The organism is Oceanicoccus sp. KOV_DT_Chl (assembly GCF_900120175.1).
GTDB lineage: Bacteria > Pseudomonadota > Gammaproteobacteria > Pseudomonadales > Dasaniaceae > Oceanicoccus.
In genome coordinates this window covers 232,378-463,063 of record NZ_FQLF01000005.1, presented here as the reverse complement: position 1 = coordinate 463,063, position 230,686 = coordinate 232,378, and the positions used below count along the sequence as shown (strand labels likewise).

Annotated in this window: 215 protein-coding genes, 3 tRNA genes and 8 pseudogenes (2 of these 226 running past the window's edge); 132 read left to right on the top strand and 94 right to left on the bottom strand. The window is 45.6% G+C overall.

What is annotated here, in order from left to right; genetic code table 11:
• The 6 genes from UNITIG_RS24630 to UNITIG_RS19510 all read left to right on the top strand — a co-directional run.
• Window positions 1-83 carry the 3' portion of a hypothetical protein gene (locus UNITIG_RS24630; protein ID WP_235015561.1) on the top strand. Its footprint begins 166 nt before the window's first position, so only the last 83 of its 249 coding nucleotides appear in the window; its start codon lies beyond the left edge, outside the window; the stop codon is at window positions 81-83.
• Window positions 11-214, top strand: coding sequence for a GMC family oxidoreductase (locus UNITIG_RS24625; RefSeq protein WP_369809224.1), 204 nt, complete (start codon window positions 11-13; stop codon window positions 212-214). The genes UNITIG_RS24630 and UNITIG_RS24625 overlap by 73 nt, the downstream gene beginning before the upstream one ends.
• Before the next feature lie 117 nt (window positions 215-331).
• Window positions 332-517 carry a hypothetical protein gene (locus tag UNITIG_RS19525; RefSeq protein ID WP_145999241.1) on the top strand — a complete coding sequence of 62 codons (186 nt, stop codon included), beginning with the start codon at window positions 332-334 and terminating at the stop codon, window positions 515-517.
• Window positions 514-1,362, top strand: a complete 849-nt coding sequence (locus UNITIG_RS19520; protein ID WP_101760015.1) for a ThuA domain-containing protein — start codon at window positions 514-516, stop codon at window positions 1,360-1,362. Before UNITIG_RS19525 ends, UNITIG_RS19520 begins: the two co-directional genes overlap by 4 nt.
• Before the next feature lie 278 nt (window positions 1,363-1,640).
• Window positions 1,641-3,917, top strand: a complete 2,277-nt coding sequence (locus UNITIG_RS19515; RefSeq protein ID WP_159931231.1) for a TonB-dependent receptor — start codon at window positions 1,641-1,643, stop codon at window positions 3,915-3,917.
• Window positions 3,918-4,132: 215 nt separating this feature from the next.
• Window positions 4,133-5,632 carry a sulfatase gene (locus UNITIG_RS19510; RefSeq protein WP_101760013.1) on the top strand — a complete coding sequence of 500 codons (1,500 nt, stop codon included), beginning with the start codon at window positions 4,133-4,135 and terminating at the stop codon, window positions 5,630-5,632.
• A gap of 38 nt (window positions 5,633-5,670) precedes the next feature.
• Here the strand turns inward: UNITIG_RS19510 and UNITIG_RS19505 are convergent, their stop codons facing one another.
• Window positions 5,671-6,564 (bottom strand): LysR family transcriptional regulator, encoded by an 894-nt coding sequence (locus tag UNITIG_RS19505; protein ID WP_101760012.1) that lies wholly within the window; start codon window positions 6,562-6,564, stop codon window positions 5,671-5,673.
• Window positions 6,565-6,710: 146 nt separating this feature from the next.
• On the opposite strand from UNITIG_RS19505, the gene UNITIG_RS19500 reads away from it, so the two are divergent.
• Window positions 6,711-7,589 carry an alpha/beta fold hydrolase gene (locus UNITIG_RS19500; RefSeq protein WP_101760011.1) on the top strand — a complete coding sequence of 293 codons (879 nt, stop codon included), beginning with the start codon at window positions 6,711-6,713 and terminating at the stop codon, window positions 7,587-7,589.
• 20 nt (window positions 7,590-7,609) lie between these two features.
• Window positions 7,610-8,458 carry a sterol desaturase family protein gene (locus tag UNITIG_RS19495; RefSeq protein ID WP_101760010.1) on the top strand — a complete coding sequence of 283 codons (849 nt, stop codon included), beginning with the start codon at window positions 7,610-7,612 and terminating at the stop codon, window positions 8,456-8,458.
• A gap of 283 nt (window positions 8,459-8,741) precedes the next feature.
• Here UNITIG_RS19495 and UNITIG_RS19490 read toward each other — a convergent pair.
• The 3 genes from UNITIG_RS19490 to UNITIG_RS19480 all read right to left on the bottom strand — a co-directional run bounded on the left by UNITIG_RS19490 (window position 8,742) and on the right by UNITIG_RS19480 (window position 10,185).
• A tRNA-Arg gene (locus tag UNITIG_RS19490) sits at window positions 8,742-8,818 on the bottom strand.
• A gap of 115 nt (window positions 8,819-8,933) precedes the next feature.
• Window positions 8,934-9,374 (bottom strand): NUDIX hydrolase, encoded by a 441-nt coding sequence (locus tag UNITIG_RS19485; protein WP_159931230.1) that lies wholly within the window; start codon window positions 9,372-9,374, stop codon window positions 8,934-8,936.
• Between the two features lie 64 nt (window positions 9,375-9,438).
• Window positions 9,439-10,185 (bottom strand): queuosine precursor transporter, encoded by a 747-nt coding sequence (locus UNITIG_RS19480; RefSeq protein WP_101760008.1) that lies wholly within the window; start codon window positions 10,183-10,185, stop codon window positions 9,439-9,441.
• A 222-nt stretch (window positions 10,186-10,407) separates the two neighbouring features.
• Here UNITIG_RS19480 and UNITIG_RS19475 point away from each other — a divergent pair, with 222 nt between their 5' ends.
• From UNITIG_RS19475 to UNITIG_RS19460, 4 genes are all read left to right on the top strand, one after another.
• On the top strand, window positions 10,408-11,871 hold the full coding sequence (locus UNITIG_RS19475) for an NAD(P)/FAD-dependent oxidoreductase (RefSeq protein WP_159931229.1): 1,464 nt from the start codon (window positions 10,408-10,410) through the stop codon (window positions 11,869-11,871).
• 147 nt (window positions 11,872-12,018) lie between these two features.
• A complete protein-coding gene (gene arsS, locus UNITIG_RS19470) occupies window positions 12,019-12,981 on the top strand; it encodes an arsenosugar biosynthesis radical SAM (seleno)protein ArsS (RefSeq protein ID WP_101760006.1) in 963 nt (320 codons plus the stop codon).
• A complete protein-coding gene (locus UNITIG_RS19465; RefSeq protein ID WP_101760005.1) occupies window positions 12,974-13,681 on the top strand; it encodes a TIGR04283 family arsenosugar biosynthesis glycosyltransferase in 708 nt (235 codons plus the stop codon). Before arsS ends, UNITIG_RS19465 begins: the two co-directional genes overlap by 8 nt.
• Window positions 13,671-14,321: a TIGR04282 family arsenosugar biosynthesis glycosyltransferase gene (locus UNITIG_RS19460; RefSeq protein WP_101760004.1), complete on the top strand. Its 651-nt coding sequence runs from the start codon at window positions 13,671-13,673 to the stop codon at window positions 14,319-14,321. Before UNITIG_RS19465 ends, UNITIG_RS19460 begins: the two co-directional genes overlap by 11 nt.
• Window positions 14,322-14,337: 16 nt before the next feature.
• Here UNITIG_RS19460 and UNITIG_RS25215 read toward each other — a convergent pair whose 3' ends face one another.
• The 6 genes and pseudogenes from UNITIG_RS25215 to flgA form a co-directional block, all read right to left on the bottom strand.
• A complete protein-coding gene (locus tag UNITIG_RS25215) occupies window positions 14,338-15,408 on the bottom strand; it encodes a S8 family serine peptidase (RefSeq protein ID WP_101760003.1) in 1,071 nt (356 codons plus the stop codon).
• 82 nt (window positions 15,409-15,490) lie between these two features.
• Window positions 15,491-16,290: pseudogene (locus UNITIG_RS25210) on the bottom strand (S8 family serine peptidase).
• Between the two features lie 293 nt (window positions 16,291-16,583).
• Window positions 16,584-17,096: a PKD domain-containing protein gene (locus UNITIG_RS19445; RefSeq protein WP_101760001.1), complete on the bottom strand. Its 513-nt coding sequence runs from the start codon at window positions 17,094-17,096 to the stop codon at window positions 16,584-16,586.
• A 173-nt stretch (window positions 17,097-17,269) separates the two neighbouring features.
• Complete coding sequence (locus UNITIG_RS19440; protein WP_101760000.1) at window positions 17,270-17,839, bottom strand: flagella synthesis protein FlgN; 570 nt, start codon at window positions 17,837-17,839, stop codon at window positions 17,270-17,272.
• Between the two features lie 103 nt (window positions 17,840-17,942).
• Window positions 17,943-18,260: a flagellar biosynthesis anti-sigma factor FlgM gene (flgM, locus tag UNITIG_RS19435; protein ID WP_101759999.1), complete on the bottom strand. Its 318-nt coding sequence runs from the start codon at window positions 18,258-18,260 to the stop codon at window positions 17,943-17,945.
• 150 nt (window positions 18,261-18,410) lie between these two features.
• Window positions 18,411-19,124: a flagellar basal body P-ring formation chaperone FlgA gene (gene flgA / locus UNITIG_RS19430; protein ID WP_101759998.1), complete on the bottom strand. Its 714-nt coding sequence runs from the start codon at window positions 19,122-19,124 to the stop codon at window positions 18,411-18,413.
• A 271-nt stretch (window positions 19,125-19,395) separates the two neighbouring features.
• Here flgA and UNITIG_RS19425 point away from each other — a divergent pair, with 271 nt between their 5' ends.
• The 9 genes from UNITIG_RS19425 (at window position 19,396) to UNITIG_RS19390 (ending at window position 27,683) form a co-directional block, all read left to right on the top strand.
• A complete protein-coding gene (locus UNITIG_RS19425) occupies window positions 19,396-20,325 on the top strand; it encodes a chemotaxis protein CheV (protein WP_101759997.1) in 930 nt (309 codons plus the stop codon).
• 205 nt (window positions 20,326-20,530) lie between these two features.
• On the top strand, window positions 20,531-20,935 hold the full coding sequence (locus UNITIG_RS25340) for a CheR family methyltransferase (RefSeq protein ID WP_304528934.1): 405 nt from the start codon (window positions 20,531-20,533) through the stop codon (window positions 20,933-20,935).
• A gap of 17 nt (window positions 20,936-20,952) precedes the next feature.
• Window positions 20,953-21,357 carry a protein-glutamate O-methyltransferase CheR gene (locus UNITIG_RS25335; protein ID WP_304528933.1) on the top strand — a complete coding sequence of 135 codons (405 nt, stop codon included), beginning with the start codon at window positions 20,953-20,955 and terminating at the stop codon, window positions 21,355-21,357.
• 227 nt (window positions 21,358-21,584) lie between these two features.
• Window positions 21,585-21,989 carry a flagellar basal body rod protein FlgB gene (gene flgB / locus UNITIG_RS19415; protein WP_101760336.1) on the top strand — a complete coding sequence of 135 codons (405 nt, stop codon included), beginning with the start codon at window positions 21,585-21,587 and terminating at the stop codon, window positions 21,987-21,989.
• Entirely contained in the window at window positions 21,989-22,435 is a 447-nt protein-coding gene (gene flgC / locus UNITIG_RS19410; protein WP_101759996.1) for a flagellar basal body rod protein FlgC, read from the top strand. The genes flgB and flgC overlap by 1 nt, the downstream gene beginning before the upstream one ends.
• Window positions 22,436-22,483: 48 nt before the next feature.
• Entirely contained in the window at window positions 22,484-23,164 is a 681-nt protein-coding gene (locus UNITIG_RS19405) for a flagellar hook assembly protein FlgD (RefSeq protein ID WP_101759995.1), read from the top strand.
• A 46-nt stretch (window positions 23,165-23,210) separates the two neighbouring features.
• Window positions 23,211-25,001, top strand: a complete 1,791-nt coding sequence (locus tag UNITIG_RS19400; RefSeq protein WP_101759994.1) for a flagellar hook protein FlgE — start codon at window positions 23,211-23,213, stop codon at window positions 24,999-25,001.
• 175 nt (window positions 25,002-25,176) lie between these two features.
• On the top strand, window positions 25,177-26,310 hold the full coding sequence (locus UNITIG_RS19395; protein ID WP_145999239.1) for a helix-turn-helix transcriptional regulator: 1,134 nt from the start codon (window positions 25,177-25,179) through the stop codon (window positions 26,308-26,310).
• A 65-nt stretch (window positions 26,311-26,375) separates the two neighbouring features.
• Window positions 26,376-27,683: a hypothetical protein gene (locus UNITIG_RS19390; protein WP_101759992.1), complete on the top strand. Its 1,308-nt coding sequence runs from the start codon at window positions 26,376-26,378 to the stop codon at window positions 27,681-27,683.
• A 113-nt stretch (window positions 27,684-27,796) separates the two neighbouring features.
• Here the strand turns inward: UNITIG_RS19390 and UNITIG_RS19385 are convergent, their stop codons facing one another.
• Complete coding sequence (locus UNITIG_RS19385; RefSeq protein WP_101759991.1) at window positions 27,797-28,501, bottom strand: hypothetical protein; 705 nt, start codon at window positions 28,499-28,501, stop codon at window positions 27,797-27,799.
• A gap of 297 nt (window positions 28,502-28,798) precedes the next feature.
• Between UNITIG_RS19385 and UNITIG_RS19380 the strand changes: the two genes are divergently transcribed.
• Complete coding sequence (locus UNITIG_RS19380) at window positions 28,799-29,110, top strand: DUF1244 domain-containing protein (RefSeq protein WP_101759990.1); 312 nt, start codon at window positions 28,799-28,801, stop codon at window positions 29,108-29,110.
• 144 nt (window positions 29,111-29,254) lie between these two features.
• Here UNITIG_RS19380 and UNITIG_RS19375 read toward each other — a convergent pair whose 3' ends face one another.
• Window positions 29,255-29,500: a hypothetical protein gene (locus UNITIG_RS19375; RefSeq protein WP_101759989.1), complete on the bottom strand. Its 246-nt coding sequence runs from the start codon at window positions 29,498-29,500 to the stop codon at window positions 29,255-29,257.
• Window positions 29,500-29,661, bottom strand: coding sequence for a hypothetical protein (locus tag UNITIG_RS23175; protein ID WP_159931228.1), 162 nt, complete (start codon window positions 29,659-29,661; stop codon window positions 29,500-29,502). The genes UNITIG_RS19375 and UNITIG_RS23175 overlap by 1 nt, the downstream gene beginning before the upstream one ends.
• A 260-nt stretch (window positions 29,662-29,921) precedes the next feature.
• Between UNITIG_RS23175 and dinB the strand changes: the two genes are divergently transcribed.
• The 3 genes from dinB to UNITIG_RS19360 all read left to right on the top strand — a co-directional run bounded on the left by dinB (window position 29,922) and on the right by UNITIG_RS19360 (window position 31,689).
• Entirely contained in the window at window positions 29,922-31,034 is a 1,113-nt protein-coding gene (dinB, locus tag UNITIG_RS19370; protein ID WP_101759988.1) for a DNA polymerase IV, read from the top strand.
• 290 nt (window positions 31,035-31,324) lie between these two features.
• The gene (locus UNITIG_RS23170) at window positions 31,325-31,477 is read left to right on the top strand and encodes a hypothetical protein (RefSeq protein WP_159931227.1); all 153 of its coding nucleotides are present in this window, start codon (window positions 31,325-31,327) and stop codon (window positions 31,475-31,477) included.
• A complete protein-coding gene (locus UNITIG_RS19360) occupies window positions 31,474-31,689 on the top strand; it encodes a hypothetical protein (protein WP_101759986.1) in 216 nt (71 codons plus the stop codon). Before UNITIG_RS23170 ends, UNITIG_RS19360 begins: the two co-directional genes overlap by 4 nt.
• Window positions 31,690-31,737: 48 nt before the next feature.
• Here the strand turns inward: UNITIG_RS19360 and nhaA are convergent, their stop codons facing one another.
• Window positions 31,738-32,913 (bottom strand): Na+/H+ antiporter NhaA, encoded by a 1,176-nt coding sequence (gene nhaA / locus UNITIG_RS19355; protein WP_101759985.1) that lies wholly within the window; start codon window positions 32,911-32,913, stop codon window positions 31,738-31,740.
• A 42-nt stretch (window positions 32,914-32,955) separates the two neighbouring features.
• Window positions 32,956-33,906: a D-hexose-6-phosphate mutarotase gene (locus UNITIG_RS19350; RefSeq protein WP_101759984.1), complete on the bottom strand. Its 951-nt coding sequence runs from the start codon at window positions 33,904-33,906 to the stop codon at window positions 32,956-32,958.
• Window positions 33,907-34,059: 153 nt separating this feature from the next.
• On the opposite strand from UNITIG_RS19350, the gene rapA reads away from it, so the two are divergent.
• Window positions 34,060-37,002 carry an RNA polymerase-associated protein RapA gene (rapA, locus tag UNITIG_RS19345; protein ID WP_101759983.1) on the top strand — a complete coding sequence of 981 codons (2,943 nt, stop codon included), beginning with the start codon at window positions 34,060-34,062 and terminating at the stop codon, window positions 37,000-37,002.
• Between the two features lie 297 nt (window positions 37,003-37,299).
• Here the strand turns inward: rapA and UNITIG_RS19340 are convergent, their stop codons facing one another.
• The 4 genes from UNITIG_RS19340 to UNITIG_RS23755 form a co-directional block, all read right to left on the bottom strand.
• On the bottom strand, window positions 37,300-38,628 hold the full coding sequence (locus UNITIG_RS19340) for an MFS transporter (protein WP_101759982.1): 1,329 nt from the start codon (window positions 38,626-38,628) through the stop codon (window positions 37,300-37,302).
• A gap of 247 nt (window positions 38,629-38,875) precedes the next feature.
• The gene (locus UNITIG_RS23765; protein ID WP_200821387.1) at window positions 38,876-39,154 is read right to left on the bottom strand and encodes a hypothetical protein; all 279 of its coding nucleotides are present in this window, start codon (window positions 39,152-39,154) and stop codon (window positions 38,876-38,878) included.
• Window positions 39,155-39,180: 26 nt separating this feature from the next.
• Window positions 39,181-39,771 carry a zinc-binding dehydrogenase gene (locus UNITIG_RS23760; protein ID WP_235015555.1) on the bottom strand — a complete coding sequence of 197 codons (591 nt, stop codon included), beginning with the start codon at window positions 39,769-39,771 and terminating at the stop codon, window positions 39,181-39,183.
• A 46-nt stretch (window positions 39,772-39,817) separates the two neighbouring features.
• Window positions 39,818-39,973, bottom strand: coding sequence for a hypothetical protein (locus UNITIG_RS23755; protein ID WP_200821386.1), 156 nt, complete (start codon window positions 39,971-39,973; stop codon window positions 39,818-39,820).
• Window positions 39,974-40,139: 166 nt separating this feature from the next.
• Here UNITIG_RS23755 and UNITIG_RS19330 point away from each other — a divergent pair, with 166 nt between their 5' ends.
• From UNITIG_RS19330 to UNITIG_RS19275, 13 genes are all read left to right on the top strand, one after another.
• Window positions 40,140-40,601 (top strand): MaoC family dehydratase, encoded by a 462-nt coding sequence (locus UNITIG_RS19330; RefSeq protein ID WP_101759981.1) that lies wholly within the window; start codon window positions 40,140-40,142, stop codon window positions 40,599-40,601.
• Window positions 40,602-40,603: 2 nt separating this feature from the next.
• On the top strand, window positions 40,604-40,924 hold the full coding sequence (locus tag UNITIG_RS19325) for a hypothetical protein (RefSeq protein ID WP_101759980.1): 321 nt from the start codon (window positions 40,604-40,606) through the stop codon (window positions 40,922-40,924).
• Between the two features lie 108 nt (window positions 40,925-41,032).
• Window positions 41,033-42,694, top strand: coding sequence for a choice-of-anchor I family protein (locus tag UNITIG_RS19320; protein ID WP_101759979.1), 1,662 nt, complete (start codon window positions 41,033-41,035; stop codon window positions 42,692-42,694).
• A gap of 234 nt (window positions 42,695-42,928) precedes the next feature.
• On the top strand, window positions 42,929-43,192 hold the full coding sequence (locus tag UNITIG_RS19315; RefSeq protein WP_101759978.1) for a PilZ domain-containing protein: 264 nt from the start codon (window positions 42,929-42,931) through the stop codon (window positions 43,190-43,192).
• Window positions 43,193-43,224: 32 nt separating this feature from the next.
• Complete coding sequence (locus UNITIG_RS19310) at window positions 43,225-43,974, top strand: TIGR00266 family protein (protein WP_101759977.1); 750 nt, start codon at window positions 43,225-43,227, stop codon at window positions 43,972-43,974.
• A 112-nt stretch (window positions 43,975-44,086) separates the two neighbouring features.
• Entirely contained in the window at window positions 44,087-44,401 is a 315-nt protein-coding gene (locus tag UNITIG_RS23750) for a hypothetical protein (RefSeq protein WP_200821385.1), read from the top strand.
• Window positions 44,402-44,418: 17 nt separating this feature from the next.
• Complete coding sequence (locus UNITIG_RS24615; protein ID WP_235015518.1) at window positions 44,419-45,021, top strand: hypothetical protein; 603 nt, start codon at window positions 44,419-44,421, stop codon at window positions 45,019-45,021.
• Window positions 45,022-45,027: 6 nt separating this feature from the next.
• Entirely contained in the window at window positions 45,028-45,807 is a 780-nt protein-coding gene (locus UNITIG_RS19300) for a class I SAM-dependent methyltransferase (protein WP_101759976.1), read from the top strand.
• Window positions 45,808-45,818: 11 nt separating this feature from the next.
• A complete protein-coding gene (locus UNITIG_RS19295) occupies window positions 45,819-46,004 on the top strand; it encodes a DUF433 domain-containing protein (RefSeq protein ID WP_200821384.1) in 186 nt (61 codons plus the stop codon).
• A gap of 76 nt (window positions 46,005-46,080) precedes the next feature.
• Entirely contained in the window at window positions 46,081-46,320 is a 240-nt protein-coding gene (locus tag UNITIG_RS19290) for a hypothetical protein (RefSeq protein ID WP_159931226.1), read from the top strand.
• Window positions 46,296-46,889 carry an alpha/beta hydrolase gene (locus UNITIG_RS19285; protein ID WP_101759973.1) on the top strand — a complete coding sequence of 198 codons (594 nt, stop codon included), beginning with the start codon at window positions 46,296-46,298 and terminating at the stop codon, window positions 46,887-46,889. Before UNITIG_RS19290 ends, UNITIG_RS19285 begins: the two co-directional genes overlap by 25 nt.
• 73 nt (window positions 46,890-46,962) lie before the next feature.
• Window positions 46,963-47,133, top strand: coding sequence for a hypothetical protein (locus tag UNITIG_RS23165; RefSeq protein ID WP_159931225.1), 171 nt, complete (start codon window positions 46,963-46,965; stop codon window positions 47,131-47,133).
• 8 nt (window positions 47,134-47,141) lie between these two features.
• Window positions 47,142-47,804: a transporter substrate-binding domain-containing protein gene (locus tag UNITIG_RS19275; RefSeq protein WP_235015517.1), complete on the top strand. Its 663-nt coding sequence runs from the start codon at window positions 47,142-47,144 to the stop codon at window positions 47,802-47,804.
• 22 nt (window positions 47,805-47,826) lie between these two features.
• Here the strand turns inward: UNITIG_RS19275 and UNITIG_RS19270 are convergent, their stop codons facing one another.
• Window positions 47,827-48,603: a DUF4124 domain-containing protein gene (locus UNITIG_RS19270; RefSeq protein ID WP_101759970.1), complete on the bottom strand. Its 777-nt coding sequence runs from the start codon at window positions 48,601-48,603 to the stop codon at window positions 47,827-47,829.
• A 221-nt stretch (window positions 48,604-48,824) separates the two neighbouring features.
• Between UNITIG_RS19270 and UNITIG_RS25780 the strand changes: the two are divergent.
• A pseudogene (locus UNITIG_RS25780) lies at window positions 48,825-49,470 on the top strand (DUF3047 domain-containing protein).
• 24 nt (window positions 49,471-49,494) lie between these two features.
• Here UNITIG_RS25780 and UNITIG_RS19250 read toward each other — a convergent pair.
• From UNITIG_RS19250 to UNITIG_RS19235, 4 genes are all read right to left on the bottom strand, one after another.
• Window positions 49,495-49,827, bottom strand: a complete 333-nt coding sequence (locus UNITIG_RS19250; RefSeq protein WP_159931221.1) for a response regulator — start codon at window positions 49,825-49,827, stop codon at window positions 49,495-49,497.
• Window positions 49,828-49,834: 7 nt separating this feature from the next.
• On the bottom strand, window positions 49,835-52,186 hold the full coding sequence (locus UNITIG_RS19245) for a 7TM-DISM domain-containing protein (RefSeq protein ID WP_159931220.1): 2,352 nt from the start codon (window positions 52,184-52,186) through the stop codon (window positions 49,835-49,837).
• Between the two features lie 295 nt (window positions 52,187-52,481).
• Window positions 52,482-52,910 (bottom strand): TlpA disulfide reductase family protein, encoded by a 429-nt coding sequence (locus UNITIG_RS19240; RefSeq protein ID WP_101759964.1) that lies wholly within the window; start codon window positions 52,908-52,910, stop codon window positions 52,482-52,484.
• A 14-nt stretch (window positions 52,911-52,924) separates the two neighbouring features.
• On the bottom strand, window positions 52,925-54,178 hold the full coding sequence (locus UNITIG_RS19235) for a YihY family inner membrane protein (protein WP_101759963.1): 1,254 nt from the start codon (window positions 54,176-54,178) through the stop codon (window positions 52,925-52,927).
• Window positions 54,179-54,339: 161 nt separating this feature from the next.
• On the opposite strand from UNITIG_RS19235, the gene arsC reads away from it, so the two are divergent.
• From arsC to UNITIG_RS19205, 6 genes and pseudogenes are all read left to right on the top strand, one after another.
• A complete protein-coding gene (gene arsC / locus UNITIG_RS19230) occupies window positions 54,340-54,690 on the top strand; it encodes an arsenate reductase (glutaredoxin) (protein WP_101759962.1) in 351 nt (116 codons plus the stop codon).
• 45 nt (window positions 54,691-54,735) lie between these two features.
• Window positions 54,736-55,347 carry an NAD(P)H:quinone oxidoreductase gene (gene wrbA, locus UNITIG_RS19225; protein WP_101759961.1) on the top strand — a complete coding sequence of 204 codons (612 nt, stop codon included), beginning with the start codon at window positions 54,736-54,738 and terminating at the stop codon, window positions 55,345-55,347.
• Window positions 55,348-55,761, top strand: a complete 414-nt coding sequence (locus UNITIG_RS19220) for a DUF2069 domain-containing protein (protein ID WP_101759960.1) — start codon at window positions 55,348-55,350, stop codon at window positions 55,759-55,761.
• Between the two features lie 96 nt (window positions 55,762-55,857).
• Window positions 55,858-57,668 (top strand): annotated as a pseudogene (sppA, locus tag UNITIG_RS19215) (signal peptide peptidase SppA).
• A gap of 89 nt (window positions 57,669-57,757) precedes the next feature.
• The gene (locus UNITIG_RS19210) at window positions 57,758-58,603 is read left to right on the top strand and encodes a mechanosensitive ion channel family protein (protein WP_235015513.1); all 846 of its coding nucleotides are present in this window, start codon (window positions 57,758-57,760) and stop codon (window positions 58,601-58,603) included.
• Between the two features lie 180 nt (window positions 58,604-58,783).
• Window positions 58,784-60,421 (top strand): response regulator, encoded by a 1,638-nt coding sequence (locus UNITIG_RS19205; protein ID WP_101759959.1) that lies wholly within the window; start codon window positions 58,784-58,786, stop codon window positions 60,419-60,421.
• Between the two features lie 116 nt (window positions 60,422-60,537).
• Here the strand turns inward: UNITIG_RS19205 and UNITIG_RS19200 are convergent, their stop codons facing one another.
• The 4 genes from UNITIG_RS19200 to glpE all read right to left on the bottom strand — a co-directional run bounded on the left by UNITIG_RS19200 (window position 60,538) and on the right by glpE (window position 63,516).
• A complete protein-coding gene (locus UNITIG_RS19200) occupies window positions 60,538-60,864 on the bottom strand; it encodes a Spy/CpxP family protein refolding chaperone (RefSeq protein ID WP_101759958.1) in 327 nt (108 codons plus the stop codon).
• An 87-nt stretch (window positions 60,865-60,951) separates the two neighbouring features.
• Window positions 60,952-61,662, bottom strand: a complete 711-nt coding sequence (locus UNITIG_RS19195; protein ID WP_101759957.1) for a response regulator — start codon at window positions 61,660-61,662, stop codon at window positions 60,952-60,954.
• Window positions 61,655-63,049 carry an ATP-binding protein gene (locus UNITIG_RS19190; RefSeq protein WP_101759956.1) on the bottom strand — a complete coding sequence of 465 codons (1,395 nt, stop codon included), beginning with the start codon at window positions 63,047-63,049 and terminating at the stop codon, window positions 61,655-61,657. The genes UNITIG_RS19195 and UNITIG_RS19190 overlap by 8 nt, the downstream gene beginning before the upstream one ends.
• A 164-nt stretch (window positions 63,050-63,213) precedes the next feature.
• Window positions 63,214-63,516 carry a thiosulfate sulfurtransferase GlpE gene (gene glpE / locus UNITIG_RS19185; RefSeq protein ID WP_101759955.1) on the bottom strand — a complete coding sequence of 101 codons (303 nt, stop codon included), beginning with the start codon at window positions 63,514-63,516 and terminating at the stop codon, window positions 63,214-63,216.
• 132 nt (window positions 63,517-63,648) lie between these two features.
• Here glpE and UNITIG_RS19180 point away from each other — a divergent pair, with 132 nt between their 5' ends.
• The 4 genes from UNITIG_RS19180 (at window position 63,649) to UNITIG_RS19165 (ending at window position 66,711) form a co-directional block, all read left to right on the top strand.
• Window positions 63,649-64,779, top strand: a complete 1,131-nt coding sequence (locus tag UNITIG_RS19180) for an aminopeptidase (RefSeq protein ID WP_235015554.1) — start codon at window positions 63,649-63,651, stop codon at window positions 64,777-64,779.
• A gap of 135 nt (window positions 64,780-64,914) precedes the next feature.
• Complete coding sequence (locus UNITIG_RS19175; RefSeq protein WP_101759953.1) at window positions 64,915-65,592, top strand: flagellar brake protein; 678 nt, start codon at window positions 64,915-64,917, stop codon at window positions 65,590-65,592.
• Between the two features lie 16 nt (window positions 65,593-65,608).
• Window positions 65,609-65,977, top strand: a complete 369-nt coding sequence (locus UNITIG_RS19170) for a diacylglycerol kinase family protein (RefSeq protein WP_101760334.1) — start codon at window positions 65,609-65,611, stop codon at window positions 65,975-65,977.
• Window positions 65,978-66,117: 140 nt separating this feature from the next.
• Entirely contained in the window at window positions 66,118-66,711 is a 594-nt protein-coding gene (locus UNITIG_RS19165; protein WP_101759952.1) for a PilZ domain-containing protein, read from the top strand.
• A 28-nt stretch (window positions 66,712-66,739) separates the two neighbouring features.
• Here the strand turns inward: UNITIG_RS19165 and UNITIG_RS19160 are convergent, their stop codons facing one another.
• Window positions 66,740-69,892 carry an efflux RND transporter permease subunit gene (locus UNITIG_RS19160; RefSeq protein WP_101759951.1) on the bottom strand — a complete coding sequence of 1,051 codons (3,153 nt, stop codon included), beginning with the start codon at window positions 69,890-69,892 and terminating at the stop codon, window positions 66,740-66,742.
• Complete coding sequence (locus tag UNITIG_RS19155; RefSeq protein ID WP_101759950.1) at window positions 69,889-71,202, bottom strand: efflux RND transporter periplasmic adaptor subunit; 1,314 nt, start codon at window positions 71,200-71,202, stop codon at window positions 69,889-69,891. The genes UNITIG_RS19160 and UNITIG_RS19155 overlap by 4 nt, the downstream gene beginning before the upstream one ends.
• A gap of 322 nt (window positions 71,203-71,524) precedes the next feature.
• Between UNITIG_RS19155 and UNITIG_RS19150 the strand changes: the two genes are divergently transcribed.
• Together UNITIG_RS19150 and UNITIG_RS19145 are read left to right on the top strand one after the other, a co-directional pair.
• On the top strand, window positions 71,525-72,388 hold the full coding sequence (locus tag UNITIG_RS19150; RefSeq protein ID WP_101759949.1) for an alpha/beta fold hydrolase: 864 nt from the start codon (window positions 71,525-71,527) through the stop codon (window positions 72,386-72,388).
• A 102-nt stretch (window positions 72,389-72,490) separates the two neighbouring features.
• Window positions 72,491-73,279, top strand: coding sequence for an SDR family oxidoreductase (locus UNITIG_RS19145; protein WP_101759948.1), 789 nt, complete (start codon window positions 72,491-72,493; stop codon window positions 73,277-73,279).
• A gap of 183 nt (window positions 73,280-73,462) precedes the next feature.
• On the opposite strand, the gene UNITIG_RS19140 is transcribed toward UNITIG_RS19145, so the two are convergent.
• Window positions 73,463-74,317, bottom strand: a complete 855-nt coding sequence (locus UNITIG_RS19140) for an acetoacetate decarboxylase family protein (RefSeq protein ID WP_101759947.1) — start codon at window positions 74,315-74,317, stop codon at window positions 73,463-73,465.
• Window positions 74,318-74,571: 254 nt separating this feature from the next.
• Here UNITIG_RS19140 and UNITIG_RS25775 point away from each other — a divergent pair.
• From UNITIG_RS25775 to UNITIG_RS19075, 13 genes and pseudogenes are all read left to right on the top strand, one after another.
• Window positions 74,572-75,314, top strand: a pseudogene (locus tag UNITIG_RS25775) (flagellar basal body rod protein FlgF).
• Window positions 75,315-75,353: 39 nt separating this feature from the next.
• Window positions 75,354-76,139 carry a flagellar basal-body rod protein FlgG gene (gene flgG / locus UNITIG_RS19130; RefSeq protein ID WP_101759946.1) on the top strand — a complete coding sequence of 262 codons (786 nt, stop codon included), beginning with the start codon at window positions 75,354-75,356 and terminating at the stop codon, window positions 76,137-76,139.
• Between the two features lie 20 nt (window positions 76,140-76,159).
• The gene (gene flgH / locus UNITIG_RS19125; RefSeq protein WP_101759945.1) at window positions 76,160-76,849 is read left to right on the top strand and encodes a flagellar basal body L-ring protein FlgH; all 690 of its coding nucleotides are present in this window, start codon (window positions 76,160-76,162) and stop codon (window positions 76,847-76,849) included.
• A 112-nt stretch (window positions 76,850-76,961) separates the two neighbouring features.
• Window positions 76,962-78,047: a flagellar basal body P-ring protein FlgI gene (locus tag UNITIG_RS19120; RefSeq protein WP_235015553.1), complete on the top strand. Its 1,086-nt coding sequence runs from the start codon at window positions 76,962-76,964 to the stop codon at window positions 78,045-78,047.
• Window positions 78,048-78,061: 14 nt separating this feature from the next.
• The gene (gene flgJ, locus UNITIG_RS19115; protein ID WP_200821383.1) at window positions 78,062-79,084 is read left to right on the top strand and encodes a flagellar assembly peptidoglycan hydrolase FlgJ; all 1,023 of its coding nucleotides are present in this window, start codon (window positions 78,062-78,064) and stop codon (window positions 79,082-79,084) included.
• 45 nt (window positions 79,085-79,129) lie between these two features.
• On the top strand, window positions 79,130-81,199 hold the full coding sequence (flgK, locus tag UNITIG_RS19110) for a flagellar hook-associated protein FlgK (protein WP_101759942.1): 2,070 nt from the start codon (window positions 79,130-79,132) through the stop codon (window positions 81,197-81,199).
• A 22-nt stretch (window positions 81,200-81,221) separates the two neighbouring features.
• Window positions 81,222-82,550 carry a flagellar hook-associated protein FlgL gene (gene flgL, locus UNITIG_RS19105; protein WP_101759941.1) on the top strand — a complete coding sequence of 443 codons (1,329 nt, stop codon included), beginning with the start codon at window positions 81,222-81,224 and terminating at the stop codon, window positions 82,548-82,550.
• 261 nt (window positions 82,551-82,811) lie between these two features.
• Complete coding sequence (locus UNITIG_RS19100) at window positions 82,812-84,161, top strand: tetratricopeptide repeat-containing glycosyltransferase family protein (RefSeq protein ID WP_101759940.1); 1,350 nt, start codon at window positions 82,812-82,814, stop codon at window positions 84,159-84,161.
• 41 nt (window positions 84,162-84,202) lie between these two features.
• Window positions 84,203-85,723, top strand: coding sequence for a glycosyltransferase (locus UNITIG_RS19095; RefSeq protein ID WP_101759939.1), 1,521 nt, complete (start codon window positions 84,203-84,205; stop codon window positions 85,721-85,723).
• 15 nt (window positions 85,724-85,738) lie between these two features.
• Window positions 85,739-86,467 carry a sulfotransferase domain-containing protein gene (locus tag UNITIG_RS19090; protein ID WP_101759938.1) on the top strand — a complete coding sequence of 243 codons (729 nt, stop codon included), beginning with the start codon at window positions 85,739-85,741 and terminating at the stop codon, window positions 86,465-86,467.
• A gap of 36 nt (window positions 86,468-86,503) precedes the next feature.
• On the top strand, window positions 86,504-87,259 hold the full coding sequence (locus tag UNITIG_RS19085) for a hypothetical protein (protein ID WP_101759937.1): 756 nt from the start codon (window positions 86,504-86,506) through the stop codon (window positions 87,257-87,259).
• A gap of 43 nt (window positions 87,260-87,302) precedes the next feature.
• Window positions 87,303-88,013: a DUF1796 family putative cysteine peptidase gene (locus UNITIG_RS19080; protein ID WP_145999238.1), complete on the top strand. Its 711-nt coding sequence runs from the start codon at window positions 87,303-87,305 to the stop codon at window positions 88,011-88,013.
• A 45-nt stretch (window positions 88,014-88,058) separates the two neighbouring features.
• On the top strand, window positions 88,059-88,760 hold the full coding sequence (locus UNITIG_RS19075) for a hypothetical protein (RefSeq protein WP_101759935.1): 702 nt from the start codon (window positions 88,059-88,061) through the stop codon (window positions 88,758-88,760).
• Between the two features lie 73 nt (window positions 88,761-88,833).
• On the opposite strand, the gene UNITIG_RS19070 is transcribed toward UNITIG_RS19075, so the two are convergent.
• From UNITIG_RS19070 to UNITIG_RS19055, 4 genes are all read right to left on the bottom strand, one after another.
• Window positions 88,834-89,151, bottom strand: a complete 318-nt coding sequence (locus UNITIG_RS19070; protein WP_101759934.1) for a hypothetical protein — start codon at window positions 89,149-89,151, stop codon at window positions 88,834-88,836.
• Between the two features lie 29 nt (window positions 89,152-89,180).
• Entirely contained in the window at window positions 89,181-90,638 is a 1,458-nt protein-coding gene (gene fliD / locus UNITIG_RS19065; RefSeq protein ID WP_101759933.1) for a flagellar filament capping protein FliD, read from the bottom strand.
• Between the two features lie 186 nt (window positions 90,639-90,824).
• Window positions 90,825-91,172: a flagellar protein FlaG gene (locus tag UNITIG_RS19060; protein ID WP_101759932.1), complete on the bottom strand. Its 348-nt coding sequence runs from the start codon at window positions 91,170-91,172 to the stop codon at window positions 90,825-90,827.
• A gap of 80 nt (window positions 91,173-91,252) precedes the next feature.
• A complete protein-coding gene (locus UNITIG_RS19055; RefSeq protein ID WP_101759931.1) occupies window positions 91,253-92,800 on the bottom strand; it encodes a flagellin in 1,548 nt (515 codons plus the stop codon).
• Window positions 92,801-93,125: 325 nt separating this feature from the next.
• Between UNITIG_RS19055 and fliS the strand changes: the two genes are divergently transcribed.
• The 4 genes from fliS to greB all read left to right on the top strand — a co-directional run bounded on the left by fliS (window position 93,126) and on the right by greB (window position 98,332).
• A complete protein-coding gene (fliS, locus tag UNITIG_RS19050) occupies window positions 93,126-93,512 on the top strand; it encodes a flagellar export chaperone FliS (RefSeq protein ID WP_101760333.1) in 387 nt (128 codons plus the stop codon).
• 340 nt (window positions 93,513-93,852) lie between these two features.
• Window positions 93,853-96,030 carry a bifunctional diguanylate cyclase/phosphodiesterase gene (locus tag UNITIG_RS19040; RefSeq protein WP_101759929.1) on the top strand — a complete coding sequence of 726 codons (2,178 nt, stop codon included), beginning with the start codon at window positions 93,853-93,855 and terminating at the stop codon, window positions 96,028-96,030.
• A gap of 225 nt (window positions 96,031-96,255) precedes the next feature.
• The gene (locus UNITIG_RS19035) at window positions 96,256-97,701 is read left to right on the top strand and encodes a sigma-54 dependent transcriptional regulator (RefSeq protein WP_101759928.1); all 1,446 of its coding nucleotides are present in this window, start codon (window positions 96,256-96,258) and stop codon (window positions 97,699-97,701) included.
• A gap of 148 nt (window positions 97,702-97,849) precedes the next feature.
• On the top strand, window positions 97,850-98,332 hold the full coding sequence (gene greB, locus UNITIG_RS19030) for a transcription elongation factor GreB (RefSeq protein ID WP_101759927.1): 483 nt from the start codon (window positions 97,850-97,852) through the stop codon (window positions 98,330-98,332).
• A gap of 33 nt (window positions 98,333-98,365) precedes the next feature.
• Here the strand turns inward: greB and UNITIG_RS19025 are convergent, their stop codons facing one another.
• Window positions 98,366-99,676: an MFS transporter gene (locus UNITIG_RS19025; RefSeq protein ID WP_101759926.1), complete on the bottom strand. Its 1,311-nt coding sequence runs from the start codon at window positions 99,674-99,676 to the stop codon at window positions 98,366-98,368.
• 33 nt (window positions 99,677-99,709) lie between these two features.
• On the bottom strand, window positions 99,710-100,381 hold the full coding sequence (locus UNITIG_RS19020) for a TetR/AcrR family transcriptional regulator (RefSeq protein ID WP_101759925.1): 672 nt from the start codon (window positions 100,379-100,381) through the stop codon (window positions 99,710-99,712).
• A gap of 361 nt (window positions 100,382-100,742) precedes the next feature.
• Here UNITIG_RS19020 and UNITIG_RS19015 point away from each other — a divergent pair, with 361 nt between their 5' ends.
• Window positions 100,743-101,999: a TauD/TfdA family dioxygenase gene (locus tag UNITIG_RS19015; RefSeq protein ID WP_101759924.1), complete on the top strand. Its 1,257-nt coding sequence runs from the start codon at window positions 100,743-100,745 to the stop codon at window positions 101,997-101,999.
• Window positions 102,000-102,091: 92 nt separating this feature from the next.
• Window positions 102,092-103,759 (top strand): aminotransferase class V-fold PLP-dependent enzyme, encoded by a 1,668-nt coding sequence (locus tag UNITIG_RS19010; RefSeq protein WP_101760332.1) that lies wholly within the window; start codon window positions 102,092-102,094, stop codon window positions 103,757-103,759.
• A gap of 84 nt (window positions 103,760-103,843) precedes the next feature.
• Here UNITIG_RS19010 and UNITIG_RS19005 read toward each other — a convergent pair whose 3' ends face one another.
• Both UNITIG_RS19005 and UNITIG_RS19000 read right to left on the bottom strand, forming a co-directional pair.
• Window positions 103,844-107,599 (bottom strand): translocation/assembly module TamB domain-containing protein, encoded by a 3,756-nt coding sequence (locus tag UNITIG_RS19005; protein WP_101759923.1) that lies wholly within the window; start codon window positions 107,597-107,599, stop codon window positions 103,844-103,846.
• Window positions 107,596-109,290, bottom strand: a complete 1,695-nt coding sequence (locus UNITIG_RS19000) for an autotransporter assembly complex family protein (protein ID WP_101759922.1) — start codon at window positions 109,288-109,290, stop codon at window positions 107,596-107,598. Before UNITIG_RS19000 ends, UNITIG_RS19005 begins: the two co-directional genes overlap by 4 nt.
• A 279-nt stretch (window positions 109,291-109,569) precedes the next feature.
• Here UNITIG_RS19000 and UNITIG_RS18995 point away from each other — a divergent pair, with 279 nt between their 5' ends.
• From UNITIG_RS18995 to UNITIG_RS18970, 6 genes and pseudogenes are all read left to right on the top strand, one after another.
• Window positions 109,570-110,385 carry a M23 family metallopeptidase gene (locus UNITIG_RS18995; RefSeq protein ID WP_101759921.1) on the top strand — a complete coding sequence of 272 codons (816 nt, stop codon included), beginning with the start codon at window positions 109,570-109,572 and terminating at the stop codon, window positions 110,383-110,385.
• A gap of 15 nt (window positions 110,386-110,400) precedes the next feature.
• Window positions 110,401-110,586 (top strand): Trm112 family protein, encoded by a 186-nt coding sequence (locus UNITIG_RS18990; RefSeq protein ID WP_101759920.1) that lies wholly within the window; start codon window positions 110,401-110,403, stop codon window positions 110,584-110,586.
• 132 nt (window positions 110,587-110,718) lie between these two features.
• Window positions 110,719-113,339: pseudogene (gene alaS / locus UNITIG_RS18985) on the top strand (alanine--tRNA ligase).
• Window positions 113,340-113,447: 108 nt separating this feature from the next.
• Complete coding sequence (locus UNITIG_RS18980; RefSeq protein ID WP_101759919.1) at window positions 113,448-114,674, top strand: aspartate kinase; 1,227 nt, start codon at window positions 113,448-113,450, stop codon at window positions 114,672-114,674.
• Between the two features lie 442 nt (window positions 114,675-115,116).
• A tRNA-Ser gene (locus UNITIG_RS18975) sits at window positions 115,117-115,206 on the top strand.
• Between the two features lie 284 nt (window positions 115,207-115,490).
• Window positions 115,491-115,567 (top strand) — tRNA-Arg (locus UNITIG_RS18970).
• Window positions 115,568-115,728: 161 nt separating this feature from the next.
• On the opposite strand, the gene UNITIG_RS18965 is transcribed toward UNITIG_RS18970, so the two are convergent.
• Window positions 115,729-116,685 carry a tyrosine-type recombinase/integrase gene (locus UNITIG_RS18965; protein ID WP_235015507.1) on the bottom strand — a complete coding sequence of 319 codons (957 nt, stop codon included), beginning with the start codon at window positions 116,683-116,685 and terminating at the stop codon, window positions 115,729-115,731.
• A complete protein-coding gene (locus tag UNITIG_RS24590; RefSeq protein ID WP_235015506.1) occupies window positions 116,685-116,966 on the bottom strand; it encodes a hypothetical protein in 282 nt (93 codons plus the stop codon). The genes UNITIG_RS18965 and UNITIG_RS24590 overlap by 1 nt, the downstream gene beginning before the upstream one ends.
• Window positions 116,967-117,498: 532 nt before the next feature.
• Here UNITIG_RS24590 and UNITIG_RS18955 point away from each other — a divergent pair.
• The 5 genes from UNITIG_RS18955 to UNITIG_RS18935 all read left to right on the top strand — a co-directional run bounded on the left by UNITIG_RS18955 (window position 117,499) and on the right by UNITIG_RS18935 (window position 120,469).
• Complete coding sequence (locus tag UNITIG_RS18955) at window positions 117,499-118,023, top strand: hypothetical protein (RefSeq protein WP_101759917.1); 525 nt, start codon at window positions 117,499-117,501, stop codon at window positions 118,021-118,023.
• A gap of 105 nt (window positions 118,024-118,128) precedes the next feature.
• A complete protein-coding gene (locus tag UNITIG_RS18950) occupies window positions 118,129-118,341 on the top strand; it encodes a hypothetical protein (protein ID WP_145999237.1) in 213 nt (70 codons plus the stop codon).
• A gap of 110 nt (window positions 118,342-118,451) precedes the next feature.
• Complete coding sequence (locus UNITIG_RS18945) at window positions 118,452-118,688, top strand: DUF2188 domain-containing protein (RefSeq protein WP_101759915.1); 237 nt, start codon at window positions 118,452-118,454, stop codon at window positions 118,686-118,688.
• A gap of 9 nt (window positions 118,689-118,697) precedes the next feature.
• Window positions 118,698-119,315 carry a hypothetical protein gene (locus UNITIG_RS18940; RefSeq protein ID WP_200821382.1) on the top strand — a complete coding sequence of 206 codons (618 nt, stop codon included), beginning with the start codon at window positions 118,698-118,700 and terminating at the stop codon, window positions 119,313-119,315.
• Between the two features lie 107 nt (window positions 119,316-119,422).
• On the top strand, window positions 119,423-120,469 hold the full coding sequence (locus UNITIG_RS18935; RefSeq protein WP_101759913.1) for a DUF4917 family protein: 1,047 nt from the start codon (window positions 119,423-119,425) through the stop codon (window positions 120,467-120,469).
• Here the strand turns inward: UNITIG_RS18935 and UNITIG_RS18930 are convergent.
• The gene (locus UNITIG_RS18930) at window positions 120,466-120,696 is read right to left on the bottom strand and encodes a helix-turn-helix transcriptional regulator (RefSeq protein WP_159931218.1); all 231 of its coding nucleotides are present in this window, start codon (window positions 120,694-120,696) and stop codon (window positions 120,466-120,468) included. The genes UNITIG_RS18935 and UNITIG_RS18930 overlap by 4 nt on opposite strands.
• Window positions 120,697-120,983: 287 nt before the next feature.
• Between UNITIG_RS18930 and UNITIG_RS18925 the strand changes: the two genes are divergently transcribed.
• The 8 genes from UNITIG_RS18925 to UNITIG_RS18890 all read left to right on the top strand — a co-directional run bounded on the left by UNITIG_RS18925 (window position 120,984) and on the right by UNITIG_RS18890 (window position 130,759).
• The gene (locus UNITIG_RS18925) at window positions 120,984-121,487 is read left to right on the top strand and encodes a hypothetical protein (protein WP_101759911.1); all 504 of its coding nucleotides are present in this window, start codon (window positions 120,984-120,986) and stop codon (window positions 121,485-121,487) included.
• A gap of 890 nt (window positions 121,488-122,377) precedes the next feature.
• The gene (locus UNITIG_RS18920) at window positions 122,378-122,593 is read left to right on the top strand and encodes a tyrosine-type recombinase/integrase (protein ID WP_304528932.1); all 216 of its coding nucleotides are present in this window, start codon (window positions 122,378-122,380) and stop codon (window positions 122,591-122,593) included.
• 151 nt (window positions 122,594-122,744) lie between these two features.
• Window positions 122,745-123,041, top strand: a complete 297-nt coding sequence (locus UNITIG_RS18915; protein ID WP_101759910.1) for a hypothetical protein — start codon at window positions 122,745-122,747, stop codon at window positions 123,039-123,041.
• A 9-nt stretch (window positions 123,042-123,050) separates the two neighbouring features.
• On the top strand, window positions 123,051-123,644 hold the full coding sequence (locus tag UNITIG_RS18910) for a hypothetical protein (protein WP_101759909.1): 594 nt from the start codon (window positions 123,051-123,053) through the stop codon (window positions 123,642-123,644).
• A gap of 30 nt (window positions 123,645-123,674) precedes the next feature.
• A complete protein-coding gene (locus UNITIG_RS18905; protein WP_145999236.1) occupies window positions 123,675-124,511 on the top strand; it encodes a hypothetical protein in 837 nt (278 codons plus the stop codon).
• A 2-nt stretch (window positions 124,512-124,513) separates the two neighbouring features.
• A complete protein-coding gene (locus tag UNITIG_RS18900; RefSeq protein WP_101759907.1) occupies window positions 124,514-127,174 on the top strand; it encodes an NB-ARC domain-containing protein in 2,661 nt (886 codons plus the stop codon).
• A 323-nt stretch (window positions 127,175-127,497) separates the two neighbouring features.
• Window positions 127,498-128,757 (top strand): hypothetical protein, encoded by a 1,260-nt coding sequence (locus UNITIG_RS18895; protein WP_145999235.1) that lies wholly within the window; start codon window positions 127,498-127,500, stop codon window positions 128,755-128,757.
• Between the two features lie 691 nt (window positions 128,758-129,448).
• On the top strand, window positions 129,449-130,759 hold the full coding sequence (locus UNITIG_RS18890; RefSeq protein WP_101759905.1) for a hypothetical protein: 1,311 nt from the start codon (window positions 129,449-129,451) through the stop codon (window positions 130,757-130,759).
• Between the two features lie 1,045 nt (window positions 130,760-131,804).
• Here UNITIG_RS18890 and UNITIG_RS18885 read toward each other — a convergent pair.
• A complete protein-coding gene (locus tag UNITIG_RS18885; RefSeq protein WP_101759904.1) occupies window positions 131,805-132,680 on the bottom strand; it encodes a hypothetical protein in 876 nt (291 codons plus the stop codon).
• A gap of 221 nt (window positions 132,681-132,901) precedes the next feature.
• Window positions 132,902-133,900 carry an AraC family transcriptional regulator gene (locus UNITIG_RS18880; RefSeq protein ID WP_159931217.1) on the bottom strand — a complete coding sequence of 333 codons (999 nt, stop codon included), beginning with the start codon at window positions 133,898-133,900 and terminating at the stop codon, window positions 132,902-132,904.
• A 427-nt stretch (window positions 133,901-134,327) separates the two neighbouring features.
• Here UNITIG_RS18880 and UNITIG_RS18875 point away from each other — a divergent pair, with 427 nt between their 5' ends.
• Window positions 134,328-134,687: a gamma-glutamylcyclotransferase gene (locus tag UNITIG_RS18875; protein WP_101759902.1), complete on the top strand. Its 360-nt coding sequence runs from the start codon at window positions 134,328-134,330 to the stop codon at window positions 134,685-134,687.
• A gap of 33 nt (window positions 134,688-134,720) precedes the next feature.
• Here the strand turns inward: UNITIG_RS18875 and UNITIG_RS18870 are convergent, their stop codons facing one another.
• Window positions 134,721-135,362, bottom strand: a complete 642-nt coding sequence (locus UNITIG_RS18870; protein WP_101759901.1) for a hypothetical protein — start codon at window positions 135,360-135,362, stop codon at window positions 134,721-134,723.
• 580 nt (window positions 135,363-135,942) lie between these two features.
• Window positions 135,943-136,842: a glutathione S-transferase family protein gene (locus UNITIG_RS18865; protein ID WP_101759900.1), complete on the bottom strand. Its 900-nt coding sequence runs from the start codon at window positions 136,840-136,842 to the stop codon at window positions 135,943-135,945.
• Between the two features lie 365 nt (window positions 136,843-137,207).
• Here UNITIG_RS18865 and UNITIG_RS18860 point away from each other — a divergent pair, with 365 nt between their 5' ends.
• Window positions 137,208-138,305 carry an AraC family transcriptional regulator gene (locus tag UNITIG_RS18860; RefSeq protein WP_101759899.1) on the top strand — a complete coding sequence of 366 codons (1,098 nt, stop codon included), beginning with the start codon at window positions 137,208-137,210 and terminating at the stop codon, window positions 138,303-138,305.
• Between the two features lie 278 nt (window positions 138,306-138,583).
• On the top strand, window positions 138,584-140,482 hold the full coding sequence (locus tag UNITIG_RS18855) for an acetyl-CoA hydrolase/transferase C-terminal domain-containing protein (protein ID WP_101759898.1): 1,899 nt from the start codon (window positions 138,584-138,586) through the stop codon (window positions 140,480-140,482).
• Between the two features lie 66 nt (window positions 140,483-140,548).
• On the opposite strand, the gene UNITIG_RS18850 is transcribed toward UNITIG_RS18855, so the two are convergent.
• From UNITIG_RS18850 to UNITIG_RS18815, 8 genes are all read right to left on the bottom strand, one after another.
• Entirely contained in the window at window positions 140,549-142,264 is a 1,716-nt protein-coding gene (locus tag UNITIG_RS18850) for a diguanylate cyclase (RefSeq protein WP_101759897.1), read from the bottom strand.
• On the bottom strand, window positions 142,261-143,988 hold the full coding sequence (locus tag UNITIG_RS18845; protein WP_101759896.1) for a diguanylate cyclase: 1,728 nt from the start codon (window positions 143,986-143,988) through the stop codon (window positions 142,261-142,263). The genes UNITIG_RS18850 and UNITIG_RS18845 overlap by 4 nt, the downstream gene beginning before the upstream one ends.
• 331 nt (window positions 143,989-144,319) lie before the next feature.
• The gene (locus UNITIG_RS18840) at window positions 144,320-145,135 is read right to left on the bottom strand and encodes a transporter substrate-binding domain-containing protein (RefSeq protein WP_101759895.1); all 816 of its coding nucleotides are present in this window, start codon (window positions 145,133-145,135) and stop codon (window positions 144,320-144,322) included.
• A 148-nt stretch (window positions 145,136-145,283) separates the two neighbouring features.
• Window positions 145,284-146,699, bottom strand: coding sequence for a deoxyribodipyrimidine photo-lyase (gene phrB / locus UNITIG_RS18835; RefSeq protein WP_101759894.1), 1,416 nt, complete (start codon window positions 146,697-146,699; stop codon window positions 145,284-145,286).
• An 11-nt stretch (window positions 146,700-146,710) separates the two neighbouring features.
• Complete coding sequence (locus tag UNITIG_RS18830; RefSeq protein WP_101759893.1) at window positions 146,711-147,670, bottom strand: DUF523 and DUF1722 domain-containing protein; 960 nt, start codon at window positions 147,668-147,670, stop codon at window positions 146,711-146,713.
• 115 nt (window positions 147,671-147,785) lie between these two features.
• A complete protein-coding gene (locus tag UNITIG_RS18825; RefSeq protein WP_235015505.1) occupies window positions 147,786-148,427 on the bottom strand; it encodes a cupin domain-containing protein in 642 nt (213 codons plus the stop codon).
• Window positions 148,428-148,552: 125 nt separating this feature from the next.
• Window positions 148,553-148,942, bottom strand: a complete 390-nt coding sequence (locus UNITIG_RS18820) for an MOSC domain-containing protein (protein ID WP_200821381.1) — start codon at window positions 148,940-148,942, stop codon at window positions 148,553-148,555.
• Between the two features lie 10 nt (window positions 148,943-148,952).
• Window positions 148,953-149,981 carry an HDOD domain-containing protein gene (locus UNITIG_RS18815; RefSeq protein ID WP_101759892.1) on the bottom strand — a complete coding sequence of 343 codons (1,029 nt, stop codon included), beginning with the start codon at window positions 149,979-149,981 and terminating at the stop codon, window positions 148,953-148,955.
• Window positions 149,982-150,205: 224 nt separating this feature from the next.
• Between UNITIG_RS18815 and UNITIG_RS18810 the strand changes: the two genes are divergently transcribed.
• The 3 genes from UNITIG_RS18810 to UNITIG_RS18800 all read left to right on the top strand — a co-directional run bounded on the left by UNITIG_RS18810 (window position 150,206) and on the right by UNITIG_RS18800 (window position 153,550).
• A complete protein-coding gene (locus UNITIG_RS18810) occupies window positions 150,206-151,342 on the top strand; it encodes a hypothetical protein (protein WP_101759891.1) in 1,137 nt (378 codons plus the stop codon).
• A 627-nt stretch (window positions 151,343-151,969) separates the two neighbouring features.
• Complete coding sequence (locus UNITIG_RS18805; RefSeq protein ID WP_101759890.1) at window positions 151,970-153,229, top strand: sulfotransferase; 1,260 nt, start codon at window positions 151,970-151,972, stop codon at window positions 153,227-153,229.
• A 99-nt stretch (window positions 153,230-153,328) separates the two neighbouring features.
• Complete coding sequence (locus tag UNITIG_RS18800) at window positions 153,329-153,550, top strand: hypothetical protein (RefSeq protein ID WP_101759889.1); 222 nt, start codon at window positions 153,329-153,331, stop codon at window positions 153,548-153,550.
• Between the two features lie 66 nt (window positions 153,551-153,616).
• Here UNITIG_RS18800 and UNITIG_RS18795 read toward each other — a convergent pair whose 3' ends face one another.
• The 3 genes from UNITIG_RS18795 to UNITIG_RS18790 form a co-directional block, all read right to left on the bottom strand.
• A complete protein-coding gene (locus UNITIG_RS18795; RefSeq protein ID WP_159931216.1) occupies window positions 153,617-154,987 on the bottom strand; it encodes a cytochrome P450 in 1,371 nt (456 codons plus the stop codon).
• 228 nt (window positions 154,988-155,215) lie between these two features.
• A complete protein-coding gene (locus UNITIG_RS23150) occupies window positions 155,216-155,371 on the bottom strand; it encodes a hypothetical protein (protein WP_159931215.1) in 156 nt (51 codons plus the stop codon).
• Window positions 155,372-155,379: 8 nt separating this feature from the next.
• Window positions 155,380-155,580, bottom strand: coding sequence for a hypothetical protein (locus tag UNITIG_RS18790; protein ID WP_101759887.1), 201 nt, complete (start codon window positions 155,578-155,580; stop codon window positions 155,380-155,382).
• Between the two features lie 292 nt (window positions 155,581-155,872).
• Here UNITIG_RS18790 and UNITIG_RS25770 point away from each other — a divergent pair.
• The 16 genes and pseudogenes from UNITIG_RS25770 (at window position 155,873) to UNITIG_RS18705 (ending at window position 169,463) form a co-directional block, all read left to right on the top strand.
• Window positions 155,873-156,684 (top strand): annotated as a pseudogene (locus tag UNITIG_RS25770) (enoyl-CoA hydratase/isomerase family protein).
• 235 nt (window positions 156,685-156,919) lie between these two features.
• Window positions 156,920-157,771, top strand: a complete 852-nt coding sequence (locus UNITIG_RS18775; RefSeq protein ID WP_101759884.1) for a hypothetical protein — start codon at window positions 156,920-156,922, stop codon at window positions 157,769-157,771.
• 82 nt (window positions 157,772-157,853) lie between these two features.
• Entirely contained in the window at window positions 157,854-159,053 is a 1,200-nt protein-coding gene (locus tag UNITIG_RS18770) for a patatin-like phospholipase family protein (protein ID WP_200821380.1), read from the top strand.
• Window positions 159,054-159,244: 191 nt separating this feature from the next.
• Complete coding sequence (locus tag UNITIG_RS18765; protein WP_101759883.1) at window positions 159,245-160,000, top strand: VPLPA-CTERM sorting domain-containing protein; 756 nt, start codon at window positions 159,245-159,247, stop codon at window positions 159,998-160,000.
• Between the two features lies 1 nt (window position 160,001).
• Window positions 160,002-160,565 (top strand): VPLPA-CTERM sorting domain-containing protein, encoded by a 564-nt coding sequence (locus tag UNITIG_RS18760; RefSeq protein WP_101759882.1) that lies wholly within the window; start codon window positions 160,002-160,004, stop codon window positions 160,563-160,565.
• Between the two features lie 209 nt (window positions 160,566-160,774).
• Entirely contained in the window at window positions 160,775-161,395 is a 621-nt protein-coding gene (locus tag UNITIG_RS18755; RefSeq protein WP_101758906.1) for a hypothetical protein, read from the top strand.
• Between the two features lie 199 nt (window positions 161,396-161,594).
• Window positions 161,595-162,176: a hypothetical protein gene (locus tag UNITIG_RS18750; RefSeq protein WP_101758907.1), complete on the top strand. Its 582-nt coding sequence runs from the start codon at window positions 161,595-161,597 to the stop codon at window positions 162,174-162,176.
• A gap of 452 nt (window positions 162,177-162,628) precedes the next feature.
• Window positions 162,629-163,042: a hypothetical protein gene (locus tag UNITIG_RS18745; RefSeq protein ID WP_101759881.1), complete on the top strand. Its 414-nt coding sequence runs from the start codon at window positions 162,629-162,631 to the stop codon at window positions 163,040-163,042.
• Window positions 163,043-163,156: 114 nt separating this feature from the next.
• Window positions 163,157-163,465, top strand: a complete 309-nt coding sequence (locus UNITIG_RS18740) for a hypothetical protein (RefSeq protein ID WP_145999233.1) — start codon at window positions 163,157-163,159, stop codon at window positions 163,463-163,465.
• 406 nt (window positions 163,466-163,871) lie between these two features.
• Window positions 163,872-164,513 carry a VPLPA-CTERM sorting domain-containing protein gene (locus UNITIG_RS18735; protein ID WP_101759879.1) on the top strand — a complete coding sequence of 214 codons (642 nt, stop codon included), beginning with the start codon at window positions 163,872-163,874 and terminating at the stop codon, window positions 164,511-164,513.
• A gap of 339 nt (window positions 164,514-164,852) precedes the next feature.
• Window positions 164,853-165,428, top strand: a complete 576-nt coding sequence (locus UNITIG_RS18730; protein WP_101759878.1) for a TetR/AcrR family transcriptional regulator — start codon at window positions 164,853-164,855, stop codon at window positions 165,426-165,428.
• Entirely contained in the window at window positions 165,425-166,552 is a 1,128-nt protein-coding gene (locus tag UNITIG_RS18725) for an FAD-dependent oxidoreductase (protein ID WP_101759877.1), read from the top strand. The genes UNITIG_RS18730 and UNITIG_RS18725 overlap by 4 nt, the downstream gene beginning before the upstream one ends.
• A 24-nt stretch (window positions 166,553-166,576) precedes the next feature.
• Window positions 166,577-167,461 carry an LLM class flavin-dependent oxidoreductase gene (locus UNITIG_RS18720; protein WP_101759876.1) on the top strand — a complete coding sequence of 295 codons (885 nt, stop codon included), beginning with the start codon at window positions 166,577-166,579 and terminating at the stop codon, window positions 167,459-167,461.
• Window positions 167,462-167,507: 46 nt separating this feature from the next.
• The gene (locus tag UNITIG_RS18715; protein ID WP_101759875.1) at window positions 167,508-168,284 is read left to right on the top strand and encodes a hypothetical protein; all 777 of its coding nucleotides are present in this window, start codon (window positions 167,508-167,510) and stop codon (window positions 168,282-168,284) included.
• Window positions 168,281-168,586: a hypothetical protein gene (locus UNITIG_RS18710; protein WP_101759874.1), complete on the top strand. Its 306-nt coding sequence runs from the start codon at window positions 168,281-168,283 to the stop codon at window positions 168,584-168,586. Before UNITIG_RS18715 ends, UNITIG_RS18710 begins: the two co-directional genes overlap by 4 nt.
• 121 nt (window positions 168,587-168,707) lie before the next feature.
• Window positions 168,708-169,463, top strand: coding sequence for a tryptophan-rich sensory protein (locus UNITIG_RS18705; protein ID WP_145999231.1), 756 nt, complete (start codon window positions 168,708-168,710; stop codon window positions 169,461-169,463).
• A gap of 62 nt (window positions 169,464-169,525) precedes the next feature.
• Here UNITIG_RS18705 and UNITIG_RS18700 read toward each other — a convergent pair whose 3' ends face one another.
• The 6 genes from UNITIG_RS18700 to UNITIG_RS18675 form a co-directional block, all read right to left on the bottom strand.
• Window positions 169,526-170,851 (bottom strand): lipopolysaccharide assembly protein LapB, encoded by a 1,326-nt coding sequence (locus tag UNITIG_RS18700; RefSeq protein WP_101759872.1) that lies wholly within the window; start codon window positions 170,849-170,851, stop codon window positions 169,526-169,528.
• Window positions 170,848-173,046: a DUF3857 domain-containing transglutaminase family protein gene (locus UNITIG_RS18695; RefSeq protein ID WP_101759871.1), complete on the bottom strand. Its 2,199-nt coding sequence runs from the start codon at window positions 173,044-173,046 to the stop codon at window positions 170,848-170,850. Before UNITIG_RS18695 ends, UNITIG_RS18700 begins: the two co-directional genes overlap by 4 nt.
• Before the next feature lie 369 nt (window positions 173,047-173,415).
• On the bottom strand, window positions 173,416-173,901 hold the full coding sequence (locus UNITIG_RS18690) for a glutathione peroxidase (RefSeq protein WP_101759870.1): 486 nt from the start codon (window positions 173,899-173,901) through the stop codon (window positions 173,416-173,418).
• Between the two features lie 70 nt (window positions 173,902-173,971).
• Window positions 173,972-175,027, bottom strand: coding sequence for an alpha/beta fold hydrolase (locus tag UNITIG_RS18685; protein ID WP_101759869.1), 1,056 nt, complete (start codon window positions 175,025-175,027; stop codon window positions 173,972-173,974).
• A 61-nt stretch (window positions 175,028-175,088) separates the two neighbouring features.
• The gene (locus UNITIG_RS18680; protein ID WP_101759868.1) at window positions 175,089-175,535 is read right to left on the bottom strand and encodes a group III truncated hemoglobin; all 447 of its coding nucleotides are present in this window, start codon (window positions 175,533-175,535) and stop codon (window positions 175,089-175,091) included.
• 86 nt (window positions 175,536-175,621) lie between these two features.
• Window positions 175,622-176,755: a hypothetical protein gene (locus UNITIG_RS18675; protein WP_101759867.1), complete on the bottom strand. Its 1,134-nt coding sequence runs from the start codon at window positions 176,753-176,755 to the stop codon at window positions 175,622-175,624.
• Between the two features lie 192 nt (window positions 176,756-176,947).
• On the opposite strand from UNITIG_RS18675, the gene UNITIG_RS18670 reads away from it, so the two are divergent.
• Entirely contained in the window at window positions 176,948-178,105 is a 1,158-nt protein-coding gene (locus tag UNITIG_RS18670; protein WP_101759866.1) for a hypothetical protein, read from the top strand.
• Between the two features lie 26 nt (window positions 178,106-178,131).
• Here the strand turns inward: UNITIG_RS18670 and UNITIG_RS18665 are convergent, their stop codons facing one another.
• A complete protein-coding gene (locus tag UNITIG_RS18665) occupies window positions 178,132-179,280 on the bottom strand; it encodes a fatty acid desaturase (protein WP_235015504.1) in 1,149 nt (382 codons plus the stop codon).
• Between the two features lie 307 nt (window positions 179,281-179,587).
• On the opposite strand from UNITIG_RS18665, the gene UNITIG_RS18660 reads away from it, so the two are divergent.
• Window positions 179,588-180,040, top strand: coding sequence for a MaoC/PaaZ C-terminal domain-containing protein (locus UNITIG_RS18660; RefSeq protein ID WP_101759864.1), 453 nt, complete (start codon window positions 179,588-179,590; stop codon window positions 180,038-180,040).
• Window positions 180,041-180,119: 79 nt separating this feature from the next.
• Here the strand turns inward: UNITIG_RS18660 and nhaD are convergent, their stop codons facing one another.
• From nhaD to cmoA, 4 genes are all read right to left on the bottom strand, one after another.
• The gene (gene nhaD / locus UNITIG_RS18655) at window positions 180,120-181,424 is read right to left on the bottom strand and encodes a sodium:proton antiporter NhaD (protein ID WP_235015500.1); all 1,305 of its coding nucleotides are present in this window, start codon (window positions 181,422-181,424) and stop codon (window positions 180,120-180,122) included.
• 312 nt (window positions 181,425-181,736) lie between these two features.
• Window positions 181,737-182,357 carry a PEP-CTERM sorting domain-containing protein gene (locus tag UNITIG_RS18650; protein WP_101759862.1) on the bottom strand — a complete coding sequence of 207 codons (621 nt, stop codon included), beginning with the start codon at window positions 182,355-182,357 and terminating at the stop codon, window positions 181,737-181,739.
• 185 nt (window positions 182,358-182,542) lie between these two features.
• Window positions 182,543-183,529: a tRNA 5-methoxyuridine(34)/uridine 5-oxyacetic acid(34) synthase CmoB gene (cmoB, locus tag UNITIG_RS18645; protein ID WP_101759861.1), complete on the bottom strand. Its 987-nt coding sequence runs from the start codon at window positions 183,527-183,529 to the stop codon at window positions 182,543-182,545.
• Between the two features lie 7 nt (window positions 183,530-183,536).
• Window positions 183,537-184,274, bottom strand: coding sequence for a carboxy-S-adenosyl-L-methionine synthase CmoA (cmoA, locus tag UNITIG_RS18640; protein WP_101759860.1), 738 nt, complete (start codon window positions 184,272-184,274; stop codon window positions 183,537-183,539).
• A gap of 479 nt (window positions 184,275-184,753) precedes the next feature.
• Here cmoA and UNITIG_RS18635 point away from each other — a divergent pair, with 479 nt between their 5' ends.
• From UNITIG_RS18635 to UNITIG_RS18610, 6 genes are all read left to right on the top strand, one after another.
• Window positions 184,754-185,647 carry a DUF3348 family protein gene (locus UNITIG_RS18635; protein WP_101759859.1) on the top strand — a complete coding sequence of 298 codons (894 nt, stop codon included), beginning with the start codon at window positions 184,754-184,756 and terminating at the stop codon, window positions 185,645-185,647.
• Window positions 185,648-185,649: 2 nt separating this feature from the next.
• Window positions 185,650-187,839, top strand: a complete 2,190-nt coding sequence (locus UNITIG_RS18630; protein WP_101759858.1) for a hypothetical protein — start codon at window positions 185,650-185,652, stop codon at window positions 187,837-187,839.
• Window positions 187,840-187,843: 4 nt separating this feature from the next.
• On the top strand, window positions 187,844-188,479 hold the full coding sequence (locus tag UNITIG_RS18625) for an OmpA family protein (protein ID WP_101759857.1): 636 nt from the start codon (window positions 187,844-187,846) through the stop codon (window positions 188,477-188,479).
• A gap of 16 nt (window positions 188,480-188,495) precedes the next feature.
• Window positions 188,496-189,311: a DUF2894 domain-containing protein gene (locus UNITIG_RS18620; RefSeq protein WP_101759856.1), complete on the top strand. Its 816-nt coding sequence runs from the start codon at window positions 188,496-188,498 to the stop codon at window positions 189,309-189,311.
• A 179-nt stretch (window positions 189,312-189,490) separates the two neighbouring features.
• Window positions 189,491-190,243 carry a GntR family transcriptional regulator gene (locus UNITIG_RS18615; RefSeq protein ID WP_101759855.1) on the top strand — a complete coding sequence of 251 codons (753 nt, stop codon included), beginning with the start codon at window positions 189,491-189,493 and terminating at the stop codon, window positions 190,241-190,243.
• Between the two features lie 64 nt (window positions 190,244-190,307).
• A complete protein-coding gene (locus tag UNITIG_RS18610) occupies window positions 190,308-190,910 on the top strand; it encodes a DNA-J related domain-containing protein (RefSeq protein WP_101759854.1) in 603 nt (200 codons plus the stop codon).
• On the opposite strand, the gene UNITIG_RS18605 is transcribed toward UNITIG_RS18610, so the two are convergent.
• The 3 genes from UNITIG_RS18605 to UNITIG_RS18595 form a co-directional block, all read right to left on the bottom strand.
• Entirely contained in the window at window positions 190,907-192,721 is a 1,815-nt protein-coding gene (locus tag UNITIG_RS18605) for a DEAD/DEAH box helicase (protein WP_101759853.1), read from the bottom strand. The two genes, UNITIG_RS18610 and UNITIG_RS18605, sit on opposite strands and share 4 nt — an antisense overlap.
• A 149-nt stretch (window positions 192,722-192,870) precedes the next feature.
• The gene (locus UNITIG_RS18600) at window positions 192,871-193,233 is read right to left on the bottom strand and encodes a hypothetical protein (protein ID WP_101759852.1); all 363 of its coding nucleotides are present in this window, start codon (window positions 193,231-193,233) and stop codon (window positions 192,871-192,873) included.
• Window positions 193,234-193,393: 160 nt separating this feature from the next.
• A complete protein-coding gene (locus tag UNITIG_RS18595; protein ID WP_101759851.1) occupies window positions 193,394-193,891 on the bottom strand; it encodes a YchJ family protein in 498 nt (165 codons plus the stop codon).
• A 121-nt stretch (window positions 193,892-194,012) separates the two neighbouring features.
• Here UNITIG_RS18595 and UNITIG_RS18590 point away from each other — a divergent pair, with 121 nt between their 5' ends.
• Window positions 194,013-195,290: a pyridoxal phosphate-dependent aminotransferase gene (locus tag UNITIG_RS18590; RefSeq protein WP_101759850.1), complete on the top strand. Its 1,278-nt coding sequence runs from the start codon at window positions 194,013-194,015 to the stop codon at window positions 195,288-195,290.
• A 249-nt stretch (window positions 195,291-195,539) separates the two neighbouring features.
• On the top strand, window positions 195,540-197,936 hold the full coding sequence (locus UNITIG_RS18585; protein WP_159931214.1) for a TonB-dependent siderophore receptor: 2,397 nt from the start codon (window positions 195,540-195,542) through the stop codon (window positions 197,934-197,936).
• A gap of 68 nt (window positions 197,937-198,004) precedes the next feature.
• On the opposite strand, the gene UNITIG_RS18580 is transcribed toward UNITIG_RS18585, so the two are convergent.
• From UNITIG_RS18580 to UNITIG_RS18565, 4 genes are all read right to left on the bottom strand, one after another.
• Complete coding sequence (locus UNITIG_RS18580) at window positions 198,005-198,286, bottom strand: pyrimidine/purine nucleoside phosphorylase (RefSeq protein WP_101759848.1); 282 nt, start codon at window positions 198,284-198,286, stop codon at window positions 198,005-198,007.
• Between the two features lie 62 nt (window positions 198,287-198,348).
• Entirely contained in the window at window positions 198,349-199,293 is a 945-nt protein-coding gene (locus tag UNITIG_RS18575; RefSeq protein WP_101759847.1) for a haloalkane dehalogenase, read from the bottom strand.
• 78 nt (window positions 199,294-199,371) lie between these two features.
• On the bottom strand, window positions 199,372-199,815 hold the full coding sequence (locus tag UNITIG_RS18570; protein WP_101759846.1) for an Hsp20/alpha crystallin family protein: 444 nt from the start codon (window positions 199,813-199,815) through the stop codon (window positions 199,372-199,374).
• 139 nt (window positions 199,816-199,954) lie between these two features.
• Entirely contained in the window at window positions 199,955-200,410 is a 456-nt protein-coding gene (locus tag UNITIG_RS18565) for a YaiI/YqxD family protein (protein WP_101759845.1), read from the bottom strand.
• 280 nt (window positions 200,411-200,690) lie between these two features.
• On the opposite strand from UNITIG_RS18565, the gene UNITIG_RS18560 reads away from it, so the two are divergent.
• Entirely contained in the window at window positions 200,691-201,029 is a 339-nt protein-coding gene (locus tag UNITIG_RS18560) for a hypothetical protein (protein WP_101759844.1), read from the top strand.
• A 330-nt stretch (window positions 201,030-201,359) separates the two neighbouring features.
• On the opposite strand, the pseudogene can reads toward UNITIG_RS18560, so the two are convergent.
• From can to mtnA, 4 genes and pseudogenes are all read right to left on the bottom strand, one after another.
• Window positions 201,360-201,961: pseudogene (gene can / locus UNITIG_RS18555) on the bottom strand (carbonate dehydratase).
• Between the two features lie 108 nt (window positions 201,962-202,069).
• On the bottom strand, window positions 202,070-203,005 hold the full coding sequence (locus tag UNITIG_RS18550) for a CvpA family protein (RefSeq protein ID WP_101759843.1): 936 nt from the start codon (window positions 203,003-203,005) through the stop codon (window positions 202,070-202,072).
• A 45-nt stretch (window positions 203,006-203,050) separates the two neighbouring features.
• Entirely contained in the window at window positions 203,051-203,713 is a 663-nt protein-coding gene (locus UNITIG_RS18545) for a class II aldolase/adducin family protein (RefSeq protein WP_101759842.1), read from the bottom strand.
• A gap of 21 nt (window positions 203,714-203,734) precedes the next feature.
• Window positions 203,735-204,799, bottom strand: a complete 1,065-nt coding sequence (gene mtnA, locus UNITIG_RS18540) for an S-methyl-5-thioribose-1-phosphate isomerase (protein ID WP_101759841.1) — start codon at window positions 204,797-204,799, stop codon at window positions 203,735-203,737.
• 367 nt (window positions 204,800-205,166) lie between these two features.
• Between mtnA and UNITIG_RS18535 the strand changes: the two genes are divergently transcribed.
• Window positions 205,167-205,742 (top strand): carboxymuconolactone decarboxylase family protein, encoded by a 576-nt coding sequence (locus UNITIG_RS18535; protein WP_101759840.1) that lies wholly within the window; start codon window positions 205,167-205,169, stop codon window positions 205,740-205,742.
• Window positions 205,743-205,931: 189 nt separating this feature from the next.
• On the opposite strand, the gene UNITIG_RS18530 is transcribed toward UNITIG_RS18535, so the two are convergent.
• The 3 genes and pseudogenes from UNITIG_RS18530 to UNITIG_RS18515 all read right to left on the bottom strand — a co-directional run bounded on the left by UNITIG_RS18530 (window position 205,932) and on the right by UNITIG_RS18515 (window position 211,639).
• Complete coding sequence (locus tag UNITIG_RS18530; protein ID WP_200821379.1) at window positions 205,932-206,642, bottom strand: DUF3581 family protein; 711 nt, start codon at window positions 206,640-206,642, stop codon at window positions 205,932-205,934.
• Window positions 206,643-206,950: 308 nt separating this feature from the next.
• Window positions 206,951-209,327 (bottom strand): annotated as a pseudogene (locus UNITIG_RS25765) (penicillin acylase family protein).
• Window positions 209,328-209,452: 125 nt separating this feature from the next.
• Window positions 209,453-211,639: a TonB-dependent receptor gene (locus UNITIG_RS18515; protein ID WP_101759837.1), complete on the bottom strand. Its 2,187-nt coding sequence runs from the start codon at window positions 211,637-211,639 to the stop codon at window positions 209,453-209,455.
• Window positions 211,640-211,776: 137 nt separating this feature from the next.
• On the opposite strand from UNITIG_RS18515, the gene UNITIG_RS18510 reads away from it, so the two are divergent.
• Together UNITIG_RS18510 and UNITIG_RS18505 are read left to right on the top strand one after the other, a co-directional pair.
• Window positions 211,777-212,445, top strand: a complete 669-nt coding sequence (locus UNITIG_RS18510; RefSeq protein ID WP_101759836.1) for a PadR family transcriptional regulator — start codon at window positions 211,777-211,779, stop codon at window positions 212,443-212,445.
• Window positions 212,446-212,526: 81 nt separating this feature from the next.
• On the top strand, window positions 212,527-213,264 hold the full coding sequence (locus tag UNITIG_RS18505; protein WP_101759835.1) for a hypothetical protein: 738 nt from the start codon (window positions 212,527-212,529) through the stop codon (window positions 213,262-213,264).
• 32 nt (window positions 213,265-213,296) lie between these two features.
• Here UNITIG_RS18505 and UNITIG_RS18500 read toward each other — a convergent pair whose 3' ends face one another.
• From UNITIG_RS18500 to UNITIG_RS18485, 4 genes are all read right to left on the bottom strand, one after another.
• Window positions 213,297-213,773, bottom strand: a complete 477-nt coding sequence (locus tag UNITIG_RS18500) for a peptidylprolyl isomerase (RefSeq protein ID WP_101759834.1) — start codon at window positions 213,771-213,773, stop codon at window positions 213,297-213,299.
• Window positions 213,774-214,066: 293 nt separating this feature from the next.
• Window positions 214,067-214,636, bottom strand: a complete 570-nt coding sequence (locus UNITIG_RS18495) for an alkylphosphonate utilization protein (RefSeq protein ID WP_101759833.1) — start codon at window positions 214,634-214,636, stop codon at window positions 214,067-214,069.
• 128 nt (window positions 214,637-214,764) lie between these two features.
• Window positions 214,765-215,412 (bottom strand): DUF2959 domain-containing protein, encoded by a 648-nt coding sequence (locus tag UNITIG_RS18490; RefSeq protein ID WP_101759832.1) that lies wholly within the window; start codon window positions 215,410-215,412, stop codon window positions 214,765-214,767.
• Window positions 215,413-215,438: 26 nt separating this feature from the next.
• Window positions 215,439-215,633, bottom strand: coding sequence for a YqaE/Pmp3 family membrane protein (locus UNITIG_RS18485; protein ID WP_101759831.1), 195 nt, complete (start codon window positions 215,631-215,633; stop codon window positions 215,439-215,441).
• Window positions 215,634-215,791: 158 nt separating this feature from the next.
• Here UNITIG_RS18485 and UNITIG_RS18480 point away from each other — a divergent pair, with 158 nt between their 5' ends.
• Window positions 215,792-216,277, top strand: coding sequence for an NUDIX domain-containing protein (locus UNITIG_RS18480; protein ID WP_101759830.1), 486 nt, complete (start codon window positions 215,792-215,794; stop codon window positions 216,275-216,277).
• Window positions 216,278-216,310: 33 nt separating this feature from the next.
• Here the strand turns inward: UNITIG_RS18480 and UNITIG_RS18475 are convergent, their stop codons facing one another.
• On the bottom strand, window positions 216,311-216,751 hold the full coding sequence (locus tag UNITIG_RS18475; protein ID WP_255399728.1) for a nuclear transport factor 2 family protein: 441 nt from the start codon (window positions 216,749-216,751) through the stop codon (window positions 216,311-216,313).
• 198 nt (window positions 216,752-216,949) lie between these two features.
• Between UNITIG_RS18475 and UNITIG_RS18470 the strand changes: the two genes are divergently transcribed.
• Window positions 216,950-217,324, top strand: coding sequence for a VOC family protein (locus tag UNITIG_RS18470; RefSeq protein ID WP_101759828.1), 375 nt, complete (start codon window positions 216,950-216,952; stop codon window positions 217,322-217,324).
• Window positions 217,325-217,397: 73 nt separating this feature from the next.
• On the opposite strand, the gene fusA is transcribed toward UNITIG_RS18470, so the two are convergent.
• Entirely contained in the window at window positions 217,398-219,482 is a 2,085-nt protein-coding gene (gene fusA / locus UNITIG_RS18465; RefSeq protein WP_101759827.1) for an elongation factor G, read from the bottom strand.
• Between the two features lie 398 nt (window positions 219,483-219,880).
• Here fusA and tuf point away from each other — a divergent pair, with 398 nt between their 5' ends.
• The gene (gene tuf / locus UNITIG_RS18460) at window positions 219,881-221,104 is read left to right on the top strand and encodes an elongation factor Tu (protein ID WP_101759826.1); all 1,224 of its coding nucleotides are present in this window, start codon (window positions 219,881-219,883) and stop codon (window positions 221,102-221,104) included.
• 297 nt (window positions 221,105-221,401) lie between these two features.
• Here the strand turns inward: tuf and UNITIG_RS18455 are convergent, their stop codons facing one another.
• The 4 genes from UNITIG_RS18455 to UNITIG_RS18440 form a co-directional block, all read right to left on the bottom strand.
• Window positions 221,402-222,358 (bottom strand): alpha-L-glutamate ligase-like protein, encoded by a 957-nt coding sequence (locus tag UNITIG_RS18455; protein WP_101759825.1) that lies wholly within the window; start codon window positions 222,356-222,358, stop codon window positions 221,402-221,404.
• Window positions 222,355-223,890 (bottom strand): inactive transglutaminase family protein, encoded by a 1,536-nt coding sequence (locus UNITIG_RS18450; protein ID WP_101759824.1) that lies wholly within the window; start codon window positions 223,888-223,890, stop codon window positions 222,355-222,357. The genes UNITIG_RS18455 and UNITIG_RS18450 overlap by 4 nt, the downstream gene beginning before the upstream one ends.
• Window positions 223,891-223,910: 20 nt before the next feature.
• Window positions 223,911-224,612 (bottom strand): ATP-dependent zinc protease, encoded by a 702-nt coding sequence (locus UNITIG_RS18445; protein WP_159931212.1) that lies wholly within the window; start codon window positions 224,610-224,612, stop codon window positions 223,911-223,913.
• 236 nt (window positions 224,613-224,848) lie between these two features.
• Window positions 224,849-225,271, bottom strand: coding sequence for a hypothetical protein (locus tag UNITIG_RS18440; protein WP_145999230.1), 423 nt, complete (start codon window positions 225,269-225,271; stop codon window positions 224,849-224,851).
• A gap of 313 nt (window positions 225,272-225,584) precedes the next feature.
• Here UNITIG_RS18440 and UNITIG_RS18435 point away from each other — a divergent pair, with 313 nt between their 5' ends.
• On the top strand, window positions 225,585-227,162 hold the full coding sequence (locus tag UNITIG_RS18435; RefSeq protein ID WP_101759821.1) for a PQQ-dependent sugar dehydrogenase: 1,578 nt from the start codon (window positions 225,585-225,587) through the stop codon (window positions 227,160-227,162).
• Between the two features lie 73 nt (window positions 227,163-227,235).
• Window positions 227,236-228,426, top strand: a complete 1,191-nt coding sequence (locus UNITIG_RS18430; protein ID WP_101759820.1) for an acyl-CoA dehydrogenase — start codon at window positions 227,236-227,238, stop codon at window positions 228,424-228,426.
• A gap of 94 nt (window positions 228,427-228,520) precedes the next feature.
• Here UNITIG_RS18430 and UNITIG_RS18425 read toward each other — a convergent pair whose 3' ends face one another.
• Both UNITIG_RS18425 and UNITIG_RS18420 read right to left on the bottom strand, forming a co-directional pair.
• Window positions 228,521-228,832 (bottom strand): hypothetical protein, encoded by a 312-nt coding sequence (locus tag UNITIG_RS18425; RefSeq protein ID WP_145999229.1) that lies wholly within the window; start codon window positions 228,830-228,832, stop codon window positions 228,521-228,523.
• A 143-nt stretch (window positions 228,833-228,975) separates the two neighbouring features.
• Window positions 228,976-229,647, bottom strand: coding sequence for an OmpA family protein (locus tag UNITIG_RS18420; protein ID WP_145999228.1), 672 nt, complete (start codon window positions 229,645-229,647; stop codon window positions 228,976-228,978).
• A gap of 723 nt (window positions 229,648-230,370) precedes the next feature.
• Here UNITIG_RS18420 and UNITIG_RS18415 point away from each other — a divergent pair.
• A protein-coding gene (locus tag UNITIG_RS18415) for a class I SAM-dependent methyltransferase (protein ID WP_101759818.1) crosses the window boundary here: on the top strand, window positions 230,371-230,686 show its 5' end (the start). Its footprint extends 1,982 nt past the window's final position; 316 of the gene's 2,298 nt are visible here — the first part of the coding sequence; it begins with the start codon at window positions 230,371-230,373; the stop codon falls past the right edge of the window.

Sequence of the window (230,686 nt, the reverse complement as noted above, 5' to 3'; positions counted from 1 at the left end):
TATTCATGAAATGGGCACGGCGCGAATGGGTAACGATCCAAAAGAGTCTGTACTTAATCGTTGGAATCAGGCCCATGATGTAAATAACCTTTTCGTTACCGACGGCTCCTGTATGACCTCGTCGTCGTGTGTCAATCCATCGATTACTTATATGGCCTTAACCGCTAGGGCGGTTGACTATGCCGTTAAACAGTTAAAGGCAGGAAAAATCTAATATGAAAACTAAAACAATCCTTAATATATTTTTTACCCTGGGTGCGTTATTAACTGTGGTTAGTTCACTGTGGTGGGCCTGGTTTATTATTTTGTGAGCAAACAAACGGGTGAAAACATGTGGTCTTCATTGGACTGTGTTTACTCGATTGGTGCAGATTGTAATTTTTTACGGGCTATGGGTTGGTTGCGAGGAGTTGACCCCTATGAACCTGTTTTGTTTTGGATGGGGGTAACCCTGTTGTTGATGACGCTGCTGTTGAAGCGGTCAATGAGTAAAGAGCTCGAGAGCAAGCAGTCATGAGTAAAACTACAAAAATATCACTGCTAGTGGTTGCTGTAGTGATTTTAAGTCTTGGGTTGTTGGTGGGGAATTTTATTCTCGAACACAAGCGTAACCAGCCACAGATGTTTGCCGACCCGGTGTTTGATTTCGTGCCGCCGGTATTGGATCTTGCGCAACGTGATTTTTCTGTACTAGTATTTTCAAAGACCAATGGTTTTCGTCACCATGAGGCGATTCCTGCAGCTAAGCAACTGCTGGCAGCGATCGCTGAGCAGCAGCAGTGGGCTATTGCTTTTACCGAAAATGGTGCCGTATTTAATGCTGAGCAGCTTGCCAGATTTGATGTGGTGGTTTGGAATAATGCTACCGGACCCGCTTTAACGCTTGATCAACAGCGGGCCTTTGAGAATTTTATAGTCGGGGGTGGTGGTTATGTGGGGATTCATGCTGCGGGTGATGGCTCACATAAAAGCTGGGATTGGTATGCCAATGAAGTGATTCGCAGTCAGTTTACGATGCACCCGATGTGGCCACAAATACAGCAGGGCAACTTGCACACTGAAGCTATTCAACACCCGATAATCCGCGAGTTGCCAGCACAGTGGGTGCTGCAGGATGAGTGGTACAGCTTTGAGAGTAGCGTCAGAACAGCGGGCAGCCAAGTGCTGCTCACTATTGATGAAAAAAGTTACGACCCTAACTTTTGGGCTATGGGTGATGATCACCCCTTGGTCTGGGCGCATGATGTGGGGGCAGGGCGCGCGGTGTATTCGGCGCCAGGGCATCTAGAATCGGTCTATCAGGATAAACGCTACCAAAGCCTTATCACCGAAGCCATCGGTTGGGCCGGCCAGAAGCCATAGCTCTTGGATAGCAGGATTTGGCAGGTTATTAGCAGAAAATAACCTGTTTTTTAAATTATTTGAGTGCTAGAGTCTAAAATGTAAACGTTTACATTTATATGTTTGGTTTAGCTTAAGAAGTCGTGGAAGTATCGGTATAGAAGTCGATTTAATGCATAGCAAAAAGTTACGCTGCTGGTAACTTTCGCAGGGTGCTCAATATGATAAGTCTTTACTTTATCAGCTGCATTTTTAGATTAGCTTTTGTGCGTAATAAATTTTTTTGGGGGAGAAATAGAATGTCTAATTATGGCTACATAAAAAAAACATCTCTTGCTTTAGGGATATTTGCAGCGTCGGTTCCTTTATTGGTGACGGCACAAAATTTGGTGCTTGAAGAAATTATTGTCACTGCACAGAAAAAACTGGAGTCTGTACAGGACGTTCCTGCCACAGTTAACGTGTTAGGCGAATCTACATTAAATGAATTTGAAGTTAGGCAGCTGCAGGATATAGAGGCGCTGACGGCGGGTCTTAGCTTAAGTTCATCAACAACAGGCCCTGCTACTATTAGTCTTAGAGGGATTACTTTTAATCCCTACTCTGGTGCGAGTGCTTCGGTGCAGGCCTACTGGAATGAAATCCCGGTCGATTCTATTGTGGCGTTTGGGCAAATGTACGATATGCAAAGCGTCGAGGTATTGAGGGGTCCCCAGGGTACGGTTCAGGGGAGGACATCGCCTGGTGGCTCTATCCAGTTATTTACTAAAAAAGCTAACCTGCAGGAGCTTGACGGCAATGTGCAGTTAACCGCTGGTGATCGTGGCCGTTTTAATACTCAATACGCTGCTAGTCTTCCATTAGTGAGTGACACGTTCGGTGTTAGGGTTGCGGGTTCTTACGATGAGAATGATCAGGGTGATGTAAAGAGTGTCACCACCGGTGTTGATAGCGAAGGTCGAAGTACGTCCGGCCGGTTAACACTGTCCTGGCAAGCGGCAGATGATTTAACGTTACACCTGACGCATCAGTATGAAGAGGTTGATAGAGATAGATTAACCGTATTGGAGGGCGCTGATAATTTAGGTAAAGGCTATCCAGCGCTGGAGCACAGTGATAGAAAAACCTTGGCAGAAGATGTTTTAAGGAACCAACAACGTAACCGTCTGAGTGTGTTGAATGTGGAATGGACTGTTGGCGATTATGAACTTGCTTCGACCAGTGGTTATCAGGTGACAAGTGATGTGGTGAATGCCGATTATGATTATGCCAATCTGTTTGAAGGTGAGCCTACCGAAGGTGGAACTACAAGTGATCAGGATGTGTTTTCTCAAGAGCTGCGCCTATCGTCTATTGAGATGGAGAATTGGGAATATTTGGTCGGTCTGTATTATGAAAAACGAGATTCCAACGCCACCACCGCCAGTAATACCTTTATTAATTTGCCGCCTGCATTTGGTGGCTTGTTAAAAGTATTTACCGAGGGCAATGTGTTCTCTCGCGGCGAGCAGTATGGTGTTTTTACCCACCATAAAATAAATCTGAACGAGGCATTGGTATTGCAATTGGGCGCGCGTTGGCAACAAGTAAAATCTTTCCGCAGTGGAGAGGCTTACACCCCTCTCAGAGATCTGACTACACCGATTATTCAACAAGAATATCAAAGTTTTACCGAAGAGGCTGTTACCGGTACGGTTAAACTTTCATACGAATTGACTGACGATACGATGTTGTACACCAGCTTTGATCGCGGCTTTCGTCCTGGCGGAGTTACTATCACGCCTACGTTTGAAGTGGGGTCAGAAAATATACTCTATGATGGCGAAGACAGTACGTCGCTGGAGTTTGGTGTGAAGACAACATTGTTAGACGGGCGGGTGCAGCTTAATGGTGCGACCTATTATCAGCAGTTCAGTGACTATATTACGCGTATCGCTGGTGTTAACTGGGATTCTAATAGTGACAGTTTTATTGATGAAACTGATGCCCGGATTGGTGGCGGTTTAACTTACAACGCGGACGCTATTATTCGTGGCGCAGAAGTTGAAGTTAATGCGCTGGTGTCAGAACAGTTAGTGGCAGGTCTTCGCTTAAGTTATAACGACGCCAAGTTTGATGATGGTGCTAAATCGCCTTGTAATAACGCAGCAACCGAGGTTGGCAATGCGGTGGCTTATTGTGATGTAGAAGGCACCAGAATCGGCGGTGAGCCAAACTGGTCCATCAGTAGTAACGCTGAATATAGTATCGCGCTTGATTCTTATGAGTGGTATTTGCGGGTGTTAGCTAAATATACTGGTGGAAGAACTAATCCAGTGGTGGCTAATTCTGATCTTGGTGGCTATACGGTAGCAGATATTTTTACAGGTATTCGTGACGTGAATGGGCAGTGGGATGTGTCGGTGTGGTCCAAAAATTTATTTGATAAGTCTGCCAAAACAGACGTTGATAATAATAGAACGCTAACAGCCAATGGCGTAGCCGGATCCCCCTCTATCTTTCTGGATAGCGGTTATCGCGCTGTGCAAGTTATTGACGGTAGATCGATCGGTGTTACTGGTAAATACTATTTTTGATAGTGATGTTTTGACTGTTTCGGTTTGACAATTGAACGCGAGCTTTATTGATAGCGTGGTGTGAAAACACTCGCTATGTGTAAAGCCTTTTTTATGAGGATAAATGCTGCTTAAAGGTCGGTACCGCTCCAGTAGGTATCCCTTAAAGTGACCCGTTTCGAATATAAAGAAGGGGAAAGGTTTTCTTTTCGGAACAAATTTTTACGGACGTTAGTATGCAAACAAGAAAAGCGATTATTGCGGCGTTGGCTGGTGTGTTGGCGATGCTTTCTACATTATCCCGTGCGAGTGAGCCTAATGTGGTTTTTATCCTCACTGATGATCAACGCGCCGATGCAGTGGGCTACCATGAAAAACCTTTGTTGGGCATAAAAACACCGAACATTGATCGCTTGGCAGCGGAGGGCGTTCGTTTTAATAACATGTTTGCCACCACTTCGCTGTGCTCACCCAGTCGTGCCTCGTTCTTATCCGGCACCTATACGCATACACATGGCGTGCGGGATAACTTCACGGATTACCCTCACCAATTAAAAAGTTTTCCGCTGTTGTTGCAGCAAGCAGGTTATCAAACTGCATATATTGGCAAGTGGCATATGGGCGAAGGCGATGATAATCCGCGTCCAGGGTTTGATTATTGGGTTACCCATAAAGGTCAGGGAAAATATTACGATACAGAATTTAATGTTAACGGCGAACGGAAAACCGTAGCCGGTTATTATACTGACCGGGTTACCGATATGGCGTTAGATTGGCTAGCCAATTTAACGTCTACTGAAGCAGCCAATAAAAAACCTTTTGCTATAGTCATCGGGCATAAAGCGCCACATGGTCCATTTATCCCGGAGCCACGTTACGTCCATCTTTACGACAATATCCCTTATCCCTATCCCAAAAGTGGTTTTGAGTTGGAAGATAAACCCGCCTGGATTAAAGAACGCTTGCCCACATGGCATGGTATTTATGGACCCCTGTATGGTTTTCGTAAGGAATTTCCCGACACTCGACCCGAAGCAGTGAATGATTTTGAACGATTTGTACGTAGCTACGTAGCTACTATAAATTCCGTTGACGATAGTGTTGGTCGTATCTATGCCGCGTTAGAGCGCAGTGGCGAGTTGGATAATACGATTTTTATTTTTGCTTCCGACAACGGTTTTTTGTTTGGAGAGCATGGCATGATTGATAAACGCACCATGCACGAGGCCAGTATTCGGGTGCCGTTAGTCGTCCGCTACCCTAAAAAAATAACAGCTGGTTCTATTATTGAACGGCATGTCTTAAGTTTGGATGTCGCACCTTCTGTGATGGAACTGACACTTGGTGTGGATATGGATAATATTCAGGGTCGCTCCTGGGTTCCATTGTTAAGTAATAACAAAGCGCCTTGGCGTCAGGCCTGGCTTTATGAATACAATTACGAAAAACAATTCCCGTACACACCAAATGTGCGCGGTATACGCCAGGGTGATTGGAAATATATTGCTTATCCGCATGGCGATGGCGGTGCATTGCGGCATCAGGAAGAGCTTTATAACCTGGCTAGTGACCCTGCTGAATCACAAAACCTGGCGGCTGATCCAGCTAGTACAGAAAAATTGGTGAAGATGCGTTTGGCATTGGCGAAGTTGCTCAGAGACACTGGGGCTGAGCCTGATATGATGCCAATTGATCAGGGCATCAAGGGTGAGCTGCCTGAAGAATCAATACGCTAACTGGTATTTTAATGAACTAACTAACCAAATTAATCACGTTATTTATACTGCAGTTTTTCTTTTAAATAATTGATAAAAACCTTCAGTTTCTCTGGCATTTGTTTCCGGTCAGCATACAGTATCGATATCGGATATTGACTGATATGGTAGTCTCGAAGAATCGATTCCAACTCCCTTTTTTTAATCGCTGTTTCAACCGAAAAATCCGGTAGCATAGTAATGCCGCCATTGGCGATAGCGGCTTCCCTGATGGCATAGATGTCATTGCTGATGAAGTTACTCGTGATAACGGGCCACTCAACTCGCCCGCCTTTTTCCAAACGTAATTGCTTGGGGGGAGCGTTTTCACCTTGTTGCCAGAGCAAATAGTTATGTTGTTCCAGTTGCGAAGGGCTGGTAGGGACGCCTTGTTGCGATAGGTACATGGGGGATGCACAAGTAACGATGTTGACTTGGTAGAGCGGCTGGGCAATAAGGCTCGAGTCTTCAAGTTCACCTGCACATAACGCTATGTCATAACCATCACCAATCAAATCAACCGTCTTCTCATTCAGGTGTAAAGCAATATCGATTTCGGGATAGCGGTTGAGAAATTCAGGCAAAATGGGCGCAATTTTCATTCGCCCAAACAATCGTGAGGCGCTCACCTTTAGTGAGCCTTTAGGCCGGTGCTGGGCATCGGCAACGGCAAGTGAGACAGCATCCAGCTCAGCAATAATCTTTGCGCTGTGCTGGTATATATCTTTGCCTAGCTCGGTAATACCGATCTTGCGAGTGGTGCGTTGTAACAGTTTGGCACCAAGACTTTTCTCTAAAAGCGCTATTTTCTTTGAAACAGAGGACTTGGTCATACCCAGCTGAATGGCGGCTTCAGAAAAGCTGCCGCAATCAACCACCTTGGCAAACACTATCAGCTCATTAAGATTATTCATTTGTTTCCTCCAGGGAAACACTGTTTTGTTTTTTTGTATGTTTACGATATTTTGGAAACAGTTATAGTACGCTTAATTAGAGCAGTTTATCTACAGCAGGCATGTAATTAGCCTGGTTAATTACCACCTTTTAAAAGCGGCTGATAATGAAAAAACTAATTGTGGCGAGTTTATTAAGCCTGGCATTGATTGTAATGAGTGCATTACACAGCAACCCCGGCAGAGAGCCGCTAGGTGACGCAAAAGTGATTGCGGGAGCAGCGGGGAATGTCGCTTACTTTGTTAGTGGCGAAGGTCCTGTAGTGGTATTGCTCGCCAGTTATGCGCGCAGTGTTAGCGACTTTAACGAGTTGATTGTTAGCTTAAACGCCCATTCCTATCAAACGGTTGCCATAGAATCACGTGGCGTTGGCCAAAGTGCCCTCGACTTTTCAAGCAGCAGCTATAAGGCTCTCGCCAGTGACATAAAAGCGGTACTTGATGCTGAACAAATTGAACACCCCGTTCATTTGATCGGTCACGCCTTTGGTAATCGCATCGCGCGTACATTTGCTACCGACTATCCGCACTTAAGCGACAGGGTAGTTCTGTTAGCTGCCGGTGGCGAAGCGCCAACACCCGAAGCTGTTGCTAAAAATATCATGCTGTCACTGTTTAACTTTTGGTCCCTGGATCAGCGTCAACGCACGGTTGAATCTGCCTTTTTTGCCGACGGTAATCGCGCACCGGAATATTGGCGCGACGGTTGGTTCCCCTTGGCCGGTATAGCGCAGGGTAAGGTAACGGCGATGGAGAACAATAGAGGTAAACAATGGCTTGATGGTGGCGATAGCGAACTGCTGGTAGTTCAAGCACTAGCGGATAAACCAGCCCCCGCTGATGTTGCAGGAAGGGCTATCACAAAACGTCTGCCAGAGCGGGTCAGCTATGTAGAAATCGCCGACGCTGGCCATGCCATGTTGCCAGAGCAACCAGAATTAATAGCTAATGCCATCATACAGTTTTTATCAGCAGCCAAGCGCTAGCGGGAGAGGGGAGTGGCCTTATGGAATACGATGTTGAGAGAGTACAGTCGCAGTTAGGCATCGTGGTATTTAGTGTTTTTTTCATTATTTATTTTTTTGAATTAATTAGCGGGCGCATGCGGCGCTTTAAGCGGCCGTTACGGGATGCCGCATTTTCTTTAGCGGGTCTTATTGGCCAGCCGATTGTATCGGGAGCCTTGTTGGGAGGTGCTGCAGGTTATCTATTAATTCAGCTTTTTCCTGAATCGAGTTTAAGCTTGATCGACTCGCCTATTTGGTTGGCCTATTTGTGTTTATTTTTTACTAAAGAGTTTTTGCATTACTGGATACACCGTAAGGCTCATGAATGGCGCTGGATGTGGAAACTACATCGTACCCACCACAGCGGTTTGGATATGAGTGTTGGCTTGATGTATCGCTACAATATTTTTTGGATGTTTTTATTGCCGCAACCCTGGATGGGCGCTTTTAGCATGTATACCGGTATTTACGAAGCCTATGCCTTGGCGGTACTCACATCTTATCTGTGCAATGTACTCACCCATACATCATTTCGTTGGGATATCTATTTACGGGAAATGTTTCCTCGCACCGAGCCGGTGTGGTTGGTGCTGGAGAAGGTTATTACACTGCCAGACGCTCACCATGCCCACCATGCCTATGGTTCTGGCGCTCATCCTAACGGAAATTATGCGGTGACCTTATTTTTTATAGATCACTTATTTGAAACAGCAAAACACCCGCATCAGCGCCAGCAAAATGTTGGGCTGCCAATATCCCCCAGACTGCATTGGGCAGAGGAGTTGCTATGGCCGATGATTAAAAAACCATTATTACCGAAGGTGAATGCGGTACTGAAAAATGACTGAGGGGGAGTCTTTTTATGTGGTCCGCCCTTCAGGATTAATTAAATCAGGCTATGGCCTGCTTTAACTCCTTCGGAGCGCCCTGAATAAAACGGGCGTTCAAAACGTATACGTTTTGTTGAACCTGGGTTCAAACCCTGAAGGGCAAAAGAATGGTCCGCCCTTCAGGATTAATTAAATCAGGCTAAGGCCTGCTTTAACTCCTTCGGGGCGGCCTGAATAAAACGGGCGTTCAAAACGTATACGTTTTGTTAAACCTGGGTTCAAACCCTGAAGGGCAAAAGAATGGTCCGCCCTTCAGGATTTGAACCTGAGACCTTCCCCTTAGGAGGGGGACGCTCTATCCAGCTGAGCTAAGGGCGGAATAAACACTCGGAAAATAAAGATCGAGATTGTAATGAATTATCAGCCTACTGCAAAGGCTGGATACCGGATCGGTATTTTTCGGCGCTGTATTCCAGAGTTTGGTGGCGAAATTTTATTCTGTGTGTTGTGTTATCCAGCCGGCAATCCAATCTTGTTGTCCGGTATAACGCCATTGATAGTTTGAAAATTGATCGGGTGCTAACCAGAATACACGTAAATTTTCCAATCGCAGTGGTGGATTAATGTTGGCATCGTTGGATTTTATTTTACAGTGATATAGGTGAAAGCCGCTGTCAAACTGGTGAATAAATGTGAAGGGTATGGTGCTGATGCCGGTTTCTTCCCAGGTTTCGCGATGGGCTGTGCAGCGTGATGTTTCGTTTTTTTGACTGCTGCCACCGGGAATGCTGAGTTTTTGGTTGAAGTCTTCTACGACTAATAACTTTCCATCGACAAGTGTGAGGCAGCCGGCACTAGGGGCAAATCTTTCAGCTGCTGGCAGCGTGTCGTTAGCGGGGCAGATAGGGGCGGATTGGTAACAACCGCTCAGCAATAGGTAAAGCGAAAATAGCAGCGTATTGCTTAGAGTTTGCTCATTACATGTGATCAAAACGAGGTTAGTCTCTGCCTAAATAGCGGCTTAATTTCGCCACTAAAAAATAAAACGGCAGGGTGTCTGCAATAGCGACACAGACTTTAAATAAATAATTACTGCCCATTAGTAATAATATTTGCTGTATACCGATTGAGCCAGCCAAAAAGCTGGCGCCAAAGGTCACCGCGACTACCATAAAAGAATCGACTCCTTGGCTGATCAGGGTGCTGAAGTTATTTCTTAGCCACAAATGCTTGCCTTTAGTGAGACGTTTAAAGAAATGGAATAACTGTACGTCGCAATACTGGGCGGCGATATAGGCTAGCATGGAGGCGAAAACTGCACCGGAGGTACAGGCATAGATGAGGGTAAATAATTCAACACTGCCTTCCAGTTTTTCGCCACTGGGCAACATCACGGCTTTGCTGAGTTCCAGTACTTGCCAGGGTGGCATTGCCTCGCTGGGAACTGAAGAGATAGTTTGGGCTAGCCAAAGACAGCCAATAATAAAAAAATTCAGAATGAGCCCTAAGGTGACCACATAGTTAGCACGTTGTTTACCATAAAGTTCACAAATTAAATCAGTGCACAAGAATGTCAGCGGGTAAGGTAGAACGCCAACAGCCAGTGCCAGTGGGCCCATTTGGATAAAACGAGTAATACCGATGACATTCAACAAGGTCATTGAACAGATAAAAAAGCCCGCCAGTGCAATAAAGACTTTTTCATCACGGTTGAAAATAGGGTAGTTATCGGTGGTCGTTGTCATGGGCTCTACTATTCGGTTATTGGATGCGTTTGCTAGCGTATATGTCTGCTTGTTAATAACGCAACTCGGTTACTGATTGTTAATCTCTGTAAGCAAACACGGCGCTGGGCTTTTGGTATTATGCCTGCAATCCAAGGTTGTTGGCGATATTGCTGGGCTAATGGTTATACATCCACTCTGGCAGCCAATTTTAAGTATCTAACAATAATGATGAGTCAGGTTATGTCCAAGCAAGATTTCCGTATCGCAGTGATTGGTGCTGGCCCGCTGGGTATTGCCGCTGGCCGTGAGTTGCTAGCCCAGGGCTTTAACAATTTTACGATTTTTGAAAAAGAGCGCGCAGCGGGCGGCACTTGGCATATGCATAGCTATCCGGGTTTGGCCTGCGATGTATGGGCGCATGCTTATACATTTTCCTATGCGCCAAACCCTGATTGGTCAGCGAGTTTTGTCGGCCATGCTGAAATCGAGGCTTATTTGCAGCGCTGTGCGACTGACTTTGGTTTGGATCCGTATATGCAGTTCAATACGCGAGTGCTGTCTGCAAAATTTCAAGCTGATCAATGGCAAGTGCATACGCAAACGTCGGCAGGTGAAACTGCGGTAGAGGCGTTTGATGTGGTGATTAATGCGATGGGTAACCAGCACACGCCGGTTTACCCCAAGCTGAAAGGTATTGATAGTTTTGAAGGCAGCAGTTGGCACAGTACGCACTGGAATCACGATATCGATTTGACCGGTAAGCGGGTAGTGGTGGTGGGTTCTGCTGCTGCGGCAGTACAAATCGTGCCGGAAGTGGCGAAGGTGGCGAAGCAGTTAACGGTATTGCAGCGATCACCCAACTGGATTTTGCCGCGGGGACGTAAAGTCTATTCAGCCTTTCAGCGCACGTTATTTAATCGTATCCCGGCGTTGGCGCGGTTGCTCCGTTGGGGGCAGGGGCGGCTGATGTTGTTGATGCATAAAGGGGCGATGAACGGCAGTAAACAAATGGATACCTTTGAAAATATGGGGCGAAAATATATCGCCAAAGCCATTAAGGACCCCGCTATACAAAAAATGGTCACGCCAAGCAGTCGCTTTGGTTGCAAGCGGCCGCTAGTGGCTGATGATTTTTATCCAACGTTAAATTTGCAGCATGTGCGTTTGCTAGCAGAGGGGGCGAGTGAAGTGACGCCTACCGGTATTGTTACTAGCGGGGGGTCGCATATCGATGCCGATATTATTATTTATTGCACTGGTTATCGGGTGCTGGACTATGATCGCATCGAGGTGTTGGGTAAAGAGCAGCAAAATCTGGCGCAATTATTAGAGCAAAAACCGGAAGCTTATAAAGGTATTACAGTACCGGGTTTTCCTAACTACTTTTTTGGCATGGGACCTAATGCGGTCGTGCTGTCGGTTTCTTATTTTAAATCATTAGAGCCTAATGTGGCCTGTATTGTAAATTTACTGGCGAAAATGCGCGCTGAAGGTGTCGCTAGTATTGATGTTAAACGTGATTTGCATGCGCAATACGGCGAGTGGCTGCAGCAAAATATCCCTTTGTTTTCCTGGGGCAGTGGTGGTTGTAATACCTACTACCAAACCGATAGTGGCCATCATCCTTTTATCTTTCCCGGCGATTATAAAACCTTTCTTAAGCAGCGCGCGGAATCGGGCTTACATGAGTATGAACTCACTTAGTCTACCAAGCTAAGTTACAAGCCGTTAGTTTACACCGCTTTTGAAATTAGGTTGCACCGTGTATATTGATGGATCGCAACGCTGGAATCTAATGCGCGTAATACTGTCCAACGTTGTCGTTTATTTTCATCCTATGGAATCTACGCAATGTTAGATAGCCGTCCACTATTACTGGCCACTGATTTTCCACCGATTCAGCGCGATCAGCTACACACATTACAAGTTAATCTGGGATATAAGTGCAATCTCAGTTGTGTGCATTGTCATGTCAACGCAGGTCCCAGTCGCACCGAGTTGATGGACAAAGCCACTATCGATTTATTACTTGATTTTATCGATGATCAGCAGATTACAACCCTGGACTTAACCGGTGGTGCGCCGGAGATGAACCCGCATTTTCGCTATCTGGTCACTGCCGCCAGAGCGCGCAATGTGGAGGTCATCGATCGCTGTAATCTGACGATTTTATTAGAGCCCGGTTATGAAGATTTGGCCGGTTTTCTCGCGGCTAATCAGGTAACTATCACTGCCTCTCTTCCTTGTTATCTGGAAGAAAATGTTGAAAAACAACGGGGCAAAGGCGTGTATAACGAAAGCATGCAAGTACTGCAGCAGTTAAATGCTCTGGGTTACGGTATTGATGCCGATAAATTATTGCACCTGGTTTATAACCCAACGGGTGCCACGTTGCCGCCACCACAGGAACAATTACAAGCCGATTATCAGCGTGAATTAAAAGCTCGTTTTGGAGTGGTGTTTAATCAGCTGTTTACGATTACTAATATGCCGATTAGTCGTTTTGGTAGCGTGTTGATGTCCCATGGTGAGTTGGATACTTATATGGACTTACTAAAAAATAATTTTAGTGAAGCTAATATGGCGACCGTTATGTGTCGCAGTTTGATCAGCATTGATTGGCAGGGTTATGTTTACGATTGCGACTTTAATCAAATGTTAGCACTGCCGATGCTGGCTACGGATAAACCTAAAATACATTTAGCCGAGTTGTTAAATACCGATATCACTGGTAAAGACATCAGCATTGGTGATCATTGTTTTGGCTGTACCGCCGGGCAAGGCAGTAGCTGTGGTGGCGCCTTGCATGACTGAACCAGTACCTGCCGCCTCGGGCTTGCTGTTGAGTATTATTATCCCGGTATTAAATGAAGCGCCGTTAATAGAGTCCCAGTTACAACGATTACAGATCCTCAGAAACTATTCTTGTGAAATTATCGTCGCCGACGGTGGTAGTAGCGATGCTACCATCGACAAATCCCTTCCCCTGGTTGATCGGCTGATTGAGGCGCCTAAAGGTCGTGCTGCGCAAATGAATGCTGCTGCTGCAGTAGCAAAAGGGCAGTGGCTGTTATTTTTGCATGCCGATAGTGTACTGCCGGATGACTTTTCCCGGTTCTTAAAAAATTTAGCGGCTACAACCATGCCGTGGGGTTTTTTTGCTATTGCATTAAGTGGCCACGCTTTGGGCTTACGTATTATCGAGCGCGCGATGAATTGTCGTTCGCGATTGACAGCCGTTGCTACCGGCGATCAATGTTTGTTTTTCAGGCGTGATTTTTTTCAAGCGATCAATGGCTATGATGATATTCCATTGATGGAAGATGTGGCGATAAGTAAGCGCAGTAAAAAAATAGCCAAGCCCTTGGTATGGCCGGCGGCAGTGATGACCTCTAGTCGCCGCTGGGAGCAGCACGGTCTTTTGGCTACGGTGTTATTGATGTGGCAGTTACGATTGGGCTATTTTTTAGGGATTAGCCCGCAGCGATTAGTGAAATATTATTATGGTCGCTGAATGGGGGAGACAGCGTTTATTGGTGTTTGCTAAAGCGCCAGTAGCCGGGCAGGTCAAAACTCGCTTGCAGCCGCTGTTGAGTGCAGCCCAGTCTGCGCGCTTGCATGAGCGCTTAATTCAACATTGTTTGCAACAGTTATCACTCACTGAACGCTGGCAGCTGGAGTTGTGGGTGGGCAGTGCTCATGCGTGCTGGTCACAGATGTGTGAAGACTTTTCGGGAGAATTATTTTATCAGCAGGGTGAGGATTTGGGGGCACGGTTATCACATGCCTTAACGAATACGTTAGAGCGTGCTGATAAGGTCATAGTAGTAGGTACAGATTGCCCCAGCCTTAATCAACAAACGCTGTTTGCGGCTTTTGCTGCGCTGGATAATTATGATGTGGTGGTGGGGCCGGCCAATGATGGCGGCTATGTTTTGTTGGCAATGAAAGCACCGTCCCCTTCGTTATTTCAGGGCATCAGCTGGGGAGGTGATCAGGTGTTAGCGCAAACGCTTGACCGGATAAGGGCATTGGGGTTGAGTTATTGTGAGTTACCATCAATGTCGGACATTGACCGCCCCGAAGATTTTCTACAACTGCAAAAAACGATGCCAGCATTAACGGTAGATATCGCTCCTGCTGGCTTAAAGTAATTGAGTGGCGGTGTTATCAAAACTTTTTGCTGTTAATTGGCTGCACTTGTACTTTGCGCTGGAATGCGAGCGGCCGGTTTTCAGATTCATCGGTATTGCTGGCATTGCTGACCACATTGGAAACAAGCGATGCCAGAAAATTCAGGCTCTCTTTACTGCCGTCTACCAGAATGCGCAACGGTTGGTCATTGGTTGGGTAGCTGCCACAACTTTCACCTACGCCGCAAATAAAACTATCATTATCAATGTCCGAACCGGCAACTACCACGTACTCGCCGTAGGGAATGTTATTGAAGTTGTATTCGTATTCGCCATCACTAACATCGACATTCAGTTGCGCAACAAAGTCATAGTTATCGGCATCGAGTAATAACACATAGAGAAAGCCTGCATCAGAACTGATAGTGCCGCTGGTTTGAACGGTCATGGCCACCGGGATGTTGAGTTCTGTAGCGTTATCCAGTGAAAATTCAATATTGCCGCTGTAGGTGGCATCACCAAAGCCGCTGCGGTTTACGGTAAGTTGATAGTTGTCTCCTCCAAGGTCAGTGATGGTCAGCCAGGGTAGTGATTCGCTAACACTTACGATAGCAGGAGGGTTGCTCCCAATACCTTCCAGGCTGAGTTCCCGAGAGTTACTGGTGCTGCCAAAATCAATGCGGTTGGGTGACGCTAACAGGCTACCTGTGGCGCTACCGCCAGCAAGTAATTGCGCCTGTTGCACAGACTTCAGTGCGTCAATAAGACCATAGCCAAATGAGTTATCTCGACCGCTGCTGCCGATATCCGTGCTCAGCTGGCCATTCTGCAGGCTGCTGATAAATTCTGCGCTGCTGAGATTTGGGTGTACTGCTTTCATTAATGCGGCAACACCGCTGACATGCGGAGCAGCCATTGACGTGCCTTCATAGAGTGCGTAGCCATCGTTGCCGCTGCTATTTATAAAGGTGCTCAAAATGCCATCTTTATTACCGTCACCATTGCGGTCAATACTGGCATCGCCACCGGGTGCGGCAACATCAATAAAACTGCCAAAGTTGGAGTAAGGCGCGAGATTATTATTAGGGTCAACCGCGCTGACTGAAATGACATTGTCATAGCTGGCGGGTAATTGGGGGTTGCCGTGCTTTCATTGCCCGCGGCGGCAATAACAATAATACCTGCGCTATTTAATTGATTATATAAGTTCTGCTCGGATTGGCTAAACCGCTGCCGCCAAGACTCAGGTTAATGATGCTGGCTGCTTGTGCTGGCAAAGTATTACTATCGTTACTGAGGCCGGCAGCATAGCGAACCCCTTGGATGACGTCATAGCTGCTACCACCACCTTGGCCCAGCACCCGGATAGGCATAAGCTTTGCCCCCAAGCTACCCCGCTAACACCGCGATTGTTATTGCTGGCTGCGGCAACTGTGCCGGCAACATGGGTGCCATGCCAGGAATCAGGAACACTGCCATCGCCATCACCGGGGTCGTTCGGGTCGTTATCAATACCGTTACCATCATTGCTGGCAGTGGTACTGCGAATAAAGTCGTAACCACTGACCAGTTGGCCAGCTAAATCGTCATGATCCAGTACCACGCCGGTATCAACAATCGCGACTATAACATTGCCGGTTGCTGGTGTGCCGGTGGTGATGTCCCATGCTTGAGGTAGATTGATTTGCGGGTAATGCCACTGGATTGGGTAGAGAGGATCATTGGGGGTGCGAAACGCGCTGACACGGTAATTGGGCTCGGCGTATTCCACATCACTTTGGCGGTTAAGTTGTTTGATTTTTTTCAGTGTGGCTAGCAGTGCTTGATTTTTTTGTTGAAATGGAGGGCTGCTTGCTTGGTTGTTGTAGCTGGCGCTAACGGCGTTGGTCTCGGTAGCAAACGTTAACAGGCTAGGGCGGTTTTGAGTGGCGGCAGCGGTTGCACCATTAGCAACGTTATTCGCCTTAGCGACGGTGTTAGATGGTTTCATTTTGACAATGGCTTGGCCGGGAATAATGTTGGCTGGTTGGCCGTAGGCTGCTCTGCCAGAGGCCAATGAGCTGTTGCCGATTGCTAAAATGTATTTGCTGATGCCGGCATAGGCGTTGACGGCAATAAGGTATTCACCATCAGCAGGAGCGCTGACGGATTCAAATTCAGTATATGAAGTGGAGCTTGCTACGATGTCGAGGTCGTTTTCGAGTAGGAATAAATCAAGGTCATTTTCTTCATCATCAGCGGGATTGAAGTCAGCAATTTGTAATGAAACAAACTGACCGGCAGTTAAGTAGACGGAATAGATATCGTCCTCATCAATCTCACTTTGGTAATTGCTACCATCAAGTGATTCTGACGCTGGGACGCGTTTGCAAAACCATTGAGTACCACCGGATTGGGCAGTGGCTGTGGTACGTCACCCAGGTTGTTGGTTTCAAATAACAAGCCTAGCTGGGCTTTGCTCTGTCGCGATGGGTCGTTGACGTCAATGTCAACAACGGTATTGCTGGCGGCGTTGATAGTCCCGCCGACAGAAAAAGTAGTGGCGACACTGGCAGTGTCGGTATCCCCGGAGCTGTCGGTGACTATCAGCGTGGCAGTGTAGGGCTGTAAGTTCTCGATATCATAAGTGTGGGTAACCACAGCGCCAGTAGCGGTGCTGCCATCGCCAAAATTCCACTGGTAGCTTTCAATAACGGGTTGGCCGTCGGTGGTGCCGGTTACTTGTGAGGCGCTGCCGTCAAAAGTGATTTCCGCAATAGCCGCTTGTTCGGTGCGTGACAAACTGATATCTGCCACTACATTGCTGACTGGTACTGGTGGAGTGGCTGGTGTGCTACTACTTCCACCGCCACCCCACAGCTAGCCAGTACGCAGCAGAGGCACAGATAAATTGATAGTTTATGAACGGGTGTGAGGGAGCAAAACTGAGCGGGCATAGTCGAGGTCTGTACAGCTGGTTGAACGCATGACTATAAGGGATTGAGATGATCGAGAAAAGACGTGTTAACGCATAAAACAGACATTGGCTTATGCCAATACCTGTTTATTAGCTGGCGGGGTGATTCAGGCGCTGGTGATACTGCGGCCAGTGCTGCGGTTTTGGGCATCCCTTTATTAGTGTACAGCTTGGGCTGGTGAGTATTGCCGCGTAATAAGTCCAGAATTTGGCCGACCACTAAACGGGTGCGCTTGGCGATGCGCTCATTGACTTCATTGAGCTCCTGGCATTGTGACCATTGTTCGCCCAGTTTGCGCCAGGCTTTGGCTACCAGTGGTGCATGTTCTTCGGCGGCATCCAAGGTGCTGCTTTCATCAATAAAGCCGGCCTCAAGTAGCAGTTTTTGTCTGGTCTGGGAGTGGCTTTCCAGCTGCTTAAGTAGCTGCTGCTTTTGGCCGATCAGCTTTTGGAATAAGTCGTAATCACGCTGTTCCAGCGAGGCACGTTCCTGCTGTAAGACTTCCAGTAATTGCGTGGTGGTGGGTAGGTCCAGTTTGAAGGTGTCTTCAAGTTCGGACCATAGTGCTTGATATGGGGCCATAGCTGTCTACCTCTGATCGCTCATCTATTTCTAGTGGATGGTGCTGTTCTGTAATGCTGTTGATCAGTAAGTTGGTTTGTACTTACTAATCGTTCAGGGCGCTCTATTTGCCAAAGAGCGCGTCTGAACTTAAAATTTTGTCGGCTAACACCAGGTCATCCACCTGATATTCACCGCGTTCCAGCATGGCCTTGATTTTCTCGGCACGCTCGATATTGACCTCGGGCAGGCTGTTCACCTTATCCGCCAGGCTTTGCAGTGATTTCGCTTCGCTGCTGAGTTGCACATCGTCTGCAGCAGGGGCGACTGATTCACTGCCAGGGGTGCTGGATTCAGTGGGCTTAGCGGTATTTTTACCGCTTTGTTCAGTTTTCGCTTGGGGGCCGGAAAAACCTCCTAAGCCGTTGATATCTCTAACCATTTTTTACATCCATTAGTGTGGTGACAAGCACCGTTAGGCAAATTTCAGAACGATCAGTGTATGTATCGGCAAAGCCGCTGCTAACTTTAGCATATTTCAGCTTTCAACTAGTGCTTTCAATGGCTGCTCTAGAGCGCTCAAAGGGGCTATTTACATATTGATGGTTACCTGCCCGGGGGCACTGACTTTTGCTTCAACCACACGTTTTGATTGATTGTTTCGTACACTAATTTGTTGCCCTAAATAACCGTCCATCAGCGCTTCACCAGAAATTTTCACCATTAAACCGCTGCTTTGAGCGGTCATTTGCACCATTTCGCCCTTTTTGACGACAAGTGGTGGATTGATGTAACTGGCGATAACGACGTTGTCGGCTCGCAGATTACGGCTGGCTTCCATATTCAGCACTTCGTCAAGACTGATGAAATAGCTGCCATTCAATCGGCTGGTATCGACTTCGCGCATTTCTACATGTTCTGCGCTAATGCGGGCACCTCTGGGTACTGGCATTACGGCCGTGACAACCGAGCGGAATAAGCTCACTTTGGCTTGAATGTATAGGGACCATGGCCGACCATCGGGGCAGCTGATCTTCAGGTTTATGTTACCTATCGTGTTGCGTGACTTTAGTTTAGCGTCAAGGGGGCTAGGGCAGTCAGCCATCGCCAGACGTGGATCCAGTGGATTTATTTGATACTCAATACGCACCGCATCATCGTAGAAGGCTTGTAGTTCCACGATGTGGAGCTGCAAAAACTGGTCGGCACGATCTTCAATAGTTTTACTGCCCACGGCTGCAGAGGCCTGTGGGCCAAATAGGCTTAGCGAAAGGCTTAAAAGTAGTAAAAAACTACGAACTCTCATTATCTTGACCTATGCTCTAAGTAGTTGGCGGTACGGCTTAGCACCGTGCGCTGCTTGCACTTTAAGTGTTTATGATTAAATAGTTACTGTCTGGTGCCGATAGACTAATATCGGGTCATGGCGACGATAAACTGTCGGTTATCTATCTGGTAGTTAATCAAAGCAATAACTATGCCCAGTATAGGTATTGCAGGCTGTGGGTTAGGTAATGACTAGTTCGCTGTGGCGGCTTTGCCGTTGCCACAGATATGAATTGATTTAGGAGATAGCTATGGCGGGCGTTCTTGAGAGCGTGAATCAACGAACTCAGTTGGTGGGTGAAAACCGCCTTGAGTTGTTATTGTTCAGGTTGGCAGGCGAGCAAATATACGGGATTAACGTCTTTAAGGTTAAAGAGGTTTTGCAGTGTCCCAAGCTCACCATGATGCCCCAGAGTAGCCCTGTCGTTAGAGGTATTGCCCACATTCGTGGTGGCACTATTTCAATCTTGGATTTGAGCCTGGCTACCGGTCAGCAGGCGTTAGACGATATCGAAAATCGCTTTGTCATTATCACTGAATACAATAGCGCTACACAGGGTTTTCTGGTGCAAGGGGTTGAGCGTATTATCAATATGAACTGGGGGGATATTCATCCACCACCCAAGGGTTCAGGCACTGAGCACTATTTAACCGCGGTGACGGAAGTTGACGGAAAGATGGTTGAAATAATCGATGTAGAAAAAATCTTATCGGAAGTTTCACCGATGCATGAAGAAATATCTGAGGATATTTTAACGGAGGAAGCTACTCAGGCCGCGGCGGCTATGCACGTACTTATTGTGGATGACTCAGGTATCGCCCGTAAACAGATCAAACGCTGTGTAGAAACAGTAGGTGTAGAAACCACACTATTGAATGATGGTCGTCAGGCATTGAATTATTTATTGGAGTTAGCCGACGCCGGTGAAAATGTCGCCGAGAAATTTTTAGTCATGATATCCGATATCGAAATGCCCGAGATGGATGGCTACACTTTAACCGCTGCTGTTAGAAGCGATCCACGCCTAGCTAATTTACATGTGGTTTTACACACATCGCTTAGTGGTGTGTTTAATCAGGCGATGGTGAAAAAAGTCGGCGCGGATAATTTTTTAGCGAAATTTAATCCCGATCAGTTAGCCACAATGGTAACCGATCGAATTAAAGCCGTTGGTGGTTAATCGGCTGAATATAGGCTGATTTACCTATATCAGCCGTAAGTTAATAATGATAGATTAGCGCCCGCTTGAGGGGTCCGGTTATAGTCTGGACAACTAAGTTTAAATTTACTGTCGCTACTACTCGGGTCAGTCAATTCAATGGGTTTTAGAAGTCTAAATTTCGATAGTTTAGACCAGCATTCGATCATCTGATTCAGGGCCGCCAATGGTTGCTAGTTCACCAGCAGATTACAAAATATTTCGAGATTTTCTTGAGGATGCTTGCGGCATTATTCTCGGAGAAAATAAACAGTACCTGGTTTCCAGCCGACTGAATAAATTAATGGCTGAGAAACAGATAGCTAGCCTGACTGAGCTGGTGCAGTGCATGCAACAGATTTCTCAACGCAGTTTGAAAGAAGCTGTGGTTGATGCGATGACCACCAATGAAACATTATGGTTTCGCGATTCTCACCCGTTTACTATTTTTAAAGACCGGCTATTGCCTGAGTTTCAAAAAGACAGCAAAGGCACTATTCGGGTTTGGTCTGCAGCCTGTTCTTCAGGGCAAGAACCCTATTCGCTGAGTATGTTAGTGGAAGAGTTTCGCAACTCCGGTAGGGGGGGCTGAAGCATCCGGTTGAATTTGTGGCCACCGACCTTTCCAAGTCAATGTTGGAGCAGTGTAAAAAAGCCGAGTACGATGGGCTTTCATTGGGACGTGGTTTGAGCAAGGAGCGATTAAGCCGTTTTTTCGAACCGGTTAGCGGTGATGTCTATCGGGTGAAATCCGATATTCGTCGAGCAGTACGTTTTCAGGCCTTGAATTTAATGGATAGTTTCTTGTCCCTGGGTAAGTTTGATGTTGTCTTCTGCAGAAACGTGTTGATCTATTTTTCACCGGATTTAAAGGTTGATATCCTGCGCCGTATTCATGGCACATTAAAACCGGGTGGCTATCTGATCCTTGGCGCCTCTGAAGGTTTATCGGGTGTTGGTGAGTTTTATGAGATGGTGCAATGTAACCCCGGTATTATCTATCGTGCCAAGTGATAATCCTAGATGCTAGATGCTAGATGCTAGATGCTAGATGCTAGGTTTAGCTGGTGGCAAAGGTGGTTGCCACTCTTGCCGCTGTGATTAAATAGGGCGGAATCCATTTGCCGCTTTTCCCTTCTGTATATTATTAAATCCTTTAAAATCAATGTCTTGAAAGTCTGGCACAGCCTTTGCTATATCCCTGTTGAGATTCTTTAAATCAGCAAGGTGTGCAACAGCAGATGGCTATTAACTTTCAATCCGCATTAGGTATTCACGAAAAAGCACTGCATGTCCGTGCCAAGCGTGCAGAGATACTGGCTAATAACCTGGTCAATACCGATACGCCTAACTTCAAAGCACGGGATATGGATTTTAAATCGGTATTAAAAGGCCAGATGGTCAATACCCCCGGCAGCACCCGCATCGTCGCCACCAATAGTCGTCACATCGGCGGCTCGAATAACCTGTTTGAACCTGAGCTGATGTACCGCAATCCCATGCAGCCCTCGCTTGATGGTAACACCGTCGATGAGCAGGGCGAGATGAGCCGCTACGCGCAAAACACTATGGATTTTCAAGCCAGCTTTCAGCTATTGAATAGCAAGTTTAAAGGCCTGACCAATGCTATTAAAGGAGACATGTAATGTCGTTAAGCAGTGTATTTGATATTGCCGGTATGGGGATGTCGGCACAGAGTATTCGGCTGAATACCACGGCCAGTAACCTCGCCAATGCCCAGTCTGCCAGCAGCAATACCAGTGAAGTTTACCGGGCCAGACACCCGGTATTTGAAACCATGCGCCGGGATTTAATGCATGGCGATGATTTTAATGTAATGCCTTCAGTGGATGACGATGCCTCCATGGGCTTGCGGGTGAGTGGCATTGTTGAATCGGATGCTCCCTTGCAGCGCCGCTACGAACCTAACCACATGAAAGCTGATGAAGATGGTTATGTCTATTACCCGAATGTGAATGTGGTGGAAGAAATGGCCGACATGATTTCTGCGTCGCGCTCTTTTCAAATTAATGTGGAAGTAATGAATTCTGCCAAAACCATGATGCAGCGGGTGTTAACGCTGGGTCAGTAAATTTTATAGAACTTAACAGATTAACGTTTAAATAAACGGACAAGTGACATGACAGATGCAATTTCAACCGGCTTGTTAAGCGATATTTCGGTACAGGAAAAGTATGCGGCTGAGCCGAAAAGTAAAGAGCTGGGTCAGGATGTTTTTCTTGAGCTGATGGTGACGCAAATGCGTAACCAAAATCCACTGGATCCACAGGACAACAGTGAGTTTGTTGCGCAGCTAGCACAATTTAGTTCGGTTGAGGGTCTGGATAAACTGAATAATACGATGGGTGATTTCGTGGGTTCCTTTGAATCCAGTTTGCAATCCAATCAGGCGTTGCAGGCATCAGCAATGGTTGGTCGTTTTGTTATCGTTAATTCTGATACTTCTTACTTGGGCAATGAAGGTTTGATTGCAGGGACTATTGATGTACCGCAAACAACCGATGATTTAAAAGTTAATGTTTATAACGAAGAAGGCGAATTGGTCGCCGAAGAGTTATTGGGTGCAGCGGAAGCTGGTCCAATGAGTTTTGCCTGGGACGGCAATATTGAAGGCACACAATTACCCGCAGGTAATTACCGTTTTGAGGCGTATGCCAATTTTGGTGGCGATGATGTACAGCTCAATACTGCACTTAGTCACAATGTCGATAGTGTCACCGTTGGTGCCAATGGCGCTGTTAGTTTAAATGTCGCGGGGGTTGGGCCAGTGTCTATCTCCTCGGTACGAGAAATTTTGTAAATCAAATTCAATTTATAGATTAATACAACCTTAAAGGGGTTCAGCCATGACTTTTAATACTGCGCTTAGTGGATTACGTGCCGCCAATACGGACCTTGAAGTTACCGGTAATAATATTGCTAATGCTAGTACCACCGGCTTCAAACGTTCTCGTGCTGAGTTTGGTGATGTTTACGCCAACTCGTTAGTGGGTGGCGGTAGTAATAGTGCCGGTAGTGGTGTGTTGGTCAATGCCATTGCACAACAGTTCGACCAGGGTAACGTTTCGTTTACCGACAATAGTTTGGACCTGGCGATTAATGGCACCGGTTTTTTTATTGTCGCTGAAGAGAGTGGCGCGACAGCTTTTACCCGAGCGGGGTATTTTGGTCTCAATGAAGAAGGCTATATCACCAATAATAGTGGATCGCGATTACAGGGCTTTTTACCGACAGGTTCTGGTACCGGTGTTGGTGGCACCCCGGATGATTTGCAAGTTGCAGTGAGTGATTTGGCGCCATCGCCTACCACAGAAGTTGATTTGCTTTTCAATCTTGATGCCCGTAACGACCCGCCAGTTATCAGTACTTTTGATCCTAATGACGCAGACACGTTTAATAGCTCTACGTCTCTAACGATTTTTGATAGCCGTGGTCAGTCACATGTGTTGTCTACCTATTATGTAAAGTCTGATACTGATAATGCATGGCGTATGTATGCCTATATTCCTGATGAAAATGGTAATTTACAAAATGTTCTGAATAATGGCGGTACACTGGCAGCAGCAGATTTGGCGACAGCAACCACTAATAATACTGTCGCTCAGGCTACAGCTGTATTGACTGCTGATGCAGCGACGCAAACTACGACGGTTGATGGCTTGGCTGCAACGGCGGCTGCTAATGCAGCAGCGGCAGCAGTGCCAACTCCTTTTGTGGCTGGTGATGTAGCGGCGCTGGAGACAGAGCTTGAGGCGTTGGTGGTCGCTGCCAATACTGCGCTTACAGCCGCGGTAGCTACAGGTAATGCAGCATTGACCGCAGCAGCTACAACGGCACGGGATGAGGCGGTGAATGCTGAAGCCTTTGCTGAGGCAGCGAGGATAGCGGGTCCAGGTGCTGGTGAGGCGGATGTCGATAATGCTGCTGCTTCGGCTTTGTTGGCGGCTACTGCTTCAGCAAATGCATTGGCGCTGGCAGCTACGTTGGATAGCACTGCACAAACTGCTGCTGCAAATACTGCCAGCGCTTTGGTAAGAGCTACAAATATTGCTTCTCAAGTGCATTATGATTTAGTTTTTGCTACAGATGGTACTTTGCAAAGCTCTATTCCGGATGTCTTAACTATTGATAACTGGAATCCGGCGGGTGCTAACCAGTCTTCCACTGATGGAAGTACTACTGCGACAACGGGTAACTCTGATTTTGTTGTCGATATAGGTACCTCTACTCAATTTGGTAGTAACTTTGCCGTTTCCTCAGTTGATCAGGACGGTTACGCTACCGGGCAGTTAAGCGGATTGGAAATTAACAGTACCGGCGAAATTTTTGCTCGATATACCAATGGTGAGGCATTAATTTTAGGCCAGGTAGCGATGGCTTCCTTTGCCAATGAACAGGGTTTAAGTGCTTTGGGCGAAACGTCGTGGGCGCAATCCTTTGAGTCGGGAGAGCCGGTGGTGGGTGCGCCGCTAACCAGTACTTTAGGTGCTATCCAATCCGGTGCGCTGGAAGAATCTAATGTGGATTTATCAGAAGAATTGGTCAGGTTGATTGTTGCTCAGCGGAACTTCCAGGCCAATGCGAAGACGATTGAAACTGCGGATACTGTTACGCAGGCTATCATTAATATCCGTTAATTTTCTGGCAGTAACTTAAGGCGATGGTTTAAACACCATCGCCTTTTTTATGCTCAGGATGAGTGGTATGTCTCGAGCGCAAGACGCGCAGGAGAGGATGCCACAAGGTTCACCTTGACTTGCCGATTGCCCAGCCGCGACAATGCATCGTCATTAGTTAGCGAAGTTGGATGTTGTGAGCGCTCAATTTATTTCCCCTCTCGTCAATCAGTTGATTACAGCCATCTATCAAGGGCCGCTGGAACATCAGCCATGGCATGGTTTCTTAGAGTTATTGCGACAGACCATGCAGGCAAATTACGCTACCCTGTTGTTGCGCCCGCCAAAAGTTGGGGATGCGGGGTTAATTCTAAATGCCGTGGTCGCCTCTGAAAATATTCGCGAAATTTACAAACACAGTTATTTCGAGCTGGATCCGTTTGTAAACTTGCCGGCTGGAAAGGTAGTGACACTGGCGCAATTTATGCCTCGTGAGGCCTTATTTGAAACCGAGTATTATCAGGAATATATGAAGCCGGTAGGCGTATTTCATAATATGGGCGCTGATATGGTTGCCGCTGACGGTTTAAATGCACGTCTGCGGATTACCCGGCCGACAGGCTGTGATGATTTTTCTTCGCAAGAGATTGAGTTGTGCCAGTTGCTACTGCCGCATCTACAGCAGTCTATCGTGCTGCATTCGCAGCTCAAGCGCACTGAACGCGAGCGGGAATTTTATGCTGATGCTATCGATCAATTAGCGATGGGGACGGTTATTCTTGATGATCAGGCCAAAGTATTAAACACTAATAAAGCCGCACGGCAGTTGCTGGCAGCCAATGATAGATTACGCGTCAAAGCTGGCCGTTTATATGTGGGGGAGCGCAGCGAAGATAAAGCCTTTCGGCAAGTGTTGGAACAAGTGCTGCAAGCCCATCGCAGTTCTGAACCCGGTTTTGTTAAAGCTTTCCGAATTGGTGCTTCGGAGGCTGCTAACAGTTTAGGTTTGCTGTTAAGGCCTTTGCCGTTAGTGGATTCTTCAGAAGGGAAAGAAAACCCCTCAGTCGCAATTTTTATCAGTGATCCCAATCAGCGCCGGCAAGTACCAGCGCAAATTCTGGCGGATTTATTTGGTTTCACTCCTGCTGAGGCTGCGCTGGCATTGTTATTGGCCAATGGTTTAACACTGGATGAAGCTTCCGAAGAACTTGAGGTATCGCGCAATACAGCTAAATCGCACCTCAGTTCGGTTTTTTCCAAAACGGGTTTGACTCGCCAAACTAAACTCATTCAACTTATTCTTAAAAGTGTTGCGCCCTTTGCTAATTAGTTCAGAGGTGCCCTGGCTTATTGTCTATACTGATCATTGGATCCCTGTAAGGAAAGTATTAACTCGTGTTATTCCCTAGAATTACTTTAATTTTTAGTGTTATTACAACGGTGGCTATTAGCGGCCAATGCTGGGCGCTGGATGAAAGTCGTATCTGGTTACCCAAAAAATACAAGGCAGTGAAACCCAAGTTATTAGCAGCTGCACGTGATGCCGAGCGAACCGAGCGCTGTGTAGATGTGTTAGGCGGAGAGATGATCGTTCGAAAAAATACCGCAGATCATTATTACTTCGTCATTACTTGCAGAGATAGTCGATTTAAAAGTTATACCCTCAGTTATGAGTTTCCGGTAGCAGGCGAGGCACCAACCATGGTTGCTGAGCAGGTGTCCAGAGCAGAACAAAAAAAGCAGCAAGCGGTGGAGGTTGAAGAGGCGGGGCTAGATGCAGACAAAGCATTGAAAATCTGTCGCAATCAGTTAACCAAATTAACCGATGAGCTGGATGGCGTTAGCGTTATTGAGCAGGAAATTTCTAAACCTTTTCCTCGCAATGGTGGTTTCTTTTACCGTCTCCCTATGACCGCTAAAAGCGACTTGGGCAACGATGTGCGTTACCGAATTGAATGTGAGGTGGCAGAACAAGGAGATGTTGAGGCGCGATTAGTATTGGAAAGTGCCGGCGCGTTAACCATTTGCCGTGATGAAGTACGTGCTGAAACGGTACTCTATGGCCGGATTCAATTTGATGACGAAGCAATTGAAGCGCTGCCAGATTTGAGGGGTTTTTATTATAAAATTCCGTTTGATGTCAAGAATCGTATAGGGTCGGTGATACGTTATCAGGCCGATTGCCAATTAAGCGCCGAAGGGGATGCACAGATTGGGTTGGAATTATTACCCAGTGGTGCATTTACCATTTGTAAAGATAGCTTGCTAACAGAAACCTTATTAATGAAATCCGTTGAAGTTGCTGAGCAGCCTAGTAAAGAGAAAACCATTGAGACAGAGCTAGGTCGTCGTTTTAGTATGGTCATTCCATTTAAAGCGAATGATCCGGATGGCAATCAGCGAGATTTCAAGGCATCTTGCCTGGTTGATGAGGAAGACGTGGCGGAAGTGGTTACTGCCATCGATACCGCCGCGATTGTTGAGGTTTGTATTGGGGAGCTGAAGCGTGAAACCAAAACAATGCTCAATGTACAAGTGTTACATCAGCAAATACCGGAATTGGAAGGGAATGACGAAAGTGGATATTTAGCGGTTATTCCTTTTGATGCATTAAATCCCAGCGGTAGAACGTTGCAGTATCAAGCGGAGTGTAAAGTGGGTGGCAATGGCCGCAGCACGATTAAACTGAGCGCGCGGAAGTAACCTCGTGAGTGATAAAGGGCTGTTGACCTGTCTATAAGGTGTAAAATAGATTTAAATTAAAAGGCCAATGAGATTGCTCTCATTGGCCTTTTTTTAAGTTGCTGAAGGCTTACTTAGCTAGCCGGAGCGGCTTTTTTGGCAGCTTTAGCTTTTCTTGCTTTTTTCTTGGCAGGCTTTTTAGTCGCAGTCTTCTTGGCTTTGGCAGCTGCTTGCTTGGCCTTTGCTTTTTCTTTTGCTGCGGCTTTTTTAGCGGCAGTTTTAGCTTTAGCAGCGGCTTTTTTGGCTTTTGCCTTGGCTTTAGCAGCGGCCTGCTTGGCAGCGGCTTTAGCTTTTACAGCCGCTTTTTTGGCAGCGGCTTTTTCTTTAATTGCTGCTTTCTTGGCAGCAACTTTAGCTTTAGCAGCAGCCTTCTTGGCTTTAGCAGCAGCAGCTTTGTCTAAAGCTTTCTGTGCAGCAGCTTCAGCTTTAGCAACGGCGGCACCTTTTGCAGCGCTTGCTTTAGCAGTAGTAGCAGCGGCTTTAGCTTCTTTAGCGACAGTTTTAGCGGCATTGTTGGCAGCTGTTGCATTAGCAACCGCTTCGCGAGCTTTAGCCACTTGTGCTTTGGCCGTCGCTGTTGGTTTGGCTTTAGCTTTGCTGCGAGCAGCGGCTAGTTTTTTACCTGCAGCAGCAAGTGCAGCTTTGGTTTTGGCGGCGGCTTTGGCAGCTTTGTCAGCAGCTTTGGCAGCATTAGTTGCTTCTTTTGCTACAGCTTTTTCCAATTGGGCTTGAAGCTGGGCGATTTCTTTCTCTAGTTGAGCGACAGAATTTACTGGCATTTCTTTTACTTCCTTACATCGATTAAAGGTGTTGATAAAACCGAGCGAATTATAACCACTTTAAAAAAAGTTGGTATAAAAAATAGAAAAAATGATGATTAATTTAATTTTTTTGGCTGTTATCTTCGATTTCTTATTGATTTAGGTTCAATTGTTAAAATTAAAATCGTCTTATTCCCTAAATGGCTTTTTATTATTGACCACAATCAATTGCCGATTACTCAGGCGTTTATTTTTATCATGATATAATTCACGGCCTTAGTAAAAAGCAAATCCACCCAGAAAGGTTTTAGGCATATGAAAGACGCGACCGCAGATTTAACTCATCAACAACGTACTGAAATAGAGGCAGCAGTGTTTCGTCGTTTAATACAGCATTTGGATGAAAATAAGCAGGTACAAAATATCGAGTTAATGATTTTGGCTAATTTTTGCCGCAATTGTTTATCTAAATGGTATATGGCTGCTGCAGAGGAGCAAGGGACTGTGGTGGACTATGATCAGGCCAGAGAAGTTATTTATGGGATGCCGTATACGCAATGGAAAGACAAGCACCAACTTGAAGCAACACCTGAGCAGCTGGAGCAGTTTAATAACCGCGGTAAGTAATAACGATGGATTGGCCTGTGAATTTGATCGGATTTCAGAGCTTGGGTATGACCCGATTGGTTTTTTAGTAAAACCGCAAAGTAGCAAAATATCCCGACTAATGAAATTTGATAGTCGAATAGGCCAATTCATTGATGGCGATGACTATAGCAACGCGCCATGGGGCAAGAATTGATTGCTGCTATTGGCTTTTATCCACAATACCAGCTCCCGGCTGATCCCTGTGCCACGCTGTTTTAATACTTTTCCCAACCAGATAACCGGTGAATTATCGCCGGCTTCCCAGCCTGGTAAACTCTCTGCCACTGTGAAAAATCGCATTAGATGTTGTAGTTGCTCATCACTTAGCGTCGACGCGACATGAAACCAATCCGCTTTGCGTTGCTGCATTAACTGGGCTTGTTGCTGTTGCTGTTCAGGGGGAGGTATTGGCTGAGTTGATCGAGCTGATTATTTTCACTTAGGGCAATAAATGTATTTAACACTGAGGGCTCAATGTGAAAATCAGTGCTGTTTTGTTCTGCTTGGGGATCCCAACTGCCGAGTGACATGGATGGCTCCGATATTAGGGGTGAAGGATTGAACGGGGGTGATTATAACGGGCTTGAGCGCTTTCGGGGAGATTGCTTTCATGTATTGGCCCCAGGCCCGAATGGCGCTTACTTATGCAGCAGGTTGTCAGCGTAGGGCCGGGTATTAACAACACATACAGTAAGTTAATAATCGCGGCGTCAGCAGCCAGCTATTGAGGCTAGTAATCTGGATAAGACTCGTTATACTGTTTTTATATACAGTTAATGTGGTTCCGGAAATGATGCTGTTTTCACCCGATAATTTACCCAGTATGAGCGATTACGGTTCGCGCAAGATTATTCATTGCGATGCGGACTGTTTTTTTGCGGCCATTGAAATGCGTGACGACCCTTCATTACGTGGTCGTCCTATAGCAGTGGGTGGCAATGCGGATCGTCGTGGTGTGATTTCTACTTGTAACTACGAAGCGCGTGCCTATGGTGTGCGCTCGGCTATGGCGACGGCAACGGCAAAACGCTTATGCCCTGATTTACTGGTATTGCCCCATAGCATGGATAAATACAAACAGGCAGCGGAGCAAATTCGTGAGATTTTTTACGATTATTCTGAATCAGTGGAGCCACTCTCATTGGATGAAGCCTTTATAGATGTCACTGAATCGCCTTTTTGCCATGGTAGTGCGACGTTGATGGCGACAGAGATCCGACAACGCGTTTTCGAAACAGTGGGGATTACCGTATCAGCGGGCATCGCGCCTAATAAATTTCTAGCTAAAATTGGCAGTGACTGGAATAAACCCAATGGTATGTGGGTGGTGACGCCGGCACAGGTTGACGAGTTCGTTTGTCAATTACCGGTAGCGCGTTTATTCGGTGTGGGGCGGGTGACGGCGGATAAGATGCATCGTCTGGGTATTGATACGTGCGGTGATTTACGGCGCTTTGATGTATTTGAATTGTCTGATCGCTTCGGCAGTTTTGGCCCAAGGCTGCATCAACTCAGTTATGGTATTGATCATCGGCCAGTGCAAATAAGCCGTCGACGCAAGTCATTGAGTGTTGAGCATACCTATGCCAGCGATTTACCCACCATTACTGGCTGCGTTAGTCAGCTACCTCAACTATTTAATAAGTTAAGCGAGCGCTTGGCGCGATTGGGCAAAGAGTATCTAGTCTCCAAGCAATTCGTAAAAGTGAAGTTTAATAATTTTCAATCAACAACGATGGAGTGTGTAACCAAGGGCAGCCCACGCATCAGCGTATTTAATGATCTATGTCAGCAGTCTTGTTTGCGCGGCGATGGTTTGCCTGTACGTTTATTGGGTTTGGGGGTGCGCTTTCAAGAGATGGTGAGTGATGGTGGCCGACAGCTCTCGCTGTTCAGTGATTGACGGGTTAATATAACAGCCTGTTTATTGATGTGGCTAAAGGAGTCAGCGTTGAAACTATTTAAATTGAAGTCATTGGCGTTAAAATCACGGACTGTATTACTGGTCATGCTATTGAGTTTATTAACGGCGTGTATCAGCACTCATATAAAGGTTGATCCTGCACATCAATTCACTGCGTCGTCTTACCAGACCTACGCCTGGGAAACAGAGGCTATAAAGTCGCCCGAACATGCTGGTCGAGATGGAGGTATTACAATATCGATCGTTTTCTGCGCCAAAATGTCGATCAGGTGTTAGCGCAGAAAGGGTTTAACAGAACAGCCAGGCAAGACGCTGATTTCATTGTTGAGTATCGGGTTGCGCGCAAGGTGAAAGCTGATCAAGGAGGAATGATTTCGCCGACTAATGAAGCGGATGCTGCCTGGAATGTACAAGGGATTTGAGTAATACCGAAGTTTATAACCACTATATTCCTGCACAAATTAGTGAGTCGATATTGGATATTATGTTGACTGAGCCGAAAACCGATAAATTATTATGGCAGGTTACGGCTAATAAAATTGTTGAAGATAGTGATCTAGGCGCCGAAAAAGTCAGTGATGTACTTGCTGATTTAATTCCGGCCATGTTGTCGAAATTACCGGCACGGAATTAAGCTGCCTTATTGGTACGCTTTATTGCTCTGGTCTATGAATGATCAAACTTAGGCCTCATCTTTGCCTTGCTTTGGCAGGGTGAGCCATAAATACATATAGGCAAAAATTGCTGATAAAAATGACCCTGCCAATATGCCCAGGCGGTCTACGGATAAATTGCCTGCTCCGGTTTCTTCAAAAGCCAGTGAGCCAATAAATAAACTCATCGTAAAGCCTACCCCGCATAATATGGATATGCCGTATAGCTGGCTCATGTTAAAGCTTGGCGGCGGCGCCAGCTTGAGTTTGATCGCAACCCAGCTAAACCCAAATACGCCAATTTGTTTGCCCGCTAATAAGCCCAGGGCAATGCCTAAGGGGATAGGGGTGAGTGCTTGCGCAATAGCATCGCTGTTGAGGGCGACCCCTGCATTCATAAATGCAAATAGCGGCAGAATAAAAAAAGCGACTGTACCGTGCAGGCTATGTTCTAACATTTTTACCGGCGAGCCACCATGTCCGTCTTTATAGGGAATAAAAAATGCCAGAGCCACGCCTGCCAGCGTGGCGTGGACCCCGGATTTTAATACCGAAGTCCACAGGATTAAGCCCACCACCATATAGGCCGGAATATCGGTGACCCCTTTGCGGTTAAGGATAAACAATACTGCCAGGCAGACAGCTGCGATAGTCAGTGAGGTTACCGATAAATTAGAGGTGTAAAACAGCGCGATAATAATAATGGCGCCAATATCATCAATAATGGCCAGTGATACTAAAAACACTTTCAAGGCAGTGGGCACGCGATTACCCAGTAGCGTAAGAATCCCCAAGGCGAAGGCGATGTCGGTGGCGGCAGGAATCGCCCAGCCTTGCATGGCTATGGGGTCATGCCAATTGAATCCACTGTATATTGCCGCAGGTACCGCCATACCACCGACGGCGGCCACGGCGGGAAGAATAATATTACCGGGTTTGGATAATTCGCCATCTACGAGTTCGCGTTTTAATTCCAGTCCGATTAAAAAGAAAAAGATGGCCATTAGCCCATCGTTAACCCAAAGCAACAAGGGCTTGGCAATTTGCAATGCGCCAACCCGTACTTCGACCGGGATATTTTGAAAACCGACGTAGAGTGCTTCCAAAGGGGTATTGGCAAATAACAAGGCCAGGATTGTCGCGGCAATTAATAATATACCGCTGGCACTTTCCAGCCTTAAAAACGTTTTGATTGGCTCGATCATTTTACTTGCTCTGTTGTCGGGGCTAATTTAATGGCTTTGAGGCTAATGGTTTATTGCTAGTGACTCGGTGCTAATAGTTATGCTTAATTGGTGGCTAGCGCCTGCTGCCAAGGTCACCATGTCGTCAACTATATTAGCTGTTTCCAGGCACACCATGGCTTGATAGGCATCATCAGGGTAGTGAGACAGGCGTTTGGCTTTTTCTATCCATGGGTTCCACAGCACCGCACTATTACTGCCTTGGCTGTCGATGTGTATCAGCCGTTGCCAACCGCTATCGAGTAGGGAAACCCTGTTACTGCACTGCTGATAAATACGGTCCACTTCCCGGTCGATGATAACCGGTTCAGCTTCAGATTTGAGCTGCCACTGATCGAGACAGTCAATATAATTGAGATTCTCCAAGCCGTTCACTGCTAACTGACTTATTTTACTGACGGCAAAATAGCTGTGCAGCGCGCCGCTAAACGAGAGCGTTTGTTGACTGAGGTTGGTTATTTGCCAGTGCAGTTGAAGTTGATCGCTGATATCAATCATGAGTTGTAGTTGGCATGTATAAGGCCAGGCAGGCTCATTTTCCACTGTTAGAGATAACGTTAAGCGGGTATGTCCGGTATTAACAATTTCTATCGCCCTGAGATCCCATAATTGATTGCGAACTATGCCGTGAGCACTAAGTGGCTCAGCGCCCATTAATTGTTGTACTGCTTCCGGGTTGCGGCTGGGATCGCCAAACCAAGGCCAGCATACGGGAATGCCACCTCGCAGTGATTGACCTTGACGGTAGTCACAGTCGGGGCTGCACCAGATGACCGCCTGAGCCTGCTGCTTGGGTTGGAAGTGGCTGAGTTGGGCGCCTTGCAGAAAAACAGTTGCCTGCGCCATATCGTTCTCAATATTGATCGCCAGTAATTCCTTATGCAATTCAATGGTAATTCCTGGTAGCTCGCCAAATTGTTGATAGAGCTGCTGCATTTGCTGGCCAATATCCATGGAGCGTTACAACCTCAAATAATGATTAGGGGCGCTAGCTTAGCGACTTAATCTGACAGATAAAACCTTTGAAGTCGCTTTTCTTATCCCTTATCATCCGCGTCCATCACCTTCCTGATAAATCCCCAGTATTAAAGTTGTAGAGAGAGTTTAGTGTCCACTATTGTATTTGTTCCCGGCCAGCGCTGGATTAGTAATACCGAATCAGAGTTAGGCCTCGGCATTGTGGTTGAAATTGCCAATCGCCGCGTTGAAATCAGTTTTCCAGCCGCGGGAGAACAGCGTACTTATGCGATGGAAAATGCGCCGATCAGCCGGGTTCAATACGAAGTGGGGCAGCAGGTCATGACGGAGTCCGAGCAAGCCGTCACTATCGTGGATGTGATCGACAATAATGGTTGTTTTATCTACAACGCCACTGATGAGAATGGCGAGCAGGTGATTGTGCCGGAATTGGATTTGAGCAGTTTTGTTCAATTCAGCAAACCGCAAGACCGCTTATTTGCCGGGCAAATTGATAAAAACCGCGCCTTTCGCCTGCGGTGTGAAACGCTGGAGCAGATTCGCCATCAGCAACTATCTTCCGTCCGCGGTTTGTTAGGCGCGCGGGTCCAGTTATTACCGCACCAGCTTTATATCGCCAGCGAAGCCGCTAACCGTTACGCACCACGCGTATTACTGGCGGATGAAGTGGGCTTGGGTAAAACCATTGAAGCGGGTTTGATTATTCATCAACAGCTAATTACTGGCCGCTCCAAGCGGGTGTTAGTGGTAGTGCCTGATAGTTTGTTGCACCAGTGGTTGGTTGAAATGCTGCGCCGCTTTAATTTATTTTTTACCATTTTGGATGAGCAGCGCTGTCAGGGATTGGAAGAGTTTGGAGATTTATCTGAGGAGTTCGATGATCCTTTTATGATGGATGATCATGCCGATAATAATTTTAATCCTTTCGATAGCGCGCAATTAGTCCTCTGTACCTTGTCATTTTTGCGTGACAATCCTGCGCGGCACGCGCAGGCGATGGCGGCGGAATGGGACTTACTGGTCGTAGATGAAGCTCACCACCTGGAGTGGAGTGAGCAGCAAGTCAGTCCGGCATATAGCACGATTGAAGCCTTGGCCAAGCAAGCGCGAGGATTATTATTGTTAACCGCCACCCCTGAGCAATTAGGTGTAGCCAGTCACTTTGCCCGTCTGCGTTTATTAGACCCCGACCGTTATTACGATTTACCAACCTTTATTGAAGAAGAAAAAAATCACCAGCCGGTGAATGCGCTGGTACAGGAATTATTGGCAGAAGATGCACAGCAACGGATGCAAAACAATGCCAACCTGTTAGCGCAATTGACCGATTATCTGGGGCAAGATACCGTTGCAGAGTTAGCAACGGCAATTAATAGCGATGATGGTGCTGGGTTTACGTTAGCAGTCGAGGCTGTTATTTCACAATTACTGGATCGGCATGGCACTGGTCGAGTATTGTTCCGTAATACCCGCTCCTCAGTTGCCGGTTTCCCCGAGCGCTGTTTACAACACTATCCCTTAGTGTCACCAGCGCGTTATGTAGCGGCCTGCAGCAGTGCGGATGCCAATGCGGTGACGATTGAACAGCAATTAGCCCCGGAATTTATATTAGGGCCCAATTGGATTGTTGAAGATCCACGGGTAGAGTGGCTCAGCGATTGGTTGAAACAGCACCGCTCCGAGAAAGTGTTAGTGATCTGTGCCAAGGCTGATACCGCACTGGATTTGGAAGAGCATTTACGATTACGTGGCGGCGTGCATTCAGCGGTATTCCATGAAGGCTTATCCTTAGTTGCTCGTGATCGGGCCGCTGCTTATTTTGCTGATGATGAAGAGGGCGCGCAGGTATTAATTTGCTCCGAGATTGGTAGTGAAGGCAGAAACTTTCAGTTTTCTCATCATCTGGTGTTATTTGATTTACCGTTAAACCCCGATTTGTTGGAGCAGCGTATTGGTCGTCTTGATCGCATCGGCCAGCGTCACACTGTTGAGTTGCATGTTCCTTATTATCAGGATAGTGCGCAGCAGGTATTACTGCGTTGGTATCACGAAGGTATCAATGCGTTTGAGCGGACTTGCCCCGCCGGTTTAGCTTTGTATCAGGAGTTTGAGCAGTCCTTGCTGCAGTGTTTGACGCAACAGGAACAATCCGCAGAATTGGAACAGTTGATAGAAAACACCAAGGCGCGCACAGCTGAAACCTTGCAGGCCTTACAGCAAGGCCGGGATCGATTGTTAGAACTTAACTCCTGTAACCATGAACAGGCCGATGCCATTGTTGAGGCCATGGTCGAAGAAGAGCGGCGGCAAGAATTGACCGGTTATATGGAAAAGGTGTTTGATCAGTTTGGTGTCGATCAGGAGCATCACAGTGCGGCGGCGGTTATTTTGCGGCCCGGTGACCATATGATTAATCATACTTTCCCTGGTTTAACTGATGATGCAGTGACCGCTACCTATTCGCGGGAAGTGGCTTTGTCCCGCGAAGATATGCAGTTTTTAAGTTGGGAGCACCCGATGGTTACCGGCGCCATGGATATGGTGCTCAGTGGCGATTTTGGCAACACCGCTTTTTGTACTTTGAAATTACCGCCGCTCAAAGCGGGCACGGTTATTTTGGAGGCTATTTTTATCGTGCAGTGTACCGCTCCGGGGGAATTACAATTACAGCGGCATTTGCCTCTGACCCCTGTGCGTATTGTTGTAGACAGCAATAACAGTAATTTGAGTAATGTATTAACAACGGCGCATTTGGAAAAGCTGGGTCAGAAAGTGGCCAAGCGCAGTGCTCAGGATTTAGTGCGTCATGCCCGTCCGCAAATTAGCACCATGGTTAATACCGCCGAGCAGTTAGCCGAACAGCAGAAAGACAATATCCTGACTTCTGCGGCAGAAGCGATGCAGTCAGAACAAACCGCGGAGTTGCAACGACTCACAGCACTGGCGAAAGTGAACCCCAATATTCGTCAGCAAGAATTGGATTATTTAAAAGCAGTCAATGTTAAAGCGCAGCGGTATTTACAGGGCGCGCAGCTGAAATTGGATGCAGTGCGGATAGCTTTGGTCATTTAAGCACTGTAATGTGGTTACCTGCTGGATTATTTTGGACGCAGCCTGCTGATTTTAAAAGTACCATCAGCACAAATGCTAAAACATTCAAGGCGATAGTTATTGACGGAGCATTAAGCTATAAGTGCAGCAATGGTAATTATCAGGTTTTAACAAAGTAACTGAGCCTAAAACTATTAGGTGTCTGTATAAACTTGGCGAACAGTAATAAAGTTTGTCTGACTTGGTGCTGCACGACGATGGGTTTTTTGTCCGGTTTTTACTTGGGCCTTAAAGTGCTGTTGAACTACTGAACTTCAATCACGTCTTTTTATCAATATTATCATGGTAGTCTGCATCGACATCGGCCCACTCCCGTTCCAATTCGCTTGCTGGCACGGCTTCATTTAACTCTTCAGCACGGGGGTCAAGGTTATAAGCCTCGGGGGTGGTCAAGCCGGCTACTGAATGGAATTCTCCGTTGTGTTCTGCCATCACTGGTAATACATGGGATTTACGGCGAGCAATTAGGATAACGCAAAAAATCGCAAAGCTGGTCCCCATAAAAACAAATAAATATTGATGGCCCAGCATGCCCATAAGTGCAGATGCAATCGGTGCGCTAATTGCTGAACTTAAACCATAGGTGATCAGCATGGCGCTGCCGATATCGACAAAGTCGGCACTATCAGCATTGTCGTTGGCGTGTGCCAAGCAGATGGCATACATTGTCATGCTAAAAGCTCCCCATATAAATGCCAGCCAAGTGGAAACTGCTCCTGCATAGTAATTTTCAAACGAGGCAATAAAAGTAAGCAGGGAAATAATAGCCCCAGCTAGTGCGATAAAAATCAGGATTAAACGACGGTCAAATTTGTCAGAAAATCTGCCTAATGGAATTTGAAACAATGCCCCACCCAGTACGACTGCAGACATAAAGTTTGCTAGTTGAAAGGTCGTGAGGCCACTATCTTTTGCGTAAATGGGCGCTAGTGTCCAGAATGAACCGGTGATCAGACCGGAAAAAATTGAACCGATGATGCCAATGTGTGAATGCTTCCAGACTTTAGTAAAGTCGATACTCACTTTGTGAATAGGGGCGGGTGCCAGCGCTAAAGTCAGTGATACTGGCACAATAGACAGCGATAAAAAGATGCCCGCCAATGCAAATAACAATGTTGGGTTTACCCCACCCAAGTTTAATAGTTGCTGGGCAATCGTGATCATCATGAGATTCATCATGGCGTAAAACGACAAGATCGCCCCGCGATTGTTTTTGTCAGCCCGTTCGTTTAACCAGCTTTCAATAATCATATAAATACCAGCGATTATCGCGCCAATCATAAAACGCAGGAACATCCAGCCAGCAAAGCTTTGGCTCCAAGCAAAAAATAAAATAAACGCTGTATAGGCTGAAGCAAGCACAGCAAAAGTACGAATATGCCCCACTCGTTTTAACACGTAAGGGGTTGCCAGGCAGCCAGTCACAAAACCAACAAAATAGCCGGTGCCGGTTAAACCTATCTGAAAATCAGAGAACCCTAGCTGACTGGCAGAAACAGGGATCAATGTCAGTAATAAGCCGTGTCCAAGCAAAACCAGGGCATCAGAAATTAGGAGGGCAGCGAGCGGGGTAAGCGAGCGAATCATGAATTTCCAAGACTGTATTAAGCGATTAATTGCTTGAATAAAAAGGCAGGTAGATTAAAGCGTTAGAATAAGTGTAACAACCGAATTCTGGAATCTGAAGGTGTAATTGTTTAATTAAGCGTTTTACTGTGATGATCGGGCGCTACGGCTGCGATCTGCTAGGGTGTGGCTGGGGCTATTCTCAATAGTAGTAGTCTCAATGAGAGTTGGGTTCCGGTTGATGAGAGTATCCCCAGCCACGCTTTATTTAAATTTCTATCACGGTGCGGATGCCACGGCTATTAGCCAAATCATCAAACCCTTCATTGATTTCACTCAGGGGGCGGCGCGAAGTGATCATCTCTTCCATGCTTAATAACCCCTGACGCCACAAGCGAATCAGGCGGGGAATTTCGTAAATGGAGTTGCTGGAGCCCAGCAGGCAGCCGCAGAGTTTTTTCTCGGTAGCGGCAAATAACACCACATTGGGCAGGCTAATCCCTTCTTCTAACGCCGGTGCGCCGACGCACACGGTGGTGCCGCCCATGCGGGTAAGAGCAATACCTTGCTCAATTAAGATAGCTTTCCCGGCGTTTCAAAGGCGTAATCCAGACCAATACCGTTAGTCAGTTCCAGGCAGACCGCTGCGAGGTCTTCAGTGGTGGGGTCTACCACATGGGTGGCACCAAATTCTTTCGCGGCCTCGCGGCGGGCAGCGACCGGGTCGGACACAATGATGGTGCTGGCACCGGCAATTCTGGCGCCTTGTACCGTGGCCATACCGACACCACCCAAACCCATAATGACCACAGTGGCACCGGCTTCTACTTTGGCGGTGTTAAGCACCGCGCCGACGCCGGTTTGCAGTGCACAGCCAATCACACAGACCACATCCAGTGGAATGTCTTTATCAATTTTAATCGCCCCGGTAGAGGGCGTGACCACATATTCAGCCAGGCCACCTACGCCACAGCCTCGCAATACGGCTTCCCCACTGCGTGATAATCCGCTGATACCATCGGGCAGGGTATTAGTCATGATGCTCATGGCGTTGACGCACAGGCTGTGTTCATTGCGCTGGCAGTAATAACACTCTCCACAGGGAGGTGCGGGGGTGAGTACAACGTGGTCGCCGGGTTGCAGATTGGTGACGCCGGGACCAATGGATTCGACGATGCCGGACGCCTCATGGCCAAAATAATCTGGCCACCTAGCGGCATCTTGCCATCAACAAATCCCAGGTCGGAATGGCACAGGCCACAGTATTTAACATTGACCGTACCTCGCCAACGCGGGGTTCGATAATTTCTACGTCATCATAAATTTTGATTGGCTGGTTGGCCTGTTCCAGAATGGCAGCGCGCATAATAAACCTCAGCAGTGATTGAATTTTATGGCGCTGACTATAACGGTTATTGCGGGCTTAAAGGATTACAAAATGGTAGGAACCGGTTCAATCCCAAGGGGTGAAGCTGCTATAGTTGCGCACCTGTGAGGCCATTGGTTTGGCTGCCGAATAACAAGGAATCACCATGACTACTATTTTTAAAACCCCCCATGAATTACCCGCAGCCGTTGGTAAACATTTAGGCTATAGCGATTGGCTGACGATAGAGCAGGACCGGATTAATTTATTTGCTGATGCAACAGGTGACCATCAATGGATTCATGTTGATCCAGTGAAAGCGAAAGATGGCCCGTTTGGCAAGTGTATTGCACACGGCTATTTAAGTTTATCGCTGGTGAATTTATTTCTGCCGCAGATTATGGAAGTGCAGGAAATGAAAATGGGTGTGAATTATGGCTGCGATAAAGTGCGTTTCCCAGCACCGGTGCCAGTCGGTTCGCGAGTTCGCGGTGGCGGTGAAATGCTTAGTGTCGAGGAAGTGAAGGGTGGCTTTCAGGCCGTGGTGCGCGTCACTGTAGAGATTGAAGGCGGTGATCGTCCTGCCTGTGTTATCGAAACTATCAGCCGTTTTTATCCAGAAGATTAAGGTTGGAAAAGCTGGAATTTAATTTTGCCCTGCTCGCTGAACGCGGCGCCAATTTATGTGGTGCTGATCGTTTGCGTATTGAATCCTGTAATCAATGTCAGGGGCAGTATTTATTTAACGCCGAGTTAAATGATGTCTACTACGATGCCGAGGATTTAACCAGGCATTTTTTTAAAATTGCCGCGATGGATTTACCACCTTGCCGTTACTGCGGTCATCCCAGTTGGGATTTTGGCGTGGTGCCAGATCGCGTTGCTGTACAGTCCGGTCCCTGGGCGTGGACATTGCTTAGTCGCCAGTTTATTTTTGCTGCCGATGACTAATCCTCGCCAATTTAAGACGTATCAACAAGCAAATTGTCATCTAGTTGCCATCGTTTCGTAACACGAAGTCAGTATTTTGTGCCGACAGCATAACTTCGGAGAAAAACCATGGCTTCCTATTCCCTTCCATTAAAACCCCTGGCATTTGCGTTGGCGGCGTTGCCAATTGCTTTTGGCTTTACCAGTTGTAAAAACACCACGATTGAATTGCAAGAGATTGGTCGCTACCAGTCGGGTGTGTTTGCCCAGAGTGCTGCAGAAATAGTGACTTACGATGCTGTGAGCCAGCGTGCTTTTGTGGTTAATGCCAATGCATCTACCGTTGATGTATTAGGGATGAGCGACCCGACCGCACCGGTGTTGATTGGTACGATTGATGCGACTGCTCTCGGCGGTGGGGCTAATAGTGTGAGCGCGCACAACGGGATTGTTGCTGTCGCGATTCAGGCGGAAAACAAGCAGAACAATGGTGTCGTCGCTTTTTATAATGCTTCGGATTTAAGTTTACTGAATAGCGTAACCGTTGGCGCTTTACCTGACATGGTGACATTTTCACCGGATGGCAAGTATGTACTGGTAGCGAATGAAGGTGAGCCCAGTAGCGATTATAAAAATGATCCTGAAGGGTCTATCAGCGTGATTAATTTACGTCGCGGTGTCAGCAAAGCGACAGTTAAGACGGCAGACTTTTCAGCTTATATTGGCAAGGAAGATGAATTGCGTGCGCAGGGTATTCGTATTTTTGGGCCGGGCGCTAATGCTGCGCAGGATTTGGAACCTGAATACATTAGTGTCAGCGATGACGGTAAAACAGCTTATGTGTCCTTGCAGGAAAATAATGCTATTGCTGTGGTTGATGTACGTCGTGCCAAGGTAAAAACACTGCTGCCACTGGGAACCAAAGACCACTCTTTATTAGTTAATGGGATGGATGCCAGTAATAAAGATGACGCCATCAACATCGCCCCTTGGCCAGTATTGGGTATGTATCAACCGGACTCGATTGATACCGTTAGCATCAAAGGCAAAACCTACATAGTGACTGCTAATGAAGGTGACGCCAGAGATTACTGGTTTGATGCGGAGGATGAAGCTAGCTGTTTGGCTGCTGGCGGTCAGGATTATGATGAAGATGATGGCTGCCTGGCATTCAGTGAAGAGTTGCGAGTGAAAGATCTGGAACTGGATCCTGCAGTTTTTTCTGATCCGGATTTAGTGGAATCAGAAAATTTAGGTCGCTTAAAAACGACATCAACGTTGGGTGATGCTAATAATGATGGTCTGAACGAAGCAATTTACAGCTACGGTGCTCGTTCATTCACTATTTGGGATACCGAAGGTAAGGTGGTATTTGATAGTGGCAATGATTTCGAAGTCATTACGTCAGCGCAACTGGGTGATAATTTCAATAATGACAATGAAGAAAATGATGGTGATGGCCGTAGTGATGATAAAGGGCCGGAACCGGAAGCCATTGTGGTGGGTAAAGTGCTGGGTAAAACCTATGCTTTTATTGGTCTGGAGCGGGTGGGCGGCATTATGGTCTATGACATTTCAGTGCCTGCGGATGCCCAATTCCTACAGTACATCACTAACCGCAACTTTGATGTTGAGCCCGGTGAGGGTGTTGATGCGGGTGACTTGGGGCCGGAAGGCTTTAGTTTTGTGCCTGCGGAACAAAGCCCGAATGGTATGCCTTTACTGTTAGTGGGTAATGAAGTCAGTGGTACCACTACGGTTTATCAAGTGACTCCCAGACTGGTGCACTAAGCATTTGTTTTTTACCTATCCTCGTAGGTGCAGGGCGGCGTAAGCCGCCTTTTTTGTGTCTGCCAATTAGGTTTAATTGTCTACCTGTAGCGAGTGACACCGAGCAATGCCCTGATAAGTCTGTGTTGGTACTTTGATTCTTATGGTGGTCACGGTATCGTAGAAGCCAACTATAATAGAATTCACCAGTAATATAGTGTTCCTACACCTTTAATTCTAATAATAGGTCAGTCGATGCAAGATCAACGCCGATACATGCGTGCCAACAGCCAGGCACAGGTTGAAATTAGTCACCCCAGTTTGGGACTTGTTGAATTTAAAGCCAAAGATTTATCCGACGGTGGAGTCTTTGTGTTCTTGGGCAATCACATAGCGCTACCCATTGGCACGCTAGTGAAGGCAAGAATCAAACGGCATACCGGTGTCATCAATGAACAGCCGGTCGATATGCAGGTCGTGCATCATCACAGTGGCGGCATGGGCTTGATGTTTGTGTAATCGTTTTAGTATTAGTGCCAGAGAGGACAGTCATGCGCTGCCATGAAGTAGATTACAAAATTATTGGCCACGATATGCAGATGGTCGAAGTGGAACTTGATGCTGGTGAAACTGTGATAGCTGAAGCCGGAGCAATGACGTACATGCAGGGCGGGATTACCTTTGAGACTAAAATGGGGGATGGATCAAAGGCCGATCAAGGTGTGATTGGTAAATTATTTGGCGCAGGCAAGCGGTTGTTAACCGGTGAATCACTTTTTCTAACGCATTTCAGTAATTCCGGACATGGCAAACAGCAAGTGGCATTTGCTGCACCTTTTCCAGGTTCTATTGTGGCGGTTAATCTTGCAGAATTTGGCGGTGGCTTGATCTGTCAGAAAGATTCGTTTTTAGCAGCAGCTTTGGGCACAAAGGTCGATATCGCTTTTAACAAACGTATTGGTAGTGGTTTTTTTGGCGGCGAAGGTTTTGTGCTGCAGCGTATGGAAGGCGATGGCATGGCCTTTATGCATGCCGGTGGCACGGTGGTACGCAAGGATTTGAACGGCGAAACGTTATACCTGGATACCGGCTGCCTGGTCGCTTTTAGCGCTGGTATTGATTACGACATAAAAATGGTTAGCGGCCTTAAAAGTTTATTTTTTGGTGGTGAGGGCATCTGTTTGGCGACATTGACCGGCAAGGGCGCGGTGTGGATTCAAAGCCTGCCATTTTCTCGGTTGGCTGACCGGATAATCGCTCATGCCCCCTCATTAAGTGGCCGCGAGCAGGGCGAGAGTTGAGTGTCGGGTGGTGTGGGCTGTGCTTGCTGGCAAATGCCCCTGCTGCCAGCTTTAGTAAGCTGGTCTATACTGCTTGGTATAAATGCTAACGGCAGGGCGCTAACCCCTTACTATGAATTCGTCTCAATCTCCCTTACCACCTGCGCTGGATGTCAGTGGCACAGTCGATGTGACTAAAGCCAGTGATGTTTGCGCCGCTGTTATCTCGATACTGCAAAAACGCTATCCGCAGGCTGATTTCTCCATAATTAAACAAATCTATACTGATTTCGATACCCTTTATCGTGGTGAATTGGCGGGTTTTTTAGCCTGTGACACCAGTTATCACGACAGCCAGCATGTGCTGGATGTGAGCTTGGCGATGGCCCGTTTAATTGATGGTTACGACAGTTCGCAGCCTGCAGCATCCCGACTGGGGCAGAGTTAGCTACTGTAGGCATGATCGTGGCGTTGTTTCACGATTCGGGTTATATCCGCCGGCAAGGTGAAACCGGTATTCAAAACGGTGCCGAATATACCAAAATTCATGTCAGTCGCAGCGCGCAATTTATGGCTGAGTATCTCCCCGGTATCGGCTGTGATCATTGGGTCGAGTTAGCGGGCAAGCTGGTGCATTTCACTGGCTATGAGTATTCTCCCGAACAGATTGAATTGGATAGTCCCCAGCAGCGAGTCATGGGGGGGTTGGCGGGTACCGCGGACGTCATTGCACAAATGGCTGATCGTGCGTATTTAGAGAAGTGCCGTGACCGTTTATACCCGGAGTTTGAATTAGGTGGCATGACTCGCCAGCAGCAGGCTGATGGCAGTGAAACAGTTCTCTATGAATCTGCTCAGGATTTATTGCTAAAAACCCCTGCATTTATTAAACAAACGATTGAAACGCGCCTGCAAGGTCATTTTCATGGGCTGTATCACCATGTGGCTGCCCACTTTGGCGGGCGCAATTTATATATGGAAGCGCTGGAAAACAATTGCCGTTATTTGGAGCAGTTGATTGAAGAAAATAATCCCGCACTGCTAAACCAACCGCTACTACGTCCCTGAGTTCTTGTGAGTTCCCTGGCGCACTTGATTGCGGTTCAAAACCACGCTGTTTATAGCAGTGATTGCCAGCAACTTGCGCAACAGTTGCAACTGCAGTTGGTTGAAACCGAGCCGTCGACACCGTTTGTACTCATTGTCGATGAGCGGGGTGTAGCGATCCAGCAAACCGGCCCTAAAGCACCCGGCCCTGTGCGGGTAGATTTTTTAGCTGGCGCCAGCGAGCATCGACGCAAGCAAGGGGGCGGTGAGTTGATCGTGAAAGCGGTGGCAGGGGATAAACAAAATAAACCGACCGTCCTGGATGCAACAGCGGGTTTAGGGCGCGATAGTTTTGTACTGGCCAGTTGCGGCTATCCGGTAACCTTGTGTGAGCGCTCGCCACTTATTGCCGCCTTATTGGCAGATGGCTTGCAGCGGGCGGCTAAGGCCGACGAGGTAGAATTGCGCAATATAGTTAACAATATGCGGTTGATTAACACGAACGCTGTGGAATATATGCAGCTTTTAGGGTCGCAATCAGTGGATGCGGTGGTGATTGATCCGATGTTTCCACCCTCAAAAAAATCTGCGCTGGTTAAAAAAGAAATGCAGGTCTTCCATCAGTTGGTCGGAGCTGACAATGATAGTGAGGCCTTGATAGAACAGGCGTTGCTTACCGCTAGACATCGGGTTGTGGTTAAACGGCCGAAAAAGGCTGAACATCTGGCCGCCAGGAAACCAAACTTTTCTGTCGAAGGTAAAGCGATTCGATTTGATATCTATAGCTTAAAAGCGTATGGAAAATAGCGAGTTGAATGATGGCTAAACGTTTATATTTTGAGGCGGGTAAGCATCGTATTGATGGGGTAGATATCGGTGTCGAAGATGTGTTGGCATTATTGTCAGCCGGCATGAACATCAACGATATCGAAAATAGATTTCCTGAACTGAGTGCTGAAGATATTAAAGCTTGTGTGCAATATGCCTTGGAAAATATTCAATAAAAAGTGTGTGATGAATTTTCGTTTGTTGCTCATAGTATTAATAAGCGGTTCATTAACCGCGTGCAGTGTCAGTCAAATGAAGTTGTGGGTAGCAAATACCTTGGCAGCTGGCAGTGATTATCGGCTTGACTCAAATATTGCCTACGGCCACGAAAAAATACAGCGGTTAGATATCTATGCCCCATTGGATGCATTAGATAAACCGCGGCCAGTAGTAGTGTTTTTTTATGGTGGTTGTTGGGGGCGTGTACTGAACTTCAAAAAGAGCATTATCGATTTGTCGCGCAGGCTATGGCGGTCACTGATGCAGTGGTAGTGATTGCTGATTATCGACGTTACCCGGAGGTGTTATTCGCCAGTATTATGCAGGATGCTACCGCTGTGGTGAGTTGGGTGCATAAAAATATTACTACTTATGGTGGCAATGCCAATCAGTTGGTATTAATGGGGCATTCTTCCGGCGCTCATATGGCTGCTATGTTAACGCTCAATGAGAGCTATCTCCCGGTTGAGCATTATGCTGCGCTAAAAGGCTTTATAGGCTTGGCCGGCCCCTATGACTTTCTGCCACTAACACGTAAATATCAGCGCGCGTTATTTGCACCTGAAGTAGCATTCCCCAGCTCCCAGCCGGTGAATTTTGTCTCCGGAACGGAGCCGCCATTACTGCTGTTATATGGTGAGGCAGATGACACGGTTAAGCGGCGTAATATTGATAGTCTGACCGCCACAGTGAAACAACGGCAGGGGCGGGTAGATAGCCTTTTTTATGCGGAGCTAACGCACACTGGAATATTAGCCGCGTTGTCCGTCCCGTTGCGTAATAGTTCCTCGGTTCACACAGATATTCTGAGGTTTATCAACCGGGTCGCTACAGACAATTAGGACTGTATTTAGCAAGTCAATTTCTGCTAAGGTGGGTATTAGCAAACTTTTCAAGTGTCACAGGATGTTGATCGTGAAAATTTCTTATCTGGCTTTATGTTTATTCTTTTTCCCTATAGAAGCTCTTGCGTTTAAGGGCGATGATACTTCAAACACTCCTTCCAATAAAATCATGCGCGTGGGTGGCGTGATTACAGATTCTACCCGCCTTTTAGTTGGGTTAATCCTTGTAACGGGCAGTTGATCGGCAGTATGTATCATATATTGTATGATTTTTTTACTAAGCGGCATGGGGTGCTATTAGCGTATAACGAAGCCAAGCCTGAAAAAGATTTACCTTGGCCGACTTTAATTGGTGAATTGTCTGCCGGTGAGATAGATGCTTTGGTGGCAATCCCTGCCTCACCTCAACTGCCTGCATTACATTATTCTACCGAGCCGATAGTTGTTTCGGATCAGGCTATTGTCTACTTAAAATCTAATCCTGTTGATACTTCTGATACTGAAGCCTGGCGGGCAAAGCGTGGCCTGGTTGCAGTATTGGGGCAGGATAAAGAGGCTAATGCTAATTATTTATTAGCCAGACATAACGGTTTAGTATTTCGGGAAACTCAATCGACGGAACAAAGTATCGATTATATGATGCAGGGAAAGGGTGACTATTTAATTAGTGGCTTTTATCGGACCAAAGGTATTTTACTGCACAGAGGTATTGTGCATGACTTTGAGTTTGAGTCGTTTCACAATCCAGCAACGAATTATTATTTTGCTGTTAAGGGCGGTTCTCAGTGGGTGCCATTAGTGGATAAGTTTAGTGACTATTTGAAGAAAATAACCGAAAGTGGCAAGTTAGAACACCTGCACAATAGCTATTTAAAAAAGTGGATGAACAGTAATAGTTTGTGCAATGAATAATCATTAATTGCACTACTATGAGCTATATGCCCAGTAGCGCTTGTGATAATAAAATGTCAATGATACCAGCAGCGAGTTTATCGTAATTGCCAGGGTCGTCGCCGTTAGCGAGTGCTATTGCTTTGGCCTTGGCGACAATAGCTTTCCGTTCTGCAGCGCTCAAGTTGTCATAACGGGCAAAAATATCATTTAAACCACGAGGGTCTTTACACGCAGCCATGATGTTAGCGGCACAGTTTCTATCCCGTTGGCGTGCGCAGTATTGTTGGGCTTGCACTTCGCATTGATTGCCGTATTTACGGTTGAGAAATTGATCGATTTTTTTATCTTGCATGTTGTTTCTGACGCCAGCCCGACGGGCAATCGCCTGTAGCTCTTCCAGACTGCGGGGGCGATATTTTTTCTCCAGAAATTTAGGGTCCTGACAACGGCTATCATCAACGCACTGCTCTAGAGCATATTTCAACCAGTTTTCCACTTGGTCACAGTTAGTGGCAAATAAAGATTGGCACTGCTGCTCAGTCATTTTTTCTGAAATATCTTGCTCTGTTACTTCGCTTAAGGCATCCAGACGGTCAGTAGGTGATAGCTTGCTATGCGTGGTTGGGGTAGTGGTCGACGTTGGGTTGGAGTAATAATTAACTGTACTGCCAGAACGGGTGGGGGTGGCATCTGATGAGGGTTTTTGATCGCTGTAGACTGTATTGCCATCAGCGTCCTTCCAGCTATAAATTTCCGCTTGGGCGGGGATCAGCAGGTTGATAGATAAAGTGATGACTAGAGCGATAAATTTAAGCATGTTTGTAGATCTTCAGCAATTTGCAATACATTATAGTCGCTGTTGCTGAAAAGTGATCGCTTCGGTCATTTAAATGTGATGAACCCCGCGATTTGCCAACCTTGAGAGCTATTTTTTGGATATCAGGTGTGTATTGCCTGACTGCTTACAGTGCTGATATTGATGATTGACAGGGTGATATTAATGAATGTGCTGGTTGCAAATACTCTGACGCCCAAGCAATGAGGATGCATTATTTGAAAATTTTTTCGCTATTGCTGTGCTGTTGTTGTGTGTCATCGGTTGCCGAGGATCTAATCGTCAGTGATTTTGCTGCCGAAGGTTTAGCGCCTTTCAGTGAAAAGCGATTCGAGAGTAAAACGGATTACTCGTTGGTAAGCGTTGATGGCCGCACAGTTTTAAAGGCAAGTGCTCAGGCGTCGGCGTCGGCATTGTTCCGTGAAATAGCCATTGATTTAGAGCAAACCCCATTTTGCATTGGCAGTGGCGAGTTGAAAATATTTACGACATTACCGATCAAACCATCAAGCAGGGTGATGATTATCCCGCGCGAATCTATGTGGTGGTTAGGGAAGGCATTTTTCCTTGGCAAACTATTGCATTGAATTATGTCTGGTCTAATACAGAAACACCCAAGTCTTTCTGGTCAAATCCTTTTACCAGCAAGGCGGTGATGATTCCAGTGCGGTGGGGGGCTTTAGGCTTGGGGAGTGGCATCAACAAAGAGTGAATGTAGCAGAGGATTTTTATCGTATTTTTGGTCGCCGAATAAAAACAGCAGATGGGGTAGCGATTATGACCGATGCGGATAACCACGGTGGCAAGGCTGTAGCTTACTATGCCGACATTCGGTTTAGTGACAAATAGCTGGCTGTGCGTAGTAAGTAGATGTTATTGGTTTAGCTTAAATAATAAGGATTTAAGCGTATTTACTTTAACGGGCTTGGTGATGACTCCATCCATTCCTATGCGTAAACAGCGTTGACGATTTTCATCTAATGCGTGAGCGGTTAATGCAAAAATGGGCACTGCGCGAATAGCTTGTTCGCGTTCAAATGCTCTAATAGTTTCTGTCGCAAGGTAGCCATCCATTACTGGCATCTCACAATCCATAAGAATCAAGTCTACAGTCTTCGGTTGTTGTTGATAGTACTGCCATGCTTCCTCTCCATTAGCCACCATGGTGATATTTTGTTTCAATTTCTTGAGTAACGCTTCGATCACCAATTGATTAGTAGGGTTGTCCTCTGCCCACTAAAATATTGATTGGTGTGGGGGGGTGGCTGTTGGGTATTAAGTTTTTATCGTGATCGGTCACCAGAATATTGCAGGATAAGGCCGTTGTGATGGTGTTTTCTAAGGTTAATGTGGTGGCGGGAATGTTCAGGATTTGTATATTGGTCTGCTGCAACCACTGATCTTCAAAATAGCCGCGACCGGTTCGAGCTATAACTAGTGCGGTTTGGGTTTCTGCACACTGTTGAACCACCTTGATGAGCATTGAACCAATAGAGTCGCTGCTGAAAACTACGTCAAAATTATCTTGGGCTATTGTCGGCAGTTCGGCTGATTTTTCATCATAAATATAAAGGCTAGGTTGCATACCAATGGCAATACAGCGACCGAATTCATTTTGACCAAAGGTTTGGTCGGCGAAGATAATGGCAATACGTTTCCCTTTTAATTGCTGCCGTTGTTGTTGCAATAATTTCTGCTGTTGTTGATCAATAGCCAGCGTGAGGATAAACCAGAACTCGGAGCCTTTACCCGGTTCGCTGTTGACACCAATAGTGCCATTCATAAGTTCAATCAGTTGCTTGGTAATAGTCAGTCCAAGACCAGTACCTCCTTGTTGCCGAGTAGAGGATTTATCAGCTTGTTCATAGGCTTCAAACAGATTTTCCAAGTCTTTTTCACTAATACCAATACCTGAGTCTATAACCGAAAATCGAATCGTTTGTTCTCGGTCATTGGTCTCAAGGCAGGTACAATTTAGAGTGATATTACCCTGGCTGGTGAATTTAAAGGCATTGCTCAACAAGTTATTGAGTACTTGTATCAAACGTTGTTGGTCGCCAATTAAAAATGTTGCCAGATTGCCATCGACCTTGATGGAAAACTTAATGGCAGGATGGTCATTAATGCCGAAAAAAATTGTGCCGAGCTGTGTCAGTACTTGGCTAATCGCAAAGCTTTCATTTTGAATGCGGAGTTTTCCTGCTTCAATTTTGGAAAAGTCAAGAATGTCATTGACGACATTTAATAGATTGTCTGCAGAGTTTAAAAGGATGTTGGCATTATTCTCTTCATTAGCGTTTTTTGCATTTTCTTTAATAATTTGTCCCATGCCAATAATGCCATTAATAGGAGTGCGCAATTCATGGCTCATATTGGCTAGAAACTGGCCTTTTAGGTCGGAAGATTCTTTTGCCGCATTGGCCTCGGCGATGGCTTCACTTTGTAATTGCTTCATGGTTTGGATGCGGTCAGCCAAGGCGATGGATAGCAAAAATAAATTAGCCATTAAGCCTATTCGGGTAAGTTCTACATACTCAGAGGCCGCATCGGTATCGTTGCCGATGACTATTGCCAAGGCGCCGAGTAGCGCCATGGATAAATAGCATAAAAAGGCGATTACGTAGATTTTTGATTGTGCTTGTCCGTTAATCCATGCCCTTATTCCAAGTATTAACAGTGCCGGATAAATGAAACTAACGGTGAGTGTTGAAGCATCTCTAATTAAACTTTGTTCCAAAGCAAGACCAAACAGCGATATAAATACTGCTATGGCAATGAGCAATAAAATGACTTTATCCAGTCGAGGTTGATAAATTCTGGATTGCAGAAACTCCCTGGAAAATAACATCAGGCCGATGATACCTGGCATATAGCTCCACCATAAAAATTTGCTCATTAATTCGGCAGAAAAAGAAAAGTGTTCCAGTACCTGAAAGCCAATCTCGTCATGTAAGGAAAAGAATATACCGGCAAAAATGACATAGCAGGCATAATTAAAATACGGCTTTTCCCTGGTATATATAAATAAAGATAGATTGTAGAGTGCTAATGCCAGTGCCATCCCCGTGGTCAAATAAGCGATGGCAAAATGCTTAATGATGTCTTGTTGATAGTCGTCGTTAGTCAGTAATTTGAAATGCTTTAACGTACTCGGATTAATTTGACCCGGCCAATAAATTAACAATGTTTCGTTGCTATTGGCTGCTAGCTCAAAGCTTACAGAGTAAGCATAGCGTTGCTGAGGTAGTCGAGTCATTTTTAGCGTGGTTGTAGTGTTGCCGCTGGATCGATATATTGCCAGTTTGCCAAGTTCAACACTTTCTCTGCCATATAAGGTGAGTGCTATGGTATCGGCACTAGTGTTTTGTAGTGGGATATGCAACCAAATGCCTGCAGGTTGATTATTTATGTATGCTCTATTTTCGAGGCTAAAGGGGTTGTTGAGAGTATTAAATGGTTTAAAGAGTGCTGGCTTAGTGAGTAATTCGGCAGGGCCTAATGGGGTATCTTCTTCAAATAGCCAGCCACTTTGCTGATAAACTTCTATAGCGTTTGATGATTGCAAGGGGAATGTTAAAACTTGCCCGTAACTTGGGCTAATAAATAGTATAAAAAACCAGCTCAAGAACCAAAGTCTAAGCAGGGCGGTTGGATGTATGACTATTATTTTTGGGGTACTGAATGTCATCGCTTACCAGAGGCCTCAATGCCCACTACATCTTATGCTACTGATTATCAGAAATATCGCCCTTTAGTTCCCACCTTTCTAATCTAGCAGAATGATACCTATTGAACAAAAGAATTGTCGCTAATGCTGTTTGGCGGGTGGGGCTTGGCCTGAGCTTTAGTTGTGTAAGCTACTATGGGTAAATGGCTTGTAAAATGCTTTGTTCGGTTTGTGGGCCGATTAGCGTTTTATGTAGCTGTTTCTGCGGGTTAATTATGATGGTGGTGGGTAACACACTTGGCCGTGGATAGTTTAATTCGGCTGCTGGATCGGAATGTAGAACAGTAAATTTAATACCTAGTTGACTGATTTTCTCCTGTAGAGCCTGGCCTTGACTGTTGTCATAATCAACCCCGAGCACAGTTAAACTGTTAGCCTTGGAGGTGGCGAGGTGATTTAATTCGGGTATTTCTTGAATACAGGGTTTGCACCAGCTAGCCCAATAATTTATGACTAACCAACCTTCAAAGTCTGAACTATTGATCGTGCTTTCATTGTGTTGATTGCAACTGCTAGTTAGTAAGCAAATTATAATGGCAAGGCTAAGATTAATTCTACGCATACTCGTTAGGTCGATTAGGGTGCTGTAGTTGCAGGGTTAGACGCTGAGGTGGTAAATAATTGGGTCAGCGAAATGGATAAATGTTGTTGCTGTTGTTGCTGGCTGTCATTCATTATTTTCAGGCAGGACTGAAACCATTGATCTGAATCGTTAAAAGCATCCTGTTGGGTATCGGTATGATGGCCTAGCAGGCAAGATAAATCCCACAATGTATAGTGATCGAGGTCTCGGCCCAGAATGAATTTTCCAGTTTCATCTGTGCGTATTAAACCTCCCTGAAACAGAAAGTTGCGTATACTCAGCCAGCGATCCGGTGAAATAGAGTAGTGATTAAACAGCCAGGGGGTTCGCATGAGATCATGTTCAGAAACCGTGTTGCCCTGTTGATGTTTGCGCCATAGTAACTCCAACACAGCTACACATAGAGTGAAGTCATTAAAACGTTCATTGGCTTCGCTTTTAAAACCGCCCAGTGCATAAACAAATTCAGCACCCGCCAGTACAATTATCCAGGATAAATAAATCCACAGTAAAAATAATGGCACAGTAGCAAAGGTGCCATAGATAGTTTGGTAGCTGGTATTCGAGACAATACCGGTAAACAGTTGTTTGGCGACTTCAAAAATCAAAGCACTGATTAAGCCACCAATAATGGCGTGTTTGATCGGCACGCGGCAATTGGGTACGGCGGTAAAAATCAAAGTGAACGCCGCAGAAATAAGTAGATAGGGCGTAAAGCGGAGAAGCTGCGGACCAATGCTGAGCATCTCTACTTGCTCTGCTATCACTTTAAGCGACAGCAAATAGGTACTTATGCCAATGGCCAGCCCGATAAAAATTGGGCCTAAGCTAAGAATTGCCCAGTACAATAAAAAGCTGGCAATACCGCTACGATTTTCCCGAGTTTTCCAAATGGCATTAAAGGTTTTTTCAATGTTTTTGAGCATGAGCACCGCGGTGATGCCAAGAAAAACAACGCCTACACCGGTGAGTTTGCGGGCTTGTTGGGAAAACTGTTCAAGATACTTTTCAATGCCTTGTCCAGTGGCAGGTACAAAATTGTCGAAAATAATCTGCTGGATTTGCAAGCCTACTTCCTGGAAGGCCGGGACTGCGGAGAGAATAGCGTACATGACAGTGGTTAAGGGTACTACCGCAAATAGCGTCATATACGTGAGAGCAGCAGCGCTATTATTACAGCCATCGGAGTGATAGCGGCGATAGACGTAGCGGATAAGATCGAGAGTGTCTTTTAGTAGCTTCTTCATGGGGTGGATCGTTGTTGCTCGTGTATAATGTTGCCCATTGTGTTGCTCCAGAGTATACACGAGCTGACCATTATTGACTCATCGTTAATACGAGTGTTGTTTTTATCTCCCTGCTGCTTATGCCGGGATTAATACCAGTGAGAAAATAGAAAGAGAGTTTTATGAGCCAAGTAACTATTTACCATAATCCCCGTTGTTCAAAATCCCGTCAAACTTTGCAATTACTGGAAGATAATGGTGTCACACCTGAAATTATCCTGTATTTAGAAACCCCTCCGGCAGCTGATGTTATTAACGACCTATTAAAAAAATTAGGTATTAGTGCGAGAGATTTACTGCGTAAAGGCGAGGATGCTTACAAAGAAAATGACCTAAAGGATGGGTCGCTTTCGGAACAGCAATTAGTAGCGGCGATGGTGAAATTTCCTAAATTGATAGAGCGGCCTATTGTGGTTAAAGGCAATAAAGCGGTATTGGGTCGTCCTCCTGAAAATGTATTGGCGTTGATCTAGTATGTCAGTCAGTCTAAACATTGTTATCACTGAGGAGAGCGAAAGATGAGTGCTCCTTATATATTGGTACTCTATTACAGCCGTCATGGTGCGGTGGCTGAGATGGCTAAGCAAGTTGCTCGCGGGGTTGAGCAAGTGAGTGGCATTGAAGCTCGAGTGCGTACTGTGCCAGCCGTATCGACAGTGTGTGAAGCCAGTGAAGACGATATTCCTGCTGACGGCCCTTTGTATTGCAGTATGGACGATTTGCAGCAGTGTGCAGGCTTGGTATTAGGCAGCCCCACCCGGTTTGGCAATATGGCCGCGCCGCTGAAATATTTTATCGATGGCAGTTCCAGCCTGTGGTTAAGCGGGGCGATGATTGATAAACCGGCTGCAGTATTCACCTCCACCGCCAGTTTGCACGGCGGTCAGGAATCGACATTGTTAACCATGCTGCTGCCGTTGTTACATCACGGTATGGTTGCGGTGGGATTGCCCTATAGCGAAGCGGCACTAATGAGTACCCGGAGTGGAGGCACTCCCTATGGCGCCAGTCACTTGGCCGGTCAGCAAGGTGAGCGCGTCCTGGATCAGGATGAGTCTACGCTGTGTCAGGCGCTGGGGAAGCGCGTTGCTGGGTTGGCGTTACAGTTAACGGTTGAGGTTAATCTATAAATGCAAAACAAATATACCGTATTAGCTCGACGAGCCCGCATCACAGTGTGGTTTTCTTATGTGGCCTTGTTGGTGGTATTTACGTTGGTCACGGTTGTTGCGCCCAGTTGTAATCGTGATCCAAATCCGGTTATCTGGTGTATTCATCTATTATTGTTGCTACCGTTTTTGCCTGCCATTATTAAACAGGATGTTCGCGGCCACGCGTGGTTAACTTTTGTATTATTAGGGTTCTTTATGGCGTCAGTGTCTACCGCGTTTGCCTGTACGTCGTGGCTAACCTTGTTGGAAGTATCGCTGATTAGTAGTTTATTTATTGCCGCCTTGCTTTTTATACGCTGGCGTTCCCGCGAATTAAAAGCGGATATAGCGGCCAGTGCTGTAGACTTTGAAGAGTCACAGAACGCTGATTAAATAGTATGAAGTCTTGTTGACATATAGTTTGGGTACCGGAGAGATAGAGTGGAAGAAAAACGACCTGGAATAATTCGACGTAGCTATAGCAGGCTGATGAAGTTTATCAGTGCATTGCGCCTATTGGTTATTAACCTCGTGTTCCTGATTATTGTCAGTATTGTGATCATTGCGCTCTCATCAACAGATATTCCATCGGTGCCGAAGAAAACGGCATTGCTGTTAAATATCCAGGGTAGTTTGGTAGATCAAAAAAACTATATAGACCCATTGACCCAATTGATTGGGCAGGCTGACCCTTCGCAGCAGGAAGTGTTAGTGCAGGATGTGATTGACGCGGTGAACTTTGCCCGGGACGATCAGCGAATTACTACGTTGGTGTTATCGCTGGACCAGATGCGCTATGGCGGCATTAGTAAAATGCAGGAAATTGCACCGGTATTACAGGCTTTTCGGGATAGCGGTAAAAAAATCATCGCGTTCGGTGATATCTACACCCAGGATCAGTACTGGTTGGCGGCGCAGGCTGACGAGGTCTATCTGCATCCTTTTGGCGGAGTGCTGATTGAGGGCTACGGTTTATATCGCAACTATTTTAAAAAGGCCCTGGATAAACTGGAAATTAATTACCATGTTTTTCGTGTTGGCGAGTTTAAATCTGCGATGGAACCGTATATGCGTGACGATATGTCGAATGAAGCCAAGCAGGCAAATCTGGTGTGGCTAGGTGATTTATGGCAGCAGTATACTAGCGGCATCACGCAGCGCCGGAATTTAGCGGCAACGGCAGTGGATGAATATATTAACGGTATCGATAAATTACTTGAGCAATATCATGGCGACACTGCATCGGTAGCAGTGGCTAGCGGCTTGGTCGACGGTGTTAAAAACCGCGATGAAGTGAATGCTTATTTAATTTCTCAGGTCGGCGCCGAGGATGAAGACGGTAACTATCAGGCGGTGGGTTTTAAAAAATACCTTTGGTTAAAACGATTGGAATCTTCACAGCCGGTCACTGAAAATAAAGTCGGGATTATTGTTGCGTCCGGTAATATTGTTGATGGCGACCAGCCCGCAGGTGTAGTCGGCGGTGATACGCTGTCCTTGCTGATTCGCGATGCGCGAATGGATAATTCAGTAAAAGCGCTAGTGCTGAGAATTAATAGCGGTGGCGGCAGTGCCTTTGCCTCGGAAATTATTCGCCGTGAACTGGAGTTGTTACGTGCCGAGGGTAAGCCGCTGGTGGTTTCTATGGGAAGTATGGCTGCGTCGGGTGGTTATTGGATTGCCGCTCAAGCGGATCAGATTTGGGCGACGCCTACTACATTGACAGGCTCTATCGGGATTTTTGGTGCGTTTCCAACGGTTGATAAAAGTTTGGCAAAACTGGGAATTAGCACTGATGGTGTTGGTACTACCAGTTTGGCAGGGCATTGCGGATTGATCGTCCGTTACAGCCATTGGCAGCAAAGGTGATTCAAAGTACCATTGAAAATGGCTATCGCCGTTTTTTGAAATTGGTAGCCGATGGCCGTGATATGAGTGTTGAGCAAGTTGCCGGTCTGGCTGAAGGGCGGGTGTGGTCTGGCGAAGATGCTCAGCAGTTAGGTCTGGTTGACCACCTCGGTGGTTTGCAACAAGCCGTCGAATCAGCAGCGGCATTGGCTAAATTGGAAAGCTATAAAAAGTATTTAATTCAAATTCCACTGACGCCTCAGGAGCAGTTTTTGAAAGAGCTTAGCGGAGAAGTGGCGTGGTATTTTCCCGCTTCAACAGCGGCTCGCTCTGGTATATTGGGCCAACTGCAGCAATGGTTAAAACCATTAAAATCCAATTTTGAATTTATCAGTCACATGAATGATCCGCAGGGAGTTTATTTGCATTGCGGGTTTTGTGCTGCGCTGTAATTTTAGTATCTGATAGGTTGATAGCACAACGCTGTGCTTTAGCTTTATCCTTTCAGTTTTGTCATGGGCTTAAATAAAAGGCTGTAACAGTGAAAGATGATTTAATCGAAAAAGAAATAGAGCAAGCTGCCGCAATTTATCAAATGATTGTGGAGTTTTTTGTCGCCTATAGTTTTCAAATTATCGGCGCTTTATTGATATTGTTAGTGGGTATCTTTGTTGCAAACAAAGTTAGTAACTGGGTGCTTGGATTGTTACGTAAAAGAGATTTTGATGTAACGCTAAGTAATTTTATTGCCTCGGCAGTGAAAATTGCCATTGTTGTTATGGTAGCCGTTATTGCCTTAGGTAAAGTCGGCATTAGTGTCACTCCTTTTCTGGCGGTTTTAGGTGCTTTGTCTTTAGGGGTCGGTTTGGCATTACAGGGTTTACTGTCAAATTATGGTGCGGGCTTAAATATTATTATTACCCGGCCTTTTGTAGTGGGAGATACCATCAGTGTTGAAGGTGTGGCAGGTCTGGTCGCCGAAGTGCATTTGGCGTTTACTATTTTAATTGATGAAGATGGCGTCCGAATAAGTATTCCGAATAAACATATTGTCGGTGAAATTATTCATAATTCCGCTGCCAGTACTTTAGCGGAAGTCACTATCGGAATTGCTTATCATGAAGATCCTGAGCGAGCGGTTAAGATTATTTATGACGCTATTACATCACTGGACATTAGTGCTGATAAGCCCCATCAGGTAGGTATTGAGAGTTTTGGTGATAGCAGTATCAATATCGGGATTCGGGCTTGGCTGCCTACCCAGCGTTATTATCAATCGCTCTATGCCATGAATCAGGCTGCTTTTACGGCACTGAAAACACAGGGTGTTACTATTCCATTCCCGCAGCGGGAAGTACGGATGTTGGGCGACAGTGGTAATGACTAAGGTTGTATTGGCTGAAAGGAGCGCGGGTTAGATGGTGAAATTATCCGTTGCTAGAAAGGCTTAGTAAATCGTACTTTTGTTTTTGCTTGCCATTACACTATAGTAGCTGTCGATAGGGCTCGGCTTTGCCGCCGATTGAATAATATGAATGGACGGATAGCGGTATTCGTAAACAGCTAAATGGATGCTAAATTCAGAAACCCCAGTGCTAACAGTCTATTGATCGTGGATGATCTGCGAGACTCGCAGATGATTCTCAAACGTATGCTGAACGCGCTCGGCTATGAAAAAATTGAAATAGTGGACTCCGCCGAGGCTGCATTGAAGCTACCTCAGTTTGATGATGGCGAAGGTTTTGACATTATTCTCTCTGATTACAATATGGGTGAGAGAATGAATGGTCAGCAGTTTTTGGAGGAGTTATACGCTCGCGACCTGATCGGGCGCCAGACCTTATTTCTGATGGCCACCGCTGAAACTTCCCGAGAAATGGTGTTGGGCGCACTGGAGTGCCGCCCCGATGATTATATTGCCAAGCCTTTTAACCAGGTCACCATAGAAAAAAAACTCAACCGCTTACTGAAAGAGAAGTCGCTGTTAAAGCCTGTGCTTGAGGCCGACGCCAAGGGTCAGCGAGAGCAGGCCGCCAGCCAATGCAAGGCCATTATCGACGGACAGGAATCGCCTAGTATCAAGCTGCTACGATTTTACGCCGATCTGCTTTTGAGTTATGGGGAGCTAGAGAAGGCGCATGGTGCCTATGACCGTTGTATGCCTTCTAACCCACCGGACTGGGCCCGCTATGGAATGGCGCAGGCACTGCATGGTTTGGGTCAGGAAGAACAGGCTGTGGAGATTTTGGAGTCGTTGGTGGATACCGCCACTACCGAAATGCAGGTCTACGATTTGTTAGCGGATATCCAGCTGAAACGACTGGCGCCAAGCCTGGCCCAGAAAGCACTGGAGCAGGGAGTTAGCTTGTCGCCCAATACCTATGCCCGGCAAAAGGTTTATTCCCAGTTGTGCCTGGATAATGGTGATACCGACAAAGCTGTACGTGCTTGTAAGCATGTTATCAAGCTGGGCCGATTTACCAGCAGAGCCAGTCAGGTCAGTATGGTGGAGTTGGCTCAGGCACAGATGGTCCACGCCCAGCAGCTAAATCGGCCGGAAGATAAGCGCAAAATAGTGGCTGAGGCAAATCGTCACCTTAAATCAGCACTTGAAGGGGATAATGTCGATGACTGGGTCCGTGTCAGCCAGTTCATTGGCCAAGCTATTGAGGCCAGAGAAAATGATCAGCGGCCGCAAGCGGATGAGTGCATAGACAAAGCCCGGCAGCTTATCAATGCCACGGTGAATTATCAGGAAGAAAACTTCACCATCACCCTCGGTTGCATCAAGGGCTTGTTGCAACTGAATGAAGTAAAAACCGCCAACCAGATTATTCGCAAACTGGGGGTGGTTTATGAAAATCAGGAAGCAGCAATTAACCGTATTGATAGGGTGTCATCCGAGCCCATCTCCGCCCAAGGGCGCGCCAGGTTGGCAAAGATCAACTCGGAAGGCGCAGCCCTGTACAAGTCTCGGGACTATAAAGGGTCGATGAAGATCTTCAATCAGGGGATTGAAGTTTTTCCCAATTGTTTGGAGTTCCACCTTAACTACGTGATGTCTGCTCTTGGGCATTTCGGTGAATATCCAGATGATATGGAAATTAAGGATATCTGCCGTCAGCGTCTTGATTTTGTTTCCAGTATCGATAGTGAGCGACATCACGCGGAGCGCGTGACTAAAATGCGCGGTCGGTTGAATTAGTCCATAACCGGTTCAGCTTCAGGGCTTTTTAAGGGGGTTGAAAGCAACAAGTATGGTTTAGTCTGACTTTGGTATCTATAAAAGTCAGACTAGTTTTGAATTGCTAGAATTGATAGCTAGGCTTCATTGTCGTGGTGGTGATCTTTATGCTTGTCTTTTTTGTGGTCACGCTTTTTTTCCATACGCTTGAATTTCTCCAGTTGTTCCGGTGTTAGCACCACTGACATTTTTTCTACTGTTGCTGCGTGTAAAGCTTCCATCGCTTTGCGGATCTCTTTGCGTTCTGCTTGCTGTTCATCCATGATGGATTTGACTTCCACTACCTGCTGTTCAGTGAGATCCAATTTCTTGGTTAATTTATGCAGCATCTTATCCTGACGATCGCCGGCAAGACCAGTAATGCTAAATAAGCTTAGTGCTAAACAAATGATAAGCGTTCTCATGATAATTCCTCTTGGTTGTAACGGCTTTGTTAGCCAGTGATATAACTATAACCAAACATTGTGCAAAAATTGTGGATGAAAGGTGCATTAAATAGGGCTTGATGACTTTTTTAGCAGGTCAAATTTGTAACCAGCACCGTACACCGAGTGGACAAATTCATAGTGAGGGAATTGCAGGTGGAGTTTTTTACGTAGCTTTTTGATATGGCTGTCGATAGTACGATCACTGACAATACGATGATCACTATAAATATTATCCATCAATTGATTGCGTGAGAAGATTTTCCCTGGTGTGTTGTAGAGCAATTTTAATAATTGAAATTCTACCTGGGTAAATTCAATGGTGTGTTGTTGAAAGCGAGCGATAACACGATCTGGATCGAGGCTGAATTCTGCGTTTGCCAGCTGCGTTGAGGGTTGGCTGCGGCGTAATATAGCTTTAACTCTGGCGACGACTTCTCGGGGACTAAAAGGTTTGCAGATATAATCATCAGCGCCAAGTTCTAGTCCGAGTAAACGATCAATTTCGTCTACTTTGGCAGTGATTATTAAGATAGGGGTATTGGAAAAGGCTCTGATTTCTTTGCATAGAGTTAGGCCATCTTTTCCTGGTAGCATTAGATCAAGCAAGATGGTGTCGGCTTGATGTTGTGTCAGCCAGTCAATAACTTTGTCACCGTGGTCGATAATGTGAGTATTAAAACCGGCTTGCATTAAATAATCCTGCATCAATGTCGCCAGTTTTCGTTCATCTTCAACAATGAGAATTTTCCCAGTGGTCGTTTCGTTCTTAGTCATCTTCCGAACGCTCCGGCTCAATAGGTAGCTGTACTGTGATTTTTAAACCGCCAAGCTCAGAGTGTTCAGCCCTGATTGTGCCGTCATGGGCGGCAACAATTTGTTGGCAAATCGCTAGACCTAGTCCAGAGCCACCGGTATCCCGGTTGCGGGAGCTTTCAACGCGGTAAAGGTGATCAAATAATTGTTGCAATGCGTCATCGGGCACTCCGGGCGCGGAGTCTTCAATAATGATGAAGTAAAAATCTTTATCGCTGTTAAGCGTAATATTAACCACGCCTTGTTCAGGGTCAGTATATTTCTGGCTGTTGGCTAATAAGTTATTGAGCAATTGTTGCAAGCGGTCGCTATCGGCCCAGACAGGTGCCTTGGTTATTGCTGTTTGCAGGGTCAATTGCAGCCCTTGATGACTAAACAGTGCTTGCTGGGAATTCACGGTCAATTGCAGTAATTCGGCAAGATCGACAGAGGTTTTCTGGTAGCGCAGACTGCCTAAATCAGCATTGCTCAGTTGGTATAGGTCATCCACCAGTTTGGCCAGGTGCAGTACCTCTTGTTGGGCAGATTGAATATTCTGGATACTGACGGGGCGCACGCCGTCCAGCATAGCTTCCAGTTCGCCGCGCAGTATAGCGAGTGGTGTGCGCAACTCATGTGAGGTGTTAGCCAGCCAGCGTTTACGATTGCTCTCCGTGGCTTGTAAGGTATTGGCAAGCTGTTTGAAGTCTCTTGCCAGTTCCCCTAGTTCGTCTTTACGCTGGGTATCAAGCGTTAATTGATAACGGCCCTGAGTTAAGTCCAGTGCCCCAGCGGCTAGTTTTTTAATCGGCCTCACAAAGTGGCGGCTTAGGGGTAGTGCAATCATAATCGACACTAACAGTACCGCAATGCTGATAACGAGCAGTGCTTGGGTTTGTTTTTCAATAAATCGTAATTCAAAGCCGTCGGTGATGTGTCGGCGCTGCGGTAGTATTAGCCAGCCGACAGTTTGGCCGGAGGATTGAATAGCTATGCGGGTGGTTTTATGCTCGGTAACTTCATTTCCAGCGACTAATTGCTGGTTGCTATCAAGTAGTGCAATGCCGCGTCGAGGTTTTTGATCGGGGTCGGGCGGCGGGAAAAAATGGCGTAGCTTTTTGTCACGCAGGATTGGCAAAAAAGCGTGCCTTAGTAGCTTGGGGTTATCGCGAACGGTTTGCCAGTCACCTTGTTGTTGATAGAGCTTGGCCAGAGAATTGACTGCGGGTTGCAGCTCCTCAATCATTTGAGTATTGACGTATTCCAGCATGCCCCGGTCTATGCTGCGCTGAAAAAACGCGAACATAATAACCACCACTAAGCAGCTGCTAAGTACCAGTACCAGTAATAATTTATTGTGAATACGCAAGAATAAAACCCGCTTCGAGCCTAGGCTGAGTAAGTACAGCTTTGAATCCTATCCTCCTATCCTAAGCCAGTACAATAGTTTCCAGGTATTTCCACAATGTTTACACATTGTTACAGCTATAGTGTGGTGAAAAAGTTGGATAAATATTATAGTTTTAGTGGATGTTAGTCCTGCTGGCGCCAGGCTTCAAAGCCGCCATCCATACTATAGACTTCGGCAAAACCTTGCTCGAATAAAAATTGCGCTGCGTTTTGGCTGCTATTGCCGTGGTAACAATAGACCAGTACGGGGGTCGATTTTTCAGTGCTGGCAATAAACTGATTAACGCTGCTATTGTCGAGCAAAATAGCCTGGTCGATATGGCCGTTGTGATAGGACTGGCCATCACGCACATCAACAATAGCAATGTCGCCTTGTGCGATAAGTTGCTTTGCCTGAGTGGTAGATATGCGTTGAAAATTACCCATGGTGTTTCCTGTAAAGTGGAGCCTGTGTGCGTTGGTGCCACTATACGTTACTGATATGATGTGGCCAACCTGAAATTATTGAGTGGTAATATCCACAGCATCTAAAACTACAACCACGGTATAACTTTGAGCGTGACAAAATCAAAAAAACGGTTAGTAAAGGCCAGTGGTCGCCGTGGAGCTAGCAGTCGCTGGGTATTTCGCCTGTTGATACTGGTCGCGTTAACAGGCGTTATCAGTGGCTGCGAAACAGCTGCCTATTATTCGCAGGCAGCGCAGGGACAGTGGTCAATTTGGTGGCAGCGTCAAAAAGTTAATGAACTGTTGCATGCGGATGACACCAGCCCTCAATTAAAGCAGCAACTGTTACAAGTTCAGCAGTATCGTCAGTTTGCTTCCGAGCAATTAGGCTTACCTGATAATAATAGTTATCGTTACTACGCGGACACCGAGCGGGACTATGTCGTTTGGAATGTGTTTGCCGCCAGTCCTTTTTCCATCGAGCCTTTGCAGTGGTGTTTTCCTATCGCCGGTTGTGTGAGCTACCGTGGATATTTTTCTGAGCAGAAAGCGCTTGATTACGCGCAACAATTACAACAGCAAGGTTATGAAACTTATGTGGGTGGTGTGTCGGCATATTCCACCTTGGGTTGGTTTGACGATCCCCTACTAAATACGTTTATCTACCGCAAACCGTTGCGTTTGGCGGGATTAATTTTTCATGAGCTGGCTCATCAGCAGGTTTATGTAGGAGGCGATACGGTTTTTAATGAAAGTTTTGCTACCGCAGTTGAATTGGCAGGTATTGAACGTTGGGTACAACAGCAGCGGTTGGACCCGCTACAGGTAGCCAGTTACCAGCAGCAGCGGTTAATGCAGGCCGATTTTGTTGAGATGCTATTAGCTTTTCGGCAACAGCTAGAGCAGTTATATGCTGAGCCAGTCAGTGAGCAGCAAAAACAACAACGTAAGCAGCAGCTGTTCAGCGAGAGCTTGCCAATCCGCTACCAGCACTTTAAGCAGCGCTGGCATCACACTACCGCCTTTGATAGCTGGATGCAGCAGCCGGTGAATAATGCACGACTAGTCACGGTGGCTAGTTATCATCAATGGGTACCGGCATTTCAGCAGTTATTACTTGAGCAGGGTAGCGAGATGGGCCTTTTTTATCAGCAGGTGGCGCTGCTGGCTCGCCTGGAAAAAAAACAGCGGCAAGCACAGTTGCTGGTGCTACAAAATCGACGTCATAGTCTATCCCCGTGATAGTTATTAGTGTGAGAGTTAGTCAGCTGAAGCTAGAGGTACTTGGTTCATGTTCTGCTACACTTTAGGCTTAGTGGGTGGTTACATTCCAAGGCTAAGCAATGACAAGAATAATGACTAATTCGGGATTGGCAATTGAAGCAATTTGAAGATTTGAAATTAATGCCGGGGGCATCAGTACAATTGGTTGTAGTCGGTAACGATCAACAAAATTATAGTCTTGATACGGTTTATATTGGTTCCTTGGCCTTGCATTCTTTGCTGGTGGCAATGCCCTCTCCTCACCTGGAAGTGCAATGGCGTAGCGGCATGCGTTTGGCAATGACAGTGATCATGCCCACCGGGGTGGCGACGTTAAGTAGCCGCATAGATGCGATAGGTGAGCGCCCCTATAGTTATATTCATTTGTCTTATCCACAAGAGGTGGTTTTTCGCGAAGTCCGCGGTGCGGCTAGAGTTAAAGTTGAATTGCCAGCTAAAGTGGCTAAAGTCGATGAGGGTGATGACAGTTCAGGCTTTCAGTCCCGGGTGTTGGATATAAGTGTGTCAGGTTTGAAGTTGGCTACGGATACCAATATTGGCCGTGTCGGTGATGAATTGACGATCCATATCACCATGTATTTTGCTGGAATCGAGCGCGAGTTAAGTTTGCCAGCGGTGATCCGGGCGCGTTTGGCTAATGCAAATAATGAAGATCAAACCTATGCCAATGTTTATGGTGTACAGTTTTTACCTTTGCCGGATGAGCAGCGTATTTTATTACATGCTTTTGTCCTTAATGGCTTGCAAGCGGGTAGCTGTGCAACCGTATAACTAGAGAGTGAATAGTGTGTTTGAGTTAAAATCACGACCGCGTAGCTTTGCTTATGCCTTTTCAGGATTGTCGGCGCTAGTGCGAACTCAGGCCAATGCTCGTATTCATATTGTCGCCACTGTTGTGGTGTTAGCCTTGGCATATTATTTACATCTACAACGTTGGGAATGGGTGGCAATAGTATTTGCTATCGCTGGAGTGTGGACTACAGAAGCGCTGAATACTGCGGTAGAAGCGTTAGCTGACGCTTGTCATCCTGAAAAGCACCCATTAATCAAGTTGGCAAAAGATGTTGCCGCGGCAGCAGTGTTGATATTTTCTTTAGCGGCAATGGTAGTGGCGGTGATAGTTTTTTATCCCTATCTATTCGGACTGCAGAGTTAATTTTATCGTTATTGTGTTGAAAGTTAGTTTTTTATTTTAGGGTTAAAAGTGATTATGCGTTTTAAAGAGCTTGATTTGTCCGTTGGCAAAAAAATGACCATGCGTATGGTTGGCTTGGATTATAAAAACATAAAATCGATGTGCAGTTGCTCGGTTTTAATGAAGGAAAAAATTTGTTGGTTACGGTGTTGTCGAAACCAGGGCAAGTTTTATTGCAGGCGGGTCAGGCGGTCAGTCTAGAGGCGCCTATGGCTAAAGGAAGTGTGCAATTTGAAACGGCTATTGAGCATATTCATGAGTCGCCCTTTTTATATTTGGTGTTGGATTATCCGTTAGGAGTTAATTTTTCCCGGTTGCGTCAACACGAGCGTATTCCGGTCGATACCCCGGTTGAGCTGACCGGACATACTGCATTGGGTATGAATACCAGCTCGATTAATGGTTTTATGCTGGATGTGAGTGTCACTGGAGCCAAAATTGTATTGGAAAAAGAAATTACCAGCATGGTTACAACGATGACAGTGGGGGTGATGCTATCAGCACAGGGGTTGGAGCGGGATATGGAATTAACCGCTGAACTGCGTAATAAAACTGAGCCCTCAGAGGCTTATCCTGAATGCGGTTTTGCCTACGGTATCGAATTTATTAATCAAGATGAAATCAATGCTTTGTTTTTGCATGCGTTTTGTTTGCAGGAAGTCATCCGTGGCAGGGCGCTATTAGTCAAAGCCTAATAGTCTATTAGACGTTGACTGTTATTTTTTATGTTGCTTGCGCGAGTTTCTTGCCCGTTAAATTATCATAAAACTTTGCTATATCATCCAACACCATATACAGGCAGGGCACTAGCAACAGGGTAATCACAGTAGAAAAAATGATACCGAAGCCCAAAGACACCGCCATGGGTAATACCTGTTTAGCTTGTAAGCTAGTCTCCATTAGCATCGGCAGTAACCCGGAAAAGGTAGTGAGCGAGGTAATCAATATTGCCCGAAATCGTTTGGCTCCGGAATTCACTATCGCTTCAAACTTGTCAGTGCCGTCAGCAGTGCTCTTATTAACAAAATCAACCATTATTAAACTGTCGTTTACTACTACGCCCGATAGTGCAATAACACCAAAGAAGGACATCATGTCGAATGGAATGCCGATAAAAATATGGCCGATAATAGCGCCAATAATGCCAAAAGGAATAACACCCATAATAATGATAGGTTGCAGATACGATTTTAACGGTATTGCCAGTAAAGCGTAGATACCAAATAATGCTATGAAAAACCCATTAAACATACTACCTAAAAGTTTTGCTGCCTCTTCACTTTCACCGTCTAATTTATAACTCAAGCCGGGGTAGCGGTTTTTAGCTTGGGGCATAAAGTTTTGCACAATATCCTCTGTGATCGCAGAAGGTTCGCTGAGGGCTTTATTAAGCTGTGAGGTGACTTTGATCGCCCGCTCGCTGTTGATGCGTGTGGTTTTGTTATAGCCAGGTGCAACGGTAATTTCGGCAACTGAGGTGAAGGGTAGTTCGTCACCACTGGGTGTGCGGATATACATGTTTTCCAAATTGGCCACAGTATCCCGATCTTCTTGTGGATAGCGCACCATCACCTTAATTTCATTAATTCCTCGCTGTAATCGCTGTGCTTCGGCGCCGTAAAACGCATGTCGAACCTGTGTGCCTAAATCTTCCAGCGTGATTCCCAACGCTTCGGCACCTGGTTTTATTGATAATTTTATTTCATCCTGCACGGCGCTGGCGCTGCTGCGTATATCATAAGTGCCTTCATAGGTAGCGAGTTGTTGTTCCAGCTCCTCGGCAATAATTTTTAATTGCTCAAGGTCGCTGCCAATTAATTTAAATCCCAAAGCAGGGCCGCCCATATCTTCCATATTACTGATGGACAGTACTTTAGCACCGGGAATATCGCCGACCTTTTCCCGCCAGCGTTTTGCTATCTCATTGCTGTCTATGCTGCGTACTTCTGATTTGGTCAGCTCCATCATCGAACTGGTGAAACGGCCGTCGCGGCCCCATGAAAAAATATGATTCACCAGTCCAATGTCAGTATTGTTTTCCGCCTTATACTCAGCATCTATTTCATACAGCGAATTGCTGATGTGCTTGTGAGCTGCCAGCGTTTGGTGATCCGGTGTACCTTCAACCATTTCCAGGTCGGTGCGTAAAAAATCCCCGGGGATGGCGGGCATTAATACATAGCGGACGACGCCGCCAGTCACCAGACCCGCGACCAATATCAACATGGAAACAAAAATTGCCATAGTGGTGTAACGGTTGCGTATACACTTCATCAAAAAAGGCATGTATTTTTTTTCAATAAAATAATTTAGTTTGCGATTATTATTCTCTGGAATAGCATTGAGTTTATTCCATGTTTTTCCTTGCAGGGGACGGCTGTGGGCAAGGTGAGCGGGTAAAATCCATTTAGACTCAATGAGGGAAAATATCAAGCAAAGAATTACCACCCAGCCAAGTGCTGCAGGAAATGGGGCTAAAATTCCTTCAGTAAATATGGTAGGCATAAAAGCGACAATTGTAGTCAGCACGCCAAAGGTGGCTGGGGTGGCTACCCGCTTTACGCCTTCAATAACATTATTGACGCTGTGACCTTTTTCTTCTGTAGCACGATACGCGCTTTCGCCAATGATGATGGCATCATCAACGACGATGCCAAGAATCAGTAAAAATCCAAACAGGCTGATCATATTTAATGTTACATCGATAAATTCTAGCGGCATCAGGATAAAGGTACCGAGGAAACAAACGGGCAAGCCTGCCATTACCCAAAAGGCTAGTTTTATATCCAGAAAAAGAGCAAGTACTAAGAAAACCAGAAAGGCACCCAGCACCAGATTTTTTAGCATCATCCCCAGACGCCCTTCAAGATAATAGGTGATGTCGGCCCAGTACTCGATATGAAGGCCGGGAGGGAGAGTTTTTTGTTTTGCTTTGACATAAGCCTTTGCGGCACGCGAGACTTCAAGAGCATCTTGATCGCCGACTGCGTATACGGTGAGGTTTATACTGAATTGATTATCGAACATGGCGAAACCCTGGGCCTCGACAAAACCATCGTTAATGGTGGCGATGTCACCCAGCGTTAAGCGGGTACCGTCCGGGTAGGTGATTAAAACAACTTGTTCAAAATCATATTGCTGATAGGCCTGGCCAGTAGTTCGCAGCATGATTTCGCCAGTGCTGGTTTTAACTGCACCGCCGGGTAAATCCAAAGATGAGCGGCGGATGGTCTGGGCAATTTGCGCCAGAGTTAAATTGTATTTACGCAAAGTGATTTCGGGGACTTCGATGGTGATTTCATAGTCTCGTGCACCAAAAATATCGATGTAGGCAATATTCGGGTCGGACAGTAATTCGTTTTTTACCGATTCGGCAAAATTTTTCAGCCCTTTTTCATCCATATTGCCATACACCTGCAAGTTAATCGCATGGCTTTTAAAACGCAGGTGTTTGATGATGGGTTTCTCTGCTTGCTCAGGGAAACTGCTGATAGCGTCGACAGCAGATTTTACTTCGTCCAGTACCGTCAGTACGTCATAGTCTTCATAAACCGTAATAGCTAGGTTGGCTATAGACTCTTGCGAAGTGGCTTCGACCTTTTTGATAGATTCGATATCTTTTAATGCTTCTTCAATTCTAAAGACAATACCTTGTTCTACCTCTTCCGGTGCGGCGCCGGGATATATCATGTTGATGGTAATAATGTTGGTTTCGATTTTGGGATCAAGGGTTTTTTGAACATTGAATGCAGCTGTTGCGCCTACTGCAAAAATAACGATCATTAACAGGTTGGCCGCCACCGGGTTTTTTGCAAACCAGGCAATAATACCTTTGTGCTCGACAGTGTTTGCTGTGACTTCGTCGTTAGTGCTCATGCTGCTTGATCCTTATGTGCTGTTTTAGGATCTAAAGGTTGAGCTTGATCTGGTGCTGGCGCTATTTCTAAACCGTTCTCCTGATTGGCAGGAACGTCTTCAGGAATTGGAGGAATGCTGGGTTGGTGGTCAGTAGGAGTGGTTTCAGCAATACGAACCTGAGTCCCGGGCACTGCGGCACTAATTGTTGAAAGGCAAACCAACTCGCCTTCATCCAGACCGCTAGTAATATAAATATTTGATCCTTCGGTGCGCAGCACGCTCACTTGACGATTTTGCAGGCGCTGCTGTTGATCAATCACCCATAGTTGGTTACCTGCACGTAAAATGTGTCGAGGCAGTGCGATTAAATCATTGATCACTCGGCCTTCGATGTTGACGTCAACAAAGGTGCCGATGCGCAGTGCTTGTGCTCTTGGTTGTTGTAAACCATAGGGGTCTTCTATTTCAGCAACGGCAAATAACACCCGGCTGCGTTCATCAAAAATACCTTCGGTGCGCACAATGTTACCCTGCCAGTGGTGGCGACTACCGCCAATGTCTGCAGTTAAATCTACCTTGGGTTGTAAGGTGTTTTCTGGATCAGAAATCGATGGCAGCTCTAAATAGTTTAATTTACTTTCCGGTAGAGCCAGTCGTAATTCCGCGACATCGATAGCAAATGTTTCTGCAACTGTAGTGCCGACATTGATGTATTGACCAATATCAACCATTTTGCTTTTTATTAAACCGGTGTACGGCGCACGGATAGTCGTGCGGTCAAGTTGGTCTCTGGCAGTATCTAAATCGGCTAATGCCGAAGCCAGTTTCGCTTCTGCATCTTCCAGCTGCGGTTTACGCAATGCCAAATCAGTTGCTGCCTGGCTGCGTTTAACGGAGCTTTTATATTTCATCCAGTCCTGATAGGCGACTTCGGCAATCCCTTGTTCTGAGGCGAGATTTGAACGGGCGCTAGCAACAGCGGCTTCAGCCCGTTTTAAATCGGCCTTGTAGTCGCGTTGATCGATACGTAGCAACATATCGCCTTCATTAAAAAAACCGCCGCTTTTAAATGCTTCACTAACTTTAATCACTCGTCCGGACACTTCAGCCACTAACGTAGTTTGTGTGCGCGGCGTCACCGCACCCTGTGCCCGGACTGAGATACGGATATCCTGTTTTACTGTTTTGGCAGCATTGACTAATAAGGGTTGGATGTTTATCTCAGCGTGTTTAGGAGCGGGACGGCTGAGATAAAAGCCAAAGGCGATTAAGCTCGCAATCACAATAATCAAAATAGGGCGTAAAGCTTGTCCGTAATGGGCGGGCACTTTTGTTTCCTTTGCTAGTGGAGAGGGTTTAACTTTCTTAGATGCTAGATGCTAGATGCTAGATGCTAGATGCTAGATGCTAGATGCTGGCTTAGCCGAAAAGTTCTACAGCATACTGGGCAATTTTATAGCATAGCGCTGTAATGACGACATTAACGGCGGATTAATTATCAATGTTGTGCTTATTCTTTAATGTTTTTTACTTGTAAGATTAGCGGACTAATGAGGCGGATGTCTTATTTGCCTGAGCTTTAATCACTGTTGAAGTAGATTAAAGCCCATGCACAAAATGTTAACCGCGTTTTTCTATAAGGAATTTCTTATGCGTAATGTGAGTAGTGAAACTAGCAGTCAATATTTGAACCTGGAGCACGGCCGTGTGCGCTACTACGATGCAGGGGCTGGCCCAGTGCTACTGTTGTTACACGGCTCCGGCCCAGGTGTCACTGGTTGGGCAAATTATCAGGGCAATCTGGATTTCTTTGCTCGTCATTTTCGCTGTTTGATAGTTGATTTTCCCGGCTATGGAGAAAGTGACCCACTGGAAGGACCGCCGATTGAAGCTTGTATCAAGCAGGTGATGGCAGTGCTGGAAAAATTATCGATTGAGCGTGCCCATATCATCGGAAATTCATTGGGAGGCATTGTCGCTTCGCATATTGCGGCACGCTTTCCGGAAAAAGTGCATCGTTTAGTGAGTATCGGTGGTGTTGGCTTGAATATTTTTTCAGCGTTTCCAGGTGAAGGTTTAAATTTATTAACGGCCTTTGCAGAAGATCCTACCCGCGAGCGGATAGAGCAGTGGCTGCGTTCAATGGTCTATGATCAGGCATTGGTTACAGATGCGCTAATTGATCAGCGTTATCAGCAAGCGACGGATCCGATGACGTTGGCGACCACCCGTAAAATATACTCCCGTGAAGCGATAGGCGAAATTGCCTCTTTTCGGCGATCGCCTGCGGGTATAGAGTCCTATGCTTATTTGGCCGCTATCCAGGCGCCGACCCTCATCGTGTGGGGCCGGGATGATCGCGTCAGCCCGATGGATATTGCGTTGTTGCCGATGAGAATAATCCCTAATTGTGAGCTACATATATTTCCTGATTGTGGCCACTGGGCAATGATTGAATGCAAGCAGTCATTTGAAAGGGTGGTAAGTGCTTTTTTATTGTCGGAACCCCAGTAGATTATCAAGCCTAGCCTTTTTAGGTGTGGTTAACCCTGGGCAGGTTGAGTAATTTGGGCGTATAAGAAAAAACAGCGTAATACATTAATAAGAGGTTCAGTTATGTTGCTACAAGATAAAGTGGTTATTGTGTCCGGTATTGGACCGGGGCTGGGTATTGAGTTGGCGGTACAAGCTGCCGCTCAAGGCGCCAAATTAGTGGTGGCGGCACGCACCGCGTCAAAGTTGGACGATGCTGAAAAGGCGGTTGCCGCATTGGGTTTGAATACTGAACTGATAAAGGTTCCCACTGATATTAGTGATCGCGAGCAGTGTAAAAATCTGGTGTCGCAGGCAGTTGCCAAATATGGTCGCGTCGATGCGTTAATTAATAGCGCCTATAACCCGGGTAGTTTTGAGCCCATTGAAAGAGCCAATCTGGATGGTTGGCGAGCGGCATTGGATGTCAATTTATTTGGCACCATGAATTTAACATTGGAAGCCATCCCGCAAATGAAAGAACAGGGTGGGGGTGCCATTGTTATGGTGAATACCATGGTGACGCGACAGCCTTTGGCGACACAAGGCGGCTATGGTGCCTCCAAGGCCGCCTTAAGTAGTGCCACAGCACATTTAGCTACGGAATTGGGTCAGTATAATATCCGCGTTAACTCCACTTATATGGGCTGGATGTGGGGCCCTCCGGTAGAAGGCTATTTCGATATGATGGCTAAACATACTGGCGCCGATAAGCAGGCGATGATTGCCGATGTGGAGAAAAATATTCCGCTAGGCAAAATTCCCGATGACGCTGACTGCGCTAAAGCGGTTATCTTTTTGGCATCGGATTATGCCTGTGCGATTACCGGTGCGCAGTTGGATGTGAATGGTGGCGAACATATGCCCCATTAATTGCTGGTGCAGTATCCCTGTCTGGCGCTGAAGCAGCTTAGCTGACTCTTTATGCGCGCTTCTATAAGGTACATAAAGAGTCGGAAAGCACCGTTAACGTTTCAGCACTGAGAAGACTGTCTATCGTCACTCTTCTTTAGAGGCAGCCATTTAAATGCAGCTGCATAGATAAACGTCTGATTATTATTTGCTAAAGGGTTGGCCGATCGCTGCCGACTCTGGCCCTTCAAAACGCATTGCCGTCTGGGCGATGGAAATACTAAATAATGGCTTTTTGGGTAATCCCAGTGCGCGCAGTTCTTTTGCCAAAGGGTGCGTTTCTCCAATTTCCGGCATCTCGCCACCGAGAGAAAAAGTAACCCCGCTGCCGGAGTTGCTGCCGTAGGTTTTCCAGGCTTTACCTTCGCGAATCGCCAGCGATGGTGCCCGCATCTCTTTGGAGGCACCAGTGCCACCGGCTTTAGCTGCGAGTGCATAGACCAGCTCGCCTTCATCGATAAAGCGGCCTGTTGCGCGTTTCGCTTCAAACTCAATATCCACACGTGATACCCATTTGGGAAAGCCCCAAATATAACGGCCCGCATGGGTGGTATATTCCTGATCGACGGGCATCCGGTAGACAAAGTTACCCAAGGTTCCTGCTCCCATTTGTTTGAGTGTGCCGAAGAAGGGAAAAGGCTTTTTCTGGCCGGGAGTCAGCACCGGAAAAATAATCGCGCCTTCGTTATAGTCCCCCAGATCATTCTTGCGGTAATCGACAAAGAGCAATTGCAGGATGGCCTTGCCCGGGAACAATTCCACCACTTGAAAGCCGCTATCAGCGATCATTGACTGAGCGACTTTGGCATCGACTAAAAAAGCATTCATTAGCATGGAGGCCTCAGCGACCACCACCGGAAAATCAACCGCTTGTCCATCAATCAGGTAGTTATGGTCATCTATCTTTTTACAGACGTCTGCAGTAAAGCGCTCGCGCGCAACGCCGTCCACCTCACTGGCAATAGCGGGTTCATCAAATACAGCACCAGTTACTTTCATAGAGTTAGCCTGAGTAGCAATTAAAGGATTTGCTTTATAGCGCAAGCAACGCGGTCTGTGTCATTAGTTAAACGAATGGTAATTTGTCAGCTCCCTGCTAGCCCACTTTCTTCACGTTGGCATCCTTCTTGCTGATTACCTTGTAACAGCGCTTTTTGGGTTCAAATAGGCCGATATAGTGCTAAAAGCGGCAAGGCTTTTCCCATGCTTGCCGGATGGTTACTAGCAACAAGCTCGAATGAGTGGAGAACAGAATGGATAAAGCGATTTATGTAGCGATGACCGCGGGCCAGCAGATTATGGCCAATCAGGCGATTCACGCTAATAACCTTGCTAATGCCAATACCACCGGTTTTCAGGCTGATTTTGCCCAGGCTAGGGCAATGGGCGTCTATTACGGTGATGGTTACAGTACCCGTGCTTATAGCATGACCGAAACACCTGGTACCGATTACAACCGTGGCTCGTTAAACCAGACGGGCCGGGATTTGGACTTGGCCGTCGAAGGCGATGGTTGGATAGCAGTATTGGCCCCAGATGGTAGCGAGGCATTTACTCGTGCCGGGGATTTAAAACTGGACCCAGTGGCCAGTTGCTGACCGGCAACAACTTGCCGGTATTGGGTAATGGTGGCCCGATTGCGTTGCCTCCTTCAGACAAAGTGACGCTGGGAGCTGATGGCACGATCACTATTCAGCCTTCAGGCCAGCCGGCGGATGTGCTGTCTACAGTGGACCGGATTAAGTTGGTGAAACCTGATTATCAGGACCTGGTGAAGGGTGTGGATGGTTTGGTACGTCGCAAAGACGGCGAAGAACAAGTGCCGGATGCCAGTATTCGTTTACAGTCCGGTTTTTTGGAAAACAGCAACACCAATCCGGTTGATGAGCTCACCACGATCATGGCCCTGGCGCGTCAATTTGAAGTCAATGTGAAATTGATGAAAGTCATTGAGGACAATTCCAGCGCCGCTACACAAATTTTGCGCAGCAACTAATTATCGTTAGAACAGACTTGAAACAAGTCAGAGGTATTTATGAATCAATCATTATGGATCAGTAAGACCGGTTTAAGCGCTCAGGATACGCGCTTGGCTACGATTTCTAACAATCTGGCCAATGCGGCGACGGTAGGTTACAAGCGCGACAGTGTGGTGTTTGAAGATCTGCTGTATCAAATCCGTCGTCAACCAGGTGCGCAATCGTCACAGAATACCCAGCTGCCTTCTGGTTTGCAGGTAGGTACGGGTGTGCGGGTAATCGGTACCCAGAAAGAATTTTCTCCCGGTAGCGTTGAGATTACTGAAAAGCCGTTGGATTTAGCCATCGTTGGTCGCGGCTTTTTTGAAATCCTGTTACCCGATGGCAGTTCGGCTTATACCCGTAATGGACAATTCCAGATTAATGCAGACGGTCAGGTGGTAACTGCAAGAGGTATGGTGTTGCAACCAGCAATTACTGTCCCTGAAGACGCACAAAGCATCTCTATCAGTTCTGACGGTATTGTTGAGGCGACCGTAGCCAATAGCCCGGCAGCGCAAAACTTAGGGCAATTAACGGTAACTAATTTTGTTAATCCCACCGGTTTGCAGGCGATTGGTTCCAACATGTACACCGAAACTGCTGCCAGTGGTACGCCACAGCAAGGCCAGCCAGGTAATCAAGGTTTAGGGAGTATTGAGCAGGGCTCGCTGGAAAATTCCAATGTCGACGTAGTGGAAGAGTTGGTTAGCATGATCACTACTCAGCGTACCTATGAAATGAATTCAAAAGTCATTTCTACCGCCGATCAAATGCTGCAATACATTTCGCAGAATTTATAAACCGAATTAGGTTACTGACTATGAATATAGGCAAGCAAAACGGTTTCGTGAAAGTGGCAGCAGTCTTGATGTTATTACAGGGTTGCACCATTGGTCCCCAGCCAGTACCCGATGATCCACGTTATGCACCAGTCATTCCTGCGTCAACGGAAATCCCGTCGCCTAATCTTGGCGGTATCTATCGTCCTGGTTTTTCTGTGTCGTTGTTTGAAGATCGTCGAGCTACCAGAGTTGGCGATGTGATTTCGGTAATTTTAAGTGAGCGCACTCAGTCTAGCAAAACAGCGGATACCGAAATCACCAAGGAAAATTCGATCTCTATAGATGCTGGCACGATAATGGGAGTGACACCCAGTATGGGTAATTACAACCTGGCGACAGCGGTGGAACAGGATCGTGAGCTTACCGGCGAAGCTGCAAGCGACCAGAGTAATAGCTTGAACGGTAGTATCGCTGTGACGGTTGCCGAGATATTGCCTAACGGTTTGATGATGGTGCGCGGTGAGAAATGGATGACCTTGAATCGTGGTGAAGAGTTTATTCGCATCTCTGGGCTGGTGAGACCGGAAGATATTCAGCCTGACAATACGATTTTGTCTACCCGTTTAGCGGATGCCAGAATAACCTATAGCGGTACCGGTGAGTTGGCTGATTCCAATAAGCAGGGTTGGGCATCGCGATTCTTTAATAGTGAATACTGGCCGTTTTAATTCAGCTTGATTGCGTGTTTTAAGCAACGTCATTGAAGCCTACGAAGTAAAGAGAAATATTATGTTGTTAACAAGTCTTCGAAAAAAGAATCATCTAATTGCCAAAGCCTTGATGGTATTAATGGCGTTTTGGACCACTATGTATTCTGCTCAGGCCGATCGCTTGAAGGATTTGGCGTCTATTGCAGGAGTGCGTGATAACCCCTTAATTGGTTACGGTTTAGTGGTGGGTCTGGATGGCACGGGTGATCAGACAACACAAACGCCTTTTACTACGCAAGCGTTTCGTTCAATGTTGCAACAATTAGGTATAGCGCTACCAGAAGGGCAGTCGTTTCAATTGAAAAATGTCGCTGCGGTTACTATTCATGCGGTATTACCTGCTTTTTCCAAGCCCGGTCAAAATATTGATGTGCAGGTGTCTTCAATCGGCAACTCAAAAAGCTTGCGCGGTGGCAGCTTGTTAATGTCGCCACTTAAGGGCGCTGACGGGCAAGTTTATGCCATTGCCCAGGGTGAATTGATTGTCGGTGGTTTTGGTGCCGATGGTGCAGACGGTTCAAGCGTCACAGTAAATATCCCCAGTGCCGGGCGTATTCCCAATGGTGCCATTGTAGAGCGGGCGATTGCGAATAGTTTCTCTGCGGGTTCGCATTTAACGTTGAATCTAAATCGTTCCGACTTCACTACCGCCCGTCGTGTTGCCGAAAGTATTAATGAGTTATTAGGTCCCGATGTAGCAAGAGCATCGGATGCCACATCTATCCATGTAACTGCCCCGCGCGATGCCAACCAACGCGTAGCATTTGTATCACTATTGGAAAATGTGCATGTGGATCCCGGTAAAGCGCCAGCGCGAGTAGTGATTAACTCGCGAACCGGCACCATTGTTGTGGGTGAGCATGTACGGGTGCGTTCCGGCGCGGTTACCCACGGTAGTTTGACCGTGACGATTACGAATAGCAGTCAGGTTAGTCAGCCCAATGCATTGGCTGGCGGTCGTACGGTTGTGGTACCGCAGTCGGATGTCAGTGTCACCGAAGAAAACAGCCGTATGTTTGCCTTGGAGGAAACCACCACGCTGGATGAATTGGTACGTGCAGTGAATGAAGTGGGCGCGGCACCAGGTGATTTGATGGCCATTCTGGAAGCGCTGAAACAAGCCGGTGCTTTACAAGCCGAACTGATAGTTATTTAACGGATAGCAACCGAATGATGAATTCATCCAGCCAGGTATCGACTTACGCTACTAGTGCAGCCGCCAACTATGGCGCACAGGCTAGCGATTCCTATACTGATTTATCCAGCCTGAATGCGATTCGTGATTTGGGGAGAGAAAATAAAAATCAGGCATTAGAGCAAGTTGCCAAACAGTTCGAGTCAATGATGACGCGGATGATGATGAAAAGTATGCGTTCGGCTAATGAAGTATTTGCGGAAGGTAATTATTTGTCCAGCCACGAAGGCGATATGTATCAGGAAATGTTTGACGATCAAATGGCACTGTCTTTATCGCAGGGACGAGGTTTGGGTATTGCTGAGGTAATGGTACGACAGTTAAAAGGACGATTCGGTGAGAGTGATAAATCGTTAAAGAGTGCCGGGTTAAATCAGTATTTGGCTAATCGCCATACTGCTAAAGCCGATGTGGTGGGTTTAACTACCGCCAAAGCTGAAGCGCAAGAAACAAATCAACAGCTGGCTAAGAATGCCAGCAAGCCAATGCTGTTCGATGGCAGCAGCGAAAAATTCATTGAATACCTGTATCCGATGGCCGAAAAAGCGGCGAAAAAATTAGGCGTAGAACCTGAGTTTTTATTGGCGCAAGCGGCACTGGAAACCGGTTGGGGTAAAAAGGTTACTGGGTTGGGCGAGAAAACCAGTTTTAATTTTTTCAATATTAAAGCGGATCAACGTTGGCAGGGTAGTACTGTTACTGTGCCTACACTGGAAATTAAGAATGGTGTGGCGGTAAAAGAGATCGCAGCATTTCGCGCTTACTCATCACCCGAGCAGAGTTTCAATGACTATGCAGAATTTATTAGTCAAAGCCCGCGCTATCAGCAGGCGTTGCAGGCGGAAAATTCTGAGCAGTATATCCAGTCATTAGAAGCGGCGGGTTACGCGACAGACCCGAATTACAGTGAAAAAATCATTCGCATTATTAACAGCACAGATTTTACTGCCGCAGGTAATGTAAATAAGCCTGCGCAATTAGCAATGGTTGGCGAATAAACCAGTTTTTTAGCATACACGCGTAAGGCGTTTTAGGTATTTGATATGGGTTTGTTGGGTATTGGCCTTAGTGGTCTAAGTAATAGTCAGACAGCATTACAGGTGACGGGTAACAACATCGCCAATGCTGATTTGCCCAGTTATAGCCGCCAGCGAGTTGAGGTGGAAACCTTACCCGAGCAGTTGCGTGGTCCGGGTTTTATCGGGTCGGGGAGTATCGTTTCTGATATCACTCGCGTAGTCGATCAATTTCTGGTTACGCAGGTACGATTAGATACTGCCAGTTTCAATAGTCTGGATATTTTTAACACCAATATTGATCAGGTGGATTCATTGCTAGCAGATGAATTTAGTGGTTTGGGGCCTGCTATCAGTAATTTTTTTGCGGCTATTGAAGCCAGTGCACAGGATCCTACGTCGGAACCATCGCGACAGGTCGTATTGGCTGAAGCAGATGGTTTAGCGCAGCGAATAAATACCCTAACAAGCCGATTGTTACAGCAGTCTGATTTAGTCAATGCTCAGATGAGTTCATTGACGACACAGGTTTCCACCTTGTCTGGTGGTATCGCCGCATTAAACGTTAAAATTGCGGATGAAATAGGTCGCTCGGGCGGTGGTCAGCCTAATCAATTATTGGATCAACGCGATGAATTACTGCGGCAACTTGCTGAACTGGTCTCGGTAACCACCGTGCAAAATGGCAATTCATTGGATGTCTTTATCGGCAATGGCCAGCCCTTGGTCATTGGTGGCGACGCCTCGATGCTGGGGGTTGAAGTTGCGCCTAATGAGTTAGGCAATAATGATATTACCTTTGTTGATCAGAATGGCGTGACGCAGGTTATTACTAGTTTTATCAGCGGCGGAAAATTAGGTGGTTTGTTAGAGTTTCGCGATGATGTAATCAGCGATGTAGTGAATTCGTTAGGGCGTTTATCCATAGGTTTGGCTGATAGCCTGAATCAGCAGAACAGTTTGGGGGTGGATCTGGATGGCAACATCGGCGGTGATATTTTTCGCGATATTAATGCGGGTGAAATCCCTGGGCAGCGTGTACTTACAGACTCTAATAATTCCGATCCTTCCAATCAATCTGTCATTGCGACTATCGCTGATATTACCCAGTTAACCACTAGCGATTATCAATTAAATGTGATTGATAATAACGCTGACGGCGTGCTTGATTACCAGATAACCAGAAAAAGTGATAATGCTGTGACTGTGGTTAATGGTGTGGCTTTAGCCTTACCTACAGATACGCAAAGCTTCACCGTTGATGGCGTGACTATTACAATTGATGGCAGCACCCAATCGGCTTTAGCCAATAATGATCGCTTTTATATCAGGCCAACACGTAGTGGTGGTTTGGATATGGCGGTTGAAATGACCCGTGTGCAGGAATTGGCCTACGCGGCGCCTATCGTAACCGATGCGGCTTCCGGTAATGTCGGTAGTGGGTTGATTACGCCAGGTGTTATGTTGGAAATTGTTGATGATGCAGGTACAGATTTTGCGCCGGCTAACCCATTGTATTCGGCTCCAGGTATATTAGCTTCGCCGTTGTTAATTCGATTTACTTCGGCGACTGATTACACTATGTATGAAGCGTCGGACCCGTCAGCACCAGAAGTTTTATTTTCCGGTACTATTATCCCGGGGCAAAATAATAATTTATTTTCCAATAGTTTAACCGATACCACTATTCCTAATCGGTATCTCGGTTTTCAGGCCGCCATTAGTGGTATTCCACAGGCTGGTGATGAATTTACAATAGAATTTAATGCCAATGGTTCCTCGGATAACCGCAATGCAGTAGCCTTGGGGGCGGTTCGTAAGGCTGACATCCTTGACGGTGGTTCAACTAATTTTGAAAATTCCTATGGCAGTTTGATTGAGGAGGTGGGTACCCGGTCTGCGCAAGCGGATGTAGCGCGTGATGCCGCACAATCATTATTATTACAATCGCAAGCAAGTCGGGATTCGATGTCCGGGGTTAATTTGGATGAAGAAGCAGCGAATTTAATTAAGTTTGAGCAGTCCTATAATGCATCGGCACAGATTATCAGCATTGCCCGGCAAATCTTCGATACACTGTTAGGTATATTGAGATGATGGTCGGCAGAGGGTTATCAGCATGGCGGTAAGATTTTCTTTCCTGCAAGGTTTTAATAGTAGCTTGAATGGGATTTTGCGGGCGCAAAAGCAAACCTTTGAAACCCAGCAGCAAGTTTCCAGTGGTCGCCGCATTGTTACGCCTGCAGATGACCCGGTGGCATCTGCGCGGATTATTCAAATCAACCAGGAGTTGTCGCAACTGAATCAGTACATCACTAATGCCGATGCAGTTGAAAACCGTTTGGCACTGGCGGAGAATCAGATTCAGCAAGTTTCAAATTTATTAGTCAGAGTTCGGGAGTTGGCGATACAGGGTGGTGGTTTAGCTTTGACTCAAAGTGACCGTCAGGGTATCGCTGCAGAACTGGATACCCGCTTAGAGGAATTAGTGGATTTGGCCAATACCCGGGACGTGAATGGTGAATATATTTTTGCGGGGTTTCAAGGCTCGGTTAAGCCCTTTGAGCGAACTGATGCTGGTGAATTTATCTATAACGGCGATGATGGTCAACGTAAGGTTCAGATTGCCAGTTCCACCACTATTCCGATCAGTGACAGCGGTAAATCTATATTTGTGGATATTGAATCCGCTCAGAAACTCATCGTGCCGACTGTTGAAGCGAGAAACACGGGTAACGCTTTTATCAGTACCAGCAGCATTGATGTCACGATCGATCCTGCGGATGATTTGAATAATTACGAGCGCAACGCCTACCCGGATGATTTTATCGTCATTTACGATGATGATGCTGCAGGGTTGCCACCTGCGCCGTTCTACACAATATATACTCGTGCCGATCAACTGGATAACGGTACTTTAGATACGCCATTAGCGACAATATTGGATACCGGCAGTCCCATGGTTATTGACGCTAACGCGATTGATGGTGCGCCTGCCAGCCCTGATATTACTAACTTAGGTTGGTCGATTACGATTAATGGCTCGCCTGCTACTGGTGATCGGTTTTACGTGGGCTCAACCGAAAAACAAAGTGTTCTGACAACAGTGGGTAAGCTATCTGAAGGGATGAAAAACTTAACCGATTCAGTAGCTGATGAGTTGATATTGGATCGATTATTTAGTGATACTCTGATTAATCTGGATCATGCTGAAGCGAGAATGTCTGAAATCAAGGCGCAAATCGGTGCTCGGCAAAACACTTTGGACAGCGTGCGCACCTTGCATGAAGGTGTGGAGCAGGTAAATCAGGAAGTACTGTCAGAAATACGCGATCTGGATTATGCTGAAGCCTTGAGCAGACTAACCCTTGAAACATTCACGCTCGAGGCAGCGCAACAGAGTTTTGCTAAAATAAGTACTTTGTCGTTGTTTAATTTCCTCCGCTAATATTCGGACTGGTAAAATATTTTATGATCACAAAGTTACTCAGCAAGCTTAAATCGTCCCTCCAAGAGAAGGACTTTATTGAAGCAAAAAAAATAAAAAAAGATTGATACACGGCCGCAACAAGCAGAAGTTTATCTTGATGTTGCCAAGTTTTCAGCAGATGCAGATTACTGGTCTCCGGTTAAAGAGTATTTTGAAAAAGCATGTAAAATTAAGCCTGAGTTAGGGCTTCAGATTACGCTCTGGCTGGATAGCGGTCCATTGCGCGATGCCCATACCAAGGCTATGGAGCTAATTGAAATCGGGGAAAAATATAATCCGGACAATTTGGTCGTACAGTCAGTAAAAGGTGTGGTGTTAAACAGAATGGAACGTTTTGAGGATTCAATTCCTATATTTGAATCTCTGTTAGAAAAAGACACATCAGGTGATAGACACTTTCATGCTCTACTAGGCTTGGGTGAAAGTTATTTTAAAACAAATCGTTATCATGATTCTATTGCCTCCTCCACATTGGCAATACAGCTTCAGCCCGCTCGTGACGAGCCATATTTTCATTTGGGTTTGAGTTATATTGCTATTGAGAATCTTGTGGATGGTGTTACCAATTTAGCTAAAGCTATAGAAATAAATCCTGATCATTTAGGGGCGCATATCAACTTGGCGCATGTTATGTTGAAAGTCGGTATGTTTGATGAGGGTTGGCAGCATCATGAATGGCGTTTTCATGAGTCAATGAAAAATATTGCGCGTTTTAATTTGCCTTTTCCTCAGTGGCATAATGAGCCAATAGCTGGTAAGCACATTTTTCTATGGGTTGATCAGGGCCTGGGTGATCAGGTGATGTACTGTAGTTTAATTCCTCGATTGGTAGACGCCGGCGCAAGAGTGACGGTTATGGCGGAGAGGCGTTTAGCAGATATTTTTAAGCGCAGTTTTGAAATCGAAAACTTTTTCTCATTCGATAAGGCGGGTATTGAAGAAATAGCTAATTCTACGGGCCAGTATGATTATCATTCGCCTATGGGCTCATTGCCGGCGTTTTACTTAAGAAGCTTCGACGACTTCGGTAGTGGAAAAGCTTTTTTAAAACCAAATAAAACCTTGGTTGAGCAATATACTAAAGAATTAAAAGAGCGCTTCCCAAATAAAAAACTTATTGGTTTTGGTTGGCGCGGTGGTATATCAGCCACCCGTGATCATGCTAGGTTTATTGATCTACCACTTTGGTCTCCATTATTTTCTCGTCCAGAATGTCAATTCATTAACTTTCAGTACGATGCCACCCCTGAAGAAATAGCAGCGCTGGATGCGCAAGGTGTATATACCCCTGCAATTGATTTGCGCTCGGATATAGATACCGTTGTGGCGTTTTTGGCGGCGCTGGATCTTTATATCACATCGGATAATACTAATGCGCATCTAGCTGGTGCAATTGGTATTCCTATATGGAATCTGATACCTAGGGCAGCTGAATGGCGATGGTTTTTAGAGCGAGATGATAGTCCGTGGTATCAGAGTATGCGCTTGTTTAGAAATTCTGAGTTGGACTCATGGGATGGGTGTATGCAGAAAGTTAATCTGGCATTATCCGATATCACCGATGTATAGGCAGCGAAACTAGCTGCTTTAGACCTTAGGATGATTAATAAATGAAGTGTGCTGTTATTACTCCCATCGGTCCAGGTCACAGTGACCTCTATAGGGAAATGAAAAAATCTGTAGAAGAGGCTTTCAAAAATTCGCGGGGCGAATTTTCCTCTATAGAATTAGTCAGCATCGACGATACACAGGCTAAATTGGGCCGTTCAACCGCGCGAAACAATGGGGTTAAAAAGGCCTCGAAGTTAGGTTGTGATTGGATATTTTTTTTGGATGCTGACGATTTAATGCTTCCAAACGCATTTAAAGATGTTTCTCCGTACTTGGCCAGTCATGACGGGATATGGGGGCTGATTTCCGAGTTAAGCCCTGATGCTACAAAAGCCAATATTCGGTTACCGCAATTACCTCATATAAATACTATTGAAGAGTTGGTGTTACATGACCCTTTCATAACTTTGCAAATGGGCCATTTTATTAAAACCGAAATTGCCCTCACGGTTCCTTTCGATAAAGATATGGATACGGGTGAGGACTTTAAATACTATTTGGATGTTTGGCGAAAAAATAAATGCATTAAGCAAAATAAAATATTTTTTGCCAATCGAAGGGGGAGTCATTCGACAGGACCAAGATCAGCAGATGGGCATCAGTGGCGGGTTCAGGTTGAAGCATTATTAGCTAAAGAAAAACAGCGGATCAATAACCAAGGACGGTTGAAGAAAAGCAATGAAATAATCGCTGGCTGCTCAATATCAATAGCCACGTTAGTAAAAGATATGGCTGATATTTCTATTGATCAATGCATAGAGCTTTCAAAAACTTATCCGATTAATGATGATATAAGCCTTGAGCTTGAAGGTAAGTCGATATCATTTCATTGCAATAATGATGATGTTTTGTTGTTAAATAATTTTTGGCGAAAAAGTAGCACGTTGATGCAAGTTTTAACGAGCATTAAAGAGCTAAGTCAGTCTAGGGTTGTTTATAATATAGGTTCTTATACAGGTGTCTTTGACATAGTTATGGCCGCTATATCTAATGCTTCAGTTGTCTCTTTTGAGCCCAATAATTGGGCTTATGAACGATGTAAGAAAAATATTAAGCTAAATAATCTGGGCGAATATATCAAGTGTTTTAAGGCTTTGCCAGCTTCTACGTCGGCACCGGTTGAGTGGAGTGTTAAAGAACAATCGGAAAATATGCCGATTGTAATTAATGCTGCTAGAGATAGAGACTCTATTGATCGTGGTATTGATTCTGTAGATATTATATCTATTGTGGATGATGGGGATACCGCTCCGCCGGACTTAATTTTGTTATCGAAAGGAATGCCTGCAGCATCTATCTTGAGGTCATTGCGGCCGCTGATTGCCCAGTTTACTCCAGATATTTTCATTGAAGTTGAGCCGCGCTCAGGTTTGGCCACCGGCTTGTTATTAGAAGCCATTTTTCCTGAAGGCTGCTCTTATGTGACTATGGAGGTTGATTTGCTTAGTGGTGAAATTAGTCCGGCCTTGGGGGCAGTTTCTAGTGAGGGTGCAAAATGGTTTTTGTTAAGAAGTCTTTAGGGTTTATAGGATTTTATGAGTAATAAGTCTCATGTTGTAGTGGCAGGATATTCCCGCTCAGGAACAACAATGTTTTACAACATGCTTCGACATGCTGTTGATAATTATGCTTTTCTGGATAAGGAAACGCCAGTTTTATCCCTGCTTGGGAGTGAGGGTAATGTTGTAAGTAAGCGTCCTCTAGATATTTTTGATATTGACAAGATCCCCCAAGCCAATGTGCATAAAAAAGATGTTCATCTTATTGTTTTGGTTAGAGATATTAGGTCGATAATGACGTCCCGTCACCAAGGCGTAGCCAATGATTATTTTATTGGCTACGACTATCAATATTTCATATCCGCTAATAAGGCTCCTCAATATATTAATCCGGGAATTATTAAAACTCATAATGCAATTTTTAAGGCCTATGAGACTAAAGCCTGCAAGAATATTTTATTTGTTAAGTTTGAAGACCTTGTTTCGGATCCGGCTAGTATTCAGCAAAGATTAGGGTGTGAGCTGGATTTTACTTATAAAGATAGCTTTGAGGATTTTCATCAGGGTACTATCCCTGCGCAGTTACAGGCACCGTTAAATTCTATTCGTTCGGTAGATAAGACGCGAATTGATAGCTGGCGTGAGGAAAAACATAAACAGCGTGTGCTTTCACAGTTTAGTAGATGCCCGGCGCTTTTTGATATATTGATTCAGTATGGATATGAATTGGATCGCTCTTGGTTTGAAGAGTATGCCAGCGGTTAGTAAGCTCATTTCAAGTCTTAATAATATGGTTGTATTATGATTTTATCGAAAGAAAATAAATTTGTATTTGTTAAAGGGCATAAAGTTGCCAGTACCAGTATTGAGATTTATTTATCCCAGTTTTGCGGCAAGCAAGACATAATCACACCAGTGACACCAATAGATGAAAAGAGTCGATTGCTTAGAGGCTGGCCTGTGGCTCAGAACTATGGAGTTGATGAAGCCGTAAATGCAGAATATATAGCAAAGCTGGCAGGTCTTAACCCGGATCAGTTGGCTTCAATTCAGATCCCTAGAGGCCGGTATTATAACCATATGCCGCTCAGGGAGATATTGGATGCTTATGGCGATATTCCTCAGGACTGGACGGTATTTGCAGTCGAGAGATGTCCTTATAGAAAAGTGATTTCGCTGGCTAATATGATGCTAAATTTTTCTGAATATAAGAAAAGTGGCGCTGATATGCTAACTGATATTGATGTTTTAAAATTACAAATTAACAGTATGTTTACGGCTGGCCAGATTGGTATGGTCAAAAATATTGATATGTACAAAACGCCCGCAGGTTCTACTACCGTTAGAATTGTACGGTTCGAAAACCTTGTCGACGAAGTGGCAAAAATTGTCACGGGCTTTGGTGGTGTGGAGCGCGAACCTATCCAGCACTATAAGAAAGGAATGTCATCTCTTGATCTGGTTGTCGAGGAAGTATTTACTCCGACTCAGATTCAAAGAATTAATGAAATATACAAAGAGGAGTTCGAATCTTTTGGCTATAAAATGATTGGTTAGTGGTGTCAATCGGTTTTATGCTTTTACATGGGGTGGCTATTTTATGAGTGAAATTACTCAACAATTAAATTCTGTTAAAGACCAGCTCTCTGTTTTTTTAGGGTGCGAAAAAATATTGCCTTTATCCCTTGGGCAAAATTGTAACACTGCCTGGTATTTGCAGCAGGCAGGGGCGAAGCAGTTCTCCGGCCCATTTGATTGGATATTTAATTCTGCTGATATTCTAAAGCATTGTTTAGAAGATGATTTTTCTACTTTTCTGAATAAGGAGATGATTTATCCTGTTAAAGATGGGGCTGCGGCTGGACATAAGATGTATCACTCTTCTATGTTTAACCATCGTAATCCTTTAGCTTCCGGTGAGGATTACGATTACCACGTGCGTTGTGTTAAGCGTTTTTTGGATGCCATTGTTGGTGTAATACCTCCGGTTTTTATTTGCACTTTGGTTAATGAGCCAGAAAAAAGAGTTGGCTGGGCAAAAGGTTTTGATGCGTCTTTTCAGGTACCCTTAGGGCAGACTTATAATACATATCGTGAGTGCATAAGTTTTATTGCTAGTAAAAACTCTTTGGCAAAGTTTGTATTTATCGACCAGTATACAGATCAGTCTCTTGCTATTAGCTGCGATGCTCCTGAGGAAAATATTTTTACAATAAAGTTGATTTCCAATGGTAGAAATACCGGTGTTCAGTATCTTCAGGCCGATGATAATCAACTTGCTCTTGAGCTTTACAAGAGTTTTGTTTTCTAATGCTGTTCTCAGTATTCTTTTAATGTTTTGTGGTTGTGAGGTCTTATGTTTTATATAGAGTCAAATGGTTTTTCTGCTACTACTTTTTTGGCTAACGCGTTGAGCTCTATCGCTGGCATGCACTCTTATCATGGCACTAGGTCCATTCCTAATGCTCAAGCCTTGGGTTCCAAGGATGATCTCAGTGCTGTTGCTTTTGTCGATAAAATGCTGGAGCTGGAAGAGCAGGAAAATAAGGTTATAGGTGCGATTCACTCAAAATTTAATATTGATATTTCTCAGTCGCTGCTTCAGCATTCGGCGCCCTATGCTGTCGCTGTTCGCGCACCTGTTTCCCGTATTCGTTCCTGTCATGGCTGGGCCAGAGGTAAGTTTGAGCGTGGCCAGTTTTTTCAGTTTTCAACTAATGTATTGGGTTTGGCTTATCAGATCGGTGGGTTGGAAGTTAGTTTTGATGATTTATTGTTTGCTTTTGCGGCGTTACATATTATTGAGTTTGATGTGGGGATACATAAAAACCTATCGAAATTCGATAAGGTGTATCAAATGGAGCGCTACACGACAGATAAAAATTACTTTAAGGAAATGGCCGTATATTTGTCAGCCGGTCGATGTGTGCCGAGTGAAGATGAGCTAGAGGCTATTTTTAGTGCAGAAAACAAGGTGAATAGCCATACTGGTAAGGATTTTGTCTCGGAGGAGGGGTGTTTGCCGAGCTTCCCGAAAGTCAGCAAGCCATGCTGGTGAAATTGTTTAGAATAAACCCTGTGTGCAAAGATATCTACCAGTCCTTTGGTTACGATATTGAATGGCTTTATGGTTAAGTCGATTGGCGGTAGGCGGTTTGTATTCTTTTTCGGTTGTTAATAAAACTATTTTCCTTCATTGATTTTTTTCTGGCCGCTGTAATCAACGATTGCAGTCCTGCCTCATTTTGCATTAATTCATTGAGATGTTGTTGATAGAACTCGGCTGTATCGGGTCCGACCGGGTGATTTGAAAAGTGTAAGGTGATTAATTTATGACGTTGTTTGGCAGTTTCAGAAACTCCCAGCCAGTCTTCGCGACTACTGTTAGAGATCATTTCATCTGTTAATGATTTGATTTTAATCCAGCTGGATTCTATCGACGTCGCCACGTGTTTTATCTCTTCCTATAAACGCAAAATTATTTTTTACTGCCGCTAATGATATTGGCTGTAGCTTCAAGTTGCTCGCTTAGGAAATTACCTGTTTGATTAAGTTGGGCTACTAGAATATCGAGTGCCGCAAATTGTGATCTGTAGCGAGCTTCTATGGCTTCGAGTCGATAGCCTAGGCTCAAGCGGGCATCTTCAATAGTATCTAGCTCTTCTTTAAGAATATTTTCTTTGACGTCGATAGTGCCGCCAGATTGTAAAAAGGATTCCAGTAAGTCATCGAGCTGAGTGGCAATGCCGCTGTCGCCAGTAAAAATACTAGATAAATCATCAAAGTTCGATGATATGGCTTCACTTAAGTCGTCTTCATCCAGCTTCATCGTACCGTTTTGATTAGTGGCAAAGCCCAAGTAAGCAAGACTATTAAAGTCGCTGGGTGCGCCCTCAACTGTATTGCTCATGATACGTCTTATTTGTTGTTCGATAATGCGGGCGCTGGAATCAGAGCTGAGTATGCCGCGGGTCTCGGTTTCTGCATTGTAGTCAGTGAGTTGATTGAGGACGATGATGAGCTCGTTATAGGTGGCGGCAAATGAAGTGATTTCCTTTTGCACCCCTGCGGTATCAATCGCTACATTAAGCACTGCGCTGGTCGGATCTGATGGGTTTTCATCAGCAGTTACCGCAGTAATAGAAATACCATCAATCACGCTATCGAAAACATTGCTTGCGCTGTAGGCGGTGAAACCGTCAACGGTAATGCTGGCGTCTTGAGCGGTATTTTTATTGGTGAGTTGATTGCTCACAGCATCCGGATCGCTGCCATCAAAGTAAAATAGTGATAATCCGCTGTCATTGGTGTCGTCAGCATCGCCGGTATCGTCGACGCTGATGGTAATTTGATTGGCTTCACCGGTACTGGTTGAAGTAAGAACCAGTTCCGTGATGGTGCTGCCGTCATTTAAACCTGCGTCGACGGTGAGCAGGCTTGCGGTAATACCCGTATTGTCAGTGGCGTTATTGATAGCGTCGCGTATGTCGCTAATAGAGTCAGTGGCTGCCACGGCGATATCAAAGCTATCGCCATCGACAAAGCCTAAGGTTAGTGTGCCCTCACCGACTGTGGCGTCAGGGTCGACAAAGCTGCCGTTGGTGGCGACTTTGCTGGCTGAGGCCAGGCTCAGCACGGCGATATTATAATTGGCAATCTCGGCGCTTGAGTCGGATGTAGCAGTAAATGACTCAGTGTTTCCTGAAGTCGCTTTGCGGCTGGAGAAGTTAGCGCTATCAGTTAAACCGCTAAGGGTATCTTGGAACGCTGATAAAGTGCTTTTCAAGCTACCAAATGCGGAGATGCTGCCTTGTGTTTCGGCCTCCTGGATGTTCAGCCGAGCTTCTGTAGGAGCGCGTTCAGCTTCTACGATATTGGTGATTAGATCTTCAAGATCAAGACCAGAACCAACGCCAACTGATGTTATAGATGCCATTATTAATTACCCATTCGCAAAGTTGCAGTGCCTGAGTTCTCTGATTGGATCATCAGGAGTTTGACACCGTTAGTGAATAAAGGGAATAAGAGCATATATCGTGCCATGGTGGGGATACCTCTTCTTTCCCAAATAAACAGCTTGATGGGAAAAAGGGAGGCTAGTGCCTCCCTTGCTGTTGCTTGCCTAGGCCTGTTCTTTAAGGAGCAGGGTGGCGTTTTGTGCCTCAATCGAGGCCGCTAACTTAATAGTTTCTTCCGCAGGTATTTGTCGAATCAGTTCTTCCGTCTCAGAATCGTAGACTTGGACAACGGTAGTTCCGGTATTTTCCTCAACGCTGAATGATAGAGTTCTTTGTACATTTTGAACATAATCATTAAGTTTGCTGACGGCTGACTGGAGTTCTGCTGTCGTTGGTTCTACAACTTCCTGTTCAGGTTGAGCCTTTTCAGCTTGGGCTTGGGAAGGTTTTGCAACATTTTCCCTGGCCTTTACCGTTGGCTGTAAACCACTGTTAACAATGTCGTTAAGCATGGTTGATTACCTTCACATTGGTTTGGCATATCGCCCCTTAAAAAATGCTCTTAAGGGGCTGAGTATACCAGTTTCTAAGATTACTGTAGCAGTGATAATACCTGCTGTGGTAATGAGTTAGCCTGCGACAGTACCGAGATACCTGCTTGCTGCAGAATCTGGTTCCGGGTCAAGCTCGCCGTTTCCGATGCAAAGTCAGCATCCTGAACCCGTGACCGCGCAGCGGATACGTTCTCGGAGATACTGGTCAAGTTCGAAATCGTTGATTCAAGGCGGTTTTGAATCGCACCTAAATCGGCTCGGGCGTTATCGATGGTTGATATTGCGTCATCGGTAACAGCAATGGCACTTTGTGCACCGGATACTGTTGATATATCAACATCAGCGATACTGTTGCCTACTGCAATGCCAACGCCGGTAGTGGCAAAGGTGGCTGCTAAAGTTAAGTCGGTAGCGGTGAAGTCACCGGTGCCGCTTACGGCTAGTGAGGCTATGCCGGACTCGGTGCTGCTAATGCTTTGAGCTGCAGTAGCATAAGTCACTGTACCAGTGGCGGTTGCTGTAGCCGAAACGCCGGTACTTGCAATAAGGCCGCCGCCTAAGTCAATGCTAGTGGCTGCTGAAGCAAAACTTGCTGTTATCGCAATATTGTCACCGTCAGCATCAACCAGGGTGATGGTACCAGCAGCGGAGTTAATGGTGGCTGTGGTGCCATTAGACATTGCATCCAGTTGGTCAAATACCAGAACTGCGACCTGTGATGCTGTGGCTGAGGCGGTACCAATTGCGACTGAAACAACATCACCTGCGACTGTGAGGTTGATTGTATTTGCTGCCGTACCTGTAGCTGCAGCAAAAGTAATAGTAGCTGAAGCAGTACCGGCAGTAGCGCCAGCACCAACACCAGTTTGGCCTGTAGCAGTATCGTACGCAGTATTGATTGCTGCTGCGATAGTTTTGGCACTATCAGTGGCGGCGAGTGTAACACTAGCAGTTGCAACACCAATAATAGTCAAGGTGTCAGTACTGGTGATACCTGCTGCAGTGGTACCTAGACCGGCGACAGAAACTGTACCGGAAATGGTAACTGCGGCACTACCATTAATGCTTTCGGTACCTAGTGAGGCTGCCGTAAAGCTTTGAGTCAAATCCACATCGATTGTTTCGTTGGCATTAGCACCCACCTGGAAGCTTTGCGAACCGAAAGAACCGTCAAGTAGCTTCTGGGTACCGAATCGGGTGGTGTCTGCAATACGGGTTAATTCCGCCTGCAGCTGCACAACCTCTTTGTTAAGGTTGGCGCGGTCATCGGCGGAGTTAGAGCCGTTAGCTGACTGGATCGCCAGTTCCCGCATCCGCTGGAGGATGTTGGTAGACTCAGCCATCGCCCCTTCAGCAACCTGCGATATAGAGATACCGTCGGAAGCGTTACGAGCTGCCTGGTTTAGGCCTCGGATCTGAGACGTGAAACGGTCAACGATGGCTAGACCTGCCGCATCGTCTTTCGCTGAGTTGATACGTAAACCTGAAGAAAGGCGCTGTAGCGAGGTTTGTAGGGCCCCTTGCGACTTATCCAGGTTCCGCTGAGCGTTCAAGGACGCAACATTGGTATTAATAACTTGTGGCATTGCTATTTCTCCTTGGCTCCGTCTGAAGGCTCAGCCTATGTTGGAGCGTTGGTTTAGATGTGAAATCCACATCGTTTCATTGTCTTCGATTAGGCTATCGGCCCAGTTGATAGTATCTTTAGCTTTTTTATATAGAACTTATTGTTATGAATTGTCGCTATAATCGGTCTTATGGTTTTAACGGCGTGCCTCTATAAATGTATAAGTAATCAGTTACTTACAGATATCGTTTGAGTAATAAAAAACTTGAATTGTGGCTAAAGGAATAGCATGGTTGACCGATATATTGACGAGTAAGGTATTAAATCACTCGGGAAGCATGGTTATGATGAATAAAGGTTTAGCTCAATATCAGCAAGTAAATGTCAATGCCGGTGTCGAAGGTGCCTCTCCCCACCGTTTAATCCAAATGTTGATGGAAGGTGTGTTGCAGCGTCTGGCAGAAGCTAAGGGTGCAATGCAGCGCAAGGCCTTGGCCGATAAAGGGGTGGCTTGCGGCAAGGCGATTACCATTCTTAGTGGCTTGCGCGATAGTCTAAATAAGGATGTTGAGGGTGAAATTGCGACAAATCTCGATGATCTCTATGACTATATGCAGCGCCGAGTTCTTGAGGCCAATTTATCTAGTAGTGAAGTTATCATTGATGAGGTAATGGCATTAATGCGGACTGTTAAGTCGGGTTGGGACGGTATTGCCGAGGCAGCTGCATAACATTCCTGATGAGTTGTAAGAGAAATGTTTACTTAGGGCCGGGTTTCCGGCCTTATTTTTGTCAGTTTCAAATGTGTGTCTTTGAAGCGTTGATTGTTATCTGGTCTGATTTGGGGCTTGGGCAGGTGCTAGTTGAGTTTAATCATTGCTGGCATCGCAGATTACTCTCAGCTATCGTGAATAGGTTGGGCGTTATATACATTGGCTGCAAGTCGGTAGGTTGTGTCGCCAATGAATTAATTCGGCAGGCTGCGCGGATTAAAATCCGGGTTAAAGCCTTATTGATTTGGTGTGTCAGCTATAATCGATTTATGTAGCGGAGTAGGGGGAAGGCCAAAGTTTGGAACCCATAGAGAAATCGCAAGAGCAGCCAATTATTCTGGTAGTGGAAGATAACCCTGTCGAGCGTCAGCTAGTGGGTAAAATTCTGCGCAATGCCAATTTTGAAGTGATTGCGGTTGATTGTGGTGAGGTGGTGCTGGAGACGGTGATTGATTACCAGCCTGACCTTATTTTACTGGATGCCCTGCTGCCGGATATCGATGGCTTTGATGTATGCGAGCATTTGCGCGCTCATCCCAAGGGCGCTTATATCCCGGTCATTATGTTAACCGGTCTGGATGATGTTAGCTCAATCAACCGCGCCTATGAAGTTGGCGCTACAGACTTTTTCACTAAGCCAATCAATCATTCCTTATTAGTACATCGCATCCGGTATTTGCTGCGTGCGCGTTTGATTATGGATCAACTGCGTATGAGTCAGCAGTCCCTGGCCAGTGCGCAGCAAGTGGCAAAGTTGGGCCATTGGGAATTGGATGTTGATAGAAACCGGTTCAAAATTTCTGAAGAGATGTTCAGGCTATATCGTTTGCAGGGTGAGTACGATGAGCATGATACCTCAGTGTTGATGGAGCGTTGTCATCCTGATGATAGGCAGTATTTATTTGAAACGTTAACTACCGCTATTAGAGAGCTTAAAGAGACTAGAGTGGAGCACCGTATCGTCTTTGATGACGGAACTGAGTGTTATTTAGAGGTTCACATTACGGTGATGCGTGATGAAGGCGCAGGGACAACCCATTTATTAGGTATCAGTATTGATGTTACCGAGCGCAAAGAATCTGAGCGCGAAATTTTGAGTCTGGCTTATTGTGATCGATTAACAGGTTTGTCCAATCGTTCATTGCTTGAGAAATTTTTGGAGCAGGTTATTCCGCGTGCGCATATGAGTGGCAGGGGCACTGCATTGCTGTCGCTGGATTTGGACTTGTTTAATCGAGTCAATAATTCCATGGGACACAGTGCGGGTGATTCAGTTTTACAAAAAGTCTCTGAGCGATTACGTGAGTTAATTCATTGTGCAGACGCCAGTCAATTATTGGAACGTTTATCATTATCGACAGAAGCGTCACTGGATGATTTCTCTAAAGATATGGTGGCCAGATTGGCTGCCGATACTTTTATTGTTGTGCTGGGATCGGTGGATAGAAGGAGTGGTGATGTCGAGCGGCTTGCGGCCAGAATAAAAGATTCTTTTCAGCAGCCCTTTATCTATCGCGGTCAGGAGTTATTTGTTACTGGTAGTATTGGTATCGCTTATTCTGAGTCTGGTGGTAGTACGGCAGAAGGGTTGCTGCAAAAAGCTGACCTGGCACTGCATGAGGCCAAGATGCAGGGGCGCAATGAAGTGCGTGAGTACAGTGGTGATCTGGTTGCCAAGGTATCCACTCATTTATCTATTCAGAGTGATTTGCGTAAGGCCTTACAAAACGGCGAGTTTCAACTATTTTATCAGCCCAAAATTTCGACTAAAGATGCTTCGGTTAAAGGCTTTGAGGCTTTGATTCGCTGGATTCACCCAGTGAAAGGTTTAATTCCTCCCGATCAATTTATTACCGTTGCGGAAGAGACTGGCCAAATTGTAGATATTGGGCAATGGGTATTGGAAACCGCATGTGTGCAGAATAAGCGTTGGTTAGAAATGGGGTTGGTTGATGTAAGAGTGGCGGTCAATGTCGCAGCCCGCCAGTTTAAAGAGGGAAACCTACTGGAAGTTGTAGAAGGCGCATTAGCGCGAAGCGGGTTAAGTGAGCGTAATTTGGAGTTAGAAATTACCGAAGGTGTATTAATGTCGGACCCCAATACTGAAAATGTCATCGCGGAGCTGCGGGGCCGGGGTGTTTCTATTGCGCTGGATGATTTCGGTACAGGCTACTCTTCGCTGAGTTACATTACCCGTTTCCCCATTGATACGATTAAAATTGATCGCTGCTTTGTACAGGATATTACGATTAATTCCGATAAAGCAGCGATTGTATCTGCGGTGTCTAATTTATCGCATGGTTTGAACTTCAATGTAGTTGCCGAAGGCGTTGAGACTGAGGTGGAGTTGGAGGTGATTCGGCAGTTAAAGTGCGATGAGGTCCAGGGTTACTATTATTGTCGGCCGATGGCGGCAGATGATATTAGTGATTGGTTACGTGCAAGGGATTCTTCTTCGCTTTCCAGTGCTGGCTAGGTCCAGGCCTCCATTTCACTCATTCATTATTTAAGCGTCATTTTAATTGCTAACACCCTCCGGTTAACTTAAACTTTGCGTCATAAATTTGACCAGCCTTAGGTGCTTTTTGGGGATTGAGGAAGTATTGTCAATCTACTGGCTGAATAATTAATTAACGTATACTAATAATCGTCAATTTGATGTTGCCCAACTGCGGGCAATTTGACTAAAGGCTGACTCTCTATGTGGGAAGATAATAACATTATCGTTATCGACGATAATGCCCAGCGTCGTCATGATGCTAAGGTCATTTTGGATTTTTTGGGTGATAACCCGGTTACCTACTCTGCTGGCGAGTGGCTTGAGCTAAGTGCGGACAGTGCGGCTAAGGAAAATTCTCGTCAGGTCAGGTCGTTAGTGTTTGGCGAGTCTGCTGCCAGTTTGGAGCAGCGCTTAAATGACGCTCAGCAATGGGATAAGTCTTGTCCCATTATCTTAATCGGTGAGCATGATCTGGAGCAGGTTTCAGATATTGATTTACGCCACAAAGTCATCGCGCAATTAGAATTTCCCCCCAGTTACAATAAATTTATGGATTCCTTGCATCGTGCGCAGGTCTATCGTGAGCAGTATGATATCAATGCCGGTCGGGTACAGCAGCGCGATGTTCAGCTGTTTCGCTCATTAGTGGGGACCAGTCGCGAATTGCAAAAAGTGCGTGAAATGATGGCGCAGGTAGCGGATAAAGATGTCACCGTGTTGATTACCGGCGAGTCTGGTACGGGTAAAGAAGTGGTTGCTCGTACTTTACACTACAACTCTAATCGCCGTGATATGCCTTTTGTGCCAGTGAACTGTGGCGCGATTCCTCGCGAGTTACTTGAAAGTGAATTGTTTGGTCATGAGAAGGGCGCTTTTACTGGTGCGGTAACCAGTCGTGCCGGTCGTTTTGAAATGGCTCAGGGCGGCACTTTGTTTCTTGATGAAATTGGTGATATGCCGCTAGATATGCAGGTGAAAATTCTGCGTGTTTTACAGGAACGTAGTTTTGAACGCGTCGGTGGCAATAAAACCATTAATACCGATGTGCGGATTATTACAGCAACCCACCGCGATTTGGATACAATGATTCGTGAAGGTACATTCCGCGAAGATTTATATTATCGACTCAATGTTTTTCCCATAGAAATGCCACCCTTGCGCGAGCGGGTGGAAGATATCCCGTTGTTGCTGAATGAATTAATTACCCGTTTGGAAAATGAAAAGCGCGGCTCTATACGGTTTAACTCAGCGGCGATTATGTCGCTGTGTCGTCATGAATGGGCGGGCAATGTCAGGGAGCTGGCCAATCTGGTGGAGCGGATGGCAATTTTACACCCCTACGGCGTGGTGGGTGTGCAGGAGCTGCCGAAAAAATTCCGCCATGTTGAAGAGGCGGATGAAGATTTAATTATTCCAGAGTCGGCCAAGCTGGATGGCATGCCGACAGTGGCGAGTATGGATACTACCGCGTTGCTACCGGTTAATGGTATTGATCTTAAGGAGTATATTACTGCCTTGGAGAAGAGTCTCATTAAGCAGGCGCTGGACGACAGTGTCGGTGTAGTAGCAAGGGCGGCAGAAAAATTAAAAATTCGCCGTACCACGCTGGTAGAAAAAATGCGTAAATACGACTTGCAGCGTAGCTAGTTCATTTGCGCGAATAGCTTGTTGTCTACGTTCTCTGTTTGATTTCATAGTTAACTTAAAAGGCTGTCAGTGTTGCTTGCTGATAGTTTTTGCTCGTGGTTTTTATTGATTAATGGATCAATAGTTTGGGTGAGAGTGTGGTGATTGTGTGAAAACTAATTTAATTACCCGTGAAGGCTACGCCGCATTAAAAAAAGAATTGGATTTTCTGTGGCGTGAAGAAAGACCAGAAGTTACCAAAAAGGTTTCCTGGGCTGCGTCATTGGGTGATCGCAGTGAAAATGCCGATTATCAATATAATAAAAAACGTTTGAGAGAAATCGATAGACGTGTGCGCTATTTGCGTAAACGGATTGAAGATGCACAAATTGTAGATTACTCCCCGCAGCAGGATGGCAAGGTATTTTTTGGTGCTTGGGTAGAAATTGAAAATGATGCCGGGGAAAGTCTGCGTTTTCGTATTGTCGGTGTCGATGAAATCTACGAAAGAAAAGATTACATTTCGATTGATTCGCCTATGGCCAGGGCGTTAGTAAAAAAATCCGTTGATGATGAGGCGGTAGTGCCAACGCCTAGCGGTGACGTCAGTTGGTATGTGACAAATATTAGTTACTCGTCAACGCAGTCTTGATGTAATGTAAGCCTTTACTTTACGTCCCCCGTGTTAGTCAGCATTGTTTTTAGCGTTTTGGTGGCTTGGCGCGAAAACTAAAATACTTAATGCTGTCACTGCAACTAAGCCATTAATTATACCCATTAGCATGAAAGGCGCGGTCTTGCCAATACCGTCAAAAACCACGCCCCCAAAATAAGTCCCCAGTAAAATTCCCGTAGCGCCGATTACATTAAATACGCCCAGTACGGAGCCTCGGCGTTCTGCTGGCGCTTCTTCGCCGATAAGTGCGGAGCCTGAAACGATTGTTGAGATCTCGCCTATACCTAGCAGCGCGCAAGCAAATAACGCCGAGCTGGAAAATGGATTATCGATAAAAGAAATATTCATATAGGCGAAAGCGGCGATGGTAAAACCAATGCATACCGAGGCTACACGATTAATACGGTCACTTAATATCCCCATTGCTATTGCCCAAATCATGGCTACGCCTTGCACGATGGCTACCATAATGCCTGCGCGGGCTAAACCTTCAGCGCTGGTGAGGGCGAAGTCTGATGAAGATTGCACGACCCAGAGAGACATAAACGTACCAATCACCACCAAATCTCCTCTGGAGGCAAACGCGGTGAAATAGGATAGGGCAATGCGTGGATTGGTGGCCGCTTCTCCGAAGCCTTCTCGCATTAGCTTTAGCACAGGGGTTTTCTCTGTGGCTGTGGTGGCGCGACCGCTTTTCCACATACAATGAATTAATAAAGCGACCACTACTGCAAGTGCGGCCATCGCCCAGTAGGCATAGCGGCCGGCCATAATTGGGTCGACTCCCTGGGCAATTAAACGCTGCGGTAACTTACCTATTTGCATGGAAATAAGTACCATTCCGAGCCCGGTACAAAAACTACCCATGGCAGTAAAAACGCCGCGAGATTTATTGGCACTGGTGTCATGGAGTGTGACGCTATACATCACTGGCACCATGCTTGCCCCTATAGCAAAAATTATGCGATAGGCATACAGGTCGGAAGCTGCTGTGGCTAAAGGGTAAATGACGAGTCCCAGTGCAAGAATGGCTAAGCCAACCACCATGATAATGCGGCGACCAAAATTATCGGAAGAGGCGCCCACTACGCCCATAAGCAACAGCACGATGAATTCTTGCATGGCGGCTAATTGCCCTGTTAATACGCCTTGCTCTTCTTTGGGTACGTGGAAAACCTCTTCCAGTAAAAAGGGTTGGGCAAAATTGATAAAACTAACCAAGGGGATTGCCGTGAACGCCGCTAGTAAAAACCCAAAAGCATTGGTGCGGGTATATCCTGGTGCGAGTGTGACGGGGCCAAATTGGTTGGTGTTACTCACAAGGCAATCTCCAAAGGCTTATAGTTAGGTATCTTATGCGCGTTGAGCACGTTGTGCCATTAATTCTTGCCTAGTGATGCTGGCTATCGGGGCTTGTAGACTTGCTACTAATACATCTACTAAATTGCCTACAAAAAGTGCGCTGCTAATCACCTCGCCATCGTCTGATAATTCAATGAGTCTTTCGTATTCTGCCAGTGCATGAATTAACTGCAGCATTGCTAAACCAAAGCGCATGCCGAATAATTTTTCAGGGATATCGATAAGTAGTTGACGCAAGCCCGTCGCTATTTTTTGCAGGCCGGAAGAGTGATGAGCATCCCATAATTTACGAATATCATTGTCAGCGTGGTTGCTGACTTTGGCCAGAAAGCGAATGTAATGGGAGCCGCTAGTAGATTCATTCATCACGTCTACCATCGGGTAAACCCATGCTTCGATTAGGGCGCGGATATCGCCCGCATTTTGGTCGAGCATCTTTTCTCGTCGTTCATTGACTTGCTTCATGCGGTAATCATAGATGGCTTCAACTAATCCAAGCTTGGTGCCGAAATGGTAGTGGGCTGCAGAAATATTTTTTTGCCCGGCAGCCGTATTAATTTGGCGTAGAGAGATGCCTTCAATACCCATTTCGCCAATAAGTTGTTCCCCTGCAAGAATGAGTCGTTGCCGGGTGTCGCTATCAATTTGTTTGGTTCGAGCCATCAATAAGTCCTGTTAAAGCTATATTTAAATCATTTGACTTAATATTAAAGGGTCGGTTAGAGTAGTGCAATATTTAAATCGCGTGAATTAAATATTGCTGGGATTCTTTTTGCTTATATACCTAAATGTCTGAATTTTAAGTGTTTTTGATAACGGGTATGTCGTTCGGTATTGCTAATGTGAGTCACAAAAGCCTACGCCGCAGCCGGGGTTACCTTGTGTCTATAGGGGTAAACTAAAGCCAGATGTAAGCAAGAGGCCGAAGAGGTTAAGTAGTTAGAGGCTCTTGTGTATAAGCTGTAAGGAGCGGCTATTTTTCACTAAACGATTGTGTTGCGTAACAGCTAATGAGGATATTCCTATGAGCTACCAATTTTCTACGGAGCGTGAACTACCGCGCTTTCAGCATTTTACTGCGACCCCGGCGGCTGGCGCTCTAGGTGCTTATATAGAGGGTATCGATCTAAACACAGAGCTTTCAGACGCTGCTTTTACTGAGCTATATGCTGCATTCCTGGAATATAAAGTTATTTTTTTTCGCAATCAGCCAATGACTGAGGATCAACATCTGACTCTGGCTAGACGATTCGGATTAATCCAGGGACCAGGAGCAATTCCGCAAGTGGAAGGTTACCCGCAAATAAAAGAACAAATTTTCGATGAGTATACGACTATAGGCAGTGACGTAAATTATCATGCTGATGACACCTTTCGAGACTACCCCTCTAAAATGTCAATTCTGCGTGCGTTGGAGACTCCAGCGGGCGCTGGTAATACAATTTGGGTAGATATGGAAAAAGCATTCAATACGCTCTCAGAGCCGATGAAAGAATTCCTGCAGGGATTAAGTTGTATTCACAATCTGGATAAGTCTTTTGGTCGTGGCATATTAGAGGGTGCTGGAGGGCAGGCATGGGACGATATGATGAAGCGGAATCCACCAGCTACCCATCCGCTGATTGTGACTCACCCTGAAACCGGGCGAAAAAGTATTCATGCTAGCCAGCTAACGGCAGTCAATATTCCAGAGTTGACTGAGGCTGAAAGTGAAGCTGTATTGGCGATGTTGATGGCACATGCTTACCAGCCTGAATTTCAATGCCGTTTTACCTGGGAAGAAAACGCCATAGCGATATGGGATAACCGCTGTCTACAGCATCGCGGAATAAATGATTTCTCACCAGCCTATCGTCATATGCACCGGATTGCGATTGTTGACAATATTCGTCCCTCCAAAAACCCGGCTGAGCAAACGCCATTACCGCTGGATGCGTCTAAACCCTATATTAGTGTGGAGGATCTTTACGATAGTGCGAATAAGCCGGAATTAACTTATACAGAAAGTACCACAGGCAATACGGAAGCTAAGCTTAGTCAAAACATTGCTGACGAAGGTGGCGATAATGACCCGGTGGATGCCGGCTTTCTGGAAAAGATGAACAGTAAAAAAGCAGGGTACTATTTTACCAGTGGCGCAGCAGCACGTATTAAAAAAATTCCGGCAATGTTCCGAGGCGCGGCTTTGCGATCTATTTTTAAGGCCGCCGAAGACAAGGGCGTTAAGGAAATTAATGTCGCTATTCTTCAAGAGGTTAATGCTAAGCGCGGCAAGGGATAAATAATGCCAGCCTTTAATTTTATGGTTTATTGAGTGATGGAGCGTTCATCTTTTATGTGATTTAGGTTGTTGTATCAATGCAGGGTGGCAATATGAAAGAGAAGCTCATACAGAAGGTTCGCAGCTCAGTGATTGGCGAAAAACAATTATTTGAGACCTGTTTTGGGTTAAAGCCATTAATTTATGCCGACTACACAGCCTCGGGGCGCGCGCTTGAATTTATTGAGCAATACATTCGTAATCATGTATTACCTTTCTATGCCAATACCCACAGTGAAAGTTCTTATACCGGTGGGCATACCGGTGCGCTTCGAGAGCAAGCCAGAAATATTATCCGTCGATCTTTAAACTGTGGAGAGGATGATCGCGTTATATTTTGTGGTTCGGGGGCTACCGCTGCGATTAACAAGCTCATCGATATTCTTAATTTGCGTTTGCCAGCTGATTTAGCCGAGCGCCATCAGCTGGATCGTCAAATTCCTGCAGATCAGCGTCCAGTTGTTTTTATCGGTCCCTATGAGCACCACAGCAATGAGTTGCCCTGGCGTGAATCCATTGCTGAGTTAATTGTGATTCCGCTCGATAATGAGGGGTGTCTGGATATTGATGTGCTAGAAAGTGAACTAGAAAAAAATAGAGAACGACCTGTTAAAATCGGTAGTTTTTCTGCCGCCTCCAATGTTACGGGTATCAAAACAGATGTGAATAGAGTCTCGGCTTTATTGCATGCTTATGATGCTTACGTGCTTTGGGATTATGCTGCAGCCGCACCTTATATGGGTGTTGATATGAATTCGACCTCTGCCTATGGCGATAGTAGTAAAGACGCTGTGTTTATTTCTACCCATAAATTTATTGGTGGGCCGGCTACCCCTGGAATATTGGTAGTAAAAAAACATTTACTAAAGAATTCAGTGCCTGCAGTGCCTGGTGGCGGCACGGTGTTGTATGTAAGCCCTCAGGCGCACCGTTATATCGATGATCGGGAACGGCGTGAAGAGGGTGGGACGCCGGCAATAGTGGAATCTATCCGTGCTGGATTGGTGTTTAAATTACAGCAAGACATTGGCACTGATTATATAGAAGCAAGAGAGCGTCAATTGATTGGGCGCGCGTTTAGTCGCTGGGAAAAATATGACAATATTGAAATATTGGGTAGTACTACTGCTGAGCGGCTATCCATCGTATCGCTACGTATTAAATATCAGAATAAAGATTTACATTACGGGTTTGTGGTTGCATTGCTGAATGATTTGTTTGGTGTTCAGGCCCGAGGAGGATGTTCGTGCGCGGGACCGTATGGGCACGCATTGCTTAACATGGATATGGCCTATAGCAATGCTTTGGAAAAAGAAATACTCAAAGGTAATATGCTACTGCGGCCTGGCTGGGTAAGACTGAACTTTAACTATTTTATTGATGAAGACAGCTTTGATTATCTGGTCAAGGCGGTAGCTTTAATTGCTGAGCATGGCTGGCGCTTGCTGCCATTTTATGATTTTGATACTGATGGCGGTACTTGGCGTTATCAGAATAAAAAGGTATTAGTTAAAAATGATTTATTTTCTGTAGATTTTTTGTCAACACCGAGTGTGAATAAAGATGCTGGGAAAAGTCAGGTAAAACTTGATGAATACCTGCAACTAGCTACTCAGACATTATTGGGCGAGCACAGCGCTCAGCGTTATGAAGTGCCCCTAACAGAGAGCGCAGAAAAACTACGCTGGTTTGTATTGCCACAAGAGATCGTATTTGAATAGTTCAATTATTGCTGGGTTTAAGGGTTGTAGGGTAAAGCGCTAATGCGGGTTGAGGAGAAAATATTAGTAAGGAATTAAGGACAATTATTCATTCACAATAGACCAAAAAACATCGATAGCAGAAGAGGTGCTATTGTAAATCTCTACTGATATATCAGGTTTTATTTTATAGCGGGCCGTAATTGATGACAGCTGATCAAACAGGGATACACCATAGGTCAGGTAGAGATCTGGCGAAATATATCCGCTGAACTGTGCTTCCTCGCCGTTACGGCCCATGTCGGTGGTCATTTGAAAATCTTCTATACCCAGTGCATTGGCTATATCGCCAGCTCTTTTGTTGCTCTGCGCTAAACCTAAAGCGATGGCCGTTTGTTGGGCTAAACGACTTTCATCGGTATTGGTATTGCTTGGTCCCTTGCCGGTCAGCAGGTAGTAAAGAATATGCTGTTCTGACATGGCTGGGCTGGAAAATAGCGTCACTATTGGCTCTTTGGCTGAGCCAGTGGCGAGCACGCCAACCCGAACATTATTTTCAGTGTGATTGCGGATGGCGGTAACCAGTAATTCCGGGTTGCTTAGCGGGCCAGTAAAAATCATTCGCCCCTCTTCGATCAACAGGTCCTGTCCATAGGCGCGGTAGCGGCCATCACGCAAATTAACGATGCCGTTGCCAGTGATCAATTGTCCTGGTTTTTGTTTGATGATTAGATCGCCGCTAAGGTTGGTAGTTAGACCAAAGCCGGTAAATTTGACATCGTCACCTAATGTTGTCTCTACGTTTGCGCTTACTGCCATGCCGCCAGAATCCAGTGTTTGATCATCGATGATGGTGTCATCCGACACGGTAACGGCATTTTTGGGAAGTTTGCTTATTTCAATCCTGGCTTTTGGGATGTTGAGTTTACCGCCAATATCGATCTGGCCCGGAGCGGCGGTTATTTGAATGTCGGAAACCACATTAAGGTAGGAACGTGGAAGTGGTTCTATCCGGATGGCGGTGGTGCTGACGTCGACATTTGCTAGCCAGTCAGTATTGGTCCATTCTCCCTTGCCATTAAAATTTGCATGTCCCTCACCAATAGCTGCTTGACCATTAAAAAGTACTTGCTGCTTATTGAAGTTAAAAGTGCTATTGCCATTGCTAATGTCAATGGGGAGGTCTCGACTGCGGAGGTAAAAATCTGAAAGCGCTAATTGGCCGTCAATGACGACATTGTTATCGGCTAGCATTAGGTTCAGGTTGCTGGAGACTTCTCCGGTTAATTGATTCACATTGGGGAATAAAGATTGCAGAGGTTGTAGTGTGAAGTTTTTAAGTATTATTTTTCCGTTCCATATTTGTTGTTGATAATCAATATTGCCGTTGATATTACCCAGGTATTTTGAAGTCAAACTAAGCTCGGAGCGAACCCCTTGCTTGTCAATCGTCAGTGCGGAATTAAAATCTTCAACGGGAATTTTTAGTTTAGATGTTTCATCAAGGTCGATAGAGATTAGTAAGTTTTTGGCTTTGACGTCTGCAATGGCCTGCCAGTTCCTTTGGTTTTTATCGCTTACAGTAATTGAATTTTCTGCGAGTACGGCGTTAAAGCCCCATTCACCTTGCAGCTGATATGCGCTGGGTGTAAATCGCATTAGCCAGCTGAATGGTAGTCGTGTGCCAGCTAAGTGAATTGCAGTGGGTGCAGGATTAGTTGTTGCGTGAGCTGCTGAAGGCTGCCACTGGATAGGTTTCTGCAGACAAACGGCTGATGCATTGTTGCGCAGACAAAAACTATCAATGTGTAATGGCTCGCCAGGTTGCCAGTTAGCACTCAAAGGCTTCTTATTGGACCAGTTTGACCAAACAGCTTCCCGTTGGGTGGTATTTAGATCAGCTGTTGCAATGGTAGTTGCTGAAACTGGCGAAGAAACCAGTTTTTCGTTAACCGCCAATCGAAGTTTTTTACAGGGGTTGTCAACGGCTAAGGTCTCCAGATTAACATGCAGGGCACACTGCAGTGTGGAGTTCCAGAGATCAGCTTGCTGTAAATTGAGAATATAATTTACGTCCAGGTGTTGAGAAAGTGTCCATGGGCTATAGTGGTTGGTAACGGCGCTTTGGCGGCGTTGGGTGGCATCAACGCTTAGTTGAAAGTCGAGTGTTTCTTCTTGTCCGGTAAGTTTGGCACCACTAATTTTTAGTTCAATTTTACTTTTCTCCCACGCTAATTTACGCAGCGAAACGCTACTGCTGATGGTTTTAGCATGAAGGTTTTGATAGCGAATATCTTCGGCTTTTAGGCTGGCGTTGAGCGAAGGTTTTTCCAGAGTGCCAAGTAAGCTGCCGCTGGCAGATAAACGCCCACTGATATCGGGCATGAAATGTTCAATGTGAGCGATATTGGCAGACCACTGCGCTGTGCCATTGGGGAAGTCGCCGTTGATAGTGAAACGGTTGCCATCGTTCATTAGCCCCCAGTGCTTAAATTGCAGCTGTTGGTTGGGCGTTAAGGTTATCGTGCCACTGGAGTTTAATGCCGTGTCCATAAAGTCACCATTAAGCTCGTTAAGTGTAACAGTGAGTGCAGGGGCCGTGAGTAGACTCTTTATTTGTAATGCGGCTTTGATGTTGAGCTTGCCTTGATATTGCGGATTGATTAAGGCGGGATTCACATTGCTAGCGGTAACCGATAATTCGCTGTCGCTGTGACTATCAAAATAGAGTTGCCCGCTGGCGACGACTTGGCCATTGTCACTGGTGATTTCGGCCTGTCGAATCGCGAGCGATTGGTAATCTGTGCTAGCAGCGAGTTGCAATGATGAAGAGCCGATAGCAAAAGGCAGTGTCGATTGGCTGTTTAATGAAAGTGTTAATTGGTTCAGATCCCCCTGCAGCTTTAATACAGCTTGTTTGATTGCAATGTTTTCATCGTTGGCGATAACGGTGAGCGGTGCTTCAATACCGATGTTGGCGGAAAAAGGTACATTTGCTATCAGTGGCTGAATTTCACCATTGCCGCTAATCTCGATTAGCCCCTGGGTTGAAAATTGTGCGCGCAGCTGACGCAGCGAGCCGCTTAATTTTGCAGTGACTTCATCAATGGTTTTTACCGTGGTTGAATTTTTCTTGGCAATATTTGCTGAAAAGTCTGGTAGCTGTTGTGGTTTGTGATTGGCCGTTACTTTAATTGCGTAGTCTTTGCTGAGGTTTATCGAACCCTTAAGTCTTAATGTCTCTCCCCATAGGGTGGCAATCAAGGGTGAAAATGACAACTTTGACTGGTGCCATAAAAACTTTTTTGCCCTTATATTTTCTGCCGAAAATAATATGCTGGCTACTTCTGTGGATGAGCCAGTCGTATTACTGCTAATGATTAAGCGATTAATGTTTATTTTGCTGACCGCAATATCAAACGGCAGGGAGACAGTCGGTAAGGCTACAGGTTGATCATCGGTACTGTTTTCGTCGGCAGATAATTCTATACCAATATTATTAGTAGTAATGTCTTTAGCACAAATATTAAGGCTGATTAAACAGAGTGGTGTGAGTTGAATGTTGGTGTCAGTAAGGGTGACCTTAACGCCTTCTTGTTGCCAGCTAATGAGGGCAAAGTGGCTGTCACCAAATAAGTTTCCAGTTGCTGTGGTCAGGCTTAAGCGGGGTTCAAACGATGTCGCATAGTGCGCTACTTTATTTAAGCCGGCTTCTGTGTAAACCAGCCAATAACTAGTGATAAATACCAGTACTGTTAATAGTATGAATAATAACAGGGGGAGTAAAATAAGCCGTTTTAGCCAGATTTTATAGCTGGCACTACTACTATTGTTGTTGGCTGGCATATCACCGGTGCTCATATAGATGGCCCCATGGAAATATGAATTTGGAAGCCGTCGTATTCATCATCATTAATTGGGAAAGCGATATTGAAACTGACCTGGCCAATAGGTGAAAACCAGCGCGCACCAATGCCTGCGCCCGTGCGAAACGGTTCACTTGAGTGTGTGTATGCCCTGCCGGTATCTATAAACGTTGCAAGCGCCCAGTGTGGGTTAAAACGCCAGCGGTATTCGAGGCTGGCTACGTTTAAACGGTCACCACCAATTAAGTCGCCTTCATTATTTCGTGGCGCCAGTGATTCAAATTCGTAGCCACGTACGGTTTGATCACCCCCGGTAAAAAAGCGCTTTGATGACGGCACTTTATCAAAGTCTTCATTGAGTAATATGCCTACCTCCAGTCGAGTAATCAGAGAGTGATTGTTGCCGACAGGTAGCAGGTACTTAAAGCCGGTAACCGTGCGGAAAAAATTGGTTTCAGAGTATAAATCCTCGGTACTGGTTTGCATATTGAGCCAAAAGCGAAAGCCCTTTTCACCACCGTCGGCAATAGCGCTGTATGACCAACTGGCAGTGGGTAATACATAGGTGGTTTGCTGGCTGGGTTCATCGCCCTGACTATATTGTTCATTTTCTAAATTGACGCCGATAATTTGTTGCCAGCGACCAAGCGAGGTGTGTAGGTTTAAGCCAGTATTGATACGCAGGCTTTCAGTATCTTCAACGGATTTGTTTTGTACACCAGTACCCCATTCAATGAAGTGCTCGAGTGGGTGGTCCATGGGTATCTGGTAACGCGTAGTGAGCTCCTGTAAGGGTTCAGAAATTTCCAACTCGCTAGCTAAACTATGACCGCTGGCATTCACTAGCGGTTTACTCCAGCGCAATGTGAGTCTTGGGCCAGTGTCAGTGCCAAACCCTGCGCCAATTAATACCTGGTCCTCAGGTGCGTCTTCCAGTGTCACTACCAGGGTGGCTAGATGGTTGCTGTGGTCAAAAGTTGTTTGTACTTCTACATTTTTAAAGTAGCCGGTATCCAATAACGCTTTATACTGCTTGGCCACTACCGAGCGGCTATACCAATCGTTTACTTTTATTGCTTCAAGGCTGACGAGTAAGGGTTCACTCAATTGACTACCGCTATAGATTATCCCGCTGATTTTATAGCGGCTGCCAGCGTCAATGTTGATCGTTGGCGTTGCAATATTTTCACTTAAATTGATGTGCAGTTCACTGTGTACGAAGCGGGCATTTTGAAAGCCGTGAAAGAGACAAAGGTCAAACAAGCGCTGTTTATAATCGTCGTAAACGGCATGATTAATCGGTTGGCCCTGGGTGAAAGGGGTGTTCGCCAGTAAGTTCTGAATGGCGGGTAGTTGGGCTGCTGTTCCTTGCACATTGATATTCGCAGAACCCCAGTTAACCACAGGGCCGGGCGTGAGGTTAAGATTGAGTATGCTGTCTTTAATTTCGTAATTAAATGTAGAGTGGTAATAGCCCAAGGCATTGGTACTTTTTTTGATCGCTGATTTAATCCGGTTGGCAAAAAAATAACTCTGTAGATCATCCTCCGTGATGCTGCCCACAGTTAATCTAATATTTTCGGCAAGTACGGCATCTGCCCCATTCACCTGTACAGGAATGGTGGTTTCTGCCAGAACGAAAAGGGAGAAAAAGATCAGTAGTAGCGAATGGGATAGCTTATTCAAGAATAGGGAGCCAGCAGTGCCAGTTTCAGTAAACGATGTTTATCTTCAGTGGCTTAAGTGTATAGATTATATGCGCGCTCGTGTACCGTCGGCAGATTTTATTTATACCTGTTGTCGTGTTTATGACCTGTCAGCTGTATAGCTAAGCGAGGGACTGAAACCGCTACTCACGGAAATATGTTTTTAAAATGACAGCTGTAAGGTCTGGTAATAGCCTGAACGGTTTGTTCGATGGAAAAGGCAGGCTATGATTAGGGTAATTAATTTGAAGGAGGGGTTATGCGATTTGTTGTGTTACTGCTTGCTGCATTGTCGGTGTTGCCAAGTTTAGCTGTTGAATTAACCGGTGACTTACAGCAGGGCGGTATGCTGGTTGGGCAGGTGGCGCCAGGAAGTCAGGTAAGTCTGGACGGAACACGGATCAAGGTCAGTGCCGGGGGTGTGTTTGTTTTGGGTTTTGATCGCGATGCCGCCGCTACTGCAGAGTTGAAAGTAACAGAGCCTAGTGGTGAAGTGGCGGTTAAAACACTGCAGATTGAGGCCAGACAATACAAGATCCAGCGTATTGAAGGTATCGCAAAAAAAATTATGAGCCCCAGTGAGTCTGATCTGCTACGTATTCGCCGCGAGGCCGCCGAGGTTCGGCAGGCGCGGGCGCAGGTCTTTGAACGTTTGGATTTTGCCAACGCCTTTCAGTGGCCGCTAACTGGACCAATTAGCGGTGTATTTGGTTCCCAGCGTGTTTATAATGGCGTCCCCAGTCGACCGCACTATGGGGTTGATGTAGCGGCGCCAGTGGGCACTCCTGTTTCCACGCCGGCACCGGGTACCGTGACCTTGGCGCACCCCGATATGTTTTATTCAGGTGGCACCGTCATTATCGATCATGGTCATGGGGTTTCTTCTACCTTGATGCATTTAAGTAAAGTGCTGGTGGAGGTTGGGCAGGAAGTTGTGCCAGGTGATATTGTCGCGGAGGTCGGTGCTGGTGGACGTGCGACCGGGCCGCATTTGGATTGGCGGATGAATTGGTTTAACGCGCGGATAGATCCCCAGTTGTTAGTGAGCGAAATGCCCGTAACAGAAAATAAATAGACAGAGAGTAGTTAAATGATCGACAAAAAGTTATTAAGTATTTTGGTTTGTCCGGTAAGCAAGGCGCCGTTGGTATACGATGAAGAAAAACAGGAATTGGTCTGTAAGGCGAGTGGTTTGGCCTACCCGGTGCGCGAAGGCATTCCGGTGATGTTGGAGAATGAAGCGCGACAGCTGACTGCCGATGAGAAATTAGGTTAGTTTTACCAATAAATTACCGGGGCTGGCTATTCAGTGTTAGCCCCGCTTTCCTATATAATTTCCGCCCTTGGATGTATATAAGAGCAACACAAAACAGATACAGACCTCCTACAGTCCCTAACTGAGTCAATAATGAAAAGTTCTGAAATCCGCGAAGCCTTCTTATCCTATTTTGAACAAAAGGGGCATACCCGAGTCGATAGCAGCCCATTAGTTCCAGGCAATGACCCTACTTTACTGTTTACCAATGCGGGTATGGTGCAGTTTAAGGATGTATTTCTAGGTCAGGACCCGCGTCCCTATACCCGCGCTACGTCTTCCCAGCGCTGTGTGCGCGCTGGTGGTAAGCACAACGATCTGGAAAATGTCGGTTATACCGCTCGTCATCACACCTTCTTTGAAATGTTAGGTAACTTCAGTTTTGGCGATTACTTCAAGCGCGATGCCATAACCTTTGCCTGGGAGTTTTTAACCTCCGCGCAGTGGCTTAACATTCCCGCTGACAAACTGACGGTGACGGTTTACGCCGACGACAACGAAGCTTTTGATATCTGGCAGAATGAAGTGGGAGTGCCCGCTGAGCGTATTATCCGTATTGGCGATAATAAAGGTGCCAAATACGCCTCCGATAATTTTTGGTCGATGGGCGATACCGGTCCCTGTGGTCCCTGTACTGAAATTTTTTATGATCACGGTGCTGATATTTGGGGTGGCCCGCCGGGTTCACCGGAAGAGGATGGCGACCGTTTTATCGAAATCTGGAATAACGTTTTTATGCAGTTTAACCGTGCCGCTGATGGCACGATGACTGAGCTGCCAGCGCCGTCGGTAGACACCGGTATGGGCCTGGAGCGAATTGCTGCGGTGATGCAGCATGTCCATAGCAATTACGAAATTGATTTATTTCAAAACCTGCTCAACGCCGCAGCGAAAGTGTTAGGTGTTAATGACACCAGCAATACCTCTTTACGTGTAATTGCTGACCATATTCGCTCCTGCGCCTTTTTAGTGGTTGATGGGGTGTTGCCTTCCAACGAAGGTCGGGGTTATGTCTTGCGACGGATTATTCGTCGTGCGGTGCGGCACGGTAATAAACTCGGTGCCAGCGATAGCTTTTTCCACAAACTGGTTGCACCTTGGCCAAAGAAATGGGTGAGGCGTACCCGGAGTTGGTGAGCGTACAAAAACAAGTAGAAAAAGTGTTGCTGACTGAAGAACAGCAGTTCGCCAAAACCCTGGATCAGGGAATGCGGATTCTGGAGGCTGATCTTGCCACGTTGCAAGGTACTGAAATTCCCGGCGAAACCATTTTTAAACTCTACGACACTTTTGGCTTCCCCGTTGATTTAACCGGCGATATTGCCCGCGAGCGCGAACTGACTCTGGACGAAGCCGGTTTTGAAAAGGCGATGGATGAACAGCGGCGACGCGCCCGCAATGCCAGCAACTTTAAAATGGATTTGGCTGAAGGTGTGGCCATTGACGGTAGCACAGAATTTGTTGGCTACAACGACCTGAAGACCGAGTGTGAAATTACCGCGCTATTAAAAGACGGTGAGTTAGTGACTAGCTTGGCCGAAGGCGAGCAGGGTGTGGTGGTATTTGCCTCAACGCCGTTCTACGGCGAGTCTGGTGGCCAGGCCGGTGATAGTGGTTTACTGCTGTCCGGTAGTAGTTGTTTTGAAGTGAGCGATACCACCAAAAGCAATGATAACCACCTGCACCACGGAGTATTAACTAAAGGATCGTTAGCTGTTGGCCAAAAATTAACGGCCGAGGTTGATGGTGATATTCGTCAAGCGACGGCGCTTAATCACTCAGCGACTCATATTTTGCATGCCGCCCTAAGAAAAGTGCTAGGTGATCATGTGGGGCAAAAAGGCTCGTTAGTTGATTCACAAAAATTACGTTTTGATTTCTCACACTTTGAAGCAGTAACTGCTGAAGAACTGGCGCAAATTGAAAACATCGTAAATCAACAAATTCGCCAAAACACTGCCGTTGAAACCACAGTAACAGGCATGGATCAGGCTAAAGAGCTGGGTGCCATGATGTTGTTTGGTGAAAAGTACGGCGAAGAAGTGCGGGTGTTAGCGATGGGCGACGGCTTCTCGGTAGAGCTGTGTGGCGGTACTCACGTTAAGCGCACCGGTGATATTGGTTTGATGCGGATTGTGTCGGAGTCGGGAATTGCTTCCGGCGTGCGCCGGATTGAAGCAGTCACTGGTGCGGCAGCACTGGCAGTGATTGAGCAGACTGAGCAGCAGCTGCAAACTATCGCGGCGGTAGTAAAAGGTAATAAAGACAGTGCTGTAGAAAAAGTGGAGCAGTTGCTGGAAGAGAAAAAATCCTTGGAAAAACAATTGGCGCAGCTAAAAGCCAAAATGGCTTCAGCAGCGGGCAGTGATTTAGCCGGGCAGGCACAAGCGGTAAATGGTATCAAAGTTATCGCCAGCCAGCTTGATGGCGCCGATATGAAAACGCTGGATAGCACCGTCGCACAATTGAAAGACAAGCTGGGCTCGTCAGTGGTAATGCTGGCCAGTGTCGATGGCGACAAAATCAATCTGGCCTGTGGTGTCAGCAGTGATTTAACCGCTAAATTACGCGCCGGAGATTTGATGAAACATGTTGCCGCTCAAGTCGGCGGCAAGGGCGGCGGCAAGCCGGATAAAGCCAAAGGCGCCGGCAGCGATGTAGCGGCATTGCCCGCGGCATTAGCGTCGGTAACCGAGTGGGTTGCTGCGGGTTAACGGCGATTAATTCGGCTTTAAATTATTGCCGAATTAGTGTTTAATTGCGCCCCTTTTCGGCCTCTGGTCTTCCTTTGAGCCCTTGGTGGCAAGACAGAAACTAAATACATGAGTTTAATTGTTCAAAAATTCGGTGGTACTTCGGTAGGTACTGTTGCTCGCATCGAAGCGGTGGCGGAGAAAGTCGCTGCTTTCCGGGCTCAGGGGCATGACATAGTCGTTGCGGTGTCTGCGATGAGTGGCGAAACCAATCGCCTGATTGCCTTGGCCAATGAAATTGAGGAGCAGCCCACACCCCGTGAGTTGGATGTGCTGGTATCAACTGGCGAACAAGTCACTATTGCATTATTAAGTATGGCGCTGAATAAGCGCGGCTGTCCAGCTCGCTCATATACCGGGTCGCAAGTTCGTATCCTTACCGATAGCGCACATAATAAAGCCCGTATTAAAGAAATTGATGAAGCCAATATTCGCACTGATTTAAAAGCTGGCCGCGTGGTCGTGGTAGCCGGATTTCAGGGCGCTGATGAGCATGGCAATATCACCACCCTTGGCCGTGGTGGCTCAGATACCACGGCTGTCGCCTTGGCTGCGGCTTTGAAAGCGGATGAATGCCAAATTTATACCGATGTGGATGGCGTCTATACCACTGATCCACGTGTGGTCAGCTGCGCCCGTCGTCTGGATCATATTACCTTTGAAGAAATGTTGGAAATGGCCAGCTTGGGCTCCAAAGTCCTGCAAATTCGCTCTGTAGAATTTGCCGGTAAATACAATGTGCCTCTGCGTGTATTACACAGTTTTCAAGATGGCCCCGGTACACTGATTAGCCTAGAGGAAGATACCAAAATGGAAGCTCCTGCCGTTTCAGGAATAGCCTTTACTCGCGACGAAGCCAAACTCACCATATTGGGCGTGCCCGATCACCCGGGCGTTGCATACCAGGTATTAGGTCCGGTTAGCGAAGCCAATATCGAAGTGGACGTCATTGTACAAAATGTGGGCGCTGACAATACCAACGATATTACATTCACAGTTAGTCGTGGCGATTTGGCCAGAACCGAAGCGATCCTGCGTAACACCGCAGAAAAACTGGGTGCTAGAGAAGTTGTCACCGATGGCAAGATCGCTAAAGTGTCTATTGTGGGTGTCGGCATGCGTTCACATGCCGGTATCGCCAGCATCATGTTTAAAGCGCTGGCTGATGACAATATCAATATCCAGCTAATTACTACGTCAGAGATTAAGATTTCTGTGGTGATTGATGAAAAGTTTTTAGAGTTAGCCGTTCGCAGCCTGCATACTGCGTTTGGTTTGGATGCTGAGACGCCATAAGCGTTGCCGTACTGGCAGTTTAATGAAATCAGCATCGACAAAACCCGATGATCTTCATTTAAGCCTTTGAAAAATCGGCAAATGTGGTATCATGCCGCGCTCATTTGCAGGGCCCAAAACCTTAGTTAATGAATGTAAGTTGCTGGCGATGACCAGTCTAAAAAATATCACAGTTTGTGTGGAGAAGTGGCCGACAAACTGCAAAGCAGTTTACTCACCCTCTTTGAGGGCTCGGCCTAAAGGCCCGCCCTGAATAAAGCGGGCGTTCAAGTGGCAAGCACTTGTGGACAAGGAGCTTGCGACGCAGCCCCGCAGGGGTTTTTAAGCCCTTAGGCTTAAAAAATCAATGGCCGAAGAATTCGTTGAAGAGGGCTCAATGCCCGAAGCGACGAACAAATGGTCGGTACTGGAGGTAGCCAGTTAAAACTACCCAAGTTTGTGTGGAGAAGTGGCCGAGTGGCCGAAGGCGTGCCCCTGCTAAGGGTATATCTGGGAAACTGGATCGAGGGTTCGAATCCCTCCTTCTCCGCCATTATTTTAAAAGCCCTCATTTAAGGACTTTTAAAATAACCTGCGCAGCAGGAGAGAGTGGAACGCGAAACTGGTTCGACAACTTTTACCTTAGGTAAAAGTTGGACGAGGAGCGAGAGCGACGAAGCCCGAAGGGTCGTTACAGCTCCTAGGGTGTAACGATCACAAATGCTCAGTTATAGTTTTGCAGCCTATCCTCCCGTCGTGGGAAGATAGCTACGAGTTAAGTTAAGTGCTTGAAGCTATTGACTAAAGTCGCACCGATCCCTATAGTGCGCACCCTACGCGCTCGTAGCTCAGCTGGATAGAGTACTCGGCTACGAACCGAGCGGTCGAAGGTTCGAATCCTTCCGAGCGCGCCATATTAAAAATCCTGGTTCTTTGAGCCGGGATTTTTTTTGTCTGGTGCTCAGACAATTCGAAGCCCTTGTGTGGCAAGGGGTGTAGCGTGGTGTCTTGCTTTTTGAGGCTCCTATTTTCCTCGTTTTAAGTTGAAAAAGTCGTCGTTCATCCGGTCTTAATTTCAAGCTATCCGTTGCTTCAAAATAACCAGTGCCGGAGTTTTGCCGGACTTACCCTCACAGACCCTATTAGCCGCTTCAATTAACTCCTCTAATTCCGGCGCAGAGTAGTGCGAAGTAATATCCCCGTTTCGATGCCCCAATAGAATTTTCCTCGTCTCTAGTGGAACGCCAGCGGCGCGTAATCGACGTCCAAACGTGTGTTTCAAATCATGTACTCTGGCGGGGATACCTTCCGCCTTGCGTACACGCTTCCACGCACTGTTATTGATGCTGGTTACCGAGTGGCCTTTATAGGTAAACACATACTCAGAGTGCATGCCTCGCAGGCTATTAACAACCGAAGCGGCGACTTTATTCAGTATCACCAATCGATCTTCTCGGTTTTTCACTAACTTGTCAGGAATTAAAAATACCGAGGTATTCAATTCTGGAACCGGTATTTCCCATTCCCAGCGAAGTTGGCAAACCTCTTGTTCTCGGCACCCTGTATTCACCTTAAATAAGCACATTTGGCTTAGGTGGTCGGGTAATTGCCGAAACAATCGGTTTTGTTCATCCCATGACAAGGGGTAAGGCTTGCGAGCATCGGTCAACGGTAGCATCTGGATCAGTGGTGCTGTTTCCAGAAACGTTAAACCATTCTCGTCGCGCCATAAACGTGCGCTTAAATTCAGTACACGGCGGGCAATCGACAGTGCGAGATTAATACTCTTATTCTTCCTGCCAAGCTTTCTTCTGTCATTGATGAACGGTTGCAGGCTTCCCATATGAACCTGCTGGAGCGGCAAGTGGCCGATGTAAGGGTCGAGCTGTTTTAAATACAATGCGCAATTAGCAATCGTTGCTAGATGCATATTTTCTTCAAGGTAGCGCGTTGCTGCCTCTCGAAAAATCCATTGTTTGCGAACCCCATAAACCGTGGCTTGTCGCACCTCCTCAATTCGGCGAGCCAGCATCAGCTGCGCTTTTTCGAGGTCGCCTGTGCCAGTGCTTTCGAAAAGTTTTTGGCCGAGCACTTGTTTCTCAATGTGCCATATGCCGCCGCGTTTTCGTAATCCTGACGTTTGCTTACGTCCCATATCTGTTCTCCTTTAGCAGAAGCGGGACGCCCGTTGCAGGACTTATATTGCTCTACCCAGTCATCCATTTCAAGCCTGTCGAAAGCAATGCCCTGTTTACCGATGGGTATTTGCATCAAGACAGGTCTTACCTCCCGGTTAAAACGGTTTTTGTCCATGCCCAAGTAGCCTGGTGCGTCTCTCAATCGAATTAATCGTGGTTTCATGCTTGTACAAGCTATTCTTGCTCTAATACAAAAGCCGCTGGTATCAATTCAAGGCTTGAAGAAACTTATTGTTTTGGCTCAGGTGTTTATCGTAGAAAGAGGTGGGATATGGAACTGGATAAGCTAGTGCAGTCTTTTGTTTTTAATTAGCGAAAAAATAAAACCATTGTCTCTTGCGTAAGTAAATAAAGCGCTAGTTTATTGAGTTGTATAGTTAGCGATATGTGATCCTGGTGTAAGAACCTTCATTGTAATCAATAAATAGCAAAGAGTGATTCGGCCGAAGGGCTGAATTCAGAAATATATTGTAACAAGTGCGGCTATCAGGGGGCTAAAAGTGAAAACACTAAGGCTGTAAAATGAAGAGGACAAGGTGTTGATTTTGAAAAGATTATTACTGATACTCCGGTAACGAATAATAACCACTAGAGGGATATACGCCCACTTGCGGTTGATAACTGTTAGGTGCTCAGAAAGGATTAATATGACAAGCGCAACGGAATACGAGAATCAAATAGAAAATCTCGGAATTGATGGACTTGAAATGAGTGTATCAACTGCTGCAGAGGCGAAAACTCTATTAGCGCAGTGTCGTGAAAAACAAAAAGAGCTACATCAAATCAAGAAAATGATAAATTTTGAAATTAAAACTATTCGAGCCAATTTTAAAGAATCTATAACAAATGCAGGTGCGGTAACGGGCGGTGTATTTTCTGTTTTTGGCAAGCGTGGAATAGCCGGCAATATAAGAGCTGAAGCTAAACGAGGCATGACTAGACGTCGTGATTCAGCATTGTCGCCGTATGACGATATAAAATTGTATATAGATAATTTAGTTCTCAGCTTAGATTCAGCGAAACTAAAACTTCAAAATTACATCGCAGAAAATAAGGTCGAAAAAAACATTAAGAGTAAACCGTCTAATGAAAGCGGTTTATTTTGTACTGGCTGTGGCTGTAAAGTAGATAAAACGCATAAGTTTTGTTCGCAGTGTGGAGGTTCGCTTTGATCTCCCCGCACCACACAAGTGACTCAATGAACGCTTGGGTTTAGGCAGCTAAAAGTGTGGCTTCGCCACAACGCTGCCCATCAGAAAGGGGTTGTAATACCAATTATGATTATTGATATATTCGGAAAGGTAGTCGAAGTAGTAAAGCGAGACCCTGAGTGGATTGTTTTCTATCGAGGCAATGAGGGGAAGAAGAGGCTTGCCCGCGATATTGTTATTCCTTCAGATGTGGGAGAAGATGATTTGCTAACATATCTCTTCGATATTTATCATGAGGACTCAACTGAGCGAAATCCTGAGGTGAAAACGGTTGGTTAGTTTAAGTGGTATCAGAAAGAAAAAATTGAACAAATGGGTCAATATGACTCCAAAAACCTGCGTATTCTTACGCATATTACTCAGGCTTTACATTGAATAGAGGTATCTTCATGGCTAAGAAAACACCGTCACAACACGTTGTAAAAAGCTCTGATGGATGGGCTGTGAAAAAAGGCGGCTCTACTAGAGCAACTAAAGTCTTCTCAACCCAGAGGGAAGCTGTGGTGCATGGAAGAAACGTAGCTAAAAATCAGAAAGCTGAATTTTACGTTCATGGTAAGGACGGAAAAATTAGGGAGAAAGATAGTTACGGTAGAGATCCTTATCCGCCTAAAGATAAAAAATAAGGCGGAATAATGCAGCGAGAATTTGAAAAGAATGTATTTGTAAATTGCCCGTTTGATAATGATTTTAGGCAGCTTCTACTCGGAGTAGTATTTACAATTATATATTTTGGATACAACCCCAGACTTTCTTTGGAGCGAGCCGATTCTGCAGAAAATAGAATCGATAAGATTACAAACCTCATCAAAGAATCAAAATTTGGAATTCATGACTTGTCGAGGCTTGTTTCCGCTGCCAAAGGGGAAGTGTATCGTATGAACATGCCTTTTGAATTAGGCATAGACTACGGCTGTAAAAAGCTAAAAGGCGGGAAATGGAAAGACAAGAAGATATTGATACTCGAAAAAGAGCGTTATCGATTTCAAAAGGCAATATCTGATTTATCTGGTTGTGATATTAAAAATCATAACGACGAAGTAGATAAAATAATATGCTCTGTCCGAGATTGGTTTATAACTGAAGAGCTAGGGAGAGGTGATAGCGGAAGTATGGTTTGGGATAGGTTTAATGATTTCCAGGCTTATCTTTACGATGAAGTTGTGGAAAAAGATGGGCACAAATCAACTGACGAAGTTCAAGTGTCCGAGGTTATACATCACATGAACGAGTGGTTCGAAACAAAAATATAACAAGGGCCTGCTAGGAACTGCAAACGCTGCGCCCCACATGCAGCCTCAGAGTCAGATGGCTTATCAGCATTGTACTTAACGGTATACCATCACAAGGAACATAAGTAGTGACGCAAATAAAAAACTTTGAAGACTGTATAGCTCAGGCTGGGACAGGAAAAAAACACTTGATGCTGGGTAATGGTTTTAGTGTTTCATTATTTCCCTCAATATTTAATTACAAGCGCCTCGCTGAAAATATTGAATCTGATCGCATCAACTTGCTTTTCAATGCTATAGATACACACGACTTTGAATTTGTTATGAGGCGCTTGTTAGAGGCAGTTGATATTGTGCAGCATTATGACTCGTCTGAGGAAATTACTGATCATATACACGAGGATATAGAGGAACTTAAGAGAACCTTGATACATGTAATATCTAAATCTCATCCTCCTAAACCCTCTGAAATCACAGATCATCAATATGAAAGTTGCCGTAAATTTCTCCTAAACTTTAAAGAAGGTAAAACCTACACATTCAATTACGATCTAATTCTGTATTGGGTCTTAATGCACTTTAACGAAGATAAATTGCTTAAATTACCATGCGATGATGGCTTTCGCTACCCTTACTCTGATGAGTACGTTCCTGAGGAAGAGAGAGATACTTCCTTACACTGGGAAATCGGGCGTGAAAGTGGTCAAAGTACATATTACATCCATGGAGCAATGCATATATTTAGTGACGGTTCAGATATTGAAAAACTGTCTTATGCAAATCTAGGCGTGCCTTTAGCTGAGCAAGTTAAGCAGGCAATAGACCAGGATAGATTCCCAGTTTTTATATCGGAAGGCTCAACTGAACATAAGCTAGCCAGAATTAAAAAAAATGGATACTTATCTCGAACATTCTCCTCCCTGAAAAGTATTACGGGAAATTTATATATATTCGGTCACTCAATTCGAGATGAAGATGATCATGTTTTTGATTTTATAAACCAAAACAATAGAAATCTGAAAATGTTTATTGGTTTATTCGGTGCCTCTTCTGAGCCACACAATCAGGTTATAATTAGTAAGGTCGAGCGATGGCGTAAATCATACCCTTCTAAGATATTTGAATTTTATGACTCATCGTCAGTTGATGTATGGGGAGCCTCATCCAATATTTAATCTGCTATGCAGACACACTTATCACCGTCAAAACGAATTTTTCCCGTTTTTAATAGCGCATCACAAACGGCTTTAAGATTAGCCGTTCTCACATCCGGCAGGTCATCGGCCTTTTCTATTCGTTTGATTGTCGATAGCCCAACCCCGGAAGCTTGGGCTAGCTCCTCAGCCGACCAGCGAAGATAGGCGCGAGCCATGCGAATTTGTGCACCTGTAGCAATTTTCACCATATATCCTATTGGGCTAAAACAGGTGCAAGTATAACTATAAAAATCGATTTACGAGCTAAAAAGGTTGATTTAATGGAGTTAGATAACCATAATGGATCAGTAGTAAGTTGTTATGGTTATTTTTAGATGCGAATCTAGTCATTTGTTGAATCGGATTTACAGGAAAAGGTTTTTTATGTGTGGCTGCCCCCATCTTATTTTTGACCATATTTATTAAAGCGCTCGTTTGAGGTGTGCGACCACCTCAAACGAGCTAACCACAACAACCTGTATAAGAGGTTATTATGACTGCTCAGAATTTTACACAATCAGCGCCCTTAGCGCCTCCCCATCATGAGCTATTGGTTCACCCTTTGGTTCATTTCCCTGAATCTCCCACTCTCCTTGATTGCCAAGATATTTTGGCTAATTCCGCAGATCTGGTGGATCTTTTCGGGCATATCATTGTTAACGATGACTCTAATAGTGGAGGCTTGTCTGCGGAGGCAGCCGCTGGGTTTTATTGGTTAATACACATGCTGAAGCATACTTTACGTTATGTCAGCCTGACCTTAAGCGATCTTCGGGCCAGCCAGAAGCAACATCAGGAACAGTTAAAACAGTCGATTTTATTTCGCGCACTGCAATCACCAGATAAAACGAGTCAAGATCAACTTGATAAGGCTTTGGAGGCGTGTTTGGGGATAAGTCGCACCGACATTAATGCGTTTATACATTTATTGGAAGTTGATGCCCCTAGTCGTTCTGATGATGAACCTGCCAGCCAGAATAAAAGTGACTCTGTTTAGTGAGCCGCTCGGGTTTGGTTTTTAAGCCATCCCGCTTTTTGGCGTTGAATTAATTCAACACCAAAAAGAGGGACACAATTAAAAGCTGGGTAGGTCGCTGGTTATACCGCTGGCACTAATTCCCATCAACTCACTGTAAATCAAAGTGGAGCGAGGTGGGCAGATGGCCGCCTCTAAACACTAACCTGTTTGCTGCTAGGACTTTATTTGCATAATATTTACTAGCGCGCGTCACTGCAAAAAATGCAGTGACGCGCGCTAGCCCATGAACACTGGCTTTCAGAAAGATTCCTAACATGACGAAAACATTATCAGGGTATTTTTAGCCCGCTTCCTCGATCATACAACTGCCATGTGTGGCTATTGCACCCTCAATAGCAAACCAGCTCGAAAGAGCTTTTTAAGTTAACTCATGCAACCGCACTGAGTGGCTTATCATTTAAAAAGGAGTAATGCCTGGCAAAGAAAAGTAAGTCCGTCTAAAGCGTGAAAACAAAACAGTGATGTACCCGTCTGGAGATTATCGTTGTTGGTTATGCCTTTATTCAGGTTTGTGGGAGTGGTGTCCCGCGACGTTAGCAATCAGCTCAATCGATTGCTTATCTCTCTACTGCGGTAGTTGGATAGTCATAAACACTAATCAAAACTCTAACACCTATTGTGCTTTGATTGTTATCACCGTTCTGAACAGTCGCTGGTCCGTTCAGAAAGACCTCTCGTGTGTACAGAACGGACATGCATACTGAAGAACAGACAACAAACCTGACCGGAACGATTAGATACTTAATATTACGTAGCAGGGCAAGTGAAAAAATTTAAGCGCGGTGGGCTTAGCCCGCTACTTAGCAAATAACGTTGTTTCTATGGCTGTTATTTTAGGTCGCCTTTATATGTCACGTAGTCATTCTACAGCGACCCTCATGCATCAGAATAAGGCTGATATTAGGGTGATTCAGGAGATGCTGGGGCATGCGGATATTTCAACTACTCAGATCTACACCCATGTGGCGATTAATACGCTGAAGGAAGTATATCAAGAGACGCATCCGTTGGCGCAGCGGGAGTTTAACAATTTGGCGGCTTTCGGGCCGCCTTGCTCTATTTAACTATTGGGCATGGATGCTTATAGGCATCAGCTGCCTAAGTGTTTGATATAAAAGATTAATCTCAGTATGCTGGCGTCATAGTTATTATAAATTAGCAGAGTATATATAATGATTGATATGTACGATATTTGGCGTACAATTGAGGGCGTGTATGGGTTTTAAAGGCGCTAAGAAACAGGTGCTGGAATGTCTGGAGAATGGAAGCGTACTGCACCAAGAGCGGGTGGATATAGATGTGAAGAACCTACTTGCGGTAGGTCAGGTATCACTCGATGAAGTGGCAGCTATTATCGGCCGGTCCAGAGGTGATAGCTACAGTTCAAGTCCACACCATCAGGTTGAAGAGGTCGAGGTTCATATTATTGAAACCTGGTTTGGTGGTGAAGAGTGGTATATCAAATGGTACTTCGTTGAACCCAATAGTGTGTTTATAAGTGTTCATCACTGAGGAGTGGTCATGAAAATTTTCAAGGTCGGCGATTCGCAAAAAGTGATCTGTGAAAGCTGTCGCTCGCTTGAGAGTGCGACATTCGCATTGAGGGATGTCCCGTTTAGTGATGGTGGCGGTATTGTTAAAAATGTATTGGTGGGCGTTTGTGATAAGTGTGATGAGGTCAGTATCCTGCCGCACCAGTCAACACCGGTAGTTAAGAAACAATTGGAAACTCAGCGTAAACCGATTGAGAGTCGATTGCCCGCGCATATGCTGGATATTTTGAATTTGGCGTCAGCTGAAATTGGCGGGTCAATAGATTTTGTTCCTCACCTAATGAAATTTTATATTCACAGTCTTGCTATGGACGAAAAAGCAGCGAGTAAAATAGCCTCGTTTTTGGCCAGTGAGTTGGCTGTAGGTAAGGCAGAGAAGCGGTTGTCACTGAAAGGCCGTAAAATTTACGATGATGTGGATACACTAAAGATTACCACACACATCAATAACACTACCGATCTTATTAAAAGCATTATTTTAAAAATTAATGAGGATGTATTGGTTAAGAAAAAAATCAAGCCAATGCAGCAGCTGAGAAATATTGCGGCGGCGGTTGCTTAGATATAATAATAGCTAGCGTAGAGAGGGCTTGTGACAACAGAATCAAATGGTATGCCAATATATTTGGATGAAACACCTAGGTCTGTCACAGACCCTATGGCCGCTGAGGAGATAGAGGTTGATGCTTGGTATCCTTCTAATAAAGCAGCTCAAAAATTATGGTGTTGCCTTGAGTCTATGCGTGATCTCGATAGTCTACTTGAGTTAATTGGCGCACAGAAAAATGCTACAAAACGTAAAAGAAAGCTCAAGTTAGCTATAACACCATTATATTCTTTTATAGTGTCTATTGATGACCTAATTAATGACATACAAACTAATCCAGATACACGCAATAGGGTGGATGCGGATCAGTTGCCGAAAATATCTTCTATGCAGAAGGAGTTTGCTCAACTTTTGCCACATGACCACAAGGCTGAAATTAGCACGCTAAGAAATAAACTTTCTTCTCATATTGATAAAAAATTGCACCCTACGGCTGTGCAAGATTTGGCGCAGACCATTCTGCCAAGCACGTTTGGTCGCTGGTTGCATATCTGTATTCATTTGATCTTAGATCTTACAAAACTAAATATCTATTCTTGGTCCTGTGATGCGCCAAATGATGACCTTTTGTGCTTTATGTTTAATGAGCCATTTATTGTTACTTTACAGCCAGAAAGTGAGGCAGGGCCTAGAATGGTTGCGCTAAATGTTGCTGGCAGCTCCCCTCGGAATGTTTTTCCTGAAGTTGCGGATAGTTTAATTAAACAATCACAATGGATGTTTAAAAAAGGCCAGCAAAGAATTCAGGGGTTGTTTGAAGACAAAAAAGACGAGTGGAATACGTTTAGCCCAAATCTAAAATTTCATGAAGATCAGGATTAGAGATGAATAAAAGGGCTGATTTTTCAGAGAAAACGCGTAATTTACTTGCACACCGCGCTGGTGGCATGTGTGCAAACCCGTATTGCAGAAGAGAAACATTAGGCGGTCATAGTGATCCCGGCAAAGCAACTATCACTGGAGAGGCTGCACATATATTTGCTGCAAGGCCTGGTGGGCCACGGCCGAATCTAGATCTTGGGAGTGAAGATTTAAAATCACCTACCAATGGTTTATGGCTATGTTCGACTTGTCATACTGCTGTGGATAGAGATGATTCTACTTATCTGGCAGATGTTTTATTTAAGTGGAAGTATGATGCTGAAACTAGTTCCCAGGAACGGTTGATTAAAGCAGCCAGTACCTTGCCGTCACAAGACCCTAGCGTGCTACAAATGTGGTGCCATGAAACTACAGATGATGATGATTATATTCCTAGAACAAATCAGCTGGATGCGCTAAATAAGTGGGTCGCGGATAAGAATACTAAAGTTATTGCAGTTACAGGAATCGGCGGGCAGGGTAAAACTTCACTTATTGGTCACTGGATTAAAAACGGATACCCACTAAATTCGAGAAACTTCGACGTAGTTTTTTATTGGAGTTTTTATAATGATGACTCTGTTAGCGTATTTTTTAATGCATTTATTAGTTTTGTAGAGCAAGCGGTAAATAGTGATAATGTTAGGTATGACCGCGATCAGCCTTTAAAATCCTTGCGAAAAATAATAAAAGAAACCAATGTTTTGTTGGTTATGGATGGTTTGGAAATGCTACAAAACTCGCCCAATCATCCATCTTACGGCCAGTTTGTTGAAAGTGATTTGCGTCATTTTCTGTGTGATATTTGTTCTAGTCCTAGCCAGACTATGGCTGTATTAACAAGTCGGTTTGATGTGGTTGATTTGCGACAATACGTGCCGCGTGTAAAAAACATGCCTCTTGATAACCTCACTGAAGAGGAAGGCAGTCAGTTATTAGGCCGGTTCTTTGTTGGTGGTTCTGATCAAGATCGCTTTAAAATTTCACAGTCCCTTCGGGGGCACCCTCTTGCTTTACGTATATTTGCTGCGGGATTGCCTGAAGAGATGCAGGCCAACCCGCTGCCACATCTTGACTCTGTACTCGCTGGTGTTGCTGATGATCCAGCTAATGACCTTGAAGAGAAGTTGGCTCGGCTTTTATTGAGGTATGAATCAACTCTAAATCACAAACAACGAGAGTTGTTAACTGGAGTTTCTTTACTTAGCAGGCCAATAGATGAAAGAAGCCTGATGGACTTGGTTCAAAAAACATATATAAAGAATGCTTATGAATCGGACGTTAATATTGATGATGTGGATATTCAACAGCTTGATGATATAAGTCGGTTGGTTTCATCTGGGCTTGTTTATAGGGATTATTTTAAAGGGGTATATAGTTATTCTTGTCATCCTATAATTAGAGATTACTTTCGTGCTCAGTTTTCCGGTGATGCAGAAAAATCATACGATGTTGGAAGTTTTCTAGCTAATAGGCCAGGTAGAAATATCATTAGTAAACGTGAAGATGTTGAATGGTACGTGTCAGCAGTAGAAATTTTTGCTGCCGGTAATAACTGGTATGAAGCTGATGATCTGTATGAAAATAAGCTCAATAGTGGACTAGTTTTTTTAAAGTATGCCACCCCATTTTTAGGGAAACGTGCGGCGGAAGCTTTATCTGATTCGAGTAAAATAAGTAATTCCTCTGTATCCTTTATGCTTTTTGGAGAGAAATATAAGGACAGAAACCTTATTTCGGCATTTTATAAGTCATCAGCTGGGCGGTTTTGCCTTCATCTAGGTGATTATAGAAGGGCTAGAGAGTATTTTGAAGAAGCCGGCGCTGTATATCTGAAGCGAAAAAAACTCCTGAATCAGGCTAAGGCTCTTGATGGGCTGGCGCATTGCTCGGTTCTAGAGGGAGATTTAAATGGGGCGTTAACTTACGCGCAAGATGCACTGAAAATAGCCACTAATGAAAATTTTACGACTGAGGACTTTCGTCCATTTTTGTTAACAATGGGCGAAGTGGCTTTTCTATCAGGAGATATTGAAAGAGCGGTAACTATGCTTAATAGCGTGATTTCTTCTTTTTCAAAGAACACAAAAAACAATGATCACCTAGCAGAAGCCTATATTAAAAAAGCCGAAGTTGTAAGGTCCCTCGATGAGTTGGACTTAAGTGCTGAGCTTGCGGAGAAGGGTTTAGATATAGCGGGTCGTGCCAGCAGGAACGATTATATAATTTACGCAACATGGCTTGTTGGAGCAATCAACTATGACCTTGGTAAATTTGACAAGGCGCTTGAACTTATTAATAGCGCTGAAAACATGTGTCGTAAAGCCGCTTTGGAGCCATTATTGATTCGTATATTAACCACTCAGGCATTATTGATGGCTGAGATAGGTGATATCAATAAGGCTGGAATGTTGATAGAAGATTGTATTAATGTCTCAAGCACTAGACAATTTAATATTTACTTGGTCGATGCATTGTTGGCTAAGGTTATTATTAACATTCGTCGGGATGATGTACCAAATAATACTGTTGCACATGAGCTTGCTGATGCTGACAGTTTAAGTCTGCGTTGTAAGTACCGGCTTGTTGACGCAGAAATATCTGCGTATAAAAATATAATTTAAACTAGACGTAGTAGTATTTAAGGCTTTGGTAGGGAGACCTTTGAGTCTGAGAGGGACAATGCTTTAAGCCTGATTGAAGACTTCGAGAATGTAAAAAGTGCTTACTTAGATGCTACAAACACCATATCTACGGATGCGATTAAATAGCTGCCCATATACAAAGTTATACTTAAAAGCACGTACTGCACTCAATGATGAGGCGGGAATAAGGGAGATATTTACATATGAGGGGTAGGGAATTTTATAGGTCAATAGAAAATCGAAGCTTAGAAGTCGATTGCCTATCAATTACGCTGACACAATGTACTTCTGAATGCCCTATAGTGATTGATGGCACAGGCTTTATTCGACAGACTTCTGAAGGGCTGATTGAATTTAGACTTATATTTGGGGCAAACCCTGATCGTCTTAACATCCATAGGGCGCTACAGTTTTTAGATACCGCTCCTTCCGGCACGCTTGTTCCTGCCACACATTACTTTGATCTTGTCGCTAGTGATGTTGGCGGCTCCACTTGGAAGGCTAGCAATCTATATCTAGGTGATAAATCAATCTATGTAAGCCAGAATACGGCAGTAATAACTGGAAATATTAGGCAGCTTGTACTTGTTGCTTCGGGTGAAACAGGTCTTGGAGATTCGGTCCAATTATGCAATTTATTTGTTAAAGGTGATTTTAAGCTTCCCTACAATGAATTTCAGGATAATGGTGAAAAAGGGTCCAGCCTTTGTAAACTTCGGATGTCTATCGATGATGTTGATATAGAATTCAATAATAATAACAATGTACTTGGCATATCTTTTTCAATTGATATAAAAATTCTACTAGAAACATACGAGTCAAACTTAAGGCAGGCAGTGAGTATTCTCCTTGGTGTTGATCTACCTGTAATGTATTCGATTAAGAGGACCGCTGATAGCGCCGAAACATCCATTTTTTCATCGGAGCGTTTTGCGAGTGGAAAGCTTTCTGGCCCATTAAAAACATGGATGCCTTATCAGCATGAAGATATGAGATGTTTTGTGGAGGCATATATAAAAGCAGCAGAGGGCCAAGACCTAAATCGACTATTTGGTTACTGGCACAAAATATTTGTAGTATCAAATAGCACTATAGAAGCGAGTTCCTTGGCTTGTGGTGTTGCTGTAGAGGGCGTAGTAAAACAGTATTTTAAAGGTTTGTTCCCTGCCGAGCAGGGGAAAATTGATCTAATTGGAGAGGCAAAAATAGTTGTTTCTGATATAGATATCGATAGTGTGATCAGGACTCAGCTGATGTCTGCGCTTGGGAACTATCAATCAAAGTCCCCGAAAAGTGTTTTGTATGTTCTTTGTGATAGGCTCGGTCTTGACAAGAAAATTGTTAATAGTTGGTCAAAATTGAGAAATAAAACAGCTCATGCTGATGATGTTGATATGCCTAAACATAAATACGAAGAATATTTTCAACAATATCAGTCAGCAATGTATTTATTCTATAGGCTAACTTTTCTAATTATTGGTTATCAGGGGGGATGCATAGATTATTCAACGATAGGTTGCCCAGACGTGATTGTTAGGAAGATAGATCTAGATAGCGCTTAAAATATATGTAGTCGATAAGTAACCTTATATTTTTAGTCATTAATTCGTACGCATCCATATGAACGGGCGGGTTTATGAACCGAAGCTTGGCTGGTTTATATAGGCAGATCAGCATATTGATGGGGCTGCTAAATACACAGGGGCATTATAGATTTAGCCATTCCATCCGGAGATCATAATTTTCCATAGGATTAAAAACTACGTTAACCATGTAGCCTATTTTCAGTGTGTGGCATGCAAGGCTGCTTGTGTAGCTGGATCTTGATATGCCGGACTATTGCTGCGTATAGTAATAACTAGTTGTGCTCTGTGGTACTTTTGCAACGAGCGTCATCGCTATTTAGTCAACATTTATGTGACTGCAAGAAGCGTCGTTGGCAGTATTATTACGATCTTCTTGAGCAGCCCAAAAATGCTGAAGAAAAGTTAGTGATTCAAAATGGCATACGACGTAATCAGTTAACTGGAAACTCACGTTTTGTAGATGAAATTGAAGTGCGAATCGGATTGCGAGTTGAAAATCGAGGTCGCGGTCGGCCCGGGATTAGAGGTAAGTAATAACGTTTCGAGCTTCTTTTATGTTTGATATCAACTTGCTGGGACAGGCACTACTAAATATTATAATTGCTTTTGTAGAAAGTATGAAATATAATTTTTTGTTAAAATTATATGATAAAAAAGGATAATAAAAATGCGCCATTCGATCCAAATACCACTTTTTCAATTCTTTTTTCTGGCACTTTTAATGTCCTCAAAAAGTTTTGCAATCGGGGAAGAGTTAGAAGATTTTAATCCGGTTGATTACAACTGCACTGCTTTTCCTTTTAGTACACCCGTTGAAAATACAAATAAAATTTTGGGGGCATATTCATGCTATGAGGGGGTTTCATCTGAGCGGATGAAAATTCAAATCAATGCTTATCTAGATGCAGGCGATGGCATAACCGGCAATATAGTGCAGTGTACAAACGGCACTAGCAATTGTATTAACTTGGCTAAATTAACATATGTAGGGCTGGTTGGGTTACTTCGAGCGACTGCGGTAGTAAATGCTGGTACTTTTTATTTTGTGACTCGATTGGAAACGTTTGGATTGGAATCTGGAGGCGAAAACTTTATCACGTTGAATAAGGTCAATGATGCCAGTATATATCCTGATAGTTCAGAGCCCAACGATTTCAATGCGGATCGTACAAATGTATCGGGGGATATTACTCTTCTAAATCAGAATTTGGATTACGTTTATGATTCAGATTACTTCTTATATAAAATGACCTCTAGTCAAAGTACGATACAAGTTGATGTGACTACTAATAATCCAACTTTAGTTTTAGAGGTGTGGGATTCAGTTGCTGAGACTTGGAGCAATGCAGGATTAAATTATACGAACGCTGTAGCTGATAATTTCGTTGCTCTGCGAGTCAGACAAACAAATTGGAATTTTTTACCTAGTAATTCTTACGACATTCACTTTTATGGTGATCTAATTGGTATTCCTGATTCGGTCTCAGTAACAAATGTTGTAGATTATTCTATTACTGGGTTTAACATTCACAAAATTGTGCCATTTGAAGTTGGGGTGCAGACCACATTCGATTTTTTTAAAAATTACAGTTATAAAATATCTGGCAGTGTTTGGGATGCATACGGTTCAAAAGTGAGTAGTGGGCATTCGGTATATACTTCAATAGATGCTTTTGGCTCTTCAGGAAATGCGGATGTTACTGATACTACAAACTCTTACGGGGATTGGGAAGTAATAACAGGAGTCCCGTTGGTTCTTTCAAGCTGTAATAGTCAGCCTGGTTACACTCAGGTCGCATATCGATATGGTGGCTCTGGTAATTATAATTCATGTTATAAGCTTACATATAAACCATACGGAGTTGATTTTGGAGTTGGTTTATCACAGGGTCCCGCAATGAATATTAAGTACAATCATGTTTGTAATCGGGTTTTAGAACCTAATCTGGCTTTATGTGCTGCCGATGACCCAAATTAATCGAGAGCTATAAGACTAGAAGCTGTAAAGAGTGAAAACAACTACACGCAAATATCAATTCATTATTTTTCCATTAGGAAAGGTGAGTTGATATTTTTTAAGGATGAAATGTATAGGTAAAGGTTATTGATCGTAGTGTAAATGTTCATTTTCCAATTTGAATGTAGTATTAAGTGAAAGTAGGTAATTATATATTATTGATAATAAAGTGATTTTAATTTGGCTAGTCTGCTTTTGAATTAATCGATAGTATGTGTTTATTTTAGGGGCGAGTGAAGGGTAAAAATTTCGATGCGAGCACCTTAAGTTAATGGGTCAGTTTTGAGTGTAATTCAACAGGCTCTAATTTAACCGTGTATCGCAACGAGAGCTACAAATTAGCTTGCTCCGCTTCTTCTCCAGCTAGTAGTGCGCTTAATCTATGATTGATTATTTCAATTGGTTTATTGTGCATCTTTTCAGGAATATCCAATTTTATTCCAAGCTCAATAAAGCTTTGACCTTAACAGTTAGGTTGTGTTGCCGGACTTTTGCCGTTTAGAGTCATGACTGGTAGTACTCTGTGGTGCTGTTTGCAACGAACGTCACCGCTATTTAGTTAATAAAATCAATTGGTTAGTATTTTTTGTCCAAGCTACGAACCGAGCGGTCGAAGGTTCGAATCCTTCCGAGCGCGCCATATAAGTACGATGTAGTACCTCAGAGCCTCCGTTTTACGGGGGCTTTGTTGTTTCTGGGGTTTCTAATAGGTTACAAAAACTATGTTTATCATACTTCTTTAGAGGAGGGCGATCAGTTAAACATCAGTAAGTGGGATATTAATGCTCTTATTTTAGAAGGCTATATGGAAGTAGAGCCTTTCGAACTGTTGAAAGGTTATTGATAGAGTGCTGAGCCAGTTTTTGCGGCGTTATTATGTTTGCTAGGCGGTAATAGTTAGTTGTATTGATTTCGAAAAAGGGCGCCAGTTATTCGAATTACTGTCTTTAGTGGTCGCCCCTTGGTTTGATTGCCCTTGCCACAACCGTATGTTGCGGCTTTTGGTTTAGGGTTGGTCTCCGTCAGTGTAGAGAGTTAATGGGGTTGTAGCGTTGATGGTAAGAGCGCTCTTTGACCAGCTACCATAAAATACAACAGTGATAAATTTATTAACACTAGCGCCTACATCATCAAAAAAGTGATCGGGGGTTCGCTTGCAATTGGTACATGCTGGGCAGTGACCGTCGCAGAAACTGCAGTGGAAATACTTAGGCGAGTAACCACAAGGCCCCCAGCTATATTTTTTTGCCACTTTATAAAAAGCCCGCAGATTATTACTACGGTAATAAGCAGCTTTGGCGGCTTTATCTTTATCAACAAAGCAGGTAGTTACATCAAAACCCCAGTACATAGCCGGGACGTTGACATTGCCGACAGTGGTTGAGTCAAAAGGGTCAATGCTAAAAACAGCATCGGCCAAAGTCGAGTCATTGGAAATTGCTTCCTGTGCGGCCTGACCGCCAGCGGAGTGCCCACCTAAAACCCAATGTGAAATGGACTCGCAGTTAGAGTCGGGAATCCAGCTAATTAAGTTGGTTTTAACATCTTGAGCAAGGCTGGCATATAACGTGGCATCGGTTTTAAATGGGTTGCCTGGAGCATGGTCTAGTATGACTACTACATAGCCATAGCTAATAAGGCGGTCTGATAATTTATCATAGCCATCAGGAGACATTGCGGTGCCAACACCTAGCAAAACAGCATCGCAGGCAGTGGGTGAGCTACTATCATAATGAATACGTACTTTACCGCTTGATATTGTTTTATCAATATAGGTGGCCTGAACTTGGCCAGCACCCAGTAACAGCAGAGCAGTGAGTGCGATAAAACGAGCACAGCAAAGCTTCGCCAATAATGAGTGCAGGAGTGTTGAAAGTTTCATGGATTTTATCCTCGGTTGTGTTGTTATTCTGGCTTCCAGCCTGTTGTGGGCAAGCAGTGGACGACAAATTTTCACATTTGCACTAAGGATTGTAGGGGGATCAACAACGTTTCACTTTTGAAATCACGCCATCCTCTTTTGAAAATGCGCCACAACACATTTATAACGGCGGTGGGGTGGTTGTTCTAAATGGCTGAGGTCTTACTGACTTGCGGTTGACTTCAAATATTTTTCTGTCTTGTTTCAATCGGTGTATTTCCTGACCAGATTTTGTAGGCTTCGGTAAACGAACTTTGTGTTTGGTAGCCCACGCGAGCGGAAATTTCTTGTATTGGTAGCTCTGTGTGTTGAAGAAAATAATTGGCCATTTGGTAGCGGATAGATTGCAATAATTCACTAAAACTGGTGTTTTGGTCGTTCAAGTGGCGCTGTAGGGTGCGAGCCGATGTATTCATTATTTTTGCTACGGTATCGATATTGGTATGACCATTAGGCAATTGCTTTATTAATTCCTCGATAACACGCCCGGAAAACCCCTCATTTCTTAACAGATGATTCAGCGAAAGTGTAGCGTGGTCAATAAGAATGGGCGTGAGGTTTTGACTGCTGGTATGTATGGCTTTTTCGTGCCAGGTAATAGGCATGCTGAAGCCGTTAGATGCACAGTTATAGTGCCCTGGGTGGCCAAAAATATCTTCGCACAATTGCGTGCTATGGGGTTTTTTATATTGAAAATATACGCTGAGAAAGGGGTCCTCCACGCCGGTAGCCCAAATCCCGAAATTGCGAATAGCTGATAATACTAGATCGATAAAAACACGTTCGACCACGCCTGCACCATAGAAAGGGGTCCAATTAAAGTGAATTTCGTCTTCAGTAATTCGCAAATCCACTTGTGCACAATCAATCGCCAATTGCTGAAATTGCTGTACCAGAGGGAGTGCGGCACCGATGTTGGGGCTGGCCATTACCAGGTAGCCGAGAATATTGAATCCTGAGGGTTGAAATTGACGCCCTATTTTTAGGCCGATATCGGGGTCACCGCTTTGCTGTTTTAATTCTGCCAATAGATGGCAAAATTCAAAGGCGGGCATGCGTCGGTTGTTGTGGTTGCTCACAGCGCTATTTTGCAGTGCTGCTGCAATAGAATAGCCCATGGTTTGGGCTATTCGGCAAACTTCGTCGACTACATCCTGTGAAACTGTAAATGTACTTTTCATCATCAATTCCTTGTTTCACCCAAGTTCTCCCGCGTTCTTGTGGTGGTTAATAACTATGAAAGAATAGCGAATTTTTTGACTTATTTACTTGGGTGCAGCGACACGCTTTGGATATCTACAGTAGTTACCTACGGGTTAAATTCCGTTTGTTATTGTGTTTAATGGTGTGTCATTTTACTGATAAAAGTGGTTCATTAACATATAAGGACGACCATTCTATGCTGAATTTTCAATGCTATGCCAGTGTTATTAATTGGGGGTGTACTGTCTGTGAAGGCTCTTGCTTTGGTAAGGCTTTAACACCTATACCAAAAAGGTATAAGTTATGAGTCTAGCCTCGCTCCCAGCCAAGCCTCAGTTCTAATAAAACGCCAGTTTAAAACTCACACAAGTGATACACTTTTCGTAAACTCCGGATTTTCAATACATGCACAAAGTATTTGTCTATGGCTCCCTGAAACAGGGTGGCCACAATCATTATTTTCTTAGCCAAAGTAGTTTTATTGGTCGCTGTCGCACTGAGCCTGCCTATGAGTTATTTACACTGGGATCATTTCCTTGCGTTGTCAGTGGTGGTACTACTTCCGTGCAGGGCGAGGTCTATGAAGTTGATAATTCTACTCTTGAAAAATTAGATGAATTAGAGGGGCATCCCGACTGGTATCAGCGCGAGCAAATAACCACTGTATACGGAGCGGCTTACTTATACCTATATCTTGGTGATGTGGGTCACTGTTCGAAAATTGTATCGGGTGAGTGGATTATTCCTGCGATAGATAATAATTAAGCGAGCTGTTATCAATAAATATTGGATGCAGGATTAATTGGATTGCAGCGCTGGTGGCGTTTTTTTAAGCCGCTGCTGATAGTGGATAAAACTGTTCATTGCGCGTTTCAGCATTAATTCCCGGTGACCACTTTGGCGTTGTTCTTCGATGAGTGACTCAATGGCGTTGGCTTGCATGAGTAGCGGTGAATTGTTAGCTATGTGCAAATGTACCGGAATACTGATTAAAGGTTCTGGGTGAATATGGTAGACCAACGTTGGAGATGTTAGCCGCAGTAGGGCTTTAATCGGTTGTTCCAGTCCCACCATATAATCAATATCACCGCGCACAAAGGCGTTTACACAATCTTCGTTAGTTGGGTATGGCTGCATATCAAGATGCTGCTTGGCGTATTGATGAAAGGGACTTGCGCCGCCAATGGTGGCTTGTTGAGAGACGCTGTAATAACCGCCACGTAACCCTTTGAGTTCTTGCCAGTCACTAATAATTTGTTGGCTATAGATGACACTGCGGATAGTGAATGCAGGCTTGGGTAGGCGATAGACCGCTAATGTGTCGGGTAGTGTTACGGCGGGAAAAACGAAAACATCGAGTTGACGTTGTTGAATGGCCTCGGCGTAAGTGGCGAGTAAATTGGTTGAATGGGTGGAAAATATACGAGCCTGGCTGTCCATAGCCAGTTTTCGGCTGATGCTGTCAAATAAATAGGTCAGATAGCCATCGGTTTTGCCTGTCGAGCTATCGAGCCAGCCGTACGGGGGGCGGTTGTTCCCTCAATATGTGCATAGCTGAAGCTATTGGCGACAGCCTGCATTTGACTGCAGGCTAGAAAGATAAATAGAAAGACGCGCATTGGATTACCGCTTGAAGCAAAATGACAGCCTATCATAGCGGCGCCATTCTTTGATGGCTTACTGGTTTAGGTTATTTATAATTAATCGAATCTTCGTTTATTAATTTCGAGTAAAGACGCTAGAGATAGTCTAAAACACTTAGTCACTCCATACCAATACATAATCTTCTCGGTGCAAACTCCGCTCCAGTTTTAGCTGCATTACCTCGCTTCCCCTACACGCTGCACTAGTTGATCAAATTGCTTCTGCATTTCAGTGCCAAGCTCACTCGCTGCTCTGATAGCGCGTTCAAAATGCCAAAGCCCGTAGGGCATGCTGGCACGCTCAATAGTTACGCCTCGCCATGGGTAGCGGATAAGTCCCAAGCTGGGGTGGGTAGCCCGTTGCTTGTTATTGGCGACTATTTGCCCTGCTGCTGTGTCACTATTTTCCTGTAGCCAGTTATTGGTGAACTGTGTATCGGCGATAAGTTGCGGCCCCAATCGGCGAATAAGAGTTTTAGAATTGGTTCTAACGTTTCTGGTATGACGTCGTCGGCCAAAAATTCTGGCGGGTGATCAAAAAACTCAGCATCAATCATGAGACCTTGATTCATGCGCTCGGTCCAGCGATATACATTAGGAGCACGTTGTTTCATCAAGGCAGAGGGTACTGGGTCCCGGGCCAAGTGTGCATAGAGTGGTGCCATAAAACCAAAGTCAGCAATGCAGGGGTGACCGCCAAGAAGGTAAGGATGATGTTGAAAGTGAGTATCGAGTGCGTCCAGTAGATCTTCGTGGGCAGCTTCTACTGCGGAGATGGTATCGTTATTCACGCCCAGGGTGGGTAGAAAACCGTTGAAATAATCCATCATGCTTGCGCCTGCAGCTAACCGTTGTTCCCGGTTAGAGCCATGATGAATCGTGCGTCCAAATTCTGCCCGCAGAAAATGTTCCTGCTCGGTACGATAGCTCCAGCGGTAATGCATCGCCGCTGGCAGCATGCCCTGGCTGCCGAAACCATCGAGTAAATGCGCGACGATACGTTGTATCGGGGTGGCGGGGATCATTGGATTGTCAGGGTAGCGGTGTTCCAATTGGTCGATAATGGCGGTGCTGTCTTGCAAAATCTCACCGTCGGCGGTTTCCACGACAGGTACTACCATCAAGCGTACCGCTGTTACTATTTCGTTTTGAAAATACGGGTTGGCGGGGAGTAACTCGCGAAAGGTTAAACCTTTCTTGATTAGATAGGAGCGAACTTTACCGGTGTAGAGAGAGTGTGGTGATCCCCACAGGGTAAGCAGATTGTTATTGTTCATATGGGTTACCTCAAAATTCAGTCTATGCGTGCGGTTTAATCGCTCAGTAATTATGTTGCGAAATAATCAATCACACAGAAAGTCGTTTAAGTGAGCACAATAGAGAAGCTTAGCCAGTTGCCACGACTTTCCTAGTGAGGGTATATGGTAGCGCTACCCTCAAAATAAACTTTGCAATTCCGGCAATAACCGATAAAGATAAAACACGACTGGTATAGCCAATACGCTACTCTTATCGTCGTGGAGTTTAATCGAGTGACCGGCAGATAGCACCAACTCCACATTTAGCTGTAGTGGCTAGGGGCGCCGCAGTTCACTAGCGTTATTACGTGTTATGACATGAGAACGCACCTACAGTAGGACACATGGCTTTGATAAAAGATCGAAAAACATTTGAGTCGAGCTTGAGGCGCGCCGCTTCCTCCGAGCAAGTGACACTTGCATTAAAGACTATCAGTACAGCGGGTGAGGCGAGGCTTGGCCCAGTGATTGTGCTGCCAAAAGTGTTGAAAAATTTAGGTGTTGCGCCAGAAAAAGTGTTGCTAAAAGCGGGAATAAAAACCGCAGTATTTAGTAACGCCGATAATCGCATGGCCCGCGGAACACTGGATCGATTGCTGGAGTGTAGTGCTAGCCTGACTCAGCGCACTGACATCGGCTTGTTAATTGGTGAGTATTGCTCGCTTGATGATTTTGGCATTATCGGTAATTTAATGCGTCACTCCACTACGGTAGGTGAAGCGTTGCGGGTATTGGTGTTGTATCTGCATTTGCATGACCGTTTTGCGGTGCCGGTGATACTGAGATCGGATTCAAATTATGTTTTTTTAGGCTATTCCACCCAATTACATAGTAATACCGGCGCAACGTATCTGCATGATCTGGCCATGGCGGTGGCTTATAAAATACTTGCTGAACTTTGTGGTGCCAGTTGGAAACCCTTGCAGGTGCAGTTCGCCCATTATCCACCAAAAGTGCAGCGGCCTTATAAAAAATTTTTTGGTACGCACATACGTTTCAATGCAGAAGTGAGTGGGGTGTTATTTGCCTCTTCGTGGTTAGATCAAGCCGTTGAAGGTGCGGATCTAAGGCAGCGAACATCATTGATAAACACAATCAATAATATTGACGATCGAGGCGCTTTAACTTTTGCCGAGCAAGTGCAACGCATGTTGCCACAATTGTTACTGAGTGGGGATACTTCTTCAGCCAGCGTCGCTCGTTTATTTGGTATCAGTGAGCGGCGGCTGCGACAACGATTACAGCAAGAGGGTAGCAGTATGCAGCAAATACTCGCCAAAACCCGGCTTGAACTTGCTCAGCAGCTGCTACACGAAACGCAGCTACCCATCGCTGAAATTGCAACTGCACTGTGCTATGCCGATACAGCGGTGTTCTCGCGAGCGTTTCGTCATTGGACTGGCTTTTCGCCCAGGCAGTGGCGAGATAAGCGAGTAAATTAGTTAAAGATAATCGGCTTTTTGGGTGGTGGGGATCATCATACAGGCCCAGACTACTTTATTATCTTCTTTATTTTTCAATTCTAAATCCTTGGTTTGATGCTCTACTAGCTTATTCAACAGATTTGAATCGTGATAGTTAATTCATTGGCAAGGTTATAGTGTTTAGTGTTAGTAGAATAACAATTTTTGTCAGCCAACAATATTCAATGGTTTACTGATGAGTTAACATCGCGCTTGAATAGAGTCAGAATGCTAATCTTTGCGGAAGAGTTTTTATAATGACGGACCGAACGACCGAGCTATCCCTCGCAGATGCCGTTGAGCACATCATAGTGGCAACGAACAACCATATTATCCTTGCGATGCCGTTGGGTTTGGGTAAGGCCAATCAGTTGGTCAACGCACTTTATCAACGCGCGTTAAAAGACAGCACTATTCAGCTGGAAATATTAACCGCACTGTCGCTTACCCGGCCAAGAGGGAGTAGCGATCTTGAACAACGCTTTCTAACGCCATTTGTCGAGCGCGTGTACGGTGATTATGCCGAGCTCGATTATCTGGCTGCAGCAAGGCGGAATAATCTACCCGCCAATATCACTGTGCATGAATTTTTTGTGGAACCGGCCAGTGAGTTAAACCATCCCTACGTGCAGCAACATTACATCAGTTCGAATTACACCCATGTGGCTCGTGATTTGAATGCAAGGGGCGTGAATGTAATTGCGCAAATGGTTGCACAACGAATAGAGAATGGCGTTAGCCAGCTGAGCTTAAGTTGCAATCCTGAAGTCACTTTGGATCTGATGCCATTGTTGCTGGATCGTCGTAAGCAAGGCGAGACCATTATTGCGGTAGCGCAGATTCATAATGAGTTGCCGTTTATGGGTAGTGACGCGATGGTGCAGGAGGGAATGTTTGATGTCGTGATTGCCGATGAGTCCTGTCACACCCGTCTGTACAGTACACCCAATATGCCGGTAGGTATGGTGGAGCATTTTATCGGCATGCATGCGGCCAGCCTGGTGAAGGATGGCGGTACGTTGCAAATCGGGATTGGTGCATTGGGCGATGCGGTAACCGGCGCATTGTTGCTGCGGCAGGAAGATAATACGAGTTATCGACAGTTACTTGCTGATATCTATGAACAGTTTCCACCAGCGTCGATATGCGCACAAATTGGTGATGACAATATTTTTGAAAAAGGCTTATACGGTTGTTCGGAAATGTTCACCTATGGTCTATTTGAGTTATTTCGACGCGGGGTAATCAAACGTCAGGTTAATTATCGAGGCCAAAATATTTGTCTGCATGGCGGTTTTTTTCTCGGCCCCACGGCACTCTATGACGGTTTACATCAATTAGATGATGAAGTCCGAAATTTACTTTGCATGACGAATATCAGCTATGTGAATCATCTGCATGGTGATGAGTTGGAAAAACGTCGTCATCGCGTAAACGCCCGCTTTGTTAATACCGCATTTACAATGACGTTGTTGGGCGCGGGTGTAGCCGATCAGTTAGAGGATGGCCGTATTCTCAGCGGTGTTGGTGGTCAGTATAACTTTGTTGCTCAGGCGCACGAGTTAGCAGGCGCACGCTCGATATTATTATTGCGCGCTTGTCGCGAGCGCGGCGGTGAATGCTTATCCAATATTGTCTGGAGTTATGGCCATGCCACCATACCTCGCCATCTTCGCGATATTGTTATCACCGAGTATGGTGTTGCGGACCTTAGAGGTAAATCAGACAGTGAAGTCATTAAGGCTTTGCTCAATATTACCGACTCGCGTTTTCAGCAAGAGCTATTGGCAACAGCGGTGAGGCATTTAAAAATTGACCCGAATTATGAAATTCCATCGGTATATTGCAATAATACACCGCAGCGTTTGCAGGGAATTTACCAGCAGTGGCGAAAGCAAGGGTTTTTTCCAGAGTTTCCTCTGGGTACTGATTTCAATATTACGGAGCAGGCCTTGTTAAAAGCATTGGCGTGGTTAAAGAGCAAATCCGAGCCACGGTTTATGTTGGAGTTAGCACGTAAAGCGCTTGTTGATGACGATGCTGCTGAGCATTTTCATCAGCATTTGCTACGCATGGATTTGGCTGCGCCGAAAACACTTAAGCAGCGGCTTTATCGGCAGTTAGTATTAGCAGCTTTGCAAGAGACGCGTGCATAATATTAGGTAATAGCGATAGAAAATATCAATGTTAATAATCAAATAACCGTATTTTTATAGAACGGTTCAGGCTTGTCCAAACACAGCGATATTATTCCTTCCACTATCCTTTACCTTGTACATGGCTTTATCGGCTGCATGCATCAGTTCATCCAGAGTACTGCCGTGGTCGGGGAATTGTGCTATGCCAATGCTGGCGCCGATATTAATGGTATGACCGTTGATTATGAAGGGGCGTGATAATTCAGCAATAATTTTTTCAGCTGTAGTCTTTATATCTATTTTTTTGTGGTATTCAGTCTGTACCACTAAAAATTCATCACCACCGATGCGGCTGATCAGGTCATTGTTACGGGCAATGGCGACAATACGTTGCGCTACTGCTTGCAACAGTTGGTCGCCAACTTCGTGGCCAAACGTATCATTGACGGGTTTAAACTTGTCCAAGTCGATAAACAATACTAATAATTGCCATTGATAGCGTTGTGCTATTGCGACTGCTTTATCGAATCGCGTTTTTATCAGCGTCAAATTTTCAAGTTTTGTTAAGTCGTCGTGTTGTGCGATAAAGGCGCTGAGTTCTTCTTGTTTGATTTGTAATGCGATACAAATTGAAAATAAAAATGCATGAAAAATAAATGTAAATTTTGCGATTAAGGTAGATAACGCACCAATATTAATTAACCCCTGGTCGGAAGCTATCTGTATTGAGGTGCCGATTGCAGGTATCAATAGCACAAAGAAAAAAGGCCAGGCCAAGAAGACGCCGCGCTTGATAGCAATAAGGGATAAGGTGATACCCAGTAACATTGAAATTAACCAGGCCAAGCCGATAACGTGTGCCGTTAGAATATCAAAGATGCCAAATAGTGCGCCTATAAACAGTACACTTAACACTATCACCCAGCGACGCGTTAGTCGCGCCCATTTCGGAGCGGCTGTCTTTATCTCAAGAAAACTATAAATGGTGGCCAGTCGACTGATGATGAGTGCAAATGTAAAGACTGGTATTGATCGTTCATTGAGCTCAGGGCTATGCGGCCACAGCCAATAAAAACCAACCCCGTCCAAATTAGCTAATGATAACGAACCACATAAAATATAGAGGCTGTAATAGAGATAGCTTTTGTTTTTAAGGGTCAGGCCAATGCCGGCACTGAACAGCAAAATTCCGGTAAGTGCACCATAGGAGAGAAAGTTAATAGTACTATAAATCGCAGCATTTTTAGCGAACACATCTTCTTTGATTAGCAGCAACTTTGCCAGATCAAAATTGTAGCTATTGGTCACCCTCATATAGATCAGCATAGGCTCAGCTTGCGGTTTAATGACAAAGCCATACCGCGCTGCGGGTAGTTCTCGCTGGTCAGCTGGGTAGCGATTGCCGGTAATATATTCGCTGTAGCTAGCTTGCCCGGTAGGTCTATACAAGCGAATTTCCTGATAATCACTGCCAAGTGCGGTAAGAATATAATTTTCTTGTAATTCGGACTCACTAAAATTGATTTGCAACCGTAACCAAACAACAGTATCAGGTTTCAATCGAAGCAGGGTTTGTTGATTCGCTTTGGTAAATTCAACCGGCGATTTTTTATCAGTTAGCTGTTCGATGGAAAGGGATTGATCCTCATCAATATAGTAGCTCAGCTCTTTACCCAGATTGTAACTTTTGTTGCTGGCATCCAGCGCTTGTGCGGGTATGCCAATTAGCCAAGTACACATTAGTAGCCAAAAAAAGCTGTTCGCCGGTAGTCGTGAAATGTATAAGAACAAGTTGCTCATGGATGGTCACCCACGATGTCGGGGTTTCCACTTACTTCAATTGTAGCAATGGTGTATTGGTTTTTACCTGTATTTTTACCCTGATACATGGCCCCATCAGCTTGTTTCATTAATTCGGTCAGGTCGTTGCCGTGGTCTGGATAAAAGGCAATGCCGATGCTGGCACTGATGCTGATGTGGTGTTTGTGAATCAGAAACGGCTGCGATAATACCTGTTGAATATTTTTAGCGACTACTTCATAGGCTGTATCGTCTTTTACTTCTGTTTGAATTACCATAAATTCATCGCCGCCGATTCGTGCTGCGGTATCAACTTCACGCAAGCATTGCTGGATTCGTGCGGCTACTTCAATTAATAAAATATCCCCTGTTTTATGCCCATACGTATCATTCACCGGCTTAAAACCATCGAGATCGATAAACAGCACACCCACCTTCCATTGGTGCTCATCGGCTAGCTCCCTGGCGTGTTGAAAAAATTGTTTTGCTAATACCAAGCGGGGAAGGCCCGTCAAATTATCATGTTGGGCAATCAGTTTGGTCTCTATCTGTAATTGCATCTGCCGCGCCAGACAAACAGAGAATAAAATAGCATGGATGACAAAAGTGAGTTTGGCACTCTGTAGGCTTAGCACGCTAATTTCTAACAGACCGACACTTACCGCCGCTTGATAAAGGCTGCCCAATAAGGGAATGAGTAGTATCACAAATAAAGTAAGCGCTAATGGCAGTTTACGGATAATACCAAAAGCAACCAGGCCCAGACCAAGCAGCATTGAAATCAGCCACAGTATGCCGCCAAAAATTTCTGAAACCGATTTTAAACCGGTGGTAGCGGCAAATACGAAAGTTATTCCTAAAAAAATGATCCAAGCGAAACAATAGCGGAACAGCAACGGGAAGCGGGTTCGAATATCCAGAAATAAAACGATAGTTAAGAACCGGGTAATGGCTATGGCGATGTTAATCACATCCACGGCGTACTCATTCAATGCCGGCGTGTTCGGCCACAGCAGCATAAATGTCAGGCCGTCCAGATTGCTCAAGGACACTAGCCCAGAAATTAGAAATGCACTATAAACCAGGTAACTTTTGCTGGGTAAAATAACACCAATACCCAGGCAGAGCACTGTAACCCCGATTAATATGCCTAAACTGAACAAATTGATAATCCAGTAGTGTCTACTGTTCGCTTCAAAGAGATCATGCTCGACTAGCATCCAGGGCAGCTGAAAAGTATCAATAGAACCTATGGTGCGGATATAGATGGTTTGTGCGTTCTGGTTTGGATTAATCTCAAAGCTATAGCGGCTGGATTGTATTTCTCGCTGGCTGGCTGGGTAGGTGTTGCCAGTTACAAAAGGCTCTTGGTATTGACCATTGTTATTGGGGCGAAAAATAGATATTTCATTAAAGTTATTGATTAAAGCGGTGAGAATATACGGCTGATCTAATTTGGATGGTGAAAAAGTTAGCTCCAATTTCAACCATAGTGCTGCGTTAATATTGTCCCGTTGCGGATGATTACCGCTACTGGATTGAAACCTGGTTTGTACTTCGGGGCTGAGGATGTCATTCAGGGTCAGATTTGCATTTTCATCGACAAAATAGTGAAACCGCGGGGATAGCTCGTAGAATTCTTCCTCTACTTCAAAGGCCTGAGCGGAAAGGCTGTGCAAAAGAAACACAGTCAATACTATCAGTATGTCGATCAGTTTATACATCACTCAATAAGGCATCGGTTACAACTTAATCATGAATATGGCCAGTATAGTTCAATTAGGGTGTGAGTCGTGCGCTGTTAACCATTTAGTCTCAATGTTAACCGACTAATAAAACCTGTTAGGTAGCGTTTAATGGGTCATTTCCTCTGCCTGTGCTCGACTTATTGTGGTTAGTTTGTGTGGCTTGCTTATAAGGTGGATGGGTTAATAAGCCGCATCATAATCTGCAAGCAATAGAATTTTTATGTGCCGAGGTAATGGTGAATTTATATTTAATAATCTTGGTTTATTAATTCGCGCATTACGCGTTAACGTTAAAATGCGTATGTTTTTAGTCAGTACGGTCGTGATTTTCCCGGATGTAGCGGCGCATATTGCGTATTTTGATATGCTCCAGCCGGCCATTGTTAAGATACTTGAAAAAAATATCGAGCAAGCCTTTTTCATATTGTGTGAAATCAGATTGGGGGTTGTAGTACATGAAGGATAAAAAATATCCCAGTGGTGGTTCCATTATTTGGTAGTTATCGATTACCCCGGCGTTTCTTAGTGCGATGATCAAGCTTGAACGCTCAGCAAAGCTGTAGTCGGCTTGACCCTGTTGAATAGCGATGATTGATGAGGGCATATCCTCTGCACTGACCAATTGCAGATCTTTGCTAAGTACAGGGTGTTTTTCTAGCAGCCGATCAAGGCTAGCGGTGGTCATAGTGGTAGAGACGCCTCGAAAATCAGGCAGTGCATCAACGGTTAATTGAGCGAGTTGGCTGTTACTCGGGGTAAACACATTCAGGCTTGCCATAGGCATGCTGGGTTTGAGTAAAACGAGATTGGCCTCATCGAAGGTGGGCGGTGGCTTGTTGATTAAAATGTCAATTTCGCCGCGCTGAAACTCCTCAAATAATACCTGTTGATCCTGAGTGGGGTGGTAGAGACGCCAGCGTAAGTGATACCCAAGTTTTTGCGCGACTAGCTCATGATTGTCAATGATGCTGCCGACGGGCTTGCCAGTAGTGCGGTCTAGCCATATATAGGGTGGAATCTCAGATGAGTAGGGCATGGCAATGGTGAAGGAGGGTACTGAGCTTTGCGCTGCAGTATCGGCACCAAGAACAACTGTTATCCATAGGCATATAAAAAAACGCATAGGCCTGACTCGGTTAATTCATCAAGACACCCTGAATATGAAGCGATGCCCTCTATTAAGCGTAGATCACGATCGTTGGTTTGGGGAGTGTAAATTTCAGTAGTCACCCTACGCTGGTGATGACGCATTGATATTGAAATTACCCTATTCAGCTATCGCGAAGCTTGCCATAAGCACTAAGCGCGTCCTCCCTGGCCAACTTTAAATCAATGATGGGTGCGGGATACTGTGCTGCCTGACTAGCGCGGATTAATGGTGGAGGTAAATGAATATCTTTGCCCTGGATGTTGGCTAATTCCGGTACATAACGGCGGATGAAATGCCCCTCGGCATCAAAGCGCTGGCTTTGGGTAACAGGGTTAAAAATCCTGAAATAGGGCACCGCATCGGTGCCGGTTGAGGCGGCCCATTGCCAGCCGCCATTGTTGGCGGCCAAATGCCCATCAATCAAATGTTGCATAAAAAACCGCTCGCCCCAGCGCCAGTCTATTAATAATTGCTTGCTTAAAAACATGGCGGTAATCATGCGCAACCGATTGTGCATCCAGCCGGTGCTCGTGAGCTGGCGCATGGCGGCATCAATAATAGGAAAGCCCGTGTTGCCGTTACACCATGCCTCGAAGTCGGAGGAGTTGTTTCGCCATTGGATATTTTCAGTGGCGGGCTTGAATGCTTTGTTGCGACTGACTTGTGGAAAGCAATCCAGAATGTGGATATAAAAGTCGCGCCATATTAATTCTGAAATCCAGCAATCTATACCTTCTTGCCCACTCGTTAACATACCTTGATTAGCATCAAGCGCCGTTGCTAAACATTGGCGGGGTGAAAGCACTCCGGCTGCTAACCACGGCGATAAACCGCTGGTGCCATCAATGTCAGGAAAATCACGCTGCTTTTTATACAGATCAATTTGCTGTTGGCAAAATTCGGTTAAACGTCGCTGAGCCGCAGTTTCACCAATAGGCCACTGCGGCGATTTCTCAGTGGTGTTGGTTGCTGGTAATAGTGATGAGGTTATGGTGGGGGCTACTTTTCTTTTTGCCGGTGCTGCCAATAATGTGGGACGGCTGATACGCCAGTTTTCCAGCCAGCGTTTTTTAAAGGGGGTAAATACGGTATAGGGTTTACCGGTTTGAGTGAGTAAACCCGGAGCCTGCATGGATTGATCGTGATAACGATGAAAATGACAGTCGCCGGCAGCCAGTATTTTTTCAAGATGCTGGTCGCGTTTTTTTTCGTTCCAGCCATATTCGTGATTTGCGTAAATTGCTGAAAATTTATGCTCAGTTATCAGCTTGGCGATGAGCGTTGGTATCTCAGTAAAAAAAGGGGTTTCAAAATACAGTAATTGGATATTAATTTTTTCAAGTTTTGAACGTAACGCGTTTACATGCGCACGGATAAAATGTTCGCGACGTGGTGCCATATCATGCAATTGCCATTGGCCCGGGGTGGCGATGAATAAAGCATAAATATGATCGTCTGGATTTTCACAGGCCTTGCTCAGCGCCGTGTTGTCATCGACGCGCAAATCCTGTCGAAACCAAACTAACTTATTCGTCATTAATAGTTAACCTATAAAGTATTGCGAAGACTCAGTTGCTCAGGGTAGGGGTGAAAAAAAACCTGTTGATCGATATAACTGTGGTGATGATGTTTGAAATGATGGCGCAGTAATGTCAGTGGTACGATTAAAGGTACGGTGCCATCGCGATATTGATTGATCAATTGGCTTAACTCGTTTTTGTCGTTACTATCCAGCTGTTTTTTCAAGTATCCGCGGATATGTTCCAGTACGTTGCTGCGTGATTTTCGGCTGGCTAATACCGTCAACGATTGCATTAACAAGTGAATAAATTCAGCGGCCAGTTGATCAATTGATTGATAATTATTATTGGCTAACAGCCTGCCAATTTTTTGGTAGTTGCTGATGTGGTGGGCCATCACTAAATATTTGTAGCGTGCCCAAAACTCAATGAGCTGGCGATGGCTTACTCCGTTATTGATACATTGTTTCCAATCATGATAGGCATAGACGCGGCTGATAAAGTTTTCTCTTAGCGCGGGGTCATGTAAACGGCCGTCCTCCTCCATAGGCAATAGCGGGTCTTTTTGTTGTAGTGCCTGGGCAAATAACCCCATGGCATCATGACCGGCTACATTACCTTGTTGGTTGTAGCGCTTTACCCGATCGTATCCGCAGCTTGGGGAGCCTTTTACCAGAATGTAACCTGCCAAATCGCCATGTTGCTTGCTAATCTTGGCTGCGTAATTTTTCATTGGCTCGCTATAGTCAATTGACTGGGTATTGCTATCCATTAATTGTACTGTTGCTAATTCCCCTACCAGGCGAATAGTTTCTCTGGGAACACCTAGACCAATGGCGACTTCCGGACAAAAGCTATTGAATTGAAGATGGTTTTTCAGTGCTTCTATATGAGGGTTTTGGCGTTTACTGTCGCCGTTATAGCGGACTGGCTGTCCTACCAGGCAGGCACCGATGCCAATTACCGGTTTGCTAGATGTATGCGTCATGACTGATTCCTCTGGTACACAACATACTTACGCAGCGCTAGCTACTTTGGACCAGATAATAGCGAGCTTATTGGTAACTGGGTACTAGCGTTTGGATAACATTATTCTGAGGTATTTATACGGGTAGGTGGCCTACTTTTACCCAGATTAGGGTGTCTTCTTCAACAAAGGGGTGGTGTTCGCTGAGGTGAGGGCTACGAATCCAGCTGCCTGCTGGGTAGCTGCCTAGTTCATCTTTTAATTCGCCGCTGAGGACATAGATTTCTTCACCGCCATAATGTCGATGGGGCAAAAATTTTTCGCCGGCAGGCCAGCGGACTAATGCGACAGATTCAGCGTTAAATTGATGCAGTGGTAAAACCTGTAAATTACCTTGTCCAGGGACAAAATTGGCGCTGCGAGTATCTATAACCACGTGCTGATTGTCGCCGGTATGAAATTGATGGAGTTTGACTAGTATGGTGCAGCCATCTTCACTAAAAGGCGCGTGGCGAAAACCCTCTGGATTGCGAAAATAGGTGCCGGCGTTATAGTCGCCAGTGTCATCAGAAAACGTGCCTTCCAATACTAGAATTTCTTCGCCTAAAGGGTGGTCGTGCGGATGAAAACGGGCGCCCGCATCGTAGCGCACTATTGAAGTCGCGTGACCGCGTTCAGCTTCTTCACGAGCGAGTGGTTTACGCCAAACGCCAGCTTTAGGGCTGGCCACCCAGTCCTGATGATGAGTGTTGATAACCACGCGTTGGCTAAAATCCATATTGATCATGCTGTTGATCTCAAGCAAATAAATTAAGTCATTGGCAAGCGGCATTACTGAATAAAGGGGCCGGGTTCAATCTTCCAGTGTTACCTGATCACCAAGTTTGACTTCGCCATCATTGATTACCTGACAACAAACGCCCCCCGCCAGTGTGGCGTGAGTGCTTGTCGTAAGCCGGGTTGGGCTTTATCCATCCAGTGACAGGGGTCAGTCTGGCGGGTGATGCGTAAGCGAACAGCGCCTATACACAAGGTCTTACCAACATCGGCGGCGGAAAACTCGAGTTCAGTGACCAATAGATTGGCACGGCGCACTTGCCAGGGCAGTTCGATATTTATCTCTGCACAGGCTTGCTGCCAGCTGCGTGCAGAGAGCACGGTTACCTGACGTTTACCCGGCTTGCCACGCAGGTCATTAGCGACACCACATGCTTGGGTAATTGGGCTTTGTGGTAATAGCACCATTGCGCCTTTGGACTGTTTGCGAATGGCAATTCCTTCTAAAATACTCATGGCGATTCAGTTAAAGTTGCACGCTAATAGAATCTAATAGCTTAAATAAGTTATCGGGCAATGCCATATCCTGCAGCGCTTGTTCTGCTGCTGGCATTTGCGTGTCATCCTGTTTTGCTATTGCATAAATTTCGCAAATTAAATTGGCTTGATAGAGTATATGGGCATAGGGGCCGATGTGCTTACCAGCGGTGAGATTAATTTGTTGCGCCAGTGCCGAGCAGATTTCTTCAGGCAGAGACCAGTCCTTGGCAACGGTATGGCTTAAAGTTTCGGAAGTAGATTGCATCAGCGGCGCAAATGCTGCGTAGCCAGGTTTATTTTGTTCCTGATTTTGATTGAGTTGAAACTGTGAACTTAATTCACTAAAGATAGTGATCTTGCCAATGTCGTGGACTAAACCTAATAAATAAGCCTTAAAGGGTTCAAGACCGCGTTGCTTGGCAATCTGTTCACAAGCAACCGCGCAGCATAAAGCATGCGTCCACAGTTTGTGGCCGAACTCGGTGTAATAATAGGATTTTCGTTGAATCACCGGCTGCATCACGGCTGCTGATAACACCGTACGCAAGCCTTCGATGCCCAGTTTGACTACGGCCGTTTCGATGCTGGTGATGCGTTTACCAATGGGGTTGAAATACGCGCTATTGGCGAGTTTCAATACAGCGGTACTCATCGCCGGGTCTTTATTAATAATTTGTACATAGTGTGTGGCAGAGGACTTCGGATCACGCAAACTCTGCAACAATCTTGGGATCACCGAGGGTAGCCGTGGCACCGCTTTAATTCGCTTTTGCTGATCGGCCAGGCTTTTTTCCACCACGGTTAATACTAACTTCTGCGGTAGACTCAGCGGTTTTTGATCATCAATATTGCCGAGGATGGTGCTATAAAAACCATACTGGGCGGTCAGTATGCTGAAGGTACTGGGGTGGCAGACCTCGATACTATCGCCAGTAGGAGGGAGGGGGTTGCTGTCATTGTTGCGAGTGTTATTGGAACCGAAAACGGACCGAAAACGAGTGAGTAATCCTGCCATTGTGCCTACTGATCTCTTCGTTGTGGGGGAGTGAAATGTGAAAGTAGATTGATTATAGCTGCGATTACGCCAGATGGTGGCGTGATACTGATTTATCGCTAAGGTTAAATATTGGTCAGGATCGGTGTGTGCGGTTGTATAACCATAGTAGCTACTATTAAACTTGGCGCACTATCACTGCTAGCAACGTCATTTATAACAATGGAATTCTTAAGGGGTGCGCCATGATTACCAGTTTCGACGATTATTGTATTCATCAAACCAGCCAGCCGATTGCTGAGCCGTCGCAAAGTGACCGCAACTTTTATGATCGCTATTGGTTCAATGGTATCCAGCCTGACGGTGATTGGATATTTGAAATTGGTTTTGGCCTCTATCCCAATCGCCGGGTGATGGATGGCCATTTCAGCGTAGCAATAGGTGATAAGCAATACGCGTTTCATGGCTCTCGCCGGGCACCCAAGGAGCGCGGCGAAACCGTAGTCGGGCCGTTATCAATAGAGATCGTCACACCGATGCGCGCGATTAAAGTTAGCCTTGCGCCCAATGAGCACAATATTGAATGCGAGTTATTGTTTACCGCTTGCTCTATCGCCCACGAAGAACCCAAGAACCTGATGTACGATGATGGCCATGTGATCATGAATAACTCCCGTTTTACCCAGATGGGGTATTGGGAAGGTTTTTTCAGCATTGATGGCAAGCGCTATGAGGTTAAACGCGCCATAGGTACTCGGGATAAATCCTGGGGAGTACGGCCAGTGGGTGAGCCTGCCGGTGGCGCGCCGGGCTTACTGAATAATGATCCTGGTGTGTATTGGGTGTGGAGCCCGGTCAATTTTGGCGATGTGGCCACCCAGTTCGGTACTTTCGAGGACCGTGACGGTCACCCGACGCAGGTCAGTGCTGATTTAGTACCGTTGTACGATAACCCTGATGATATCCCCGCGCTGGAAGAACCCGGGGTGATCAAGATGACCGAGGCAAAACATACGATAACCTGGAATAAGGGTACACGCCGGGCTGCTGCCGCACAGATGCACTATGAGGACAAAGACGGCAATAGCTGGAATGTGAGTGCCGAGCCTATTCAGCGTTTTTATATGCTGGGTATCGGCTATAACCATTTTGAGTGGGGTCACGCTTACTGGAAGGGCGAGCTGGAAACGGGGCGTGAGGAGTGGAATTTCAGCGACGTTAATGAGCTGGATTATCAGTTTTTGCACACCCATCAGGTGATAAAAGCGACGATGAAAGACTCTAAAGGTGTTACTAGGCAAGGGATAGGCACACTGGAAAGTATCGTTATTGGCCGTCATACCACCTCCGGATTTAAAGACTTTTTTGATGGCGCTGAATGAGTGATGGCAGTTAGAGGCTATTGTTTAGAGAAAAGGCGGGCTTATCAGCCCGTTTTTTTGTCGTTATTCAGCGAGTAAAATAAACAATCAATCGGTTCTGTTTTCTTGGCATGTTCAAAATTTAGCCTATACTAGTCAATAACCCTTTACTAAAGGTGTGCCGAATGATCAAAACTACAAGTGGTACGCTGTCTATCTTACTTTTGCTAGCCATACCTTTGACTAGCTTTGCCTCCCTATTTCTTCTGGTACGTATGTATACATATATCCTAGGTACATTTACTAGGCTGTATTTTGCTCAAGCTGATCAATACTTGGTCGATAGCTATTAAGTGGTAAGTGCTGCCTGACGGATGCAGCACAGTAATGGATTTAGCCGGTAAATTCTTGGAGGGTTTATCGCGTAGTCTCGAGGGAGAGCACGTGGAATTATTTCACGTGCATTTTGAGGCGGGCCACATGGCCCGCCTTTTTTTATGGGTAGGCATATAATCAAGATAGTCTTCTGTTGGTGGGGCATTCTATTGAGCGCCGTTTAATCTTGCCAAACCATTACCTATCCTTAAAGGACAGTTTCTAACCGCTTGGCTATCATGCTCAAAATAATTAAATAAGAGAGCTTGTAGCATGGTAGCGATAAACCAAAATCACATCCCGCGTTTACCCTTGCCCATTCGTTGCTTTAATGGCGCGGGAAAAATATTCAATACTGTCGGTATCAAGCCCGTCAACCTCAGCCCAACGCAATTAATGGCAGAAGCGCAAAGCCGCAGTGGCTTAAGCGATTTTGGTGATGATTATTTCCGGCAGCCGTTCAACTTGCTAATGCAATCGATGGAAGAGGAGGCTGGGCTAACCTGGCTAGGCAGAATTATTGCCCGTGGTGAAATACTTAAAAATTTGCAGAACCGTTTAAAGTTGGTGGATGCCTTCAAAAAAAATCCGGCGTTGGCAGATCAACCGGTACATAAACCGATGCTGATTGTCGGCTTGCCACGTACCGGCACCTCTATCATGCATGAATTAATGGCGCAGGACCCGGAAAACAGAGTGCCGATGACCTGGGAAGTTGAACACCCTTTTCCCGCGCCGGAAACAGCTACATTTAAAACTGATCCGCGCATTGCGGCGGTGGAGAAAAATTTATCCGGTGTCGATAAACTGATGCCAGAGTTTAAAAAAATGCATCCCATGGGCGCGGAATTTCCACAGGAATGTGTGGTGTTTACCGGTTTGGATTTTGCTTCGGTCATTTTTGATACCCAGTACCGCTTGCCGACGTATCAGCGGTGGTTAGATCAGGCGGATCTCAGCCAAGTGTATAAAAACCATCGTCGCTTCCTGCAATTTTTACAATCCAAAACCGAGGTGAAACAGTGGGTATTGAAAACACCGGGACATTTATGGGTGATGGATCAGTTGATGGCTGAATACCCGGATGCCAATATTATTCAAACCCATCGTGACCCTATTAGAGTATTAACGTCTGTCAGCAGTTTGATTGCAACTTTACGTAGTATGGCGAGCGATCAAGTGGATATTCGTGAAGTTGCAGCGCATCAGGCTGAGTTATTAAGCGATGCTCTCAACCGGGCAATGGCAACCAGAGCAGCGGGTAAGGTGCCCGATGATCAGGTTATTGATGTGCACTTTAAAGACTTTATGCAAGACCCTGTGGCGATGATGGATCGTATCTACCAGCATTTTGGTCGTACCTTGTCTGATCAGGCGGCGGCTAATATGCAGCAGTTTTTAGCTGCCAACCCTAGCGATAAGCATGGCAGGCACAGCTACAGCTTTGCTGACACTGGTTTGGATTTGGCTACTGAGCGGCAGCGGTTTGGTGCTTATCAGTCGCATTTTGATATCGCGTCTGAAGCGGTGTAAAGATTGCACTTTGCCTGTGACTGTGGTCTTATTGCCGCCGCTGAATTTTATTGAATGGTAATAGTCAGTGCTAAATTAATCCGTAGAAAGGAAAATGTCATGAAAGTAATTAAGAAAACCTCCGAGTACACTATCTCTCAGCGTCGCGATGGCCGTTATGCGGTTATTGGTGCAGACAAAAAGCCAGTAAATGGTGAAGAGAAAGTTAAAATTTTATTGGCTGCAGAACTGATCAAAGTAACGGCTCCAGCGCCAGCGCCAGAACCCGTTGCTGAAGAAGCGCCAGCTGAAGAAGCCGGTGAGGAAGCTGCTGCTGAGTAATGCAGTTAGGCAATAAAAAAGGCGCTCTTTTGAGCGCCTTTTTTATTGCCTGTGTGTTGATCGCCGTTATTTAATCAATTCCATTTTAAGCGGTAAATCATCGATCGGTTTTGAAAATGGGAAGTACTGAATTTTGGAAGGATATTGCTCCTCCTTGGCAAAGCTCCAGCGATAATTTGTCACCATTTTAGAGAGTACACTTTTATAAATCATATCGGCGAAATGCATACCAATACATTTGTGCGCGCCGCCACCAAAGGGTGCCCATAAAAAGGGGTGTTGTTTATGTTCTTCACGACCAGCGGCAAAACGGTCGGGGTCAAACCCGTGGGGGTTGGTCCAGTATTCTTCCATTCGATGGGTATACAGCGGTGAACATTGCAGCATGCTGTGAGCGGGAATGTGGTGACCATCGATCTCTATATCTTTGACGGTGCGACGCATAAATTGTGGCACCGGAGGATACAGGCGCAAAGTTTCATGAAATACGTTTTGCATATTGGGGACGCTACTACCTAGATCATCATAGCTAAGTTGGCCGCTATTCAGTGTCAGCGCTTCCTGACGTATTTTTTCCTGCCATTCCTGATCATGTGCTAATAGGTAGGCTGTCATCGTTAATGCGCTGGTGGTAGTGTCGTGCGCCGCCAGTAATAAGAAAATTAAATGATCAGCAACGACTTTTTCTGAAAAAAGATTGCCGTCTTCGTCAGTTTCCTTGGAAAAATAGCTGGCCATATCTTTGCCGTCATTGCTGCGCCGGCCGGGCACCAATTCGGTAAAGAATTTTTCCAGGCCACGGCGGCCATTCATGCCTTTACGGTAGAGTAAACCCGGCCAGTCTTTACGGATCAGTGATAAAGTCCCTGCCATCATATCGAGGAAGTCCTGATTAAGGGCTTTAGTTTCTTCACCATCCATATCTAAACCCAGGAATACTTTCGACCCCAGATCAAGTAATAGCGTTTTTATATTCGGGTAAAAATGAAAATTTTGATCGTTGCTCCAGCGTTGTAAATGGTTATCGATGATGGGGTGCATTTCATCAACATAGCCGCGCATAGCCTCAGTTTTAAATGCAGATTGCATAATGCGGCGGTGAATTTTGTGTTCACCGAAGTCGCGCATTAATAAGCCACCGTCAAAAAAATCACCCAAGGGGCCGTCATACCCCATCTTCGGAGAAAAAACCTGATCGCGATCCAGAGTAAGCAGTTTGATGTATTCAGGGCCCAGGCAGATCACCATCCGTTGAAATGTCAGCGAGGCTTTGGAAATCGGCCCGTAGGTTTTATAAATACCATCGAGCACATCGTAAGGGCGCATTAAAAAAGGAAATGTATAACCAATAAAAGGTTTGCCGTATTTACCAGGCAAGTGATCTAGATCCTGATTGTCTTTGGCGGTAACGTAGTCGTTTGCGGGTACTGCGGCCATTACTGACTCCTTGAAACAAAGCGGCATTTTTATTGTTGTTAAATCATTAGTCCCTAGTATAGCGGGCTTAGCTAAAACGCTAGTCTTGATGCTACCTAATTAAACTAATGAATACTAGTTGCAAGTTTTGTGAATAATTCAGCATTAAATCAATGGCTTGTAATGGTGGTTGTTTTGCTTGAAACGCAGGTGGGTAGTGATGGCAGGGCGTCGGGCAAGGCCTTGAGTTTACGGCGCTAAATTATGCGGCTGTAGACCGGCAATATCGACAGACTTTAACGGTATTGCAACGTTAGCAAGCCAGCTCAGTACGCGATGAAAGCTGGGGGCTAGATGGGCGGTGATAATAGTGCTGTGATTACTGTGCTGATATTTCTTAATCATTAAAATATTCAGTTCGCAGCTGATAGTGTTTTCATCGATTGACGGTAGTGAAGCAACTGTTTATCGATCGCAAAGGCTGCATAAAAACGGTGTGGCTTTTTGAGAGAGCTACCTGGATTACTGGTGTGAATCATCACGCTATAAAGCATGCGGTAGCGATCGGTAATAGCGCCAATGTGGCCGGGGAAACCAAAATTCTCGCCAGCCATTTTCTGCAGATAAAAACGGTAAAGCTTGCCATAAAGTATTAAGGGAATCGCTTGTCCATTAGCCTCGGCATTCTCTATGTCTACTACATCCAGTCCTAATAGCTGATCAATTTCAGTAGTTTTGACATCCGCTTGTTGCAGGTTACGAATAAGGGTTAGTAGATATTTGGGGGGGTAGTGTATTGGCTGGTATGTCTCTAACTGTTAATAAGTCTTGGCCTTGGTAACCATTGTTTTATGCTGGTGGGCCTATAAGCTACAGCCAAACGTATAAAGCGCAACAGGAATTGTTATGAGTGACGACATCATACTAGAAGTAAGTGATGGGGTAGCATTAATTACCTTTAATCGGCCAGAGGCGATGAATACCTTTAGCCAATCAATGATGGAAGGTTTGGGTGATGCGTATCGGCGATGTGATGAAGATGATGCCATTCGAGTAGTGGTAGTAACTGGCAGTGGTAAAGCATTTTGTGCCGGGGCTGAGTTACAGGCAGACGGTGATACCTTTAATACCGGAGGCGATATGGCATTTAGTTCCTGCCCGTTAAGTTTTCAGGCTTGGGATGTGCGCAAGCCTGTAATCGCTGCTTGTAATGGTCATGCTGTGGGGTGGGTTTAGGCATCGCGGCGCAGTGTGATATGCGGGTATTTGCAGAGGAGGGTAAATACGGTTTTTTACAAAATCGTCGCGGCGTCGTGGCCGATTTTGCCATCGGTTATGTATTGCCGAAGTTGATAGGCTTTGAACGCGCTTTTGAAATGATTGTTGGCGCTGTCCGGGTCACTGGTAGCCAAGCGGGTGAATGGGGGCTTGCCTCACGGGTGGTACCAGCCAATAAAGTGTTAACAACCGCTTTGGATATTGCGCGGGACATGGCTGTTAATTGCTCACCACTAGTGATGGGCATGCATAAAAAATTAATGTGGCAGGGGCAAGATCAAAGTCTGCAACAATTTATCGATGCCGAAACCCAAGCTTTGCATCATTCGTTACAAGGGGCTGATGCGGCAGAAGGTGGGCTGGCTTATTTCGAGCGCCGTGATCCGCAGTGGCAGTCGAGTGTCAGCAAGCAATGGCCGGATTTTTTAAACGACGACTAATTATTTAAGATGTTTATACACTTAGCCGCTGCAATCGATATGGATACTTCCCTGATAATGGATGTTGGCAAGTAGCAGCTAGCAGTGCTAAAAGTAGACAAGGTGGCTTGGTATCTATCTCGGTTGGCATGGAGGCTAGACAATACCTTTGAACATTACTATTCTGCGGTGAGATCCTTCTCCTGTCAGGAGAGTAGTAGGGCGACACAATAAAATTAAACACGGAGTCCTGCCAATGTTTATTCCTCATGATAAAAAATCAACTGCCGCTGCTTTTGGATTATGTCCGCGTCCGCTGCTGACTGTGTTGAGCTTTCCTTTGCTGGCAGGTGCACTGACGGTAGAGGCGCAGCAATCCTCGGTAAATTGGATTGTGGGTGGTCATATCGGCAATAAGACTCACGAGCTAGAGCAGCTACTGGATTCAAAATTATCATTTCATGTGGCTAGTGTTACTGCCAGAGCGGCTTATGGCGATGCTTATGTTGCCGCTAATTTATCGCAATCGTTTGAAGATGCTGATGTGAGTGAAGAAGGTGAAACCGGCAAGGCTAGCCGCAGCGATGCCGATATTACTGTCGGCTGGAATGTCACCCCGCAGTTGACAGTTTTTGCTGGCTATAAAACCGGTGAAACTGAAATTGATTTTAAAGTTCGCGAGAGTGTTATCGAGGATACCGACGATGATATAACCCCTGCATTCACTGATAGTTTTGAGGAGTCAGGGGTTTTTGTGGGGGTGGCCTATGGTTGGTCGCTGGGTGAGGCCGGTCAGTTGGGTGTGAGTTTGGCTTATGCTGATATGGAAGCAGAAAATAAACTCACTGGCACTACCGATGAAGATTTCGATGAAGACGATGAAATAGACTTTGATGACTTAACCGGTACCTTTAATGGCGATGTCAGTGGTTATAGCGCAGCCGTTCAGTGGTCTAAACCTCTGGGTGACCATCTGGTGTATCAAGCACTGATTCGCTACAACAAATATGAACAGGAAATTGACGACACCGTGCAAGGGGTGCAGGTGAATTTTGATGTGGATGAAAATTTTTATGAGATGAGCATGGGCTTGCTCTATGTCTTTTAATCAAAAGGGGCGTCAAGCTGTAACAAAATAGTGTGATTTCTCATGCCGCCGGCTATTGTGTGTAGCGTGCAGCAAATAGGTAGTGGCTATTGAAATAGTCACCAGACAAAGTGCAGGCCCAAAATTACTCCGAGAAAGTCTAGATGAAGACAGCATTGATCCTATCAGGTGGCGGCGCTCGTGGTGCATATCAAGTGGGGTATTAAAAGCCATTGCTGAACTTATTCCGGAAACCGGCCATAATCCATTTCAGATCATTTGCGGCACCTCTTCCGGTGCGATCAACGCGGCAAAGTTAGCTACCGAGGCGGACAACTTTCATGAGTCTGTCCGGCAACTGGATTACCTGTGGTCACAGATACGCTCAGAGGCCATTCACCATGTAGGTTTTGCTGCGTTAACCAAGAGTATGTTGAAATTGGTAGGCTCTTTTTTTCATAGTGGTATAGCAAAAGGTCGACCATTGTCGCTGTTTGATAACCGGCCGCTAGAGCAGCTACTCAATGCCAATGTCAACATTGAGCGATTGCAATTGATGCTCGATACCAATCAGTTGAATGCATTGTGCATTACCGCATTGGGTTACACCTCCGGGGAAAATGTCAGCTTTTACCAGAGTAATGAAGAGATAGAAGCTTGGCAGCGTGGGCGGCGGATAGGTGTGCGCACCCGTTTAAGCCGAGCACATATTCTGGCATCGTCAGCTCTGCCTACCATTTTCCCAGCGGTAAAGATCCACCGGGAATATTTTGGCGATGGTGCGCTACGGCAAACCGCCCCTATGAGTGCCGCATTGCATCTTGGCGCGGACAAGCTTTTTGTGATTGGTGTCAGTGGCTATAGCAAGGCGGTGGATAGGCGACAAATTACTAATCATTCGCCTTCATTAGCACAGGTGCTAGCGCAGCTAATGAATAGCGCATTTATTGACTCCATGGACGAAGATTTGATTATGTTGCAGCGGTTTAATCAATTTATTGAGTTGATGACGCCTGAGCAGCGGCTAGCACTGAATGCCCGGCCAGTAGAAACATTAATTATCGAGCCGTCCGTTGAGTTTGATAAAGTGGCTGAAAATTTTATCGCATGTTTGCCGAAATCGATGAAGTTATTGTTAAAAATAATTGGTGCCAACTCTAAAGGCGGCGGTTCCAGTCTTGCCAGTTATATTTTGTTTGAACACGAATATTGTACTGAGCTAATGGCTTGTGGTTACCGTGATGCTATGGCGCAGGCAGAAGAGATCAGGCAATTTATCGGTAGCTGCGGTATTAACAATTAGGCTGTTTTCCTACGTTAACCGTGCTTGTGTGTAGTCGCAGAGGTTTAGTCTGACAGTACACATCAAGGTGCTCTTACTTAATCTGGCAGTTGTCACTTCAACAGAATAAAAGACACAATCTCAAAACTAGACATCCGTCTCACTTGAGGGTATAAACGGATACAAATAATAATCAATAAAAGGATTTGACCATGCCTCTGAAATTTTACGCGCTTTGCGCTTTATGCTTGTCTATTGCTTTACCCTCTCAAGCTGCCTTCCTAGACATTACTGTTCAATCAAAAACCGTAGTCAACGGCACAGTTAATGGTAGTTACATAAGCAATGTTCAGAATCTAAAAAATGGTTATTACGACGATGTTCAGAAAACCTTTAGCTGGAATTCAAGTGTTCATCGCATCAACTATTTAACGGGGTATGACTGGTTAGCAGAAGACGTCATACTACAATCATCCTTCACGATGAGATTTGAAGGCTCGGGCAACGCTATAGAATACGCGCTCCAAACAATCAATAACTGCACGGAGAATAGTAGCGGCCAACTTTTTGCTATCTGCCCCGAGCTAAATGTTGGCCATCAGGCGCTAATGGGTGTGTATGGGGGGGTGGAGATTGTAGCTTCTGGCGCCTACAAGCAGTGGATTTTTCGTACACGTGAAACACAGGGTAATGCGGCGACTTTTACGAATACTGTTTTCTTGATAACTAGCTCTAATTGCTTGGATGGAGAAGAATGTGGTGGATCGCCAATGAATATAGAATCACTTTCAGCAGTTCCGCTACCTGGGGCATTATGGATGTTCTTGTCGGGATTAGGTGCACTTGGGGGTACTAAGATTTTCCGCCAACGCTATACTCGGAAGGCTATCAGATCGTTGGTGATGACTTATACCAAAGGCACACCAAGATGGTTTGTTTGCCCTTCTCGAAAAATAAAGGAGCGATAAAATGAAAAAATTTTCAGTTGTATTAGCGTCTACTGCGCTGGCGGTTGTTGCTGCGCAATCCCAGGCGGCTCTGCTGGAGGTCTCTCTATCAATCAATGGTACGGTGAGTGGCGCTGCTATCGGTGGTGCAACGGGGTCAATCACTGGCTCTGGTATGGGGGCGCTGGATTCAAACACGGGGATTATCAGTTTCAGCAGTGTTGTAAATTCTGTGACGCCAGTAACTAATGTGTTTATACATTATGTTGGTACGATTGATACTATTGCTCAAACTACCTCCTACATCAGTACGGCTTGTATTGAAGGCGGTGGGATCCTCCCTAACTGTGGAGGTCGATTGTTGGGTTATCCCGAAGTGATCGGACATGTGAGCGAAACGTTCTCTGGCGCTGCTAGTGGTGTCGGTGACGTTCTCACCTTGGTCGCGGTTAGCGACTGGGGGTCTGGCATCTCTGCGGTTACTACTTACACGTTCACTGTTCCTAACCCTGTGCCAGTTCCGGCTGCAGCTTGGTTGTTTGGTTCGGCGTTGGTTGGTCTGGCTGGAATCAAGCGAAAGAAATAAATTAAGCAAACTAAACAATTGCGGCCCAAGTATTGAGGCCTTTTTTGATTCTGCCAATTTCTGAAGAATGTCTGTAGTTGGCACAACAGTAGCTATTGATGCTTTTTCATAGTGATAGTCGCTACGTGACCCTTAGCTGCCATTTACAATGTTCAGTATTAATGGCACGCTAGTGGTATAAATATAATAATCGTAATGGAGTACTTCCTATGAAATTAATAATAATCTTATGTTTTTCAGCACTAATAAGCTCATTATCTCATTCGGAATTCATTAATAATGGATACTATACAAATGACTCAGAGACATCGTTAAATTGGCTGCATTTAGATATAACAGCAGGGTTAAGCGTTGATCAAGTGTATGTGGAAATAGGTGCGGGTGGCCAATTTGAGGGGTGGAGATATGCGACATTACTTGAAGCTCAGAGTATATTATTAATATCAGGCTTAAATTCTGATTATGGAGATGAGAATCCTCCAACCTCTATTAGAAATGGTATTGACAACCTTGGAAACAATTTTGGGTTTACCTTTCAAAATATATCTTCAACATCTAATGGGGCTAGTGCATATGGATTTATAGGAGATTCGGCATCAGTAAGTGCGCAAGTATATCTTGGAGGTAACTATCTCTACGATAAAGGTGGTAATGATTTTGCTCTAGTTAGTTTTTCTGGATCATCATCACGATCTAAAGATTATATAGATTCGACCTATGGCCATTTTCTTGTGAGAAGCTCAACGCCATCTCCTGTACCTGTTCCCACCGCGGCTTGGTTATTTTGCTCAGCATTGATTGGTTTAGCTGGAATTAAATGTAAGAAGTAACTTTAAAAGGGTTAGATTAAGGCTCTTTTTATGGAGCCTTTTTAAATTCTGCTAATGACTGTTGTTGGCACTACAGGGTCTATTGATACGTTGTTATCGCGATAGTCGCAACCGAAAGCAGACGTAATTGATTTGAGGTCGACTAGATCTTCGCTATAATAAATGGTTGCTTATACTAATAATAAATGAGGATATATGAATGAAAAAATCAGCATTAGCTTCGGCTAGATTAATTTTTTTATTGATTTTAAGTCAGTCTACGCTAGCAAAAGTAGTAACTTGGTCAGGGATCGTGGAATCTATTCAAGAAAACGAAAGAGTTATAACTTTTGATTTTGCACCAGCCTCATCCGAATATGGATATATAAATTTTCTGACATATGATACAGAATCGTCCAAGCTAGATATAACCATCGATTGGTATAGAAGAAATGAATATGGGTATGTTTTGTATGATGAGAAAATCACAGAAGAAATACATGTTGGTGACGCAACTAGCCCAGCGGATAGCGGTATAAGGCAGGTAGTAAGCTGTATATCAAGTTCTGGTTATTGCGATTACTTAAATTATGGCCCCACTGATTTTGGATTGGTTGATTTTTACATTAACATAGATGAAGTAACTATGTCCTTAAGTGCCAATGGACCTGTATCTAGAGAAGGAGGTTGGCCCTCTGCGACCTCTAATACTGAGTTATATTTTGTCTTGCCTATACCCGCTGCAGCATGGCTGTTTAGCTCTGCTCTAATTGGTCTAGTGGGGTTTAAGCGCAAGAAATAACATACCTCTAAGTTTATCTGCAAGGCTATTTCGGTAGCCTTTTTTATTCTTCTTTGGTCCGCTTTTGGCACGTTTGAGAACCTAAGCCTTGATTAACTTCGGTTTTTTATGTCTGAAGCTGGATCTATAGCTTGCGCAAACAGCTAAGAAAAATCGTTAGATTGAAGAATGCCTGCTAATGAAGGTGTAGCTGCCGGCCTTGAAGATTAGTTTACATATAAGGTAAATCGTTGGTATTGACCCATAATAGGCATGCGGCACCCCATAATTCTCACCTCAATAGCGGACCTTTATCCACAGCCACCGGCATTAAAGGCGTATAAGAAAGGATTATGTAAAATAAACTGAATGGTTTATGATCAGTGAAAATAAATAATAAAAAGGCTCTAGAAATGACATTTTATGAATTAGTTTTTCTACAGCCTCGTTAAGCACACAAGAAAGGAGTCACGATGAAAATTAAAGTTTTAGGTTTTTTACTAAGTTTAGTAAGCCTGCAAGCATATTCCGCTACTGTCGTTGATGTGCCTGCAATAGTAGGAAAAAGTAAAGCTGAAGTATCCACTCTTATTGGTGCGCCTTCATCTTGTTCTCAAAGTAAGTACGGGGAAAAATGTCAGTTTTCTAAAGGCGAAACTGAGATTGTATTCATTAAAGGAAAAGCCGACTGGATTACAATTGAAGCAATTGAAAATGTCCCATTTAATCAGGCAGCTCTAGAGTCAATCGGTTTTAAAAGCTCGCCACCATCATTTAAAAATAACTTCTCAATGAGGTGGTCAGGCTTAGGCGGCCTTTATGAAGTGTCTCTATTTAAAGGCGAAAAAAATAGTGATTACGCGTATATCAAAGCATATACCAAGTAAGTGCTTAAAAATTAATCTACGGACCGCAGGGTCCGTACTATTACACTGTTATATGCCATGAGATACGAGTGTACGAAATGCAGCAAAATTTTTTCTGACCATGAGGCAAAGTGCTTGGACTGGAAGGAAGAGAGCAATAGTTTCATTTGTCCGCATTGCAATACGGGCATGAAAAGGCCGTCAACTGAAAAAGTTTTTATTCATGTTCGTGGTTTGGACATACCCTTTAGTATTATTAGGGTTTTTAAAGGTTTAAGTTTAGGAGTATTGTTTGTTATTTTACCATTTTATGTGGTGGCAAAGCTTGAACCTGTGGTCGCAGCGATAATAATCGTTTTATTTATTTTTCTTCTGGTTGTTTTTAGCACTCTGATTAATAGAGGGCCAATTAAAGTGTATGAAGAAAAAGCATATAAAAATTAATCTACGGACCGCAGGGTCCGTACCATTACACTGTTAATGTCCGCTTTTTTCCGACGCTTACACCTTGTTTAGTCTCTTAATGGCACGTTTGAGAACCTAAACCTTGATTAACTTCGGGGCTTTTTGTGTCTGAATCTGGATCTATAGCTGCCGAAAGCAGCTAAGAAAAACCGTTAGGTTGAAGATTGTCTTTAGTTGAAGGTATAGCTTCCGCTCTTGAGTATTGGTTTACATGTAAGGTAATCGTCGGTATTGGCCCTTTCGAGACATAAGCGTTTTGTGGAAATAGTAAATAATTCACATCTGACGGAACTCTTTACAAAGGTACTATTTCAAAATTCGCTTATAACTGACACTATTACTGCACAAAAATAAACACCCCTAAAATGTAATGGAGTACTCCCTCATGCTGAAACAAACTATAGCCTTCTTGGGCCTAACACTTTCATTATCTGCACACGCAGAAGTTTATCTGTCCAGTTATGATATTGAGAGCGGATTTTCTAATTCATGGGGAGGGATACAAGTAAATGGTTTTCATGGTATTCGTTTTAGCGTCACCAGCGATGTCCATGTGACTGGGCTCACTGCCTACATGGGGGGCGCTGGAAGTTATTTCGGGGCCATTGTTGCCGTCGAAGGGCCTGAAGGGCTACCTTCTTTGATTGCTCCATCAGAGGTTGCCTCTGGTGCGCTAGCCTACAACACCGGTCTTTTTAATTCAGAAAGTATATCGGCTCCCTCGGATCATCTAGTTGCTCTTGATGTCACTCTGTCTGCTGGAACCTACGTGGCTTTTTTCGGTGGTTTCGGTTCGATTTTCGACCAAGATTGGGGCGGGATTTATATGGCTGCTAATCCGTCGCAAGCCAATATCGACTTAAATGACTATGTAATCAAGTCAACAAATAGTTGGAGCGAGGCACCTTTTGAGCCAGTAAGGATTTTAATCCACACTGATACAATTTCTCAGGTACCCCTTCCTGCGGCAGTCTATCTATTTGGCTCAGCACTTATTGGTATGGCTGGAATCAAACGTAAGAAATAAATACTCAGAATTTTAAATGATTAAGGCTCCAATATTGGGGCCTTTTTTGTATCCGATAATGTCTGTAGTTGGCACAATTCGCCAATCTTAAATCTCAGTTTCACTTAAATAAAATGTCTGCTTTCTTGTGGAGACCAGGCGGTACGATCTTTTATGAGCTATTAATCTATTGTCTCAGATCGAGTCCACACCGATACAACTTATGTCCCCCACCGTACCGACTATTTCAATACGTGTTTTAATTTCCCCCTCTCTCTTTTATTAACCACATGTAATTCAAATGGCTTCCGCCAAAACATAACTCATGTTATGTTTTGGCGGGTTGCATAGAGGTGAGTGATGGCTAGGGTTAGTAAACAGGATTGGATTGATTGCGCTATTAAATTACTGGCGGCAACTGGTCACAAGGGCGTTACCCTGGAGGCGCTGTTAGCGAAGCTGGGCGTTTCCCATGGTTCTTTTTATCATCATTTTAAAAATCGGCAGCAGCTAACCGAAGCAATGTTGGCTTATTGGGAACAGTCCATGACCGCAGATATTTTGGCCCGTACTGCAGTCATTAGTAGCGTGTCCGAGCGTGTTGATAGTTTAATTGATATGGGGGCAGAGATTTTTGAATTACAAACACCGCTGGAAAATGCCATCCGCACCTGGTCGCAAAGCGATTTAAAAGTAAAGGCGGCGATGGTGCGAGTGGACCGTTTACGCCGTCAGCATTGTCAGGATTTGGTTGGCTTGGTGGTGGCGGATTCGCAGCGCGCAAAAACTTTAGGGGATTTAGTGCACGCTGTATTCATAGGTAGCCAACAGTGCCAACCAGCTTACACATCGTCAGAAACTCTTGCGGTTTATCATCAACTACAAAACTTGATTCTCAGTTCAGCAACCATCGATGTTGCCAGGAAAAAAGCATGAAGCCCAAGGTAGTTATAGCGGGTTTTGGCGATACCGGTTTGCTGGTGGCTATTAATTTATCCAGCCGTTTTGATGTGGTGGGTATATCGGCTAAGCCGTGTTTAGTCAGCGGCCAGGAACTGGGTTTACGTTTAACCCAGCCGCAACAGTGGAAGCGGGATTACCTTGTTGGTTTTGAACGCTATAAAAAATTGAAGGATGTTCGCACCATTCACGGATTAATTACGAAGATTGACGATAAAGAATCGACGGTGACCGTTGAATTGGCCAGCGGTGAGTTGCATCAGGAAGCATATGATGTGCTGGTGATTGCTGCCGGGGTTAGTAATGGGTTTTGGCGCACTAATAGCCTGCAAAGTATGGTGGAGGTTGAGCAGGCTATTGCGTCTACAGCGCAACAGTTGGAGCAAACGAGGAGTTTGGCTGTCATTGGCGGCGGCGCTACCGGTGTCAGTGCTGCGGTTAACTTTGCTCGACAATACCCGGAAAAAAAGGTCGATCTTTTTTATAGTCAGCAGCAACCGTTACCGGGTTATCACCCGAAAGTTAGACAGCAAGTGCTAGATAAATTGCAGGCATTACAGGTGAGCTTGCACCCTGCTCATCGTGCTGTAATGCCAGAGGGGTTTTACGGCGAACACTTGACCTCAATGCCAATTCATTGGACTACCGGGCAGCCAGCGTTTTCTGCCGAGCTAACCTTGTGGGCTATTGGTGCAGTTAAACCCAATAATCATTTTATTCCCAAAGCAATGTTGAATGCAGCAGGTTTTGTAAACACTGATTCTTATTTGCGTGTGCAAGGTTTTAACAATGTTTTTGCGGTAGGCGATATTGCTGCTAGCGATGTGAATCGTAGCTCAGCAAGAAATGGCGGCTTTAAATTAGTGGCGGATAATATAAAGGCGCATTGCTTTGGTCGTGATGAGGATATGAAAGTTTTCCAACCTGCTGCCTATCGCTGGGGCTCTATTTTTGGTAATCAGCCGGAAGGCCTAACGGTTTTTTCACCGCAAGGCAAAGGATTCAGGATTCCACGCTACTGGGTTGATAAAGTGCTGTTTCCGTGGGTGGTACAGAAACAAATTTATAAAGGCTTATATCCACTGTTAGTGAATAATTAAAAAAAGTGTTGTTGGAGAAAAAATATGAATATTGGAACCACGGTACCGTTGATGGAACCCGGCTGGGACCGGGCACTATTCAAGCAGTGGGTTGAGGAAATCGATCAGGGGCAGTGGTCATCGCTGTCAATTGGTGAACGCATAAACTTTGTAAATCCAGAATTTATGACGTCTTTATCAGCGTGTGCCGCCTGGAGTGAGCGGGTTGAATTAATTTCTACCATTAGTGTCGTCACAATGCATAACCCGGTATTGCTTGCCAAACAATTTGCCACCATTGATTTAATTTCCAACGGACGATTGACTGTTGGCGTGGGTGTTGGGGGTAGAGAGGAAGATTATGCGGCTATTGGCGCTGATTGGAATAAGCGCCGTTTAGCTATATTGGAGCAACACTGCGCTACGATGCGCAAAGTATGGGCTGGTGAGAAAGTGGTTGAAAGCGCGTTGCGAAGAGTTGAACCATTGCCGGTACAGTCCGGTGGTCCAACAATTTTATCCGGCGCTATTGGTCCCAAGTCTATTAAAGCTGCAGCTCGCTTTGCTGATGGTCTATCGGGTTTTTCTTTGACGGCTTCGCTGGAAGAAATAAAAAATTCTTTTGATCAAATGACCGCCGCATGGCAACAGCAAGGTCGTACCGGTAAACCCAGGTTGATTGCTAGCTTTTGGTATGGCTTGGAGGCTGAAGGTAAGCAGAAAATGCTGCAGCATTTGACCCGGTATATGAATTTTATGCCACAAGACATTGTCGATATGTTGTTGCCTATAGCTGGTTTTAACGGCAGCGTTGCAGAATTAAAAGATTTTATCAATGAGGTCAAGTCCTTGGGGGCAGACGATGTTATTTTGGTGCCGACCTGTACCGACATTGATGAATTGCGACTACTGAATGAAACTTTATTTTAACTGCTGTGTTGATGACAATAATTAATCGTTTATAAGGAGAGAAATAATGAAAAAGCGTGTTGTAGTATGGGGTACGGGGAATGTCGGGCGGCCAGCGATTCGTGCTGTTGTGGCGCATCGCGATCTGGAGTTGGCAGGTGCTGTTGTGGTCAATCCCGACAAGGTTGGAAAAGACATAGGGGCTTTGGCTGGCATTGAAAATCAAGGTGTTTATGCGACCGATGATTGGCAGTCATTAATCAAACAGAATATTGATTGTGTGGTCTATACCGCCAATGCTGATACACGGGCAGAGGAAGCTTTTATCGAATTGTTAACGGTATTGTCTGCTGGTGTTAATGTGGTATCGACCTCTTTCTATCCACTGCTGTTCCCCGCGGGTGAGGGCGCGATTAAAGAAGCTATTGAACCGGTGCAAATGGTCTGCGAACAAAATAACAGCTCCGTATTTGTGTCAGGAATAGATCCAGGCTGGGCTATGGATATTCTACCAATTTTACTCAGTGGCGTAGTATCGGATATTGAAGAAATTCGTATTCAGGAAATTTTTAATTATGGTTTATACGATCAGCCTGAAGTTGTAAGAGATGTGATTGGCTTTGGTCAACCTATGGAAAATAACCCCCGAATGCTGGAAGAGGAGTCCTTAAAAACTGTATGGGCACCGATGATCAATATTATCGCCGCCGCATTAGAGTATCCTCTCGACGGCATTGAAACGTTTGTGGAAAAACTGCCCTGGAAAAAGATATTCACGTGGACGGTATGGGTGAGTTTAAAAAAGGCACCCAAGGTGCCTTCCGGTTCGAAGTGCGTGGTATGAAAAATGGTCACGCCAGAATTGTGGTTGAACATATTACCCGTATTGATGATGATTGCGCCCCTGATTGGCCTTATCCTCCCGTTGGCCGTGGTTGCCATCAAACGGTGATTAAAGGCAATCCTGAATTGAAGGTGAGTTTACACGGTGATGACCCGGTTGAGCCTGGCCCTGCCGGTGGCGGTAATTGTTCTGCGGCTAATCGTATTGTTAATGCTATTCCAGCGGTATGCGCCGCTAAAGCAGGCATTGTAACGCCGCTGAACTTACCCGCTATTCATGGTGGGCCGCAAATGCGGGACTAAGCTGATGTGGTAGTGACTGTTGCAACAATTTTGAATTTTATAGTTGGGCGGTTACTATTTTTTCCGTAATGACAGCTACACTAATGAAAGCAAAAAATTTTTGTCAATTAGGGTGCCAGTGATGCAGAGGCCAATATCGGATTGGGGTGGGAATATTCTGGCGTTTTTAGCTGTGATAATTGTCAACGGCATGGCCAATGTCATTCCTATTGGTGGACAGACCACGGGGGAAGTGTCGGCTAAGTATCCTTCATTTTTTACCCCGGCAGGTTATGTGTTTTCTATATGGGGACTTATCTATATCGGATTAACAGCTTTCATTGTGTGGCAGGCTTTACCCGCGCAACGTCAGAATCAATTGTTGGCCTCAATTCGACTGCCTTTTATTATTAGCTGTGCAGCAAACTCTATTTGGATTGTGCTTTGGCATAGTGACCTGTTGGTACTTTCATTATTACTGATGGTGGTCATTCTGGTTTCGTTAATCAAAATCTACCGAACTCTAAATACAGCTATCTCAAGTGCAACCTTAGTAGAACGCTGTGTGCTGTATTTCCCGTTTAGTATTTATACCAGTTGGATTACGGTGGCATCGATTGCTAATTTAAGTGCCGTGCAAATAGGTTTGGGCTGGGATGACGTCGGTATTGATGCACAGGCCTGGACTATTATTAAAATAGCCCTGGCGGGTGCTATTGCGGCGACAGTGTTGTTTCGCGTTCGTGATATCGCGTATGTGTTAGTTGCTGTTTGGGCGTGTGCTGGTATTGCAGTGAAATATCAAACTGTTCCGATGGTTAACGGCGCGGCTTCAGTTGTGGCCGTGCTTGGCTTGTTATTAATTGCTAGTGAGTTATTTAGTCGCTCGCGTCACTAAAAGTCAGTCACATCGTGCTGATTAGAATGGTCGGTAAGATGGAGATTAAGCGTACATATAGATTATTCAAGCTTGCCTGACTGCAATAATATTCTTGCCCATTGATATTCCGGGTAAGAATAATTTTTTAACTTAATTACTGCCTGCAAACTTTTGTTGGCGTTTTCTACATCCCCTTCAGTCCATAGTTTCATCGCTGTGTAAAAATGAGCTTCAGTTTTTTCGCAGCTATTACTTGCCTGATAAATCAAAGAATGACGCTCTGAAGGCTGGTTTAAGTATGATTTTATCGACGTTTCCCAAGGGGTTGTGCTGGTAGTGGGTATAGAAATTTTCTGATCGGGTTGAGATAGGGAAAGTTGATTAACCCATTGCTGAATAATGGAAAGATAGAAATCATTTTCTCCGGCACCACTACTATTACGTAACTGTTCATAGGCCAATTGCCACTCGCCCCTGATGGCAGTGGTTTGAGCAATATATTGATAAGCGAATATTGCATGATGGGTATTGAGTAATTTTGAAAATTCAATCTGTGCTGCACTATAGTTTTGCATGCCAAGGTAAGTATGACCGAGGATTTCAGTATTTAATTGGTTGTCTTCCTGGCTGCGTGCTTTTTGGGCAATTTGCAGCGCTAAAGGATAAAGCCCAATCTGGTTATAGAGGGTTGCCAAAGCGGCTTGATAATAGTTGTTCTCTGGTTGTCGGGAGGTGGCTTTAGCGGTGTATTTAATGGCTTTTGTGGAGAGGCTGGGGTGCTCATAGATGCAGTTATTGACTTGTGACAGTTGCCGGTACATATCACCCGCTTGAAAAGCTGCTTCAGCAGATTGTGGATTTAGCAAAGCGGATTTTAGTGCAGCATCCAAGGCTAAATCAAGCTGGCCATTTTCCTCGTAGGCAGAGGAGAGGAAAAACCATGCACGGAAGGATTCGGGTTGTTCTTGTATGGCTTTTTTTAATGTGCGAATCCGTTTGTCGACACTTTGATTGGCTTGATAAAGCTCCTGATGGGCCAGCAGTGAAGGTGGTGTCAAATCGGCTTTGAGCAGCGGATTGATATTATTGAAGTGTGTGTCCAGTTTTTTGTGCCATAACGTCCAGTTAGAGAATGTTAAGGGATATAGCGTTAAGTAGTAGGCACGCTGTATATTCACATTATCCGGTAATGACTGTAGCGCATCGCCATAATATTTTTCAGCGTCCAGCAACGCTTGATAATCTTCGAATTGTTGCCAGCGATTAAAGGCTTTGTCACCTAGCTCCAGAGTTTGATAAATACTATTGGGAGCAGCTGCCTGACGAGATGTTGAAGTGCCAGCGCAATTAGCTAATGCAATAATAGTCGACAGCAATAAGAGCCTGAATAATAGATTTTTATTCACGGGATATACCCGAGTTTTGATGCCTGTGAAAATGACTCCATGGATTCTTCGACGAGTGCATTGTAGCCCTGAACCAAGCCTAATAAATACCAGCTCTCACCGTTGTCACGGTCAATCTTAAGCGCTGCATTAGCGGGTTTAAGCGCAGCTTCAAAGTCTCCTTGCTCCAGATAGTACCTAGCCAGTTTTAGTTGTGCTTGTAGATCATTTTCATCAATGTTCTCGGTCAAATCAGTAAGTTTTTGACGATTTTTGTCGTTAAAGAACTGCACACTCCAATGTCCGGCCTCATTTAATGTAGATAAAGATTGATAATACTGTTGATATTCATTCGGAGATAAATCTAGTGCTGCAGCCTCCATACTCAAATCAATTTGGTAATGCTTATCGCTTTGCTTTCCGGATTGGGATATTGTGAAGAATGCATTCTTGACATCAATACCACTGGTTATAACGGCAGGAAGATCATGTTTGTCGCCGCTCATAGTGGCGTTAATTTTTAGTGTTTTAGTTTGCTTGTTGACCCAGTTATTTTTGCGCTCGGAAGGTATTTGCATGGAATTAAAATCACCAAATACACGGTAGGCTTGAATGATACCTACACCAACGGATATAGGTTTTCCTGGTTCTTCACGGGCTTGTCCAAAGTCAAATTGGGAGACAATGGTAAAGGGTTTCCACAAATTTTCTGCATTCTCGGTTTTAGACTTGATGGTGGCGTTGCTTTTTGCGTCAGGAAAAATATTCATTACAAGTTGCTGTAGACTGGTTTCACGATTGCTATCGTGTATCCACCAATTGCGCAGGTTTTGTTCGTAAATACCACTGCTATCAATAGTGACATCAACAATTAAGTGGCCGTTACTATCGGTATGGTAATCCATAGCAAGGGTGCCAATATTTTCTGGTAACTGCTGTCCTATTGTCGTTAGCTCACCGCCTTCGCCATTAATAATCAGTGCTGATTGATCTTGCAGATAATTGGACACGCCAGGAAACAATACCCGGTCACCGGTGGTATCCATCCACATTCCTTGTGCATTAGCTTCGCCAGGGATCCAAACAATCATGTGATCAAAATAAAGAGCTACTAACTCCATATCCGGTTGGCCATTGCGCAAGGTGATGACTAATGATGGTACTGCTTCTATACCCAGTTCTCTAAGTAGCGCAATGGCTAAAATGGTTTGATCTTTACAGTCGCCATATCGTTGTTGAATAACCTCATGAGCAAAATGAGGTTCATAGCCACCGCGTCCTAAATGGGCAAATACATAGCGAATATTTTCTTGCAGGTAAGCATAAACAGCTTTAATTTTCTCATCCCTGCTGGCTTCTGGTGAGGCAATTTCGGCAGCGATCTTTTTTATCTCGGGATGACTGGCGAATTTTTGTTGGGTCAGGCCCCATGTCCATTGGTCGATATCCGACCAATTACGACTGGTCGACACTTTTACTCGTGACATTACGCTGTCATAAGACGGCATGTAGGATTCAATGGCGATTGCTGGTAAATCTTGCCAGCGCCACTGATGTGTTATGTTAGTATCGCTCTTGGTAGCTTTGTGTTTCCCTTTTATTGGCCCCAGATTTTTCTTATCGAGCGGCATATCAGCGGGTAGGGTTACTTCAAAGGTGGCATAATTTACAGGGTCTACGCGGCCCCCATAACCGCCTACGGTAGGCTGGTACCAAAAAGCAGAAGATGAATTGCTGAAAATACCAGGCATGGGTAAAGTTTTGCTTTTGCGTTTGTATTGGAATTCAAGAATAGATCCTGGGGTGATTTCTGGTAGCGAAAATACCAGCATCGTCCTATCTTCGTAAAAATCCTGTGAGCCAGCACTACGTTCCTGCATAGCATCGGATTTAAGCGACTTAATCTCTCCGTTAGGTGTCAACACATTGGCAAATTCAAGCTCTAATTCACTGTAGTAGTGGTTATAGCCTACAGTAATACGGCCATAATCCCGGGCGGCTTCTAAATCGTTAATTCGGATGGAGTAGTAGGTTTGGGATTGCCAGTGATAATCCTGTTCAACAGTTATTGTTTCAATAGAGTAAAGAGTCTGCGCGCCGGCATCCTTTAAAGGGATATTGGATTGTTGATCAAGAGGGGGAGCTAGTCGCGTGGCGAATGTATTGAGATGGATAAACAATAAAAAAAAGAAAATCCCTGATTTGAGATAACGCATAAAGCTCCTTAGTAAGTTCCCAATCTAGTCTTATTATTATAGAACCTGAGTACTAAATTCTACCGAGATCGTAGAATATGTGGTTTTATTAGGCATGGCAATTACTGTGGCTAACTGAATGTTTGCAGAATCCAGGCGTTTTCAGAGCGGGTGAGTCACTGTAGATTATTGATTTTGTAGATAAGTAGTTAAATATCGGACTTTATTAGTGTTATTTGATCAGTATATTTCGGAGTGACTGACAATAGAGGGTATCAGCGTCAAAAAAAATGAGAAATATTCACAGGCAACTATTGCCTTGGGCGAGGCGAGGCAGAACAATATAACTTGGCAGCATGCTGTCATACTGCCGGAAAACGGTTAATCAAATTAATTCTGCAGCGCTTTTTCAATCGCACTAATTAATTTCTCAGGTTTGGTGGCCGGCGCAAATCGTTCAATGACTTCACCGTTTTTACCAATTAAAAATTTAGTGAAGTTCCATTTTATCTTTTTACTGCCCAGTATGCCGGGAGCTTCACTTTTTAGATGTTGATACAGCGGGTGGGTGTTTTCGCCATTGACTTCAATCTTGGCGTGCATGGGAAAACTGACGCCGTAATTCATTTGGCAAAACTCCTGAATCTCATCCTCACTGCCTGGGTCCTGGTGGCCGAATTGATTACAGGGAAAACCGAGTATTTCCAGCCCTTTGTCCTTGTAGTCATTATAAAGTTTTTCCAATCCTTCAAATTGAGGCGTTAAGCCACATTTACTGGCGGTGTTGACAATTAATAAAACCTTGCCCTGGTAGTCACCCAGCGTCATGGGTTTGCCATTGATGGTCTGTGCTTCAAATTGGTATACGGTACTCATTTAAATCTCCTCGGTTATTGTTATCTACTACGTGAGCAAGTGGCTATTGGTTTTATCTGGATAAGGGTAATTACAGTGATTGCAGAAATTGTAACAGTACTTGATTGAATTGCACGGCTTGTTCCATTTGTACAAAGTGGCCAGCGTTAGGGATGACTTTGATACCGCGTAAATCAGTTGAGCGCGCCTTGAATGCGGCCATCGCATCTTCCCCAATCATTTGTCTAACCGGGTCTTCGCTGCCGGTAATGTAGAGTGACGGCTGGACAATATTGTGGTCGGCATAAGCGAGCCCGATTTCCCAGTTGCGATCGGCGGTGCGGTAGGAGTTAATGCCGCCGATAAATTCCTTGCCAATATCACAGTGACAAAATTCGCTGACGTAATAATCCAGATCGGCTTTGGTCATCCATGACCAGGGGAGTGCTTTAGCTGGTTCAGCCAGAACATCAACGTAGCTGGTGCCGGCCATGGGGAATTGCGTCCAGTCGAGCAGATTGCCATCTGCAGAAAGGGCCCAGAATAAACGCCGTAAAAATAATTCGGCATTAGGCGCTAAGGCTTGTTCCGGAATGTCAGGGCTTTGATACCAGTGCATATGATAAAAATGTTGTAGTGCAATCTCAGCAAAACATTCGCTAGGGTATTTGTCGGGGCGGGCGAAAGCACGGTTGTAGATGTTAGCTGCAGGTGGATTGGCGCCAGCGCAGCCGCGGCCTGCTAAATCAAAATCATAAGGGCAGGCGACACCGACCACCGCTGTGACTCGTTCAGGGTGACGTACTGCGATGTTATAAACCAGGGCCGCCCCAAAATCATGGCCGATGAAAATAGCTTGCTCTCGATTAAAGTGGTCGAGTACGCCGAGCGTATCTGCGACTAAGGTATTACTATCGTAGCGTGCTGGGTCGCTGGGGCGGTCGCTGCGCCCATAACCACGCTGGTCTATAGCCACTGCCAAATAGCCTGCTGCCGCTAACGCGGTTAATTGGTGGCGCCAGCTATACCACAAGCCGGGAAAGCCATGGCAGCAAATTACTAATGGAGCATTCGTATCTCCCTGCGCAACGCAGTGCAAGGTGATGTTGTTGCTTTGGATTAGAAGGTGTTGAGGGTTAAAGGTCATCGGCTTTCCTTTCGGGGTGCACGAAGCCTAATGCCTAGAGTTTGCAATGTGAAGCTTAGATCTAAGGCTTTGGGTTAAAAAATTGTAAGCCTTGCTGTTCACGGTTTTTTAAAACGGTTTCCATTTGTCTATCTTGTAGTCCCTGTAACATAGATTGGGCGATGGCGCGTGATTTGCCGATGGCTAGCTCGGCACGCTCGCCGGCAAACAATGAATTGACGGCCTGCTCAAATAAAAATAACCAGCGATGAAAGTGATCGGCATTCAGTTCGGCACGCTGATGAAGTTGTTGGTGAATTTCAAAGGTGCGCCCTTGATAATGATTGAGTCCTAATAGCTGCCGCTGCCAGAATTTCGAGATTCTGGGAAGGTGTTGGGCCAGATTGATACGGGCAATATCGGTAAAGAAAAAACCGACAATCGGATCTTCCAGCATAGAGTCATAAAAGTGCTGAATCAGCCTATCAATGTCAGCTGTGGTTTGAATATCGTTTTTTGCTATTGGCATATGAGTTCGCAATGATTATCTGCGAGGCTAGCTTAACGGAATAGTTGTGGTTATGTCTAAGTATGAAGTACCTAAAAGCGCAGTGTCTAAACAACAAGGTCGATTTGTTGTACAGCCCCGGCGCTACCGTTTTCAGTGAGGTAAAAACCGCTGCTACGTACTTTGCCCAATAGATTATTATCGCTACCGGTTAGGCTGAAGGGCGAGTTAACCGAACCAGTATAAATAGCGCCGACACCCAGCGCGTTCAAGTTTTGCTGGTAATCATCACTGGGTCTAAAGGCAATCAGCTGTGAGAAAATTGCATCCCCTGCATCGATAAAACCATTGCCGTCGTCATCGTATTGCAGTAGTTCGGCAAAGCCGTCGCCAGTCGTGGGGCCAAACAGTTCCGAGCCATTATTAATGATGCCATCGTGATTAATATCCAATGCTATATAGGCACTGTTTGAGGCAAGGCTGGCTATTTGATCAGTGTCACCATCTGCATTGAGATCGAAATCAATTAAATTATTGCTCAGTTTAACGTTGGCACCATCAAAGTTGATCACCAATGGATCGGTTAGCGGCCCTTGAGTGATAGTGATGCTTAAGTCTTGTTGTTGATAGCGGCGTTCCATAGTGAAACTGAGATTGATATCCAGAGCTCGTCCTTGGTTATCAGTCAGATCGGCGTTGATATCGACATTTGAATATTCGTATTCCTGAATTTTGGCTAATGTGACGGTGGTGGTTTCTACTGTGGGAGGGGGAGTGGTTTCGTTCGCACCCGGTTCAGCTGTGAGACTAATGGCTGTGGTATTGGCAGCGCGGCCTTCCGCTGATTGAGAGGTGTCGGGGGAGCTTGCAGTGTTAATTTTTTCTCCCGTCATGGCTTCGACTAAAGCTTTCAATAAATTGGTGTTGAGGTCGTAGTGGGTTAATGACTGTTGGCTGATTTTTTCCAGATTGAGCAGTGATTGGTCGCTGCGTATTCTAAATGCAGAATAATCAATGAGACTGCTATTACTGACGTTCAGTGTTCGGCTTGACGGCGTCGGCTGGGTGTTCACTGTCGAAGCTGTTGATGGAGGGAGTTCTCTGCGCTGTACCAGTTGGCTGCGTTGTTCGCTGCGCTGGAATTGATGTTGATTGTTGAGTGTTACCTGTCCGGACTCTATTCGCATAGCGTGTTCTCCGCTATTGGCTGTAATGATTAGCAAAGTTAAATTCAGCATCATCTATCACTACCTATAGCGGCCACCCGACAAAAGGGTTGAGTTGTTTATTAGATTAATCGGGAGTATCAGGATTGTGTTTAGAAGGGGTAGTTATCTAAAACGTCGAAAAAAACTACCAAAGATTAATTTTTCTGCGGCTTTTTCCGTGTAAAAATAACCGCCACCATAACTATAACAAGCTGAGAAAAGATTATGTCCCGTACCGATGCTCCTCTAGTACCCACCGATGAAGGTTTGAATCACCAGATTATTGATACGTTTGCGGCAGTGTTGCAGGCCGACCGTTCATGGACCGAAAAAGTGTGCTTGTCTATTGGTGCCAAGGATGGTTCTGTACAAATCGGTTTTGGTTTAGGTAAATATATTAATCGCAATGTAATGGATGCTTACGCCGGTGTTTCCCGCGGCGTTGAGCAGTGGACAGTACGAACCAGTCGGCAGTTGGCTCCCAATCCGGATATCTATTCTGTCGGTGAAATTCACTATGAGATCGTTGAACCATTAAAAACAATCCGGGTGAGACTGGAAGAAAGCAGTGAGCAGCCGATAGCGTTTGATGTCACGATGGACTGCTCAATGATTCCACCGTTTTTAGAAAATCACGAGTTCCGTCGTCAGCTGGGTGGCTATAGAACGGATAATGATTTGGTTCGCTATCATCAAGTAGGTGAACCCACTGGTTGGATCATGCTTGAAGGGCAGCGTATTGAGATTACGGCGGACAATTGGTATTGCAGCCGCGATCACTCCTGGGGATTGCGTTATGGCGTGGGCTTTGAACCCACTGATATTATGCCGGGTATTGATGCCAGCCAGTTCCCGATGAATTTCTTGTGGAGCCCAATGCGCCTGGTGAAGCCTGATGGCAGTGCTTACTCCATTCATCATTTTTATATGAAAGTGCCTATACCGGGAGTCCCCAAAACGTTTTACGGCGGTATTGAATATGCGGATGGCACGCGGGAAGCCTTTGCTGATTTGGAGCCGGAGCTGAGCTATGACCCGGTTAATCGTCGCTTGCAGGGAGGGAAATTACACTTCACTCGACAGGATGGCGGCGTGCGCACGTTATGCATTGAGGTAATTTCTGATACCGGCTTCCAGTTGGGCGCGGGTTTATATTTTGGTTTTGACGGGCACTATCATGGCGAATGGCGTGGGGTCGAGCACAGGGATGGTGAATATTTTGCTGACTGTTCGCTGCTGGAAAATGCCAAACGCCTGCATCAAATTCGCGATTGTATTGTGAAGGTTACCGATGGCGATGCAGTGGGTTATGCCAATTATCAAACCGTGGTTAATGGCGAATGGCCTGAGTTGGGGTTAAGTGCCGAAGACTCTTTTGTGTAAAGAGTCTTAATTCGTCTGATCGATGTTTAAGCGGTGGCAAGCTGCAGGGTAAGGAAGTTGATCCGCTTACTTTGCATTTTCAAACTGTATTCCAATTCCTGAAAGCGAGTGTGAAGCGAAGTGCGTTCCCATTTTCGGTGTAACTCGTCAGAGAGCTCTTGCGTGGCGGCACTAAATTTAAGCCGTTTCTGTTCATACCATTGTTGGCGCAACTCGTTCCACTCGTTCATTGATTGAGTAAATTGCTGGTACTCGGTATCCAGGCTTTGTCGCCATTGTGGCAGCCATTCATGGCTATGGTTGAGAGCGGCAAGTTTTTGTTCAGCGCGTTTGAATTGCATATCTAATACCGCGCGATGAATTTTAAAGTTGGGGATACGGTTAAGGTCTTTGGTTAAGCCTATCCAGGTCGATGCTTTAATCAACCACTTGGTAGGGTCAAAGTGCCACCAGCGCACCCCATTGCGGTAATCGTTTTGAAATAAGTGGTGATAATTATGGTAGCCCTCGCCATAGGTAAAAAAAGCCAGAATGGTATTGTCGCGGGCGGTGTTTTCATCGGTATAGGGTTGTTTGCCCCAAAAGTGCGCCAATGAATTAATGAAGAAAGTGGTGTGGTGGCTGATAACCAGTCGAACAACACCGATGACTAATAGTCCAGCAATAATGTCTCCCAACGCCCAGCCCAGTAAAAGTGGTGGGATAAAGTTCATGCAAATGGCGATGGCTAAATAATGTTTGTGTTGCCACATCACGATGGGGTCGCGCTGTAAATCCTTGGCATTACTAAAATCTTCTTTATTGCCATCATACTCGCGTAACATCCAGCCGATATGTGAAAACCACAAACCGCGTTTTGCCGAATAGGGATCCTGCTCAATATCATCGACGTGACGGTGGTGGCGGCGGTGGCCGGAGGCCCAAATTAAAATACTGTTTTGCAGCGCGGCGGCACCGAATAAGGCAAATAATACCCTTAAGACTGGATGAGCTTTGTAGGTGTTGTGAGACCAAAGCCGATGATATCCGGCAGTGATCGACAAGCCGTTAGCCCACAAGAATACAAATGCACAAGCCAATATGCTCCAGCTGTAGCCCACTTCAAATCCATACCATGGCACCACAGTGAGAGCGATGATTAGCGTGGTGGCAAATATCGTGGTTTGTAACCACAAAATAGGGGCTTGTTCTGCTTTTCAGTGGGTCGGCGTTTGTGCTCAGTTGGCATGAGATACGACTCTAATTGGCATGTCAGTGCGGCAGATATTAGCGAAATTAGCCGAGATTGTGTAGTAAGGGGAGCTACTTATGACGTAAGCGTAACTAATTTTTTGAAATAGCCTGATAGGTGGCTGGGAATTGATCGATTATGTCAGTAATTGGTATTTTTTTGGCTAATGCCCGTGCGCATTAAGCTGGGTAATATAGTGGTTTATACATAGCTGCTAAACAAGCTATACCGTCTGCCAGGAATGGATTGATATGAAGTATTACGAGGATTTTGAGCTGGGTTTACGTCATCACTCCGAGCAACAGCATGAATTGACCAGGGAAGAGATAATCAGTTATTGCAAAGAGTGGGACCCGATGCCTTTTCACGTGGATGAAGCGGCAGCGGCAGCAAGTTATGTTGGCAAGTTATTTACTTCCAGTATGCATGTGGTGGCTATCGGTTCGAAGTTAGCCCATTCAATGAAGCAAGAGGAGTCAGCAATGATTGCGGGTTTGGGCTGGGAGGATGTGCGTTTTTTCCTACCCGCTTGTGTGGGAGATAAACTGAGGGTTTGTTCTTATGTGTCCGCAAAGCGTGAATCCAAAAGCAGGCCTGATCAAGGTATTTTAACCAGCACCATTGAATTACTGAATCAGGATGATGCGATTGTTGCTAGTTATAAAATTGTTTCTCTGATTATGAAAAAGCCCGAGGTGATATGATTTTTGCCAGACAGTCTCAATGGTTGCTTTCAATAAGTCACGTAATAAAAAGTGGGAAAAGGGCCAGTGTCACTAAGTACTAGCCATTGATTAAAAAATGCACGTAAATACTACAAAAATAACCGACTGCAATGACGGGCGTCCATTTTAAATGGCTAAAGAATGTGTAATGCCCGCGAGCCTGCCCCATTAAGGCCACTCCCGCTGCTGAACCGATAGACAGTAAGCTACCACCCACACCGGCAGTTAACGTTACCAGTAGCCACTGTGTTTCTGACATCAGAGGGTTCATCGTTAAAACGGCAAACATAACCGGTATATTGTCCACTACTGCAGAGAGTAAACCGACTAGAATGTTAGCGGTTGTTGCGCCCAGTTCTCCGTACATAAAACCGGAAACCAGACTTAAGTATCCGATAAAACCCAAGCCACCAACCGCCATAATGACGCCGTAGAAAAAGAACAGCGTGTCCCATTCTGCTTTGGCAATATTTTCAAAAATATCAAAGCTGTAGTTTTCATGATCGCCGGTAGGCATGGGGGTATGCTCAGCAATAAAATGGTCTCTTGTGCGTAAGTAAAAACCGTAAAATTTTAAGTACGCTAAACCTGTCATCATGCCAAATACAGGTGGAATATGCAGGAAGTTATGAAAACTTACGGCAGTGACAATCGTTAAAAGAAATAACACCAGGATGGTAATGCCGCCGTGTTTTAGCGCGGAAGTATCATTGTCACTAGCGCTTGGCTTACCTGCTGGCAGCGCAAACGTCATAATGGCAGCGGGGACGACAAAATTAATTAGTGATGGAATAAACAGGTCAAAAAATTGCCAAAAACTTAATATCCCTTTTTGCCAAACCATTAATGTGGTGATGTCGCCGAAGGGACTAAAAGCACCACCGGCATTCGCGCCGACGACAATATTAATACAGGCAAGGCTGATGAAGCCGGGTTGTTCCTGACCTACCGCCATCACAACCGCGCACATTATTAATGCGGTAGTAAGATTGTCGGCGACAGGAGAAATAAAGAAAGCTAATGTGCCTGTAATCCAGAAAAGACTACGGTAGGTAAAATTTTTCGATACCAGCCAATCACGCAGGGCGTCAAATACACCTCTTTCTAGCAAAGTGCTTATATAGGTCATTGCCACTAACAGAAAGAAAAAAAGCTCTGCATACTCAAGGAAGTTATGGCGAATGGCTGCTTCCACTGCGTGAGGAATAGCTTGAGATGAATATGCAAGCCCAATCAGCGCCCAAATTAAGCCCGCGGCCAATAGCACCGGCTTGGACTTTCTCAAGTGGATTTTTTCTTCTGCGATAACCAGGATGTAGGCAAGTAAAAATATGCCAACTGCTACATAACCGACCCAGTGCATGGTTAGATCCAGAGTTGTGCTTTGTATGGTCGAAGCTATAGCTGAGGATGAAAAAACGAGGCTAAGTACTAGCAATAGAAATTTAGGCATAATATGGCTTCGCAAATGTGCGCGAACGTTGAATGTATGGGTAGCTATATCTTCTAGCTGATCTTTTCGAATTATAGCCGGTATTTTCAAAAAGCTATGACGGTGGATAAAATTAATAAAGAAACTTTATTGCAGAACTAATGGCTGACTTAGTTAGCAGTGAAACGCCAGGCGAAAAAAAACCGCCCGTATAAGGGCGGTTTTTAATGGGGAGCTCTAGTATTAAGCGCGAATATTTTTACGGCTGATGCCCAGACCAATTAAGCCGATGGCGAGTAAAGCCAAGCTGCCTGGTTCTGGTACAGAGGCAACTTCACCTTCTACTGTTACCGCATCCAAAAAGTTACCTACTGTGCCTGAATTAGGGTTGATAGAGGTAAATCTGAAAGTCGTTAATTCGCCGGTACCAAGGAATACATCACTGAACGTCGACCAGGCGCTGGTAGTGTGATCATCAAAGATCATGGAGAATAAATCGCTGGTGTCAGTGAAAATTTCCAGCAGGAAAGACTCTGAATTGTTGTTGCGTGCGCGATAGGCAAACGAGAAATCGTAGTCAGCCTGATCGACCGTATTAAAAGTTTGGAAAATAGAGAAGTTAGTGCCGTCATTGGGGTGAGCATTTAATTCACCGTGCTGATCACCAGCAAAAGAGTTAACGCCATTGAAGCCGGTTTTCCATACTTCAATATTGTCGCCTTCCCAGCCGCCGGGTAAGTCGTCTAATTGGTAGGTCCAGCCACTGTTGATATCGGGGCTTTCGAAGCCACCGTTAGTGATCAGGTTGGCGTTGCTTAATGAGCTAAAGGCTAAGGCGGCGATAGCGGCGGTAATGTACTTCATGGTGAATTCCTACTGCTTGGTTCAGGATTAAAGAATACTGCGAGTGATAAAGCATGTTATGTGCCATGTTTTTAAGTGTATGTTTTTAATGACTTTTTATCAGATTGGAAGGGATGTGGGCGGCTTGGTTTGTAAGGAGTTTCGACAGATATTAATGAATATAGCTAAACTGGAAGCGGTCAGTATCAGGGGGCTTTAGCGGTCAATACTGCGCGTTTCGGTGCCGGATAACCTTCAATGGTTTTGCAGTGATCTTGCGGATCCAGAAATTGTTCCAGGGAGTGGAACGTCATCCATTCGGTACTGCGCTGCTCTTCGATCGAGGTGGTGTTCACATCAACAATTTTGATGTCCTTGAAGCCCACTTTTTGCAGCCAGCCCTGTAAAGTGGCGCAGCTGGGTAAAAACCAGACATTGCCCATGCGGGCATAGCGGTCACTAGGCACTAATACTTCGCCAGCGCCGCCATCAATAATCAATGTTTCTAATACCAGTTCGCCGCCTGAAATCAAGGCGTCGCGTAATTCAATCAAGTGATCAAAGGGGGAGCGGCGATGGTAGAGCACACCCATGGAAAAAACCGTATCGAAGTAGCGCATTTTTTCCGGCAAGTGTTCTATGCCCATGGGCAGCACGGTTACAGCAGGGTCCTGAATATATTTTTGCAGGCTAAAGAATTGCACCACAAATAAGGGGGTTGGATCGATGCCAATAACCAGTTCAGCCCCTGCTCCGCGCATGCGCCAGCAGTGGTAGCCGCTACCACAGCCGATATCCAACACCTTGCGCCCTGACAACGGGGCAATGTGATCTTTAACCCGATCCCACTTCCAATCTGAGTGCCATTCGGTATTGATGTGGACACCAAAAAAATTAAAGGGGCCTTTGCGCCATGGGTGTAGGCCCTGAAGCTGTTGTTTAAGTTGGCTTAATTGTTCATCGTTTAATTCAGTGGCTACTTTCAGCGTGATGGCTGCTTGATCCAGTTGATAAGCCTGTGGCTGCCAATCGGGTAGGCCCTCCAACGCTGCTTGCCAACGGGGTAAGTCGCCATAACGTTTTTGATCCAGTCCGCGTTCTATCTGAGCCGGTAATTGTGGCAGCCACTGTTGAATAGCTTTGTTGTCCAGATCCAGCGCTAGATATTGTAGAAAGGGTTGGTAATCAATCATGGCAACTCTATTTGATGGCAACGAGGGAGGCAAAATTAAAACACTGGAACCAGACATCGTTACTGCTAAACCCGACGTCTTTTAACCGTTGTTGATGGGTGTTGATAGTTTCCGGCAATAATACTTTTTCCAGTGCGGTGCGTTTCTGACTGATTTCCATATCACTGTAGCCATTGGCTCGTTTGAAGCTATGGTGCAGGTCGGTATTTAATTGTTGTAAGTGTGGATCATCAAAACAGAACTTTTCTGACAGGATTAATATGCCGCCGCTTCGCATACCGTTAAATATTTTTTGTAACAACGCTTCACGTGCAGCAATGTTGATAAATTGCAAAGTGAAATTGAGCACAACCACTGAGGCATTCTCAATGACAACATCCTGAATATTATTTTCCACCAGTTCCACATCAGTACTTGATGTGTCCTGAGCAATAATTTGCTGGCAGCGTTGTTGCATTGCAGCGGAATTATCAACGGCAATAATTTTTGCGGGTTTTTGTTCAGCGTGTTCGAGTTGTTGACGCAATGACAAGGTGGAAGCACCTAATGAGCTGCCCAAGTCATAACAAAAACTACCCGCCTGTGCGTAGCGTGCCGCCATCACCCCGGTCATAGCAATGATAGTGCTGTAGCCTGGCACTGAGCGTTGAATCATATCCGGAAATACCTGCACGACTTTATCGTCGAAACTGAAATCGGCGATGGCTTCCAACGGCTTGGAGTAGATGGCGTCTTTATTGCTCATAGAATAAAAATCGGGTGGCGGTATTTAAGTGCTGCAATAGCTATCGCAGTCGGCGCTTTTGGTATTGGCGCGAGATTTTAGCATAACTTAATCCTTCAGGTGGCTCGATATTATTGCCGAGCTAATCTGCTAATGGGCCCTTTAGTCGAACTAAAAATAGTTGATGCTGTGGCGTTTTGGGCTGTGGTGATGGCGGTATAGTGAGTAGACTTTTTTGTATCCCATGTCGCATGACTGGTTGTTTTTTGAGCGACGGTGCTGTAACTGCTTACCGCTATTAGCAGCAAAAAACCAGTCTTGTATCTTGTTATAAATTGTCCATAATGAGCCGCAAAAATAGCTCGGCTAAAGACTGGCTTGGTGATTCAGGCAAGGACTTTAAAGACTGGGCATAAGTGGTTATTCGGCTCTACTGCCATTCCAACTTTCTTAACAAATTCAATGACTTGTATGCGGCGCTTTGGTTGTCGTAGGGGAATATGACGAAAGCACCAGCACCTGTGGCCCTCAATGATTCACGACTCGTTCGGTTCCTGACCGGGCTAATGGCGGTGGATGTGGATTTATCGCATCAGGATTTTAGCCAAAAGTTGGGTCAGCTGTTGAATTTTTCGGATTCCATCACTTTATCGGGCATGTATGAAAAGCTGGAAAAGCTGGAGTTTCAGCCCGAGCAACAATTGCAGCAGGCGGCCCGGCAGGAATTTCTGCGCGTGCGTCAGTTGTTGCTGGAATTTATTTTGAAAAGTTTTGCGCCAGAGGAAAGTCTGGTACGGGTTAAGTACCCTGCGCCGCCGGCCGCGACTGTGGGCGGTTTGGATATTAGCGAAAAAGATAAACTGGCGCTGTACGAATCCTATCGTGTTTTTTATGTTTCTCAGCAGCGGGAAATGGACCTCAAAATACAATATTTAACCGCAGCCATTCGCAAGATGATGAATGGTTGGTCGATTGAATTGGCCAAATTGTCATTGCTGGATAAAACCATGAGTGAAATGCTGGCGCCACATAAGCGAAAGTTCTTTGCAGTGGTGCCGAATTTAATGGGTAAGCGCTTTGAGCATTTGTTTTTAGAAGATCAGCAATTACAACTGGCGATTAAAAATGATTTAGCCGCTGATGCAGAGACTGTAAACCAAGGGCCTCCGGGTTGGTATCCAAAACTGCGTAGTGAAATACAGCAATTATTATTGGCGGAACTGGACGTACGCTTACAACCCGCGCTGGGTTTAGTGGAAGCGATTGATGCCGATAGCACAATTCTTAATAACATTGAAAATGAATCAGCAAGCGAGCTGGTTAATAATTCCTTGAATAATAGTCCCGATGATATTGCATCGGACATTGTTGAACCTGAACTAGAAAAAGTCTGATTATGAATAAATCTCTATTTACCACCGCATTTGTTTTAGGCGCTGCCGCTGTGATCTGGATGGCGTCAGTTTTTGTTGGTTCGGATGCACTGGCGTTAACTATTACGGTTGTTATTGGCGTAGCGTATACCTTGGGGTTTATCGAGTTACTGCAATATCGTCAGGCCACTAACACCTTAACCAAGGCGTTGAATGAAACGCCCGAGCAGCTGGATGTGTTGGAGCAATGGATAAATAAATTACATCCCACGTTGCAAAACCCGGTGCGCCAGCGGGTTGAGGGTGAACGAGTGGCCCTGCCGACCCCGGTATTAACTCCCTACTTGGTAGGTCTGTTAGTGATGCTGGGTTTGCTAGGTACCTTTGTCGGCATGGTAGATACATTGAAAGGGGCGGTTATTGCCTTGGAGGGAAGCACCGAACTACAGGCTATACGTGAAGGTTTAGCTGCGCCGATCAATGGTTTGGGTTTGGCGTTTGGTACTTCGGTAGCGGGTGTGGCGGCATCGGCCATGCTGGGTTTGATGTCTACGCTCAGTCGCAGTGAACGCATGATACAAACCCGTCGTTTGGATAATAATATTAATACGGTTTTTCGCCCTTTCTCGCTTTACCATAACCGCCAATTGACCTATCAGGCGATGCAAAGTCAGGCCAAGGCATTACCTGAAGTAGCCAATACCTTGCAGGAGATGGCACTTAAGTTGGAGCAAATGGGCGAGCGCTTAAGTGATAGCCTAACCAGTAATCAGCAAGCGTTTCACCAATCGGTGCAAACTGTCTATAGCGATCTGGCGAGTTCCGTTGAGCAAACGCTGCGGACTACATTAGCTGACAGCGGGCGCTTGGCAGGTGAAAGTATCAAACCGGTATTGGCCTCGGCGATGACTGAAATTACTACACAAGTGACTGATGCAGTCGCCAGTTCGCATCAGCAATTGACCGCCACTGCGCAGCAGCAATTGGCTGCGGTCGGTGAGCAGTTCAGTGACATGGCTTCTGGCTTGCAACAATCATTGGCGAGCAGCTCAGTGAATTTACTGGAGCAACAACAGCAAAGTGATAGCCAGCGCTTGCAGATATGGTCTGACACCTTCAGCGAGGCACAGCAGCGCGCTGCGGAAGAGTGGTCGAGTACCAGTAAGCAACTTGGCGAGCAGTTAGCCCAGCTGTCTACAAATCAGCAGCAAGCGTTTACTTCCAGCACTGATAATTTGGAAAAACTGGCATCGAGTTTGTCGGCGCAGTTGCAACAATCCACCGAACAATCCCTGCTTAACCAGCAGCAATTAGTGGCTAATTTGCAGCAAGCGGCTGATGGCATTGCCGCAGCTGGCCAACAAAATGCGACTGAGATGGTGGCAAAAATTGGTGAGCTGATTCAGGGTTCTGAAAGTTTGGTTCAGGCCAGGATGGCAACGGAACAGCAATGGCTTGATGCCCATGGTGAACGTATGCAACAGCTGAGTGCGGTGATCCAAACTGAACTCAGTGGCCTTACTGCAGAGGAGCAGCGCCGTGGCGATGCAGCTATTGAACGTTTGGCAGGTTTGGAACAGACCGTAAGCGAGCATCTTGCCAGCTTAGGTAAAGAGTTAGAAGAGCCGATGGTGCGATTGATAGCAACTGCATCGGAAACGCCCAAGGCTGCGGCCGAAGTCATTAGCCAATTGCGCAACGAAATTTCCAATAATATTGAACGTGATAATCAGCTCCTGGTGGAGCGCGAACAAATAATGCAGCAGCTCTCCGCGTTATCAAGCTCACTGGAGCAGTCTTCTGCCGGTCAGCGTGAAGCGATGGAAGGTTTGGTGAATAGCTCTGCCGCCATGTTGCAACAAGTCGGTGGGCAGTTTACCGAGCACGTTAATACTGAGGCGACGAAATTGGCTGAAACCGCCGCGCTATTTGCCAGCGGCACCACTGAAATATCCAGCTTGGGTGAGTCCTTTACGTTGGCTGTGCAATTATTTAATGAATCCAACCAACATTTAATGGAAAACCTCAACCGTATCGAAGCGTCGCTGACGCAATCGAGCACCCGTAGCAATGAGCAGCTGGGTTATTACGTTGCCCAGGCCCGGGAAATTATTGATCACAGTATTTTGTCGCAAAAACAAATGATTGAAGAGCTGCGTCAATTGGGTAAACAGGAAGAACTATTTGCCGAAACTGAAATGGCAGTGAATTAAGACAATGGAAGAACTAGAGTCAGAATCACCACCAGTATGGGCTATTTTCGGCGACTTGATGTCAGGATTGGTTGGCGTCTTTGTTTTATTGCTAGTGTGGGCATTAGGGTTTCAATTGGAACTTGCACAATCCCTGGAGCAGGAAGTTGAAAAACGGCAATTGGAAGAGCAGCGCCGCATGGCGCTGGAGCACGCCTTGGCTGATCCGTTAGCCACTGGTCGAGTTACTTTGCGTGATGGTCGCATCGGTATTAGCGGTAGCGTGTTATTTGCCCTCAATTCTGATGAATTACAGCCTGAAGGTCAGGAGTTGCTGCGTTCCTTAGTGCTGCCGTTAAAAGTGTATTTGAATGATCGCGATCAATTATTGATGGTGAGTGGCTTTACCGATGACCTGCCTATTCAAAAAGGCAATAACCGCTTTGCTGATAATTGGGCCCTTTCCGCTGAGCGCGCTTTGACGGTAACCCGGGTGTTGATAGAAGAAGGTATGCCGGCAGATATGGTCTTTGCCGCCGCCTTTGGCGCGCAACAACCGGTTGCCTCGAATGATGATAATGATGGTCGCTCGCAAAATCGTCGGGTAGAAATGGCGCCGGTGCCGAAAGTGTCGACTTCAACAGTGCCGGCTAAATCCTGATGAGTGTGATAACTCAATGAATACTTTAGCGCAGCTTATTGATGAAGTAGAGGCGAATGATGGGCAGCATTATGACCCCGTACGTTTTCGTTTTATTGAGGCGATGGCCAGAAAAGCAGCTCGGCAACCGGACGCTGTTGCCAAGCTGATAGTGGATAAAACGATGCCTGCCTTGCAACAGTATCAACAGGATTTTACCCAAGCGGCGGCAACCGCAGCGAAGAGTGTAAGTTTGATAGCTGAACAGTTTCCTGCAGCCAGTGATCAGGCTCAGCAACTGTTAGCGCAGCAGAATTTTAAAGCAGTCGCTCAGTTAATAGCGCAGTTGCAATTATCCCCGGCAGCGAGTATTGAGCAGCAATCACTGAGTTTATCGGCATTAACGCAGCAACTTTTACAAGGAGTGGATACGTCTGCAGAAGTACCTGATTCAGTCTCATTGGATGATTATTTGCGGCAGCAGGAGGGCGATTTATTGCAATCCTGGACAGCGAGCGACAGTGGCGAAACCGGTGTTGTTCGGGCTACACCAGCAATGCAGTCGTTTGGTGAGTTGAAATCGATCAGGCTGTTTCGTGAGTCCTGGTCGAAAATTCATTCCGAGCAGCGGGTGATGCATTCAATTAATGACGGGCCGGAAGCCCCGGGTCCGTTAAATGAGCAGAAGTTGATGATTCGTTCATTGGAAACTATGCGCGAATTATCGCCACAGTATTTATCGCGTTTTGTTGCCTATATCGATACGCTATTGTGGTTGGAGCAAACCGGGAAGAAAGTAGCAGCGGCGAAGCCAAAGGCTAAAAAGAAGCCGCGCGCGAAAAAAACTGTATAAATAATGCTGCTGGCAATGAGTTTCCTGCCATAGACAATACTTGCAGGATATTTTATTCTGTTAACAGTTTGTGGTTCAGCAAGTGACAATGGGGTAGATCGTATATTATCCGATTGGTAATGTCGGGCAGGCAATATCAGGCTTGGCGTTAGGTTATAAGTATCAGGAATCTTTATTTTATGGATTTAAAAAGTTCTAACGGAGTTGCTCCCGTTTATCCTCTGGATACGACAAGTCCTACCCCCTTATATTTTCAGGTTTACACGTCGCTGCAGGAGCGCATTGCTAATACTGAATTCAAGGTGGGTGAATTACTCCCTTCAGAACAAAAAATGGCGCATTACTATGGTGTGTCTTATGCAACGATAAAAAAAGCTGTAAAAATTTTAAAAGAGCAGGGCGTTGTGGAGCATCAAGCGGGAAGAGGGACTTTCGTCAGTGAGCCTGTGCTGCATTTGGACCCGACTTCCCGCTCCCATGTCACCGAAGCCGTCCGCAGTTCTGGCGGTGACCCGAGCTGGAAAATTCTATCAAGGCAATGGCTAATGAATCCTGATGCCGCTGCTGATGGTTTGGCGATACCGCGCAAAAAACGATTATTCCATGTTGAAATACTGCTGTGTGCAGATGCTATTCCGATTGGCTATCACTTGGTCTATCTCCCTGCTAAGACGGCAAAGAAATATCAGTTAGATAATTTGAATGATGCCCAGTTGCTGGATTATTTACGAGATGCACCCACTAAAGAAAATTGCTCAGTGACACGTTGTTTGGTTGCTCAGCTTGCAGATGCTAAAATCGCTGGGTTATTACGTGTTGAGTTAGCGACTGCGGTAATGAATATTGATGTGCGGCATACGACGATGGATGGTGAGTTTTTTCAAGTACAGCGGTCTTTCTATCGCGGTGATAGATTTAGTTATACTTTTTAAAGTTATATGGATGTTAATGCTATGTGTTTAAATATCCTCACCAAAAATAATAAGTGATGATTGCATGAGTTCTGTTTTGCCAGCATCACAAGGCCAAAACTTATTGGTCATCCCCATTCTTAATATTCTGCAAAATTCTTCCGAGCCAATTAGCGAACACCAATTAATAACCGAACTTAAGCAGCAATTTGATCAACTTCCGGTGCAAACCAGTACGGGTTCTTTCGCGTTGTTTCAAACCCATTTTCTGGTGATGAACGCCCTGTATCAATTGCAGGATTCGGTTTTGAAGGAAGGCTTTTATTTATTCATATCGCCACTAGAAATTCAGCTATTACCAAGCACCGAGGCAGCGTCAACAGAGATTGTTGAATCTAAAGTATCGCAGTCCCTAAGTGAATATTATTTAGATTGGGCAAATTTGGAAAACACCGATGCGGCCGATGTCGATCAGTTGCTGGCGGGCTTTTGGCAGTATTATGTGGCTGATGATCAGCAATTGCAGGCTTATCAGTTGCTGGGGCTGGCACCAGATGTCGAATGGTCAGAAATACAGGGCGCCTATCGCCGCTTGGCTGCCGAGCAACACCCGGACCGCGGTGGTGATGCGGTCCAATTTATGGCGATCCGGGAAGCTTACGAAGTGTTGCGACGCTTGAGAACTTAGTCTTTTTTACGCTTTTTAACTTTGGTTTTACCTGAGTCTTTTTTGCTGGAGGCTTTTCCGGGCTTAGGCTTGGCTGCATTGGATTTTTTTGCTGCTGTTTTTTTAATGCCTGGTCTCGTGCTTTTCGGCTTGCGGCGACTGTCTCCGGAATCAGCACTGCCGGTATCACGTTTGATTAACAGCGGTTTATTACAGACGCGGACTTTTTGTAGGTGCCGAATTATATCGTCAGGCATGCCATCGGGTAAATCAACGGTGCTGAAATCATCATGTAATTTGATATGCCCAATCAAACTGCCTTCAATTCCGGCTTCACTACTGATAGCACCAACAATGTTGCCAGGTTTTACGTCGTCATTTCGGCCTACTTCTATTCGATAGCGGGTCATATTTTCGTCATTAGACTGTTGACGTGGTGCTCTGGGTTTGGAGTCACGGTCCTGAAGTTGTTCTTTAGCGCGTTGACGCTGGGCTTTTTGTTTCGGACTGTCTTCTACCTTCAGTGGCTTCTCTTTTTGTAATAGATAGGCCAAGGCGCAAGCTATATCTTCGGCGGAGTAATCCTGCTCGGCGCTAAACTCGGAAAGTACTTCGTAGAAAAAATCCAGTTTTTGAGTTTCCAGTGTTTCAGTTAACAACGCTTTAAAGTTTTGGATACGCTTGTTGGAAACTTCGCTGCCGCTAGGTAGCTCCATCGGTAAGATCGGCTGACGGGTCGCTTTTTCAATCGCGTTCAGTAAGCGGCGCTCCCGTGGTGCCACAAATAAGATGGCTTTACCAGCGCGTCCTGCACGGCCAGTGCGACCAATGCGGTGGACGTAAGCTTCGCTATCGTAAGGAATATCAAAGTTTAAAACATGGCTTACACGCTCGACGTCAATACCGCGTGCGGCAACGTCAGTAGCCACTAAAATATCTAACTGTTTGTTTTTGAGGCGATTGATGGTGCGCTCGCGAGTGGCCTGATTCATATCACCATTTATTGGCGAGGCCGAATACCCACGCGCCTCTAATTTTTCGGCTAATTCTGCGGTGGCGGTTTTAGTGCGAACGAAGATGATCATCGCTTCAAAGTTATCTGACTCTAATATCCGCGTGACGGCATCGAGTTTGGCTTCAAAACCGTTAACGATGAGTACCCGTTGTTCGATATTGGCCGAGGTGGTGGTATCGCTGGCAATACGAACTTCTTTGGGGTTCTTAAGATAGTTGTCGGCCACTTTGCGGATGGGCTTGGGCATAGTGGCGGAGAATAAAGCCACTTGCCGTTCTTTAGGTGTGTGCTCCAGAATCCATTCTACGTCATCGATAAATCCCATCCGTAACATTTCATCGGCTTCGTCTAATACCAGGCTTTTTAGCGCACTAAGATCCAGGCTTTTACGACGCAGATGATCCATCACGCGACCGGGGGTACCGACTACCACATGCACGCCACGTTTTAATTTCTGTAACTGGCCACTCATATCCTGACCGCCGTAGATGGGCAATACATGGAAGCCCTTCATATGACTGGCGTAAGTTTTAAAGGCTTCAGCGACCTGAATGGCTAATTCGCGAGTGGGTGCTAGCACTAATATTTGCGGTGAGCTTTGTTTGAGGTCAATTTTGCTGAGTAGCGGTAAAGCAAAGGCGGCGGTTTTACCGGTACCCGTTTGCGCCACACCCAATAAATCATCACCGTTTAGCAGGTGGGGGATACTGGCAGCCTGGATAGGCGAGGGTTGTTCGTAACCTACGCTTTCAATGGCTTTTTGCACGGGTGCGGATAACGCCAGTTCGGTAAATCTGGTGATTTCAGGGGATGACATGGGTTGTTCTCAGTTGGGGTGGGTATAGGCAAGGACAGGCTGCGTGAACCACACCGGAAGTGTAGAGGCGGCGCATTATACGGGTTTTAAGCGAAATCGGAAAGGGGAGGGGGTGTTAGCTGCAATTATGCCAGTATCGGCTGTCAGGCCTAGCCAAAGGGAATCGTGATATTTACCTTGCCACCAGTGATACTTTCGCCTTTCTCGGCATCAAATACCAGTTCAGCGTTATAGCTGATACTAGGCTTTTCTTCCTTTTTGAACAGGTCTAAAACGCTATTTTTACTGTCTACGTATTGAGTCTTAAGGTTGGCAAAAGTCGGAAGTCTTAGGTTGAGAGGGCTTTTCTTGTCGGCGATAACCTGCACTGGCTCATGTTTTACAGCAACTTTGGGGGCCGTACGAATGATTTTGCTGTGAGCAGCTATTGGCTGAGGCGCTGGCTTATCCATCATTTCAAGATAGAGCACGAGTGCGATAAAAGCAGCGGTTAATGTCAGTAGTGAGCGCATGGTATCCCGGAGCAACAAAGAAGTTATCAATGTGAGGTGGAGTTTAGGTTTAACAGCCGGGTTTATACACGTAACTAGTTGGCAAAAAGCCGCGCGTGGAGGGCTAAATCGTCAGCATGATTCAAAAATGCCAACTTGATCACGGTGTTAGAGTGGTGCTCTAAGCCGATTTGTCGCTGCAGCATTTTTTGAATTTCTTACCGCTGCCGCAAAAACAGGGGTCATTACGGCCAGGTTTGAACTGGTGATTGCTCTCGAGGATATCGCCATCCAGGTAAAACCATTGATTATCTTCTTGTACAAATCGGGAGTTTTCGTGCAGCGTTGCCAGTTTGCCCTGCTGGGTGTAAGTAGCGATGAACTCCACTTCACCATGACTATCCGTAACGGCACCTTGATTACAGCGCACAATTTTTAATTGCAGCCATTCGCACAGGGCGATAGTGTTAGCCAATTCTTGCTGGTCATTAGCGTGTCGTTTTGAAGGATGGTGACTGGCAATTAGGTAGTCAATGTTGCCCGTACAAAAGGCGCTGAAGCGTGAGCGCATTAATTGTTCGGCGGTGGTGGCGGTGTGCAGGCCCTTAATGATGGGTTCGCAACATTGCTCAAAGGGTTGAGGTAGGTCGCAGTGGCAACAATTATTAAAAGTAGGCATAAATGTTAATCAATTTAATCAGAGGCATATACGATGCTAGCATGATTCTCATTTAGTTATCTTTAAAAGTATGTGGCCTTAAATAATTACAATTGATTTTTTCTAAGGAGTATTAATCCCAATGCCGCAGCCATCCGTCAGTTATAAAATAAACTCCAATGTGGCTAGCTTAAAGCCTTCAGTCACGTTGGCAATGAATCAGCAATGTCAGCGCATGGCTGATAATGGCGAACAGGTATTTCGTCTCGGCTTTGGTCAATCACCTTTTCCTGTGCCGGCATTGCTGGTGCAATCGCTGCGCGAATATGCTGCAGAGAAGTCCTATTTACCCGTACTGGGGCTGCCGGCTCTAAGAGAAAGTATTTGTGGTTATATAGTCAGAACTGAAGGCCTTCATTATTCAGCAGAGCATGTGTTGGTGGGGCCAGGCACAAAAGAGCTTATGTTTTTGTTGCAGTCAGTTATTGAGGCAGAATTATTATTGCCTTCGCCGAGTTGGGTTTCTTATGCGCCGCAGGCGCATGTGTTAGGGAGAGACGTCGTTTGGTTGCAGGGAAATTTGGCCGATAATCTTGATGGTATTCCTGCTGCGATAGAAAATCACTGTCGTAATAATCCAAATAAAAATCGATTGTTAATTTTAAATTATCCTATTAATCCCACGGGTGCAGCGTTTAGTGAATCACAATTACAATCGATAGCAGCGGTCGCACGTAAATATAAAATCCTTATTCTCTCCGATGAAATTTATAGTGGCTTACATTTTTCTGGTGAGCACATTTCTATCGCACGTTTTTATTCAGAAGGGGTAATTATTAGTAATGGTTTAAGTAAATGGTGTGGTGCTGGTGGGTGGCGTTTGGGTGCATTTGTTTTTCCTGTTGAGCTTGAGCCGCTAGTGAAGGCGATGTCAGTGTTGGCAACTGAAACCTATAGCGCAGTGGCTAGCCCTATTCAGTATGCTGCAGTAACAGCATTCAATCAAAGTGAAGAAATAATCATTTATCTTGCTGATGCGCGAAAGATTTTGAAAGCACTAATGAATTATGCTTATCTGCGATTTATTCAAGCTGGAATGAGAGTTTGCCCGCCGCAAGGAGGTTTTTATTTATTTCCAATATTGGAATCAGACGTTGTCAGATTAGTTGTTGATGATAGCGTAGCCTTGTGTGAAAAAATCTTAGCTGAAACAGGTGTTGCGGTTTTGCCAGGGGTGGCTTTTGGTCGGCCAAAAGAGGAGTTCTCAATGCGCGTGGCTTGTGTGGATTTTGATGGGGGGCGGGCGCTAGCAGCGGTGCAAGGTGTTGATGAAGTTAATGAGGATTTTCTTCGTATCTATTGCGATAGAACTTTGCTGGGTATTGATTGTTTGTGTGAGTGGTATGAAGCTTTATGTTAAAAACGCTGCTTACAATTTTTCTGCATAGGCGTATTCCTGTAAGTGCTAATAATGGCTTGCTTAATAACTCTAGCTGGTTTAACTTTCCTTTGGGGGCCTGTCTATAGCAACTATTACAATAACGTAGGCAATAAATCTCCACTCTCAACTTGATTTCCTGATTATGTCGTACAGGTAGCTGGAAGCTGGATGCTTAGCTCCTTCTTAATAAGTGGAATATTCGATCATAAGATGATGAGGGGAGAGATCATGAAACAATTTTCTAAATTGATGCTGGTGCTGTCGGGTACCGTTATCGCATCAAGTCCAACAATTACTACTGCGCAGGAAACGGCAAATAACGATGTCATCGAGGAAGTGATGATACTGGGGTCTCGATCCGCTGAGCGTAGCGCTTCAGATTTGCCCGTACCCGTTGATGTCTTTAGTGCCGAAGAGTTCAGTTCTGTCGGTGGTGGCGCGGATATCACTGACAACTTGAATGCATTGGTGCCTTCATATTTAGCAGCACCTGCTACTGGTGATGGCAGCTCCTTTGTTCGACCTACCTCTTTACGCGGTATGGCCTCAGACCAGACCCTGGTATTGGTAAACGGCAAGCGTCGTCATCGTTCAGCGCTGGTGCAATTATTTGCGCCTGCAGCGAATAATGGTTCTCACGGACCCGATGTAGGGATGATCCCGAGTATCGCATTGGATAAAGTTGAAGTGTTACGAGATGGTGCTTCTTCCCAGTATGGTTCTGATGCTATTGCCGGGGTAATTAATTTCGGTTTAAAGAATGCCGATGAAGGTGGCTCGGTTCAGTTGCGTTACGGTGAGCATTTTGAGGGCGAGTCAAGCTGGCGGTTTGGTGCTAACGGTGGTTTCAGTTTAGGCGGTAAAGGTTTTGCTAACCTGTCATTTGAAACCAACGATAACGAAGCGTTGTCTCGTGGTAATCAACGCCCCGATGGTCAGGCTTTGATTGATGCGGGTGTTCCGGGTGTTGGTGCTGATGCGCAGTACGGCGAAGAGCCTTTGATTCAAACCTGGGGTCGTCCTGAAACGAGTGGCACACGGTTTGTATTGAATACTGGCTACGATATCAATGATACGATGACAGCTTATTTGTTTGGTAATTACGCTAAAACTGATGGCAGTACACGTTTCTTTTATCGTGGCCCAGAAATAGATGCTTCAGATCAAAACTTACAAGATGCTTTGACTGCAGGTGCAACAAATTTGGGCCGCGAAGAACTGGCCGGTTATACACCTTACTTTGAAGGTGAGCAGACCGACTTTAGTATTGTTGTGGGACTGAAGGGCGACTTTGGCCAGGATTCTAACTACGACGTTAGTGTCAGCAATGGGTCTAACGAGCTGGATTACACACTGAGAAACAGCTTGAATGGCGATGCCCCACTGATTGGAACCAATGCGCAAAGAGATTTTGATCCGGGTGCCTATGAGCAAGAAGAGTTCAATGTCACTGTGGATTTGTATACCAAACTCAATGAATCTTTGGGTATTGCCTATGGTGCTGAATACCGTGAAGAGGAGTTTACGCAAATTGTTGGTGAAGAGGCTTCTTATATTGGTGGCGGCTCTAGTGGCTTTGGCGGACTTACTCCAGAAAATGCAGGCTCGTCGAAGCGTGATAACTACGCTGTGTATGTGGATATTGAGCAAGAATTCAGCGACGCCTTTATGTTGCAGTATGCACTACGTTATGAAGACTTTTCTGATTTCGGTGACACTATCAACGGTAAGTTAGCGGGTCGTTATACCTTGACGGATCGGGTTACCTTGCGAGCAGCGGTTTCTACTGGTTTCCATGCGCCAACACCAGGGCAGGCAAATTTGAGAAGCAGTACCACTACTTTCGATAATATGAATAATCTTATTATTGTTGGTTTGTTGCCCGCTGATGACCCTGAAGTTATTGCTAGGGGGGGCGCGCCATTAAAAGAAGAGGAGGCGGTTAACTTGAGTATGGGTATAACCGGTCAGTTGGGAGAGGCTACATCGATTACATTGGATGCTTATCAGGTCGAAGTTGATGATCGGATTTATCGTAATGAGGTTGCAGTTGACGGCATTTCTTTTTATACCAATGCATTGGATGTGAAGCATTCGGGGATAGATTTGGTGCTGACGTCTGCTCATGACTGGAGTGGTGATGTTAATACTGACTTTATCTTAGCCTATGGCTACGGCAAAGTTGAAGTCACAGGAAATAAACGTATTAATGGTGTTCCTGTGGTTAGCGACGACACAGTTGAAGACATCGAAAATAATTACCCCCAGCATAAATGGACTGCTACAGCGAACACATCGTTTAGCCCAGTGTTAAATCTATTGCTGAGAGCCCGTTATATTGGTGAGCATTATGATGAGCGCGGTAATATTTCAGGTACTTCTTCTGCTGGTGCATCAAAAGAAATTGACGGTATTGTCTACGTTGATCTCGAATTGAGCTATGACGTTACTGATGAGCTCAGACTGGCCGTTGGTGGATCAAACATTTTTGATGAGTACCCCACTGAGATTAAAAGTGAGCCTGGTCAGGCCAACCGTAACAGTGTTGGTTTGCAGTACCCTCGTCGCAGTGTTCAAAACTACGAAGGTGGTTCTTGGTACTTGCAGGGAACTTATACTTTCTAACAGATTTACCATGAAATAAAAAAGGGCAGATTTTATCTGCCCTTTTTTTGTCTTTGAAAAACTAGCAATTACTCATATGTACAAAGATAAGCCGTCTCAACCGCCACTTTCAATTGAAACTTTTCATTCGCTTCAACAATAAAGCTCTCGCCACCACTAAATGTTGTCCACGCTTCGCTTCCTGGTAATTTAACCGTAAGTGCACCACTGATAACCGTCATAGTTTCTTTTTGGCTGGTACCAAATTCATAATCACCTGCAGCCATTACACCCACAGTGGCAGGTAAGGTTTCAGTTTGGAAGGCGATAGAGGCTACTTGGCCATCGAAGTACTGATTGATATTAAGCATGTGTATTCCTACGATAATCGTGTTTTAAAAATTGACAGCGGCGCATTATACGTGAATTTTTATTAAAGTCTTTCCGTCAATTCGATCACTACCTGAGCTAAAGCTGGGCCCTGTTCTTCCTGCACAAAGTGGCCAGCTTGTTTGATTTCGGTATGGTAGTGATGGCGAGCGCCAGGGATGCGTTGTTGGAATACCGCTTCCCAGGCTTTGGTACTGGGGTCGCTGTCACTGAAGGCAGTAACAAAAGGTTTTTGCCATTGTTCCAGCACCTTCCATGCTGCTCGGTTTTCGGCGCAACCAGCCATTTGTTCGCGGATAGGGATTAGGCTGGGGAATTCAAGGACGGCGGCTTTATAACTGGCATCGGGAAACGGCGCATCGTATGCCGCTTTTACAGCGTCAGTGAGAGGTGTGCAGCAAACACCGTTAACAATCTCGGCGACTGGTAAGTCATCAGCTTGTTTAGTCATGGCTGCCCAGTTTTCGATGAGTTCGCCGGGCCAGTGATCAATGCCATTAGGGGTCGGCTCGCAATTGGGTAGAAGTGTGTTAGTGGCAACAACGGCGCTGAAGCGTTCAGGCATAATGCTCAGTGCGCGCAGCCCGATAGGCCCGCCCCAGTCCTGACACAGCAAGATAATATTGTTCAATTCCAATTGCTGAATAAAGTCAACCAGGTAATCGACGTACTGCTGATAACTGTAGTCGGCGCGGTTTGTTAATTTATCCGAGCGACCAAAGCCAATGTGGTCGGGGGCAATGCAGCGTAAACCAGCAGCGGCTAGTGGCGGGATAACATTGCGATAGAGATAACACCAGGTTGGTTCTCCATGTAGCATTAGCACGGTCGGCGTGTTTTTTTGGTTTGTGCCTTCATCGAGATAGTGCATTCGCAATGCGCCATATCTATCATCATTACAATCAATATAATGCGGCGCAAAATCAAAATTGGCGAGCTGATTGAAGCAGTGATCGGGTGTGCGTAGAACGTCAGTGGGATTAGTCATAGTCAGTATGAAATAAAAAGCAGGTAGTGTGTTTCTACACGCTACCTGCAACGAGGACTACTATCAACTTACAAAGGCTTAATGAATATCAATACGTCTGGCTTGCACCAGTGCTTCCTTAATTTTAGGCACTACTAGAGTTAATAATCCATCTTTAAACTCGGCGTTAATTTCAGCTTCATTGATATCCTGGCCTAAGTTAAAGCTGCGGGAAAACTTACCGCTGAAACGCTCTTTTCGAAGCAGTTTTTTTGCGGATTTTTCATCGGCCGCAGCTTCCTGATTGATGCTGTTGTCAGCCTCTATTGTTAATACCGAGTCATTGATGGTGACGCTAATATTTTCTTTGTTGACGCCTGCTAGTTCGGCAACAAGTTCATAGCTGTCTTCGTTTTCAAAAACATCAACCTTGGGTGAGAAATGTTTAGTACTGGTGTTTTGTGCCACTGACTTCCTTGGCTGGTAATAGCCATTGAAAAAGTTATCCAAATCGATAAATGGGCTGCGTTGAGTAGTGTTCATAGTGACCTCCAAAAAGTCATTGTGTTGTCGTTGACTAATAGATAGGTCTTTTTTTGATAGAAACAAGGGGCTGGAAATAAAAAAATAAATTTAATTTTAATGGCCTTGAAATTTATTATTAGGCCACCATATTGTACTTTTAAGGCGTTCTTTTTGCCTTCGCAAGCAACCGGTCCAGCGTGTTGGCAAAGGCTTGTTTGTCCTTGGCATCTAATGGCGGCGGGCCACCACTTACTTGGCCTGTGCTGCGCATTTCTTCCATAAAATTCCGCATCGTTAATGTTTGTTTGATATTTTGCTCGGTATACAACGTGCCCCTGGGGTTAATACCGTGGGCGCCGTTGGCAACAATGTCTGCGGCTAACGGGATGTCGGCGGTTACTACAATGTCGCCTTTTTGTGCTTGTTGAGCGATATAGTTGTCGGCCACATCAAAGCCCTGTGAAACCTGGATGGTATTAATAAAGGGGGAGGGGGGCGTGACTAAGTGCTGATTGGCGACCAGCGTTAAAGGTGTTTCAGTGCGATTGGCGGCACGATAAAGAATATCTTTTATCATGTTGGGACAGGCATCTGCATCAACCCAGATATGCATAGTGTATTACTCACAGAATAGTTGCCGCTATCATAGCGGCTGAAGCTGGGGCTGGCTAACGTTGCAGGGAGATAAATAACAGAAAGGAGATTGATGATTTCATGATGGCGATCACATTAACAGTAATAAATACCAAAATATTAGGTACATTTGCTAATACCGATACGCGTTTTATCTGTTGATAATGGTCCTCACTGGAACTGCAATTTGTTTCGGTCATTCGTAGTTAGGCAGTAGTCTTTAATGAATCCGATATTTCGTGATTAAAGAGGAACAGCTAATGGATATGATCAGCAATACCCCAGCGCAGTATTCATCTCCGCAATTTTCTTTTTCTGATCAAGTGGCTTTGGTGTCCGAGTGCGTATTGATGGCTGGTGCGATTAAGCGCCACTATGATGATGCATTACTTATTACTGATGCAGTTGAGAATCAGCCGCTAATCGAGGAAATGAGTCAGGTGATTGAGGCGAGTAATGAGTTATTAGTAGATCTTTCCGATAGCATACCGCTCAATAGCTTTGAAGTTGATGAGTTAAAAATGGTGTGGAATCGGTTACATTATTTGGTAGCGATTACCTATCAAGGGGCTTTTATCCCTAATGCACATTATTGCTAGGCTGCTTTAAAAAATCTCTCCACCACTCCCGCATAAACGGGAGTTCAGTCTTTAATAGCAGTACAAAAAGTGCCGATCGCTCAAATTTTTATTCGTCATTCCCGACCACGATCGGGAATCTAGTGTTACGAGGTGTTGGGTTGGGAGTTTTAAATTAACTCAGGGGATTAACTATTTCACGTCTTGCGTCTCTGGATCCCCGATCGTGGTCGGGGATGACTTCGACGTATCTATGGTGTTTCAGGTTTACTTCCGACAGTAATGCTACTGCGGGAATGGCGTCGTCAGAGATTCCTTGGCTGCTTTGTTAAAGATTGCAGCCCCTAATAGTTATTCGGGCTTGGGTGAAGTCACCCCCAAGTCTTTGAGAATGCCGTTATCAATACCATAAATCCAACCGTGCACATGCAGCTCTTGTCCTCGCGCCCAGGCAGCTTGCACAATTGAGCTGTAGCATACGTTGCGAACTTGTTCGATCACATTGAGTTCACAGAGTAAATCCTGCCGTTCTTTTTCAGTGCCAAGGGCATCAACGCGGTCGCGATGGTCACGATAAACATCTTCAATATTTTGTAGCCAGGCGTCAATCAAACCGTACTCTGTGTCATCCAGAGCGGCAGCTATACCACCACAGCCATAGTGACCGCAGACAATCACGTGTTGTACTTTCAATACATCCACTGCGTATTGTAAAACGGATAGGCAGTTGAGGTCCGAGTGGGTCACTACATTGGCAATATTGCGATGAACAAAGACTTCGCCGGGGGCAGGTCAATAATTTGGTTAGCCGGTACGCGGCTATCTGAGCAACCAATCCATAAATAATTGGGCGACTGCTGTTGTGACAGGCGTGAAAAATACTCTGGATCTACGGTGGTAACATTTTTTGCCCACGCTTGATTGTTGGAGAAGAGCTGCTCAATGGCTTTCATAGGTGTCATCGTTAGTTTTCTGTGGCTGCATGTTATAAAAATTAGGTTTTGAGCTCAATCTAATTAAAACCTTTGTTTTTATAGGGCTCTACTGGTTTGTGGGTTGTGCTAACGGGTTTCCAGTTTATCCATTAATTCGCGTAGTTGCGGATTGTTCAATAATTGTTGTAATTGTTGAGGATCAAACTGGCCATTATTGAGGTTTTTTTGAAATTCCTGCATTGCAGTTTCGCGGAATTCCGGATTGTTTAGCATTTCCTGCACTTGCGGGCTTTGTAATAACTGTTGAGTTGCTTGCGGGTTATCTTGCAGCACTTGCTCAATCACTTCTCTGGTTGTTTCAATGGATAGCGTTTTGCTTGGATTGGTGGCGCTGGTGATGGTGGCGGTGCCTTTGCTATAACTTTTGCCAGAAGTGGTTAAGGTATTATTGGGCGCGGAGACGTTTCCAGAGTTGGAGCCAGTTGAGGCGCTTTTATTTAATATCTGCGTCATCGTAGTGACAGTGTTTATATCCATGCCGCTACTGGAAAATTGTGTCATTTTTTGGATGCTCCAATCTTCAGTGTTGATCGAGCCAATTAAAGAGCTGCCTAATTGATTGGCGACATTGTGGACCAGTTCGTCGGGTGGATTAGGGCGGAATTGATCAATCCCCCATATAACCAGTAGCGAAATAAAAACCGCCACGCCGGCATTGAGAGCGGCACCGATAGTTTTACCGGTAGTAGACTGTTTATCGCTGAAGGCTTTGAGCGGCGGGATAATGTTCCCAATAATTTTAAATGTCATATTCACCGCTAGCCCAGTAAGGAATAGAGTGCCGACAAAGAGCAATAGACCACTGATTATTTTTAATACCAGGATGGGTAAATTCAAACCCAGCTGAGTGCTAATGAGGGTGGCCAGTGGCGATTGAAATTGATAGGCAACGTAATAGCCAAGGACGATACCAATAATGCGGCCAATCACCCCGCTAACGCCAAGAAAAAAGCCACGCAGTGCAAAAATCAATACGACAACGATTAAAATACTGCCTGCCATAATAGATCCTGTTGCCTTGTTGTTTAAGTGGTTTGGAAGAAGTGTTTAAGTCCGTTGTCCATAGTTGGCAAAACGGGCAATCACTTCATCCATTTGCTGTTTGGATAACAGTTTAGCATTCCCCAGTTTTAATACTTCGCAATATTGCTTCGCCAGACTTTCTATTTCAATGGCTAAATTAAATGCGCTATTAAGGTTATTGCCTAGTGCGATCATACCGTGGTGCGCTAATAGACAGGCTTGTCGCTCACTTAAAGCGTTGATCGCGTGGCGGGATAACTCCTCGGTGCCAAACAGCGCGTAAGGTGCTAGCGGAATATCGTTACCACCAGCAACAGCCACCATATAATGAAAGGCGGGAATATTTTTTTCACTACAGGCCAGTGCGGTGCAGTAAGTCGGGTGGGCGTGAACGATGGCATTGATATCTGTGCGCGCTTGATAGAGACCACAGTGGAAGTGCCATTCACTGGAAGCTTGTCGCGCCTGATCAGGTGCTGGCTCGCCGTCTGGTAGGAGTAGCACGATATCATCCGGGGTGAGTGCGCTGTAATCCATGCCGGTAGGTGTAATTAAAAAACCTTGTGCGCAGCGCACGCTAATATTGCCAGACTTCCCAACCGACAAGCCACTGCTGGCAAATTGCAATGCGTGGTCTATAACCTGTTGCCGCAGAGGCAGATCGTCGTTCATATTAGTGTTGGTCATTTATTGTGGACTGCAGTTCACTCAAGCTGTTTTTGTTGGCGGATAAATACCGTGTTCGGTAATTAATCCGCTGACCAGACGCGCCGGGGTGACATCAAAAGCATAGTTGGCGGCGGGCGAGTTGGCGACTAACTGTATTTCGGTGACAGCCCCTTGCTGATCTAGCCCCGTGATATGGGTCACTTCGCGGGTGCTGCGCTGCTCAATGGGGATGTGTTTAATGCCGTCATCAATGGTCCAGTCGATGGTGGACGTGGGTAAAGCCACATAAAAAGGAACGGCATTGTCCTGCGCCGCTAGCGCTTTAAGATAGGTACCAATCTTATTGCACACATCGCCGCTGGCGGTGGTGCGATCACTGCCGACAATGCAAAAATCCACCAGGCCGTGCTGCATTAAATGCCCGCCGGTATTATCGCTAATGACAGTATGAGCGATACCTTGTTGCTGTAATTCCCAGGCGGTGAGGCTGGCCCCCTGATTGCGGGGGCGGGTTTCATCAACCCATACATGTACCGGAATGCCGGCTTGATGGGCTTTATATATCGGCGCTAACGCCGTACCCCAGTCAACAGTTGCCAGCCAGCCAGCGTTGCAGTGCGTGAGTACATTGATTACCGCATCGACAGGTTTATTGGCGGCCACTTGGCTGAATAAACTCAAGCCATGGTTGCCGATAGCCTCGCAGGTGGCGATATCCTGAAGCCGGATAGTTTCTGCTTCCTCTAAGGCGCGAGCAGATTTTGTCGCTGTATCCACCCCCTGGATGGCGCTGCGAACGCGTTCCAGGGCCCAGCGAAGATTGACAGCGGTGGGACGCGTTGCAAGGAGTTTGTCGGCGGCCAGTTGCTCATGATCAGCGCTGCTGTCGTGGCGTAGTGCAAGCGCCAAACCAAAGGCGGCGGTGGCACCGATTAACGGCGCGCCGCGCACCTGCATGTCACTAATGGCGTGGCAAAATTCTTCCAGCGAGCGCAGGGTGATTGTTGCGAAATTAAAGGGCAGCAGGGTTTGATCGATGATCTGCACACACTGTTGGTCGGGTAGATATTCGATGGTGGTGTGGGGACTGCCGTTGACTAACATAATAAATAAATTCGTGAGGTGTTGCGGCTAATGGAGAAACGGCAGAATCATAGCATGGTGGATTACCCTTGTGCTGCTGAATCAACTTAATTTCCTAAACAGTCTTAATATTCTCTCAGTATTAAAACACCCAATTTTCGTCAAGTATTTCAGTGGCTTTGACAATAGGTCAAAACTGTCCAAATTCCATAATCAAAACCCGGTTAAAGTTAGTGTTAAGAGCATAGCTTCATAATCCGAAGTGGCTAACTTCATTTTTTGTAGTTGGTAACTATGGATTATGAAGTAGTTATTACAGCCTCAATTATCCATCCTGTAGTTGTTGCAAACGCATCGCTATTTGCACTTAACTTCACAGGAGAAAATAATGAACCCACTTACTATTGATACTACTGAAACACTGAGTGACAAGTCCGTTGCCATTCTCAATGAGCTACAAGCAGCCATCGGTTTTACACCCAATATTTTTACTGTGGTGGCACAGTCACCGACGGTACTGGAGGCTTTCGTAAACTTAAACCAATCGTTTGCCGCCGGCACTTTGACTAGCGAAGAGCAGCAGTTGATTTTATTGATTGCGAGTACTGAAAATGATTCTGGCTACTGTGTTGCGGGTCATACTTCTTTCGCTGAATCGTTGAGTATATCGGCAGACCTTGTTTATGATGCTAGAGCCAGACAGCCGATGGCTGATGAGCGCCTCAACGCGCTAAATACGGTTGTGCGTAGTTTGATAAAAAATAAAGGGCATGTTTCCAGCAAGGATTTAAGCGAGTTCTATCGTGTGGGGTATACCCAGGCGCAGTTCCTTGAAGTGTTGTTGGGTATTAGTATTAAAACGATTAGCAACTTTGCCAGCCTGGCTCTCAATATTCCCCTTGATAATCAGTTCAAACCTTTTAGCTGGAGCTGTATTCATAGCGTTAAAAAAAGTGCGGCATAAAAAGCCGTACTTTTCAAATTTAAAACAGTAAAGCGTATAAAGATGACTGCTCTGGAAAAATTACCCGACGAAAATATACTGCTATGTTTGGATGAGGTTGCAGGCTGTGCTGGGGGTAGAATGGGTGATGCTGTTGGCTAAGGTGGCGTGATAATTGGTCACATTAGCCGACAATATTTAGCCGGCTTGTTAGCGGTTGAAGTGCGTTTTCCATTCAGCATAATCATTAATCACCTGATCTATGATGGATCGATCGAAGGGGCGTAAGCCACTCAGCAATATATGCTTTTCTCCGCGGCCGATAATTTCGCCGTCAGCACTCAGGTTAAAAGCAAGGCAGACATTACCGCGCTTACCGACCACTTCCAGTACGGTTTTTTGCTGATCTAAAGTGAGCTCTATATTGCTTTTGTCGAGCCGGTTCAAGTCAATTAACATACTTTGATACATCACCATGGGGCGGTCAGGATTAATCATCACATTGTGTTGTTCCATTAGTGGAACTAACACATGGGGAAAGGTGTGGCCCGAGAAGTTGACGTAGCGTTTAGTGAGGTTGTCGATTAATAGGTTGTCAGTGGAGCTGTCACCGAGCCGCTCTATGCTCAAGTATTCTTTTTCGTTTTGCCCACATAGTGCGAGCTGTTCAGCCGGTTCAGGCAGGACCAGGGTGACGTCTTCCGTTACCATGCCGGAGAAAGTAAACCGCATATGTTTAGTCACACCGTATTTGGCAAGCACCAGAGAAAATAATAAATCGCCGGGTACGCAAAACCGGCTGTAATCGGTATTGTGTAATGGATTAAAATCGTCAGCGATTTTTTTCGCAAAATCACTCGCCTGTTGGCGGCTAATATTGACGGTATTGCCGGCGGCATTGTGGTATTGGTCAATCAGCATTAAAACGTACCCTTGGTTCGAAGCGGCGCATTTTAGCAGTGCTTTGGTGGTTTATCATCTGTATTAGCTGTTAAATCAATAATATGCTGAGCAGAAAATAGTAATGCACAATTTAATCGCGACGTGGATCAGCCATGCTTTATTGCTTATTAAGTTCAGTTGCAGTGTTACAGAGGGGGTTTGTGGAGGGTATCAATCAGGATAAATGTGGTGGGCAGTGGCTGATTACCTTAGGAGGTTAAATAGGGTGAGGCTGCCAGGATAATGACTTTATCAGCAGAGGATTAACCTCTGCTGATTATTGTTTACTAAGGGATAAGTTGTAGCGAATGCACGGTATGCTGGTTAATTTTTTCATCACTGTACCACCAGTAATGTTTGTCGCCGTTCATCCATGCCTCGTTTTGATTGGCGAGTGTGTCATCCAGATAGCGGCCACTACTTCCCCCGGGAATCACGGCGACCACTTTTTCCTTGTCGGACATATCAGCGACAAAGCGTGTGGAGTCGATGGCCTGGGCTTCATAGTCACTGCTGTATTTATATTTGCCGCGATTTAAGGTCTCACTGGAGCCGAACATCCGTTGCGTGCCAGCACCGAGCCATTTAGCTGCAGTTTTGCCAGGGATAACCGGGCTGGAAAACGTGATGTTAAGTACGTCGCCCCAAAGCCAATTGTCAGGATCACTGCCAAGCCTTGCGCGCAATTCTGCGGCAGCGGCTAGCGCGGCGATGCGTAATAATTGGTCGCGGGTTTCTATCTGTGAAGTGCTGCGTTGATCGAACCAGTGGTTGTTATTGTCCTGCATTAACAGCAGCAAACGTTCTTGCCAGTAGTAATCGGTATCGAAAAATAAATCCCAGGTTTGGCCGCTAATATCGTCGTTAAAAGTTAGCTGAACGAAATGTTTCATTAATACCTGAAAGACAGCGGCGCCGTTTTGATCGCGTTCGTCCCTGAGATTCCATTGGTTCAAAATATCTGCCAGATATAATGTCTGTTGATCAGCTGCTAAAGCGGTGCTGATTATGGGGCGTAATTTTTCTGCCATTGGATTTTTAACATCATTAATGAGCGACCAGTGGTCATCTAATGAAACGGTTTGGTGTTCGGTCATGAACTCCTGAATACGACGATAGCGCCAGGACGATGAAAAAAAAGTGGAGTATTCGTAAGGGTAGTTAGCATCGACGACACGGTGATTAGCTGTGCCTACCCAGCCGGATTCAGGTCGTACTTCGGCGGGCATTGCTGCAGCGGGGATCAGACCATCCCAATTATCAATGCCATCGCGGACGACAAAGGGTTTAGAGCCATCACCGCGTATCCGGTTGGGGACGTGCCCCGTCGAGATACGGGCAATATCACCGTGCTTATCAACCACTACATAGCTTAATGGGGTAGGGGTGGTTTTTAATGCTGCTCTGGCTTCATCAATATTTTTTGCCAGTAACAAGGTGTCCGTGCCTAAACTCGCTGATAAAGCACCAGGCTCTTTGCTTGCCCAGCGTAAAGACAGGGCGAGGTTGTCGGCCAAATCAATACCATGATCAGAAATGAGCGGGCCGCGTCGCGTCTCACGAATAGTGATGGTTTGGTTGCGGTAACCTGTTGTGGATTGCGAGTCTTTTATTCGAAGTTGTTGTTGCCGAATGATTAGCGGCAATGATTTTTCGCCTTCTAAATAATGGTCAGGGGTGTCGGGGTCTAGCTGTTCAATATAGAGATCTGCGCCATCGCTATAGCCGTTAGTGGCACCAAAGCTGATGTGCTCGGTACGGGCAATACCAAACCCGGGGTGCCGGGGCGGTGGCACCAATAGCCCGTAACTCCGGGGTAAATATACCCATAGGGTGCCAGAAGCCAGGCAGCGTGCGGGCATCAATATGCGGGCTGTTTGAAAAAAGTGCGGCGCCGTTGGTTGATTTGCTGGCAGCGCTCGCCCAGGCATTACTGGCGGCGTTAACATCGTCGGGAATCACTGCTAACAATTCAGGGTCAATGGTTAGGCTAACCTGTAAGTCGTCCAGCAACTTTGCCGCCACTACCGATTCATCATTGGGATTCACACTCACCATAGAAATTTCGTTAGCCAGTTGCGGGCCGAGTTGATCTATTAATTGTTGCGCTAATAATTCGATACGCCAATTAGCCGTACTGCCCCACATTTGAAAATACTGCACGGTAATAATATCCAGCAGTGTCCAAGGTTGGGGTTTGATACCGAGCATACTAAGGCTGAAGGGGTGCTCGTGTTGCTGCTCGCTAATATAAGCGTTAAGCCCTTGTAGATAATAGAGATAATAGTTTTTGGAATCTTCGCTGAGTAGCTCGATTTGTTGTTGCGCTAATTGCTGGATGTTAAGACTACGGATCAGTATGTCACTTTTTAATCCGCGCTCCCCGAACATTTCGGCGAGTTTTCCGGTGGCTAAATGTTTATAGAGTTCAGCTTGATACAGCCGGTTTTGGCCGGTAATGAAGCCCTGTGCCCGCAAGGCGTCGGCGAGGGTTTCTGCATAAATATAGGGGATGCCCAATTCGTCCCGGTGCACGCTTACCGGTTGATCCAAAGCACTCAGGCTTATTTCGCCTGCTTGTTGATAAGCATTAAATGTCTGCAGGACGTAAGTAGTGCCTAGTGCGATGACAATCAATGCACCCAATAGTATTTTCTTGATCATGGCGATACCTTGAAAATAATTTGCACGATGGTGTTATCTATCGTTGCCGAGTTACAAAAAAAGCCGGGCGAGCCCGGCTATAAGTTTAGCTGTCTTTATGACAGCCAAGACCTGAATTGCAGGGTTTAGCGACCAAAGTTGTACCTGGCGGTAATACCAACCGTTTGCTCGTTAATAATATTAACGCCGCGGTAGCCTGTATCTACAGCACCAGCGCCGACTTCGTTAGGGCTACGATTTATTTGTGCTTCTTTATCCAGCAGGTTTTTGGCGAATAGGCTGACTTCCCATTTTTCAGCGGGATCACTAATGCCTGCGTATAAGTTAACTACACCATACCCGCCTACGCTGGAGTTGGCCTGAAAGTCATTGTTTCGACTGCCGGTAAATTTATAAAGACCGCGCACAAATCCATCATAGCTGCCCAGACTGATTTGATATTCAGCATTTAACGTCACTGTCCAGTTAGGCTCGTTGCCCAGATTTTTACCATCGGCATCGCACAAGAAAATGTGGGATGTTTGATTGTAGTCACCATCGTTGCCGCTACAGGGAATCTCCGCACCATCATATTTAGCATCGGTGTAGTTGACGCCGCCACCTACCGAGAGTGCTTCGGAGAGCAGTGCGGTGAAGTCAACTTCGGCGCCGCTGATTACTGCATCGCCGTTAGCCATTACGCCTGATGCGCGTGAATCCGGATTGCCATCAAGGTTTTCATCAATTAATGGCCCTGCGATACGATTGATGTAGTCATCAAATTGCTGGTAATACACCGAGCCATTCAACTGCAGGCGCTGATCCCATACCGTGGATTTAAAACCAAGCTCGTAAGAGATCGATGTTTCGCTATCGTAGATCAAGTCGTCGGGGTTTGTGATCCGCGGTTCGACGGTGACACCGCCCGGACGGAAGCTGGTGTCGATTGAGCCATACAGCATTACATCGTCGTCAAGATGATGCAGATACTTTAAAGAGCCGGTCACTTCTTCCTGATCGGTGAGCGCTTTATCGTCTGGAATAGCAGGGGGTCTAACATTGACGACATTGCCGTTAGCGTCAGTAATCACTGCATCATAGCGGTTGAAATTTCGGACTTTCGACCAGCGTAAACCGAGCTGTAGTCGTGAGTGTTCGTTCAGGTTGAAAGTATTGTGGGTGAAAACCCCTGTTTCTTCGCGGTTTGACGGTATGTCTGGTGCAGCGAAAAAGAAACCAGCGCCAGGCTGTATTTCACGCAGGTAGTTTGTGCTTAGGTTCTGGTCTTTGTAAAAACCGCCAACAATGTATTCCCAGAACCCGGAGTCAATGGAGCTGAGTCGTAACTCTTGCGAGAAAATATCGTACTCAGTGGTGACCTGTTGTAACTGGGGAAGCGGGCTGTAATTGGCTCGATCAATATCTCTGGAGTCAAATTGATGGATATCCTGATAACCGCTGATAGCCGTGAGTTGATGACCAAAAACCTCCCAATCGACATTCAGTACCGTTAAGCGGTTGCGTTTATCAAATGTGGCATCAAGTTGGTTTAACCCTTTGCGGTCATAGGTGTCCAGATCTGGATTGCCATTACCTAGGAGGTCAGTGCCGGCCATGTCTTTAAAGTCGTTTAATTCCTGCTCGCTGTATTCATGGGTCAGGCTGGTAGTCAGAGTGTCGCTAGGTTCCCAGGCAATGGTAATACGGCCGGCATCACTGTGGCTGCTTTGGGTACTGCCGGTATTGATATTGCGGATACCATCCATATCATTATCGTCATAATTGGCGGCAATACGCACCGCCAGTGTGTTTTCAACCACGGGAAGGTCGATTGCGGCTTGTGTAGAAAAGCCATTATTCTCAGTAACGGTGGTGCTGATATAGCCTTCAACATTGCCTTCGAAATTGGGTTTGCGGCTGTGGATAACGATCGCGCCAGCGGGCGATGTTTGCCCCTGTAACGTCCCTTGTGGGCCGCGTAACACTTCGATTCGGCTGATATCAAATAATTGGTTGAACACTGCATCATTACGCACTGGCACGCCGTTCCAGTAGGCATCTACTGTTGGGTTGGCCGTACCTTCCGAATCATACGTCACGCCACGCATACTGATGGTGGTATTGCGAGCATTGCTATCGTCCAGGGTCAAGCCAGTAGTAAGTTGTTCAACACTGGTAAAGTCCAGAATATTCAAGCGTTCTAAAGAATCGCCCTGTACGGCGCTAATGGCAGCACCAATATCCTGTGTGCTTTCCGTACGCTTTTGTGCAGTCACCATGATTTCTTCAATGACCAGCTCCGCCGCCGCACTATTGGCTAGCAAAATGGCCATTGGCAATGCTGCCAGTGGGATGAAATTACGCCCCGATCTTTCATATATATACTCCAATTTGTAGTATTATTTTGTCGAAAGCGAATATTACTCCTATTTGGAGTAACGGCATCACCCATTTAGGCTATAGTGTCGTCATGAGAAAATTGACCCCCACTTCCTATGCTATTTTGGGCCTGTTGGCACGTCGCCCCTGGTCTGCTTACGAATTGAATAATCATATGAAAGAGAGTGTGCTCCGTGCTTTCTGGTCCCGCGCTGAAAGTCATGTTTATTCAGAGCCCAAAAAACTGGAGGGCCTGGGCTTGGTGACCAGTCATACAGAGGACAACGGCGGTCGAACGCGCACTATTTATACGGTCAATGAAGAGGGAAGAGCAGCATTACAGGAGTGGTTGGCAGCACCGACTGAAACGTACTTCACCATGCAGTATGAAGCCATGCTAAAGTTTCTCTATGCTGGCTCCGGCGATATGGAAACCTTGCGCAACAATTTAGCCGCAGTAAAGGACACTGCAGTTAAGGAAGCAGCTGCCTACGCTGCAATTATTGGTGACTTTGAGGATGAAACGATCCGCACCATGCCAGGGGCTCCCTACAATGGCATCGCGCTTGAATATTTGGTTGATGTGATGGAGGCTCGTATTCATTGGGCTGAATCGACACAAGCATTATTAACGGCCATGCCGGATACCAATGGCGATAGTCGGCAGGCACAAACGCTTGGGCATGAAGCTTATCAGCGAGTATTGCAGCGGCTGGAAAATTTATTGGGTCAGGTCGACAGTCGGGAAAATAAAAATTAATTTTTTCTGTGCGCCAGCTTAATGTGCTGATAGCCTTGCGGTTTTATTTTCTACAAACAAGATTTTCCCAAGATAAAAATTATGAGTATTACCATACCTACCCCGGTCGGCGACGACGAAACGCTTATTGATCACGGCTGTTACAACTATTATCACGAAAGCCAGATTGGCGGCACCGTGTTTGCCGAGAAAACTAAAGTCAGCGAACCCTGGTCTCGTCATCGCAATGCACAGGGTGACATTATTGTGCGTGCTGAAAGAGATTCCCGCGAGTTTGGCAATAAAATTTTTGTGCAATCGCTGGCACATGCTAACCAAATAACCCAGTTTGATGTAGTGATAAAGATCTTTGCGGACGATGCAATCAAGCAATTGTCCGCGCATTATCAATTCAGTGCCAATTATGCGCAGATAAAACGTGTAACTTTAGAAGGTGCGGTAGAAGAAACTGAACTTGAGTTGGCGGAAGGTTATATCGTTTCACCGCTGATGCGTATTTACAACGGTGATGTAATTCAGCGATTGTTGGTACAAGGTGAGAGTCAGGTTTTAGTGCCCTGGATTCGCAATCCGCAGGATACAGAGCAATTACTCACGCCTCTATTAAGTCAGCGGCAGGCCCGCTTTCAAGAGCATGAAACCATTAACATTGACGGGCGCAGTATTGACGCGGCTCGCTATGAATATTTTGGCGGGGAATACCAGCCGGGAACGTTATTTTGGCTGGATCAAAAGGATGTTATGCAGCGCTATGTGTGGCAGCAGGATGAAATGAATTGCTGGGATACGCGGCTGGAGCAATACTTAGCAGCGCCTTAATTGGTCGCTGCTAAGTATCTAGTCAGCACTTTTTAGTGAGTATGAGGGCCATGGGCATGGCCGTGCTCTAATTCTTCATCAGTAGCCTGACGCACATCTTCAATGGTGCCTTCAAAATGTAGTGTAAAGCCGGCCAATGGGTGATTGCCGTCTACAGTGACCGTGTCGTCACTCACCTCCGTGACCATTACTGTCATTGGGCCATTGGGAGAGTCGGCGTTAAATTGCATGCCCGGTTGAATTTCGGCATCAGCTGGGAATGCGCTGCGAGGTACTTGCTGCACCATTTCTGCGATATGGTCGCCATATGCTTCTTCTGGCTTGATGGTGACTTTAAATGCTGCGCCCGCCACTTTACCGGTTAATTCGTTTTCCAGGCCAGGGATGATGCCGTCAGCGCCATGCAAGTAAATGAGGGGTTCGCCAGCTTGCGATTGGTCCATGACCTCACCCTTGTCATTGGTAAGGGTGTATTGAATGCTGACGACTGAATTTTGTCCGATTAACATGAGATTTCCTCAGTGATTAAAGTGTAGGCGCAGTGGAGGCAAGCGCTAAAGTGGTGGTTTGTCATTATTAACGGGTTATATTGGGTTCAGAAGCTGTTTTTCAAGGTTTAGAAGTGGCTAGTTTCGCGCTCAGGTAGCGATCTTCGCCGTATTACCCCTGTTTTCGTTTTGAAATACACCATTTAAACTGTCGGCTAGTGTATCGGGCTTACTGGTATCGGGCAAATATAGGGGGGTGAATTATTTACTTTTCCGGGGCGAGAGCTTCGTCAAGCCTCGCTCGAAAGTGGGGGTTAGTTCGATTTCTTCAAAAATTTGGTCAGCAGGACAATACGGGTGCCATTGACTCGGCCTTCAATTTGCTCGGGGTTGTTGGTTAGCGAAATGCCACGGACTGCGGTACCGCGCTTGGCGGTAAAGTTGGCACCTTTAACCACCAGATCTTTGATTAAGGTCACAGTATCGCCTGCCTCCAGCGCGGCACCATTGCTATCCAAAGTGGCTGGCTGGTCGCTATTGCTTAAAGCGGCTTCTGCCCACGTTTGTGTATCTTCATCCAAATACAGCATTTCCAGTAAATCCTGCGCCCAGCTTTCAGTGGATAGCTGTTTTAATTGCCGCCAGGCCATCACTTGCACTGCCGGTGTTTGACTCCACATGCTGTCATTCAGGCAGCGCCAGTGGTTCACTTCAGTTGTTTCCGGGTACTGGATTTGGCTTAGACAGGTGTTACATAAGAGGATGCTTTTATCCACGCTGCCATCGTGGTCAGGTGGAATTTCATACGTATTCAGATCGTCTTTACTGGTACATAATTCGCAGCGAGAGTGACTGCGTTTGATTAAGGCTTTATCAATAGGCATGAATGGGCTCTTGGAAGTATTTGCTATTACATCAGGAGGCGCATTATGCCTTTACCGCAAATGATTATCCAATGTGCGGGATAATTTTTACGCTGGCTAAAAGGATCAAAAGTGGGCAGTAAAAAGTTCTAACCTTTCCGAAGCTCGGAAATAAAGGTATCGGATTCTTTGATAGCTTTTTCCATCTCTGCCAGTAGCGAAGAGACATTACGATTTACATTGCCGAGTTCATTTTTGAGTGAGCTGATCGCGCGAGCATTCAGGTTATGTTTAAGATACAGCGTGTTGTCATGCAGCGTTGCGAGTACCGGGGCAATAGATTTTTCTGCTTTTTGCATAGCATTCAATAAATTTTTATAACGGCGTTGGGTATCCTGTAGCTTTCTTTCGCTGTCACGGCGCAGATTTTGGTTGGTGTACTGTCCCAGTTCTTCTTTCCATTCATCAAATAAAGCTTGCGCAACAGAATCGACTTTTTCGATTCTGTTGCTGATGTTTTCGGCTGCTGCAACGCTGTCCTCGTATTCGTCATTAAGGCGGTTATACATGGTTTCCACATCACCGCCATCAAAACTCGCTACCGCTTTAAATTGTTCCAGCGCATTTTTAAATTGTTGCTGGCCTTCTTGCTGTGCTTGCTGCGCTTCTTCTAAGCGATCAATTAATATATCGCGTTTGTGAATGCCGATTTCTTCCATGGCATTGTAATAAGTGCTTTCACAGGCGGTGAGCAATATTAAGCCGGCAGCAAATAAAATGTGCGTTAATAATTTCATGGGAATTCCTAAAGCGAGCTGACAGTTTATTTATTATTGCCAAGTGCTTGGTTAATTTTTTTATCGGTATTATATTGGCTCAAGGCGTATACCGACCAGATAGCCGCTGGCACCCAGCCGATGAGCGTTAATTGCAATATCAGGCAAATGATGCCAGCAAAGGGACGGCCGATGGTGAAGAATTGTAGCCAGGGCAGTAAGATAGCCAGAAGTAAACGCATGTTGATCCTTTATTCAGTGGTGGTCACTGCGAATAATAGTAGCCTTAAGCGGGAGTGTGCTCAACAGGCTGGTGCTTACTCATTGATTTTTTTTTTGAAGCCTGCGTTATAATCGCATGGAATCAAGCTGAAAGAGAAACACTTAGAAGAGAGATGTTATGAATTACTGTCCCCAATGTGCTAATCCCCTTACCCCTGTGATAATTGATGGTGAGCATCGTCGGGGCTGTGCTGCCGATGCCTGTAATTTCGTGTTTTGGAATAATCCAACGCCGGTGGTGGCGATGATTGTTGAGGTTGATGAGGGGGTAGTGCTGGCACATAACGCAGCCTGGAAGCACGATTTTTTTTCAATAATTACCGGGTTTTTAGAGCAGCAGGAAGACCCGCAAGTCTGTGCCCATCGTGAAACGGAGGAGGAGTTAGGTTTGCAGGTGATCGAATCGTCACTGGTGGGGGTTTATTCTTTTGCCGAGCAGAATCAGGTTATTATCGCTTACCATGTGCGAGCGCAAGGCGATATTAAACTGAATCATGAGTTGGATGCTTATAAAATTGTGCCAAAAGAAAAGTTAAAAGGATGGGATATGGGTACCGGCTTGGCGATTAATGATTGGGTGGCAGCGCAGGGGTTCGGTGTTTGATTTTGATAGGTTGGACGAACAACCACGGAGTATTTACTCCGCAGGTTTGGCCTCTAATTCTTTTTTCTTTTCAATCCAGGCGCCGATAGTGACACCCATGTTATGTGGGTTATAGGCATCTTCTTCATAGCTAAATAAGCCATTACCAGCATAGTGCAATATGGTGATGTTAGGTTCCTGATATATCTTGCCATCGCCTAAATCTTCCATGCGGTTCATCACTTCACAGAACACCCAGCCTTTGTTTTCATCAATGGAATACCAGGTAACAGGAAAGGCCGTCATGCTGCTGGCGGGCCAGCTATTCATGGTTTTGGTGATCCATACTTTTATGTTTTCTCGCCCCCAGAATTTACCGTAGTGATGTTCAAAATAAGTTGCATCTTCAGTAAAGCAATTAGCCCAGTCGGTCCAGTCTTTGGTTTGAGCGCCGGTCAATGCAGCGGCTTGAAATTTATCGAAGGCTTGTTCGATTTCTTCGCGATTCTAACGTCCCATAATGTTATTCCTGTTTGGTTGAGAATAATTTCAGGCTATCACAGCACAGGAATGTCACCAAAGTATATGCTGCCTTATAAAGTTACAATCTGTTAAGGCCGTTGCTTGCTGATTGATCTTTGAGGCGGGGCTGGTCGATACTACCTAATCATTAATATAGTTAGAGAAAAGTCTATGGCACTTCAGCGAATTCATCATTTTGCTATCAATGCGCCTGCGGATGTGCTGGCGGAAGTGCTTTCATTTTATGATCAGCTATTGGATTTAAAGCCCGGGTTTAGGCCGGATTTTGGGTTTACCGGTTATTGGCTTTACGCTGGAGATCATCCCATATTGCATTTATTGGAAGATAATAATCGCGCTGTGACCGGTACTGGTTTTTTTGATCACATTGCATTTGCTTGTGATGATTTGGCGGCAACGATTGCCAAGCTGGATGCTATGGAGGTGCATTATGACCGGCTTGATATGACGCAGATTGGACAGTCGCAATTGTTTGTTCGGGACCCGGCAGGAACCGCAGTAGAATTAAATTTCACCGTGAAATAACGGGTTAAACGAGCGGTATAAAAAAGCCCCGTTAGTGTTTAGCTAGCGGGGCTTTTGATTGTTAAGCGGCTAATTACTTATTCGCTTGTCTTTCTTTTTCAGCAGCAATAACGTCAACAGACACATTGGCTGGGCATGGCATATAGTGTGAGAACTCCATTGAAAACTGACCGCGACCAGAAGTAATGGTACGCAAGTGACCAATGTAGCCAAACATTTCTGACAGTGGCACATCTGCTTTGATGCGCACACCACTAACGCCTGCTTCCTGATCCTTGATCATGCCACGACGACGGTTCAAGTCACCGATAACATCACCCACGTGATCGTCTGGAGTGAATACGTCAACGTTCATGATGGGCTCTATCAGCTGTGGTCCGGCTTTAGGCATAGACTGACGGAATGCACCTTTAGCAGCGATTTCGAACGCAATAGCCGAAGAGTCAACGGCGTGGTAGCTACCATCGTACAGTTCAACTTCAACATCCAGTACCGGGAATCCAGCCAGTGGGCCTTGCTCCATCATGCTCTTGAAGCCTTTCTCTACCGCAGGGAAGAATTCCTTGGGTACATTACCGCCAACAACGACTGAGTTAAATTGGAAGCCAGTACCTGGCTCACCAGGTTTGATGCGGTAATCAATCTTACCAAACTGACCAGAACCACCCGATTGTTTCTTGTGCGTGTAACTGTCTTCAACCGGCTGCGTAATAGTTTCGCGGTAGGCAACCTGTGGTTGACCTACGACCAATTCAACACCGTAAGTACGCTTGAGGATGTCGACTTTGATATCCAGGTGCAATTCACCCATACCTTTCAGAATGGTTTCACCTGAATCTTCGTCAGTGTGTACCTGGAAGGTAGGGTCTTCTGCCACCATTTTACCAATGGCAACACCCATCTTCTCTGCACCGGCCTTGTCTTTAGGTGCAACCGCAATCGAGATAACGGGTTCCGGGAAGATCATCGGCTCCAGTGTACACTCGTGTTTGGGATCACATAGTGTGTGACCAGTCTGCACGTTTTTCATGCCGACGATAGCAATAATGTCGCCAGCCTTGGCTGAGCTTAATTCAGTGCGCTCATCGGCGTGCATTTCAACCATGCGGCCAATACGTTCGGTCTTGCCAGTAAAGGAGTTCAGGATGGTGTCACCCTTATTCAATACGCCGGAGTAAACGCGAATAAACGTTAGAGCGCCGAAGCGGTCATCCATAATTTTAAAGGCTAGTGCACGGAATGGTGCATCAGGCGTTACCACTGCATATTCGCCGTTTGGCTCACCGAATTCATCGGTTAATGGCTGTGGGTTAACTTCAGTTGGGCTGGGCAGGTAATCAACTACGCCATCCAATACCTGCTGAACACCTTTGTTTTTAAAGGCCGATCCACAGAATGTAGGGAAGAAGTCCAGTGCGATAGTACCTTTACGGATACAGCGCTTGAGGTCTTCGATTGATGGCTCTTCACCATCCATGTAGGCCATCATGATGTCGTCATCTTGCTCAACAGCCGTTTCAATCAGCTTCTCACGGTATTCATCAACCAGGTCAACCATATCGGCGGGAATATCGATAATTTTAAAGTTCTCAGGAAGGCCTGAGTTATCCCATTGATAGGCAACTTTGGTCAATACATCGACAACTCCGGAGAATGTATCTTCAGTACCAATAGGTAGCGTCATGACTAGTGGGTTTGCACCTAGTACTTTTTTAACCTGACCAACAACACGCAGGAAGTCAGCGCCAACCCGGTCTAGTTTATTAACGAAAATAACACGGGCTACTTTAGAGTCGTTAGCATAGCGCCAGTTGGTTTCGGATTGTGGTTCAACACCACCAGATCCACAAAATACACCAACGCCGCCATCAAGTACTTTCAGCGAGCGGTAAACTTCAACGGTAAAGTCAACGTGCCCGGGGGTATCGATGATATTGAAGCGGTGATCTCTCCAGAAACAGGTCGTTGCCGCTGACTGGATAGTAATACCCCGTTCAGCTTCCTGTTCCATGAAGTCAGTGGTTGATTCGCCATCGTGAACTTCGCCGGTTTTATGGATTCTGCCGGTTAATTTCAGGATACGTTCAGTTGTAGTGGTCTTGCCCGCATCAACGTGGGCGAAAATTCCGATGTTTCTATAAAGCGATAAGTCAGTCATTTGGACACTCGAATACCTAGGTGAAAAACGCGCAGCATTATACATGAACAATCAATGAGAATTGAACAAAAATTATCACTAATTGTATTTTGCGATTCGGGTTGCCAAATATCGCTACCTATTAAGGTGGTAAGAGGGAACGTATCGGGACAGTTGTTTGCTGTAATCGCCCACTAATTCGTGCTCTGGAGGTATTTTGCAGACATTTAGTGCAATACAGGCCTGAATGGTCTTGACTACAGCGAAATGGTGTTTATGATAGCGCGCCCACGGTAGTAGGTATTTATTAGTTGGTTAGAAGTCGCGTTTTAGCTCAGGTTTGAGCACGACGAGGCTCATTTGATACCCGGCTTACCGACCAACTTTATTCACATACATTATTTTTGAGGGCTTAAAAGGTGGCTAAGGAAAAATTTGAACGCACCAAACCACACGTCAACGTAGGTACAATCGGACACGTTGACCATGGTAAAACAACATTAACAGCGGCATTGACACGCGTAGCGTCAGAAGTATTTGGCGGTAAAGCGGTAGATTTCGCTAACATCGATAACGCCCCTGAAGAGCGTGAGCGCGGTATTACAATTGCGACGTCACACGTTGAATACGATACGCCTGAGCGTCACTACGCCCACGTTGACTGTCCAGGACACGCTGATTACGTTAAAAACATGATCACTGGTGCTGCGCAGATGGATGGTGCGATTCTGGTATGTGGTGCGACTGATGGCCCAATGCCACAGACCCGTGAGCACATCTTGTTGTCGCGTCAGGTTGGCGTACCTTACGTTGTGGTATTCCTGAACAAAGCGGACTTGCTGGCTGAAGATTGTGGCGGTGCGGGTTCAGAAGAATATAACGAAATGCTTGAGCTGGTAGAAATGGAGCTGCGTGAGCTGCTTGACCAGTACGAATTCCCAGGTGACGACACGCCAATTATCCCAGGTTCTGCGTTGATGGCACTGGAAGGCAAAGACGACAATGAGTTGGGCACAAGCGCTGTTAAGAAATTACTTGAGACTCTGGATTCTTACATTCCTGAGCCAGAGCGTGCGATCGATGGTGACTTCATCATGCCAATCGAAGACGTATTCTCAATCTCTGGTCGTGGTACGGTTGTTACCGGTCGTGTTGAGCGCGGTATCGTTAACACCGGTGATTCAGTAGAAATCGTTGGTATTCGTGACACCCAAACTACCACCTGTACCGGTGTTGAAATGTTCCGCAAGCTGCTTGACGAAGGTCGCGCAGGTGAGAACATCGGTGCCTTGTTACGCGGTACCAAGCGTGAAGAAGTAGAGCGCGGTCAGGTATTGTGTAAGCCAGGTTCAATCAAGCCACACACGACGTTTGAAGCAGAAGTTTATGTGTTGGGTAAAGATGAAGGTGGTCGTCATACACCATTCTTCAAAGGTTACCGTCCACAGTTTTACTTCCGTACAACGGATATCACGGGTGCGTGTGAGCTGCCAGAAGGTGTTGAAATGGTAATGCCAGGCGATAACATTCAAATGACTGTTACGCTGATCAACCCCATCGCGATGGACGAGGGTTTACGCTTCGCAATCCGCGAAGGTGGCCGTACGGTTGGTGCTGGTGTTGTAGCAAAAATTATTGAGTAATTTTTGTAACCAGTAACAAGGTAAAAGAGAAGGGTCGCCATTGGCGGCCCTTTTTCATTATGAGGGGTAGTTAAGGCCAGCTGAGCGGAGTGACAAGCAGGCAAAGCCTGTTTGAACGCCCGTTGTGTAGGGCGGCCCCGGCCCTAGGGAGTGGGTGAGGGCGCAGCCCGAATAACGTGGCCGTACGGTTGGTGCTGGTGTTGTAGCAAAAATTATTGAGTAATTTTTGTAACCAGTAACAAGGTAAAAGAGAAGGGTCGCCATTGGCGGCCTTTTTTATGCCTGCTTGGTGAGTGCTTAAGTGTTGATGGCAAGAGTGCGACAGTAATCAACTCGCTCTCTGGCGTTGAGATCGAATTCTTCAAGGTCGAGGTTTTCGATCAGCTTTAACGGTCTGGCTAAACCGGCACCGGTGGCCAATTGAATAGCCAAGCCAGGTCGCGCATTCAGTTCCAGAATTATTGGGCCCTGTTGACGGTCGAGAACAATATCGCAACCAATATAGCCCAGCCCTGTCATTTCATAGCAACCCGCAGCTAGCTCCAAAATTGCATCCCAGCCGGGGATGGCTAAATCAGCGAAAGATTTACCAGTATCCGGATGTTCATTGACGGGTCGACCATGCTGGACCGCATACAAGCTTTTACCGGTGGTCATATCCAGCCCCACACCGATGGCACCTTGATGCAAATTGGCACGGCCGTCAGAAGCGCGGGTGGCGCAGCGCAGCATTGCCATTACCGGAAAGCCTTTAAATACTATGATCCGCAGGTCGGGCACGCCTTCATAGGTGTAGTCGGTAAATACCGGGTCGTAATCTATGAGTGTCTCTAGCATGACGCGGTCTGGTTTACCGCCAAGGCTGTAGAGACCGCTAAGAATATTATTAATATGCCGGCGCAAATCCAACAGTTCCAATTTGCGGCCGTTGGATTTTATATAGTATTCAAATTCACGGCCTGTGATGACCAGAATACCGCGGCCACCACTACCGCGAGTGGGCTTGATAACAAATTGCTCCCACTCGCTGATCATTTTATGTAAGCCGCGTAACTGCCACTGGGTTTCAATAACACCGAGTAACGCGGGGACGGCAATACCCGCTTTTTGAGCGGCGCGTTTGGTTTGCAACTTATCATCAACTAATGGGTAAAGATGGCGGGGGTTGTGGCGGGCGATATAGCGAATGTTGCGGCTATTCATCCCCAGTACGCCATGGCGTTTGAGTTCCCAGGGGCTAACGAACGCGGTCATTTGCTCACCATGTTGCGAAAGCGAATGAGTTCAGAAACCCGATAGCCGGTGTAATGACCAAGAATGATAATCAGCCCTAGCAATACCAATAGCAGTTCCGGGAAGTTAAACATCCAGTGTTTGAGGTAATGATTGGTCATCGCTCCGTAGCAGATAATAGCTACGAATAAACTGCCCGCGGTTTGAATGACAGCTTCCATCGGGCCGTCGTCCTCCCACAGAATAGACATGTGCTCTATGGTCCAGGCAATAATTATCATTGGGAAGAACGTTACTGTGAGTGCTTGTTCTATCCCCAGCTTGTAACTAACGATACTGATAAGGGCCATCAGACCAACGACAATCACCACTACGGCAGCAATTCGTGATACCAGCAGTAAATCCAAGCGACTAAGATACGTTCTAACCCAGAGTCCGATAGTTAGAATCAGAAGAAAAATTAATACGCCGCTGAGTAATGTCGTTTGGATAAAAGCAATAGCCAAAAGCACTGGCATAAAGGTGCCGGCTGTCCTCATACCAATTACAACTCGCATGAAAATCACGAATAGGGTACCAACCGGTATCAATAAAATAAATTTGAATACGCTCTGTTGCTCGATGGGTAGGCTGTAGATTGAGTAATCAAGCAGTGCAGCACGTTCGCCGCCCATTTGCTGCAGGGCGACATCGCGAGTAGGGATATCATTGGCCAAAGTGGAAAAGCGGACCCTGGAATTATTAGCCCCTTCGACATCAAGCAGGGATTTGTCAGCGCGTTGCCAGATTAGAAAATTTTCAGGTAGACCGCTGGTCCCGCTTACTGGGTCAAATACCTGCCAGCGTTTGCCGTCATGAATTTCTAATAATGAGCTGGCGCCTATATTGCTGCGATCGCTTTCTAAATAAATGCCACGCAGAATATGTGCTGGAATGTCAGCCATTGCTAACAGGTCTAGTGCAATTTGTACCTGTGTTTTATCGATAAGGTCATTATGAATTAAGCGTGCATCATTATTTTTTGGATCATTTAAAGACTTTAATAATTGGCTTGCAAAAGTGTTACGATCGGCAGACGCTTGCCAGCTAGTTTCGATCAATGCTTCAGTAGCAGCCCGTAAGGAAGCGCGTCGGGTACCAGCCCAGTCAGGAAGCGTAATGGCGGTAGATAAATTAACTTGGCCATCATCCATGTAGTCATTTTGCTGGTGAACATCCAGTTTGTAATATAGTGCTTGCTTACCACTTACTTGGCGCTTGGACCAAACCGCGCGCTCATGTCCCTGGTTTTTTTCGATGTTAAAGCCATAGCCGGAGGAACTAAAAATTTCATCCAGTACTTCCATATTTGGCTGTGTTTTTGGTAGCGCCAGACTGGTTTTGACTTCGCCTCCCAGTGCATCAAATTCTACTTTGGCTTCTATAGTCCAAATAGTTTTATACGCACCTGGAATAATGGGCAAACTTAGCACTTGGCTTTTGTAAGCAACTAGGCCAAGGCCTAGTGATATCAGGAATAGTCCTAACAAATAGACTTGAGCGCGAGGAGACATAATGGGTCCAGTAGGGAGAATTAGGAAGCGGGTGGTTTAATTCGAAACTTGCGGCTGACATCGACGATCGCGCGATCACGAAGAAAGTTTCTGCCAATCAGCACTGGGTAAAGATAATCACCGCGATCAGTTAATGTCATTTCTACCTGTTCTTCTATAGGCCCCAGCGTCAAGCTCATCACCACTACCGGGCGCCGTTGCGGTTCACCGGTGTGTTGTTTGATGGAGACGAAGCGCTTGATAGGCCGTTCTAATACTTGCGATTCCTCGTCAGAAACGATCAATGTGAATCTTACCCAGTCCTTACCATCGCGCTCGAATTCCGTTTTGTCTTTGGCATGCAACGAGGAGATGCCGGCACCGGTATCGATACGTGCCTTCAGTTTGATGTCATCTGGTGAGACCAGTACGTTTTCGACGCGTCCGATAACTAGCAGGTCATCGACAAATGCGGGCTTTATTTTTTTCCTTACAGTTGCCACTGGTGGGCTGCTTGGAGCCGATGGCTTTGCGGCTTCAGGGTTTGGGCAGGTAATTTCTGTTTCTGCAATGGCTGTTGGCGTAGCACAATCGCAAGTACTATTGGTCTGGGCCTGCTCGGCAGGAGGGCTCCCCTCAGCCATGCTTATCGATTCCGTGATTGCTGGTAGTTGCTGGCAGCCACTGAGTGGAATTAACAATAGAATGATAAGACTACGAATCATGGGATTGAGCGCTAGCAACTGACTATATCCTCGCAACTGAAATGTTGGGGCCAATGGTATTTATAAATCTCTACTATTGATATAGGTAGTGAGGAAAAAATACATACTTATGGCTTTATTGACTAGATCCTACTATAAAACCGCCGATCAGGTCAGCTATCGCTGCAGGGCAGCAAACTGCCGTTATTTTTTGCGAAAATCAACATGGATGACACGGTTGTCGGTGCTGTTTTGGGACGCAATGGTTTGCCCTTTTAGGGGGGTGATAGTGCTATTAACTGCTGGCATACAGCTACAAACTTTTCCTGTGGCACAAAGTAGTCCTTATCCAGCTGGCGTTTGCGCAACATTTTGTTAGCTCGCAGGCCAAAGTTAAAGGCGTCATGTCTGTTTGTGGGTAAAGGATGCTCCTGGTAAGTCACCAAAATTTCCAGCAGCTCGGTAACTTGGTTAATATGAGCATTGACCGATCTATCGTGTCCAATAATAAATTGCTGTTGATTGGCAATCGACAAAAGCGTATCGGATAACAGCGCGTACTGTTTTTCGGTGAAATGGTTGCAAACTTGTAATGCTTCCTGCCACAGCCGCTCTTGAAATAGGCTTGGAAACCTCTTGAATTCGGCCTGTGTTAACCCACAAAAAACCATCGCATATCGGCTTTCTTTTTCCATCATGATGACACATTTACGGCGTGTGATAGTGATCTGGTGGCCGTACCAAATCATCGAGGGTTTGGTTTGGATGTTGATTTTTTTCGGGATATGCATCGACAGGTCTGTAGCAAGACGCTTGGATAAATTAAATTGAAGCATAAGTTATCATCGTAGATTAAGTGTTATTGGTAGCATTGGTTTGATGGTACAAGCCAAGCGATCTTAATTTATCTTGATTAACGAAACCGCTGTTAACTTGGGTATAGTGTGCCAGAGTTTGTAGTCATAGCCAGCATCACAATTAACATTTTTTATTAATTCGTCAGGATTACTCATGCCTCAACTATTGATAGCTTATTTAATGACGTGCAGCGTGTTATTTAACAGCGCCGCTGTCAGTGCTGAAGCAGTCCCGGAGCTGGGGTTTAAACCGCTTAAGATTAATTGGGAGAAAATGAGCCAGCTCGAAATGAAAGATAGCTTTATCAGTCTATTTAATAAAAATTGCGCGTCCTGTCACGGCGAAGATTTAGCAGGTACTGGCTTAGGGCCGGCTTTGGTTGGAGTAACATTACGTCATGGTGACAGCACTGAAGCGTTGGCAGTCAGTATTCGCAATGGCTACCCCACGACCGGGATGCCGGCTTGGGCTGATGTACTGAAAGAAACGAAAATTCAGAATCTGGCTTTGTACGTCGCCGAACAGCGGCAAGGCACGACCATTCTTGATAAAAAAGCCACTATTGAATTTCAACTTAGCGCGGCCACTATCAAAACGGAGCGGCATCAATTTCGTTATACCTTAATTGCTGAGGGCTTGGCTGCACTGCCGTTCTCGATTGCGCCACTGCCCGATGGCCGTATTTTATTGAGTGAGCGGATGCGAGGTCTTAGTATTATTTCAACCAGTGGTCTACAGTCGCCGCTGATCAAAGGTGCACCACCTGCTTACGATGATGCCGGGCAATTCCTGGGGCAGGTTAATGGTTTGGGTTGGATGATGGATGTGGCGCTGCATCCTGATTATAAAAATAATGGCTGGATTTATTTGCAGCATGGCGATCGTTGTAGCGATTGCAATGCGTTTGCCCGTCAGGCGGGTAGGCCTGTCTCAATGAACCGCTTGGTACGGGGCCGTATCAAAGACGGGCAGTGGGTTGATCAGCAAATATTGTGGCAAGCAGATATTAATACCTATACTGACACTACCGATCTCTCAGCCGGTGGCCGGATTGCGTTTGATGATAAGGGTTTTGTGTATTTTAGTATTGGCATGAAGGGACCAATGGATTATGACGGCACCCAGGATTTGCGTTACCCCTACGGAAAAATTATGCGTCTACATGATGATGGTCGTATTCCTGTAGATAATCCTTTTTTAAAAAAATCGCAGGCTGTCAAAGCTATCTGGACGTATGGTCATCGCAGTGTGCAGGGGCTTGAGTTTAATCCGGCCACTGGAGAAATGTGGAGTACCGAAATGGGGCCGCGCGGTGGCGACGAATTAAATCGTCTGGTCAAAGGCGGAAACTATGGCTGGCCAATTTTTACGAATGGAGTAAATTACACAGGGTTTCCAGTGGATGGCGCGAAAAAAACCGGTATCCATTTAAAACCGGAACAAGCTATTTTTCCCGTAGTCGATATGACGCCGTCGCCCGCTTTGTCGAGTTTTATTTTTTACACCGGAGAAGAATTTCCGCAGTGGAAAAATACTATTTTGTTAGGGACACTGCGGGCTGCTGATTTATGGTTGTTGGAGCTAAACGATAATAAAGTTATTCATCGTGAAAAAATTATTGATGATCTGGCACGGTTTCGTGATATTGAATTAGGTCCGAAGGGAGAGCTTTATTTGTTGCTGGAGCTTAAGGCGGGGTCTAAAATTTTGCAGGTTGAAGCGGTCAAGTGACAGCGGCTTTTTACAGGTTGTGTAGTATCTTTTCAGCAAGATTGATTTTGGTTAATTGAAGAGGCAGGTGGCAATGTCAGAAATCGCAAAAGTAGAAGGTCAGTTTAACTGGGAGTCGCCATTATTGCTGGATGAGCAACTGACCGAAGAAGAGCGCATGATTAAAGCGACCGCTCGGGAATATTGTCAGCGCGAGTTAATGCCACGAGTGCTGCTGGCGCATCGCAATGAAAGTTTTGATCGCGATATCATGAATGAGATGGGAGCTTTGGGTTTATTGGGGGCAACTATTCCTGACACCTATGGCGGTGCAGGCTTGAACTATGTCAGTTATGGACTCATTGCTCGTGAAGTTGAAAGCGTGGATTCAGGCTATCGTTCAGCGATGAGTGTTCAGTCCAGTCTGGTGATATACCCTATCTATGCCTATGGCAATGAACAGCAGCGGCAAAAATATTTGCCTAAGTTGATTACGGGTGAGTGGGTAGGGTGTTTTGGATTGACTGAACCTGATCATGGTTCTGACCCTGGTGGAATGATTACCCGTGCGAAAAAAGTAGATGGTGGTTACCGTTTGTCGGGTGCAAAAGTATGGATTACTAACTCACCGATAGCCGATGTCTTTGTGGTATGGGCCAAAGACGATGATGGTGTGATTCGCGGTTTTATCCTTGAAAAAGGTATGCAGGGATTGACGGCACCTAAAATCGAAGGGAAGTTTTCTTTGCGTGCGTCTATTACCGGTGAAATCATAATGGATAACGTGCTGGTCCCCGATGAGAATCTTTTGCCCGGCGTCAAAGGTTTGCGTGGTCCTTTTGGTTGTTTGAATCGGGCGCGTTACGGCATTGCCTGGGGGAGTCTGGGGGCCGCAGAGTTTTGCTGGTTGGCGGCGCGGCAATATACTATGGATCGCAAGCAGTTTGGTCGCCCGTTGGCAGCAACCCAGTTAATTCAGAAAAAACTGGTGGATATGCAAACGGAAATTACCTTGGGCTTGCAGGCTTGTTTACGTCTGGGCCGATTAATTGATGAAGGTAAAGCGGCGCCTGAAATTGTGTCAATGCTGAAGCGCAATAATTGCGGTAAGTCGCTGGATATTGCACGTATGGCTCGTGATATGCACGGCGGTAATGGCATTGCCGATGAGTTTCATGTCATACGTCATCTATTAAATCTGGAAGCAGTTAACACCTATGAAGGAACGCACGATATACACGCATTAATATTGGGGCGAGCACAAACTGGTTTGCAGGCATTTTAATAACGATTGCCGGTGGAATTTAAGAGGCAATAATTGAAAGCTGTTTGTCTACACAAACAGCTTGATGGAAATGTGTTGCTCGCTTTGCTTGCAGCTATACGCCAGCGGCAATATCGTATGTTATTTCATGTTCGTCACCAGCGCTGTGACCATTGTCTCTGGTTTTTGGCTTGCTGGAGGCCGCTTCCCGTACTTGTTGGACAGCGGGTAGTAGTAGCGATGCCGGTTGAGGTTTGTTTTTACTATCGACGCGTTGCGGTACTGGCTTCGTTTTGGTTTCACCATCGACGCCATCAAATTTGATGTAGCCCGCACTGTGGGCTGAGCTGGCGAGAGTCATCAGCATAGCAACGATGATACCTTGTGTTAGTGTGCTGGATTTGGAAGTGGTGGTTACGGTAGTCATAGCGTTCTCCGATAAGCTCTGGGTTTCATAAGCTCTGTCGGTGCCACTGGCAAAACGGTTCAAAAAATTTTACCAGTGGCAATATAGGCTGGTGGAGACAGCTATCAGCGCGTTCGATGGAGCGCAGATCAATTAGACGCTTTTTACGCTCCAGCAATTGGCACCAAGGTGATTTCAACCCGCCGATTCAGTTGGCGGCCGCTAGATGTGCCATTGTCGGCTATAGGCTGTCTCTTGCCAAAGCCAATAGCGTCAAGTCGGTCAGGCAATACCTTCTGGGATCTTAAATAATCTGCCACAGAGCGGGCACGCTGTTCAGATAAGGTTTGGTTATAACTATCAGCACCAGTGCTGTCAGTATGGCCTGAGACTACTACACGGGTTTTGTTAAATTCGTTAAGAACAATTGCGACTGAATCCAGTATTTCATAAAAATTGGATTTGATAGCGCCGCTATCAGTGGCAAAAGTGATATTGCCTGGCATCACCAGGTTAATATTATTACCTTCGCGTACCACGCTGACACCGGAATTACGCAGTTGCTTGCGCAATTTGGCTTCCTGGTTATCCATATAGAAACCAATACCTCCACCAATTGCCGCGCCGCCTCCTGCTGCAGCAAGAATGCGCTGGTTGCGTTTGCGGCTGTCTTCATCCTTGTTGTCGATGTAGGCAACTACAGCGGCAATACTGGCACCAATTCCTGCCCCTACTGCGGTTTTGCTGACTTTCTCCTCGCCTGTATATGCATCAAAAGTAGTACAGGCAGGTAATATCAAGCAGATGATTGTAGGTAAAAATAATCGTTTTATCATGGTTAGGACTCTCTGGTGATTTATGTTGGGGGGATATATTAATGCAATAGAAGCAATAAGATACAACCGTTTTTGCTATTGCTTCCCGGATTGATTTTTTAGTCTATTAGCGGTCATAGCCAATGCAGTTTTATTACTGATCATCGTGGGAAGACACGGGGTTACGGTTGACTATATTATTACAATTAAAAAAGGCCGTCATACTATTGATTGATCCACCTACTACCAGGTTAGTTCCCATTTATATTATGAATAGACTCAACTAGTCATTCATGTATTTCAATAAATTGGGGCGTTGTCTCCGTAATCCTTCACTTGCTCCGGCTGAATCGGCCTAGCCCTCAATACCTGTAGCATCGACTAAAAAACAGCCATTATTGATTGGGCGTATTGTGGGGATGGCGGGAAATAAAGTTTTAGAGCGCTGCTACAGGTAACTCGTTGACGCTTTAATGGCAGCGCCAGAGTGTTGAGTTGAATTAGAAGAAAGTCATTCTTCAGTGAATAAAATTCCAATTACCTCACGTGCCGGGCTGAACTATGAAAAGGGCAAAATAAGTAGGGACATGGTTTGACTGTCTTACCCTCAGGTGAGCGTTTGGGGATTAGATCGCCTTATTTATCCTGTCCTGTCAGCGCTGATCGGGGGGCTAAGTTCTTGATCATATTTTTGTTTTCCTGATAGAGTGTATAAATATAACAATAAATAGGAAAACTGGCGCCATGGTAATTGATAAATCATTAGAAGCGATGCAGCAGGGAATAGCGTTACAGCAATCAGGCCAATTGGCTCAAGCAATACTCAGTTACCAGAAAGCTCTGAAATTAAATGCCAAGAATCCTCTGGTGTTATATTTTCTTGGGGTCGCTTTGCAAGAAACAGGTAAGTTAGAAGAGGCGGTTAACAGTTATAAAAAAGCTGTTGCTTTAAATCCTGACTATGTCGATGCACATTATAGTCTTGGAAATGTTTTTAAAGCGCGCGGGGAGTTGGATTCGGCGGTCTCCAGTTTCCAAAGAGTTATTTCAATAAAACCTG

Bases quoted from the DNA above. Each gene is read 5' to 3' on its own strand.
- UNITIG_RS18920 (WP_304528932.1), top strand. From the start codon at position 122,378: ATGTCACGTAGTCATTCTACAGCGACCCTCATGCATCAGAATAAGGCT.
- fusA (WP_101759827.1), bottom strand. From the start codon at position 219,482: ATGACTGACTTATCGCTTTATAGAAACATCGGAATTTTCGCCCACGTT.
- UNITIG_RS19220 (WP_101759960.1), top strand. From the start codon at position 55,348: ATGCAAAACAAATATACCGTATTAGCTCGACGAGCCCGCATCACAGTG.
- UNITIG_RS19465 (WP_101760005.1), top strand. From the start codon at position 12,974: ATGACTGAACCAGTACCTGCCGCCTCGGGCTTGCTGTTGAGTATTATT.
- UNITIG_RS23765 (WP_200821387.1), bottom strand. From the start codon at position 39,154: ATGGGCGGCACCACCGTGTGCGTCGGCGCACCGGCGTTAGAAGAAGGG.
- UNITIG_RS18870 (WP_101759901.1), bottom strand. From the start codon at position 135,362: ATGGACAGCCAGGCTCGTATATTTTCCACCCATTCAACCAATTTACTC.
- UNITIG_RS19500 (WP_101760011.1), top strand. From the start codon at position 6,711: ATGAAAAAACTAATTGTGGCGAGTTTATTAAGCCTGGCATTGATTGTA.
- UNITIG_RS25340 (WP_304528934.1), top strand. From the start codon at position 20,531: ATGGTTGCTAGTTCACCAGCAGATTACAAAATATTTCGAGATTTTCTT.
- UNITIG_RS18630 (WP_101759858.1), top strand. From the start codon at position 185,650: ATGAATAAATCTCTATTTACCACCGCATTTGTTTTAGGCGCTGCCGCT.
- UNITIG_RS18945 (WP_101759915.1), top strand. From the start codon at position 118,452: ATGGCTAAGAAAACACCGTCACAACACGTTGTAAAAAGCTCTGATGGA.
- UNITIG_RS19515 (WP_159931231.1), top strand. From the start codon at position 1,641: ATGTCTAATTATGGCTACATAAAAAAAACATCTCTTGCTTTAGGGATA.
- UNITIG_RS18940 (WP_200821382.1), top strand. From the start codon at position 118,698: ATGCAGCGAGAATTTGAAAAGAATGTATTTGTAAATTGCCCGTTTGAT.
- UNITIG_RS19505 (WP_101760012.1), bottom strand. From the start codon at position 6,564: ATGAATAATCTTAATGAGCTGATAGTGTTTGCCAAGGTGGTTGATTGC.
- UNITIG_RS18565 (WP_101759845.1), bottom strand. From the start codon at position 200,410: ATGCATATCTGGGTTGATGCAGATGCCTGTCCCAACATGATAAAAGAT.
- UNITIG_RS18450 (WP_101759824.1), bottom strand. From the start codon at position 223,890: ATGTCTCCTCGCGCTCAAGTCTATTTGTTAGGACTATTCCTGATATCA.
- UNITIG_RS18570 (WP_101759846.1), bottom strand. From the start codon at position 199,815: ATGAACACTACTCAACGCAGCCCATTTATCGATTTGGATAACTTTTTC.
- arsC (WP_101759962.1), top strand. From the start codon at position 54,340: ATGAGCCAAGTAACTATTTACCATAATCCCCGTTGTTCAAAATCCCGT.
- flgC (WP_101759996.1), top strand. From the start codon at position 21,989: ATGTCGTTAAGCAGTGTATTTGATATTGCCGGTATGGGGATGTCGGCA.
- UNITIG_RS18885 (WP_101759904.1), bottom strand. From the start codon at position 132,680: ATGAAACTTTCAACACTCCTGCACTCATTATTGGCGAAGCTTTGCTGT.
- UNITIG_RS19320 (WP_101759979.1), top strand. From the start codon at position 41,033: ATGGCTTCCTATTCCCTTCCATTAAAACCCCTGGCATTTGCGTTGGCG.
- dinB (WP_101759988.1), top strand. From the start codon at position 29,922: ATGATGCTGTTTTCACCCGATAATTTACCCAGTATGAGCGATTACGGT.
- UNITIG_RS18845 (WP_101759896.1), bottom strand. From the start codon at position 143,988: ATGTATAAACTGATCGACATACTGATAGTATTGACTGTGTTTCTTTTG.
- UNITIG_RS18775 (WP_101759884.1), top strand. From the start codon at position 156,920: ATGTTTATTCCTCATGATAAAAAATCAACTGCCGCTGCTTTTGGATTA.
- UNITIG_RS18435 (WP_101759821.1), top strand. From the start codon at position 225,585: ATGCCTCAACTATTGATAGCTTATTTAATGACGTGCAGCGTGTTATTT.
- UNITIG_RS19480 (WP_101760008.1), bottom strand. From the start codon at position 10,185: ATGACAACGACCACCGATAACTACCCTATTTTCAACCGTGATGAAAAA.
- UNITIG_RS23175 (WP_159931228.1), bottom strand. From the start codon at position 29,661: ATGTCACTCGGCAGTTGGGATCCCCAAGCAGAACAAAACAGCACTGAT.
- cmoB (WP_101759861.1), bottom strand. From the start codon at position 183,529: ATGATTGATTACCAACCCTTTCTACAATATCTAGCGCTGGATCTGGAC.
- UNITIG_RS19440 (WP_101760000.1), bottom strand. From the start codon at position 17,839: ATGGCCCCATATCAAGCACTATGGTCCGAACTTGAAGACACCTTCAAA.
- UNITIG_RS19400 (WP_101759994.1), top strand. From the start codon at position 23,211: ATGACTTTTAATACTGCGCTTAGTGGATTACGTGCCGCCAATACGGAC.
- UNITIG_RS19240 (WP_101759964.1), bottom strand. From the start codon at position 52,910: ATGCGTAGAATTAATCTTAGCCTTGCCATTATAATTTGCTTACTAACT.
- UNITIG_RS18420 (WP_145999228.1), bottom strand. From the start codon at position 229,647: ATGATAAAACGATTATTTTTACCTACAATCATCTGCTTGATATTACCT.
- nhaA (WP_101759985.1), bottom strand. From the start codon at position 32,913: ATGATCGAGCCAATCAAAACGTTTTTAAGGCTGGAAAGTGCCAGCGGT.
- UNITIG_RS18605 (WP_101759853.1), bottom strand. From the start codon at position 192,721: ATGTCATCCCCTGAAATCACCAGATTTACCGAACTGGCGTTATCCGCA.
- nhaD (WP_235015500.1), bottom strand. From the start codon at position 181,424: ATGCACTGGGTCGGTTATGTAGCAGTTGGCATATTTTTACTTGCCTAC.
- UNITIG_RS19380 (WP_101759990.1), top strand. From the start codon at position 28,799: ATGAAAGACGCGACCGCAGATTTAACTCATCAACAACGTACTGAAATA.
- cmoA (WP_101759860.1), bottom strand. From the start codon at position 184,274: ATGAGCAATAAAGACGCCATCTACTCCAAGCCGTTGGAAGCCATCGCC.
- UNITIG_RS18760 (WP_101759882.1), top strand. From the start codon at position 160,002: ATGAAAAAATTTTCAGTTGTATTAGCGTCTACTGCGCTGGCGGTTGTT.
- UNITIG_RS19055 (WP_101759931.1), bottom strand. From the start codon at position 92,800: ATGCCACAAGTTATTAATACCAATGTTGCGTCCTTGAACGCTCAGCGG.
- UNITIG_RS19080 (WP_145999238.1), top strand. From the start codon at position 87,303: ATGAGTGAAATTACTCAACAATTAAATTCTGTTAAAGACCAGCTCTCT.
- UNITIG_RS19200 (WP_101759958.1), bottom strand. From the start codon at position 60,864: ATGAGAACGCTTATCATTTGTTTAGCACTAAGCTTATTTAGCATTACT.
- UNITIG_RS18950 (WP_145999237.1), top strand. From the start codon at position 118,129: ATGATTATTGATATATTCGGAAAGGTAGTCGAAGTAGTAAAGCGAGAC.
- UNITIG_RS18755 (WP_101758906.1), top strand. From the start codon at position 160,775: ATGAAATTAATAATAATCTTATGTTTTTCAGCACTAATAAGCTCATTA.
- flgM (WP_101759999.1), bottom strand. From the start codon at position 18,260: ATGGTTAGAGATATCAACGGCTTAGGAGGTTTTTCCGGCCCCCAAGCG.
- UNITIG_RS19290 (WP_159931226.1), top strand. From the start codon at position 46,081: ATGAAGTTGTGGGTAGCAAATACCTTGGCAGCTGGCAGTGATTATCGG.
- UNITIG_RS18910 (WP_101759909.1), top strand. From the start codon at position 123,051: ATGAAAATTTTCAAGGTCGGCGATTCGCAAAAAGTGATCTGTGAAAGC.
- UNITIG_RS19195 (WP_101759957.1), bottom strand. From the start codon at position 61,662: ATGACTAAGAACGAAACGACCACTGGGAAAATTCTCATTGTTGAAGAT.
- UNITIG_RS19270 (WP_101759970.1), bottom strand. From the start codon at position 48,603: ATGCTTAAATTTATCGCTCTAGTCATCACTTTATCTATCAACCTGCTG.
- UNITIG_RS18830 (WP_101759893.1), bottom strand. From the start codon at position 147,670: ATGACGCATACATCTAGCAAACCGGTAATTGGCATCGGTGCCTGCCTG.
- UNITIG_RS18620 (WP_101759856.1), top strand. From the start codon at position 188,496: ATGAATACTTTAGCGCAGCTTATTGATGAAGTAGAGGCGAATGATGGG.
- UNITIG_RS18685 (WP_101759869.1), bottom strand. From the start codon at position 175,027: ATGACCTTTAACCCTCAACACCTTCTAATCCAAAGCAACAACATCACC.
- UNITIG_RS18680 (WP_101759868.1), bottom strand. From the start codon at position 175,535: ATGCCAATAGCAAAAAACGATATTCAAACCACAGCTGACATTGATAGG.
- UNITIG_RS18615 (WP_101759855.1), top strand. From the start codon at position 189,491: ATGGATTTAAAAAGTTCTAACGGAGTTGCTCCCGTTTATCCTCTGGAT.
- UNITIG_RS18575 (WP_101759847.1), bottom strand. From the start codon at position 199,293: ATGACTAATCCCACTGACGTTCTACGCACACCCGATCACTGCTTCAAT.
- UNITIG_RS18915 (WP_101759910.1), top strand. From the start codon at position 122,745: ATGGGTTTTAAAGGCGCTAAGAAACAGGTGCTGGAATGTCTGGAGAAT.
- UNITIG_RS18455 (WP_101759825.1), bottom strand. From the start codon at position 222,358: ATGACCGCGTTCGTTAGCCCCTGGGAACTCAAACGCCATGGCGTACTG.
- UNITIG_RS23150 (WP_159931215.1), bottom strand. From the start codon at position 155,371: ATGATTAAGAAATATCAGCACAGTAATCACAGCACTATTATCACCGCC.
- UNITIG_RS19090 (WP_101759938.1), top strand. From the start codon at position 85,739: ATGAGTAATAAGTCTCATGTTGTAGTGGCAGGATATTCCCGCTCAGGA.
- UNITIG_RS18490 (WP_101759832.1), bottom strand. From the start codon at position 215,412: ATGAAATTATTAACGCACATTTTATTTGCTGCCGGCTTAATATTGCTC.
- UNITIG_RS18860 (WP_101759899.1), top strand. From the start codon at position 137,208: ATGGCTTTGATAAAAGATCGAAAAACATTTGAGTCGAGCTTGAGGCGC.
- UNITIG_RS18550 (WP_101759843.1), bottom strand. From the start codon at position 203,005: ATGGCAGGCAGTATTTTAATCGTTGTCGTATTGATTTTTGCACTGCGT.
- UNITIG_RS19015 (WP_101759924.1), top strand. From the start codon at position 100,743: ATGAGCTACCAATTTTCTACGGAGCGTGAACTACCGCGCTTTCAGCAT.
- UNITIG_RS18515 (WP_101759837.1), bottom strand. From the start codon at position 211,639: ATGGCCATTTTGCTAGCCAATAGTGCGGCGGCGGAGCTGGTCATTGAA.
- UNITIG_RS18440 (WP_145999230.1), bottom strand. From the start codon at position 225,271: ATGATGGAAAAAGAAAGCCGATATGCGATGGTTTTTTGTGGGTTAACA.
- UNITIG_RS19275 (WP_235015517.1), top strand. From the start codon at position 47,142: ATGTATCATATATTGTATGATTTTTTTACTAAGCGGCATGGGGTGCTA.
- flgJ (WP_200821383.1), top strand. From the start codon at position 78,062: ATGATGAATTCATCCAGCCAGGTATCGACTTACGCTACTAGTGCAGCC.
- UNITIG_RS18690 (WP_101759870.1), bottom strand. From the start codon at position 173,901: ATGAGTACCGTATACCAATTTGAAGCACAGACCATCAATGGCAAACCC.
- UNITIG_RS18980 (WP_101759919.1), top strand. From the start codon at position 113,448: ATGAGTTTAATTGTTCAAAAATTCGGTGGTACTTCGGTAGGTACTGTT.
- UNITIG_RS18505 (WP_101759835.1), top strand. From the start codon at position 212,527: ATGAGTATTACCATACCTACCCCGGTCGGCGACGACGAAACGCTTATT.
- UNITIG_RS19310 (WP_101759977.1), top strand. From the start codon at position 43,225: ATGCGCTGCCATGAAGTAGATTACAAAATTATTGGCCACGATATGCAG.
- UNITIG_RS18720 (WP_101759876.1), top strand. From the start codon at position 166,577: ATGAATATTGGAACCACGGTACCGTTGATGGAACCCGGCTGGGACCGG.
- UNITIG_RS19475 (WP_159931229.1), top strand. From the start codon at position 10,408: ATGTCCAAGCAAGATTTCCGTATCGCAGTGATTGGTGCTGGCCCGCTG.
- UNITIG_RS18535 (WP_101759840.1), top strand. From the start codon at position 205,167: ATGAACCCACTTACTATTGATACTACTGAAACACTGAGTGACAAGTCC.
- UNITIG_RS18995 (WP_101759921.1), top strand. From the start codon at position 109,570: ATGCGATTTGTTGTGTTACTGCTTGCTGCATTGTCGGTGTTGCCAAGT.
- UNITIG_RS18820 (WP_200821381.1), bottom strand. From the start codon at position 148,942: ATGAGTATTTTAGAAGGAATTGCCATTCGCAAACAGTCCAAAGGCGCA.
- UNITIG_RS18730 (WP_101759878.1), top strand. From the start codon at position 164,853: ATGGCTAGGGTTAGTAAACAGGATTGGATTGATTGCGCTATTAAATTA.
- UNITIG_RS18480 (WP_101759830.1), top strand. From the start codon at position 215,792: ATGAATTACTGTCCCCAATGTGCTAATCCCCTTACCCCTGTGATAATT.
- UNITIG_RS18590 (WP_101759850.1), top strand. From the start codon at position 194,013: ATGCCGCAGCCATCCGTCAGTTATAAAATAAACTCCAATGTGGCTAGC.
- UNITIG_RS24625 (WP_369809224.1), top strand. From the start codon at position 11: ATGGGCACGGCGCGAATGGGTAACGATCCAAAAGAGTCTGTACTTAAT.
- UNITIG_RS19140 (WP_101759947.1), bottom strand. From the start codon at position 74,317: ATGAAAGTAACTGGTGCTGTATTTGATGAACCCGCTATTGCCAGTGAG.
- UNITIG_RS19120 (WP_235015553.1), top strand. From the start codon at position 76,962: ATGGTATTAATGGCGTTTTGGACCACTATGTATTCTGCTCAGGCCGAT.
- UNITIG_RS18425 (WP_145999229.1), bottom strand. From the start codon at position 228,832: ATGACTACCGTAACCACCACTTCCAAATCCAGCACACTAACACAAGGT.
- UNITIG_RS18765 (WP_101759883.1), top strand. From the start codon at position 159,245: ATGCCTCTGAAATTTTACGCGCTTTGCGCTTTATGCTTGTCTATTGCT.
- UNITIG_RS18925 (WP_101759911.1), top strand. From the start codon at position 120,984: ATGACTGCTCAGAATTTTACACAATCAGCGCCCTTAGCGCCTCCCCAT.
- UNITIG_RS19520 (WP_101760015.1), top strand. From the start codon at position 514: ATGAGTAAAACTACAAAAATATCACTGCTAGTGGTTGCTGTAGTGATT.
- UNITIG_RS18530 (WP_200821379.1), bottom strand. From the start codon at position 206,642: ATGCTGATTGACCAATACCACAATGCCGCCGGCAATACCGTCAATATT.
- UNITIG_RS18485 (WP_101759831.1), bottom strand. From the start codon at position 215,633: ATGCGTTTACTTCTGGCTATCTTACTGCCCTGGCTACAATTCTTCACC.
- UNITIG_RS24590 (WP_235015506.1), bottom strand. From the start codon at position 116,966: ATGGACAAAAACCGTTTTAACCGGGAGGTAAGACCTGTCTTGATGCAA.
- UNITIG_RS18865 (WP_101759900.1), bottom strand. From the start codon at position 136,842: ATGAACAATAACAATCTGCTTACCCTGTGGGGATCACCACACTCTCTC.
- UNITIG_RS18495 (WP_101759833.1), bottom strand. From the start codon at position 214,636: ATGCCTATTGATAAAGCCTTAATCAAACGCAGTCACTCTCGCTGCGAA.
- UNITIG_RS18810 (WP_101759891.1), top strand. From the start codon at position 150,206: ATGATTACCAGTTTCGACGATTATTGTATTCATCAAACCAGCCAGCCG.
- phrB (WP_101759894.1), bottom strand. From the start codon at position 146,699: ATGACGAATAAGTTAGTTTGGTTTCGACAGGATTTGCGCGTCGATGAC.
- UNITIG_RS23750 (WP_200821385.1), top strand. From the start codon at position 44,087: ATGAATTCGTCTCAATCTCCCTTACCACCTGCGCTGGATGTCAGTGGC.
- UNITIG_RS18580 (WP_101759848.1), bottom strand. From the start codon at position 198,286: ATGCTTAATATCAATCAGTACTTCGATGGCCAAGTAGCCTCTATCGCC.
- UNITIG_RS18725 (WP_101759877.1), top strand. From the start codon at position 165,425: ATGAAGCCCAAGGTAGTTATAGCGGGTTTTGGCGATACCGGTTTGCTG.
- UNITIG_RS18880 (WP_159931217.1), bottom strand. From the start codon at position 133,900: ATGAAAAGTACATTTACAGTTTCACAGGATGTAGTCGACGAAGTTTGC.
- UNITIG_RS18750 (WP_101758907.1), top strand. From the start codon at position 161,595: ATGAAAAAATCAGCATTAGCTTCGGCTAGATTAATTTTTTTATTGATT.
- UNITIG_RS18510 (WP_101759836.1), top strand. From the start codon at position 211,777: ATGAGAAAATTGACCCCCACTTCCTATGCTATTTTGGGCCTGTTGGCA.
- UNITIG_RS19085 (WP_101759937.1), top strand. From the start codon at position 86,504: ATGATTTTATCGAAAGAAAATAAATTTGTATTTGTTAAAGGGCATAAA.
- UNITIG_RS18965 (WP_235015507.1), bottom strand. From the start codon at position 116,685: ATGCTGGCTCGCCGAATTGAGGAGGTGCGACAAGCCACGGTTTATGGG.
- mtnA (WP_101759841.1), bottom strand. From the start codon at position 204,799: ATGTTAGTCAACGGCAGTCCCCACACCACCATCGAATATCTACCCGAC.
- UNITIG_RS18545 (WP_101759842.1), bottom strand. From the start codon at position 203,713: ATGACCAACACTAATATGAACGACGATCTGCCTCTGCGGCAACAGGTT.
- UNITIG_RS18790 (WP_101759887.1), bottom strand. From the start codon at position 155,580: ATGGCTGGCGAGAATTTTGGTTTCCCCGGCCACATTGGCGCTATTACC.
- wrbA (WP_101759961.1), top strand. From the start codon at position 54,736: ATGAGTGCTCCTTATATATTGGTACTCTATTACAGCCGTCATGGTGCG.
- UNITIG_RS18695 (WP_101759871.1), bottom strand. From the start codon at position 173,046: ATGCGTTATCTCAAATCAGGGATTTTCTTTTTTTTATTGTTTATCCAT.
- UNITIG_RS19525 (WP_145999241.1), top strand. From the start codon at position 332: ATGTGGTCTTCATTGGACTGTGTTTACTCGATTGGTGCAGATTGTAAT.
- UNITIG_RS18735 (WP_101759879.1), top strand. From the start codon at position 163,872: ATGCTGAAACAAACTATAGCCTTCTTGGGCCTAACACTTTCATTATCT.
- UNITIG_RS18600 (WP_101759852.1), bottom strand. From the start codon at position 193,233: ATGCGCTCACTACTGACATTAACCGCTGCTTTTATCGCACTCGTGCTC.
- UNITIG_RS19150 (WP_101759949.1), top strand. From the start codon at position 71,525: ATGCGTAATGTGAGTAGTGAAACTAGCAGTCAATATTTGAACCTGGAG.
- UNITIG_RS18595 (WP_101759851.1), bottom strand. From the start codon at position 193,891: ATGCCTACTTTTAATAATTGTTGCCACTGCGACCTACCTCAACCCTTT.
- UNITIG_RS18430 (WP_101759820.1), top strand. From the start codon at position 227,236: ATGTCAGAAATCGCAAAAGTAGAAGGTCAGTTTAACTGGGAGTCGCCA.
- UNITIG_RS19350 (WP_101759984.1), bottom strand. From the start codon at position 33,906: ATGGATATTGGCCAGCAAATGCAGCAGCTCTATCAACAATTTGGCGAG.
- flgL (WP_101759941.1), top strand. From the start codon at position 81,222: ATGGCGGTAAGATTTTCTTTCCTGCAAGGTTTTAATAGTAGCTTGAAT.
- fliD (WP_101759933.1), bottom strand. From the start codon at position 90,638: ATGGCATCTATAACATCAGTTGGCGTTGGTTCTGGTCTTGATCTTGAA.
- arsS (WP_101760006.1), top strand. From the start codon at position 12,019: ATGTTAGATAGCCGTCCACTATTACTGGCCACTGATTTTCCACCGATT.
- UNITIG_RS19160 (WP_101759951.1), bottom strand. From the start codon at position 69,892: ATGAGCACTAACGACGAAGTCACAGCAAACACTGTCGAGCACAAAGGT.
- UNITIG_RS19205 (WP_101759959.1), top strand. From the start codon at position 58,784: ATGGATGCTAAATTCAGAAACCCCAGTGCTAACAGTCTATTGATCGTG.
- UNITIG_RS19330 (WP_101759981.1), top strand. From the start codon at position 40,140: ATGACTACTATTTTTAAAACCCCCCATGAATTACCCGCAGCCGTTGGT.
- UNITIG_RS19375 (WP_101759989.1), bottom strand. From the start codon at position 29,500: ATGCAGCAACGCAAAGCGGATTGGTTTCATGTCGCGTCGACGCTAAGT.
- UNITIG_RS19145 (WP_101759948.1), top strand. From the start codon at position 72,491: ATGTTGCTACAAGATAAAGTGGTTATTGTGTCCGGTATTGGACCGGGG.
- UNITIG_RS18675 (WP_101759867.1), bottom strand. From the start codon at position 176,755: ATGATGCTGAATTTAACTTTGCTAATCATTACAGCCAATAGCGGAGAA.
- UNITIG_RS19495 (WP_101760010.1), top strand. From the start codon at position 7,610: ATGGAATACGATGTTGAGAGAGTACAGTCGCAGTTAGGCATCGTGGTA.
- UNITIG_RS19425 (WP_101759997.1), top strand. From the start codon at position 19,396: ATGGCGGGCGTTCTTGAGAGCGTGAATCAACGAACTCAGTTGGTGGGT.
- UNITIG_RS18815 (WP_101759892.1), bottom strand. From the start codon at position 149,981: ATGGCAGGATTACTCACTCGTTTTCGGTCCGTTTTCGGTTCCAATAAC.
- UNITIG_RS19060 (WP_101759932.1), bottom strand. From the start codon at position 91,172: ATGCTTAACGACATTGTTAACAGTGGTTTACAGCCAACGGTAAAGGCC.
- UNITIG_RS18660 (WP_101759864.1), top strand. From the start codon at position 179,588: ATGAAGTATTACGAGGATTTTGAGCTGGGTTTACGTCATCACTCCGAG.
- UNITIG_RS18890 (WP_101759905.1), top strand. From the start codon at position 129,449: ATGCGCCATTCGATCCAAATACCACTTTTTCAATTCTTTTTTCTGGCA.
- UNITIG_RS19385 (WP_101759991.1), bottom strand. From the start codon at position 28,501: ATGCCAGTAAATTCTGTCGCTCAACTAGAGAAAGAAATCGCCCAGCTT.
- UNITIG_RS18745 (WP_101759881.1), top strand. From the start codon at position 162,629: ATGAAAATTAAAGTTTTAGGTTTTTTACTAAGTTTAGTAAGCCTGCAA.
- UNITIG_RS19020 (WP_101759925.1), bottom strand. From the start codon at position 100,381: ATGGCTCGAACCAAACAAATTGATAGCGACACCCGGCAACGACTCATT.
- UNITIG_RS19010 (WP_101760332.1), top strand. From the start codon at position 102,092: ATGAAAGAGAAGCTCATACAGAAGGTTCGCAGCTCAGTGATTGGCGAA.
- UNITIG_RS18805 (WP_101759890.1), top strand. From the start codon at position 151,970: ATGGTAGCGATAAACCAAAATCACATCCCGCGTTTACCCTTGCCCATT.
- UNITIG_RS18500 (WP_101759834.1), bottom strand. From the start codon at position 213,773: ATGTTAATCGGACAAAATTCAGTCGTCAGCATTCAATACACCCTTACC.
- UNITIG_RS18470 (WP_101759828.1), top strand. From the start codon at position 216,950: ATGGCACTTCAGCGAATTCATCATTTTGCTATCAATGCGCCTGCGGAT.
- flgH (WP_101759945.1), top strand. From the start codon at position 76,160: ATGAATATAGGCAAGCAAAACGGTTTCGTGAAAGTGGCAGCAGTCTTG.
- UNITIG_RS18850 (WP_101759897.1), bottom strand. From the start codon at position 142,264: ATGAGCAACTTGTTCTTATACATTTCACGACTACCGGCGAACAGCTTT.
- UNITIG_RS19510 (WP_101760013.1), top strand. From the start codon at position 4,133: ATGCAAACAAGAAAAGCGATTATTGCGGCGTTGGCTGGTGTGTTGGCG.
- UNITIG_RS19075 (WP_101759935.1), top strand. From the start codon at position 88,059: ATGTTTTATATAGAGTCAAATGGTTTTTCTGCTACTACTTTTTTGGCT.
- UNITIG_RS18625 (WP_101759857.1), top strand. From the start codon at position 187,844: ATGGAAGAACTAGAGTCAGAATCACCACCAGTATGGGCTATTTTCGGC.
- UNITIG_RS18800 (WP_101759889.1), top strand. From the start codon at position 153,329: ATGAAAGTAATTAAGAAAACCTCCGAGTACACTATCTCTCAGCGTCGC.
- UNITIG_RS19295 (WP_200821384.1), top strand. From the start codon at position 45,819: ATGGCTAAACGTTTATATTTTGAGGCGGGTAAGCATCGTATTGATGGG.
- UNITIG_RS19340 (WP_101759982.1), bottom strand. From the start codon at position 38,628: ATGATTCGCTCGCTTACCCCGCTCGCTGCCCTCCTAATTTCTGATGCC.
- glpE (WP_101759955.1), bottom strand. From the start codon at position 63,516: ATGGGTAATTTTCAACGCATATCTACCACTCAGGCAAAGCAACTTATC.
- UNITIG_RS19315 (WP_101759978.1), top strand. From the start codon at position 42,929: ATGCAAGATCAACGCCGATACATGCGTGCCAACAGCCAGGCACAGGTT.
- UNITIG_RS18990 (WP_101759920.1), top strand. From the start codon at position 110,401: ATGATCGACAAAAAGTTATTAAGTATTTTGGTTTGTCCGGTAAGCAAG.
- UNITIG_RS18560 (WP_101759844.1), top strand. From the start codon at position 200,691: ATGGATATGATCAGCAATACCCCAGCGCAGTATTCATCTCCGCAATTT.
- fliS (WP_101760333.1), top strand. From the start codon at position 93,126: ATGATGAATAAAGGTTTAGCTCAATATCAGCAAGTAAATGTCAATGCC.
- UNITIG_RS23755 (WP_200821386.1), bottom strand. From the start codon at position 39,973: ATGCGCGCTGCCATTCTGGAACAGGCCAACCAGCCAATCAAAATTTAT.
- UNITIG_RS18710 (WP_101759874.1), top strand. From the start codon at position 168,281: ATGAAAAATGGTCACGCCAGAATTGTGGTTGAACATATTACCCGTATT.
- UNITIG_RS19095 (WP_101759939.1), top strand. From the start codon at position 84,203: ATGAAGTGTGCTGTTATTACTCCCATCGGTCCAGGTCACAGTGACCTC.
- UNITIG_RS18635 (WP_101759859.1), top strand. From the start codon at position 184,754: ATGACGAAAGCACCAGCACCTGTGGCCCTCAATGATTCACGACTCGTT.
- flgA (WP_101759998.1), bottom strand. From the start codon at position 19,124: ATGAGAGTTCGTAGTTTTTTACTACTTTTAAGCCTTTCGCTAAGCCTA.
- UNITIG_RS18670 (WP_101759866.1), top strand. From the start codon at position 176,948: ATGTCCCGTACCGATGCTCCTCTAGTACCCACCGATGAAGGTTTGAAT.
- UNITIG_RS18715 (WP_101759875.1), top strand. From the start codon at position 167,508: ATGAAAAAGCGTGTTGTAGTATGGGGTACGGGGAATGTCGGGCGGCCA.
- UNITIG_RS18825 (WP_235015505.1), bottom strand. From the start codon at position 148,427: ATGGATTTTAGCCAACGCGTGGTTATCAACACTCATCATCAGGACTGG.
- flgB (WP_101760336.1), top strand. From the start codon at position 21,585: ATGGCTATTAACTTTCAATCCGCATTAGGTATTCACGAAAAAGCACTG.
- UNITIG_RS18900 (WP_101759907.1), top strand. From the start codon at position 124,514: ATGAATAAAAGGGCTGATTTTTCAGAGAAAACGCGTAATTTACTTGCA.
- UNITIG_RS18875 (WP_101759902.1), top strand. From the start codon at position 134,328: ATGCACAAAGTATTTGTCTATGGCTCCCTGAAACAGGGTGGCCACAAT.
- UNITIG_RS18650 (WP_101759862.1), bottom strand. From the start codon at position 182,357: ATGAAGTACATTACCGCCGCTATCGCCGCCTTAGCCTTTAGCTCATTA.
- UNITIG_RS18610 (WP_101759854.1), top strand. From the start codon at position 190,308: ATGAGTTCTGTTTTGCCAGCATCACAAGGCCAAAACTTATTGGTCATC.
- UNITIG_RS18705 (WP_145999231.1), top strand. From the start codon at position 168,708: ATGCAGAGGCCAATATCGGATTGGGGTGGGAATATTCTGGCGTTTTTA.
- UNITIG_RS18840 (WP_101759895.1), bottom strand. From the start codon at position 145,135: ATGCGTTTTTTTATATGCCTATGGATAACAGTTGTTCTTGGTGCCGAT.
- UNITIG_RS19235 (WP_101759963.1), bottom strand. From the start codon at position 54,178: ATGAAGAAGCTACTAAAAGACACTCTCGATCTTATCCGCTACGTCTAT.
- UNITIG_RS18955 (WP_101759917.1), top strand. From the start codon at position 117,499: ATGACAAGCGCAACGGAATACGAGAATCAAATAGAAAATCTCGGAATT.
- flgG (WP_101759946.1), top strand. From the start codon at position 75,354: ATGAATCAATCATTATGGATCAGTAAGACCGGTTTAAGCGCTCAGGAT.
- UNITIG_RS19005 (WP_101759923.1), bottom strand. From the start codon at position 107,599: ATGAGCACCGGTGATATGCCAGCCAACAACAATAGTAGTAGTGCCAGC.
- UNITIG_RS18795 (WP_159931216.1), bottom strand. From the start codon at position 154,987: ATGGCCGCAGTACCCGCAAACGACTACGTTACCGCCAAAGACAATCAG.
- UNITIG_RS18855 (WP_101759898.1), top strand. From the start codon at position 138,584: ATGACGGACCGAACGACCGAGCTATCCCTCGCAGATGCCGTTGAGCAC.
- UNITIG_RS18585 (WP_159931214.1), top strand. From the start codon at position 195,540: ATGAAACAATTTTCTAAATTGATGCTGGTGCTGTCGGGTACCGTTATC.
- UNITIG_RS19285 (WP_101759973.1), top strand. From the start codon at position 46,296: ATGGCGGTCACTGATGCAGTGGTAGTGATTGCTGATTATCGACGTTAC.
- UNITIG_RS19035 (WP_101759928.1), top strand. From the start codon at position 96,256: ATGTGGGAAGATAATAACATTATCGTTATCGACGATAATGCCCAGCGT.
- flgK (WP_101759942.1), top strand. From the start codon at position 79,130: ATGGGTTTGTTGGGTATTGGCCTTAGTGGTCTAAGTAATAGTCAGACA.
- UNITIG_RS19460 (WP_101760004.1), top strand. From the start codon at position 13,671: ATGGTCGCTGAATGGGGGAGACAGCGTTTATTGGTGTTTGCTAAAGCG.
- UNITIG_RS19405 (WP_101759995.1), top strand. From the start codon at position 22,484: ATGACAGATGCAATTTCAACCGGCTTGTTAAGCGATATTTCGGTACAG.